The sequence below is a fragment of the Gracilibacillus sp. JCM 18860 genome (assembly GCF_055395245.1).
The window spans coordinates 2,801,281-3,031,966 of the sequence record NZ_AP043868.1 but is presented as its reverse complement, the minus strand read 5'-3'; the positions used below and the strand labels follow the sequence as shown (position 1 = coordinate 3,031,966).

The following is a 230,686-nucleotide window of genomic DNA, read 5'->3' as shown; positions in this document are numbered from 1 at the left end:
GTGGAAATGTCCAGGCTATGGGAGCGAAGGCTAATATTCTCTGCTCGTTGGAAGACAGGAAGTATGAAGGCACCACCGCCACGAACAATCTTAATACCACCTCCATCTTCTGTTTTATGTACATTCTTACTCCCTAAAAAACTACCTGTCACTATCATTGCATCATCAGCGCCAACCGTTTTGTACCGTACGGCGAACAAGATGGCGAAGGCAACAATAACTGCAACCACTACACCAATAACTACTAAAAAATCCATTCCATTTCCTCCTTTTTAAAATTCGTTAAATTCCGAAACATAAAGAATCTGTTCTTTTATTTCTACCACTAGTACCTTCTTACCTTGTTTAATCTCTTCTTTATCAAAACTTGCGGCTATTTCATTCCAACTCCCGCTAGGTGATTGGATCAACACCTCACCCATACCTGTAGCAGGAATGGTAGTGATCACTTCTCCTACTTTCCCTTTAAGGTCATGAACAGAAATCGATGTAGAGGATTCTGCATTTGACATGGGAATGACTAAAAAATAATAGATGAGGAGATAGGCACCTAAACCTATTAGAAGACTAATGAGAAGAACATATATCTCAGATAATTCGGAATACTTTGACCACAGTACTCCAGATCCAGCAACCACAGCCAATGTTCCAAAAACGAGTAATGGATTAAATAAATCTCCAATGCTATCAAACAAACTATCTAATATTCCATCAAAAATATTACCGAGAAATAAAGAAATAAGAGCAATACCTAAACTACCCCACAACAGCCACCAATAGATATCTACTGCCTCAATGAGAATACACCTCCTTCACTCTTATATACGAATCAAAAGGAAAAAGGTTTCCATTTTTTCAGGATTCGCACTGCTTCCTTTGATTTCTTCAAATTGTTACCACACCTTACCATTTTAATGGAAAATTCTGAAGTATTCCACCCTTAAAAAGAAATTTGATCTATATAACTTTCAAGAGGAAAAAGGGTTTTTCTAAAGTCGAAACGAAAGTTATAAGGAGAAAATTGAAAAGGATGTGTCCACATGTTTTATCGAAGGAAATTTTACATTGTTAAAAATGAATTTATTGATATTTTTAATAAGCATTTTTTAGAAACAAATTTGCCTAATCAACTGAAATATGGTGCAAGATTAGTTGGTAGATGGATGATCCCTCATTCAGATACTACTACAGAGATTTTTGCTATTTGGGAGTATGATAGCTATGAAAGCTATCAAGAAATTGAAAAGAATGTGAGGAGTGATTCTAAGCATCTTCTTCGGATCAAGGAATGGTATACGAAGCACGGAGGGAGGGAATATGTATTTAAGACCTTTTTTCTAGAGGTACGAAATGAAGAAATTCACTCAACAATACCTTATGAATAGATTTCTTTAAATAATTAAGGGTATACAAATAAAGAATACTTTGAGTTAAAGGAGCACTCGCTTTATGATAAAATTCGAAAATGTTAGCAAAACCTATGCAGATGGCACGACTGCTGTCGATACCCTAAATTTCACAATCAATAAAGGAGAATTTTTCGTATTAATCGGACCAAGTGGCTGTGGTAAAACGACAACACTTAAATTAATTAATCGTTTAATTCGACTAACAGAGGGCACTATTTTTATTGATGAAAAAAGAATTAGCGATTATGATATCCATCAGCTAAGATGGAATATAGGATATGTTTTACAACAAATCGCTCTATTCCCACACATGTCCATCGAAGAAAATATTGCTATTGTACCAGAAATGAGAATGTGGGACGAGTCGAAGATTAAGAATCGGGTCACAGAGTTACTAGAAATGGTTGGTTTAGACCCAGATACATATCGCCACCGTAAACCAAACGAACTGTCAGGTGGAGAACAACAACGGGTAGGTGTAGTGCGCGCTTTGGCAGCAGATCCTGCCATTATATTAATGGATGAACCTTTTAGCGCCTTAGATCCAATAAGTCGAGAAAAATTACAGGATGATATGATCTCTTTACAAAAACGCATAAATAAAACGATTGTATTTGTTACACATGATATGAAGGAAGCTATTAAGCTTGCTGATCGGATCTGTTTAATGGATCAAGGGAAAATCGTACAACTCGGTACACCGAGAGATATAGTACAAAACCCTTGCAATGATTTCGTACAAGACTTTATTGGAGCTTCCCAAACGGCAGAAGCAGCTTTTTCCTTAGAAAAAAGTCTATTACCAGTGAATGAGAATCAACCAGTGCCAGAAGACACCATCCATTTAGAGGCAACATTAGCGGAGGTTATCGAGAAATTAACCAAAGCCGAGGAGATTGGTGTCTACCGTGAGAATCAATTTATCGGTAAGGTGAATCGACAGGTTATTCTTGAGTATCTCTCTACATCTTCTAAAAAAGGTGGGGAGCAACATGTCTAATATATTAGATGTCTTTCAATCACGAAGATCAGAGCTTTTCCAGGCATTTTTTGAACATATTCAGATCTCTTTTATCGCTCTATTATTTGCTGTTCTTATTTCGATTCCACTTGGAATTTATTTAACCAAAAAAGCAAAAATTGCTGAAGGGATTATTGGAATAGCAGCAGTCCTACAAACAATCCCTTCCTTAGCTTTATTAGGTTTATTTATTCCATTGTTTGGAATCGGAAAGGTCCCTGCGATTATAGCACTAATTATTTATGCTCTACTTCCGATCCTTCGTAATACTTATACGGGAATTAAAGAGGTGGACCCAGCCTTAATGGAAGCGGCAACTGCCATGGGAATGAACACTAGACGTAAACTTATGAAGGTAGAGCTACCTCTAGCCATGCCGGTTATTATGGCTGGTATACGCACCGCTATGGTTCTGATTATTGGAACAGCAACACTCGCGGCATTAATCGGCGCTGGAGGATTGGGAGATATTATTTTACTAGGAATTGATCGAAACAATTCATCCTTAATTATCCTAGGAGCTATTCCAGCAGCATTACTTGCTATTTTGTTTGACTTACTTCTACGCAAAATGGAAAAGCTTAGCTACAAACAGTCTGTAGTAACCATTGGCTTGGTAGTACTTATTTCCTTATCATTTATGCTTGTCCCTAGCTTAATCAAAGGGGAAGAGGAAACACTCGTTATTGGAGGAAAGCTTGGTACAGAACCTGAAATTTTAATTAATATGTATAAAGCCCTAATCGAAGAAGATACAGAAATTAAAGTGGAACTTGAACCAGGATTAGGGAAAACCTCGTTTTTATTTAATGCATTGCGAAATAATAGTATTGACATTTATCCCGAATTTACAGGAACTGCTATATCCGAGTTCTTAAAGGAATCTACAACAAGTAATGATAGGAAAGAAGTCTATCAGCAGGCACACGATGGCTTATTAGAAAAGTTTAATCTAAAGTATTTAAAACCTATGCAATATAATAATACCTATGCTTTAGCAGTACCAGAGGTATTGGCTAATGCATATCATTTGGAAACTATTGCTGATTTAAAGACTATAAAAGGAGAGATTCATGCCGGATTTACATTAGAATTCTCTGACAGGGAAGACGGTTATTTAGGAATTCAAGAAGTCTATCAGCTAGAATTCCCTAATGTAAAGACAATGGAGCCTAAATTAAGATATTCTGCAATCGAACAGGGGGACATCAACTTAATAGATGCTTATTCAACAGATAGTGAAATACAACGTTATAACTTAAAGGTCTTAAAAGACAATAAAAACTTATTCCCTCCATATCAAGGAGCTCCTTTATTGCGAAAAGAAACCTTAGAAAAGTATCCAGAGCTGGAAGGTATATTAAATCAGCTATCTGGTAAAATCACGGATGACGAAATGCGTGACATGAACTATCAGGTCGCGGTAGAAGGAAAAAGCGCTGAAGAAGTAGCCAGAAACTATCTTGAATCAGAAGGTTTAATTGAATAGATTTATGCGTCCTCTTTTAAGGGAGGACTTTTTTTAGCTCTTTCATATTGTAAGAATTTGATAAGCGGAGCATTATTAAATAGGAAATTCCACACCGTACATGATACTTTCATCGCATACGGCGTGCCCTCTAAAGCTTAAGTGCTTCCTATTAGCCTGTTAGCATTGCTTGTGCCTATAACAGAGTTGGGAGGTTTTTTAATGTAACTGTTATCACTTATATTGACAAATCTAATGATAAAAACTTAGGCAGTTGTTGTTCATGCTTATCGAGCATTATCTGTTCAGGCTTGATGCCCTGCTCACGCAGTACTTCAATGTTCTGAATGAGGAATTCGTCACTGCCGACAACATAGAAGAGTCCATCCTCCTTGTCTGCAGCAAGATGTCTCACTGCTTCATAGTAGTCTTTACGGTTATCGACGAACTGTGATGTAAACTTCTTGTCAGGTGTGGATTTAAAAATATTAGTAAAAAGGAAATTTTTTGATGAATCGATATTCAAGGAATGCATTTGATTGACGTTGTCACCACGTTTTAAAAAATCAAGTACAAGCGGTCTGAAGGTTGCAAGGCCGACACCTGATGACAGCATGTAAACATTTTTGTTTTCTCTTTTAAGTGGTACATTCGAGTGAGTTTTAAATATGGCAATTTTATTGCCGACCTCAAGATTTCTTAAAACTGTTTTAAACTCAGAACACTGCTCTCTGATGCGTGTTGTGATACCGATTGAACCTTCGTACGGTAAAGTGGAGATTGACATGTGGCGAATCAGGCTACGGTTTGGTTTATCTCCGGCATTAAAGCCTTCTAGTGCGAAGTGGGTGTGAGATCCTTCTTCCCATGTAAAGTTTTCCGGGCAGTCGAGCAGGTATGTTTTAACTTCTGGCGTTTCTTCAATAATCTTATTTATTTTAGTCCAGTAGATTTGCATTGTATATTCTCCTTATTCCATTATATTTATCGTTACTATCTAATATACAATAATTGATAACAATTCTCAATGTGTGATTTTTTTATTTTGCTGTCATACCCTAAATAGCTTTTTTATTGTATGATTAGGTGGTTGTACATATTTTTTAAACAAAATTCATAGATATAGATTATTTAAAGAGGAGAAAAAGGTGATGGAGAATTGGATTACAGATTTCCTTGAACAATTCGGATATTTAGGCGTTTTTCTATTAATTTGTGCGGAGAATCTTTTCCCACCGATCCCTTCAGAAGTGATTTTAACATTCAGTGGATTTATGACGTCGAGTACAACCCTTTCCGTAGCGGGGGTTATTATTTACTCCACCTTAGGTTCGGTGCTTGGTGCCATCCTACTATATGGAATTGGCATGCTGTTCGGGATTGAGAGAATGGAAAGATTTATTCAAAAATATGGTTCTATTCTTCGGGTAAAGGTGACAGATATTCATCGAGCAGATCGTTGGTTCGACAAATACGGGTATTGGACCGTTCTTTTTTGTAGAATGATTCCACTTGTCCGTAGTCTTATATCTATTCCTGCGGGGATGACACGAATGAATTTTCCTTTATTTCTAATTTTCACAACGGTAGGTACGGTTATTTGGAATACCTTCTTAGTGACCCTCGGAGCTAAAGTTGGGGAATCCTGGGAGGATATCGTACATTATATGGACATCTATTCGAACATTGTTTATCTATTACTATTTATAGTTATTGTATTTTGTGTTGTTTATTTTTGGCGACGGAAAAGGAAATAACATATTAAACGGGCATGATTAAGCTACTTATTCATGCCCGTTCCTTGTAATGAATGTATAAGGCTAGCCAAGTTGCTGGATGTTCGCTTCTTGTAACTGCTTCACAATAGCCATATTAATCGCATTCATAAATGCTAGTGCACTTGCCTTCATAATATCCTCATCTGCCGCTTGCACAGTGAAGAGCTCATCAGCAAATTCTACTTGTAGCTTAACCTTTCCAAGCGCTTCCTTTCCTCTCGAGATACTGGTTATTCTGTACTCATGTAAACTAATATCTAGACCGCTTATTTCCATAAGAGCAGTATATAATGCATCTACTGGACCTGTTCCACTGGATGACTGATTGAATATTTGATCACCCTTTTTCACTTTGACACTTGCCGATGGAAATTGGTTATTACTAATTACTTGCAGATCGACTAATTCATAAAAGCAATGTTGGTCTGCTAGGTTCTTGAGATGACGGGCAACAATTGTATAAAGATCATGACTATAGACCTCTTTCTTCTGATCGGCTATCTCAAGAAAATCATCAAAAATTACAGTAAATTGATCATCCGTCAATGAACCAAAGCCTATTCTTTGTAGTGCACTTTTGACCGCATGTCTTCCAGACCTTGCTGTTAGGACTAATTCCATGTCGTCTAATCCGATATCCTTTGGACTAATGATTTCATAGGCGTCCCGTGATTTTAGTAAACCATCTTGGTGTATACCGGATGAATGAGCAAAGGCATTTTCACCTGTAATAGCCTTATTTGGCTGAACTTCTATTCCCATCAAATTGCTCACCAGCTTAGATGTTTTCATAATTTCCTTTGTCACGATTTTCGTCTCTGCCTTGTAAATGGAGGGCTTGGTTTTGATGGCCATAACTACCTCTTCTAAAGAAGTATTCCCTGCTCTCTCACCAATCCCGTTAATCGTACATTCCACCTTATCAGCACCATTTTTAATTGCCGCTAAGGTGTTAGCAGTTGCCATACCTAAATCATTATGACAATGGACACTCAAGATTACCTGGTCATTTAAATTTATTAATCGTTGATTAATACGATAGATTAAATGACCAAATTCCTCTGGTTCAGCAAATCCAACCGTGTCTGGAATATTGATAATCGTTGCACCAGCCTTCACGACTGCTTCAATGGTATTCCATAAATATTCAAAATCAGAACGTGATGCATCCTCCGTTGAATATTGCACGTCTGGTAAAAGTGTTTTAGCATATTTAACTGCTTCTACACCTTTACTTAAAATTTCATCCTTTGATTTACCAAATTTCTTTTCTACATGTATATCAGAAGTACCTAACACAATATGGATAAGGGGATTTTTCGCATATTTGATACTTTCATAAACGGCATCAATATCAGATTTTACCGCTCTAGCTAATGCTGTAATCACAACATCCTCTGAGTTCCCAACTTTTGTAGCAATTTCCTTCACCGCCTGAAAATCACCTGTGGAGGATGATGGGAAACCTGCTTCGATAAAATCAACACCTAAATGCTTAAGCTGTGTTGCTACTTCAAGTTTTTCTTTCATATTCAATTTCGCGCCAGGAACCTGTTCCCCATCTCTTAACGTCGTGTCAAAAATCGATACATTTCTCACCATTTATCCACTCCTTTTTTAGTATACTGCTTTGATTATAGGTATTCGATTCTATCCATAAATATCGATAATCCTATAAAAAAACTCGGATTCGTTAGCTTTTCTATTCTAACTATAAATAAAAAAGCCCGTCTCTATATCACTATAGAGACGAGGCTTTGCTCGCGGTACCACTCTAATTGGTTAATACTGATTATTAACCCACTCTCATTCGGTGGCTATCACCACCTATCTAGATAACGGTAGACACCGACAGCCCCTACTTCATTGTTCAGGGTGTTGCTCTTGGAGGAGTTCAAAGGAGTAACTACCAGTTCACACCAGCCACTGGCTCTCTTAAAATTTACCGATCCTTTTACTATTTCCAATCTTTGCATTTTATTATAAATTATTGATAGGATATACGAATAATTGTCATTTGTCAATATGGAAAATACCCATAATTTTTATCTCCCTCTCGCTCGGAGTGAGGGCACATTACCCTTTTATCCTAGGCCACCTTGTTTTTGGGACATACTGGACCATTGCTATAAATATTTTTTGCCACTGGAATTCTGTTAAAGCACCAACCGGAAATTCCTGTTTTATCCCTAGATTCCTTTTCACATGTTTTATTTGAGGTCGTGTAAACACTACGCTTAATGCCTCATCAATGGATAGCAATGGGTGTTGCCATATAGCGTCCACAAATGCCTTAAATAATCGATAATCTTTTACCGAGAGGAGTGGGTCTTTTTTTCTCGATATATAGACCATAGCTGAGTCAACCTTTGGCGGAGGAGAGAAGTTATCCCTAGAAATACCTCTTACCAAACGCATATTAAAGTACATTCTCCAAGTAATGATATAGCGATCCTTCACCATTTTTGCTGTGAATCTTTTCGCTGCTCCTTTTTCCATTACGATTACTCCCCGTTGAAACCCGCTAAATGGGACGAGTATTTTTTTCATAATTGGTGTTGTAATCGAATAGGGGATATTGGATACTAACACAAAGGGATGTTTTGGCAAGCGAAATTTTAGTATATCCTGCTGAATAAGCTGAAGATTAGATAGCTGCTTTCCCCTCAAATGATTGACTAGTTTCGCATCATACTCCACTGCAATGACTTTACTCGCCCTTTGACTTAACATGCCAGTTAATTGACCCTTCCCCGCACCTAGCTCCAAGACATTATCCGATTTCATAATAGCTGCTTGATCAACTATGTCTTTAATTAATTTTTTATTATGCATAAAATGCTGCCCCAAATAATTGGGAGGCTCTCCACGATAGATTTTATTTTTCCGTTTTCTGTAGATTTTCTTCGTCATGATATCTCTTCCTTTCCAATAAAAAATCACAGACTACTGCCTGTGATGAAAGTAAAAAGAAGAGATTACCCCTACAGAATTGTATGGCTAATAAAGTACTAGAAAATCATAGTATGTGTCCAGCATATTTAGATGAGATTTATACAAGTACATAGAGAAAAAGACAGGTAAATACACCTGCCTTTTCTACATACAATACATTCTATATACTGATGGAGATTGTTAAAAGGACAGACTACTCCCATTTACTCTGCATACACAAACAGAGTCCACGTTAAATATGAAATTACTGATTCATATTTGGGAAACGTAGTCTTATAAACATAGCCATCCTTTTAACAACCCTCCTTAAGTTTTTCAATATATCGTTATTATATGCTTGAATCCAGTTTATGTCAACCCTCGTTTGGATTGGATAATGTCATCAATTAACCCATATTCCTTAGCCTCTTCTGCTGACAAATAGTAATCCCGATCTGTATCAGATGCTATTTTTTCCATCGTTTGACCGGTTCGCTCCGCAATAATTTGATTAATTTTCTCCCGAAGCTTTAAAATCCTTCTTGCTGTAATATCAATTTCTGTCGCTTGCCCACGAGCCCCACCTAAGGGCTGGTGGATCATAATTTCACTGTTTGGAAGGGATAAACGTTTACCTTTTGTTCCCGCAAGCAATAACATTGCCCCAAAGGATGCTGCTAATCCGGTACAGATAGTCCGAACATCTGGTTTAATATACTGCATCGTATCAAAGATCGCAAAACCTGCCGAAACAGAACCACCAGGACAATTAATATAAAGCGAGATATCTTTATCTGGATCATCAGCAGCGAGAAATAATAGCTGTGCGACGATGCTATTTGCCATATGGTCATTAATTTCATCACTTACCATAATTATTCGGTCTTTTAAAAGTCTTGAATATATATCGTAGGAACGCTCGCCACGACTGGACTGTTCAATAACATAAGGGATCGTTGTCAAATGAATTCCTCCTTCAATCATTTAGGCGGCTCTAAGCAGCCATAGAGAGAATGTTAGTAGGAGGAGTGAAAGTGTGGTGTTTACACTTTGGTTGATTATTAGGATATAACACTGGAATTAGCTTTATAATACGAGATGGATCATCTAAATAAATGGACTGTGTAATGATAGACACCAGCTTTTTATTTGCTCTTGTGTGATCATATGATTCCAATTTATCCTGATCCATCTTTTCAAGATGCTTACGCGCACGGTAAAGCGTTGCTTTCACGCCCGTCTCAGACATATGAAAATACTCGGCTATCTCTATTAACCGATAACGAAATACATCCTTCAAGATAAAAATAAGCAGCTGTTTAGAGGTCATTTTAGATTGGAGCCTTTCCACCAGAAACTCAATCTCTTCCTTGTCTCCCTTTTCTTCTGATGCTAGATCTATTGGTATTTCCGTTAATTCGTGCTGATGTCTTCGCTTTTGATCAATCCAAACATGATAAGCAATTTTTTTCAATAAGCTAATATTCCATTGATCCTTATCATCATAGTAGGCTATCGCTTTACATATCGCCTCTTGGGCAAGTTCTTCCCCATCCCATTTATTCCGTGATAAGAAATGACAATAATGAGATAACTGGCGATAAACTTGTATGAAAGAACCCTGTACTTCTATTGTGCTAGGCCTAGCGCACATTTCACTCACTCCTTTACACTTCTCTAATAGCTAAAACGATTGTTGGAAGAAAAAAGATATGGGTAACGAAAAATTTTCTTAAAATTATTATATTCTCTAAGTGGAAAATTTTATACTGTTATGATTTACATCTTTCTTCGTGAATAGAGGCGAATGATGATTAAATTGCTTTAGGTTTTGAAAATAGAAGACCTGGATAATAAACGGTATTTTTTTGTGAAAAATAGTCAAAAATGAGAATCCTATAAATCATGTAATAAAACTTTGTTAGTATATGCATTTGTAAACTATTTAATTTGCCGGTTCAATGAGCGTTTTATCATTATTTGAAGGATTATTTACTAATTTAGAAACAGGGTAAAACGACATAGCAGTTGAAGGATATGGTTTCATTAATGACTTTAATACTTGAACATCGTGCTGGTCAGGTTGTAGCCATTGTTCCCTGCTTTTCTCATCTAAGATGACTGGCATTCGATCATGGATTTCCTCCATTATTTCATTTGGCTTGGTAGTAAGTATCGTGCAGGAGATAATCTCTTGATCCCCTTGCTTCCAACGATCCCATAAACCCGCGAAGGTAAACACACGCTGATTATTGACCATAATTCTATAGGGAGTCTTCCCATTGTCTTGACGTTTCCATTCATAAAAGCTATCCGCTATAATGACACAACGTCTCCTAGCTAGTAAAGGGCGAAAGGATGGCTTTTCCTCCATCGTTTCACTTCGGGCATTAATCATTTTATTACCAATCTTCGTATCCTTTGCCCATTTAGGAATGAGTCCCCACTTAAAATATCCTGCACGATAACCATCCTTTGTTCCCACCATCCCAAGTATATTTTGGGTCGGTGCCACATTATAGCTTGGATGGTAATCGTTAATGGTAATATTTAAATCACTTTCAATAACCTCTTTTGATAGATGGAGCGTAAACCTGCCACACATATGGATCTCCTCCAAACAAGGATTTTATTAGTCATTGTAACTAAAGTATTCCTTGTCTATTCATCCATTCTTATAAAATCCCTATATGTGTTAAATCTACCTGCTTTCCTCCTTCCACTTCAACTATATCGCCATCTACACTTAACCATACTGAAATAGCTGATGGATTATAGACAAACTGACTGTCGGCTGAAAATTGAAGCCTGTGAAAAGCATGGATATAATCAACAATTTGGATATTGGTGGCATACCAAATATCATCTCTATCACTGGTTATACGGCAAAATTTTTCAATCTTATCCCAATTTTGATCAAGATCAAATTCATAACTATGTCCCCACACATAAAACATGTACAAATATTGACTCTTGTGAAGATGGATGAATTCCTCGGCAAGCTCTAATAAATTTTGATTATGGTGACAGGTGGGTTGCCATTCCATGAAATTATCTGGTATAGCAAAATTGCCGGTGCTATGAACTGTTCTTGCATATTCTATTCCCATATATGGCAGCATCTCTTTGATTTGATTGTTATAAGAGCCATTTGGATAAGACAGCCCCCTAACAGGATAACGAACAATTTGCTCTAGAGCTTTGCGATCCTTCATTACTTCTTCTATTAATTGTTCCTTTGGTGATCGAGCAATCGTTGGATGGGTTACCGTATGTGCAGAAACCTCATGTCCTTTGTATAAGTTGGCTACTTCTGCTGCTGGGATTCTATCACCTTTTCCAAGTAACCCTGAATTAATATGAAAGGATCCCTTGATACGATATTGATTAAATATTTCTACTAAACGTCTATCTGCAGCTTTCCCATCATCATAGCTCATTGTTAGAACCTTATACTTTCCATTGGGAAATGTCATGACTACTTGTGGCATCAAACACCTCTCCTTTAAAGCGTTTACATACATTTTATTATAATCGAAAGAGAAAGTTAATAGTGAATTTTAGTTATTTATGTTTGCTTTCATTAATGAACAAATCTGCTGTTCATTGGGGTTTGAAATTTGTTCTAGTTGATTAATAATTAACTTTTTTCTTTGCACTGAATGATTTTGGCTCAGTTTCGCTTTTCCTTCTATTTTGTTGATTTTAATTTTGAAACATTGAATAGCCCTGCTCATTCCTGAAATAAAATTAGAATCCAACTCATGCAAATGATAGGTACTTTTCGGATCTTCATACTTCAAAACCATCTGATCTAAGGAATCTACAACCTCTTTTTTGTCTTCCAAAAGTTCTACTTTACCATACACGTGAACAGTAACGTAATTCCAAGTTGGTACTGCATTATTCGTCTCATACCAAGATGGAGAAATATAGCAATGAGGACCTTGAAAAATTGCTAGTATAGTTTGATTTCTAATATCCTTCCATTGCGGATTCAAACGAGCAAAATGGCCATACAAATAGGTATGATCGTTGTTCCATATTAGCGGTAAGTGAGTAGCAAAAGGGACGCCATTGTGCTGAGAAATAAGTGTTGCAAAACTATATTGCTCGATTATCTCATCTATTACTTCCTTATCTTCTATTTTAAAATGGGAGGGACGATACATCTTTGTTCCACCTTTCAATTAATTGCTTTAGTCATAATCAAATCCGTTTGTTCTTCTTCACCCACATAAAAAGAATGAACTCCAGTTTGAACAAAATCCATTTTTTTATAAAATGCTATAGCATTTTCATTCTTTTCCCATACCCCTAACCAAATTTCCTTCTTGTCACGTTCTAAAGCAAATTCAATAGCTGTATTTAATAGAATCTTACCAATTCCGTGCTTTTGGTATTTATTCTTTACATATATTCTCTCGATTTCGAGTGATTCATCACCCATTTTTTCTGACTGTGCATTTCCAATATTAATCTTTAAATATCCGACCATCTCACTATTTAAATACACGAAGAAAAATTCCGAAAACTCATTAGATAATTCCATTTCCAATTGTTTCGAATGAAAAGCTCTCTTCAGATAGGCATCTAAATTTTCCGATGAATTCTGACTTTCGAATGTTTCCCGAAAGGTTTCTATACTTATTTTTTGCAGTGTTGGTAATTCTTCTTTGGTGCATTTTTTTACATTTATCGTCATGCTAATTGCCTCTCCTTCCTATAATCAATAATTTCTTTTGTTTCCCTTCTTTACTAATTCCCAATCTTTTTCTATATTCTTTCTTACTCTTTGAAGTAGCCAGAGGATGGTCTCTTCTTCTTTTTCGGAAAAACCTGCTAGAGCGATGCTATTAGAATAGTCATTTTCTTTTTTGATAAAAGGGTAAACCTTCTTTCCCTTTTCTGTTGGAAAGATTTTTTTAATCTTTTTATTAGAGTGATCATCCTTTTTTTCTATAAATCCATTCATTTCAAGTTTTTTAATCGCACGAGCTGCTGTTGTTCTGTCTACCTTGATCATCTCGGCCAACTTTTCTTGAATGATTCCTGGATTTTCACATATGCGAACAAGGTATAAATATTGTCCTTTCGTAAGATCATACTCTTTAAATTCAATATTGCTGATAGAATCTAATGCCCTTGCAATCATTCCTATTTCGCGAAGAATATCGATCTTGCTCACTCCTTATTTGATGTTTTTTGTTGTAAATACAACAAGAATAAGTATATAGCAACTTTGTTGTATTTGCAACAAAAACTCCCATAAAAAAAGTGCTTAACAACGTAATTGCTAAGCACTTTCATATAAATTAATATTCGTAATTTCCGCTTTCCGAAACATTTTCTACATTATACCACTTTCTACCAACATCAGAATATCTTGTGTTTGTCATCGTAACTTCACTAGAGTCGCTATCTGTTCTAAATATAGCTTCATCCATATTCGTAATGACACTACCATCGATAAAGATACTTGTTTTAAAAGTAGTACCTCCATTTTGACGAATCATTTTTCCAGCATCATCCGCTGTAAAATTGATAATTTCAAAAGTCGAAGGAGCATTCACCTGGAACATTTTATCACTACCCTTTTGTGCCATTCCACCTCTAATTGTGACATGACCATCATCCTTAATCGTTAAAGCATCCTCACCGATATCCTCCCAGACTACATTCTGTACTAAGACATCTCCATACGTATGCACACCATCTGCAGCCGGGTGACCGATTACCACATTTTTCAAGGTTGCTCCGTCCTCCAGTCTAAATACTGGATCTTGATCTTCTCCTTGGCTGCCATCTCCAACAGTATCTGGGTTAGCTACATACCTTTTACCTTCACCATCAAAGACTTCACCTGATTCTACGACAATGGTTTGATTTACGGTTATGGTATCACTTGGTGGTACTTCAATAATACGCCATTGCTGGCTCTCACCACCCCAGTCATCCCATTGGACAACGTTCGCGCCATTTTCTGTCGACCAATCGAATACTTCAAGGGCTTTTCCACTATGTCGATTAACGATTTTAACATAGCCATTTCCAATACCTTCAATTGCCCATTGCTGATTTGCTGCATTCCAGTCATACCATTGGCTTACATTAGCACCATCCTCTGTAGACCAGTCATAAACCTCCATTGCCTTGATACTATTTTGGTTCACAATTTTATGGTAGCCTTCCCCAACATTGATAATACGCCATTGCTGATTTAAACCACCTAGATCATCATATTGAACAATATTTCCACCATCAGAAGTGGACCATTCATAGACCTCGAGAGCCTTTCCACTAAATCTATTTATAATCTTGTAGCTTTTACTTGAATCAAAACTTGCAGCCTCCAGTGACTCTACGGAAATTGCCCCAACTAACAATAGTGCAAATGCTAACATAGTTAATAATTTTGCCCGCATTGATTACACTCCTTCTCTTCCTTTTAATAGTGGTTCAAATTACATAGATCTCAACTATTGGCCAATAGTTTACAATGTAATTATAAACAGTTATTCCAAAATATTTCAATCAGTTTCAGCTAAGTAAGCAATCTGTGAATATCCATTATCAAGAAAAAAACCTACTGAATGGATCAGTAGGTTTTGCTTTGATTATGCAAGTTCCTCATAAGATTTCGCTTTCTTTTTATCTTTAGCACTCCACATTCTCCCTATTTCCTCAAGTGATTTATTTTTTGTCTCTGGGACAATGGTCATCACAAAGATAAAGCAAATGACGTTGATAACCGCAAACATCCAGAATGTAAAGGCACTTCCCATATTACTGATTAGTACAGGGGTGAATTGGCCGATCGCCCAGTTTGCTCCCCAAAGGAATATAGTCGCAATTCCTACCGCTTTCGCTCTAAGATGATTTGGGAAAATCTCCGGAATCATGATCCACGGAATTGGCCCCATTGATACACAGAAGGAAGCAGTAAAGCCTGCAATTAAGATGATTAATAATACACCAGCGTTTGCTGGTTCAAAATAGAAAACACTTCCAATTAGTAGCATAAAGATTGCCATGAAACTTGAACCAATTGCCATCAATTTTTTTCTTCCCAATTTATCTATCAAAAAGATTGCTAATATAGTAAAGACAACTTGCACACTACCAATGATACTTGTGGCAAGAAATTCGGTATTATTTTCAAACCCGACACTACGGAAGATATCTGGTCCATAATATGTGACCGCATTCATTCCGATTACTTGATTGAACAAGGCAAGGAAGATACCTACACCCATAGCCATTCTTAAACCTGGCTTTAACAATTCTTTTGCCGAACTACTTTGTTCCTCTTTAATTGAAGCTTTAATTTCTCTTTCTTCTTTTCTAGCAACTTCTTCTCCATTAATACGTTTTAATATATTGAATGCCTCTTCATCTTCTCCTTTTTGAATAAGGAATCTTGGACTTTCCGGAATAAAGAATAGTAAAAGCATAAAGATAATTCCGGGAATAGTTCCATAGCCTAGCATCCATCTCCAACCAGCCTCTAATCCCCATTCATAGGACCCACTATTTGCTACACCATAGTTAATATAAAATGTTGCACAAATACCGAAGATCGTGAAAAGTTGATATAAAGATCCTAATCTACCACGAATAGCAGGTGGTGCACATTCACTAATGTAGGTTACCGATAGTGCTGATGCGAAACCTATACCTAGTCCACCTAATATTCTAGCAAGTACAAGTGTGGTGACATCGATTGCAAAGGCAGAGCCCAGTGCAGAGATGATAAAGAAGACGGCCGATACCATCAATAGTTTTTTACGACCATATTTATCACTAAGAAAACCTGAAAGGGCAACACCTGTTACTCCCCCTATCATGACACAGGAAATAACCCATCCCTCCATTGCCGGACTTAAATTATATAAATCTTGTAAATATCCTATCGCACCTGATATAACAGCGGTATCAAAACCATAAAGCAATCCTGCCATACCAGCTGAAGCAGCTACTAAAATAACATACCAAGCTGAATGCTTTTTTTGCATGATAAATCCCCCTTCATTTGTTAACGTTTTCGTTTTGACCTCGCTTACATTTTGATTGGAAGTAAGCGTTTCTTACTCTTTCTTAAAATTAACATGAAAACATTTTCAATAAGAGAGGTATCATCTTCACTTTTTTGCAAAATACTAGACAATCTTGTGCTGTCGGTGTCATCTGTTCTCTCGAACTATTATTGTTCTTTTCGCTTGAATGTCTGGTATTCTTGTTGTGACAGTCATTTTGGAGACTTTCTCGGGCAAAATGGACTTTATCTTGGTTGTAAACGTCATTTCGGAGACTTTCCTTGCGCAAATTGGACTTTATCTTGGTTGTAAACGTCATTTTGGGGGCTTTTCTCGGGCAATTTGGACTTTATCTTGGTTGTAAACGTCATTTCAGGGGCTTTCATCGAGCAAATTAGACTTTATCTTGGCTGTAAACACCATTTCAGAGGCTTTCATCGAGCAAATTGGACTTTATCTTGGTTGTAAACGTCATTTTGGGGGCTTTTCTCGGGCAATTTGGACTTTATCTTGGTTGTAAACGTCATTTTGGGGGCTTTCATCGAGCAAATTGGACTTTATCTTGGCTGTAAACACCATTTCAGAGGCTTTCATCGAGCAAATTGGACTTTATCTTGGCTGTAAACGCCATTTCAGGGGCTTTCATCGAGCAAATTGGACTTTATCTTGACTGTAAAAACGTCCTTTCGAGGCTTCTTTCCCGAGCAAAACGTTCTTCAGGGTAAGACCCAACCAAAAAAAACAACGATCGTTTCAATAGGATCGTTGTTTTTAAATATATTTATTTCGGTATTCACTTGGGCTTAGTCCTACTTCTTTTTTAAAGACCCGGCTAAAGTAGTTAGGATCCTTATATCCGATATCTAGTGCTATTTCCTTTAATGGTTTACTTCCATCTAGTAGAAAGTCCTTTGCCTTTTGAATTCGGATATTGGTAAGATACTCTACAAAGGTGACACCAAAATGTTCTTTAAATAATTTGCTCAAATAATAAGAGCTTAGACCTACCTTTTCTGCAATTCCTTCTAGACTGACTGCATCTTGATAGTGGCTATCCAGATATCCTTTCACTTGGATCAGTATTCCTTGCACACCGTTAGTTCGCCATTTACTAATTTCTTCCATAACGGTTTGGAGGTGAGCTTTTGCTGCTTGCTTTACTTGCATCGCTGTTTCATATGGATGAAAATTCATCTGTACATCTTCACCAAAGCCAAATTCTTTTGTCGCTCTTGTCAAGACAATGAAGAGATTCTCCATTGCTTTTTGGATTAGCTCTACTTGATAGTTAACGCTCTTTTGAATCCATTGAAAATATGCCTCAAAGACTTCTAAGCCTTTACGAGTATCACCGTTTTTCACAGCTTCTAGTAAATCCTTTTCTAAATCAAAGGGTACAAAATTCTTTCTTTTGTCTTCCAATTGCTTGCTATAAACTAGATAGGCAGAGCCTGACCGTTTTTCCACCATTTCTAATGTATAAATCGCTTGTTCATAAGATTTAGAAAAATGCTGAAAATTAGCAACAACGGAACCGATACCAACACATAATTGACAATTGTCTAGTTGATGCTGCACCGTACGAATCATTAATCTAGCAAAATTCTCCCTCTCTGTTAATCCAGTATTGCCGGCTTGATATTTCACAAAAACAGGGATTTGAAAACCGATGAGTGGTCCAACAAAATAAGGATAAGGTTGTGTTGCTAAAGCTCGCTTTAACGTTTGATACCATTGCGTCTTTTGCTCACGATCTGGCTTTCGTTCCTCTGCTTGAAAGTAGAATACTGCTGCAAACCCTTGTTGATCATCGAGATCTAACCAATCGTTCCAATCATCTTGGTTAAAATCATGAACATGATCCATCATTAGAGAAATGACGAAATCCATTTCTACTAGGGAACTTGCTCTTTCCAAACGTTGCTCAATGTCCTGTTTTTCCTGCATTTGTTCCTTTTCTTCCTCCACCTCAGCGGCCATTCGATCGAAGGCATCTAGTACTTCCTGAACCTTGCTTGGCTTGAGCAAGTACTCCTTCACTCCATATTTCATCGCTTCTTGTGCATATTGAAACGTATCGAAGGCTGACACCATTACACACTTCGCATGTGGAAGCTGGTTGAGAATTTTCTGTGTTGCCTTTAGTCCATCTAGATCGGGCATTTTTATATCCATAAAAATAATATCGGGCTCTGTATCAAGTGCCTTCTCCACTGCTATTTTTCCATTCTGTGCCTCTGCAACGATTTCTAAATTATCACGATTTCTACTTAGGATAAGGCGGATGCCTTCTCTTTCGATAGCTTCATCATCTACAAGCATTACTTTTAACATGAATCCTTCCTCCATTCCTTTCCTGATGGTAACTGAATGGTAACCTTCGTTCCTTTTCCAATGGCAGAATCGATCCAAAGCGCACTCTCTTTATCAAACAACTCGAGTCGATCGATAACATTTCGCATCCCTATACCTGTGGAATGACCTAATTTCTTTGATTGAGCTTCCTTTTCTTCTACTGGATGTATAATTTGATTGATTGTTGCTTGATCCATTCCTTTGCCATTATCGGTAATCTCAATAAATACCTTCTGTTCCTTTTGATAGATATTCAATGCAATCACTGCACTATCTGCCATTTCCTCAATGCCATGAATAAAGGCATTTTCTACGATTGGTTGAAGAGTTAGGCATGGGATCGGAGTATGTAGACACTGCTCCTCTATTTGAGTGTGGAAGGCGACTCGATCTCCAAAACGTGTTTGTTGGATAAAAAAATACTCTTTCACTATTTCCACTTCATCTTTTAAAACTGTCTCTCTGTCTAAATTTCCGATATTGTATCGCAATAGGGCAGAGACAGAGGAAATTAATTCACTCGTCCGTTCTGCCCCCTCAATATAAGAGGTTTTAGAAATGGTGTTCAATGTATTAAAGAGAAAATGTGGGTTAATTTGATTCTGTAGGCTCTTCAATTCCATTTCCTTTAGTAATTGGGCAAGACGTGCTTTTTCTTTCATCTCTTTCACAGACTGTAAAATATTATGCTTCATCTCATTAAACATCTTCGTTAAAAGCCAAAGCTCGTCCTTTCTTGAAACCGTAACATCTTGACCAGAGTAGTTTCCTGCAGATATTTCTTTTGCTGCCTTTGTCAAACGAGAAATCGTTCTGGTGATGCCATCCGAAAACCATAAGGCAAACAGCACACTTAAGATAATGATGGCAATAACTATGGCCGTTCCCATATTCTTCGTATGGTGGATTCGTTCGTCCTCCAAAGAGATTAAATTCTGATATTCGGTTAGATCTTGATTAATGATTTCTAATGTATTTTCATGAATATAGTTGGCAGTATTATCCGCTTCACTTAAATAGTAGGAATACTGTTCTATATTGTCATCATGGACTCCTTCTACCGTTTTGTCTGTAATCTCTAAAAAGCTTGTTAACATATGAAGGAAATTTTTCTGAACAATACTTTCTTCTGTTAACTCCTTATATTGTTGCTGTAAATCAAGAAGCTGTTGCTTCTCCCTTTGATAAAACGCTAAATTTTCTGAAACAGGTTCGTGGACATATATTTGTAGTGATTGAAAGGTTTGATCTGTCACTCCTGTTATTTCATTTAACAGTAAATAGTGTTCAGAGCTTTGCTCATGGAGCTCAATAATTTTCTGTGTGCTCTGTTCTCTTACTAAAAGGAGAATCACGACTAATGTAATGACAGTAAAAAAATACATTAATAGCTTCGTTCTAATTTTGATCATGGCTCATCACGCTCTTGTGGAATGAAATTATCTAAGTTCTTCTGTGAAACTACTGTTGCATCTGTATGGTTGACTTCTTCGACCGAACGCCCCTTGACAATATCAAGCATTAACTCAATACTACGATATCCCATCTCATAAGGCTTCTGACCGATAAGCACATCCACTTTACCTTGCTCTAGCAATTCCATATTCTCAGGTAAGGTATCAAAACTTATCATGTATATACTGCTTGACCTATTTAGTGATTCAGCGGCATGAACCATTCCTATCCCATCTAACGCACTTGTTCCATAAAGGGCATCAATTTCTGGATGATTCTTTAACATTTCGTAAGTTTTTTCTTCTGCGATAACTTGTGTAATATTAGATTCCTCAATCTCGACAATTTCTACTCCTTCTATATCAGCTACAACATTTTTAAAGCCTTCTACACGTAGTTGATGATGCGCATTCGTAAAACTGCCCGTAATGATGCCAACAGTAGCTTGGCCCTTCTTATCTTCTACTAAAGTTTTCCCAGCAATTTGCCCAGCCAAATAATTATCTGTCCCGATATAGGTTGTCCGCAAGCTCTCTGGTGCATCTGTATCAATAGTAATCACTGGGATTCCCTGATTCACCGCTTTATTAATCATTGGTAAAAAATCCTCTGTTAATGCCTGCACAATAATACCATCAACCTTAGCTTTTATTGCTTGATCTAAAAGCTTTAACTGTTCCTCTGGATTGGAACGCCTCGGGCCTTCGTATTCCACAAAAACGTCATACTTTTTCTCTGCATCCTTCGCTCCTTCCCCAACTAACCTCCAGTAATCATGATCCATCTCTTCCCCAATCAATGCAAAGTGGTAAGAGGGAAGATTGTCTGGTTCCGTCGCTTTCGTTATTTCTAAACGATCTACTTGAGCTTTTTTATAAAAATAAAAGGAAAGACCTATTGCTATGACTAAACAAGCCATAAGTAACACATAAATTGCTCTCTTTCGATTCATCTTATCCTCCATAAGATCTGACTTTCGATATTAACTCATTAAATGTATCATAGCATAATTGTTGCAGAGGGGAAAAACTCCTCAAATTTTATACCTCTACATAAATTAGCTTTTTCAAAAGAATAGGACAGATAATCAATATATAATAGATATCATAACTCGAATGTAATACGATATGGTTGCAAAAATAAAAGTACCTGCCTAGAACACAGGTACTTAGATCATTATATAAGCCTACTCACAACCAACTCCATCACCATCTCTATCTAAATGCCTTCCGTACCCCGGGTCACCTTCATACACTGGAGCAGCTCCGGCATTTCTTGCATGTGTGCAATTGTCATATACAACATTGCTAGTGCTGGGACTATTTTTATTATTCGTTACAGAACTGCCAGAGTTTGTACTTGCATTTGGGCCTTGAACATTAGCAGTCGCTACACTGTTTTGCAATTTTGCTTTCTCCGATTTTAAAGATTCGATTTCTCCATCCTTTTCACTTATTGTTAGTGTCAATTGTTTTATATCACTTTTTAGTTCCTCGATGTTAGATTCGTAATTAGTAGAATCTTCATTAATCTTTGCTAATTCATTTTTAGTGGTTTTAAGTTGGTTTTGTAGATCTGTATTTTTATCTTTTAGCGCCTCTACTTCGGTTTTTAAAGAGCTATTTATATCAGTTAAATCCTCGTTTTCATTAATTAATTCTTCATTTTGTTCTTTCACATCAGCTAGTTCCGCAATTGTACTATCGTCTATACTTAGACCAATTATTGATAGAAGGAACCCGCCAATTAGCATAGAGTAAAATACTTTTTTAGACAATACTTTTTCTTTATTTTTGTTTTTCTTGATGAAATGTACTACTAAATAAATGAATGCAGAAATAAATAATAAAAATCCAATAAAAAAAACCATGTTGACCTCCCAAAAAAATATATTTATAAATTCATTATATATCATATATTATTATAAGACTATTATTTCGACAAATTTTTCCAATAAATTGTCATTATTTAGTTAAAAATAATTAATTTATCATTCCTATGTATACTACTAATGTTTTTTACTATTACTTTATACCCAACCGCATAGACATGTCATTGATAACATATTAACTTAAATAAATGTAGTATATGAATTGGAATAGTAAATAGCGATTAATATGAACGTTTCTCTCCTAATACTAATTGAATGTCAAATGTTCTAGCGATCTTGCTAATATCTAAAGGTATCAACATCGATTTTGTAGTTAAGTTTATCGAGAGATAGTGAGAGAGATGAGGGAGAAAGGTATAAAAAAAGTAGCATGTGCGGATAAAACCTTTCAAAGTATTTAAGGTGATTGGTTATTCCTATATTAATAAAGAACAAATGTATAGCGTCCATTTATGAAGAAATGACAAGATCCTAATAAACAAGACTAAGACTTGGATGAAAAAAAATACAATGGCTCTGTCAGAAAGAATGGACAGGCTTAGTGATTCCAGGTGGCTATGATGTTACTGATATAGTTAATACGGACGGTTAACGCTGTGATAAGATGAGGCTCGAGGACCTAAGCTCTTTCCAGCAAGGCTGTTAAAATCTCATCCAGCTCAAGCCGCTGATAGTGTGTCACTTCTATACCTAGTTGCTCTAAGTCTGGCTCGATAGCTGCTAAGGAATCTGTTATGATACGATTAGGATGTGAATCCATTTGTATCACATGTGGATGCTTTCGGAGAGATTCTGGCATTTTATTTAACGACAAATATGCCCAGCTTTCTAAAATTTGATCCTTCTCATAAATGCCTATCATTTTCCCCTTATCTAGTAACCAAATATAATCACACAATGCTTTAATCTCCTCTTGTTGATGGGTGGCAAGGATAATCGCATGATTAGGGTTCTCCATGAAATCCACTAGATCTGTTTGCATTTTACGTGAAGAGACAAAATCGACCCCAGAGAAGGGTTCATCTAACAGAAGAAGCTGCGGATGATGCGCTAACGCGAAAATAAACGCTATTTTCTTCTTCGTTCCTGTCGAACTATTCGTATATTTTTCCTTTTGATTAATCTGATACCTATCCACTAGCTCCTGATATTTTTGTTCATCCCAATTCTCATACCAGTAGCGAACAAGATTAGCGAGCTCACGTATAGACAGCTGGCCGAAAGCCTGATACAAATCTCCACCAGCATAACCCATATCTTGCTTGATCCTACTATCATTAGAGTCAAGTTCCCCGTTGAAATATAGAATATGGCCAGAGTTAGGCTGAAACAACTGCATCACAAGACGAAAAAAAGTACTCTTACCAGAACCATTGGAGCCAATTAAAGCGGTGATCGTTCCAGGCTCAACACGAACATCGATAGGGCCAAATTCAAAATACTTGAAGGTCTTGGTCAACTGATCTATTTTTAACAAAAAATTACTCATAATGGTTTTCCCCCCATTTTTTATCCATAGCGTTAAAAAAGAATTTTTCTGCTTCTGATCTCGTCATTCCCAGCATTTTTAGATCCTTAATCGTTTTCTCCAAAATCGAGGAAGCCACTTGTTCTTTCGTTTGATCCTTCGACTTTTGATCCACCTCATTGACAAAGGTTCCCTTCCCTTGAATCGTCTTAATAAATCCCTCATTCTCTAAATTTTGATAGGCTCTCCTTGTCGTAATGACACTACAGGATAATTCGTTCGAAAGTGCTCGAATAGATGGAAGGACACTACCTGGTACTAATTGGCCACTTATCATCAGTCCTTTTAATTGTGATTCGATTTGATGATAAATGGGTTCTTTGCTTTCCTCTGAAACGGTAATAGGGAGTTTCATTTAGATAGCCTCCATTACAGGTAATCTCTTTTACTTAGTCTTTTTTGTAGGATGATTCCCCATATATTATAGCTTAATAAACCAATAATAATCATCACAACAGACGGCATCCAATCGTATTGTTGCGTCCATTCTGCTACCTTCTCCACGACGCTATTTTTTGTATTTAGATTAAAAACAATAATGAAAGAAACAATCGTTAAACTATATAAAAAAGAAAAAATATAAAGCATTTTGCCGTTTGTTCCAGATTCAATGTAAACATTTAATCCACCAATAGTTAAGGAAAAACCAAACCAAAATAATAGAAAAGACACTAGCTGTTGAGTCGTGAATACTAGATGATAGATATCTCTTATTCCTATAACAATTGTCGTATAAAAGGTGGTGGAAAGGATAAGCAATGTGATCAGCATTAAAAGCATGCGACTTTTGGTCAATACTTTAATAGGAACAGGCATTGTTCGAAATAAAGCGATTCTTTTTCCGAACGGATCCTCCTTCAATGTCTTCAAGCTAAGGTAAGGACTGGAAAGAAATACGATAGATAAACATGGTGATAGAAATACAAATAAAATGTCTACAGATACCCCATTGAAATGGTTTTGGTAACCAGCTAAAGTATTTATTAGCTCCTTTAAGAAGGTGATCGAGAATAGTCCCAATAATACAGTTACAGCAAAGGTTAGGATATAGGCAGGAAAAAGCATTCTTATCTCTGTTCTAACTAACTTAAAAGCACGTTTGTACATGAAACTATTCACCTCCATATTTATTGTGCTTGATTAAAAATATTTTCTAAAAATTTATTCTCCACGTTGAACCAATCAATACCGAAGTAGACAAGTAGGCCTAGCAATAGACTCCAAGCTGCGATACTAATAGTGATCCAGATCGATACCTGTTTTTTGGTTCCACCAAAAAGAAGTGCTAAAAATGCTGTTAAGTGACTACCGACAAAAAATGGTCCGAGTAAGGTTAGCCCCGGTAAGCCATATTTATCCCATATTTTTTTGGCCCTACCAGTTCGCTTCCCATCATCTTCCTTCTTTCTCCATCGTTTAACTTTTTCAATAAAAACGATGACGATGTAAACCGTGATCAGGTTTCCTCCGATCGCAAGGATAAATACCGGAATTGCTGACAAACCGGCTAAAATGGCAACTGGTGTAACAACAGCTGATTCAAAAAAAGGTACTGCTGCCAATAGAAATACAAGTATATAACCCCAAACTACGTCTAACATATTTATTCCCCCTAAAGTTATACTGTTTATATTGATATACACAGTATAACACCTTTTACAAAAAATGCAAACAGAAATATGAAAAAGGACGCTAATTAATTTGCGCCCTTTTTTCCTAAATAATGTTACTTTAATCATCTAAGCAATGTTTCTTAAACCCATATACTGCCCCAAGTAAATTAGCATGCTGTCGATGCTGGCAGGACTTGATTACTGGCTTCATTTTAGCAAGCCCAATACGTTCGATAATTCGATCCAATTTCTCATTCAATCTGTCTATCAATTCTTGCCGTGCACTTATTCCACCACCGATAAGAATTACTTCAGGGTCGTAAATATATTGTAGATTATAAATACCAACCGCCAACAAATGATAGAAACGATCTACTGCTTCTGAACAAATTTGATCACCAGCTTCTGCCATCTGAAACACTGCTTCACCTGAAAGCGTGTTATAGTCTTGATTTTTTGCTTTCGCTACTTTTTTTACTAAAGCTTTCGTAGAAGTAATCCGGCTCCATACACTGTCATCCTCTATAGAATCTGGATCTAAAAGCATATAACCAAATTCTCCACCATGCAGATGGGCTCCTTTATGCAAGACACCGTCCTTAATGATCGCACCACCGATTCCTGTTCCAATCACCATTACCATAAAATCACGAAGCCCTTGTGCTGCTCCATCCCACAGTTCTGCGTAAGCAGCACAATTGGCATCATTTCCTAAAAACACAGGCAAACGTAAAGTCTCTTCGATACATTTCTTTATATTTGGACCATGTAAATAACGAACAGCACTAGAACCATAGATAATCCCTTGATCAGATACAGCACCCGGACAACTAACCGCAACTCCGCTTATCTCATGGTAAGATGCTTTCACTCTTTTCATGAGACCTAATAATTCCTCTAATGAAGAAGGTGTTTTTTCTTTATAAGAAGTTAATATATTTGCCTTTTCATCGACGATTGCGGTTTTAACAAAAGTCCCACCTATATCTATAGCTAAATAGGTTTTCATTCACTTCACCTCAATTTGGGTAAAAGAAGATGCTTACTTACAAATATCATCATCTAATGCAAGAAATTCTCTTTCTTTAATGATTTGCTGATACCAATAAGCAGATTTCTTCAAATGACGATTCCGATTGTCTTCTAAATCTATTTCTACTAGACCATATCTATTTTTAAAGGCATTCATTGGGGAAACATTATCCGAAAATGCCCAAAGCATATAGCCTGTACAATTAGCGCCTTCCTTTACTGCTTTTAATAACCATTTTAAATGCTCAGCGATAAATTCGATTCGATAATCATCCTGAATAATATTGCTTTCATTTTTGAATCTTTTCTCATTCTCTACACCCATACCATTTTCCGCGATAAACCATTCGATGTTTCCATATTCCTCTTTCATTCGCATCGCCATATCATACATAATTTGTGGGTAGATCTCCCAACCACGATAAGGATTCATCTTTTTGCCTGGCATATCAAATTTTTCATAATAGTACGAAGGATGAAATGGGATAGCTTCATTCCATGCAGATGTCCTAGCTTGTACCCGATGTGGAAAATATAGATTTATGCCGACATAATCCACTGTATTATTTTTGATGATGGATAGTTCTTCTTCTGTATAATCAAAGGTGATTCCATGCTTATCCATTAGATCAAATAGCTGTTTCGGATACTCTCCTTTTATTGCCGGATCTAAGAAGGTACGATTAAAAAACAAATCATACATTTCCGCTGCTTTTTGGTCATGGGGAGCAGAAGAACGTGCATAGGTAACCTCTGGATTTAAGATGACGCCAATCTTTGCTCCATGCTTAGCCTTTAAATCCTTTTCTTTAAAAAGCTGCACTACTCTAGCAGTTGCCAGACCTTTATGATAGTTCCATTGCATCCATTTCTTTGTGTTTTGCTCAAACGGCCAACGGATCGCATCTAAGTATACCCTTGTTTGAACCACTACTGGTTCATTAAACGTAAACCAATGCTTTACTCGATCTCCATAGCGGTCGAATACCTTTTCTGCATATTTGACAAATAATTCGAGGACATGCTTGGAAGCCCAACCGCCATACTCCTCCAATAGCTTTGCAGGTAATTCATAATGTTCTAGACAGATCATTGGCTCTATACCATTGTCTATTAATTCGTTAATCACATCATCTATGTAATTGGCATATTCTTCGTCGACCGTTGCTGTTTCATAGTCTGTTAGGAAGCGTGACCAATTGATAGAAGTTCTGAAATGGGTTAAACCGATTTCCTTCATCAGCGCGACATCTTCTTTAAAGCGGTTTCTGAAATCTGTTGCAACAGCCGGCCCATATCCATTGTGCCAGACATTCTTGTTTTCTTTATACCATAGATCTAAATAGGAATCCTGTGTATCCTTCTTCCCTGACCAACCCTCTGATTGCCAAGCGGACAGAGCGGCACCTAAGATAAAGTCCTCTGGTATCTTTATTGCTACTTTTTCCATTACTACTACCTCCTAAATTATCTCTCTAATCTCGAAGAAGTTACTTGCCTGTATTTCGTAGGTGTCATACCGACAAACTTCTTAAAGACCTCTACAAAGTATTTATATTCATTGTAACCTACTTGTTCGGCTATCTCATGTATTTTAAATGGAGTTTCCATTAATAATCTCTTGGATTCCTCTACACGTAGGCCATTGACATATTCATTAAAATTTTTACCTGTTTTTTGTTTAAATAATGAGCTAAAATAATTTGGTGAAATATTGATAACATTAGCTACTTCTTGTGCTTTTATATCGGACGCAAAATACTCCTTTATATAGGCTATAGCCCGATCCATTAACCAATCATTATGATCCGGTTGCGTTAAATGGAAGCCATCAATAATCCTTTCAATGTCCATTAAGATCAATTCTCCTATCACTATAAAAGAGTCGACTAACAATATGTCTGGATCTTGATGAAATGCGAGCTTTATTCCACTAGGCTCCATTTGTAATACGTCTTGACATTGTTTCATAATAGCCTGTATTAACGCTCTCGCTACCTCAATCACATGTCCAAGAGTAATATGCTGCTCTTGGAAATAGTAGACCATTTGCTGAACGATGGATTGGATCTCTTCCATTTCAAGATGCAGAATCGCATTTGTTAGATTCTGCTCCATTTCCTTCGGGTAGGTAATCATTTTTACTTCTTTCGTTTTCTTTTCATAAAAAGCTAATTTTTCTCGCTTAATCGGCATTTGAAAAACGGCATCCACCATCTGAGATACTACGGAATGAAGCTGCTTGACTTGTACTGTGAAGGGACACAAGAAGATAAGATGATCCGATAACTGGTGTTGCATGTCTGTTAATAGTTGATCACTAGATGGGTTCTCCGTGTCAAAGAAGCATGTTAGTAATATATTAGATCGGATAAATAAGGAAACTCCGAGTCTACTATTTTTAGAAAGCATTTGATCAGCGGTTTGCTTCCAATTGTTTTTCAATTCCCGAAGTTCGTCCTCTGTGAACTTATTTATATCGAAATAATAATCCCACTTCATTGTCAAGATTATTTTCAGCTTTTGTTCCTTAAGTATCGGAGAGACTTGTGTTGGATTGGGGTATTCCAATACTTGTTCTATTAATGTGTTCAATAGAACATGCTGTTGCTTTTGCTCTTGCTCGTTTCTTTCTAATTTCATTTTCTTCATTAATTTATCCATAATGGTAAGTAGTTGGTCAATATCTACTGGCTTTAGCAAATAATCCTTTACCCCTAATTGCATCGCTCTTTGGGCATAGCTAAATTCATCATAACCACTAATCATGATTATTTCCGTGTTAGGGTAATACTGGCTAATATAAGTAGCAAGCTCCAAACCGTCTTTATTTGGCATTTTGACATCTGTTATGATAATATCTAACCCTTTATGTTCGTTGATTTTATTGATCGCATCCTCTCCGTCCATAGCAGTACCTACTACTTCAATCCCTTTTTCGTGCCATGGGATGGTGTTCGCTAATCCACGAGAAATTATTGGCTCATCATCAACTATTAACATACTATAGGTCATTATTTTCACCTGGTTCTTGTTTTTTTGCTTTTTCCTTTTCCAGTGTTAATGGAAGCTCTAATGTTATCCATGCCCCTTTGTTTCCTTTTTTGATCTCCATACCATATCCTTCACCAAATGCTAACCTCATTCGATCTCTTATATTTTGCAGGGCATATCCTCCATCAATCTTCGATAATGATTCTTCTTGAAAACCCCGGCCATTATCGATAACGTCGATGATCAGACTTCGTTCTCTTTTATATGCGCGTATATCTATTTTGCCTTGCCTTGGGAGATCCTTCAATCCATGAAGGATACTATTTTCTACTAATGGCTGTATTAATTGTTTCACAATCAGTGTGTCCTTCAATTGTTCCTCATAGTATATCGTATATTGTAATCGATCACCCATTCTACTTCGCTGAAGCTCCAAATAATTATCAAGATAAACCAATTCCTCTTTCAGTGAAACCCACATACTTCCTTTATTGAGATTCATCCGAAATATCTTCGACAGGCGTTCGATTAGTTGACTTGTTTCCATTGCTTTTTCCATTCTTGCAGTCCAACGAATCATATCTAATGTATTATATAAAAAATGAGGATCAATTTGATTTTGTAATGCCTCTAGCTCCGATTCCTTCTGCTTGATCTTCAATTTATATTCGCGATCAATAAACTTTTGTATCGTTATAACCATTTTATTAAACCTTAATCCTAACCTTCCAATTTCATCCTTTGAATGAACCGGAACCTTTGCCGAAAAATTACCCTTTTCCAATTGCTTTGTCTGTTCGGTTAATTCTAAAATTGGTTTCACATGCCAATTATAAAAACCAAAAAATGCGACAACACCAAGAACAGCTAATAGGACAACAAGATTAATCATTAATGTACGAACATTGTACAAGTTCTGCACTACCTCATCCTGATTAACTAGTATCACAGAAAACCAATTCGTTCCGGTTATTTTTTGCTTAACCAATAGATATTTTTCCCCACCTGTTTCATAGGTGAAATTTTTCCCCTGTTCATGTGTGACTAAGTCAATAATAGCTTGATTAGGATATTTATTTCCTACCAGATCACTATCAGGATGTAACACTACTTCTCCACTGTTGGATAAAACAAAGTAATTTCCTTGTTGTGTCATATCTACTTCGATATTTTTATATAATTCTGTTTCATTCAGACGGATTCTCGCCATCCCTATTGGTTGTGAAATCTTGTTAATGTCATTAATTTGTCTAGTTAAACTAATTACATGGTGCTCTCCAGACCATGCACTGTTTAATTTATACGTGTTGCTCCAAACTGGCTCCCCGCCTGTCGAAATAGCTAACTTTCTAAGTTCATTTTCATTTCCTTCGACCGGATTACCGAAATTCAGTAAATTATCTTGGTTAGTACTGACAAGTTTAATTGAATCAATATACTTATAGCTCATGATTTGAAAGGTAAAAAAACCTTTAATGGCATTTTCCGCTTCTCTGACCTTTGCTACGTCTTGCTTTGGTGTTGTGAAGAAGGTGCGGAAGCTCTCATCGTAAATCATATACGAGGTAATATTCTCGATAGTATTTAAGATTGCTACTAGATTTTCATCATTTTTTTCTAATCTTGCATTAATATTTTCCTCTGCTTGCTCCTTAAACACCTCGGTTGTTTGGTAATAAATAAGCGAACCAAATAGGATAGTGGGTAGTGTAATAAGTATTAAAAACACACTGATAAATTTTTTTCTTAATCCCCAATGACGAATCATTTACATCACCTTTAAACTCTTTTCTACCTATCATACACTATCCTTTTACAGCGCCTGCTGTCATTCCTTTTACAATTTCTTTTTCTAATAACAGGTAAAAGGCGATAATCGGAATCAAGGACATCGTTAAACCTGCCATTTGGGCACCATAGTTTGTCGTAAATTGACCAGCAAAACTAGCTAAACCGAGTGGCAATGTTTGGAGATTAGGGTCATTGATTAAGACTAGTGCAAATGAAAATTCATTCCAATTGTAAATAAAATTCAAGATCAGAACTGTAGCTAAGGCAGGACGCGACATTGGTAAAATAATCGACCAAAAGATTCGGAAAATACCACATCCATCCATAATCGCTGACTCTTCAATATCCTTTGGAAATGCCTTCATAAAGCTTGTTAGAATAAAAATCGTAATCGGCAGATGGAAAGCGATATATGGAAATATTAGCGTAATCGGTGTATTTAATAATCCGATATTACGCATTAGGATAAACATTGGTACTAATGTTGCATGGATAGGGATCAGCATACCAAATATAAAAAAGGTGTAGACGGCTTTGTTTAATTTAAAGGTAAACCTAGACAAAAAATAAGAGGTAACTGCACCGATTAAAACGGTTAAAAACGTTGCTGTTAAACAAATAAAAATACTATTAGAGAATAGTGTTCCTAAATTTGCCGTTTCCCAAGCACTGATATAATTTTCTATGACAAATTCTTTCGGAAAGCCGAATTGATTATTTGCAAACTCCTGCTCGGATTTAAATGAGTTAATCACCATCCATAGAATAGGATAGGCATTTACAAGTGCGAAGATGATGAGCACAACGTAAATCAGCGTTTTTTTCACCGGAAATTTTTTATGTTGATATGCTTTGTTTTCGATCGATTTTTCGTATGTGGACTGCAATAGGTCTCCTCCTCTCTATATCATCTTTTTTCCTAAAAGTTTGGTTACCGTATAGATTAAGATAAGGCTGAAGAAGAAAATAATGACTGATACTGCACTTCCATAGCCATATTGTAATTGATTAAATGTTTCATTAAACATATACAATGCCATTACATCTGTCGAATGGGCTGGTCCGCCATTTGTCATGACATAGATAAGATCAAATGTCTTTAAGCTTCCAGAGATACAAAGAATTACAGCAACAATAATGGTATCCCAAATCATAGGAATCGTAATGCTCCAGGTGGTTTTCCATTCGGAGGCTCCATCGATTCTAGCAGCTTCCAATACTTCTTCTGGGACATTTTGTAAGGCGGCTAGAAAAATGATTAAATACAGCCCAACAAACTGCCAAATGACAGTTACCAATACGGCAATCATGGACCATTTAGAATCACCGAGCCAATTCTGTGCTAAGAAATCGAGCCCAATCGTTCGCAATAATTCATTAATTAAACCATTTTCCGAATTATAGATTAAGCTCCATGTTATCGAAATAACGACCGTTGATAACACAACAGGTAAAAAACCGATCGTCCGGAATAACTTCAATCCTTTTATTTTTCTGTTGAGTAATAATGCAATGAACAACGCAATGGGTACTTGACCCAAAACGGAAGCTAAGACAACATAAATATTATTTTTCAAGGAATTCCAAAATAGTGGATCTTGGAACAATGCTTTAAAATTATCAAGACCAACATATTGCATCGCTGAAAAGCCATCCCACTCCATTAATGAATAATAAAAGGATTGAAGAATTGGTAAGATTGCAAAGATAAGATAGATGATCAATGCTGGTAAGATCCCCACCGTTATTGCTATTGTTTTATTTCTAGTTGCATGCATCCGCTCACCTCCATTAAGACAGGTTACATAGTGCAACCTGTCTCATATTTATTTGCCTTCATTTTCAGCTTGCATCTCTTTCGCAAGCTCTTCTGGTGTCATTTCACCTAAAGTAATGGACTGTAGCCCATTATTAATTAAATCGGTCAACTCCGGAGTTAAGGTAGCATCATAAACAGGAGCTAATCCCCCTTGTGCCAGCTTATTCGCTTCCTGAAATACTTGAGGAATTTCATCACCCATTTCAAGATCTGCAGGAACAATAATATTTGCCTCTAGTAACTGTTGATACATCTCTTCACTATAAAAAAACTTTAAAAATTTGAATGCCGCTTCTCTTTTTTCCTCACTTAAATCACTGTTTAGTGCAATACCTCCACCTGCAACACCTGCAATTTTCGCTGGATCTCCTTCTCCACCTTCAAAGCTTGGAAATGGAGCAACACCAATATTCTCAATATTTTCGGCACTTTCTAATATCGGGCCAATTGCCCATGATCCTGCAAAGTGCATAGCAGCATTACCACTTATAAAGTTATTGCGAGCCTGTGCCTCATCCAGTGTATTCATATCCTCGTTGAATGCTTTTATTTCCGTAAGCTCTTGGATGATAGACAATGATTGAACGAATTGTTCATTTTCAAACGTTCCTTCACCGTTTAAAGCTTGAGGTAAAAAGTCACTTCCAGTAAATCGATCAGCAATGGTCGAAATATATACAGATTGCAATGGCCAAATCGCTTTATTCCCTAGTGAAATAGGGGTGATATCCTTTTCATTTAATGCTTGGATTAAACCCTTTAAATCTTTATAGCTTTCCGGGAATGTGTCAAAACCTGCCTGTGCGATCATTTCTTTATTATAGAAGATCAAACTCGTTTCACTTATATTTCCTGGTATGGCATACTGATTGCCATCCACAGCATAATCCTTCATAATCCCTTCTGGAATTGTGTCTTTCCAATTATCGATAATATCATTTAAAGGTAGGAGCGCATCCCCTTCCACTAATGGTTTTATTCTTGCTCCTGGCCAAACACGGAACATGTCAGGCAATTGTTTACCCGCTGCTTGTGTACGAAGCTTTGTCTCGTACTGGTCATGTGGAATGGCTTCAATGATCACCTCAATATCTTCATTCTCTTCATTAAATTTCTCGACCATACTTTTATAGGCATTATTCTCTGGTCGATCCTCTGTCCAATCATTCCAAAGTGTTAATTCAATCACATCACTACCTGAGGTTTCTTCATTATTACTCCCTCCACATGCTACTAAGCCTAATAAAAATGCTGTACTAAATATCATAATGGCAAGCTTTCTCATTATTACCCCTCCTCTTTTTCTAAACGCTTACACAGATTGTAACTGCTTACAAATAAGTTGAATATCCTAGTAATTTATAAAAATATCCGAAAATTTATCCATCTTAATAGAACAAACCGCAAAAAGCCTTACTCATACTATTGTATCAGTAAGGCAAATTTTATTTTAATTTGATTTATTAATTATAATTTATACGGCCTTTCTTTGAAAATAAATATATCCACATAGGAAGAATAAAACAAAGCTACCACCCACAACGAGTAACAATTGATCCCACGGGATAAAGAACACATCCCCTTCCTTTCCACCTATATACATCATCATAAATGGTTGTCCCCATGGATAATATGGTCCATATGTTTCTGAATTAATAGCTAATATTGTCGGCAAAGTAAAAATAACATTCACCGCAAAGGGAGCAGCAAAGCTCTTGAATAACATAGACATCCAAAGCTGTAAGGCAACTAAAGGCAATGTCGCTACCCAACCACCAAAAATACTCTTCCAGACAATATCAATAGGAAATGGAGTGGTAAAGCCTTTTATCATCCCTACTGTATAGACACTAGCAAGATATAATAACTGAATCACCATGACTAAGAGCATCACGAGAGCATATTTGCTGATAAACACTTTTCCTCTTGTAACAGGCATGGCGAGAAGCTGCTTCCAGCCACCCGCTTGGTGCTCATATCGGCAAATAACGCTTGCCAGCACGCCTGTTATGAGAGGTAAAAATAATAATGCATAGGTGAAATTCATGCCCATTAAGGCGATATACCAATCATTTGCTACACCTTCCAGCAGGTCCATATTATAGGTTAAACCAATAAAAAGTCCAATGAGTGGACCGACAAAAATAATTGGCAAGATTTTAGATTTTCGTAATTTTAACCATTCCGAGCGTAATATTCCAACCATTTATTTGACATCCCTTCTTGCAAAATCTAACATACCAGCAATATACAATAAAAAGCCAACTCCGAGTCCGAGGAGTACGTTGATAATGGGATCTCCCCATTCATTTCTCAATGTTGGCCATTTCCATATCATCCAATCGGGTAAGACATAGGCAGAATAAGCGAAAATTACCCCCATAATACCTGTTGTGATGGGAATACCTTGATTTTTACTAACCGTAGCAATCCAAAGCTGTAGTGCTAGTACAGGTAAGGCTGCAACAACAGGATATAGACTTAATGTTAATATGGAGTTGTATGGTATATCACTCCCTAAACCAAGAAACAGACCAAAGCCAAATGTGAAAACCATGAGAAGTAGTGAGGAAACAACTAACAAAAAGGCTAGTACAGTGAATTTGGCTAAGTATACACTCCATTTCGAAACAGGGAGGGCAATTAATTGCTTCCAGGCGTTTGTTTCACTCTCAATACTTGTTAAAAAAGAAGTGAGGATCGCAATCCCTAACACGATGGCTAATGGAGTAAAGGAACTGACATTTGCTAAATAGTACTGCCAGTCATTTTCGCTCTGCTGGAGGAGATAATCCTTCCTCACTCCATAGTTGACCATTTGTAATGCAATGACTCCGAAAGGACCTAAAAAGGTTAAGAACCAAAATCCTTTCCGTTTAATTTTTAAAAACTCCACACTTAGCAACTTTTTTATCATCCAGCTTGCTCCTCCCTCGTCATTTGCAGGAAGATCTCCTCAAGTGATCTCTTTTCTTCTTCCACACGATAGATGGCGATGTCCTTTTGAACGAGGAAACGAATTGTTTCTGCCACTTTTTCATCGGTATGCTCGGTTAAGTAAATGATTTCGTCCTGGTAATCTACCTTTACTCCCTTTGCAAGTAAATATTGCCATGCCGCTTTACTATTACTTACTTTTAACGAAATCTTTTGTTTGGCTAACCTTCGCATTGCTTCAATCGAATCCTGAAAAATCATTCTCCCTTTTGTTACAATTCCCACCGTTGTCGCCATTTGATCAATTTCAGATAATAAGTGACTAGAGATAAGGACAGTCATTCCATGCTCTTCTGGCAATCGTTTGATTAGGTCACGAATTTCAATAATCCCTGATGGATCAAGACCGTTTGTTGGTTCATCTAGAATTAATAATTCTGGATAATTTAATAATGCTGCAGCAATCCCCAAACGCTGCTTCATTCCAAGTGAGAAGCCTTTTACTTTTTTATTGGCTACATCTGATAAGCGAACAATTCCAAGCACTTCCTTTATTCTAGATTTTGGTGTACCTAGTATTTTCCGCCATACTTCTAAATTTTCATAGGCTGTTAGATGAGGATAATAGGATGGATTCTCTACTAAGGAACCGACTTTTGACAAGATACTCATTCGACCCTTGTTCAGATCCTTCTGAAAAACTTGTATAGAGCCAGAGGTTGGCTTCATTAGTCCTAACAGCATCCGAATCGTTGTCGTTTTTCCTGCTCCGTTTGGTCCTAGAAATCCATAGACCTCTCCTTTTGGTATCTTCATATCCAGACCTTCCACTGCCATTTCTTTTCCAAATTTTTTGGTTAATTTTTTCGTCTCTACGATATATTCCATTTTTACTCACCTCTCTTTCTATGATAGACAGTCTAGGTTAAATTCTAGTAGGGGCTTCGTTTAAATTTTGTTTAAAAAATAGTGGGAAGAACTAGATTTAGCTCTTCCCACTATATAGTCGATCATTTATAATTTTCACCGTTGTTCCTTGCTCATTTGTGTCCATTGTCCAATCCAATTCCATTCCTTTTACCATTTTATCTACAATGGATAAACCTATTCCTGCACCCTTTTGATCAGAGTCTACTTTTAATCCGTGACCATGATCGGAAATGACCACTGCATCATAGTTAGCAACAGATTCTATCTTTATTTCAACATATTTACCACTGCTTGCATGACGTAATACATTTTGTAAAAGGTTGTCATAAATTCGAGTTAACCAGTTTGGATCTACATGCCATGTGTGATCCATCCCTACATCGATATCGACATGGACATGAAATCCTGCTTTTTCAAAGACTGGGTACCAGGAGGCTATACACTCTCTTGTAAAACGGGCGATATCTACTTCCTTGTATTCTAATTTGTATTTACTTGCCATTAAAAGCGTGTAAGACATTAGATTCTCAATAAGACGATCTATATTGTCCACAGAGGATGCTAATGTTCGAAGGGCATCCTGTGTAGTTGCCGGCAAATCCTGCTTGGTTAGTTTATAGGTTTGTGCATTGATTTTGGTTAAAGGGGTTCTTAAATCATGAGATAAATTGGCGATTAATTCCCTTCTTAACTCTTCCTCCTCTTGCTCTCGCTCCTTGCTATCCCTTAATTCGTCTACCATTTGGTTAAAAGTCTGTTCAAGATGACCGATCTCATCCTTTTTCTTCACATCAATCTTAATTGGTAGTCCGTCCACATCACGTATTTCCATTGCCTCTTGCAAATATAATAATCGCTTACGAATACCGCGAAAGAATAAAAAAGAGATGAAAATAAATAGAAGGATAATTACTATCATCCCAACAAATAAAATCGAACCGAACTTATCATACACCTTTTCTACTGGTGTACTAAAGTTCTCTCTTGGCATTTCAAACACAACGAGTCCATTCGCTTCACTGCCACCTGCAAATGCAATGACAGTAAATGGATTTCCATCATAACGATCTTTAATAAATTTTGCCGTATACGCTGCAGTCCATTGTTCTGGAAGCTTTTTGTCGACATGGAACTGTTCTTTTAGAATACCATTACCATCCACCCAGAACATGGCCGCTTCTGGAAATTGCTCTCCCCACTTCTGAAAATAATCGTTTATTTGTTTATCGGTAATGGCATCTAGCTGATTTGTTTCTTCATGCCACTTTTCTTCAATCCATTCAAAATCGTATTCTTCCCGAGCATCATTCTTTTCAAAGCTATCTGCTACACCTGCAATAAAGATAGCAATAAATAAATATCCAATCTGAACAATCGATATGGCTAACACAATAAGGAGCATGTATTTTGCTAAAAGAGATTGAAAAAACTTCCTCATACCTTCACCCGATAGCCGATGCCTCGAATGGTTTCAATAATCCTTGGCTTAGCCGGATCCTGCTCCATTTTTTCGCGCAAATAACGAATGTGTACCATTAGCGTTTTGTCCCCATCTATGTAAGGCTCCCCCCATACACCTTCATAAAGCTGCTCCTTTGTTAGAATTTGATTGAGATGACGAATAAAAAAATGAAATAAATGATATTGTTTGCCTGTTAGCTTGATTTCCTCACCTGTCTTCTTATTCATAATCATCATCGTTTTCACCTGAATGCTCAAATGTCCTATCTCAATCGTATCTTCACTTTTTTGGAATCGTCTTAACAGAACCTCTACTCTTGCAGCGAGCTCTTCTGGATGAAATGGCTTGGTTAAATAATCATCCGCAAAACTTAGCCCTTCGATTTTGTCCTCCACTGCAGATCGTGCAGATAACATGAGGATTGGTAAATCCTTTATCTCTTTTTTGATACGCTTCCCTATAGAAAAACCGTCCAGCCCTGGCAACATAATATCAAGGATTGCCATATCTATATTCGATAAATAGGATTCTAAATTTTCTCCAGACCGAAGCCATGTCACGTCATGCCCCTTTTCCGTCAACGCTTCTGTTACCCAGCTCCCAATTTCCTTCTCGTCTTCTATGTATAAAACTCGTGCCATTAGTGCCCTCCTTTTTTCTAGATATATTTTGCTATAAGATACCACCTATTTTCTCTTGTCACAAGCACTAAATGATCGCTTTTTTGTCTAGTTTTGGGAGAATAAGGACATTTCTAACATGGATTCTGCTTGAAATGTCCTTTACTTTTTGGGATGAGCGACTTTTGGGATTCAATTGTAGTGATTTTAATGTTTTTCACAAAATTCGCTGAACATCTGATCCTTTACTTCATCAATCGGAAACTGATCAGGGTATGTCGATATCATTAGCATGATTCCTTGAAGGGTGGAAGAAAAATATAAGGAACGTTTTCTCGGGGCTTCCACTCCTATTTTTTTAAATATTTCACATTGTAGTTCAAACTGCCTTGCATTTTCTTCTACAATCCGTTTACTGTATTGAAACAATTCTTGATCTGCCTCTGGCTGTGTTTGTAAATGCAGATAAAATCGGAACTCTTCTGGCTTTTCGTACACATTATCGACGGCCGAGTTAATAATATAGGCTAGCTGATCAAAAGGAGTAGTTTGGGCAATCGCAGTTTCCATCACCTCTGTTAATGCTTGGATTCTTAGATCCACCATCGTAGCAAGTAGCTCTTCTTTTCCTTTAAAATAATTATAAAGCAATCCTTTTGAAATATTTGCCTCTTTCGCAACATCGTTAATAGAGGTTGCGTGATATCCCTGTCTTATAAACAAATGCATGGCAGCACTTCTAATATTTTCTTTTGCTAATTGTCGAATACGTTCATTTTCCTCTGGTGTTCTTGGCATTTTATTTATCTCTCCATAAATTTAGTCATTTGCTGATAAAGCTTGTGAGGATGTGTTAGTGTAAGCATATGGTCTGCTCCAGAAATGGAAATGATTTGAGCATTCGTGCATTCACGAAAGTACTCTTTGACACGCAAGTTATCGGCGGACTCTTCCGTGCCAATTAAAAATAATGTGTCTGGCTTTAATTCTGCTAATCTCTCAAAAGCTGGTGGCTCTGGCCAAATCAACTCAAAGGAAGGCCAGTTAAAGGTTCGTTGTATATGATGACGAAGCATTTTTTCCGTTAATTCTCTTTGGGGACTTGCCTGAACCACTCGGTATAATGGTGCGCTCTGCGAAACCTCTATCATTTGATCAATATCAGGAGCCGCAGCTGTGATACTATTCATATATTCTATAAATTGATCGGAATAAGGAAAACCGGTTAATGCTGGGGCTAACAAAATTAGCTTATCTACTCTTTCAGGATACTCTAAAGCGAAGTCTGTTGCAATCTGTCCCCCCATGGAACGACCGACAACGGTTGCTTTTTTAATTTCCAGATGGTCTAGAAGCGATTTTACATCTTCTACACAACTGACATCACCTGTTGGATCTGGTGATTTTCCAGCACCACGACCATCGTAAGTAATAGCTTGATACCTTTGCGATAGCAATGGCGCTAGATAGGTCCATTCTCTTAAGTCTGCTCCCCCACTATGAATAAAAACGATTGGCTTTCCATTCCCACTTACTTCATAATACAAATTCATATTTAAATTCCCTCCTTATTTTTTTATAATTTTTTTATAATTTTATCATTGAATGAACGTTTAGTCAAAAATATTACTAAGTCAAATGACCGTTTACTGGAGCGGTTAGAAAATACTTTGTTCCCAAATGTGACGAGTATCGTCATCCTTTTTGTTGTTTTATTTTATCCTTCTAGTATATATCTTGTAGCTTTTCGTATATTAAGTAATAGTTTTTTAAAAAGGAGCGTAGATGAATGGAACGATTTCAAGATAAAGTAGTGATCATCACTGGTGGAGGATCAGGCTTAGGGCGAGCAGCTGCTCTACAAATGGCAAAGGAAGGAGCCAATTTAGTTCTTGTAGATGTGGATAAAGAAGGTTTGGAAACAAGCAAAAAAGAGATTCTCTCTGCTTCTCCTAATGCAACAATAGAACTCTTTGAAGCTAATGTTGCACATGAATCAGAAGTTAAGCAGTATGTCGAGCATACGATAAACACATTTGGAAAAATTGATGGATTTTTTAATAATGCTGGAATTGAGGGAAAGCAAAACTTAACAGAGGATTATGAAGTGGAGGAATTCCAACGGGTAGTAAAAATTAATTTAGATGGCGTATTTTACGGGATGAAATATGTCCTAAAAGAAATGAAAAGACAAGGATTCGGTTCAATCGTGAATACTGCCTCAGTTGGAGGTATTCGTGGTGTAGGAAACCAATCAGGTTACGCGGCAAGTAAACATGGTGTAGTAGGGTTAACTCGAAATTCAGGTGTTGAGTATGGACAATACGGTGTAAGTATAAAAGCTATTGCTCCAGGTGCCATTATGACACCAATGGTGGAAGGGTCACTGAAACAAATAGGTGGGGAAAATTGGGAAGAGGCTGGAAAAGAGTTTGTCAGTGTAAACCCTATGAAACGGTTTGGAAAACCAGAGGAAATTGGATATCTCGTTGCTTTTTTATTATCAAGTCAGGCGGATTTTATCAATGCAGCGGTGATTCCAATCGATGGTGGTCAATCTTATCAATATTAAAAACACTGCGAATGCCTAGTTATGTTTATACTTTCCAACCGTATAAAAAAGGATGGCCAAAAAAGTGCCATCCTCTTTTTACTGTGATTTTTCCTCGAAATCCTCGGTTTGTTCTACTCTAGTGATCAATACTTTATCTACTCGAACATTATCCATATCAATCACTTCTAGGAGAAGATCATTTACGTTTATTGTATCTTTTTCGCTAGGGATATTACCAATCTGATGGGTAATAAATCCACCTAACGTATGGAAATTTTTATGGTTGGTATTCCATAACGGGCCATCTTCTAAATCGAAATATCGAATAAACACATCAATGGAAACAAGACCATCTGCTAACCACGTCGTTTCATCTCTTTCAATAATTTGTGGATCAGGCTCATCCTCTTTTTCAGGCAAGTCACCAACAATGTTTTCTACAATATCATGAAGGGTGATAAAACCTTCGATACCTCCGTATTCATCGATCACTACTGCTTCATGCTGTCCAGTTTGCTTTAATGTCTCTAAAGCCCGGTATACCTTTACTGACTCTGGTAGAATAAGTGTTTCGGTAACGCAATCTGAAAGCTCAAAATGCTCATCTAGGATCATTTTTGAAAAGACATCCTTTGTATGAATAATCCCTTGGAAATTATCTAAGCTTCCTTTCCCTACTGGAAATTTAGAGTAGCGACTTTCATTAATTCTTTTTATGTTATCTTCAAAAGGTGCTTCTATATCTATCCAAACAAGCTGTGTACGGGGGGTTAAAATATCTCCTAAGAGTTTGTCGCCCAGGTAAAATATTTGTTCGACAAGATCCTGCTCGATTTCCTCTACTGTACCACTATATACACCTTGCTCAATTAATTGATTTATTTCTTCTTCCGTTACATCTGGTTCTTTTGTCTGCTTAATTCTCAATAGCTTTAGAACAAATTCAGTTGATTTACTTAAAAACCAAATGATCGGCCGCCCAATTTTTGAAAAAAAGTACATCGGCTTTGCAACAAGACAGGCTACCTTTTCAGGATTTCCCATCCCGATTCGCTTTGGTACTAATTCTCCAATAATTAGCGACAAGTAAGTGGAAAGGCCAACGACTAATGCAAAACTTAATTCATAGCTAAAAGCAGCAAGTGCATCGACTCGTTCTACATATACTGCCAATTGCCCTGCAATAGTAGCACCACCAAAGGCACCTGTTATCACACCGATTAAAGTAATTCCAATTTGAATCGTAGAGAGCAACTGATTAGGGTTTTCGGCTAACTTCAATGCATACCTTGCTCGAGCGTCTCCTTCATCTCTACGTTTTTCTAATCTGTTTTGTTTTGATGTTACAATCGCAATCTCAGTCATAGCAAAAATACCGTTTGCTATGATTAAAATAAGTACAATAACTATCGAAGTAACTATACTGTCCAAAAAAACTTCACCGTTCCTTTGATTATATGAAATTTTAGGGCTTACCTAATACTATAAATTATATCACATTATTGTAGTTTGGAACGGCACGAGTATGCTATCTAAAGAATGGCACATCCTTTACACCAACTAATCTTGCATAAATAAACAGTTGTCCTTTATGGTGTATTTCATGATCATACATTGCTAATAGATATTTTTTCTTTGTTCCTTGGAGCTTTGGATGTGTGGCATTATTTTGCATTTCTAATTCTTCCTCTGTTATCGATTGATAGGTTGCTTTCGTTTTTTCTGTAAAGCTGTTGACAGCAGCGCGTACTTCCTCCATTGTTTTGCATTCTGGAATATCTGGCGGTAGAAACTCCTCTGATTTCACCATGGAAACGAAAACATCATTCCAGCCAGTCACATGAAGAGCTAGTTCCCCTAATTCCATCGCACCCTCCCATGGTTTAAAATGAATAGCTTCATCATCTATTTGCTCTAATAAATTCACCAATACTTGGCGATGTTGAAGCCAGTCCTCCATCATGATTGTCGATTCACTCACTATTCTTCCCCCTCACCTTTTTCATACTTTTACATAAACTTATAAATTCGACGAGTAGTCAATTAGATCCTCTAAATTATAAAAAAAGGGGGATTTTTTTCCCTCCTTTTTATTCCGGCACATTATTATTCGCTATCGATAGTCGGTTCCAGCAGTTAATAGTAATAATTAAAGCAACTAAATCAATATACTGCTTCTCATTAAAGTACTGTCGAACGGTTTGATAAACATCCTCTGGCACTCCGTTTTCTCCAATCTTCGTTACTGCCTCTGTTAATTCTAAAGCCGCTCTTTCTTCCTCTGAATAGAAGTTCGTTTCTTGCCAAGCACTTAAGCAATAGATTCTTTGTTCTGTTTCCCCAAGCTTCCTTGCATCCTTTGTATGCATATTGATACAAAAAGCACAATTGTTCAGCTGGGAGGCACGAATTTTTATTAATTCTATTAGCTCTTCATCAAATCCTGTCTGCTTTTTGTACATTTCTAATTGGCGGATGAGCTTGACTAATTCTGGAGCTTCCTCCATATAGTTTATTCTTGGTTTCATCTATCTTCCTCCTTTTTTTGTCTTTCACTTATAAGACAAATTAGAAGGAGTAATTGTGACCTATTTTGTTTAATTTTTCTGGATTCATCACGACATAAATATTTTCAATACCATTTTTCGTATAATGGAATGTCAATATTTTTATTGGTTTACCTTGTCGTCTTTGGAGAATACCAATTTCACCATTTACATGAATCAAGCTTAGCTCACCATCGAAGGTACCTCTTTTATGAATTCCTCGTATATAAGCAGCAACACGGTGCTTGTCATAGATAGGATACATAGCAGAAAGTACTTTACCACCACCATCTGATAACAGGACAACATCTTTCGATAATTGGTCAATGAACGGTTCGAAATTACCACTATCTACTGCTTCTAAGAACAAATTAGCTAACTGGTGTACCTCTTCTTTCGTAGCTTTCGGTGCATTAATATTTTCTTGTAGCTTTCGCTTTGCCCTACTGAATACTTTACGACAGCTTTGTTCAGATCGCCTGAGTATTTCTGCTATACTTTTATAATCATAGGAGAGTATTTCACGTAATAGAAAAACACACCTTTCAAGCTCTGTCAGTTGATGTAGGAGAACAACAAATGCATACGAAATAGATTCTTCCTTTAGCAATTGTTCTAACGGCTCATTTACCATTGTTTCGACAATTGGCTCTGGAAGCCATGGCCCTGGATATACTTCTCGCTTTTTTCTAGCGGATTGTAGAAGATTAAGGCATTTATTTGTCGTCATTTTCGTTAAATATGCTTTTGGATCTTGAAGGGATGAAATGTCCATCTTTTCTAGCTGAACAAAAACATCCTGAACGATATCCTCCGCATCCTTAACAGAACCTAACATTTTATAAGCAACAGAAAATAGGAATGATTTGTATTCTTCATAAAATGTACGATGATCCATCTTCTTACCAGCTTTCCTTTATAATGTGGTTAATCGGTGAACAAAACATAAGATGAGGATTCATTTAAAATCACTATACCATTAGTGTGGATAAAGTTCCATTTACTGCTAGATACGCTAAAATGAAAAGAATACAGAGGTGATAAAATGATTAGAGAATTAGATGAAAAAGAATCATTACCTATGGATTTATTGCTTTTAGCAGATCCATCGGAAAAGCTAGTGACGGAATATGTAAAGAGAGGGAAATGTTTTGTCATGGAAGAGAAAGATTCCATTATTGGTGTCTATGTCCTGCTTCCAACTAGACCAAAAACAATAGAAATCGTAAATGTGGCTGTCGATGAAAGCTTTCAAGCAAAAGGTTATGGTAAAAAGCTTGTTCTTCATGCCATTCAAACCGCAAAGCAAGAGGGCTATAAAACAATCGAGATCGGAACAGGAAACTCAGGTGTTGTTCAATTAGCATTATATCAAAAATGTGGCTTTCGGATAACTTCGGTTGATCGCGATTTTTTCCTTCATCATTATGATGAACCGATCTTTGAAAATGGTATCCAGGTGATTGATATGGTGAGACTATCACAACAGTTATAAGGTCTTCTATCTGGCTTTAATCCTCTTAGGATTAGAATCTTTATAGGGAGTAATTCGTATAAATTATTTCATTCTCCGTACAATACTGATGTAAAGCTCATGTGATATCTTACATAGGAGGCCAGTAATAATGGGGTACAATGAATATTGGGAACAAATTTACAGTATTAGTGAAGAACTAAATTCTCTAATAACTGCTTATTGGAATGATTATTCCAATTTATCATCTTGGCAATTTTGGGTAGTTCTTTTCATCATGATAATACCTTTAGTTATACTTTACTTTACCGTTGATCGCCAAAGGATTTTTGAATTATTCTTTTTTGGTTTTATCGTACACATGCTTTGGTCATATTGTGATACTATTTTATCGTTATATAAGTATTTTGTTCATACCTACTTTCTAACACCTTTATTGCCTTATGCCCAAAACATGACCACTTCATTGCTTCCCGTAAGTTTTATTCTGTTATATCAATATTGTACGAAACACAAGAAGAATTTCTACTTGTATACATTGTTCTTAAGTGCTTTCTTTGCATTACTTGGTACCCCTATTGAAGAATATTTTGGCTTTGTAAAGTTTGATAAGGGATTGCTACCATTGCATATTTTCTTTATAGATGTAGCTATTGCTTATATTGCTTATTGGGGAACCAAATTCGTCTTAAGCCTAAACCAAAGAAGTGAAAAAAATAAATAAAAATTCTTTTCACTTCTTTTTATTTTTACATATTTAGAACCGCATTGAACTTCAGACCTTTTCACTTTCGGAAATGAAAGATTACGAAGGTTAGCTCTGCGATACTTTCGAATCCTTTTTATGCTCAGTTATATCAGAAAAGGAAGCGACATATCGAATGGGATCTCCTGCTTCGTCCTTCACTGTACTAATATTTAGCCATTCAAGATATAGTTCACCACTTTTTCGTTTGTTCCAAATCTCCCCTTGCCACTGGCCCTGTTCCTTCATTTCTTTCCACATCTTTTGATAGAAGGATGGAGATTGTTTGCCTGATTTTAAAACAGATGGGGTTTTTCCAATAATCTCTCCCTCATTGTAACCTGTTAATGTCGTAAAAGCAGGATTCACAGCGATAATTTTTCCATTCGGATGGGTAACCATAATTCCCTGTCCTGTAGATTTAAATACGTCATTTGAAATTTTCAGACGGTCATGGTAATACATCCATACAACTAATACTAAACTCGCCAAAGCCATTTGGGATAATAACATAAAACCAATCGCATAATGACCTGTGATGGAATGAACAATCGATAGGATAAGTGGTGGAAAAAATCCGCCTAAGCCACCCATCATCGATACAATCCCATTCACAATCCCTGCTTGATTCTGAAAATACATCGGCACTAGCTTAAATAGCACACCATTACCTATACCAGCAGAAACGGCAATCGCAATTGAGCCAATGGTATAAAGGCCAATCGAAGGCGAGAAAGCTAACAAAATAGCAGCAATCGTATATATCGTAAAAACGCCTGTCAATAAATACATTGGCTTAAACCGATCACCTAGCCAACCACCAAGTGGCCGAATGAATGTAGCTACTGCAATAAAACCAGCCGTTCTTAAGCCTGCATCTACTCGAGCCAATTCGAAGTTAGAAACGAGGAAGTTGGGTAAGTAGACCGTAAATGCGACAAAGGAGCCAAATGTAATAAAATAAAATAGTGAAAACAACCATAATTTTTCGTTTTTATATACACTTTTGATTTGTTCCATGATTGGTGTTTTCATTTTTTCTTCTTTTCGATCACCAAGGAAAATATTTAGTGCAATAAAAATAAGTAACAAAATCAAATACACTTTGACTGTTAAGGACCAACCAATTTGTGTGGCTACAACAGGTGCAGAGAACGTCGTTACCGCTGTTCCAATATTACCTACACCATACAACCCATTTACAAAACCTTGTTTTTCCTTAGGATAATATTTAGGAAGGGAAGTAACACCAACTGAGAAAACCGCACCACCTATCCCTAAGAAAAGACCACCTATCATTAAATCAACAAAGCTCGAAGCCTCACTAATATAAAATACCGGAAATAACAAGAGAATAAAACTTGTGATAAATACTATTCTGGCACCATATAAATTGGTAAAGTATCCGAGCGGGATTCGTAAAATGGATCCTAATATAACTGGAATAGCCGTTAGAATAGCAATACTCCCTGCTGGAATATGGATATCCTCAGTCATAAAAGGTACTAGCGAAGATATGAGCACCCAGACCATAAAACCTACGACAAGATTTAAGGTTTGCAATGGCAATTGTATTTTTTTCATGATTCACTCACCTTTACTTATGTTCTGAAAAGGTTTTTTAGATTCCCAATTCCATTGTATATTTTTCCTCGAATCAAATAAATTAGGGAGTTCCCCACTCAGATGAGGAGACTCCCTTAAAATTCTAACAATTTCTTTTTTAACGCATATTCGACTAATTCAGGCTTACTCTTTAGATTTAATTTTTCCATAATCTTTGCTTTATGTGCTTCGACTGTTTTGACAGAAATATATAGCATTTCGGCAATCTCTTTATTTCCATATCCTTTTGCGACCAACGGCAAAATCTCTAATTCCCTTTTCGATAAAATCTCAAGCCTATCGTCCTGATTTGCTTCACCATTTTTGATGAATTCACGGACAAGAGAGTTGGTCATTTTAGGTGAAATATAGGTTCCATTGTTTTTCACCGTACGAATCGCTGCTATTAATTCTTGGTCTGGCGCATTTTTTAGTATATAGCCTGCTGCACCATTTTTTAAAACATGAAATAAATATTCGTCATCATCATGCATGGTTAAGATTAATATTTTCGTAGAGGGAAAATCCTCATGAATTCTTCCTGTTGCAATTAAACCACTTTCTCCCGGAGGCATGCTTAAATCTAGTAATAAAACATCCGGCTCATGTTGTGCCACCTTTTGATAGGCTTCCATTCCATCTGCCGCCGTATCTACAACTTCCATATCATTCTGGAAATTTATTATCATAGAAAATCCGCTTCTCACAACAGCATGATCATCTGCGATCACAATCTTCATGGGCTTTACTCCTCCTCCAATTGATTTGGTATAGGAACCGACAGAAAAACAGTCGTTCCTTTATGATGCTCGGAATGGACCTTTAGCTTACCATTAATCAGTTCCGCCCGTTCCTTCATGCCAAACAAACCGATACCAGACCCTTTTACTGTCGGATGGTCTACATCAAAGCCTTCTCCTTTATCCCGTACATAAAGCTCTAGTCGATCTTCACTTTCCGTAAGAATAACCGTTATTTCTGCAACCTTTGCATACTTAACAGCATTCAATACCGCTTCCTGACAAATACGATAAACGGTTGTTTCCATATTTGGTAGATAACGGCGCTGCTTGATCGTAGAAGTAAAGCTTACTTCAATGCCATAGGTTTGTTTCACCCATTTAAAATGTGAGCGAAACGCTGCCTCTAGGCCAAGATCATCAAGAGAAGCTGGCCGTAAAAATACGGATAGATCACGAATATCCTCAATCAAACGGTTTAGCGTTCCTTCCGTATCATCTATTTTCTTTAGAATATCCTTCTCATCCATATACCTCATTACACGAATATCAACAAGTGTACTAATCAGCTCTTGAACGACACTATCATGAAGCTCTCTAGAAATACGCCTTCGTTCTTTCTCCTGAGCATCGATAGTTTTTTGAAGCATCTTGTTGCGATAAACAAGCTCTTGTTTTTTATATTGTAAAGTTAAATCACGGAGCATAAACACATACACTCCGTTTTCCTCATCGATCATGTGGTAACTAGCAGCATATGGTACAATTCCTTTACCATTCGTTTCTAAATAAACCTGAAATGAGGTGAAATCACTTTCGGGATCCTTTAAATAGCAATGCACACAGGTCATTAGATGCTCATCACTCGTGTACCCCCTACAAAAGGAGCAAAGGGAATTAATGTTTCCACCTTTAATTTTTTGTAACAAACTAGGGTCGATAATTTGTTCTGCAGCTGGATTTAGGGATAGGATATTCCCCTCTTCATCCAGGAAGAAAATTGCTTCTGTGCTGTTTTGATACATCTTGACTAAAAAATCGATCATCTGATTATTCGTCATTTGAATCAATTTGTCATCAACTCCTGCAGATAAAGTGGACCGAAGCACTCACCAAGTTCATCCATCATACGTTGATATAATGCTATGCCTGCTCCTTCAATTTCTCTACTTGCTACTAGCAAAACAGCTGTGACACGGTGATTTTTGAATAGCGGCAATGCGACAAAGCTCTTTATTTGTTCAAACTGAAGAATCGGATAATGATACATCTTGTTTGGATCTATTTGAGTAGGTACATTGGATACAATATAAGGCTTCCCAGATTTAAAAACAGCACCAGCAACCCCTTTGCCTGTACGTAATTGAATCCTCTTATATTGCTGGTTTAAATTACCAGATATATACTTCCATTTTAATAAAAACTGCTCCTCAGGTAAAACCATAGCTAGAGCAACTAAATCAACTTCGTAAATTTCATGAAGCTGATGAATCGCCGTTTGAAAGTCAAAGGATTCCATACCTTCTCCCCTTCTTTCCAATAATGTAAGACCCCTATCAATGGGCTTTCAGATATTAGCGTCGTTCTTGAAGCAAGAGACGGCTAATTCTATAATCATGGTTAAGACGTTTTTCTTTTTTTATGTCTTCTATATAGAATATAACTTCTACCAATATAATTCAATGGTACACTCCACACGTGAACCAAACGTGTAAAGGGCCATATAGCAAAAATGAGAAAGCCAGTAAATACATGAAGCTTAAAGGTTAGCGGAACATCTGTCATATAAGAAGGATCTGGTCGAAAAATAAGTAGGTCCCGAAACCATACAGAAATCGTCTCACGGTAATCAAAGTCATGCTGCACGTTATTCGTAACTAATGTGGAATAAACACCCATAAACACAATAAATAACAGCAAAATATTCACAACGATATCCGATGTAGAGCTTAGCTTACGGACCGATTCTTTCGTAATACGTCTAGAGGTTAGAAGTAGCATTCCCGCTAAAGTAACCACACCAAAAAATCCACCAGCATAAACAGCCCCAATATGATATAGGTGATCATTTACACCTAATGCCTCCATCCAGGACTTCGGTATCCCTAGTCCCGCCACATGGCCTAATATAACGGGTATTATCCCGATGTGGAATAATAAACTACCGATCATGAGCTGTTTTTTCTCAATAAATTCACTAGATTTCGCCGTCCAACTAAATTGATCGTGCTTATAGCGATAGAAATGCCCGATTAAAAATGAAGCAATGCAAAGATAAGGGAAAATCACCCACAAAAATTGATTTATCATTTGGATTCAACCTCCTGCTTTAGCACACAGGATTTCATCAGCTCACGCATCCCTTGAATTAAATAGAAATAAGGACTATTTTGTTTTTCCAAGGTCTGCAATAAGTGATAGGTCCCGTCTTCGATTACAGCAAATAATAACGAGAAACTCTCTAGTGATCGTTCATCTTCTAGCCAATCTGCAGCAAAGATAAATTCACACATTAATGGTAGATAGTCTGAAAGTTCTGCTTGATCCATATTTAATCCATACATCTCATATAAGACCTTAAGGCGGGCAAGCATTTGCCCACGCTCCTTACTATCTTCGAATTTAGCATAGGTCATGTATAAGGTTGCTTTTTTCTGAAAATCAAATGTTTCAATATATTGCTCTTGAATCTTATCCAGCTCATCGAATTTACCGATCTTATCCCAATACGACCGAAAAGATGAAAGTCCCGGCATACCTGATGCAAAAGTTGCCTCAAAGAATTCCTCGTTAAAGATCGATAACTCCTCCGGATAGGAGAGATGTTGACTGAAAAAATCAAATGCTTGCTTATATTGATTTAATTTTTCTAAATTAATCACGCCAAATCCCTCCATAGAAGGTTTCTTCGTATATTTCCTTTCCTGATTTCTCCACTGGCATAGCCGGACCACAGCCGTCACAGCCCATATCATAGCCTTCAGATCCTTGCGCACGATACGTATCCATATATCCTTCCTTATGGGAGGTAGGAATAACGAAACGATCCTCATATTTAGCGATGGAAAGCAAGCGATACATTTGCTGTGTTTGATGTGCAGAAAGACCAACCCGATCTAGACGGGATTCGTCGAATTCTTTTCCACTTGATAAAGCGCGCATATAGGACCGCATCATGGCCATTCGCTGCAATGCTTCTTTTACTGCATCGGCATCACCAGCTGTTAACATATTAGCTAAATACTGAATCGGTGTACGCATTTCCTCAATAGCTGGGAAAATAGCATCCGGATTTTTAATCGAATCCCTTCCTTCGAAATAACTCATAATCGGACTAAGTGGTGGCACATACCATACCATCGGCAATGTCCGATACTCTGGGTGTAATGGAAAGGCTAGTTTATATTCGATGGCAAGCTTATATACTGGTGAATTTTGTGCTGCTTCAATCCAATCCTCTGAAATCCCATCTTTTCTTGCTTGCTTAATTATTTCCGGATCATGTGGATCTAGAAATAGATCACATTGTGCTTCATACAAATCTTTTTCATCAGGAGTTGATGCTGCCTCTAAGACACGATCAGCATCATAAAGGAGTACTCCTAAATAACGAATTCTCCCCGTACATGTTTCAGAGCAAACAGTTGGGAGGCCTGATTCGATCCTTGGAAAACAGAAGGTACATTTTTCTGCTTTATTTGTTTGCCAGTTAAAGTACACTTTTTTATACGGGCAGCCTGTCATGCAATAACGCCAGCCACGGCATGCCTCTTGATCCACTAAAACAATCCCATCTTCGTCTCGCTTGTACATAGCTCCAGATGGACATGATGCCACACAGCTTGGATTGAGGCAGTGTTCACAAAGCCTTGGTAAATACATCATAAATGCTTGCTCAAAATTAAATTTAATCTCTTCTTCGATTTTTTCCACATTCGGATCTTTCGGTCCAGTGACATGTGCCCCAGCTAAATCATCCTCCCAGTTTGGCCCCCATTTGACCTCCATTTTCTCACCAGTGACTGCTGAATGAGGTCGCGCAACAGGCTGATGCTTTTTTTCCTCTGAAGTGGTTAAATGCTCGTAATTATAAGTCCATGGCTCGTAATAATCCTTCATTTCTGGCATATCTGGGTTATAAAAGATTTTCCCCATTGCGATTTTGGATAGCTTGGAGCCAGATTTGAGCTCCAGCTTCCCTTTTCGCATTTGCCAGCCACCTTTATATTGTTCCTGATCCTCCCATCGCTTTGGATAGCCCATTCCTGGTTTTGTCTCAACATTGTTAAACCACATATACTCTGCTCCCGGGCGATTGGTCCAGGTGCTCTTACACGTAACACTACAGGTGTGGCAGCCAATACATTTGTCTAAGTTCATAACCATTGCCACTTGTGCTTTAATCTTCAAGCCAATCAACCTCCTTCATTTTCCGAACCGCTACATATTCATCTCGCTGATTACCAATAGGTCCATAGTAGTTGAAACCATAGCTTAGCTGTGCATATCCTCCAACCATTTGTGTTGGCTTCACGTGAATCCGTGTCGGGGCATTATGGCTTCCACCACGTTCACCTGTAAGCTCCGATCCGGGCACATTAATATGCTTATCCTGTGCATGATACATAAACATGGTTCCTTGTGGCATTCGGTGACTGACGACGGCACGTGCTGTAACGACACCATTTCGATTGTAGACCTCTAGCCAATCATTGTCCTCGATATGATGTGCTTTTGCATCGAGATCACTTATCCATACCGTTGGTCCTCCTCTAAACAAGGTGAGCATGTGCAAGTTATCTTGGTAGGTAGAATGGATATTCCATTTTCCGTGTGGCGTCAAATAACGCAATACGAGAGCATCCTTCCCTCCGATTACCTTCTGATCATGCTTTCCAAAGACCATTGGTGGCAGTGTAGGTTTATAAATTGGCAATGACTCCCCAAACTGTATAAAGATTTCATGATCGATATAAAAATGCTGTCTTCCAGTCAATGTTCTAAATGGCACTAATCTCTCAATATTTGTCGTGAATGGAGAATAGCGTTTCTTCCCTTTGTTGGACCCAGTGAATACAGGTGTCGGAATCACTTCACGTGGCTGTGCAGTGATTTGGTCAAAGGTAATCCGTTCTGCTTCCCTATCGGATGAGATATCCTTTAATTCCATTCCTGTGTCAGCTTCTAATGACTTATATGCTCGTTGAGAAACGGCTCCATTCGTTGCGGAGGAGATGTGAAGCATTGCATTGGCTACCTGTCTCGCTGTTTCCATTTTCGGTAACCCATTTTTAATGGTTTCATCAAAATGTGTACCATTAATTAATTTCAATTCCTCATACTCTTCCTTAACAGAGAAATTAACCCCATGTGCACCAATTTTTCCTTTTTCAATATTCGGACCTAAGGTGACATATTTATCGTAGATTTTCGTATAGTCCCGTTCAACGATTTGAATATTCGGCATTGTTTTTCCTGGGATAGCCTCGATCTCCCCTTTTTTCCAATCCTTCACTAATCCATTCGGTTGCGCCATTTCACTAGGTGAATCATGACCAAGTGGAGCTGTGACCACATCCTGATAGGTTTCAGGTAAACGCTCTTCCGCCATTTTGGAAAAGGTTTTTGCAAGGGATCGATAAATGTCCCAATCAGAGCGTGATTCCCATAATGGATCAATGGCTGGATTAAATGGGTGAACAAATGGATGCATATCGGTTGATGAAAGATCTGTTTTTTCATACCATGTTGCAGCAGGCAAGACTATATCTGCATACATGGGGGTTGCTGTCATACGGAAATCTAATGCTACTAACAGATCTAGCTTTCCTTCAATCTCCTCTTGACGCCATTTGATCTCCTCGGGCTTTTCTTCATCATTTTGCTTAGAGAGCAAGCCATCATGTGTACCAAGTAAATGCTTCATAAAGTATTCCTGACCTTTTGCAGAGCTTGAAATAAGATTGGAACGCCATACGAATAAGGAACGCGGGAAATTCTCTTCTGCATCTGGGTCCTCAATCGCAAAGCTCAGCTCATTAGACTTAAGCTTTTCAACCGTGTGCTGAATAATCTCTTCTTTTGTCGTTTTACCCAGTTTTTTCGCTTCTTCTGCTAATTTTAAGCTATTCTGATTAAACTGCGGGTAGGATGGTAACCAGCCTAATCGTGCTGCTAAAGCATTATAATCCGCAGGGTGCTGATAACGAATTTTTTTACTTGTTGGTGATTTTAGCGAGTCATTTCCCATCTCTTCATATTTCCATTGATCGGAAGCAAAATAGAAAAAGGATGTTGCATTTTGTAAGCGTGGTGGACCTTGCCAATCCTTCGCAAATGCAATGGATGACCAGCCTTCGATTGGTCGACATTTTTCTTGACCAACATAATGAGCCCAGCCTCCTCCATTTTTACCTTGAGATGCAGTTAAAATAACTAAGTTTAAAATAGCGCGATAAATAGTGTCACTGTTAAACCAATGGTTAATCCCTGCCCCCATAATGATCATAGATCTTCCATCAGTATCGATGGCATTTTGTGCAAACTCTCGCGCAACTTGTGTCACGATCGATGCCTTTACTCCAGTAATTTTTTCTTGCCATGCGGGAGTATAATGAGATTTATCATCCTCGTATCCCTGCGACTCAAGGGGACTATTCGCTTTTTTCACACCATATTGGCTGATCATTAAATCATAAACTGTCGTAATTTTTCTTACGGTACCATCCTTTAAGGTAATGGTTTTTGCTGGGATTGGACGGTTAAAGGTACCGTTCCCTTGATTATCAAAAAATGGAAAGGTAATTTCCTCCCACTTCGCATCAAGTGGGACAATTGATAGGGCAGGATCCACCTTCGTTCCGTCTTCATTCTCTAATTTTAAATTCCATTGTTTCCCTTCCTCCCAGCGTTGCCCCATTGTGCCATTTGGCACAAGCATTTCTTTTGTTCTTTCATCGTAAATAACCGGCTTCCAATCAGCATGTTCGGTCTCATAGCCAAGATCACTTGCTCGTAAGAACCTCCCAGCTTTTAACCTGCCATCCTCCTCATCTAACAAAAGTAAAAATGGCATGTCGGTATACTGTTTGGCATAATTAATAAACATTGGCTCTTTTCGTTGTTCATAAAAATCATCTAAAATAACATGTGTCATCGCTTGTGCTAGTGCAGCATCTGTCCCGGGATTTGGTGACAACCAATTATCTGCAAATTTGACATTTTCAGCATAGTCCGGTGCCACGGAAACAACTTTTGCCCCTTTATAACGTACCTCTGTCATAAAATGGGCATCTGGTGTACGGGTTAATGGTACATTAGAGCCCCACATAATTAAGTAACCGGCATTATACCAATCTGATGATTCTGGTACATCTGTCTGCTCTCCCCAAATTTGTGGAGAAGATGGCGGTAAATCCGCATACCAATCATAGAAACTCAACATTTCGCCACCGATTAAGTTAATAAAGCGAGCACCGGAAGCATAGCTAATCATGGACATAGCTGGAATAGGAGTAAATCCTGCGATACGGTCCGGTCCATATTTTTTTATTGTATAAATTAATTGAGCTGAAATTAGTTCAAGTGCAGCCTCCCATGTTACTCTAACGTGACCACCCTTACCGCGTGCTTGTTTGTACAGCTTTGATTTCTCTTCATCTTCGACAATACTTGCCCATGCCTTCACTGGGTCTTCATGTACTTCTATTGCTTCTCTCCATAAGCGCCAAAGCTTGCCTCTCATATAAGGATACTTGACACGAAGAGGACTATATTCATACCAAGAAAAGGAAGCACCACGTGGACATCCCCGCGGTTCAAATTCTGGCATATCAGGCCCACAGGATGGATAATCCACCTGCTGATTCTCCCATGTGATGATGCCGTTTTTCACAAACACCTTCCAGCTACAAGAACCTGTACAGTTAACACCATGTGTGGTTCGCACAACCTTATCATGTGACCATCTGTTACGATACATATTCTCCCAGTCTCGATTTTTTTCTTCTAAAAGTGACCAATTTCCAGCATATTTTTCTACTGGTTTAAAATATCTCAAGCCAACCTTCCGTTTCATCTCGATCTTTCACCCCATTCATTAATGCTAGGTTAATAATTTGTTAGGGAATCATTTATAACCTTTTCTAGTATCTATTATGAATGGAAATCATCACTTCTCCTATTAGGGAATTTCCTATTCATCCGGCAAAAGCCCCTTTAGTTTCGAAATAAAAAAAGGAGCCTCCCTAAAGAAGGTCTCCGCTTTGTCTTACTTTTTTAAACAATACATGATTTTCGATATGAATATGATCACATGTGTCTTTTTCTAATTCATTTAGTCTTTTATAAACTAGCTGAAAGGTGTTACACGCGTCTGTTGGTGGCTGGAAGTCATTTGTGATTTCCCTTAATTCATGTAATAAACCACCAGTTAGGTCATGCTTGCTTTCTAGCTCGAACAAATAAGCATCTACTTTTTTTCTAAGTTTTTCTGATGGTTCTGTTTGATAGGTTTCCAGTATTGGAAAGATATACTGATCCTCCTTATTCATCATGTTAAGAAGTTCTATACGCAATCTATCAAATAGCTGTTTCACTTTTCTTAGTTCCGTTTGTTTCTCTCCATGTACCATAGCCACTTTTTTCACAATTGAAGAAAGGCCTACTAATTCCTCTTTTAGATAACGATGATGCTTCATTTGGATATAATTGATTAAAGTGATTGTATCAAATGCTTTTGGCTTTAGACCGTGGTAATTCTTCTTCCGTGTTTCCACATCTTTAATTTCAAATAAAATCTTTTCTGGATCATACCCCCTTTTTGTTGCCGCTTCTTTTAGTGATGCTTTCCCATCACAATAGTAATCTATCCTTTTATGTCGAAATAAATCCGTTGTCTGAGGTAATTCGGCAACAATCTCCGATACTAGTGTATCAAGTGTTATTTGAGGCATTTCCTCCCATCCTCTCCTCGTATTCTCCCTATCTCTTCCTCAATATAAGGAAAACAGCTAGAAGTCGTCTATTCGGAAATTCCCTATAATCCGTTTAAAAAATGAGTATAAATTTTTCATGAGGTTCCCTATAAGCAAACCACCTATATTCATTCAGGGAATTCCCTAATCTTAAAAACTTCTATGCTATGCTACGATAAAGTAAGACTTAGGATGGTGGATAGTTATCAAACTATCAACGGAATAGTAAGCTCAATGACAAGAAAAAAACGAAAATGATTGAGGAGGAATGCTTCATGACAGGACCATCTTTAAAACAATTACATGCTCATCATGCTATTCATGCAGGTGCACTTGCTGGGGCGATTGCGAAGACGGAGGAGCTCAAGCAATTCATGCGTGAAGAGAATGTAGATAAAATTAATATGGCTGTTTCTGAATTGCTTGATTATTGGGAAAGTAGAATTATTAGTCATGCCGATGCAGAAGAGGAGGAGAATGGGTTTTATCAAGAGATTATAGAGCTTAAGCCTTTATTAAAAGAGGAAATTGTGGCATTAAAACGGGATCACAATCTACTGAGAACCATTGCTGAACAAATAAAAACACAAATGGAGGAGGAAGGCTTCTCTATAGAGATACTGGAAAAATTTCAAGCATTGATTATTGTGAACGAAATTCATAGCCACGATGAGGAGCAAATCTTATTAGCAAATGAGTAAAGTGATAAGTAAATTGTTCACTTATCACTTTTCACTTTTGAAATAGTTAGCCCATCTCCAATTGGAAGGATAATCGATTCTAATTTAGGATGACTAGCAACTTTTTGGTTAAATTGCTTCATCCGTTCTGTACGTGGCTTTGGCTCGATACTAGCATCTGCTACACTACCAGCTGCTAGCACATTATCGGCGATCACTAAAGCGTCCGGTTCTGCTAGCTTGATACAATAATCTAAATAGTTCTCATAATTCCCTTTATCTGCATCAATAAAGAAAAAATCAAATTTTTTATTTTCAGAAGCTAATTTTTCAAGGCTTTTGAGAGCAGGCCCAGTAATATAATTAACTTGATTGCCATAGCCTGCTTTTTTTAGATTTTTATGTGCAAGTGTTGCATATTTTTCTTCTAACTCCAGCGAGGTTATTCTGCCATTCTTCTGAAATCCTCTTGCAAGGCAAATTCCGCTATAGCCTCCAAGCGCCCCTATTTCTAGTAGATTTTTTGCCCCTGAAATAGATACAAGCATGGTTAAGAGCTTGCCTGAAGAAGGCGATACCGAGATAGATGGCATGTCATTTTCCTTAATAGATTCTATAACTTCTTCTAATAATGGGTCCTGTTTGGCAAACAGATTATCTATATATTGATTGACCTTTTTCATGTCCCTTCCACTCCTTTTTATCCTTATAAATAAAACTCCATATGCTTCTTACTTTGTTGATAATAATGTAGTCTATCCTCTAAAGTTCCTGTATGGAACTCAAACTTATGCCCATCTGGATCGGTAAAATAAATAGATTTCTTATCACGCGTATCTCTTTCTCTACCTGAAAGTATATTTACATCTAATTCTTTTAATTTGTTGTAAATTTCGCTATATTCCTTCTCCTCAATAGAAAAGGCAATATGTGTATAAGAGCTATGAATCTCATTACGAGGAATATTTTTTTCCTCATTCAATGCAAGCCACATCCCAAGTAAATCAAAATAAGCTGTCGTATTTCCTTTTACTAATAGCTTTGCTTCGAACACATCCCGATAAAACTTTATCGATTTTTCCAAATTAGAAACGGAAAATAATAGATGATTTAATCCCTTAATTGGCAAGCTACATCCGCCCTTTCTTAAGTCTCCTCCTGCATATGGACAATCATTTTTCCTCGCACGTGTCGGCCCTTTAATTTCTTTAGTCCTTCAGGCAACTCTTTACGGGAAAGAACTTCCGTTACCATGGCATCAAGCCTTTTATCCTTCACCCTTTGCATTAATTCTTGCGCCATGTAAGCTAAATTTCTCCTTGCACGTGCAGATCCACTTTGATGGGCAGCCCCTAGCGCTACTTCATGGATGGATGGAGATAAGGTAAAAGGCTTCACGTCAGAAGTGTCAGGTCCTCCTGCTATATAGGCTAATTGACCAGAAAAAGTAAGGCGTTTTAGGTCTTCTGTTGCTTCTTTTCGTCCTACTGTATTCAAAATAAGGTCAACACCTTCACCATTTGTCTCGTCTAAGATTCGGCTAGTTACATCCTCTGTGCGATAGTCAATGGCTATATCTGCACCAAGCTGTTTAACCCAAGAATGGTTATAGGAAGAGGCCGTGGTAAAAACTTTTAATCCTAATTCTTTAGCTAGCTGAATCGCGAATCCCCCTACTCCACCAGATCCGGCATGGATTAAGATAGATTTTTTCTGAAAATGGTTTAATTTTTGTACAATTCCTTCATATGCTGTCATTCCTGCACAGAGAATGGTAGCAGCTTGATCAAAAGAAACATCATCAGGGATTTTTGCTGTAACATCTGAATCTACTACTGCTTTTTCAGCAAAGGCGCCATTATTCGATAAATTAGTATGACAGGCCACACGATCTCCTATATTAAATCCATGTACTTCTGAACCTATTTCTACAACCTCTCCTGTTAAATCAACCCCAACTACATGTGGATACTTCCAATACGGATTGCCATTTTCGATCATTTTATAATCGACTGGGTTTAATGCCGTACTGATAATTTTTACAACCAATTGATTTTTTTCAGGACTAACATCCGCGATTTCCCCCCACGTTAGGTTTTCTATCTTTCCAGGTTCTTCTATATACCATGCCTTCATCTATTCTCAACTCCTTTTTTCACCCTGTTTTAACATTATGATACCATCTTTATCCAGATCACTAAATCATATTGCATCTGTTGTTCATGAAAGCGATGTTATTATGATAAAATATATTTAACTTTGCTAGGAATGGAGGGAATGGTTGATTATGACAGAATTTCTAACCTATCATCCACCACCACCTTTGTCGGATTATGTTCATATCTTTTGGTACAGCAATGGACTTCAATCACCCCACGAAAAAGAACGCGTACTCCCGGATGGATCAATAGAATTAGTGATCAATTTACGAGAAGATATCATCAAGCTATATGATAAAGAGACGCATGATCACTTTACAAGTTATCAGGGGAGCATCATTTCTGGTCCTCATTCAGATTTTGTTGTGATCGATACCGCAAGTCAAACGAATACGGTAGGTATTCATTTTAAGCCTGGAGGTGCTTTTCCTTTTTTCCCAGTTGCGATTTACGAGTTATGGAATACCCATCTTTCTTTGGAGCAATTATGGGGCGATAAAGTAAAGGCATTACGTGAAAGGCTACTTGAGGCTCGCTCACCTACTTTTATGTTCCACATCTTGGAGCAATTTTTAATAAAGATGAAAAAGGATACAACCAACCACCCAATTATCACCTATGCCCTAGCTAAATTTCAATCACCAGAATATCCGCTTCGAATTAGCGATATCACTGATCAAATCAATCTAAGCCCTCGGCACTTTATCGATATTTTCAAAAAAGAAGTTGGTCTGACACCTAAGCAATTTTGGCGTGTACAACGATTTCAACATATCCTCAGCTCCATTCACAAAGTAGATTCAATTGATTGGATGGATATCGCACTAGCATGTGGATATTATGATCAGGCCCATTTCATTCACGATTTCCGTTCCTTTTCAGGCATAAAACCAACAGCCTATCAATCGAATCAAGATTTTAAAAATCACGTTCCGCTTTTTTAGATAGGTCATTTTTTTACAATAATAAATGACATGTGCTGATTATAATGAATGTAACAAATATTTTTGAATGGAGGAGATTATTATGTATCCTATTCCTAGAGGCCATCACACTGTAGCACCCTATATGATTATTAGAGAAGCTGCCAAAGCGATAGAATTTTATAAGAAGGCATTTGGTGCAAGTGAGGTAATGTGCCTAAAAAATGATAATGGAAAGATAAAGCATGCAGAAATTAAAATTGGGGATTCCATCATCATGATAGTGGACGAGTTCCCAGACTTTGAATTAATGCGCGGTCCCCAGTCGCTTGGTGGTTCTTCTATGCATATTTTCCTTTATGTAGAAGATGTAGACTCTCTCTACCGGCAAGCAATGGAAGCTGGTGCAAAAGAGTTAGCACCAGTAGAGGATCAAGCAGATGGAGATAGGCGCGGAGGATTAATCGATCCATTTGGACATATTTGGTGGATGGCCACACATGTGAAGGATGTTCGATTAGAGGGATAATTCGGGGCGGGCGTTTGACAATGTCCGCCCTTTTCTATTATAAAATAAGATCCTTCCCAAAATAGATGGTCACTAGCGTTAACCCCAATAGAACGATATTCTCTACCGTTCCACCAGTTTTTGTTGTGATTGGGAAGCGAATGGTGATACTGACTGGATAAAAAAGCTTAATTCCATTTTTCGTTGCAGCATCCAAAATAAAATGGCTTACCATTCCTACCAGAACTCCCATAATAATCGATGAATTATCTGTGAAAAGAGTTAATAAATAGCCAACTAGTAACAAAAATAAGAGGCTATGGGTAAAGGTTCTGTGGCCAAATATTGTATTGATTACTTTTGAAATAAGCGGAAACCTTCTACCAATTTTACTTCCACCATGGCAAATGTCAGGCAAAACAGCCCCAAAAGCCCCTGCGATAATAAAAATAGTAGGGTCATAGTGTTGATAATGGACAACAGCGGCAGCCGATGCTATCCCTCCCATAATATGTGTCTTTCCTGTCATTTTACTTCTCCTTGTATGTACTGTCTTTAGTAGTGATTGATGCAGATAAGGAAACGTTTGTTCTTATTTTAGCATAGTTTATTAGTATAGGAAAGCATTAGTTTTGGTATATTTTCCGCCATGGTAGCAATAATAGGTGTTCGCATCAAGTTTTTTTAATTTTGCTAATGACTTTTTTGCATCCTCCATATTTAAACAATAATCAGGATTAGCGATCATAAGCTTGTGATCCTGATGAACTGCGGCATCCCCTGTAATTACACTGTTTAAATGAGGGAAGAACAAAGAAATATGGCCTGATGTATGCCCTGGTGTGGCAACAACCTCACAACTTTTATCTAAGATTAGATCACCATTATAGACAACTCTATCAACTGAAACATGTTTCTGTTCTTTCAGTTGGCTTATAAACGATTTTCCAAACTCTTGGAGTTCTTTTGGCATGTGCTGTTGCATCTCTTCAGCTTGCTTCAACCTTTCAGATTTAACCTGCCCGCTAATGTATTTAGATTCTGTGTCACTTGCTATTATATTTATCCAAGGAAATTGATCCTTAAATTCTCGCAATGAACCGATATGATCCATGTCATAATGGGTAATAATAATATTTTTTAATTGACCTATTTGGTAGTGATTTTTAATGATCGCTTCCTCAATTAACTTTAAACAAAAGGGATATCCCGTATCCACTAAGGTGAGCTCACCCCTCGATTCTATTAAACTAGGATAAATATAATCCTTTTGGTCATTAAATTCGACTTTTATTGGTAATTCTATTATTTTCATTTCTTCACCTCTTTCAAAAATTGTCCATTATTTCACTTTCTCACAAAATACGCACCTTTATTAGCTCCCATTTTCTCAAAGTTTTTCTTAAGAACAGTTCTAATACTCCAATTAAGATCCATTTCACACCAATCGTGAATAATTTTAGTCGTTATTTTTTGATTTGGAAATAATATTTGAAATTCATCTATATTGCGTAAAATGACGTGCTGTAAGTTTTCTTTTTCTCCACATGCTCTACACGTACAACTATTTTTTGCTATATCCTTTAGTATTCCGGAACAGGAAGGGCAGCGCATTCCTTTTTTTAATTCATTGTAATGGTAATCAGGAAGTGTTTGTTGAGGGGATGTTTTTTTATTTAGGCTATGTAACTTGTCGGATAATTGCTGTAGAGACGGAGATAGTGGAATTGTTTGATTAAATTGTCTGATATACTGCCCTAACTGGGATGGTAAAATAATTTTATCCGTTCGAGGTGCATGAAAAAGTGTAAATTCGGGGTTCGGAAATACTGCAGTAGGTACTATTGGGGTGGTGAAGCCAAGTTGATGGAAAAGCTGCCTAAGCAAGGAGCTGGATCTTTTTAACTGAATAAGCGGATCATCCACTTCTTTCTCCGAAATATGATAGAGCTTTTCGTCTTGATCATAATATTCACCAATATAATTCTTTATTTCATACATATAAAACAGATTATTATATAGAAGCCCCTGATCTATTTGGAAAAACCTATCGTTATAATTTAAACAAAGATCTTTTAACAATATGTAACCACCTGGGAGTTGTTCTAGTAGATGATCAAAATAGACCTCCCCTTCATAACCTCTTTTTAAGCTCCTATACCTTCTTTTGTCTTTGCTAGAAAATCGCTTACGGTAAATAAGTGCTTCATAGACTTGCAATTCATGAGCTTTTTTACGCGTTGGTAAATGTATGCTCCTTTCTTTTCTAACATTCTATTATAAATACAAAAACAATGCTAGTGTTATCTGATTTAATTGTTAATGTTCGTGAGAATTTTATCTTGATTATTTTGCTTGATGACTACGGGATAACCAAGATATTTTGTTTTATCTTGGTTATTTTACTGGGTGACTGCGCGATGGCCAAGATATACTAATCTTTACATAAAAAAAACTGCATAAAAGAGCTTACAAACTCTTCTACGCAGTGAATTCTATACCGTCTGTCTAATCATATTGTTCACTTTGCTGGCAATCTCCTCGTACGTCGTGTCTAATGAGACAGCCAGCTCACTGAACATAATATTTTGTACTGATTCTAACAGCTTGTGATCCAAATCAGACACCTTGTGGCCGTTTTCTTTAGCCTTTATTTCTTTTTTCATTAGTGTATTTAAAATATTAGAAATCTTTTGGCGGTTTCCTGTATGAACATAACTCGTATATTTTTTATTGCGTTCTCTTGCATTGTCGATCCATTCCACACCTGGAAATTGGAACGAATGTAATATTTCCTTGGCTTCTTCTTTATTCATAACTGTCCACATGTTAGTTTGATTATCCTCAACAGGTGCACTAATCGTCAAATTTGGATCTTTTACTGGGTGCATCACATAGTAGGTTCTCTCTTTATCTCTAAACTTCTTTTCACAGATGTCGTCAATTTTACACAAACCATGTGTCGAATAGATAATCATATCTCCAACATTAAACATTTAGTCAAGCCTCCAACTAACATTTTGTCAACTTAGTTTACAATTATAGTATACGCCATTTTTAAAAAGATGTCAATCTAGTTGACAAAGGAGAGTGCTTTTTTTATAATTAGTTTCGAAAAAATGCGCAGGAGTGGTCTTGTTGAATGATGACTTACACAACCTCAGCTTATTCGATATGCTTAGCGAACGGCAAATACAGCTTCGTAAATTATTAGAAGATTTGCGAAATGATCATAGTGAAATAATTCTATCCAATTCCGAATGGTACATTCTCGCTAAAATCGATAAAAAGGAGCCAACGATAGCATCTGTTGCTAAGAATGTAGATATCTCGAGACAAGCAACACATAAATTCATTAAAAATCTGGCAGCAAAGGGATTAATAGAAATCATTGATGCCAAACATAACAAAAAAGAGAAATGTATTCGTTTAACCGATCTTGGTATAAGTTGCTATGAAAAAAATGAGGCATTAAAAAAAGAATTAGAGGATAAAATGGCCGTCAAAATTGGGGAAGAACAACTTCAATATTTAAAAAACATGCTCAAAATAGATTGGGGATTGTAATGGGTCTGCTCTAATAGCAGACCTTTTTTCTAGCATAAAGGTTGAACCTTACCATCACGCTAGCATGGCTATTACGCTGATAAGGTCAACAATATTTTAGAGGGGAGTTGGAAATCATTCCCCTCCTCTATTAGTCTAATTTATGAAACCAGTTTCAGATCAAGGAAAAACGAATATTTGACATGAAACGCGTTTCATAGCTTACACTAAGGATGGTAACCATACGACATCAAATATAAAAGGAAAGTGGGACAAGAAATGAAAGAACAAAGCGTTATATTTTTTGATATAGACGGAACATTATTAGACCATGATAAAAAATTGCCTCCTTCCACAAAAGAAGCGATTTTCCAATTAAAAGAGAATGGACATCTAGTTGCTATTGCTACAGGCCGTGCACCTTTTATGTACGAGGATTTGCGCGAAGAATTAGGCATTGATACATTTGTGAGTTATAACGGGCAATATATTGTTTTAAACGGGGAAGTGCTACATACGAATCCATTAAATATCGATTCTTTAATTAAACTAACTGAAACTGCTCTTCACAATGACCATCCCGTTGTATTTATGGATCATGAAGATATGAAGGCGAATGTTCCTGATCACCCTCATGTCAAAGAAGGAATTGAGTCATTAAAGATCAAGCATTTTCCGACACATGATCCGTATTATTACGAAGGACGCGAATTATATCAATCTCTTTTATTTTGTCCAGAAGGGGAAGTGAAACAGTATAAAGATAATTTTCGCGATTTTGATTTTGTGAGATGGCATCCTTTATCTGTTGATGTCCTCCCTAAAGGTGGTTCAAAGGCAAAAGGGATCGAAAAGATTGTAGAAAAACTAAATATTCCAAAAGAAAGAATATATGCTTTTGGGGATGGCTTGAATGACACCGAAATGCTATCGACAGTAAACAACAGTGTTGCAATGGGAAATGCGGAGGAAAAAGTGAAAAATGTAGCAAAATATATTACAGAGTCTGTGGAGAATAATGGGATAGAACATGGGCTTAAGCTAGTTGGTTTACTATAATTACTAAAAACCCAATTTTGGAGACTTCTCTAGAATTGGGTTTTTTCATTTGCATCGGATCAAGTTCTAATCCTGTATCCTTTCGTATATGTATTTAATGATGTCAATAAGGATGGAGGGTTTTTATGCAATATTATTATGGGAATCAGATGCCACTTCGTGTCCTAGATGAAGCTGAGTTTTGGAAGCATCAAGAAGAAGAGCATACAGTCGTTATTAGAGAGCTCGTTAAAAATTTGGAGCAGCCATACGTTGATGCACTGAAAGAATGGGAGAAGGCTTTTGCTCAAACCCATCAGCAAGTAGTGAGGTATATTGAAACAGTTAACCGATCTGCTGGACAGGTTTCAGATGCACTTTATCAGGATATTTTGAAGCTAACCTCTTTTTGCCTTGAACAGAGTCAGCAATTTATAAACTTTTGTCGTACATTAATGGAAGAAAGTAAACCGATCAGCACCAATCAAACCGCTAAGGTCGTGTTGAATCATATTATTGTAGAATCAGAATACTTTATCGGGGTTGCCCAAACTATTTTATATCAAAAATAGAAAGTTACTTCCTTCTACCGCTTTTAAGGTGTTGTCCTTTATAGTCTAATTCTGTAAAGGGCTTTTTTACTTTATTTTAATTTTGCTGGAATAAAATATGCGATGGTTGCTGATAGAAAGGCTATGATTATGGGTTGGAATAAATGGATTTCCTGTGGAGAATTGACACCAAAACTGCGTACGTTTGCTATATATGGCGTATACCACAAAGTTAAAATCATTCCAGATATGAGTTGAAGTAAGGAATAGATGATTAAAAAACTTACAGCAAAAACTATATATTTCTTCACTTTTAAAAAACCTCTCATTTCACTTTATTTTATTCTTACCTAAGGGTTCGTACAGACGTTAAATAGATTTCAGTCTTCTAAGAAGCCAACTAGTATAGGCTAAAATTATCTATTACACATATTAATCTGTATTCGTTTTCATTGACTTACACCTTTTCTTTAAAATATACTTAAATTACCTAAGGAAAATTTAAAAGGGAGTGATTGCGTGAAAACTATGATAAGTAAATGTACACTTGATGACTTACGTCTTTTGCAGGATATTGCTACAGATACCTATAATGAAACATACAGCCATTTAAACACTCCAGAAAACATGAACGATTATTTAGAAAATGCCTTCAATACTAATCAACTTACAAAAGAACTATCCAATGAATTTTCTTCTTTTTTATTCTTGTATTCCAATGATATTCTCATCGGTTATTTAAAAATTAATGAGGGACCAGCCCAAACCCGTGAAGTCGGGGAGAATGCTATGGAAATTGAACGAATTTACGTCAAACAAAAGTACCAAGACAAAGGTTTTGGTAAAACATTACTGCAGACAGCCATTGAGCTAGCCAAAGAGCATAACAAAAATGAAATATGGCTAGGTGTTTGGCGAAAGAACAAAAATGCCATTGAATTTCATAAGAGCAAAGGCTTTGAAATAAGAGGTCAATACTCTATCTTTATTGGTGATGAAGAAAAAGAAAACTATATTATGGTAAAAACCTTGAAATAGGTAGATTGAGAGAAGAGGATTTCTCTCTTCCTACTTCGTTTTTTTCAGCTATGGCATGCCACACTTCTCTAACTATATGAAGACCTAACCACATTTTCCTCTAATACCTTTTGTAGATTTTGCTCCATCTCCTCTGTCATCACAATACAGCTTATCGTTCGAAATCTTGACTTAATTTTTAACTCTTTTTTATCATTAATTTCTGAAGAAAAGCCATAATGCCTACTGTTTACATCTATCGGAACAAATTCAAATGACTTTATTTTTTCCCATCGAATAAACTGATTCCCACTAAGAATCCCTTTATTTGTGATAGAAAACAACTGAAACAAATCATTGGAATGAAGTAAAGGGATAAAGAAAAAGGGGTACAAATAGAAATTAAATTCATCGTGAAAAATGGCCAGGATAAACAGCGTTGTTGCTAATACTAGTGTAAAAGCATATAGGATGATCCCCCATTTTTGTGTAGAAAGGGTCGGGGGTTTTATTTCTCTACGTTCAGAGTTTTTAATGGAAGCCATCTCCTCATCTGTTAGCGGCATAATTACACCTTGATTCATTTTCTTTAAAAGGACGATTAACTTATAGCTATGATATCCGATAAATAGAAGAAATAATAGACTCATTAATATTCTCATGCGCCATCACCTCTTGTCTTGTAAAAGTTGGAAACCATTAATAGAATTATTCCTATGATCATGAGTGGTATTGCAGGAAAGCCTAACATATTCTCTTGAATTCCTAAGCTGCTATGAAAGGTAATGCCAAAAGCCACTAACCATATCCCGATAAAGAATAATGTTTTACTCTTTTTGCGATGTTTCTCCATCTTAATTCCCCCGTATTAATATACGAATAACTCAAGGCTTTCGTTTCATAAAACTTCGCTATTCAAAATACAGATGGTAGTGGTTTTCACATCTTTCATTGAATTTCGACTTACAATGTAAACAATGATTTGTATTTATGTACTGATTAATCGTTAGTTCTACTCCACAGACTCCACAGATTATCGCTTTTTCCTCTCTTTCCTTTGCGCTCCATAGTTCAATCGAATGATTTTCACATTCTTGATGACATTTATAGCATGGATAAAATTTATGACAACATTTAAATTTTATCGCAATAATATCCTTTACATTATGATAATGTTTACAGCGGGTTTGGTTATCTACAGTAAGTCCATAGATTTTTGGCATGTTGTTCACCTCATTAAACGTATTTTATTGCTTTACTTTTAACCCTAACAATCTAGAAAAACCAATAGCTTGTTCAGGTGAAACTACACATCCTTCTAGACTTTCCATCGAAACATTCATTCTATCAAATGTACAAGTACTAATATCAATGCCTTTAAGCACCGTTTGATGGAAATCGACCTCATTCATATCACTCTTCTGAAACTCCACATTGATAAATTTACTATGATAATAATTAGCATTTTGTAAGGAGGTCTGATCAAATATTACTTGATTTAAACGAGACTCCACAAAACTACTGAACCTCGCGATACATCCCTCAAAGGATACATTCCCTAACGAGCTTTCCGAAAAATCCACACCTAATAATTTACAATCCTTAAACGCAACTCTATGTATCGATCCCTGTCTCAAATTAACATTTGATAGATCACAATTTTCAAAGATCACATCCGTCAAGTCTGCCCTTTCCAAAGAAACACTCGGAAAGGTCACTCCTTTAAAAATAACCTTGGATATCATCACAGGATAAAAATTTTTACTACTTATCATGCTATTAGATATCTTACAATTTGATAATTCCAGCTCTTCTTTTGTGAAAATATCCCCTTCCTTCCCTTCTTCTAAATCAAAAGGGATTTCAGGTAATTTGATTTTAAAGTTTTTTGTCATAACAACACCTCTTTGCACCATTATAACAAAAATTTATTGAATGATAGATCCAAAAAAAAGCTGAACTTTACGAAGCTCAGCTCGGTGAAACTCTGCCTATAAGTACTTTCCGGTATAGGAAGTTTGATTTTCTCTTATCGTTGCTGGTGTTCCTTCGGCTATAATTTGACCTCCATTTACTCCTCCTTCGGGACCTAGATCAATCACCCAATCTGCCGCTCTAATCATTTGGCTATTATGCTCCACCATAATAACCGTATTTCCTGCATCCACTAATCTATCTAATAGCTTTAGTAATTGAACAGTATCATTGGGATGTAATCCTGTTGTAGGTTCATCTAATAAATATAAGGATTTTTTATTCCCTTGTTTCAGGAGCTCCTTAGCCAGCTTCAATCGTTGTCCTTCTCCACCTGAGAGGGTTGTTAAGGATTGGCCTAATTTCAGATATCCAAGACCAATCTCCACTAGTAAATCAAGAACGTATTTCACCTTTCTCTCCTTGTTAAAAATCGTTAAACAATCATGAACAGAGCTTTCCAATATATCATTAATGGAATGCTCCTTATATTTTACTGAAAGGATCTCCTTCTTAAATCTCTTTCCATGACAAACAGGACAAATTACCTCTAAATCCTCGAAGAATAGCATGTTTGTTGATACATAACCTAATCCTTGGCAATTTTCACAACGTCCACCGACTGTATTAAAAGAAAAATGCTTTGCTGTCAGCTTGTTCTCTTTCGCTACTGTTAACTGAGAAAATAGCTTTCGAATTTCAGTAAACACTTCTATATATGTTGCAATATTAGACCGTTTCATTCTACTTAGTGGTGACTGACCGACTGTTATCATTTGATCAAAATATTGAAGGCCTGTAACCTTCTCAAAGCCTTCGTGGATTTTGTCGTTCCCTCTTGCTAATACATCAAAAACAAGCGATGATTTCCCTGAACCTGATACACCTGTAACTGCTGTAAGACATCCAATTGGAAAGGAAGTGGTTATATCCTTTAGATTATGAACATTGGCATGATGTACCGTTATTTTCTTACCAATCCCTTGCCGGAAATCACTCACCATTTTGTGCTCTTCCCGTAAATATTTCCCTGTCACGGAAGCTTCCTGTTCCATTAATTCCTGTAAGTTTCCCTCGCCAACGATTGCTCCTCCCATTTTACCTGCACCTGGACCCATATCTATGATATAGTCTGCATGCTTCATCACGTCTACGTCATGCTCGATAACTAAGACTGTATTACCTAAATCTCTAAGCTTTTTCAATACACTTAACAGTCCTAAGGTGTCCTTCGGATGTAACCCTACAGTAGGTTCATCCATGATATAAAGTACCCCTGTTAATGCAGAATCGAGAAGGGCTGAAAGTCTTAACCTTTGTACTTCTCCTCCCGATAGGCTTATCACTTGGCGATCCAACGTCAAATATCCCAATCCTATTTTGATAATTCTTGTAAGCTTTGTCTCTAAATCTTGTATAAACGTCTTAGTGATCGAATAACTTTCTACATCTAATGACTTCTCTAGACTTTTGCTCCATTTTAGCATTTCCTCTAAAGAATGGTTTACGAGGTGTGTAATCGTTTTATCTGCTACCTTAACCCTTCGGCTAGTTTCGTTTAACCTTTCTCCTTTACAATCAGGACATGTCTGGGAATAAAAATAATTTTCAGCTTCTGCAGAGGCTCCAGCCTTTTCCGTAAACCTTCTCCACATTCCTGTTAATACACCTTCAAATTTGCCTTTATCAACCGTTTTTGGAGGCTTAACAGTAGGGAAATATTTCTTCACTTCCTCACTTTCGACACCATAATATAAAATTGCCTTTTGGGCAGGGGTATAGTCTTTTAGAGGTAGTTGTTCTTGAAGTGATATACCGTAATAGTTCATCGCAGCTTTTACAATAGATACCTGATAGTCTGCATAGCGCCCTTTCCATATATCTACGGCTCCATTTTCAATCGAATGTGCTTGATGGAAGAGAGATTCTTTATGAATATCGACGACTTCTCCTAGACCTTTACAAGTAGGGCAGGCTCCTTCAGTGGTATTGTAAGAGAAATGCGTTCGAGTCAATTTTTCCATTCGATGCTGACATTTCGGGCAATGAATATATTCTCGAAAGCTATTTTCTTCTTTCTCTATTTCCTCTTCATTCCAAGTTGGCTCTATCTCATACTGACAAACAGAACATCTCCTCTTACCAATTTTCTCAAAAATCATCCGTAGACTTGTATACATATCTGTTACGGTTCCAACTGTTGAGCGAGGATTCTTATTGGCAATTTGTTGGTTAATACTGATGGATGGAGAAAGCCCACTCATGAATTCTACTTTCGGTTTATCAATTCCTTGTAAGCCCATGGATTCTAGATATTGCCTCTGACATTCTTTAAATAATGTATCTATTGCCAAGGTAGACTTTCCTGACCCGGAAGGACCTGTTAGGACAATGAGTTGATTTTTTGGAATAGATACTGACAGGTCCTTTAAATTATTTTCTTTTGCCCCATTTACCACGATTACATTTTCCAAAACTATCTCCTCCAATATCTTTTCTATTTCAAGCATACAACATTTATGCAAGTGCAAAGTTTTGATAGCAATGTTATTATTATAATAGGCTTAAAATGATTCAAACCCGTCATGGGGTTACAATGTTTTAATTGAATCTTTTAAAGAAAAGAGAGGGCTCCTATGGAATTAAGACCGATAGACATTGCTCGAGAGCTAGACGTAGGAACCAGTGCCTTACGGCATTATGAAAAATGGGGTATTGTTCCACCAGCCAAACGGAAGGCAAATGGGTATCGTGTTTATACGGAAGTACATGAAGCCTATTTCAAATGTATACGCGCTATGTATCCAGGGTTTGGGATGGCCACAGTAAGAAAAGTTATGCCTATGATTCAGCAAAATAAGTTTACGGAAGCTTTATGGGAAGTAAATAGAGTCCAAGCAAATTTATATGAAAATAAACAACAAGCAATAAAGGCATTAGATATATTAAAACCTGATAATATGGAGAGCTTTTTGAATAGGCAAAATAAAAACCTGTATAACATTGGGGAAGTAGAGAGGGAAATTAAAGTCCCAGCCACTACGATTCGGCATTGGGAAAAAGAGGGCTTAATTAAACCTGTTAGGGACGCTGAGAATGGCTATCGAATGTATAGTCGTGACGATATTCGTAAATTATTAATCATTCGAACCGTTCAATCATCGGTATATTTCCTTGATAGTGTTCGAGAGATACTAGATAGAATCAATCAGCTTAACGTCACAGAGGCAAGAAAAATCACCATGGATTCTTTAGTGTATATGGATTATCAAATTGAGCAGCAACTTCGTGGTGCGCATTACTTATATCGATTAATCAAATTACTGAAGAAAAAAGAAAAAGAGGCATAAGTTAAAACCATGAACTATCTTTTCGATATCCCATGGTTTCAGTAATTTATGTTTATGCTTCAAGCTTAGCTGCCCATAACTCGATTTCGATCTTTATCTCGGGCAAGCCCAATTCAGTGATATACCCTATGGTCATTGATGGATAGTCTGTAGTAAATAACTGCCCCCATTGGGTATAAAAGAAATCCCAATCTATCCTTTCTGTTGCCCATATGTTCACTTTAATAATGTTTGTTGCATCTAATCCTTCAGATTTCAAAAAGGCTTTGATATTACTAAATGTGTTACTCACTTGGTCATTGATGGTAGGAGGAATATTCCCTTCTTGGTCTACCCCTATTTGTCCGGATGTTACGAATAACTCAGCATTTTTAGGAATTCTCGTAATATGTGTGTAATTACCTACAGGTGGTGGCATATTTGACGGGTTTTTTCTCGTAATTTTTTGCATCTTATCGCCTCCTTAGATAAATTTTATTAAAACTCCCATTCCGGATTCCAGACTACCTCCCAAAGATGTCCATCAGGATCTTGAAAGTAACCGGAATATCCTCCCCAAAAGGTGTTACATGCCTTTAGTGTAATGGTGGCTCCCGCTTTTTCTACGAGTTCCATGATTTGATCTACTTCTTCTTTACTGCTTACATTGTGTCCAATCGTAAATTCTGTCGGACTGTTTGCTGTTTTTGTAACCTTTGCATCGTGAGCAATAGCTTCCCTATTCCATAATGCTAATTTAAGTCCAGATTGCAGATCAAAAAAAGCGACAGCACCGTGCTCGAATTCTTCTCCTACTATTCCCTCTGTATGCAAACCTAATCCATCTCGATAAAAGGATACTGCCTTTTCTAAATCATCTACTCCTAATGTAAGAACTGAAATTCGCGGTTCCATAAATCAACATCTCCTTAGGGTTTAATTGGTTACATCATTTGCTCCAGTTCAGGTTGCATTGCACTTGTTAGAACTATAGATAGTTGTTCCTCAGCATAGTAAAAGCCAAATTGCCCTTTGCCTTTCTCTATTTCCTTCATTACTTCGGATAATTGGATTCTTACCTGCTCATTATCCCCGTTCAGCTTGGCGCGAATTGCTTCACTCCTTTTATAACTGATAGGTTCAAAGGAATTCATAAGCCGATGCAATCGGTCAAATTGTACCTTATCCTCCTCCTTATTTACTACCATATCGATCTGCTTAATTTGGTTGATAAATTGTAATGTGAATTTATTTTTCTTTGTTATAGGTATCTGCTTAAATGGTTCAATCAAATTAGAAGCTGTATCGTAATTTTTCGTGACAAGCGTATAATAAAAGAGAATATGTGCAACCGAAATATTATCAATGGTTGGTTCCAATGTCTTAGCCTGTCTGATTAAATCCTTTGACCAGTCCCTGGGATGTAATGGAGTCATCATTTCCTTAATTAATAATAAAGAAATTAGAAATTCATCTGAATGTTTCCCACCTCTCCATAGCTCCCACAATATACGACCATCGGATTTTAAGGACCCTTGATATGGCAAAATGGTTAAAACGAATACACTTAAATTAAAAATACCAAAGTAGTATACCATATCGATGTTCATGAACTCTCCAGTAAGTAAACTGATCATACCGACTACTACTGAAAAAATAGGGCCACCCGCTGCATACCATTTATGCTGCCGGGCGATCGTTTCTAAATCTTTGGCCAATGGTGTGCAGTTCGAAACTCCACCAAAACTGAACCAGCTGTCATTGACGCTTATACGTAACCGATCTGTTTTTTCAATGGTGATGGGACCAACTGTGACATAATTGAATTTGTAACCTGACCATATTCCAAATACAACGTGTCCTAACTCATGAATGAATAAAGTAAAGAATAAAAGAGCTGCACACATACCGATCAAATTAGCTGTTTCTGCGTAGTTGGTAAAGTTAAACAGTCCAATAAGCATGGCTGAAATAATTACGATGCCAAAAGGCTTCATGATGTCATTCATTATTTGTTTCTCCTCTAGAATGTATTTTCATTTGTGAAGGTTATGGTCTACCATTATCGACTCAATGATTACTAACCTACAATTAAATCAAAAAATCTTTCATATGCATCATATATCTTGTCCGCTTCCACCTGATCCTGAAATTCATCTTCATATTTATAAACAAAGAGATCCATTTCATAAAGGGAAATCAGAATTCTGACAAGTGGCTTCGGCATTGTATCCCAGAAGAATATTTTGTCATCGATAGTCGTCAATTCTTCCAGGATTTCTTCGAATTGTTCTTCATCCAAGCCCTTTCCTTGTTGGAGTTTTTCAAAAAAGCCCCCGCCCTTTTCAATTTGTTCCATGAGACTTGACATAACTTTTTCCTTTGCTTTGTCCGATATTTGATCACAAGCAAGACCCTTCTGCCTCAAGGTGCTGATATTTGCTGCAGCATCCCGTATTCTCTCGGATTCTTCTCCTGAATAATTTCTGGAAAAGTTATAAAGCTCACCACAGACTTCCATGACTGACTGTACGGCATCTTGTGGAATAGAGTCTTTATCACTCCATTGCTCTATCAATAGTGAAAACGACCTTTTCATATTTTCATATTCCTTCTCATCCATGCCATTACCCATCCGCAGTTTAACAAGCAAATTTATCTCCGATTCAATAAAATGTTCCAATAATGTTAATTGGTCCATATTGACACCCCTTTTGTTAATTCATAAACTCGGAAGGACGACCGATTAACTCAAATGCTTCCTTAGGAATAAATTTTTCAACAAGTACCTCCTGTGAACTATTCGCATAATTCCGGACCATTTGAAATGGTTTACCAGCCTTGGTGACTAGATACTTTTCTTGTATTTCGGGGTCTGTTAAATCATAGTATTTATTAGTAACCTTATTCAAATCAATTCGTACTATCCGAAGATCCTGTGGCTTCCTGTCATTATTTATATCATACCTAGCATTGTCGAGGGCAACATCAAAGCTTTTGGTTGTGGAAATAAATTGAGAGCCTTTAAAATTCTCCTTACTTCCATTTCTCACATGTCCAGCAATACTCATATTTCTATCCGGCCTTCTAGCCTTTATACCCTCGGAGATATCCTGCTTATCTGGTAAAACACGGTAAACAATCTTTTCCCCTGACTTTGGCTTTATACCAATTTTTTTCAATAGATCATCTGCCTGATTTACCTTTTCTTGAATCTCCTCTACTCCATCAGAGGAATAAGTATTTCCACTCGAAAAAGAAGATATAGCTTCATCTACTGTTCCTATCAGTTCCCCTATATAATTGACAATACCCTTAACCGTCTCTTCCACACCGTCAATCGTATTCTCAATACTATCTCCAACTGAACCGAACCAATCAGTTACAGGCTCCAGAAATCCTCCATCTGCTTCAACAGAGCTAACAGTGGCTAATGTTGAGATATCAGCAAGAGGTGCCCTCTCCGCTGATGTGTTTATTGGCTGCATAAAAGGAAAAAGCATAAGTGCAATGAAGAAACAGAGCAGATATGGTTGTTTAATTTTCTTCAACTTTCTTTCCTCCTAACTATTAAATGTGATAGATTCATCCGTCTAGAATATGAACTCAGATGATAACGTTTCATTCTATGTATGATTAATTACACTCTTTATAATAGAAAAGATTTCAAGTAAAGTCTATGTAATTTATACATATAATAAAATTTAGTATTTTTTTCCTAATAAGTCTTTTCTAAGTAAGCGCAAGATTATTAATTTATCATTAATTAGGTTAAAATAATAAATAGAACATGTAGAAAGGGTGAAAAAATGAAAGTTTTAGTTATTGGTGCTAATGGACAAATCGGTAAACATCTGGTTTCCTTTATTCAGGAAAATGACAAGCTAGAGGCAAGGGCTATGATTCGTGATGAAAAACAGGCTCCTTATTTCAAAGAATTAGGTGCAGAAATAGCGGTAGTAGATCTAGAAGATGAAATAGAAGCCATTGCAAAAGCTGCAGATGGAGTCGATGCTATCGTCTTTACTGCCGGATCTGGTCCAAACACAGGGAAGGATAAGACACTGATGATCGACTTAGATGCTGCTGTGAAAACAATGGAAGCAGCGAAAGAAGCGAAAGTTAAACGATATATTATGATCAGTTCCTTTGATACCACTCGTGAAGCTATTCAATCTGCTCCAGAGTCCTTTGCTCCATATGTAGTGGCGAAGCATTATGCAGATGAATGGCTTAAATCCACTAACCTAGACTATACCATTATACACCCTGGGTTATTAACAAATGATTCTGGAAAAAATAAAGTTGAGCTTGCAACAACGGTAGCAAGAGGAGAAGTTCCTCGAGAAGACATTGCGAGAGTTATTGTAGAAAGTTTAATCAATGATTCCACGATCGGGAAGGAATTCCAGGTTGTTGGTGGAAGCACCCCTGTCGAGGAAGCAGTAAAATCTGTCTAACTAAAGTGAAATCAAGTGCTTGTGAAAGGACCCCCTAAAAAAGGGGGTTATTTTCACCTTGTGTATTTATACCATCTACTGATTATCCCTTATACACTTTTTTCAATTCTGCCAGATCGAGCTTCTTCATTTTAAGTGTTGCTTGATTCAGTCGATTGATTTGTTCTGCAGTGCTATTATTCATCATCTCATCCATTTCTCTCGGTACGATTTGCCAAGACACTCCAAACTTATCCTTTAACCAACCACATTGTTCGGACTCAGGAACAGCCGATAGCTTATCCCAATAGTCATCAATTTCTTCTTGCGTATCGCAATATACCATAAAGGAGATCGCCTCATTGAATTGGAAGTCATGATCCATTGCACTATCCATTGCAGTAAACCAATGATCTAATAGCATGAAATCTGAAAACATAACCGTCCCTTCTTTATCAAGCTCCATGCCTTCAGGATAGCGATAAATCTGTCCCCAATTTGTGCTCTTAAAGGTAGACACATAAAAGTCAACGGCTTCCTCAGCTTTCCCACACACCTCACCAACAAACATAAGCGAAGGTAAAATAGCAGGCCTTTCTTCTCCATCAGGATTAGTCAGGATTAACTGCCACGATACACCATACTTATCTTGAATCCAGCCGTACATTTCGCTAAACGGATACTTATCTAAAGGCATTAGCTCAGAACCACCTTCAGATAATTTGTTCCAAACCTCCTCGAGTTTCTCACGAGCGTTGGCTTCTCGTGATGGATCAAAATTAACGGTAAATGAAATAGATGGATTGAATTGGAAATAAGGACCTGCGCTGATAGCCATAAACCTCTGTCCCCATAATTCAAATGAGACTAAGTTAGCGTCACCTGATGGGGTATCATTCAATGTCGTACTGTTTGTCATGTTTGATTCAGGAAAAATCGACGTATAAAACTTCGCTGCTTCAGCGGCCTCCTTATCAAACCACAAATGTGGAACAATATTTTTCTTTAATTTTGTCATTATTCTCCCTCCTTTATGTGCATATTCTATCATAGCTATTGACAGACTATTTCTTTTCTATTGCTATGTTAAAAAAGACATTGACTTAACGTTCATTTTACATGTATTATATATCTAAAAGATACATATCATTTAGATAGGGGTATTCCATGAAAAAATATAATCATACAACATATGCCATTCTTGGTATATTAACGACTGAATGCAGAACGGGGTACAGTATCAAACGACTCATCGATCAAAGTCTAAATCATTTCTGGAAAATTAGTTATGGGCAAATTTATCCTACTCTGAAACGAATGGTGGAAGAGGGATTAGCAACCGTAAAAACACTCACAGAAGGTGGTAAACCTGATCGACATGAATATTCACTAACTTCAAAAGGGGAAGCTGCCTTGAAGGAATGGTTGGAGCAGCCAATCGAACAAATACCTCACGAGCGAAATGAAGTATTACTAAAATTATTTTTCGGAAGACACCAAACAAAAGAAAATACATTATTACAGCTGGAAACTTATAAGCAAAAATTAACGGAAACCTATGAAACCTATCAGGCTATTGAAAAGATGATCAAATCCAATCATCAACATCATGAGGATGTGACCTATTGGTTACTTACTTTAGATTACGGGAAACGGGTGGCAACAGCTGCGATGGAATGGTGTGATACGACTCGAGATTATTTTAAAAAGGAGGAAGAGTAAATGGCAAAGCACATTTATAAAGGTCGATTTACAACAGAAAACCAGGAAGATTTAGTAGTATTTCTTATTGGAATGAGGATAAACAAACGCTATCTATTCCATCATTGGTTACCTGTCTTTACTGCTATGCCTGGGATGATTAAGGAACTCTATTCGAATAAAGAGGAGCTAGGGTTTCTATCAATGGAAAGTTATTTTGGTTTAAGAACAACTGTTATGATTCAATATTGGAAGTCTCTCGATGATTTACTGGCATATGCAAAAGGTGAAAAACATTTGAAAGCATGGGAAAGCTTCAACAAGAAGATTGGAAATAATGACTCTGTTGGGATCTACCATGAAACCTATGAATTGAAAAAGCAACAGTATGAATCTGTATATGGAAATATGCCGTTATACGGACTAGGGAAGGCGATGAAGCATATTCCAATTACAAAAGAAATAATTACCGCAAAAAAGCGACTTAATCGTTAGAAAAAAGCCTCCGAATCTCGGAGGCTTAACTAATAAATTGTAATATAAAAGTGAGTAAAAATAGACAAGCGATCATATAAAGGGTGAAGGATACGTTTCTTTTTTTCCCTGTCGCTAATTTTAACATCACATACAAGATGAATCCCATTGCTATACCATCTGCAATACTGTACGTAAAAGGGATCATGATCATCATAAAGATGGCTGGAAATGTCTCGGTCATATCCTGAAAGCTTAAATTCCGTATATTTTGTACCATAATTGCCCCAACAATGATTAAAATCGGTGCAATAGCATTTGCTGGAATGATATTCATATATGGAATCAGAAAAATCGTACCGAGAAAAAGTATTCCTGTTGTGATCGACGTAAGCCCTGTTCTACCACCTGCCGCAATTGCAGCAGTAGATTCAGCTGTGGATACAGTTGGACTTGAACCAAAAATACCAGATAGCATCGAGGCAATACTGTTTGCTTGAAAGGCCTTTTTAAACTTTTCTGGTCCTTTAGCTAAGTCTAACTGACCTGCGACTAATCCCATATTTTCAAAGACGATCACCATCGTAATGGAAAATACAGAGATAACAAAAGGCAATGATAAACTGTTTTCTAGCGAAAACGCTCCAAATACTTGGCTGTATTCCTGCAAGGAGAAAGCCTGATTCGTAAGTGGAGGCATTACATCAAGCAAAAAGGCGATACTTATCCCAACGAAAATCGTCCAGAGAAAATGCCCTTTTACATTGCGAACAAACAAAACAAAAGCGATAATTAACGTTAATATCGTTGCTAATACGACAGGATCACTTAAATCGCCCATCGCAATAATCGATTGATCGCCTTGTTCTATTAAGCGCCCTTTCTCCAGTCCGATCAATATGAGGAAAAATCCTATCCCTATGGTTATAGCTTCCTTTAACGAACTAGGAATCGCTTTGTTGATTACCTGCGTTAATTTAGAAAAAGCTATCAATAGGAAGATAATTCCGGAAACTACTGTGACACCAAGTGCCTCCTGCCAGGCTAACCCCATCGACTGTACCAAGGTATAGGTAAACATCGCATTAATTCCCATCCCAGGGACCACTAGGATCGGTGCATTGGCCCATAATCCCATTAGGAGACACCCTACAAATGATGTCATGATGGTAGCCACAATGGCACCTTGTAGAGGGATCCCTGCCTCTGACAAAATCAGCGAATTAACCGCAATAATGTATACAATCGTGAAAAAACCGATAAATCCTGCTGTTATCTCCTGTTTAACACTTGTCTCGTGTTGTTTTAATTGAAATAAGGATTTTTTCATTCCATTTCCTTCTATTTAATTATCCCTCTCCCAACCCGCTCTCCTCTAAGCTTTCTTATACCAAAATAAATAGCAAAGAAAAGAGAGCCAACTTACATTTTAGTAAAAATAGAGCATTTGTCAACTACTTAAGACGATAAACAATGAAAGCAAACAACCCTTTAGAAGTTTCCTAAAGGGTTGGCGTCTTACCATTAATAGAATCTTTTAAAACTAGAAAAGTGTTTCTTCCAGTAAGAATTGTTTAAGCTAACAACCTCTACTCCATCTGAGCCTGCATGGATAAATTGATTGTTTCCTAGATAGATTCCCATGTGTGAAATGCCAGATTTATAAGTTCCCTCAAAAAATACTAAATCTCCAACCTTGGGATTGTTAACATAATAGGAACGGTCATAATAACCTGCACTGGAAAGTCGCTTGATGTCCTTTTTACCAGCTTGCTTGTATACATAATAAATGTATCCACTACAATCAAATCCATTTGGTGTTGTTCCACCCCAAGCATATTTTGTACCCTTTAAGCTTGTAGCAACATCGATAAGTTTGGTTACGTTGTAATCTATATTACTAGGTTGTTTATTGCTAGTATTCTTATCAGAAGTGGAGCTTGTTGAATCTTGCTTTGCTCCGATTTTCAACTTTTGACCAACATAAATTTGATCAGAGCTTAGATTATTCCATTTCTTCAAATTAGCAACAGAAACACTATATTGAACTCCTATATGAGAAAGTGTGTCCCCTGACTTTACAATATAAATAGTAGAGGAAGAACTACTTTCTTCTTTATTAGAGTTAGAATTAGATGATGTTTGCTCATTATTAGAACTGGTATTAGAGCTTGACTTTTTTACAACTAAGACATTGCCTGGGTAGATCAATGTAGTATTTAAATTATTCCATTTCATTAAGTTTTGAAGGGAAATATTGTGCTTGTATGCTATACCACTTAGAGTATCTCCACTTTTTACTGTATATTTACTTGTCTTACTGGTGCTTTGATTCGCATTTTTATTTTGCGTTTGGTTATTTTTATTAGAAGAAGATGCATCTGTTTTGATAATTTGATTTGGATAAATAATATCAGAGCGAAGCTTATTAATATCGATCAGTGCTTGTACACTTGTATTATACTTCTGAGCTATCTTCCATAATGAATCACCACTTTGGACTTTATACGACGCCGCTTCTGCTTCATCTGCTCCTATCATTGTTGATGCGATAGCTGCACCTAAGGTAACAGACATAATCATTTTCTTTTTTACCATTTAAACTACATCCTCCTGTTTATTAATAATAAATAATTCTTCTCTTTAGGAAAAACAAAGCTCGTACTACTAGAATTGATGTATGTATGAAATGTGGATAAACACGCAAGTTTTATGTAAGGAGCTTTTACGAAATCAAATATAGTCCTATTATACTCCCTTTTAGCGAAAAATGATAGATTTTATTGAAATATGTTTTTTAATTTTTTGTATCAAATTATAGGTTGTTTGACCTATAATTTATTCAATTACATAGAAATCCTTATAATTGTATTACTAATAGTAATTATATTATTTACCGAACGATACTAAATGTCTATTAATAACATGTCATTTATGTAATTCTTATAGTTACCTTTAATCACATTTTCGTTCTAACTATACAACCAAAACTTGTTAATAAAAAAACTCGCAGTCAACTGCGAGTTAAATTTCCTATCCCTAATCTAATTTAGCTTTTTCCTTTCGATAAATTACCCGTAAACGAAGAAAGAATCCAATTGCAGCCCCTGTTAATCCAAGTGTAATTCCAACCCAAAAACCAGAGGGTCCAAGATTCGTAAAGGCTGCTAATAAATATCCAGAAGGGATACCAATTAACCAATAAGAAACAAAGGCGATATAAAACGGTACTTTTACATCCTTGTAGCCCCGTAAAACACCCTGTAGACTAGCTTGTGAAGCATCAGATAATTGATAAATAATGGCAATGATGAATAACTGTCCCGCTATTTGTACAACAATCGGATCTGTAGTGTAAAGGTAGGCAATTGGCTCTCGGAAAAAGAACATAAAGACAGATCCTGAAGCAAGAAAACCGATGGCTCCAAGTACTCCAATAAAGGCATACTGTTTAGCTGCATCTAATTTTTTACCGCCAATTGAATAGCCTACCACAATCGTTATAGCCATTGATATACTAAGTGGTATCATAAATAGTAATGTCGTAAAGCTAATCACAATTTGATTTGCCGCAATAACCGTAGTGGAAAACATATTGCCAATTAGTAAGGTAACAACGGAAAAAATGCTTGCTTCAAAGAAAATGGAAAGCCCGATTGGTATTCCTATGGATAATTGCTCTTTCCATGCTTTAAACGATGGCTTCACCCATTGGACAAATAATTTGTACTTTTTCACTGCTTCAATTCTAAATGTCATAATAATGCTAATAATTAATATGATCCAGAAGGTGATACCTGTTGCGTATCCAGCACCAATCCCGCCTAACTTAGGCATTCCAAAATTACCAAAAATTAAACTATAATTTAAAAGTACATTAAAGGGAACAGCTAAAACCGTAATAATCATGGTGATTCGTGTGAATCCTTGTCCATCGAAGAAATTACGAATAACATTGGAAAGGAATAATGGGATAATCCCAATCGACAGACCAGCTAAATAATGAAAAGCGATATGTTGTACATTTTCTTCTAAATCCATTAGATTTAAAATCGGATGGAGGGCAAACGCCCCTACTAGAATAATCATCAAACCAAGCATAATAGCTAAAAATATAGCTTGTGTTACGGTATGATGAATTTTATGACGTTGGTTTGCTCCCATAAATTGCGCAATAATCGGTGTAATGGCGAGCATAACACCATTCATTCCTGTAAAAACTGGTGACCATAAACTAGATCCAATAGCGACTCCAGCAAGATCATCTGTTCCAACACGACCAGACATCATCGTGTCAACAAGGTTCATTGCTGATAAACTGATCTGTGTAATCATTATCGGCCACAAAATAACTAGGAATAAACGAATTTTTTCCTTCCATGTTTCGGCATGATACATGTGAACCCTCCTTACTTCTGAGATGTACGATCTGGATAGGTAATACCTAACCAGAATATTTTCCAAGCTGCATGTAATTTTCGGTTGGTACGAGCTTCTCCTCCGTAAATTAATTCGACACCAATGGAATCTAACAAAGCCGAAAATGACATGACTGCAATATTAGGATCTTGACTTATTTCTTCCTTTTCATACGCATATTGAAATCGATCAAAATATAATAAGTCTACTTGATCAATGTATTGATAGAGCTCCCTAGTGACTTCATCGTATAAATGACGTGGAGGAAGAAAGGTGTTACGAAGCCAGAACTTTAATTGATTATCATGATGAAATCGATGGATAAAATGTTGCAGATCTGCCCATAAAAATTCCTTGAGTGTTTTATCGAAATATCTTTTTATATAATCTTGTTCCTTTTTTAACTCATCTGCGAAGGTTTCCTTTAGTATTTGCATAAACAGGGCATCTTTTCCTTTAAAATGAGTATAGATGGATTGTTTCTTGATCCCTACTTGCTTCGCAATATCAGCAAGGGACGTCCCTTCATAACCATGTATGGCGAATAAATTCAATGCTTCCTGTTTAATTAATTGATAAGACATCCTACCACCCCTTACGAACGGTCGTCAGTATAGCTTAGCAAAGGATGATAGGAGTGTCAATAGACGGAATACAACAAAAAAAAATCACAAGTGATTGCTTGTGATTTTGAGGAAGGAGCATTATTTCAGTGATGGTTTATTATCTAATGCTATCGATAGAAATATATATACCCAAACAGAAACAGAAGAAGTGAAGAAGAAAATTAATCTGACAATGAAAGAAGATATGCCAAAAAACTCCGCGATCCCTCCACACACACCATAGAATGCCTTATTCGTAGATGATCTTGTTAACTTCTGATTCGTTCCATTTCCTCCTTCTTATGTTAAGTCACTTGCCTTTTTACCAATTATAACACGCTTTTTGTAAAATAAAGGATATAGCTAATACTTTAAAGTGCTAGCGCGCTCCTCCAAGAAGCAAACACATGGATTCCGTTGATAAAAAAATAAACACTAGGAAGCACCCAATATTAGGGTGTTTCTTCTTTTACGAGTACTATGCACATTACTTGCAACTTTTCATGAAAGCGTTTATAGTAGTTAACTGTTCATACCTCTCCATCCTCATTCGCCCTCTTTACTCTTTCCGCTTATAAATTCACCGATCATCGAGAAGGAGGTAACTATGTTACATCGATTAAAAATATTTGATAATTTTTATTATGGATGGGTTATCTTAGTTATTGGTGGTTTAGGGGTGTTTTTCTCTGGACCTGGTCAAACATTTTCAAATTCTCAGTTTATAGATGAATATATACATGATTTCGGATGGTCGAGATCACAAGTCTCCGGTGTTTATTCTGTTGCTACACTATTAGCAGGTGTACTAATGATGATCGTAGGACGTTTCATCGATCGATTTGGACCAAGGATGATGATGGTAACAGTAGGAACTTTATTTTCCTTAGCATGTTTCTATAATAGTTTTATATCTAGTATTTGGATGCTTGCATTAGGATTTTTCATGGTACGTTTATTAGGGCAAGGGAGTATGACATTAATTCCAAATACACTCGTTGCCCAGTGGTTTGTGAAAAAAAGAGGTCGAGCCTTTAGTTTAAAAGCACTTTTTAGCTTTGCTGGTGCCATGTTATTTCCTATTATTAATACTTGGCTCATTCAAACATGGAGCTGGCAAGTAGCATGGCAATTTTGGGGAATAGTACTTCTATTTTTATTTGTACCTATTGCTTTCCTTGGAGTAAGAAATAGCCCAGAATCTATTGGATTAGAGCCAGATGGAAACGTAGAACCAGAGGCCGACCAACAAAATAAATTAGTGACACCCGTCATAGAGGCTGAAGAAGATTGGACATTAAATGAAGCAATGAGAACGAGAGCTTTTTGGGCTGTATTAATCTGTGTTGGTATACCTGCGTTAGTTAATACAGGTATTACGTTCCATATCACCTCTATCTTTAAAACGAATGGATTATCGCTTGAAATGGCCGCAATGGTTTTAAGCTTAATGGCATTTGTCGGAATTCCGATTTCCTTAGTCTCGGGTGTAATTTTAGACAAAGTAAAAACAAACTATGTCCTATTCGTTATCTTTATCATCGAATTTTTTGTTCTTTTATTGTTACTAATTACAGATAGTTTCCTTATGGCAATACTATTTGGTATATTATGGGGATTGGCAGGTGGATTAGAACGTATTGCTATCGGTGTTATTTGGCCTAATTATTTTGGTAGAAAATATATTGGGAGTATTAATGGTGTTGGAGCCACGATAATGGTTATCGGTTCATCCCTAGGCCCGTTACCATTTGGTATAGGCTTTGACCTATTTGGTGGCTATACTATCGTTATTCTATTAGCATTAATCTTTCCTATACTCGGCGTTATCTGTTCCCTATTAGCAAAAAAACCAGTGAAGGTTACTATTTGACTACATGTGATTCTAAAGTATGTAGTCTTTTTTTATACTTAACCATCTAAATCACTTAACATATTTATAAATTTTAATAAAGACGGAGGTACATACTTATCTTTCCGATAAATGAACACTGTTTTGACTTTACCGTATAAATTTGGAATGGAATGCTGTCTAAGCATTCCATCTTGTACATGCTTTGTAACGACAACTTGTGGAAGCATACTTATACCTAGACCAGCTGCTACACAACCGATTATCGCATCTAAAGTACCAAATTCCATTATTTTATTCGGAACTATCCTCTCTTGACGTAACCATTGTTCAAGTTTTTCTCGATAAGAACATCCAGCATGAAATACAAGCAACGTTCTTGTTTGAATATCTTTAAATGAAGAAATAGGAGGATGAATTGTATCGGTAATGAGTACTAATTCCTCATTAATTACTTCCTTTTGAATGAGCTCGGGATGTTCAATAGGTCCAGCCACAAATGCTCCATCAAGTTCATACTTTAAAACTCCTTGGATATTTTGTTCAGAAGAGCCTGTTTTTAAAGTTACATCAACATCTGGAAAGTCTTTATGATACTTTGCAAGTAGGGTTGGTAAGCGAACTGCAGCGGTTGTTTCCATTGAACCAATAATTAACGGACCACTTGGTGTTTGATCATCATTCATCACACTTTTTGTTTCCTCTATAAGATGAAATATTCTTTCAGTGTATGATAGCAACATGCTTCCCTTGGCTGTTAAGTCAGTCCCACGATTATGTCTATAAAAAAGGGTTGTTTTAAGATCTGATTCCAATTGCTGTATTTTCATAGTGATATTAGATTGTGCATATTGAAGTTCTCTTGCTGCTTGTGAAATACTTCCCAGCCTTGCAACAGTCTGAAAAATTTTTAATGTATGCAAATCCATAAAAATCCTCACACCTTTTTGCCATCTAAATAACTGATGGCTAATATCAATATAATGTATTATTCAATATATCAAAAAAAAGATATGATTTAAATATAATTTTTATCTTTAGAAAAAATCGAAGGAAAGACTAACTTAATCAATAAGTAAAAATAAAAAAGAGGTGAGAAATATGTTAAAGAATAAGATGACAGAACTTTTGAAAATTAAGCATCCGATTATCCAGGCTCCTATGGCTGGTGGAGTAACAACCTCAACATTAATCGCTGAGGTTTCAAATGCTGGTGGGCTAGGGATGCTTGGAGCAGGATACTTGCCCCCTGCTCAAATAAGGGAAGAAATTAGGGAAATAAAGCAATTAACTTCAAATCCGTTTGGAATAAATCTCTTTGTTCCTAATGAGTTTGATATTACAGAGAATGAGATTAAATCGGCTAACCAGTTCTTAAACCCGATTCGTAAGCAATTAAATTTACCCCAAAGGGATGACCTTGATTTTCCAAACTTTAAAGATGTTTCTGATACATTTACTGAACAAATTAAGGTTATTATGGAAGAAAAAGTTCCTATTTGTTCATTTACATTTGGCATCCCTTCTAGAGAAGTGATTGCTGAATTAAAACAATCAAACATTATCCTGATTGGCACAGCTACCACTGTGACAGAAGCAATGGAAAATCAAAAAGCTGGAATGGATATGGTTGTTGTTCAAGGAAGTGAAGCTGGTGGACATCGTGGGAGCTTTATTAATGGAGCACAAGAAAATTTGGTTGGGTTAATGTCTCTGATCCCACAAGTTGTAGACAATATAAGCATTCCTATTGTTGCTGCAGGAGGAATTATGGATGGGAGAGGATTAATGGCTTCGATTTGTTTAGGAGCAATGGGTGTACAAATGGGTACAGCTTTCCTTACTTGTATTGAAAGTGGAGCGAATAAGGTTCATAAAGAAGCAATTCTTAAAGCTAAAGAAGACCAAACTGTTTTAACTCGTTCATTTTCAGGTAAGTGGGCAAGAGGAATTAAAAATAATTTTATTTCAAAAATGCAGAACTATGAAACACTGTTACCCAATTTTCCTGTTCAAAATAGACTAACACAAGATATTAGAAAAACTGCTGCTACAGAATATAATCAAGATTTCATGTCCCTTTGGGCTGGTCAAAGCCCTAGATTAGCCACAATTCAAAAAGCCGAAATATTAATTAAAAATATTATTGCAGAAGCCAACAAACTAAGTTCTATGGATACAAAGTAAATTCTTGTACTAAAAACCTAGCAAAAAAAGCTAGGTTTTTCTATACCTTAAATAATTATATCAACACTTACAAGCACTATATCGGTACTAAAAAATACTATTCATTTAATAGTATTTGATAAATATAATAGAAAACTGTAGAAAATGGCTGTAATTCAAAGAAAAATACCATTGTTTACGTTTCTATAGCGGTTTGACGTTTTTGTAAATTGTGATATAGTTCACTTTGTTCACGCCGGAAATTTTCTCTGAAACGCTCAGAGAACTATAAAATAATACGAAAGAGGTGCTTCATGAACAGAGCAGAAAAAATTAAATATGAATGGTTTGGGAATATACGAGGAGATATATTAGCGGGAATAGTGGTAGCTTTAGCGTTAATTCCAGAAGCCATTGCGTTTTCGATTATTGCAGGGGTTGATCCAATGGTTGGGCTATATGCCTCCTTCTGTATTGCTGTTATCATTTCCTTTGTGGGTGGAAGACCCGGGATGATTTCAGCTGCAACAGGGGCTATGGCGCTATTGATGATCACGTTAGTAGCAGATCACGGGTTGCAATATTTATTTGCGGCTACTATTTTAACTGGAATAATACAAATTCTATTTGGGGTATTTAAATTAGCTAGGTTTATAAAATTTGTTCCTCGTTCCGTAATGGTCGGATTTGTTAACGCACTAGCTATTATGATCTTCACATCACAATTACAGCATTTCGAAGGTGAAAGCTGGATTATGTACAGTATGGTAGCTTTAACATTGGCAATTATTTATCTTTTTCCTAGGATCACAAAAGCGGTTCCCTCCACTTTAGTGGCCATTATCGTTGTAACTTTAATCACCGTATTTTCCGGATTTGGTATTCGTACAGTAGGAGACCTTGGTAATATCTCTTCCCAATTACCAATTTTTATGATTCCTGACATCCCAATATCTTTTGAAACATTGGCGATTATTTTCCCTTATTCACTAGCACTCGCCATTGTTGGGTTATTAGAGTCATTGTTAACCGCTAATATCGTGGATGACATGACAGATACAGAAAGCAATAAAAACAAAGAATGTCGCGGACAAGGGATAGCTAATATTGCGTCAGGTTTCTTTGGCGGAATGGCTGGTTGTGCAATGATAGGACAATCCGTTATTAATGTTAAATCTGGCGGAAAAGGTCGATTGTCTGCCTTTGTTGCAGGTCTTTTCCTTATGTTTTTAATTATTGTATTAGGTGATGTCGTCGTCCAAATTCCTATGGCAGCACTTGCTGGTGTAATGATTATGGTATCTATCAGTACCTTTGATTGGTCTTCCCTACGAAATATTCATAAGATTCCTAGAACCGATGCAATTGTTATGGTAGCAACCGTTATTACCGTAGTAGTAACACATGACTTATCAAAAGGTGTTTTACTTGGTGTATTACTAAGTGCCATCTTCTTTGCGGCAAAAATATCTAAGGTCAAGGTTACGAGTATTTCATCTGTAGATAATAGTAAGAAAATTTATAAAGTCGATGGACAAATTTTCTTTGCTTCAGTAAGTGATTTAGTAGAACAATTTGCTTTCAACGAACCGATTAAACAAGTGGATATTGATCTTACCAATGCTCACCTCTGGGATGATTCAGCAATTGGTGCATTAGACAAAATCGAAATGAAATTTGAACAAAATCATGTTAAGGTACAATATATAGGTCTAAATGCGGAGAGTAGATTATTAAAAAGAAAAATCGGTGGTCTATCAAAAGCATCGGGTCATTAATCGTAGAAGAGGTGAAGGGGCTTGTATAAAAAAATATTACTTGCAACAGATGGATCAGAGCACTCCGTTCGAGCAGCGGAACACGCAATCGAAATTGCTCAACTCAAGAATGGAACGATCGACATTGTCTATGTAGTAGATGGGAATACGTCCAAAACAGATGTCCTTCATGGTGTGGACAAATATGAAGTTAAAAAAGAAAGAGAAGAAAAGATAAAACCGGTAAAAGATAAAATTACATCTGTAGGTATTCCTTGTGAAACAAACATCTTACATGGTGAACCTGGTCCTTCGATTGTTGAATTTGCTAATGACAATAATTATGATCTTGTGGTGGTAGGTAGTAGGGGATTAAATAAACTACAAACCATGATCCTCGGAAGTGTAAGTCACAAAATACTCAAACGCGTACAATGTCCTGTTTTAGTCGTAAAATAAAGTGACCGTTAGTGATGTTGGAAGGCCTGAACCTTTTTCTAAAGATAAGGTTCAGGCTTTTGTTTCGGTAAAAATATTTAATAATAGAGCCTTTAACTGTAAGTTTTTACAGAGATCGGTTCAAAAGTAGTAAATTTTTCTATTAGAGATGAAGGATTGGAGTCAACCATAGCTAAGGATCGGTACTTCTCCTGCAAAAATTGTTGCTCCACCATATGATCAAATAAACTAACTAAAGGATTAAAATATTGATGAATATTCAGCAGGCCAAATGGTTTTTGATGTAAGCCAATTTGTGCCCATGTAAATATTTCGAAAAATTCCTCCATGGTTCCAGGACCTCCTGGAAGGGCAATAAATGCATCTGCCAGTTCAGCCATCTTTGCTTTTCTTTCATGCATAGTATGAACCGTATACAGTTCGGATAGATGGGGATGGGCTATTTCCCTTTCTTCTAATAGTGTTGGTATCACTCCAATTACCTCTCCACCTTCGGCTAACACGGTATTAGCTAATTCCCCCATTATCCCGACACTTGCTCCACCGTAAACTAGTGTGATATCTCGCTTCACTAATTCTTTTCCTAATTGGATGGCACCTTCTTTATAAATATTTGAAGCACCATAACTAGAACCACAAAAAACCGCTATTCGTTTCAAAATAATTCCCCCTATCGATCTATATAGATATCGATTATCATTATATAGATTATTCTGTTAATCTAAAAGAAAAAAATATGGAGGATTTATATGAATTTAAATGATTTTCAACAATGGGTAAAGTCTTATTATGAGAAAAGAGGGTGGTCAGATTTAGATATTTTTATTCGAATTGGTTTTCTAGCAGAAGAAACAGGTGAGGTTGCAAGAGCCATCAGAGCACTGGAAATTGGTAGAGATAGACCAGATGAAGGTACCGGAACATTAGATCAACAAAAACAAGAATTAGTAGAGGAACTAGGTGACGTTTTGGGAAATCTTATTGTCATTGCGAATAAATATGATATTCCACTTGAAGATATCTTTCAATCCCACCGAGATAAATTAGATAAACGATATTCTTCCTAACTTGTACAGAAGGATTTGCTTTTCCACGGCGCCTATAAAGTCCTAGGGCGGTAACAAAGACGGTTTACGAAGCAATCGTTCTAATGATCAGTATTACTAGTTCTTATAGTGCTGATTATGAAAGAAAAAGAATAAGCCACCCTACTAAGCTTTATAGCTATAGCAAGGTGGCAAAACCAGATTATATGGTGACCGCCACTATAAAGGAAATCTATTGCATGACCGGTAGGTGTTACCGCACCTATCGGTCTTTTTACTGTATGAACTTATTATACCTAACGTTTTGAAAAAATAGACTGTTTTTGTTAGGTTATAGAAAAAATCCTCATTCTTCTTTTAGAAGCATGCTAAGCTTTTTTCCATTCCATTAAATACTCCGCTTTACCTGTCTGCTCATCCCTAAGTTCATCCTTCAAAACAAAGCCATTTTTCAAATAAAAGTTTATAGCTAATGCATTTTCCTGATATACTCTCAGCTGCATGATATTCCGTCGCCTTTTTTCAAAGTTCAACAACTCTCTTCCAGCCCCATTATTTTGGTTGCGTACATCTATAAAAAGTGCTGCTAAATAGTTGCCTACCATAGAAATAAATCCGATAATCTCGGATTGGTCTGTAATGACATGAGTCTCTGACATTGGAATATACTTATCTTTCATTTCTTGCATTTTTGATTCCCAATAGCTAGCATCTATGAAATGATGAGCCTGTACTGAACCTTTATACCAAATATCGATTATTTTTTGAATATCTTCATTTTTATATGGTCTTATCATCTTCTTTATTTCCCTTCTTTATAAAAACCCTTTGGATAAATCATATCCAAAGGATTAGATGATAGCAAGACAAAATGCGATAGCTAACAACAAATACCCTCATAAGGTATTCTAAAAACATTTCATATATAGTAAAAGAGCCGATTTAACGGGAAAGCAAAAGAAAGCTTTCAAAGAAGGCTATTTATCTAACGAAATGGATATTATTTTCACCTGCATGGATGAATGAGACTGGAGCTATTCCAATCACCGTCCATGGTTCGAAGGAACCATAGGCTATAACAGGCTGTATTTGTCTTGCTCTTCATAAACCCGATAACCATTTTCTTTACGAGAAGGTTGGATTAACCTTTTTTCTCGTAATAACGAAAGAACGGGGGCTAACTCCTGTTTGATTAGAAAGTTTACTGATCTTCATTTCCCTGTACGATAAGGAATCGATTTTTTTAGGTTGGAGATATGCTTAACGTACAAAATATCCGAAATGTTGCCGGCACCCCATATAGCTTATCCCACTTTAAGTGATGGTTATGACATAGCGTTTTTTACAATGTTGCGGTAGTAGCCTATGGTAAACAGAGCGAATACAAAATAGATAACCGTGTAACTTGTCATGGCGATGGATGCCGGAAATATGGTGTCCGACCGGATCATAAATGAAGCCGCCTTGATAGCAAAGATCGAATGCAGCATACCAATCGATAGAGGGAGAAGGAACACGATGGCCTGCTTTCGTATAATGCCTTTCATGATCATATCCACGTCAAATCCGAGCTTACGCAATGTCTTAAAGCTTTGCTTTTCCTGCTCAGCTTCGGTCATTTGCTTAAAGTACAAGATGCTGCCGGTTGAGATCAAAAAGACAAGTCCAAGGAAAGCTGCGATGAAAATGAGCAAGCCTGTCAGCTCCAGCACTTTTTTGTACTGCGCATAGTAATCATACTTTAATGGTTCGTCATTGTCATATTTTTCGTATATTGAGGAAGCTATTGCGAGCTCTTCCTTGTCCGGAACTTGATACGTATCAAAGTGAATTTTTTTATAATCAGGCGTACCGGCCATTTGTTCTGCGATTTTGTTCATCGTCGCTTCTGACACTAGCAGCTGACTGCCGGGAGCATTTAAATTCATGATGTTCGTTTCCCTCAATGTCCTCAATGTATACATAACGGCCTGTCCATGCTGCTCCAGCTCTATTTTGGTTGGATATCGCTTCGACTGCTCATCTAATTCCCCGGCAAGTGAGGCCCCAGCATCGTACAATATGGCTTCACCATCTGGCGGCACGTTGAGGTCTGCGCCTGTTTGTTTAAGCTGTTCGGCCGGAAGCCATAACAAACTTTCTTCAACCTTGTAGGATTGGTCATTCGGATCAAGGATGATGCCCATCGTCAGAACCGCATGAACGACGTGGTGATTAACATCGATGCCTTCCTTCTCCAGCTCCATTTTGAACGACAGCGCCTCCTTCGGATCGTTTTCAAACATAAAATCATAAGGGAGGTCGCGACGGGTCTCATGCTCTACGGAGTAGTAGAAGGAGTAAGCCATGGAAATCAGCGTGATGGTCATGGCCGACAACAACGTAATCAAGGCAAGTGAGTTGGCATTTGCTTTCGTATGGTGCATCAGCGGAGCTATCGACAGGCTGTTTGTTAAGCCTAGGTGTCCATCTTTACGTTTGCGGAACCGGTAAAAGCACCATCTGATCGTAACGTGAAACAATAAGTAAGTCCCTGTAACGATAGATCCGAGCATCAATAGTGCGTTGGGGAATAACTCTTTATCGATATGACCCGATAATTTATAGCCGTATCCAATCAGCGCCAGACCGAGCAGGGCAAAAATAGCAGATGCCACCGCTTTAGGCGGCTTAGTGAGATCAGGCCGCTTGTCAGCTTGAAACAGATTCAGAAGGCTGCTGCGATAAATCGTCAGCATCATCTGAATGGAAGTGATGACGATGATGAAAAGATAGACCATCACCGTTTTAAAAGCCGCTGGTACGGAGGAGCTGATGCCGACAATCCCTTCTAAGCCGAGCAGATTCAGCAAAATCAGGACGAACAGCCTTGAAATCAACGCACCAAAAATGATCGCAGCAAGTAGTGCACCTAAGCCAAGCAGTATATTCTCGATTATTAGATATCGGGCTACCCAGCCTTTGGAAAGACCAATCAGCTGATATAGTCCGATTTCTCGACTGCGCCGACGCAGGAAAATGCCGTTGGCTGAGACGGTAAAGATCCCAACGATCACAATCAGCGTGACTCCCGCAATTTGAAAGAAGACAACGCTCGTATTTGTCATATTCTGAACAGACTGATCGTGCTGTAGTGAGGTGAAGACAAAATACAGGCTCAAACTAAAGATCAGCGCAAAGAAGTACAAATAATAATGCTTCACATTTTGCCGCATGCTGCGAAGCGCTAATTCAAAAACCGTCAACATGGTTGCCCCCCTAGCACAGCTTGCACGTCCATAATTTCATTAAAGAACGCATGTCTTGTTTTATCGCCGCGGTAGAGCTCGGAATAAATCTTCCCGTCTTTTAAAAACACAACACGGCTGCAATAGCTGGAGGCTACCGGATCATGCGTCACCATGACAATGGTGACCCCTCGCTGCTGATTCACTTTCTCCATCACGTCCAGTAACGAGGAAGCGGATTTGGAATCCAGTGCACCAGTCGGTTCGTCCGCAAACACGATCGAAGGCTGGTGGATCAGAGCGCGCCCGGCAGCTGTCCGTTGTTTCTGGCCTCCTGATATTTCATGCGGATATTTGTACGACAGTGCTTTAATGTCAAGCACATCAGCGATGGCTGTGAACTCGCTTTCCGCTTTCCGCTTGCTCATTTTGCTAAGGGAGATGGGCAGCAGTATATTTTCCTTCACTGTTAACGTGTCCAGTAGATTGTAATCCTGGAAGATGAATCCCAGCTTGTTGCGCCGGAAGGCAGAAAGTGCGGTATTACTCAGCTTCGAGATATCTTCGTCATCAATTAAAACCGTTCCGTCCGTAGTATGATCAATCGTGGCTAAGACGTTAAGCAATGTCGTCTTGCCTGATCCGGAAGGGCCCATAATGCCAACAAATTCACTGCGGGTGACGCGTAAATCTATTCCTTTTAATACATGCTGTGCATTCCCTTTATTACCATATGTTTTGTGGATATTTCGTGCTTGTAAAATGGTTTCTCCTACATTCAACTGATCCATAACGTACCTCCAAATCATAATTTGATAGCTTTATTATACGGTTGGATTTTCCGCTTGTCGTACGTTTTACATGACAATTTGGCAGGACAACGTGACAATATTGTCACGTTCACTATTCCACACCAAAAAAACAGCCAGGAGCAATCCTGACTGCTTCATAGTTGGATATTACTCGCCCGCCCCTCTCCGGACAGCTTCGAAGGCGTTGGGTTCGACAAAGATCATTCGCATTACCGTTCCTTTCTTTTGACCGGGTTGCGCTTTGAGGGTAATTCCTAATTTATCTGCAACGGTTTTTGCAAGATAGAGCCCGAGTCCGGTCGCTGCGTTTTGAATCCTGCCGTTTTCGCCCGTGAAGCCTTTGTCAAAGATACGCGGCAATTCATGCGGCTGTATTCCCGGTCCTTCATCGATGACATCCAAAAAGACTTGGCCTGTCTCCGTTACATCCGTCACGATCATAAGTACCGTATTCGCAGGATTATATTTCACGGCATTCGTCAACAGTTGCCGAAGGATGAAACGGCACCATTTTTGGTCTGTAATGGCCTTTACATCCGTTCCTTCGATACTGACCGCCAGATTTTTTTCCATACACCACGGCGCCAGCTCCCGTACTTCTTCCGCAGCAAGGCGCTGTATAGAGGCCAATTCAAGAACATAGTCTGATTCGATCGCGGGCAGACGTGTCATATGCAGCTGCCGGTCAACCAACAAATACACCCGCAACCATTCCGCTTCAATTTTACGTATTTCCGGATCACTTGGCTGGGCGTCCAAGATCAGCTTCATGGCGGTGAGAGGAGTCTTCACCTCATGGATCCATGAGGCCGTAAATTCATTCTCGATCAGTTGAGTTTCTTTATAGTCAGAAAGCTTTCGTTTGAACTGAAGGGAGGCCTCCCGTAAGATGTCGTTGGTCATCTGATCTAGGCCGTTCCCAGGTTCAGGAAGTGTCTCCATCCAGTCTAAGGCCATGTCTTCCTGCAGAGCAGCCAACGCGGCGGCATATTTTGTCTCTTTTTTGAAGCGCCATATAAAAAACAGGAGAAAGGACAGAATAAATGAGGCGTTAAAATAAAAAAGAGAAGTAGATGTGACCTGGATGCCTTGATCAAGCAGGATCAGAGCATTGGCTAAGCCGAGCAAGCCGGCAAACAGTAAAATCCAGCTTTTCCTTGCATCAACGTAACGGATAAACATGGCTCGGTTCCCCCCTATCAATACATGTTCATAATCTCTATAAAGTGATGGCCATATAACCCAGCCCTTTTTTTGTCACAATAGCGTCTGCCAAATCGATTGTCTCTAGCTTTTGCCGCAAACGAGTTACATTCGCCGTGAGGGTATTGTCGTTCACGAACTGCTCATCCTCCCACAGCTTTCGTATCAAGTCATGGCGCGAGATAATGACATTGTTGGTTCTCACAAGCGTGATCAGTATAAAAAATTCGTTTTTTGTTAAATCCACTTCTTTCCCAGCTTTTCGAATTATACCTCGATTCAAATCAATCAAGGCGCCATTCCATTCAAGAATATTCGATTGCTCTTCGCCATAAGCATATGTCCTCCGGAGAACGGCTTGAATTTTGGCATAAAGCACATCTGTATGAAACGGCTTCTGGATGAAGTCGTCCGCTCCCATGCTCAGTGCCATGACCATATCCATTGGGTGATCGCGAGAGGAAAGGAAAACAATGGGTACTTTGGATACAGCGCGAATCTCGCGGCACCAATGAAAACCGTCAAATTTCGGGAGTATGACATCCATGATGACGAGCTGAGGCTGTTGTTCAAGAAATGAACGCATCACACCTTCAAAATCATCTGGTCTCGTGACCCGGAACGACCAAGCCTCTAGACCTTTCTTCAATGCAGCAAACAAAGCATCATCATCTTCAACAACAAATATGTTTATCTTCATCGAGCCAGCCTCCTAGTGTTGTAAATTTGACTCTTGTAAATAAAATAATATGAGGTAACAAAGAATTACTCCTCATTATTGTATCACAATTAATGTTTCACCTATGGTAGGGTACGGAAACGATTCGAGGATTGAGGGGCACTATGAAAACAAACCGTTTGGTTAGATCGATCTCTCGATCATCAATAGCACGCGCAACGTGTTTGTGTCTGGCGATATCTATGCAACAGTGATTGTGTTTTCCGTTATTTGCATTAATCGAGTAAAATTTATTTTGACTCCTCCTTCGGTATTTTCGAGGTATTGTTTCGTGACATGACACTCTCTATACACCAAGGAAGGCTTTTTTGTGTAATTCCAAAAAACCTTATTTCGGGTCAAATTTATTTCTACAGGAAGGCTTTTTTATAAAAAACCCTTTGGACAAATCATTTCCAAAGGGTAGATTTTAACAATTTAAATAAGAGGGACTTACAGACGTAATCTAAGCTTTCAACAATTTTGCATTAATAGCTACGATAATCGTACTCAAACTCATTAGAACTGCTCCAACTGCTGGGCTTAACACAATACCAATAGGTGCTAATATACCAGCTGCTAGCGGGATAGCCAATATATTGTACCCTGCAGCCCACCATAAATTCTGAGTCATTTTACGATAGGTTTTCTTCGACAAACTAATTAAGGAGACAACATCCTTTGGGTTACTTTTCACAAGGACTACATCAGCTGTTTCCATTGCTACATCTGTTCCAGCTCCTATGGCAATTCCTAAATCAGCTGTTGCAAGAGCAGGAGCATCATTAATTCCGTCTCCTGTCATTGCCACCCTCCAGCCTTTTTCCTTAATTTTCTTAACTTGATCCGCTTTTTTGTCTGGTAAAACTTCGGCATATACCTCATCAATATTCAATTGTTCGGCAACCCAATTAGCCACTTTTTCGTTATCACCAGTTAGCATAATCGAATGTATATCAATTTCCTTTAGCTTAGCAATGGCTTCTTTTGCGGTTTCTCTTACCATATCTGCTAAAGCAATCATACCAACTAGTGCATCATCTATTAAAACAAATACGACTGTTTTCCCTTTCTCCGACATCTGATTAAACTGTTGCATATCATAGGTAAGATGATTGTCATCGACATAACCAGGACTGACCACATTAATTTTTTGCCCATAAATGGTTCCTTGAATTCCCTTTCCAGTAATTGATTCGAAATTCGTTATTTTTTGTAGACGCATTCCTTTTTCTTTTGCTGAAGTAACGATACCTGTTGCAAGGGGATGCTCTGAATTCTGCTCCAAGCTTGCTGCTAAATTTAGAACTTCCTCCTCTTGATATCCTTCATTTGGAATAATATTGGTTACACCAAATTCTCCTTTTGTCAGCGTACCTGTTTTATCAAAAACAACGGCATTTAAATTTCTCGCACCTTCAAAATTGGCACGATTACGGATAAGTAAGCCTTGTTTTGCAGAAATAGCTGTAGATACTGCTACAACAAGAGGTGCAGCTAAACCAAGTGCATGTGGACAAGTGATGACCATAACCGTCACCATTCGTTCCAGTGATGTATCAAATGGATATCCAAGCCCAAGCCAAACGAATAAGGTAATAAATCCAGCAGCAAGCGCAACATAAAATAACCATTTTGCTGCCCGATTGGTAACATCCTGTGTTCGTGACCTTGAATCTTGTGCCTCTTTGACCAGTGTAATGACTTGTGAAAGGTAAGAAGCTGCACCGGTTTTTTCAACCTGTATCGTAAGTGAACCTTCCTTATTCACCGAACCGCCGATAACTTTATCACCTTTATTCTTTTCCACAGGTACGGATTCTCCTGTAAGCATCGACTCATCTATTGCTGAATTTCCATCTAGGATTGTTCCATCCACTGGGATTTTTTCTCCAGGTTTGACCAAAACACGATCGGCATTCTTTAACTCAGAAATTGGTATGTCTTCCACTTCGTCTTGTTCGTCGAGTTTATGAGCCTCACTAGGCATGAGCTTGACAAGCTCCTCTAGCGCATTGGACGCTCCCATCACGGAACGCATTTCGATCCAATGTCCTAATAGCATAATGTCAATCAATGTGGCTAGCTCCCAGAAAAAATCCTTCCCTTCTAAGCCAAAAACAGTGAGTGAACTATAGGCATAAGCAACAAAAATTGCTAAGCCAATGAGTGTCATCATTCCAGGGTTTCTATCTTTTAATTCACTAATTGCCCCGGTAATAAATGGCCAACCACCATAGAAAAAGATAAAGGTAGCAAGTATGAATAAGATATAGGAATTGTATAGAGGTTGCCAATTTACCCCGAAAAAGCTTTGAATCATCGGAGATAAAATAAGAATTGGAATGGTAACCATTAAGGAAATGTAGAACCTTTTTTTAAAGTCTTTCACCATATGCTCATGATGATGGCTATGGTCATGTCCGTTATGATTTTCATACTCACTATGATGATGTTCTTCATGACTATGATGCTTTGAATGGTCATGATGAGCATGGCTTTCAGAATGGTTTTCTTCATGATTAGAATGTCCTTGAACATGATTCATATGTTTAGAATCATGAATTGCTTCTTTCTTTGTATCTTCCTCTCTTACCAAGCTAATCACTTCCTTTTTTTATCTAATATTCCTTTCTAATTAAACTTCTATCCATTCGAAGCCCTGTATTTTTACTGATAATACAATACCCTTGTAAGGTATCAAACAAACATTTCATATTAAGTAAAAGAGCCGACCCAATAAAAAAAAACGGATCAGCTCTTATATATTTATGCTACGACATCGTAGCCTTGATCTTCTACTGCTTCGCTTAAATCAGTAGCAACCTTAGTCTCATCAAACGGCAACACTCACTTTTTCAGTAAAATTAACCTCTGCACGGACTCCATCCATTTTATTTAGAGCAAGCTGCACAAGTCATTCCTGTAATTCCAAACGTAACATGCCTTTCATCACTCATGTTCTAAGCCCACTTATTTGGAAAATTGTTTCATCACTTCGAGTAATTCATCAATAACTTCGTCTCCGTCTCCAGATTTAACCGCATGGCTAACACAATGCTTAGCATGCCTTTCCGCTACCGTGAATCCTACTTTTTTTAGTGCTGCATTAATCGCACTAATTTGCACGAGTATATCAGGACAATACCGGTCCTCCTCCACCATTTTCTGAATACCACGCACCTGACCTTCTATTCGTTTAAGGCGATTGATAACCTTCTCTTTCTCATCTTTTGTTCTAGGTGTAATGGGATGATCATGAAGAAATTCTCCCATTCGCTTCACTTCCTTTCTTTTCATAAAAATACTATACCATTAATCGTATTTATGTGAATAAAGAAAACTCGGCAACTGCCGAGCATTACATGAACATTATTTGATGCATTAAGTTTATCCATTTATAAAGTTTGTATTCTTTTAGATAATATGGATATAGACACAAATAACCACCCTTGAGCCTGACAAGCAACTAAGGTGTGGTTATAAAAAATACCTATAGTATGTCGCTCCCTTGAAGGGCTATTGCACTACTGTTCGGTGAACCACCACCAAGACGAACTATATTATTATACGACTTTCTATTTATATTATACTGGATAAGAAATTTTAACAAATAACTTATTTTGTTGAAATACCCAATACAAAAAAGTCAGTAAATGAAAATATGTAATCTATTTTCGTTAGACAATCTTAACCATTTACAAAAAAATAACGCATGATCTCTAACTAGAATCATGCGTCCATGGACTTTTACCATGATCAACAGGGAAATAGCTTACATTGATATTATACAAAAAACAAAATCAACCTTTTATCAATAACATCACTATTTTTGATATAAACAAAGATAAAGTGAATTCCATTTTTTATTAGTATGGATCAAATCTGTTTTTTTTTATGTATTCTCCCGGTGTCATTTTAGTATGTCTTTTAAATACTTTAATGAAATAACTTTGGTCGGAAAAATGAAGGGTATTGCAAATTTCTGTAATAGAACGATTAAAATAAAGCATCATATTTTTTGCTTCTTTCACTTTCACCTTTTGGGTGTATTCGGAAATAGACATACCTGTCTCCTTCTTAAATAGATTAGAAAGATACTTCGGATTTAATCCAAGTTTTTCAGCAACCCAACTAACCGATAAATCAGATTCATAGATATGTTTGTAAATATATTCTTGGCATTGTGTAATTTTTCTAGAATATCTTTGTTGATGATGTCTCTTAACCAATTCCGCAAAATCATATAGGATCTTCTCACGAAACCAATCCACTTTGGAAATGGAATTTAACTCTTCTAAGTCCTGAATCATTACATCGCCAAGAGAATACGCATCTTCTGGGTGAAGCCCTCCTCTAATTGCAGCTCTTGTTGCTAGAGTTATAGTAGTAATGGCAATATTTTTTTGGCTTCTTAATTCACTTTTTCTAGATAAGATCCCATACTCAAAATCATCTCTTTTTCTAAACGCTTGGTGATAAGGAATGATCTCCTGCACTTTTCCTTCTTCAATGAATTGATAAATTCGACGTTCTAATAAAGGGTCATGGTGATAATAGCTATTTTCGCGAACATTTGCAATATAACTAGATTGTTTCCATTCTATCTCCGTGTCTTGTTGTTGATGTATGAACTTCAATTCCTCTCGGATATTCAATTCAGTACCTGATGTTAGGTAGTAAGCTATTTGTCCAATTTCTATTAGCTGATTACTAGTTTCTATACTCAAACTCATTAGATATGATTCAAATTCCTCCTTTAAATAGCCTCTATTAATACTGGTCAGTAATTGTACGACACCTTCTTTTGTTGGTAGATTATATACGGTTGGACCTATAATTAACCAATGTCTCTTATTTTGTTGAATAAAAGGAATACTTAGAAAACTTTCGTAATAATTAGTATTCGTTAATTGAATCTCCTTACCTAGTAAACCACAATTGATGACATGCTCCTGAAAAGTGTCGAACAAAGGATTAATGATTTTATCAGAAGAAAAGAAGGTCATATTTGCATCATAATAAATACTAATCGGAACTTTTGTTACCTCTATTAATGAACTAAGTATATTATCCATTCTAAATCCCCCTTATTTGTAAGCGTATACAATTAAAATGAATAAATTCTATATATCTAACCTTTTTTCTATATTTAACCTTATTTGTTCGCTAAAATTTTGACAAGTTAACGATGGCTATCTCGTTAACAGGGATCTAATAAAAAAACAAAGGGGTGAAGCAAATGAAAAAAATTTTAGAAAGGTTGCTCGTTGCATTTATTCTGTTAGTTTTATTAGTAGCATGTGGCGTTAATTCCTCCAGCGAACAGGATATTGAAGAATTAACTATACCTGAAAATCCCGAAGATATTAATGGAGATATTACCGTTTGGGCATGGGCATTAGAAGCAAACTATTTGGAAAAAGACGTTTTACCAGCTTTCAAGAAAATATATCCAAATATCGATGTCACTGTCGAGCACATTGGTGTGGATCAAGTATATCAAAAAGTTAGCGCTGGACTTTCAAGTGGTGGTAGTGGCTTACCTGATGTTGTACAGGTAGAGAATAACCGTATCCAATCATTTACAACTGAATTCCCGGATGCCTTTACTAACTTAAGTGCAATCGGTTACGACAAACACGAAGATAAATTTGCAAAGGCCAAGATTGAAGGTTTAAAAGATAAGAATGGAAATGTGATTGCTGCTCCACGTGATCTAGGGCCAGTTGGTGTCATTTACCGTGTTGATATTTTTGAAGAAGCAGGTGTTGATCCTTCTAAAATTGAAACATGGGATGATTACATCGAAGCAGGAAAAAAAGTTGTTGCACATACTGGAAACTATTTTCTTGGAACAGACGGTGATGGGCTATTACGGATTATGATGCAACAACAAGGGAGTTATTATTTCGATAATGAAGGTAAATTAGATATTACATCAGAGGAAGGCGAAAATGCTGCTCGAATTCTTCAAGAAATGAAAGACAATAATTTAATTACGTTTACAAATAATTGGGATGGGCAAGTTGCTGCTATGAAAAATGGAGAAGTCGCTACAAATCCGGGTGCTGTATGGTGGAGCGGTACGATGCTAGAACAAATGCCTGAACTATCTGGTAAATGGGATATGTTTATGTTACCAGCATTTGAAAAAGGTAGTACTAGGGCATCAAATGATGGTGGATCTGCATTAGCAATTCCTTCAGAGTCTGATAATAAAGTGGCAGCTTATGTCTTTACAGAGTTCGCGACAACTGACATAGATTCTCAGATTAAAGCACTCACTAATAGAGGTTTATTTCCTGCATTAACTGCAGCATATGAAGAACCTATTTTCTCTGAAAATCAAGAATATTTTAACAATGAACCATTTTTTCAAAAATTTGCCGACACAGTCGAAAACATACCAGCAGTAAATCATGATGGTGCAGAACTTGAAGTGCGTTCTGTAATGGGAAGCGAAATCGAAGCATTTCTATTAGAAGATAAAAAAGCAATGGATATGCTCCAAGACGGGGAGGAACAAGCTATACAACAAACAGGCAAAGAAACAACAGAATAAAGACCATATATCCTGAGGTTAGGCTGGTTGAAGTTTTAAACTTACCAGCCTACTTCACCACAAGGAGGGGACATTCATGGAAAATGTATCAAAAAAGGAGCAATCCACACTTTTCAAAAATGGCTTGATTACACCAAAAACTGCACCATACTTTTTTATACTACCAGCATTATTATTGTTTTTAGCTTTTACGGTATATCCAATTATTGCATCGTTCTTACTTAGTTTCCAAACACGAACAGGTGGTGTCTATACTTTTTCTGGTCTTGATAACTATATTCGGTTATTTAGTGATCCTATTTTTTACAAAGCATTAGGTAATACATTTATTCTATTAATTATCCAAGTACCTATTATGTTATTCCTCGCATTACTATTAGCAGTTTTTTTAAACTCGAAGTTATTAAATATACGTGGATTTTATAGAGTTTCCTATTTTACACCAGCTGTGACATCGTTAGTTGCTGCCTCCATTATTTTTATTCTGCTATTAAATTCAGACTATGGCCTAGTCAATTACATCTTGTCTTCTATTGGTATAGAAAAAATAAATTGGTTAACAAATGGCTTTTGGGCAAAGGTATCCTTAATTATCGTAACCACCTGGAGATGGACGGGATATAACATGGTTATTCTATTAGCAGGACTTCAGAACATTCCGAATGATCTTTATGAAGCAGCTAGTATGGATGGTGCATCACCAATTCGACAATTTTTTCATATTACCATCCCACAATTAAAACCTGTGTTATTATTTTGTTTTGTATTATCTACAATAGGAACATTTCAATTATTTGATGAACCTTATAACTTAACGAATGGTGGTCCTAATAATGCAACTTTAACCATTACGTATTATTTATATAATCAAGGTTTTAATTTCTTTGACTTCGGATATGCTTCTGCCATTGCATATGTAATCGTAGTATTTATCGCTATCCTTTCTTGGCTACAATTTAAGGTGGTGAAAGATGACTAATGAAAAACTTCTATATTAAAAAATCACTTCTACATTTTGTTTTAATTATCGGTGTTATTGTCTCATTAGGGCCATTTTATTGGATGATTGTTGGAGCAACAAACCCTTCAGGAGACGTGTTAAGTTTCCCACCCAAAATTATTCCAGGTAACTATTTCATGGAAAACTTAACTAATTTAAGTGAATCTATTCCCATCATGAAAGCACTAATCAATTCAGCCATAATAGCTATCGTTTTTGTATTAGCTAGTCTATTAGTTTGTTCAATGGCTGGTTATGCATTTGCAAAATTTAAGTTTAAAGGTAGTAATCTTATCTTTTCTAGCTTTTTGTTAGCGATGATGATACCTTATCAAGCAACCATTATTCCGTTATTCCAAATCTTTGGTGCACTTGAGTGGCTCAACACCTATCATGCTGTTATCCTGCCACAAATTTGTTATCCATTTGCTATATTCTTAATTCGTCAAAATATGAAAGGAATTCCAGATTCAATGATAGAAGCTGCCAGAATAGATGGTGCTGGTGAAATTAGCATCTTTTTCAAATTAGCATTACCAACAATGAAACCAGCTCTAGCAGCTGTAGGAATTTTCTTATTTACTCATCAATGGAACAATTTTATGTGGCCATTAATTATCATGACATCCAGTGATATGTATACATTACCAGTTGCATTATCCACATTAGCTGGATTAAATTCAGTAGATTATGGACAGCTAATGCTCGGAACTGCTATATCGGTTCTTCCGATCATGATAGTTTTCTTGATTTTACAAAAACATTTTATATCAGGAATTTTAGGAGGTTCTGTCAAAGAATAAAAGATTATGAAGGAGCATAAAGAATGAAAGATTTCCTAAACGAATCAACCATACAACTAGGTGTTTGTTATTATCCCGAACATTGGCCAGAAGAAATGTGGGAAGAAGATTTTCGTAGAATAAAAGATATGGGGTTCTTATATGTCAGAATGGCTGAATTTGCCTGGTCTATCTTTGAACCAATAGAAGGGACTTTTGAATTCGATTTATTTGACCGTGCTATTCAACTAGCAAAAAAGTATGATCTAAAAGTAATTATAGGAACACCTACCGCTACACCACCAGCATGGTTAACAGATAAATACCCTGAGGTTTTAAATGTCTCAAGAGAAGGGGTGCGCTATAACCACGGTTCTAGAAGGCACTATAATTATAATTCAGAAATTTATCGAACGTTTTCTAAAAGAATTGTTTTAGAAATGGTAGAACACTATAAGAGTAATTCAACAGTGGTTGGTTGGCAAATTGATAACGAAATCAATTGTGAAATGAATGTATTCTATTCAAACGCAGATCATGATAGCTTTCGTCAATGGGTCAAGAATAAATATCAAACATTAGAAGGACTGAATGATGCATGGGGTACTGTCTTTTGGAATCAAACCTATACGGATTGGAAACAAATTTATTTAACACGACCGACTGTTACTCATTCTTACAATCCTCACCAACTTTTAGATGAAAAGCGTTTTATCTCAGATAGCGCCATTAGCTTTGTACAAATGCAAGCAAACATTATTCGTTCTATCACAGATAAGCAGTGGGTGACCACGAATGGAATGTTCGGTCACTTGGATAATCACCGTATGACAAAAGAAGTATTAGATTTCTATGCCTATGATTCTTATCCAAACTTTAACAAGGTTATAGAGGATAAATCAATGATGCCTTTACATGACAGAAAATGGAGCATGAATTTAAGCACTGTTCGTAGTTTTGGGGGAAACTTTGCGATATTTGAACAACAAGCTGGTCCAGGGGGATGGGTAAACCGACTTGAACAACCTACACCTCGTCCAGGCCAACTGCGATTATGGACATATCAGTCGATTGCCCACGGTGCTGATTTAGTTCTTTATTTTCGATGGCGTACAGCTACCAAAGGTTCTGAAATCTACTGGCATGGCATTAATGACTATCATAATTTACCAAACCGAAGAATCACAGAACTGAAACAAACAAGTGAAGAAATTCATAAGATCGGCAATACTATCTTCCATTCAGAATACATTTCAGATGCCGCTATTTTGACCGATTACCCGAATGAATGGGATGGTGAAGAAGATAATTGGTATGGGCATTTTATTAAGGAGAGTAAAGAAGCATGGTTTAAAGCCTTTCAATATCATCATATCCCTGTCGACTTTGTCAATATCACACAAGAAATGTCCCTAGAGACGTTAGCTAAATATAGAATTCTAGTTTACCCCCACCCAGCCATTTTAACAGAGACTACAGCCCATCTATTAACACGTTATGTAGAACAAGGCGGGACCATTATTTTCGGTGCAAGAACGGGATACAAAGATTTAACAGGACAGACCTATATGAAAGCTTTCCCAGGATATATAAAGGATTTAGTAGGTGTTACAGTGGAGGAGTATACGTTATTAAATGGATGGCAGGAAAATCCAGATGTTAACCTATTAAACAAGCAATTTAAAACTACTGGTTTTAACGAAGTGCTACAGCCTGAAGTGGAGAATGTTGAAGTAATGGGAACATATCTGAATGCTCACTATGAAGGTAAACCTGCGTTGACAAAAAGAAGCGTCTCGACAGGAACTGCATACTACTACGGAAGTGTCTTTAACTACCAAACAGCATCGATCCTATTAGAAGATATGGAAGCAACCAACTATCAACATCTATTTATACTGACACCAGATATAGAGCTAGCTGTCCGGAAAAAGGATGGTGTGAGCATCTATCTTTTGCTTAATTATTCCTACCAATCACAGCATATTCAATTAAAAGCAGAAATGGAAAATCTATTAGATAACCAAACTTGTTCAGGGAGTATCACTTTGACGGGTTATGATGTATTAGTCTTAAAAGAAAAGTAATAGAAAAAAGATTTCTTGGAGGTGGACATCTATTTCTTAAAAAAGATGTCCACCAATAGCCTAATCCTTCTTATCCCTTATATCTCTTGGAATAAATAAATTCAGTGACCGGAACCGTAATAAATGTCAGACATACAACTAACAATAAAGGATAATTATCCACATTATTAAGATTACCTGTACCTTCTGAAACAAATAGTATGATGCCTGACAATACCATTAATACATAGTAACCAATTTTGGCGCTTTGTGTTTGAATATGTCTATCTAATTCATCCTTTTCACCGCCGCCTTCGTGTTGCCCCCAAGTAATCCAGTTAAAAAAGTAAGTTAATGCAAGAAAGCTAAAGAAGATAGAACCTCCATCAACCGTTCCAAATTTAAACCATTTGTATAAGGAATACCCTGCAACTAATATGAAGACCATAAACGCGATAATTGCGATAATTTTTTTAGTCTTATCCATTTCTCTTTCCCCCGTTCTAAGGTATAAATAATTGTTCCATGGGAACCGCTAAAGTTTTTGCAATATCAAAGGCTAACTGTAGACTAGGGTCATACTTATTGTTTTCAATCGCATTGATGGTTTGTCTACTTACATGGCATAATTCTGCTAATTGCCCTTGAGAAAACCCGCTTTTTTCTCGATATTCTTTTATTTTATTTTCCATTCTGAACCACCTTTTAATCTGATAAGGTGTAAAATACTTTTGACACCTTGATTATAAAATAAGACAGACATGGTGTCAAATATATTTGACATATTGTCTGTCCAGATTTAAAAGTTACTTCATGTAGTTTTCCACTAATTCGAAGCATCTCTCTTGTGTAAGATTGTTCTCAACCCTTACATATTCATATTGTTCCATTGTACCACCTTTATATTGTAGAGATGCCTCTTTTGCTGTATTATCCCGGTAATCTAACCATTCACGCTGTTCTATTCTTAGTTGTTCCATTTCTTCTGTCGGTAAAGTTTCTTCTAAAACTCCATAAATTTCATTTAACATGCCATCCAAAATATCGAAAGCATCACCTTCTATTTTTTTTAAAGCAAATGTTGTCTCATCCATAGGATTTTCTCGCATTTCTTCCACTTTCTTTTTCGTCTCATTTAATTTGTTGAGATATTCTTCCTTTAAGTCCACAGATTCTTCTTCGTTCGATGTATGTACATTCTCGCTTTGACCGTTATCCTCAACGATTTTTACGTTCGAATTATCCATATTGGAGTCATTCTCTTTAGAATCTGACTGGTCCGATTTTTCACTTGGATTTGTTGAGGTAGGTTGATCTTCTGTCTGTTTAACAGTTGACTCGTTCGTCGTGCTGCTACAAGCTGCTAGCAATAGTAATACTGCCGCTAATATTCCTAATAAAAAGTGACGTTTCATAAAATACTACCTTTCTTAAAAATTTTGTCTAATAGCCAATTAACACATCTTTTTTAATGTTTCGTTTGGAAATTTCATTATCTCGTAAATAAGTAGATGTATCCTCTACCATTGACTTCGGACCTGCAATATAGTATTTAGCATTATTCTTATAAGTACTGATGCTTTTGTCCAATGCTTGCTGTAAGTGATTCGATGAATCGAGATAAGTTAAGCCGATAGAGGTATTACTCGCTATTCTATCAAGCTCATCTTTAAAAATATAAGTTTTGTTACTGTCCAAATAGAGTAGATGCACAGGTATTTCTTTTTTCTCAGCCTCTAGTTGCTTTACGATGGAACGAAAAGGGGTAATTCCAATTCCACCCGCTATTAGTACTGTAGGGTGTTCCTCTCTTAAATAAAATGCCCCGACAGGTCCAGCCATCGTTATCTTCGTTCCTTTTGTTAATTCTAGCATTGCTTTCTTAAATTCACTAGGTTGATCACTGATTTTGGTCGTAATTTGAATCGTATTTTCCTGAGGTACAGATGCTACACTAAATGGTCGCGTATTGTTTTTTATTTTCTTGTGGGTAATTGTAAACAAGCCATATTGTCCTGCATTCCAGGTTATATCCTTTTCTTTTTCGAACAGAAAGGTATAGTAGTCTTCTGATTCTTTGTAGCTTTTTAGAAATGATAATTCTTTCTTATTGAACATGGAAAGCATATCTTTTACAAAACTCATTTCCATAGCTCCTTTCTAATTATTTTCTCCAAAAAGTAGGACAATTAGCCTTGTCCCAAATATTAAAGTCTATCATTTTCTCAAGTAATGAATAGTTAACAGGTTTATTCCACGGGAGACGAATTAATTCCTTTGTGTAATCATAGCCAGCCTTCTTAATATCCTCCTCTACATGAGAAATGGTAACACCTTCAGGGGCAACCGCTAGATGTTTTTTCGATACACTAAAACCAATAATAAAGGTACCATGATCTGTAAACATCGGTTGATTCCATTTCAATTCTGTTTCTAAACGTGGATATTTATTACTTACCCAATGCAACACTTCTTCTGTTCTTTCACGCAGGGATGGATCATCTATCCCTGCTACAAATGCCTCAAATATCGCCATGTCTTCCTACCTCCTTATCTTTACGCTTCACCTAACACTTTCTTAAGATTTTCCACCTTATACATCCAGCCATACTTCGCACCATTAAATGCTTGTCCCTCTTGATCAAATCCGGTATGTTCCAGATGCAAGTAAGTTGTCTCACCTTCTTGCTTTAAGGTCCACGTAACAATGGTGTCAATCGGTCCGCCAATCCATGTATAAGATAATTTATGAGGCTTATCTACCACCAACACTTCGCTATCTACAATTAAATCTATCTCTTCATTCCGAAACTGACATTTGTGCCCCACAATCGGTTGAAAATTATTTTCCATGACCCATTGTGCAAGAGTAGCTGAATCGGTTAAAGCCTCCCATACTTTATCGATGGAGCTCCTAAACTGAAAATCTAATGATAGATCTGCCATGATTTAATCCTCCAATATATTTTTTAATAAGGACACTCGCTCATTCCAAAACTGTTCATAATAAGAAAGCCAGTCTTTGACCTCCTGTAAAGGTGCTGGATTTAGTCTATATCTAGTTTCTCTACCTGATTTTCGATTGGTTACGAGGTCAGCCTCTTTCAGGATAGTCAAATGCTTCGAAACCGCCGTCCGCCCCATTTGGAACTGGTCTGTTAATTCATGTAAAGGTAGCTCATCTGCTTCTGCCAATAAACGGATCAATTGACGTCTTGTTGGATCTGCAATGGCAACAAAAACATCCCGTTTTTCGCAAACTTTCTTCATCATTCTATCCTCCAAATTCGATACCAATTAGTGTCCTTATTATACGACACCAATTAGTGCCGCGTCAACGAAAAAAATTGAAGCTCAGGAAGAGCTTCATTTATAAGCAAAATTATTTCAAGTGATGCTATATTATTTTCCATTTACATCTACCAAATAAAAGGGATTAACTTCTTTGTGCTCTTCTTATATTCTATGAATTGGTCTCCATATTTGTCTTGTAGATATTTATCATGATTTGGTATGTAGCTAGTAACAAATAATAAAAGTAAACCGAGGGGAATAAATAAACTAAAAAAATTATTCGTTAAGATAGCTAAGCCCAATACCCAAAGACAATCTCCGAAATAATTAATATGAATGGCGTAATGGAATAGTCCACCAGTATATAATTTCCCTTTGTTTTCTGGATTATCTTTAAAAGTCTTTCTCAACAACTCTGATCCAGTGTTGATAAAACTACCTAGTAAAAATATTATCCAGCCAACCATAAAAAGTGTCATACTAGCATCGTTATCATTAGCGATAGCTAGTAGAGGAAAACCCAGGTAGTATAAAGCAAAAGCTAAACTATTTCCGATAGCCTCCATCCACCCAATTCCTCTAGGTAACCAAAGGAACATCATGGCATTTAACCTCAGAGACGTTATAAATAGAGCCGTGAACAACCCTATCGAAAGGAAGTTTTCTTCATTCAAACTAAACAGTACATAATAGGCAATAATCAAATATACAATCTGTGCAATCAAAATAAAGCTCTTTTGTTTGGTTGATTGTTTTTGAATTCCGTACATAACGCTGGCTCCTTTTTAATGGATTGTAAGGTAGGTCTAGTTAAAGGATTTCACTTCACAAATCAAGAAGACTTCGGTTTTCTCTCCAAGATAGCTATAAAATTATCTTTATAATAGTACAACAAATAACCATGACATAGGACAAGTACTATCGCTAATGCTAGCAATGATGGATCAAGGAACAAATGGAGCAGAAAAATATTGGCAGTAATAGGTGATAATATGGTTAAGACTAAGGGGATAAATTGATGAATTAGAAGTAGAACACCACAAATAACTTCTAACGATTTTTCTATGATTAATAGATATTCAAATTCGAATAATGCCATTGCATCGGGGCTCGTTGCGATAAATGGGTCAAGCCCAAGAATAACAAAATAACCGTTAACACCAGCAACTAAAAACATCACTCCTAAAAATATTCTGCAAATTTGCATCCATAATTTTGTCAAAATAGTTACCCCCTTTCTTTTTTGGCTACTTGAGTGAAAAGCCACATTATTTTCACGCCTTAAGTGTTTTAAAGATATGCATAGGCTCTTTGCTGTAGAAACGATTTGTAGATGAAATAAAATCACATCTGATCTCTTATGTTTTATCATCCTAAACTATGGGAGATTCGTCAATGGATTTCACCCACAAAGGTTTTGGTTATGTTTTGAAAAATGAAGGGCATACCTTCCCTAAGATATGCCCTCCGTTTATTCGTTATTCTGAGATGTGATAATCGTGTTAAATTTCCTAACCTTTGTTCTTCCTTATTTCCTTCTGAATCTTGCGAAGTGCTTTTTTCGAACCCCTCTCTAAATCATGCTGCATTTTTCGTGTGTTATGATCTACAAATAATGTTTCTAAATCGTATCCTTCTGGATATAGTTCCTGCGCCTGTATATCTAAGGAGAGACGTTTCACATTTACCTCCATAAACGCTTCGTTATAGAACACAATAAGGTTACCATAATTGTTTATCCCTTTATAAACAATGGCAATGTCATCATGGTCTAATAGCTTCACACGATCGCCTTTCTTATATTCATACCTGTTTTGGGTTTCCTCTTTAACGATCTTTGGCTTTCTTTTTTTGGCTTCATTCATTATTTCTAAACGATACGCTTTATTGTTCATATATTCCTTTGCTCTTTTTAGTACGTTTTCCTTTATATTCATTTTTTCAGAGATCCATAGAGCATTACTTTCACCGGATTTCCCTATGATTAATTTATACTTTGGTTCTAATGTTTCGCTATTAAATTGCATTGCTGCATTCATAAAGTCGTTATGCATTTCAGAAAAGCGTTTAATTTCACCATAGTGTGTTGTTGCAACTGTCATACACCCCATATGATAAAATTCTTCTAAAATGGAAATCGCTAGAGCAGAGCCTTCATTCGGTTCCGTTCCACTACCTATCTCATCAAATAGTAAAAGTGTATGGTTGTTGGATACTCTCATTATTTCAGATAGGTTTTTCATGTGAGAGGAAAAGGTACTTAAGGCGTTTTCGATACTTTGATTATCTCCAATATCTACGAAGATGTTTTCAAAAACAGATATTACCGTAGCTCTATCCGCATTAATGTGAAAGCCTGACATTGTTGCTAAAGTTAATAATCCAATTGTTTTGAGAACAATCGTTTTTCCACCAGCATTTGGCCCTGTAATAATTAAGCTACGATAATTTCTTCCGATTTCAAAATCAAGTGGGACAACTTCTCCTGATAAAAGTGGATGTTTGCCCTTTACTAATTTTATATGTCCATAATCATTCAATTTGGGCTCTATCCCATCAATGTGCTTGCTGAATTTCGCTTTTGCAAACACCATATCATATTGGCTAATTAGATCAAGATTAATCTTAATGTCATCCATGTTCTCTAAGATCATGCCTGATAATGTAGCTAAAATTTGATATTCTTCAATGGCTTCTTCTGCCTTTAAACTTGCGAGTTCTTCGTTTAATTTTGTAACAGTATTCAGTTCGATAAACACCGTCGATCCTTTTGAAGATGCTTCAATAACGGTTCCTGCAACTTGGTTCTTATAGGAAGCCTTAATTGGGATCGTGTATCTATCGTTCTTCTTACTAATGAAGAATTCTTGAATATACTTCTTATTCGCATTGCTATTTATAAATTTATTTAGGCGCTCTTTCACTCTCTCTTCTACTGCTTCGATGTTTCTTCGGATCTGTCTTAATGTTTTGCTTGCAGCGGAATCGACACTATTTCCTTTGATCGAAAAATCAATCTCTTCTTCCATTTTTTCAAATTCAGACATAGAATTCGCATAAGATGCTAGTACTGGTGCAAAAAACTCTTTATCAAGCATAAACCTTTTTATTTTCCTACATCCTCTTAAAAAATCCGACACCCTGACCAATTCACTAGGATCTAGAATGATGCCTTTTTCTAAGTTTTGAAGTAGGCTTTCAATGTTAGAAACACCTAGAAATGGAACATGCCCTACGACATCTAATATGGATCGCGCCTCTGTCGTTTCATTCAAACGATTCTTCACTACCTTCATACTTGAGCTTGGTTTCAAATTATCTATCATTTTTTTCCCTAAACCACTTACACAATAAGATTTTACTATTTCTTTTAACTCGTTATATTGTAGTTTCTCAAATGTCATCTTATTCATTTTTCATACTCCTCACTATGATGATCATAATGAAGGTACCTACCGAATAGATCCCAATGAAGTGTTATTGGCCATTGAGTAAGCACAAAAAAAGCTGCGGGATACCGCAGCTTTCTTCACATTTACAAGGCTTGTGTAAATTGAAATAAGCTATCTAAAGAGTATAGCTATTTCCTCCACTTACACGCTTTATAATGTACTGTAGGTATCTTCATAGGTTTTGAAATAAATACATGGGAAAACAAGGTGACATCCTAAAAAAATCCCCTTTTTTCATCCATATTTATTTCGTTTAAAATTTATCCTATTTAGAACCTACCGCACTCACAAAAAGCACCCTTTTTTTAATTTATAGTTTCATTCATTGAAATCTAATTCTTATCGATAATTATACTATCCTGACATAACAAAGTAAAGTTGATTTATCCTATGCATTGTACAAAATTAGTATCGTTTGCCTCAACATGCTATTTTTCTTTTTCATTATCATCTAGACCGCTATTTCAAAAAATTATACGTTATTTCTTGTATATGTGTCGGAAGCTTTCCTCCACTCTTCGTCGTAACTGTTAAAGAGTACGCTGTGTCAACCACGTAGGTTGCACTCTTGACTGAATCCATCGGTTGATTTCTTGCTATATCAACAAACTGTACCAAGCTATTGTGTTGAATACTCGCTTCAAACGAAGAAAGAGGAAAAGATAACCCTCTACCATTCGCACTATACAAAGCTCTCTTTGACCGTCCAAATTTGATAAAATCTATCTAATCGAAACAACTATCGCACCCGATTGCGTAATACGAAAAATATTCAAAAAATGACTTATTAGTAATCTATTAAGAAGCCATTCAAGAAAAAACAATGTTTAGAGTAAAATACCCTTCGTTAATATTACTGCGTTTCCTCCAACCATAACCCTTAGATCATTTTTATTAATTAACTTAGTCATGATATGAGAAGGTCTGCCCATACTATACCCTTGAAGGAAAGAGTAATTTTGATTAAAATTACTTAATACTTTGTTCTTAAATAGATAATATGTTAAAGCCCCATTTGAAGTACCTGTTGCTGCTTCCTCCTCAATACCATAGAGTGGACAAAAGTTTCTGCATAATGCTATCCCCTCCTCAGTATCAAGCGTAAATGCATGAACTCCTGCTACGTCGTGAATTTTTGTGTATTCTACCAGTGATTTAAAATTGGTTTTAAGAGCATTCACAGCATCCTTTGAATTTAGTGGAAGCATTATATCCCAAAGTCCAGTGCTTGCAGCTTGAGGAACTAGTTTAAAACTTATATCGCCTATTTGATTTTTGTTAATTTTAAATATGTCAGACAAATCATCATAATCGTTAAAAACTTTTCCAAGTTTTGGTTCAGCTTGCTCCATCATTATAAAGGAATGATTTACATCAACCGGAAGTGTACCTGCAAGTGTTTGCATAAAATATGTATTGTTATCTTCAATAAAATTGCAGTCCAATAATGCTTTGAAGGATGCAATGGAAGCATGTCCACAAAGGTTCACCTGTGAAGTCGGTGTGAAAAATTTAATTTCAAAATTTTTATTGTCTATTTTTTTAATAAATGCTGTTTCTGAAAACCTAACTTCTGCAGCAAATTTTTGCATGAACTCTTCGTCTAAATTTTCATGGATTACTACGCCTGCTGGATTCCCGCCAAATCTTGTTTCTGTAAACGCATCAATTACATAATATAACAATTCTTTTTCTCCCTAATGTTAAGTTCAGTTTTTTTCTATAACTTGTTCAGTTTTTACTCGAATTAGTTTCCTTAAGTAAATGCGTGTAATCTAATCATTTAATCCTTTGCCATCTAAAATTTTTTGCGTATATTTTTCCACTCTTGACTGTCTAGTTTTAGATTGTTTCGCATTAGAAAAATGAAGAAGATAAGCTCTTTGGCGCCCCGGGGTCAGTGACTTGAAGGCAGGCTTCAAGTCAGGCATTTCATCGAATTTCGTTTGCAATTCATCAGGAATCGTGTATTCGGAGGTCTTTTTTAACTCGACTTCCAAACCCGCCTTCTCTACTTCCATGGCGTTATGAATGTAGGCTTTTAAAATGTCTTCCATATCGATTATTTCTTGAACATTGGTAAATCGAATCTGACGTGCCGACTGCGAATTCTTGGTTTGCTGAATAAGTATATGATTAGGATCTTTTAGCAGGACACCCTTTTGAAACATTAAGGCACAGTATTCTTTAAAGCCATGAATAATAACCACATTTTTCCCATCATATGTGTAACACGGATGCATCCATTTAAAATCTTCTGTCAACCCACAATCGAGTACGATTTGTCTTAACTTCTCAAATTCACTCTTCCACTTTTTCTCTTTTCTTAAAAAACCATCCACTCTGCGACTCCCTACATTGTCTGCCATTTAAGAACCCCTCTCTATAAAGTTTTGAAATTAGTTAACTTTAATTTACAACATTTAGGCTTACAGGGCAATCCGCTCGATTTTATTGACAGTATGTAGACAATAATGTTAGAAAAACTCGCATTCGCTCGTCCTTTGGCGAATGCCTAGTTTTGCTTATACTTGGTACCTTAAAATTCCAGCTACGTCGAAAAGCTACTGTGTAGAAATTTTATACTTTCCTAACGTAAAAAAAAGGAGTGAACAGTTCACTCCTTCCACATCATCTATTATACAGAGGTTGCACCTTGTCCACCATCAATTCGATAGTATGCCCCAGAAATAAAAGAAGCTTTGTCAGAAGCTAAAAACACCATTAAATCGGCTATTTCTTCCGGTGTAGAATATCGTTTCATAGGAACACTATTTTCAAAACTATTACGGGCATCCTCTTCATTTCCTGGCATGGCATTTGATTCAATGGATCTCATCATTTGAGTATCTACACCAGATGGAGCCACTGCGTTTACCCGAATACCAAAATCCGCTAATTCCAAAGCTGCTGTTTTGTTTAGACCAATCACGGCATGCTTGGAAGCAACATAAATCCCCATCCCAGGTGCACCTAATAATCCACCATTGGATGCAGTGTTGACAATCGCACCACTTTTTTGTTCTTTCATAATCGGTGCTACGTGTTTCAATCCTAAAAATGCACCAAGTACATTCACACCAAATACAGCTTGATAATTATCGACTGTCTGTTCATCAAGTGTTGCAAATGCTCCATTAATACCTGCATTATTAATAAAAACATCTATTGTTCCAAAGGCCTTTTTCGTTTCATCGACATAATTTTTAACTTGTTCTTCGTCTGATACATCTGCAGCTACTAATAACTTGTCTTTGGTATTAATGTCTTTTGTTTTTTCTTCTAAAGCCTCCTTTGAAATATCTACGAGAGATAATTTTGCTCCTTCTTCCGCAAATACTTTCGCTACTGCAAGACCAATTCCACCAGCAGCACCTGTAATTAATACTACTTTGTCTTCAAAACTCATTTATATCACCTCTGGATCATAGTTTATACTAAATGATGACATCGTATTCTTCCGCTATTTTATCTCCTGAGATGTATGGAAAGCATTCTATATGGCAACATTTTCAAATAAGGAAACCGACTATCACAATTGGAAATGAGCCATTTCATAAAAGCTAAGTCTCTCTCCACTCTGCTAATTTCTCCCCTATTTTCACTACTTCCCCAACAATAATAATCGCTGGATTGCGGATCTTGTGTTTTTCAACTAATGCGACAATAGTAAGCAAATTACCTATCATAACTTTTTGGCTTTCCGTTGTACCTTCTTGAATGATAGCTACGGGTGTTTCTAACGCTTTACCCCCTTCTATTAAATTATCAACAATAAAAGGTAAATTGCTTACTCCCATATAAATGGCGAGCGTATCAACTGCTGTAGCTAATTGTTTCCATTTTATTTCCTCATTGTTTGAATGACCTGTAATCATAGCAAGTGACCTACCTATTTCTCGATGTGTGACGGGAATACCAGCATATGCCGGTGTAGCAATCCCTGAAGTAATGCCTGGCACCACTTCATAAGCAATCCCATTCTCAGCTAAAATCAATGCTTCTTCTGCTCCTCGCCCATATACAAACGGATCTCCACCTTTTAACCGAACCACCATTTTGTTCTCTTTTCCGTATTGAACTAACAATTGATTGATTGTCTCTTGTTTCATGAGGTGTAAGGAAGGAAACTTGCCACAAAAAATAAGTTCTCCCTCCGGTTTTGCTTCCTGGAGAAGCTGTTTGTTCACTAGTCGATCATATAAAATAACATCTGCTGCTTGAATTGCTTTTAAGCCTTTGACCGTGATTAAGTCTGGGTCTCCTGGACCTGCACCGATTAAGAATACTTTTCCCACGACCTCGCTCCTTCCTCTCCTTAAAGCGAAGAGGAGCTGAAGCTCCCCCTCTTTATGAAATAGGTACTTCAATATATACCTGTTGATCTTTTATAAGTGTTTGAAAAGTCTGAACGCATCCTTTATCAGGTGCTTGCACTTGACCATCAGAAACATTTATTTTCCAATCGTGTAATGGGCAGAAAACGAATTCGCTTGATACTATACCTTCCGACAGGACACCTCCGCGATGAGGACATTTATTTTCAATCGCTTTTATTTGCCCATTGGACAAGTGAAAAACAGCTAAATCTCTATTCTCAATCTTCACTGCTTTTCCAAGGCTGACAGGGAAATCTTCTATCTTTCCAATCCAAATTTTTTTAACTATTCGCTCCATCGTTCGACCACCCTTTCTTATTTCATTGTGATGTTCTGGTATAAATCTTTTAATGTTTTCTGATTCTCAATTGCTTCATTCCATGGCTCTTTGTATACAGATAATGCTTGATCCATTCGTTGATTTAATTCATGACGTAATGCTTCATTCATTACTACTTTCTGAACTTGTTCAATACCAACTCGCTCAACAAACTTGGATGTTCTTTCCAAATAATTTGCATTTTCACGGTAATATTGCAGAAATGCTGCTGTGTATGAAAGCACTTCTTCTTCTGTTTTTACCCTCACTAACAGATCTGCCTGTCTTAGATCGGTACCTCCATTACCACCTACATATATTTCCCAAACGCCATCTAACCCAACAACACCAACATCCTTCACACTTCCCTCCGAACAATTACGTGGACAAGCGGATACACCCATCTTTACTTTATGTGGGGTGTTTAATCCTTCAAACTTTTTCTCTAATTGAATCCCCATACCAACAGAGTCCTGTGTACCGAAGCGGCAAAACTGTGCACCAACACATGTCTTTACCGTACGCACAGATTTACCATAGGCATATCCTGATGGCATCCCTAATTCCTTCCAAACATTAGGTAGATCCTCTTTTTTAATTCCTAATAAATCAATCCGCTGTCCACCTGTCATTTTAATCATACCAACATTATATTTCTCTGCGACATCGGCTATTTTCCGTAAATCCTTAGCGTTTGTCACACCACCATACATTCTTGGAACAACAGAATAGGTTCCATCCTTTTGAATATTGGCATGAAGACGTTCATTGACAAATCGCGACTCTCGTTCATCCTTATAATCTACTGGATGGATCATCCCTAAATAATAATTTAGTGCTGGTCTACATTTTGAACAGCCTTCCTCCGTTTTCCAATCTAGAACATTCATTACTTCTTTCGTAAGTGTTAAACCTTTTTGGCGGATTTCAGCAACAACTTCCTCGTGTGATAAATCGGTACAGCCACAAATCGTTTCTTTGCTATTGTCACTATAATCATCACCTAAGGTTAATTCTAATAAATCTGTTACCATTCCTTTGCATTGACCACAGGAACGTGCGGCATTGGTAGAATTCTTTACTTCTTCAAGTGATGTCAAACCATCTTCCTTAATTGCTTTAACTATGGCACCTTTAGACACCCCATTACAACCACAAATGATTTCATCATCACTCATGGTTGCCACAATGCTTTCTTCCTCATCAGTATTTTGCCAACTTGCTAAGTAGTCCTCCACACTTGCTTGTTTCTTGATGTAACTGAATAGTTTCGTTCCTTCTTTTGTATCTCCATATAAAACAGCACCAATTAGCCTCCCATTATGAATGACGATTTTTTTATACGTTTTCTGCCATTCATCAAATACCTTCATCACTTTTGTTTCCGGTGTTTCTTTAATGACACCAGCTGAAAACACATCCACTCCAGACACTTTTAACTGGGTAGAAACGATAGATCCTTTATAGCCTTGGTGATTCATTCCACAAATTTGCTTTGCCAAGATTTGACCTTGTTCATATAAAGGAGCAACAAGCCCATACGTCCTTTCATTATGCTCCACACACTCTCCTACAGCATAAATATTGGCTGAGCTTGTTTCCATATAATCATTAACCACTATTCCTCGATTAACTACTAGTCCTGCTTCTTGAGCAAGTGTTACATTTGGTCTAATACCCACTGCCATAACTACTAGATCTGTCGCTATTGTATTGCCATTCTTAAATTTTACATCTGTTACACGCCCGTTTCCTAACACTTCCACTGTTTGTGTATTTAAATGAAATTGCATCCCTTGTCTTTCTAGCTCTTCCTGCAATAATTCTCCCGCTGTTCGGTCTAATTGGGCCTCCATCAAATAATCGGACAATTCCACCACATCGACGTCCATCCCTAAATTCAATAAACCACGCGCCGCTTCTAATCCTAAAAGGCCTCCACCAATAACCGTTGCATGTCGATATTTGTCAGATACTTTGATCATTCTTTCACAATCTGATATATCACGAAATCCTGTGACCCCCTCTTTATCTGCACCAGGAATGGGTAAGATAAATGGGGTCGACCCAGTTGCGATAATTAAATGATCAAATGGGGCTTCTTTCCCTTTATCGGTATAGACAAGTTGCCTCTTCTTATCAATTTTCACCACCGTTTCTCCGGGATACAGTAAAATGTTGTGATCCTCATACCACTGCCATTCATTCAATGTAATGTCCTTTAGTTCTGTATCTCCTTGTAGAACCTTAGATAATTGAATTCGGTTATAGTTAGGATAAGGCTCTTTTCCAAATACCGTTATATCAAAATAATCAGGTAATAGCTTTAAAATTTCCTCTATTGTTCGAATTCCCGCCATTCCATTTCCTATCAACACAAGCTTTTTCATTTTTTAATCCTCCATTCATCCTTTTTTTGAAGCCTGATAAAATGAGCCTTGCATCAACTGAAGAAGGCAATCTATCATGCTCAATTATTCACATAAACTTCTATAATCATCGAATGTTTACTTCCATTATATTCTAATTCAGATGATCTTTCTGTGACTTTGATCACTATTTCACATATTTTTTAATGTATTTCAACAGTAATTTTCTACAAAAAAATAGTGCCTGCCCACTTTCTAACTTTTCGAAAGTAACAGACACTTTAACTATAGGGTAAATTTTCGCGATATTCATATGTATTCTAAGTCTCTCTTTTACACCACCATTAGATTTTCTCAGCAATTGTTATAAGCTATATTCTTTTCACCGTAATCGCTTCTCGCATCTTATTTAACGCCTCTTGCCCTCTTTCTCCCCTATTCATCAAAACATTCACATATAATAAATCAAGTAATGTCAACTGAGCAATCCGGGAAGAAAATGCCTCCGTTCTAAAATCAGTTTCCCCAGAGCTTGTGTATAATGGAATATGTACCGCTTCACTTAACGTTGATTTAGCTAAGTTTGTAATAGCTATTGTTTTTACTTGATTTTTTTTCAACACATTTAAAATATGCAATATGTCCTTTGAGGACCCTGAGTGGGAAATTAGCACAGCACAGTCATTCTCATCCAGCTGTGAAGCAGCCATTAACTGAAAGTGCGTATCTACTACAGCTTGTACTTGCAATCCCGTTCGAATAAATTTATGATATGCATCTAACGCTACTGTGTTAGATCCTCCACTACCAAAAAAGTGAATTTGTCGAGCTGATAATAGGATATTAACTGCCTCTTGTAACTGTTCTTCATCCATAATTTTTAACGTTTCTTCCAAAGATTGAATATTTGTTCGAAAAACCTTCGCAGCTACTGTATTGATCGCATCATTACTATCGACTTCTTCATGAATATGTTGCATGGAAGATACTACCTCAGAAGCTAATGCAATCTTCATCGCTTGGTAACCTTTATAACCTATCCGCTTACAAAATCGAAAAACAGTGGAATCTGCAACATCTAAATCCTCAGCCAACTGATTAATTGAAGAATGAATAATTTGATTCGGATTTTCTAAAATATAATCAGCAATTTTTCTTTCCGTAACACTGAATTTTGGATAATTTCTTCGCACTTTCTCTAAGCACGTTTGCTCTCTTTTTCTCATTAGCATTCTCCTGTAAAACCTTTAGTTCTCATTATACAGGAATAGTGTACGAAAAAAAATATTTTCTGTAAACGGTTGAAAAAAGAATTTTTTTTCGTATAATGGTTGAAGAACGAAAATTTTTTCGAAAGAGGATTGGTCATCATGCAAATAGGAATGATAGGTTTAGGGAAGATGGGTTATTCATTATCACTAAATTTACTAGATAAAAACTATACGGTCATAGCTCACGATATGAATAAAGAAGCACTACAGCAGTTTATTTCAGATGGTGGCGAGTCCGTTTCCACGATAAAAGAACTTGTGCATCGTTTAGAACCACCACGCACTGTTTGGATGATGGTTCCAGCAGGAGATGCTACAGAATCCGTATTTCAAGCTTTATTAAATTGCCTTGAAAGCGGTGACCGATTGATTGATGGTGGCAATGCTCATTATAAAGATTCGATTAAGCGTGGGGATGCATGTAAAGAAAAGAGCATTTATTTCTTTGATTGCGGGACAAGCGGTGGAGTGGAAGGTGCACGGAACGGTGCCTGTATGATGATCGGTGGAGATCAGCAGGAGTTCGATAAGATAAAGTCACTTTTTCAAGACCTTACCGTTAAGGATGGTTACTTATATACTGGACCTATTGGAAGCGGTCACTTTTTGAAAATGGTTCATAATGGGATGGAATACGGTATGATGCAAGCCATTGCAGAAGGATTTGACATACTGGAGAAAAGTCCTTTTTCATACAATTATGAAAAGGTTGCCAAGGTTTGGAATAATGGCTCTGTCATCCGTTCTTGGTTAATGGAACTAACAGAAAAGGCTTTTGAAAAAGATCCAAACCTCGAACAAATAAAAGGAATCATGCATTCATCTGGAGAAGGCAAATGGACAGTGGAGACAGCACTCGATTATGAGATGGCGGCACCTGTCATTACACTTGCTCTGATGATGCGCTATCGCTCACAAGAAGAGGACACATTTACTGGAAAAGTTGTCGCTGCACTCCGAAATGAATTTGGCGGCCATGCTGTCATAGACGCATAAAGGAGTTTTCCTCGAAAGAAGATCTATGGTGATAAAAATATTAAATAAAGGGTGGTAACCATATGTCAGATCAGATGTTAATACTTATTGCATTAGCAGGAATTTTTCTATTATTATTTCTAGTTATTCGTACGAAATTACACGCTTTCGTTGCCTTATTAGTAGTCAGTTTAATTGTCGGCATCTTGGCAGGAATGCCTCTTGGTGATGTAGTGGACACGATGGAAAAAGGAATGGGAGGAACCTTAGGCTTTGTTGCTGTTGTTGTCGGTTTAGGTGCTATGTTCGGGCAAATGCTGGAGGTTTCAGGTGGTGCCGATCGTCTAGCGCGAACAATGATTAATAGGCTTGGAGAAGATAAAGCACAATGGTCTTTAGGAATTACAGGCTTTCTTGTCGCAATTCCTGTCTTTTTTGATGTTGGATTTATCATTCTTGTTCCCATTGTATACGGTTTAGCAAAGAAAACAGGGAAATCATTATTATACTATGGTATTCCTTTACTCGCTGGTTTAGCGGTTACACATAGTTTTATACCGCCAACCCCTGGACCAATTGCGGTTGCAGATTTAGTCGGAGCCGATTTAGGATGGGTTATTTTGTTCGGTGCACTTGCCGGTATCCCTTCCATGATTATTGCTGGTCCACTATTCGCACGATATATTTCAAAACGACTGCATGTTGTTGTTCCAGAGTATATGAATATGGAAGAAGTAGAGTATGATCGAGAGTTGCCTAGTTTTCCTTTAATAGCTTCGATCATCTTAACACCGTTATTATTAATTTTATGTAATACATTTTCCGATTTCTTTCTAGACGAAGGGAATATTGCGCGTGATATCTTTACATTCTTAGGACACCCTTTTGTCGCTTTAACCATTGCAACAATTCTTACCTTTATCTTCTTAGGAACAAAACGTGGTTTCACACGTCAAGAAGTGCAAGATATTGCGAACAAAGGATTAGAGCCTGCAGGGATTATTATATTAGTAACAGGGGCTGGTGGTGTATTTAAAGAAGTTTTAATTCAATCTGGTGTTGGTGATGTAATTGGAAATATGATGGCTGGTTCTAATCTGCCACCTATCCTACTAGCATTTTTAATCGCAGCTGCTGTTCGTGTGGCTCAAGGATCTGCAACCGTATCGATGGTAACTGCAGCAGGACTTGTCGCACCATTAATTGATATCCTAAATCTCGAAGGTCCAATTTTAGGCTTAATCGTTATTGCAATTGCATCAGGTGCAACAGTATTATCACATGTTAATGACTCTGGTTTTTGGCTAGTTGGACGATATTTTGGTTTAGATGTTAAGGATACACTAAAATCCTGGACCGTTATGGAAACATTAATCGGTCTTGTCGGTTTATCTGTTGCACTGTTACTAGGTATTTTTATTTCATAATTTTCAGATGGGCATAGCTTTTTATGCCCATTTTACATAGGAGGGATCTATCAGTATGAGCGATGTTATGATTGGTGTTGATATCGGCACGACAAGTACGAAAGCAGTAGTTTTTGATAAAAACGGAAAGGCATTAAGCAGAGCAGGAGTGGAGTACCCATTATATACTCCAAGACCAGAAGTTGCAGAGCAAGACCCTGAAGAAATCTTCCAGGCTGTCATAACTGTCATTAAAGATAGTATGAAGCAAGCAAATATTACTGGAGAAAAGGTCCAGTTTATTTCTTTTAGTTCGGCCATGCATAGTTTAATGGTCGTGAATCAAGATGGTAAGCCATTAACTAACTCTATTACATGGGCAGATAATCGGAGTTCTTCCTACATGGAGAAAGTAAAGCAAACACTTAATGGGCATCAAATATACTTACGTACTGGAACACCTATTCACCCAATGTCACCTTTTCTGAAATTAATATGGTTAAAAGCTGAACAGCCTGAATTATTCCAGCCTAGTCATAAATTTATCTCGATAAAAGAGTATATTTTTTATCGGTTATTTGGGCAATATCTTATTGATTATTCCATTGCTTCTGCAACAGGAATGTTTCATTTAGAGCAATTGGACTGGGATCAAGAAGTGCTGCAATTACTGCAAATAAAGAAGGAACAATTAAGTACTCCAGTTGCCACCACCCATTCGGTCACAGGACTATATCCACAATATGCAGAAGAACTCGGGATACCTGCTAATCTCCCTTTTATAATTGGTGCAAGTGATGGGGTATTGTCTAATTTAGGAGTAAATGCGATTGAACCCGGGGTCGTCGCTCTAACCATTGGAACAAGTGGTGCCATTCGTACGGTTACCAATAAGCCTGTTACCGATCCAAAAGGAAGAATTTTCTGTTATGCCTTAACAGATAAGCACTGGGTTATTGGTGGCCCTGTCAATAATGGTGGGATGATTTTTCGTTGGTTGAAGGATGAATTCGGCCATGTAGAAGTAGAAAAGGAAAAACAGACTGGTGAGAGCTCATACGATTTACTTACGTCACTAGCGGAATCCGTTCCACCTGGGTCAGAAGGGTTGCTTTTCCATCCCTATCTAACAGGAGAACGTGCTCCATTATGGAATGCCAATGCGAGAGGCTCCTTTTTTGGTCTTTCCATGCATCACAAAAAAGCACATATGGTACGAGCGGTGTTAGAAGGAATTACGATGAATTTATATAGTGTGTTATTAGCATTAGAAGAATTAATTGGGGAACCAAAACGCATTCAGGCTACTGGGGGGTTTGCACGCTCTCGGTTCTGGCGTCAAATGCTTGCTGACATATTCGGTCAACAAGTGACGGTACCTGAAAGCTTTGAAAGTTCTTGCTTAGGAGCTGTTGTGTTAGGCATGTACGCACAAAGTGAAATTAATTCATTGGAGGAAGTTGGGAGGATGGTGGGCTCGGTTCATAGCCATCAACCTAACCCAGATGCAGCAAAAGCTTATCAAGAATTAATGCCGATCTATATTCGCATCCCTCGTTTATTGGAAAAGGAATATGAAGCAATTTCTCGTGTTCAAAAAAAGGCTCATGAAACTTAAGTCAGTCGAGAAGAGTGAAATTTATAAAAGACTGAAAGATTAGAAATGTTTCAGTCTTTTACCACAATTTTGATGTAACTTTGACTGTTTCATACTCTCTATTGAGCGCAAGCTTATCTGTCCATCATTTCATTCAAATAAGTCATGAACGACAGACCAAATACTGCGCGTAATGAGAGTATGCTAACTTCATTTATCTTGCAACTCCCTTGCAATTATCAATATACTCGCTCCCCCATTCCGTCAACTCGTTCATTGTTGGATAGAGCTTCTTCCCTAAATCCGTTAAAGAATATTCTACTTTTGGAGGAACTTGATTATAAACCTCACGGTGAATAATTCGAAAGTTTTCCAGTTGCCTAAGTTGCTTAGTCAGTGAGGAGTGCGTTAAGCCATCAAATCTTCTTAATAGTTCGTTGAATCTTACAGGACCGTCTTTTAGATGAAAAATAATCATGAGAGTCCACTTACCTGACAATACCTTCTGTGCTGTAGTGATCGGGCAAGTTAAATCAGCACTTGTTAATTCAATCATCAAACTCCACCTCTTCCTTTGCTCTAAATTTCTCATATTATCTCTATTAATAATCTTTTTAAAAAAATGTCTGCGTTGGAACGGTTGTGCTCTCTTATTAATATACCATTTTATCGTAACGATACAAAAATATCGTACTATTCAGAATGCTTATTACCCTTTAATATGGGTTATGCATTAAACCTATTGAAAAAGGAGTAGATAATATGTCGACGAACGAAGGAAGATTCAATGGTAAAGTTGCTTTGGTCACAGGGGCAAGTCGTGGGATAGGAGCTGAAATAGCCAAAAAGTTAGCAGCTGGAGGAGCGGAGTTTATAGGCATTCATTACGCCAATAATACAGATACTGCATTGAAAGTTGTTGATGATATTAAGGCATTGGGTGCAAAGGCTGTGGCTCTACAAGCTGACTTAACCTCTGGTATTTCTGGTGCAAAAAAGCTTTGGGCTGGATTTGAAGATGCGGCCCGTATGGAATTAGGGACTGTGCACTTGGACATCTTAATTAATAACGCAGGTATTTCACCAGTCATGTCGTTTGAAGAAACGCCAACGGAAACGGTGGACGATACGATTAATGTTAACTTTAAGGCTCCTTACTTTATTACTCAAGCAGCTAGCCCGTTTTTGCGGAATGGTGGACGAATCATTAACATTTCTACTGGCTTTACACGTGTTGCTGCACCAATGAATACCATTTATGCGGCTTCCAAAGGAGCTATTGACACACTTACTTTGGCATTAGCTCCACATTTTGCTTCAAAGGGTGTTACGGTTAATGCAGTGGCACCGGGAATTACGGCTACTGATATGAACAAGGAGATGCGCTCCACACCAGAAGGACTTGCTCAAGCAGCGGCATTTTCTGCATTCTCTAGAGTAGGTACCACGGACGATGTTGCTGATATCGTTGCTTTTATAGCATCTGAGGAAGCACGATGGATCACTGGACAAGTTATTGATGCCTCTGGAGGAAGCAGGCTTTAATAACAAAATGGCCTATCAAAAAAAGCATATGGCGAGATCATGCGTATTAGTTTAAACTAGCATGTGTGGTCTCTATTTTTTTTACATATTGCGATTTAAGATTCGAGTGAAAAGCGGTGAGACCTGCTTAGATTAAATTAAGCAATTCACTTGGTACTCCCGATGATGGTGCAGTAACTCTTATAATCATAGAGCATTTTAAACAAGAATTTGAAAGATACATGGATACAATAATAAAAACGGATGAAGTTAAAATTAAAAATGAGTCCGGTACAAGACCGAACTCATTTTGAGCAAGTTGCCTGACGAAATTACCTTGTCTAACATTTTAGGAGTCATTTCCATAAGGAAGCTTTTCTAGTTTAATAGGTTAAATAATAGAACCCATTTGCTTTGCGTTGTTCCTGTCTTTATCAGATAAAGGTTTTTTCATAAATCCTATTATGAAGCAGGTTATTAAAGAACCTAAAAGTATACATCCAATGTATAACAATGGTTTATTACATGCGATTGGGATAACAAAAATACCACCATGGGGTGCCTTTAATGAAATATCCAATGCCATACACGCTGCACCACCTACAGCACCACCGATTATATTCGCAGGAATTATCCTTAGTGGATCCGCTGCAGCAAAAGGAATCGCACCCTCGGTAATAAAACTTGCTCCTAATACATAACTAGCTTTTCCAGCTTCTACTTCTTGAATGGTAAATCTATTTTTAAAGATTGATGTCGCCAGTGCAATACCAATTGGAGGTACCATTCCTCCGACCATCAAGGCAGCAGATGGCTCAAAAATATTTGCAGCAAACATTGCTAGACCAAATGCCGAAGCCGTCTTATTAATTGGCCCACCCATATCAGAAGCCATCATACCAGCTAACAAAGCGCCTAAAATAGCCGCATTAATTCCAGTGAGACCTTTTAACCAGCCTTCCAAAAATTCATTTAGCATGGACATTGGCGTATTTAATATAAAGAACATAAAGGCGCCAACAATTAATGTACTTAATAATGGAACAATTAATACTGAAACTAAACCTTGGAAAGACTTCGGTATCTTAGCCATAGACTTTTTAATAAACTTGGCCGCAAAACCACCTACGAATCCAGCAACCATTCCTCCAAGAAACCCTGACCCACCTATGCTGGCCATCATCCCACCAATCATCGCAGGGGCAAGACCTTGTTTGTCTGCAATACTGTACCCAATAAATCCGGCTAAAATGGGAACCATTAATGCAAATGCTGCATCCCCGCCAGCCTGACTAAAGAAAGCGGCGATTACATTATATTGATCACTCTCGGGATTTGAAGCATTAATACCGAACATGAAAGAAATAGCGATAAATATCCCACCAACAACCACGAAGGGAATCATGTATGAAACCCCACTCATAATATGCTTATAAAAATTCAACCCCGATTTTTCCTCTGGTTCTGATTGCATCTCTTCTTCCACTACGTTTTTCTCAACAGTATTTTCTTTTATATCATAGGACAAGGCTTGCTCAATTAATTGATCAGCTTGATTGATTGCTTTTTTTACAGGCACATCTACAAATTGCTTACCTTGTAAAACAGAAGTATCAACCCGCACATCGTGTGCTACCACGATGGCATCTGCGTTTTGAATATCAGCTGCAGTAAGTCGATTCTCTGGACCATTAGAACCATTTGTTTGAATTTTAACTTTCATACCACGACTTTTTGCAGCATCTTTCAATGACTCCGCAGCCATATACGTATGGGCAATCCCTGTCATACATGCCGTAATCCCAATTAAATATTTTCCAGATCCCGTTTCTTCCTTTTTATCTGCTACCTGTTGTTTTTCTTGTTCCTGAATAACTTTAATTACTTCATCTTGAGATGTAGCCAAAACTAGCTTCGCTCTAAATATTTCATTCATTAAGAAAGTCGACAGCTTGGACAAAAGTGACAAATGCTCATTTGATGCGTTTTCCGGTGCTGCAATCATAAAGATTAAATTTGTATGCTGCCCACCGTAATCAATTCCTTGTAGCTTCCTTCCCATTACAATAGTAGGCTTATTTACAGATTTACTTTTAGCATGTGGGATGGCTACACCATATCCAACAGCAGTTGAAATTTCATTCTCTCTTTTGTAAATTGCTTTTTTAAATTGCTCTGAGTCATTTATAAGCTGATTACTAGCTAGTTTATCTACTAACTCATCAATAACATCTGCTTGATTATCCCCTTCAAGATTTAAAATAATATTATCATGGGTTATAATATCCACGAGTTTCATTATATTCCCTCCTAGCTTCCTAGTAATCAATTAACTAAAATAAAGATGTGCTTTATTTGTTGAGTTAAATAGATCCATTTTTTGCTTTACCACTTTTTGGGCAGCTTTTCGGGCACTTGGCATAATGACATCAGGCTCATATGCCTCCTGTTGCTCCGTAAGGAAACGACGCATCTCCCCGAAGAAAGCACTTTTCATATCCGTTGATAAATTAATCTTTGCTATACCGTGAAGATAGGTTTGGGAAATCTCCTCATCTTTATTATCACTTCCTCCATGAAGAACAAGAGGAATTCCTACCCTATGATTAATTTCCTCAAGCAAATCCAACCTTAGTTCCGGTTTTCCAGCATGTTTGTATTGACCATGTGATGTCCCAATGGCTACAGCCAATGTATCTATGCCTGTTTCTTCAACAAATCTCTTTGCATCCTCTGGATCGGTATATAATATTTCATCCGCACCACCCTCAGAGCTTCCTTCATTAGATCCGATCGTTCCTAATTCAGCCTCTACTGATACGTTCACATCATGCGCAATTTTGACAACTTCTTTTGTAATGGATATATTATCCTCAAAAGAAGCGTGTGAGGCATCAATCATTACGGAAGTGTAACCATTCCTGATAGCTCTCATAACATCCTTTACAGATGAACCGTGATCTAGGTGAATAGCCATAGGTACTTTTGTGTTTCTGCATTTTTCTCTAACATATGCTATAAATTCATCACCAACTAACTCAATCTCGTTCGGATGAATTTGGATAATGGCTGGTGCATTTTTCTCTTCCGCAGCTTCGATTACAACTCTTACAAACTCACTGTTCGCAACATTAAAAGAACCTACCGCAAAATTATGCTTATACGCTACCTTTAATAGTTCCTTCATATTCATTAACATTCAAATCTCTCCTTTTTCTTTTAAAATTGATTCCATCTACTAATAAATTCTTTTTTTGTTGTTGTATGGACAAGCCCTTTTACGTTTTCGATGTTTTTGGTTTTTTCAAAAAACTCAGTGAAAACAAATTCATTTCTTTCAATATCTAAGGCTGGAATGTAAATAATGATTAACTGAACAAGTTCCTTTCCCCATTGGATCGCTTTCTTATTAATTCCAATAATCACGCTCTCTTTATATTCTTTCACCTCAAAATATGGGTGCGGGATTGCCACTAAATTACCTATAGAGGTATAAGACATCCTTTCCCTTTTCATGATTGGCTCATAAAAATGCTCTTGATTGCCCAAAGATAGAAGATGATGAATAGCATCATCAGGGCTACTTTCATTAATCCAGTGAATAGAGGACTGCTCAATAATTGAGTTTTGTGCTTCCAGAAAGAATCTGATTTTCTTTATATCACTGCTTGGAAAGCCGCTTTGGATCATAATAAATTTTGCATTGATTTGTTGTGGTTCAAACGCTAAATTAATTCCAATATATAGATAGGAATTATCAAAAACATAGTCCTTAGAAAACTTTTCTATTTTGCTAATTTCAAGTTCATCAAAGTAAGTTGCTACCCTGGAAGAGAGAATCTTCGTACGCTCATAGCTTCTACTGTAGAGAATAATTGTTTTTATCTTCTTTTTATCTCGGGAATCGAGAATTACCTGGATATGATAAGCTAAATAAGCAATTTCACTGTCTTGAATCTCCACATGAAGCTCTTTTTCAATTTTTAAAGCGATATGAGATGCAATACTAAAAGAATAGAAGTACTCTGACTTTGTCTCTTTTACAAACGGGTTGTAGATTAGCAAGTTATGTGACGCAGGATAAATAATTCGATATATATGATTGGAAATGTTATTCCTGAAACGCTTCTGTGAATAAGTCGGTACTTGATAAACTTGCTCTACTTGAAGTAAAATGTCCTCTATTTTCGATATAATTTGATGATTCTTATTCCCTATCTGTGTATTATCTAGATCCAATTGTAACGATATTAAATAGTTCACAAAATAAATGATTTCGTCATCCGTCATATTTACATATTTGTTTATTCGTGACCGAAATGCTTCTGCAACTTCATACTCTCTAAAGGATGTCAGATTATCCAATTCTGTATCCTCAATAGAAACCGTATGACCAAGGTTTATTTGATGAATGATGATGATTAATTGAGTGGTCATTTTCTTGTACATCAAAAATTCTAGGTTCAGCTGATATTTAATATTTATTTCATCGACCAATTTGAAAATGCTCTCAATTATATTCACATCTATCCATGTTCGGAAACCATTTATTACATAATCCTTGTACACCTCCTTCTTTACTGTTATAGAAGAAAAGAAACTTTCTAATAGCACTCTTTTTTGCAATTCAGTCCCAATCAATTTAATGCCTTTAAACACTTTCGTATCTATCGCAACATCAATACCTAATGCCTGAATATTCATTGTAAGTTTTTGAAGGCGGCTACGAATTGTCTGTGGTGAATAAAAAAATCTGTCCGCAATTTCATCGTAGGTAATATATTCGCTTTCATTCATCAGGAACTGAATAATTTGAAACTCCAAAAATGCTTCTTCCAGTTCTTTTTCATCAGATACAAACCATTCTTGATCAATTCGGGTATTGTCATTTTTAATAGCATATCCTTGAGAAGATGAGGTAATAATAATGTCCGTACCGCTATCATTGATCTCCTTTATATAATTTCGAATGGTGCGATCTGTAACATTTAATATCTCAGCAAGTGTGGCCGTGGATACATATTCTTGATCCTGGTTCATTAGAAAATTAATTAATTGACTATGTTTTTTATGCAAACAAACCACAACCTTTCTATGCCTTTATTTTAAGACACAACTATAACAGTCGCTATATCAGTAAATTTTCCTATAGATAGGAAAATTAGCTTTCTAATTTTCCACGCTAGTTCCTTTGCTCCATTATATTTTCCGTAGCGTATCACACTATACATAAAGTTATTTTGATCCTTGATTTCTAGTTTCATAAGATTTGTTCATCCCCCATCCATTGTCAAACCTAACCACAAAACACTTTTGCAAATAATGAAACGTAGTGAGTATGTTTTCTTGAAACCGTCGATGTTGACTTGCAACTTTTGTTGCTTTGTTAAGTGAATTACATTTTTCTTCTGGTTTGTAAAAAGAGGCGTTAATGCAATTAAAAAAAGAGCAGAAGAAAAAACGATGCTTTTCTCTCCCACTCTTCTATCTTCAATATGATAAGGGTTTTGTTCATCCAAAAATCAGTTTAAATACTTTCTCTCTTAGACCAGACCATGGAAAGTTTGAAAACGAACAGTCACTATAAACAAAAGCTGTCTTTGCACTTCTTGCTTACTCACCAATTCTCATCTTCCTTTCCTCAGGTAACTATAATTTTCTTTAGTCTACAATAATGGATAGATGTTTTGTCAAAGACCATTCATTTTTATATTACATTATTATCTATCCAGTTGGAGTCGAGCTTTTACTAAATGTTATAAGTACCAATAATTAATGAAAAAATAGAACATACTCCCTTTTTTAGAATGTGAAACTAGAAGATTAATAAAGATAGATTTGCGCATTTTATTTAAGTCATTTTCTGAACGAAGCAAGCTCCTCGTCTACTATTTCCACAAACGATCTAATATTGATTTGTGAAAAAGTCCTGATAATAACGGGCTTTTTTTCTATACATCAATTAATATAGAGTAGAATGGAAGATTTCTTTTACAGTATTATAAGCAAGTTTTTGTCTTCGATAAATATCTACTAATCCCTTATTATTCTGAGTTTTAGGCCTTCCATGAAACCAGCCCGGATCTACCCTGCAATCTGCATACTGCCAGATAATCACACCACTTAATTCCTCATCGGCTAAAATGGAAGATACTTGTTCCGATAAAGCATACTGCTGGTATTCTTCCGTCCACTTATCCTGATTATTGCTCCTATGACCATAGATTGCGCCTGCTCCTATTTCACTAATCAGTAATGGTTTATCTGCTCCACCTGTACGATTAACAAAATCTTTAATATTTTTCAAAGAATCCTTTACTGGTGTATGATGATACCAGCCCGGATAGATATTAAAAGATACAATATCTACTAAATCCAGGCACAAATCTGAGCCTACATTTCCTTCAAGACTGGCAAAGGATACGGGACGACTAGAATCCAAGCGCTTAATATAGTTAAATTGCTTGGCATAGCAGGACCTTCCAAACTCTGTATTGCTCACACATTCATTAAGAATTCCCCATACATAGATACATGGATGATTGATATGGTTTTCAATCATTTCCCTAATACAATCCAAACTTTGCTTTTCAAAGTTTTTGTGTCTCATTTGCTCTTCATTCAGTCCTCTTGCATGAGACTCTTCCCATACTAGTATCCCATTTTCATCACATAAATCTAAGAAACGCTCATCATTAGGATAATGACTAGTACGAACGCAATTTGCCCCTAATGACTTGATCAATTCGATATCATGGTACATTGCTTCAATAGGTATTGCACATCCAAATTCCGCATAGTCTTCATGACGATTTACTCCTTTGATGATAACTTTTTCCCCATTAATCAGAATATCCTTTCCGCTGACTTTTATTTCTCGAAAGCCTACTCTGTCTATTAGATCATCTACTTCTTTCTCATTGTACAATAGCTTAGCTTCCATCCTATACAATTTAGGATTTTCCAAGGTATAAGGAATTGCCGAACGAAACTCATACGAATTCTCCATTCGTATTTCCGTATGAGGAGGGAGTGCTTTATCATTAAAAGAAACCTCCTCATCGTTTATCTTAATTTTCAGGGTTACCATCTTTTCCTCACTGGATAGATTATTTACAAAAGCACTAATGGTCGCGTACCATTTTCCATTTTCTTTATATGGAATAAAATGAATATGTCTAATAAACATGTCATCTATCGCTTCCATCACTACCGGACGGGTAATCCCACCGTAAGAATAATAATCATTTCTTACATGTAGAGCAGACTCCTCGTGAAAAGTATTGTCCACCTTAACCTCCAGTAAATGCTCACCATAAGGAATATCTTCTAATATAACGCTAAATTCGGTATACGCATTATAATGGTAGGAAACTTCCTTCTTGTCTAAATAAACATGTGCCGTATGGCTCACTCCTTTAAATACCAAACGGACATTACCGCCAAAAAATACTTTTTTAGAATACAGCGCTTTTCCTTTATAAGAGGAAAGCTTTGGATTACTTTCCCAACAACCTGGTACAATCATTTGGAATTTTTCCTGTTTTTCCTCCTCGGCATTCAGGGTATGAAAATCCCAGATAGGTTCAAGTGGGATTTCTTTACGTACAATGTGATTTTGAAATAATCTCGTATTCATCATTTTCCTCCATAAATTAAGTTATCTACAATTATAGAAACAAGAAGCTATAAATAAAATGCAAGAAAGTTAGCACTTCATGTCAAATAGTCATATTATATATCTGTTGGAAATTGCTATGATATAATGAACACACATAAATATGTCTAAAAGTATGGGAATGAACTAGCCGATGGATAGTTTAGATATTTTTAACGAACTTTCAGAACTCGTCACGCTTCGAATAAATTCTTGTAGTGAAGTGGAACATCCGAATAGTTGGATGGAGAGAAGACAATATAAGGATTATGACTTATGGTGCATTCAAAAAGGACAAATAGAAATTCGTATACAAGAAGAGGTATATGTTGCTTCAGAAGGGGATTTAATTCTTTTCAGTCCAAAGATAGCCTATACGGCCACTACTCTCCGTACCAGTTGCAAATTTATTTTTACACACTTTGACCTTAGCCTTGGTAATCACCTCCGAATCCTCGACAATTTTCAACTGTCAGGCATTCTGGATAGTGCGATTGTTAAAGCGGAATATCATCTTTTTTTAGATACATATGACCAATATAAACAAAATGTCCCTATGTCACAGATTCGTTTAAAAGGGTGTTTAACGATTCTAATCGCAAAGATTATGGAACTTTATGGTTGTAACCAGTATCGAGGGGAATTTATACAAGATACCACCAAGCAGAAGCTGACCAAGTATTTAGATAAACTTCAGCCCGTATTTAATTTTGCCCATGAACACCTCCACCAATCACTATCAGTAGGCGAGCTCGCTATCGTATCAGGTATGTCGGAGAAATATTTTATCTCTTATTTTAAGAATGCTCTTGGTATAACACCTGGGCGCTACATTTATCAATTGAAAATGAACAGGGCTCGAGAATTATTGTACAGCAAACAATATTCGATAAAGGAAATTGCAAGTATGCTTGGCTACCCAGATCCATACAGTTTTTCTAAAGCTTTTAAAAAATATTATAATGTTCCGCCTTCCAAGTTTGTCTGGTAAGTTTAAAAGGTGTATGGAGGGGAGGACGCTATCCTTTTTCATACATAAAAGAATTAATATCGATGCTGCTGCTCTATTAAGTTAAGGTTGTTCAATTAAAAATACCATAATTTTGGAAAACGGAAAGAAAAAAGCAATAAAAGATACCGAATGGAATATTTTGTAATCTTGCTCGAGGCGTCTCAGACAAAACGAATGGAACCCGATTATCCATCGGTGGTCTGTTTATTACGTCTGAGGGCTGTTTATATCGAGGCGGTATATAGAAGAAAGCAAACAACATAAAAGGCATTCCCCCAACGATAAGAGAATGCCTTGTAAAAAATAGTTGGGGTTCCCTTGATTAGGCTTTATAACACCCCGGATTCATCGCCAAGGGTTTCGTTGTACTATCTATTATTCTTATCAGTGATAAAATAAAAATTTACACTTTGCTACTATTTACTTTTTTTTACCTTTATTAGGGGGTTTCACTACCGGGCGTGCTACTGCCTCACATAACTCTTTTTAATACTAGTGCCCTTCTTTTTTTGCACTTTGTTTTTGTCACTCATCAGTATCCTCCTCTATCTATCATACTATAAAACTCAGACTGGTTTACTTCTCTAATTGTTACTTTCGTATCCACATCAAAGAATGTTGCAGTAAAAAAATAGCATTATAACAACCTATTTTCAGTGTTTAAAAATGGAAATATCACCCATATAAATGATCACCATTTCCATTTATTATTATTTAACTATTCAAAATAAATAGTATTACATATTATGTTTACATAATTATGAATACAACTAATTAATAAATCCCCCATTTGGTGAAAAATACCTCATTCAATTTAATAGTACTCCTCGAATCACACTTGCAACTGTGGAAAAAGGAGGAAAAGTATAGTCTTTAGTAAATCGAGAAATACCACTTATCTATTCTTCCACCACACCTTCATTTCGCAACTCCTCACTACTGGACAAACTGTATCTATACATATTTACTCTTTTCCCAGTCTGAAAGTTATAGAAAAATAGATTAGAAATTGGGTGCGTAAAATTTTATCTAGCAATATCTAGGATTCGATTGGAGGAGGGGTCCAAAATAATCATCTCACTAATTGGCGATCTCTCACCATACATAAGTCGCAAGAAATCCGCCTTAACATAAAAAAATAAAGTCCTTATTATTGGACTTTATCCTCTAAGCTATTGATTCGTTCTTTAAATCCAGGACGGGATTCTTCACCCACAAAATCTAATCCTTCTATTAGCCACTCTAAACGTTCTTTTGTTATTTCCTTATCATCATTTTCCATGAGTGTTAAATATTCTTCAAATCTTTCGTCTGATAAACCAGCATGTGGAAAGGAGTCATTAGGGAAAGGGTTTACTTCTTTATCTAAGCCAATTTTTTCAAGATCAACTTCTATCTTATCATTTGTTTTATTTTTTTCTTTAACTTTCTGGCCTTCCTTTTCAGATGATAACTGATTCTGTAGTGAATCTTCTTGATTCCCTTGTGCTTTTTGTTTCTCATCCGTATCAGTAACAATAACTATACTTACTATTACAGTAAAAACTATAGCTAATAAAGCAGAAATTATAAATAAAGTTTTTAATTTCCTCATGTGAAAACTCCAATCATTCTATATACCATATTATATTATTCACGTAGAATAGATTCAACATTTTATTTATTTCTTACCAACCTGTAGCATAGGTGGTCGCTTGATTATACATAGAATAACCTATCTCATAGTCGGTGTCACACCATAAATAATTTGCTCCATGCTCTCTAACAGCATTCAAACCACTCATTCAAGAGGAAAAGAAGTCTTGGATTATTTGATAGGCTGTCAGCTCGGGTTTGCTTATGAAAAAAATATCCCGAAACCAAGCATTGAAGCAACAAACCGCTGTTTTCATCGACATCTTGCTCAACTAAGAAAGGTGTTTGACATCAATGATTATAAGGTAAATCAATACCCAAACAAGATCGTCCGTGACCAATACAAGGTTAGTCGCCATTATCTTTTTAAGTTTTCTCAAAACGGTTGGTATCGTAACCTACCAGATGAAATCTTGACACTCGATAACAAATATCCGTCAACAGATATAAGGGAAAATGCAAGAATGCAATTGAAACGATAACTATAAAAGGAGTGATTTATATGTCATTCGCATACAACGGCTTAATTGAACAAATAAAACAAAAAAAAGCGGGACTCATGGGAATCCATCTACCATTGTTGACGATGCATTTCTTGGAGTTCGCTCATAAAGCAGGTTTTGACGAGAACGACTATCCAACACTAAAAGCCTACATTCAAAAAGCATCTTACCAAGAAAAGAAAGATGTGTTCGAAACGCTTGGTTTTCAAGTCTTATACATGACCCCTTTCTGCTACAAAAGTAATCCATTTCGCTCAAGGGCAGTTAGACCATGCACCTTCAAAACCATCTATTCATGAAGCATTCCTCGATAAACTACGAAACGTATTTATCCTAGATGTCAACGTCGGGATGGACAATTTATACTTTTTGATAGAATACCACTTTTGAAATTAGTTGTTGACATTCTCCTTCATCTATGAGATTATAGTAAGGTTAACAAACTAAAGTAACAAATAAGTGTAGCTGGCATTCTACTAATATTTTTGAAGATGCTTATTCACACTGGCGCGACTAAGGGGTCGCAAGGACGTAAGAGCAGGTAGGGCTTACGTTGCTTAAGTTAGAAAATCCCAGTGGAATATTTACCGCGGTAAAGTGAAATTCTATTAATGAAATTTCCCACCCGAATTTATCGGGATATAAAAATAATCATAAATCTTATGTGTTGCTTTATCAATCAAAGGGGTACTCTTATAGTAAGAGTGCCCCTTTTCCAATACATATAAATAAAAAAAGAAAGAAGGTCTTAATATGGATAAGCAAATAGGTACGATCCAAACACTCGAGGTACTACGAAAAATTGAAACTGGTTATGTTTTAGAAAACGACATACTCCTTCACCATAATGAAACGGACTCAGAACTTGAGGCTGAGCAATCTGTTGATGTTTTTCTTTACCAAGATAAAAAAGGACAAACGGTTGCAACGACACAATTACCAACTATTCAAATTAATACGTACGGCTGGGCTGAAGTCGTTGAAGTCTTACCACACTTAGGTGTATTTGTTAACATTGGTACTTCAAAAGAAATCCTTGTATCAAAAGATGATTTGCCATTGTTCGAAAACGTATGGCCAATGATCGGTGATGAACTATATGTTTCATTAGGTAAAGATCGGAAAGGACGCCTTCTCGCGCTCCCTGCAACAGAAGGAATTCTTGAAAGAGTATTCGAATCAGCACCCGATGATCTATTGAACACAGCCATCAGTGGTCGCATCTATCGTACAGACAGAGAAGGATCTGCATGTATAACGGACGAAGGCTATCGTGGATTTATCCATCACACCGAACGAAAAGAAGAACCACGTTTAGGCGAACGCGTGGAAGGTCGCGTCATTGAAGTGAAACATGATGGCACATTAAATGTATCACTCAGACCTTTAAAACAACACAGTATGGATGAAGATGCTGATATGATATTGGCACGATTAGAGGAAAGCAATGGCGTTATTCCGTTTTCCGACAAAAGTGACCCTGAAGATATTCGGGCCACCTTTCACATAAGTAAAGCAGCATTCAAACGCGCTCTTGGTAAATTAATGAAAGAAAGAAAAATAGAACAACGTGATGGGAAAACTTATTTAATCACTAAGTAATAGTTTCTTTTAGTGGATAGGAGCTTTTGCTTCCATTTAGAGATAATTCAGTACCATAATCGACCAATAGAAATTGGTCGATTTTTTCGGTTAAGTTGGGTAAATTAGAAGGTCGACTCTCTAAAAGTAAAAGGAGCTTTAGTGAAAGAAGAAGTCGGTTTTTATGAATTTTTTTATATAAAAAAATAGGTTATGCAATTGTTATGAATGTGTTTAGCGTATAGTATAAAAACCTTGTCGAAAATATCTATTAAACTTTATTGAATGTTATAATAGAGATAAGTGCATATGGCTTTTATGGGTGGTGGCTCATTCCCTTTAAAGAAAGGGGGTGAGCGTATGACGGTATTCGAAACCATTTTCTTGATGATCTCTTTCGCAACACTAATTGTAGCTATACTGTCATTTCATCAAAAAAAATAACCATCCATAGCCTGACAAGCATTTAGGATGGTTATTTTTCTGTCTTTTGCGAGTCGCCCCCTTAAAGGGCTATGCACTAACCGTTTGGTGTACCAGCACCAGACGGTTTTTATTATTGTATGACCTTCTATTTATATTATACCCGAATTTCGTTAATTGTTAAACAATCAATATTATTTTCTTTCTAATCTTTATAAAAAAACAGGTGCAAAGTCCTATTTAACTGCCTTAGACAACTTTCCTATGAAGCTTGATATTTACTGAGTTTTTTACTATTGTAAAAGAGAATATTTTAAGATGGAATGCAATTATAGTAAGTCCATATATCTCTTTTACTTTATATACTAAAGTAAAAGAGAATGCTACATAGACGCCCCGACCAAAAATGATTGGTAGTCAGCAAAAAACATGCACATTATGTTCTTTATTTATCATGTATATCCCCTCATGCTTTTCCACCATGGATTCCTCTTTTCAGATGTATACTCTTTTAGTTAAACGTTTGTAATACTGTGCCTCTTCCATTATCGACTTCTATTTCAGCGGACGCTCCATTTATAAAAGTAATCTGTGGTGGTACATGACCACAATCTATATCGTATAGGATAGGAATTTGGAGTTCTTCAGAAAGCTCTTTATAAACATCTTCCACTGTATAATTTGTGACAGGTGTATTAGCTGAACTCCTTCCAAACATAATACTATTACAATTATTAAACCAACCAGCCAATTTCATTTGTATTAGAGTCCTACGTAAGTCAGTGGTCGATAACTCACAATTTTCGAGAAACCATATGACAGAGTCTCCTGCAATATAGTTATTTTTAAAATACTGTACATCCCCGTATGGTGTGCCAATTAAATGTCTTATCGTATCAATACATCCACCAAGTAATCTTCCCCGAACCTTAACTTTATGATTTGCAGTTGACTTCCAGTAAGTATTCTCTGTTAGATAGAAAATATGAGGAGTAGGTTTATCAAATTGCCATTCCTTTTGATATTTTTCTGATGAATGTTGGAGAATTGATTCGCCTTTTTTGGTGGATAAAACAGATTGCCACATTGCAGTCGTATCATCAGAATAATCCCCTCTTAAATCTACTAAATTTGTTCCATGAGCAGTAGCTATACCTGTATTTAATGTAATAGCTAACAATAGTAAACTAATATCAGAATAGCCCAAGACCCATTTGTTCTGTATATTTCTAAAATCGATGTATTCAAGTGTCTCAATAAGTAGTTCTCCACCCCATGGAGGAATAATAAGGTTAATATCTTCGTTAATCATCATATCATTAAACTCTTCTGCACGTTTTTTTGCTGATGCAGACTTTGCCTTATCTTGAGTCCAAGGAGTTTCACCACACTTAATATGGAAACCCTTCTTTTCCATACTTTTAAACGCCGAATTAAGCAATTCATGCAATTCACTTGGTACTCCCGATGATGGTGCAGTTACTCCTATCGTCATCCCTTTTTCTAAGAATGGATAATGGATCATTTTACGCCTCCCGTTTAGTATGTAGTATAGAAAGAACCCATTTTGAAAAATGTTTGTTTAAAATAGATTCTCTTCCAACATATTTCAATTTATTTTTATAAAAAAGTGTGATTATTTTCTAACTTTGTTGTTCCATAATCGATTGTTGAACTGCCTTCCTCCTTCATGCTTTATCTTCTTCACCAAAACAATATTGTTTAAGTTATTTACAACCATTCCGTTCAAATAATGTCCATATTTGCTCTGCCATCCATTGAGGAGGCTGCGGCATGTGATTCAGTATCCAGTTCTCCACAGTTCCGACAAATGCTGTGGTCATAAATTGTACAATAAATTCCTTATCTACGTTCTGATTGATGCCCTGCATATGCATTTTCTTCTGCATACCAGACGAAAGCAATGCCATCATCCGTTCCCGAAATGTGGAAGTTTTTTTATTGGATAACATGGAAGAGAAGAATGCGAAATTTTCCTCAACATAAATAAACAAGGACTTGAGCGCCTCAATTGCCTCAGTCTGCTCCAGTTTTTCCTCTGTAAACTTGGTAAAGGTACAAGAGTGAATCATTCTGTTCAAATGATCATCGATACTATGATCTAACAAATCATACTTATCCATATAATGAAGATAAAAAGTCCCGCGATTGACATTAGCACGTTCGGAAATGTCATTAATGGTAATTCGATCAAAATCTTTTTCCGTAAGCAATTCCAAAAATGCTTCATTAATAGCTTTTTTCGTCCTAAGAATTCGTCTATCTGTTTTGGTTTCCATTTGTTATTGTCTCCTTTCGTTAATCAACAATATTCATCCGTTTGTTGTATATAGTACAAAAGCACGTATATTAGCGATTGAATTTATCCCTATTCTCTTTATAATAATACTCAACAACAGTCTGATAATCAACATTTGTTCAAATAACTGTTGAAAGGTACAAAAAATTTATATAAGGAGCGATAGATATGGAAAACATACAATCTAAGGTCGTTATTATTACAGGGGCATCCAGTGGAATTGGAGAAGCCACTGCCAAGTTCTTAGCTCATCATGGAGCAAGTCTGGTGTTGGCAGCAAGAAGAGAGGCTCGATTGAGAACCATAGTAGACAACATTCTCCAAGAGGGTGGTAACGCAGTTTATATGCAGACAGATGTAACTAATGCTGAAGACATGCAAAGATTGGCACAGTTTACACTAGAAAATTTTGGACATATTGATGTTCTTATCAATAATGCGGGTGTTCAGTTGAATTCTCATTTACATGAACTGAAAATGAACGAATGGATGCAAACTATTGATGTAAATATCAAGGGAGTTCTTAACGGCATTGCTGCAGTATTACCCACAATGAGGAATCAAAAATCAGGACATATTATCAACATATCTTCAGTGATGGGACATAGGATTATCCCGACAACTGCTGTATACAGCGCAAGCAAGTCTGCTGTCCGCGCAATCTCGGAAGGGCTGCGTCAGGAAGAATCAACGGATTCTGGGATTCGGTCCACCATCATCTCACCGGGATTGACGGCGACTGGTGTGTTAGAGGAGTATTCAGACTATCCAAGTCTTTCCCCATCCGCTGTCTCACAGGCTATTGCATATGCAATCAATCAGCCTGATGATGCCAACGTAAACGAGATTGTCATCAGACCTACGTTGCAATCAATATAAAACTTTCTGTCTACGTTATAGAAAGATTAATGCCTTTTTGGTGTGTAAAGTTAACAAAGGCCGATGCTAAGTAAAAACAAAGAAAGCAAAAGAAACAGGCAAGTAGAAATTGAGGAAAGAATGAAAGGATGGTTTGGAATAATACCAGCTCATTCTAACATTCAAATAAAGTTTGATTAAAAATACCTAACAAACCTATACTTTACGATAAGTGAAAAGAATCCATTTAGGAAAAATAATGATCAAAATGGATTCTTTTCCTGTAGTTTTGCACTAGCGGCATACCATAATCACTTGTTTTGTCAGTATCCCTCCTGAAATAAATATATAATTTTACCCAATGAAGAAGGCCACTTTTCTTTAAGGTTTTTTTTTCGAAAATTAGTGTAGAATAGATCACTGAGTATTCAACAGTCAGATATAGCTAATATTTCTCGTCGTGGTCTTATCAACCTCTTCCTCTTTTACCATCCCCAAACTAACACCTTTGCGCTCACAATATTCCCGTTCAATTTTACATTTCTCTAACACACATCCTTCTAATAAATATCTCTCGTTTTGATAGTATGAGCGATTTCAATAGCATTCTTGTTGTAATAAAGGAAATTGTTCTTGAATATATTACACTTGTTTATTGCGCTCAAAAAATGTTTTAATCATAACACACACAAAGAGCACGGGAATCTTGTACTTCCATCTCTAGAGAATTATAATAAGGTTAACTTGAAAAGAAAGGGAAGATCCAGGTATGAATATTACGCCACAAGAAAAACATCTAATAAAGGCTCTCCGCGAAGCTACACTGCCTCCTTTATTTGTGCTCATCCGAATAAGGAATCAAATCTTAGATGACATTGAAAATATCGAAGAAAGCAGAAGACATGAAATCGTAAAAGCATTAGAAGAGTACATCGGACCCCTCTGGGAAGATTATTACGAGCAGAATAAATTACACTCCAAAGATTAATGAACCGTCGCATTCGGTGGTATATCTACTTTAATCCTTAACACATTCGACTTATTCTCATGGCGTTTGGTAAACGATAAAGGGGGTCATGGGAAGGGGATATCTACATGTAATATATTAATAGGTATTGGAGCTATAATTTTCAAGAAAATATTTAACTCAACTCTTTTCTAAAGTCAATGATTGTAGGCCCGTCAAAAATATGGTACGATGCTTTAATGACGAGGTACTAATAACATCCAGAGACTCCTAAAAGACAAATACCAGCACCAATCCAATCATATTACCCCGGAGTTTTTTTATTCCCCATCCCCACAATACAGAAAGAATAATAAACACTCCTCCACCTAGTCCCAAGTAAAAAGGTTTACCCTGTCTCAACCATAACCATATTAAATACCCTCCCCAAATTCAATTAATCCTGCAAATAGAATAATACAATAGATGTAAACATAGTGATCTTCTTATACTTTTTTTGCTGGAATTTCGATATTTTTGAAACATTCTTCCCAAGACAAACAACTACATTTCAGACTATTATCTAGAACTGATTGCATAACCTTCAATTGATTGATTTTATCTTGCAATTCACTCTTTTTCTTAGTAGCCATTGCCTTCCATCGTTCAGATGGACTAATGTTTGAATCAAAACCTTCTAATAAAATCTTTATCTCGTCAATTTGAAACCCTGCGCTTTGCGCTAACTTAATTACCTGTATCCTACCGATAATTTCAGATGAATACTCTCTTTTTCCATTTACTCGATTTGCATTTGGTATTAACCCAATTTGTTCGTAATAACGCAAAGCTGAAGTATTTACTCCTACTTTTTCTGCAACTTGTCCAATTGAAAGCATAAATTCTCTCCCCTAACTTAAAGTTAACTTTAATTGATTAAACATATTCTAACACGAATTTTATGTCATCAAACCTTTTTCAGGGTGCGAACAATAATGACGCATGCTAGCCTAATAGGTCAAGAAATAATCAAAGACATAAGTATCTAATTGATGCTGACATTAAAAGTAATCAACATACTTGTACCCAGTTTTCAATATTATCTATTGACTTAAAGTTAACTTGAAGTGATATTTTGATTTTAACATGGAACTTATTTCATAAAATTTAACTACTTGTTTTGGAGGGAAAAAGAATGGCTCAGGCTAAAATTGCATGTCAAAAATTATGTTTTTCTAATGAGGAGAAAATGTTATATGAAGAATTAAGAGGAAAAATTTTCAAAGAGCTAGTGAAAATTGAAGAATTAGAGGATGGGTATACCTTCGTGTTGGAGGGAAAAGAACACCTTTTGTCAGATTTAGTTATTTGGATTCCCTTAGAAAAGAAATGTTGCCCTTTTTTAAAATTCACGATTAATATTTACCACGATGATTATTTATACCTCAAATTAACTGGCCCAGATGAAACCAAGCAGTTTTTATTATTAGAATTAAAGTTAGATCAGAAATGAAAAATATTAAATAAGATAGTTGGCTATCAGAAGATAACCCTAAATTAAACAGGGTTATCCTCTTTTTAGTTGATGGATGTGGAGCCCAATAACTCCATTTAAACCCAGTGTAAAATTCCAAATAAACCTGTTACAGTTGTTCCCCGTGACAATGGAATATATTTTTTACTAGAAAGATTTAATTTTAATCATAATCAGTTAAGCCCTAAGCGTTTTTAACGCATTACTCCATTTGATCACCTCATCGATTAATTCATGTAAAGCATCTATTTGGTAACTGGTTGGTTTAAGTTCGTTAAAATTTTCAAAATCATTAATTAGTGATAGTGCCACTTGGGTTCTAACATCTGCAACCATGAGTCCTCCCATAATTAATCTTAAGTTTTCTACAGCTCTGACACCACCATTCCCACCGTAACTGATGAAGCCTGCAGCCTTGTGATTCCACTCATTATACAAGTAATCAATCGCATTTTTTAATGCACCAGATGTTGCGTGATTGTATTCTGGAGTCACAAATATAAATCCATCACAATCTTCAATTGCTTTTGACCATCTTTTTGTATGTGATTTACTATATTGTCCAAATATAGCTGCCTTTGATTCATCTAGTAATGGCAGCTGATAATCTGCTACATCCACTAACTTGAACAGTGCATCACTCCGTTGCTGTGCAAGATTATATACCCATTCTGCCACTTGTTCACCTTTTCTCCCCGGTCTAGTTGATCCAATTATAATAGCGATTTTAATCATTTTAATGTCCTCCTTTAGAAGATAGTTATTGATTTATCGTAAAAACGACTTTGCCATGGCCATGCCCTGTTTCCACTTCCCGATGCGCTTCAACCGCATCCTCAAGGTCAAAAGCTTTTCGGACATAGACTTGAAGTAGTCCTTCTTCAACTAATTGTGTTAATTGATAAAGTCGCGCTTGTGTTCGTTCACCTACAACTGTTTTCACTCCTGTTTTTTCGATAAGATGGCGTGAAGCTGTAGTAATAATTCGATCATTCGATGACACTAATTTTATCGAAGCATATAACGCTTCAGGTCCCGCAGCGTCAAGTGCAGCATCTACTCCTTCTGGGACTAACTTTTTTACATTATCAACTAAATCATCTCCATATTTGATTGGAATAGCACCCAGCCTACGCAAATAGTCATGATTGGCTTCACTCGAAGTGCCAATTACTTTTATTCCTCTCGATCTAGCAAGTTGAACAGCCATTGTTCCAACACCACCTGCAGCTGCGTGAATGAGTAATGTATCTCCATTTGAAATATGAATGCCATCAAGTGCCATAAGTGCAGTTTGACCGGAAGCAGAAAGTGCTCCTGCTTCTTCCCAACTCATATGGCTTGGTTTTTTGACGACTTGGTTTGCATTAATTACGACGTACTCTGCATGAGCAGAAAGTGTTGTCCAACCAATCACATGATCCCCTTTTGATACAGAAATTACATCGGATCCAACCTCTACTACAATACCTGAAAACTCATTCCCGAGCAGCTGAGGTGAGTCGATAACCATATCCTTAAAAAATCCACTTCTAATTTTCACATCCACAGGTTGTAGCCCTGCTGCCATTACTTTTATACGAATTTGGTTCTTTTCTAGATTCGGTACTGGTACCCGTTTAATTTCCATTATCTCGGCACCCCCAAATTGGTTGAACACAGCTGCCTTCATTTGTTTGCTCATGTATAACTCCTCCTTTCAAATTTCTTTGTTTCGAAAACGGTACATCCACTGATAAAGCAAAACTAAGTTCATTAATGTCAATATAAACAAGAAGAAATACACATTACTATATACTCCTGAAATCCCATGTGCTCCGAAAGGATTTATAGGAACTTGACTTATATGATCTAGCATTGTAGAAGCTATTGCACCACTTATAGCTGTAGATAAGAAGTTATTTAAACTATACACTCCCATTCCAATCCCTGACTCATCACTTTCAAGTGTGCTGGAAACCCAGTTTACTAATGTTGGTTGCATAAAAATATAGCCCACACCTGTGAAAATGAGGAAAAATGATACACCTATAATTGAATATCCAGAAATAGTAGATAAAGCAATAAGGCCTACACTAATCAAGCTTATGGCAAAAGACATCACAAACCGATTTCCTTTGTAGTCAATTAGTTTTCCTCCAATATAACCTAAAAAAGCTGCACTAATAGCTCCAGGGAAAAGTAGCAATCCAACCCATGTTTCATTCAAATGATAAGCCTGGCTAAAAAGTAATGGTGTGATTAATAAAACACCAAAATTAACCGCTGCATTAATTCCACCCATGATCAGTCCACGTCGATAATCGCGATTTCGAAATAATGTTAAGGGAATCAATGGTATTAATGATTTATTTTGTTGGATTATAAACACAAGTAATGTAACTATACTTGTCAGTAAAAGTAGTAAGTTGAGTAAGGTAATGGAAAGCATGAAACTTACTATTGTAATAGTGAGAAGAACAACACCAGTGTAATTGAATTGTTCTGCCTTTCTCAGATTCTCTTTAGGCAACCACTTGTAACCAAAGGGTAAGGTAACAACAATCGCTAATGAGAATAAAAATAGTGCTTTCCAATGCCCAATACCCACAATAAATCCACCAATAATAGGTCCAACCGCACTTGAAAATGCTAACGTCGACGCCACTATTCCAAGTGCTCGCCCTCGACGTTCCTTTTGTACGAATCGCACTGGAATAAGCATCGATAAGGTTGGAATAGATGATGCTCCAATACCTTGTAACATCCGACTTATAATTAACACGTAAAAATCTTGCGAAACAAGCCCAATAACAGAACCTATTGAAAAAATTATGACTCCGAATAATGCAAGAGTTCTAATACCAAATAAATCTGCCAATTTACCGTAGACTAAAGCTCCGATGGCATAAACAATTCCGAAAATGGTCACGATCCAGCTTGTTGAGCTTAAACTAACGTTTAGCTCTTCAGATATATCAGATAATGCAACATTGAACATCATGATATTCATGGCTGAAAAAGGGATCATAATGCAAATTAGTTGAATTAAACGTCTCTCTTGAATATTTTTTGGTGTTTTTTGTTTACGCGAAATCATATGCCGCACTGTCTGTCACCTCCAATCCTCTTGCTTAATTCCAGTATAAAGTTGATATATCATAAATAAAAATGTATATTTAGTTATATATTGATAAGTATTTAGTTATTAATTAGAGAGGAGTTTAATAATGGATTTACTTCAATTAAAATACTTTCAAAAGGTAGCAGAGATTAGACATATGACAAAAGCATCACAAGAGCTTCATATAACGCAACCTGCATTAAGTCAGACAATTGCCAAATTGGAAAAAGATATTGGGGTGCCGCTTTTTAATCGTGAAGGAAGACAAATTCGATTAAATCAGTATGGTGAAGCATTTTTAAAAAAAGTAAATATTGCATTAAATGCTTTAGAGGAAGGAAGAAGAGAGGTTGATGATTTAGCAGGATTACAACAAGGAAGAGTATCACTGGATACGACATTTATCCCCCATTTTCCTAATGTGATTAATCAATTCACCGAAAAATATCCAGATATCAATTTTGACATTTCCCATGCTTCTTCCCAAGAGGAGAAAGAAAATTTACTAGTAAATGGTGAGATTGACTTTTGTATAACATGTCATCCAATTGATTATAAAGGGTATCATAATGTTCCTATTCAAAGAGAAGATATCGTTCTTGTTGTACCGAAAACTCATCGATTCGCTAGTATGACAACGCTCGAATTGAGTGAGGCTGCAAAAGAACCATTTATAAGCTTTAAAAAGAAACAGCCATTTCGAGAAACAGTAGAAAATTTGTGTCTTAAAGCTGGGTTCAAACCAAATATCATATGTGAAACCGATGATTATCAAATTATCAATAATTTAGTTGCATCCAAACTTGGTATCAGTATAGTACCTAAATCATTAGTGGAAAAAAGCAAATTAACAACTGTTGTGCATATTAAGAATCCAATTTCTGAAAGAATTTATTATTTGTCATGGAAAGATGATCGATATCTATCACTTGCAGCACAACAATTTCGTGAATTACTGATTGAACATTATACTCAATTGAATGTAAGTAATGTAGAAGATTAACTAAAAGAAACTGTCAAACTATTTAAAAACACGATTTCTCCATCTTCCAGTTTTCCTTCTTCCATGTTTAAGATGGTGCGGTTCTAAACTCTATGACACCGCAAAGTTAAGGGAACTTCCATTTTTAGAAGTTCCTTTTTATTTATTCTATTAAAGCTATAGAATAACTTTAAAATTTCCCATGGTCTATGTTCGTTATCTAAACTCGTTTAAGTTTATCGGGGTTTCGTACAATGTAGACTCTAGTAAGTTTTCCATCCCGAAGCTCTACAAATATAGTTGCAACGGTTTCGTCCTTTGAACGGAGTAATATACCCATCTCACCGTTCACAGGAGCAACTTCAAATTGAAGATTTTCCTGATAATAGGGCTTTATGCTTTCGAATGCGCTGGCTAGAATTCGAGCAACATAATTGCGCGATTGTATCGGGTGCTTGAAGGACGTTACTTTTCCGCCTCCGTCAGAGACAAGCATAACATCTTCACTTAGGAGAGACAGCACAATATCAACATCCCCGTGCTCAAGAGATTTGATGAACCGGTTAATCCATTCCAAATCTTCCATCTTGGTCGTTACTTGCTCATCATAGAAAATTCCCATTTTGCTTTTCGCTCGGCTCATCAGCTTCCGGCAATTAGCCTCTTGCTTATCAAGAATTTTAGCTATTTTAGGATAATCAAAACACAGCGCTTCACGCAGTATAAAAACAGTTCGCTCTATCGGGGTCAGCCTCTCCAATAACACGAGCATAGCGTATGACAGCAATTCTCGATTCATGACTGTTGTTTCGATTGTATCCTTCTCTGGTGTCCCAATTGGTTCGGGTAGCCATGGACCTACGTACACTTCCCGCCTCTTTCGTGCTGATTTTTGAAGATTGAGACAGTGGTTTGTTACCATTTTACACAAATAAGCCTTAGGTTCCTCTAAACCTTCAGGATGTATGTCATATGCCTTAACAAATACCTCTTGCACTGCATCTTCGGCAGAGCCTGTCAATTGATATGCTAACGTGAACAACAGTGTTCCATATTGATTATACAGTTCCTCCATTCCTGCCTCTCCTTCTCCGAGTTGTTTTTTAATGGCTTCTAATTCATCAAAGAAAACTAGCTGAATCCCATGACACCTTCTTGAGCTTCCACGCAAGCTTTCCAGTTATGATAATATCAAGTCCCCATTTTCGTGTCCACACCAACCCACGATCTTTACCTAAGCCAATCCCGTAAACATCCATCATGGATTTGTGAATCGGCGCAGGACGGCCCTCTAAGTCAGCCAGCACAATATCCCCCAATCTGCGTGCCTGCATTCCACCTTCTTTACATGTCATCTGATCAGACTTACTAGTACTCGGATCTACTATTTTTGCACAATCGCCAATGCTATATACGTCCGGTACCCCTTGGACGCGATAACTTTCATCTACCAGTACCTGACCATCAGGAGAAAGAGGCAAGCCCATACTGCGAAGGATCGGATTCGGCATAAGACCGATTGTCCATATACATTGGCCTACTTCCAAACTATCGCCATTACTCAACCTCACTACACCCGCTTCCTCCCTTATCGCCTTACAGTTGTGTAACACAGTCACACCACATTCGCTAAGCATAAGGTTCAATTTTCTTCCAACCTTATATGGTCCCTCAGGGAACAAATATTCCTTTGCATTCAGCAAATAGACAGCGATATCAGACGGGTTTAATCTTAACGCCGATGCTTCCTTCCGCATGGCTAACGCCAGCTCAGCGGATGTCTCAATGCCACTGATTCCCGCTCCTGCAACCGCAATTGTCATCAGTCGTTTTCGTTTTTCAGGAACCGTCTCATCGACAGCTTTCCACAGATTTTGGCGCCAGTACTCTCGGATGTTTGCCGCAGCTTGTGGATCTGTCAAGGCGATACCGCCCTGACTGGAATTCGGTCGACGAACGATGCTACCGACTGCAACGATTAAAAGGTGATAAGGAACTAGGATACCGTTTCCTTGTACATCCGTATATCGAATTCGCTTTTTCTCATAATCCACAGACGTAACTGTACCTTGGACGAAATCGACCCCTTCTGAAAAATAATGTGTCCAAGGAACCATAATCTCCTCCTCACTAACAGCTGGACGGAACATCATCACTTTGCGCACATGGCCAGACTGTCTGTCCAAGAGAATAAACCTAATCTTCCGTCCATTCATCATAGACTGGGTGGTAGACTTTATCGCTTTTAGCGCAGCAAGTCCTGTATGGCCACCTCCAATGATAATACAAGTCAGTTCATTCACCTATCCTCAACTCCTTTATATTTTCCCAAATTAATGTTGTTTGGCAATATTGTGCAGTCAACCAATGAGTCCTTTATACAAAAGTTAGTATACCGTTTATCCAATGATCATGATGTATATTCTTGGCATTCAAGTTAATTTTCAATAGTTAGCAGAAAGTGCCACTTTGTTAAGAATAAATTTTTCCATATTATCTCAGAAGATAGTGCGCTATAATATTATCCTGAAAAGGACATGGGACCGAAACGCCCCCATGCAATAAATACTGCCAGCAAAAGATAGATTATATTTGCTACCACTGGTTTGGCATCCCCGTGGCGAAGGTGGGTAATTATCGCTCCGATCATCAATAACACCCAACAAACGGCAGTCACCGGCACTAAGATTGGAAAGATGTCAACTACAGCGGGTAAGATTAAACCTAATGCTGCCAAGATTTCAAGAATTCCAAGAAACCTTAGAAAGACAACGTTAAAATCTAAAACCCATCCGCCGCCAGGGGACTGAGCTAGCTTCTCTTTGGAAATGAATGTCTTGCTGATACCTCCGATTAAGGCTATTAAAGCGAGTAATCCAGTGGCAATCCACAGTACGAAGTTCATTTATTCCTCACCTCCGTTCTACTTACTTATATAACAATATAAGGCACTGATTTGTGACTTCAAAATTGAATTAACGATAAAATCACATACATAAAGCAGTTAAAAAGAGCCTTTGAGTATTTAATAAATGTCACTTTCGTTTCCTTTTTTATCCCTCCTACAAGCAATTATGAAAACCAAATGCTAAACTGTTCATACTTTGCTTTTGCCAATTTTGGGAGGTCGATATCGCCAATTCAAATTCAACAAATCCCAAATGTTCTTACAAAGTCTTAATAATGATAATCTTTTTTATTTCTTTTAATTTCTCTGAGCCGATGACCTTCACTTGTTCAAATCAATACATTAATTTTACAATAGTTGCAATACGCAATTAAATGTTATATACTCAACTCAGGTGATGAATATGAAAAAACAAATTGAAAATAAACAAAGTATTGAAGAAATGCGTCATTTATTTGTCTTACTAGCTCGACAATTTGGTTTACTACAAAAGGAGAGCTCACAATGTTGTGGGGTAACAATGATTCAGAGTCATATTCTTTATGAAATTAATCATAACCATCAATTATCATTGAATGAGTTGGCAGAAAGACTTGGACTAGATAACAGCACTACTAGCAGACATATTCATGGTCTGGTTGAAAAAGGTTACGTAGAACGAAAACCTCACCCAACCGATCGACGGTATGTTACGTTAGGTTTATCAGAAAAAGGAATAGCGTTAGAAGGAAGTATCAGTACCATGATGAATGATTACGTCCTTGATTTGTTTAACCATCTACCAAAAGGAAAGATTCACTCTATGACTTCTGAGTTAAAACTTTTGACTGAGGCAATGTGCAAAAGTGATTATTGTTGTAAGCCTCCGCTTTCATAAGGAGGCTTTAACTAAATATAATACTTGCAAAATGCAATAGTTGCATTTTGTTACATAAAAGGGAAGGTGTGAAATTTATGATTTTTATGGAATTTATTAAATCCTTTTTTATATTATTTGCCGAATTAACGCTACTTTTTATGGGTATCAGTTTCTTAGTGAGTTGGTTACAACAACTCGTTCCTGAGGAGAAAATCAAGGATATCTTAGATCGACCAAAAGGGTGGAAAGGATATTTGTATGGAACAGGTTTGGGGGCTATGACACCATTTTGCTCTTGTTCAACTATCCCCATATTAGCTGGTTTACTTACATCAAAAGCGCCATTTGGACCATCTATGTCATTTTTAATAGCTTCACCACTACTTAATCCGGTAATCCTTATACTAATATGGACTCTAATAGGATGGGAAATGGCTCTCATTTATACTATCTCCATGGTCATCGCGTCCATGTTAATTGGTATGTTGTGGAACTTAATTAATTTGGAACATCAAATCAAAAACATCTCCGTTCGTAAAAACTTAACGGTTCATCGTAAAAGTTCTACTGCTATATGGAAGCTAGCAATTAAAGATGCGTGGGGGTTCTTCCTTTCCGTTCTTCCTTATTTATTTATTGGTGTATTAATTGGGACTTTGATTTATGGTTATGTGCCAAAAACAATTATTTCTACTTATGTGGGGAATCAGAACATATGGACCATCCCCATATCAGCTGTAATTGGTATTCCTCTGTACATTCGAGCGGAAACTTTACTTCCAATTAGTGGGGCGTTGGTTAATCAGGGGATGGGAGTAGGGGCAGTCGTTGCACTTATTATTGGAGGTGCTGGAGCAAGTATTCCTGAAGTTTTTTTGTTAGGGAAGCTTTTTAAATTAAAATTATTGTTTGCATTTGTTGTCTCCATTTTAACTTTAGCTATCACAACTGGAGTTCTAGTTCAAATCTCTTTTTAAAAAATTCCAATTTGAAAGGGGGTGTTGGAAAATGAAAACAAAAAAAGAGTCAACAATCAAAAAATTGTGGAGTGGATTAAAGCCATCTAAGAGTGGTTGTTGCGATGTAAAAATTGAAGAAATATCTAACAAAAATACTTCACATCAAAAAACAAAATAATAATCTGCATGCATTTGCCTGGTCCAATTATGGTGCCAGGCAGTGCAAGTTTCATAAACTTTTAAGGGGGATTTGTTATGTATGATGTAGTTATTATTGGAGCCGGGCAAGCTGGTTTAGCTGCCGGGTATCACCTTCAAAAATCAAACCTAGATTATGTCATATTAGAAGCTAGTGAACAAACTGCTGGCTCCTGGCCAAAATACTATAATCACTTAGTTTTGTTTTCTCCAGCTCAATATTCTTCATTACCAGGATTAGACATAGATGGAGGGTGCGATTCCTATCCTAATAAAGATGCAGTCATTCAATATTTGAACGATTATCGTAATTATTTTAACCTAAACGTTCAAACGAGGAAAAAAGTAGAGAAAATTAAGAAAAGTAATCATTTTTTTTCATTGAAAACAGTTGATCAAAAATTATATAAGGCGAGAGCAGTAATTTGTGCAACTGGTTCATTTAATAATCCGCACATTCCTAATATTGACAATATGAGTACGTTTGAAGGGAAGTTAATGCATTCATTTCAGTACCGAGAGGCTAATACTTTCAAAGATGAAAGGGTTGTTGTCGTTGGAGGTAGAAATTCTGCAGTACAGATTGCAGTAGAACTAGCACAAGTGGCAAATGTTAGTATCGCTACTCGAACGCCAATCAAATATATACCACAGAGGCTTTTAGGGAAAGATGGTCATTTTTGGGGACGTTTGATTGGATATGACACATTTCCAATAGGTCTTTGGCGTAATGTGAATGATAAGGAACCCGTTATTGATTTAGGTGGTTTTAAAAAAGCTATTGAAGAAAACCATAACCCGGATCAAAGAAATATGTTCACACGTTTTACAAAAGACGGAGTGGTTTGGTCGGATGGGCTGAAGGAATATGTGGATACAGTGATATTTGCTACTGGATATAAACCTAGATTTGACTATTTGGAGTCTTTGAAAACTGTAAATAAAAAAGGGAGTCCGCTTCAAAAAGGTGGTATTAGTAGCAATATAGATGGCTTATATTTTGTTGGTTTGCATTGGCAAAGAAGTCATGCTTCAGCCACACTGAGAGGTGTCGGCCCTGATGCTAAATTTGTTATCAAACATTTAAAGAAGTTTTTAAATTCTGTTAAGAATGAGTGAGAAAGATGTAACAGCAAACAATAAAACGCCTGTCATAATTGTTCCTCTTATTACTGCAGTATGTGGGTTAGGAGATGCTATGCTTTTTATCGTCTTACCGATTTATTTTTATGACCTTTGGACTAGAAGCTTATTGGCAGATAGGGGTCCTATTATCTGTTTATACTATTTTAAAGGTTTAAAAAAATGTTCTATACTCTTTTCCTACTTATTTACCAATTATACAACTTTAAAACCATATGGACTATATTTACTTGTTAAATAAAGAAACCGTTTGTCTAAGTACAGAGTTGCAGAGGTCAAAGCTGTGACCGCTTAATAGGATGAAAAATCTTCTGTTGAATTAACTGGCACGCTTTACTGGAAAGCTAGCGTATCCTTATGTAAATTAAGGTGCAGCTTCTGACCAACTAGATATTCGCAAATCAAGCTCCTAGATTTTAAGGAATAACCAAGCCAAAATATGCATTAATAAAGCAAACAAGACATATTTTGGCTACTTTAAATTTTTGAGTTATTGAGCTAACGCAATCTTACTCTAAGTACAACATTTACCATAATTGGGAAAAATGGGTGTTGGATAATGCATAGTTTCCTTCTCTTCTTCAACAATTCGATTGTTGAAGAACAAATATAGATTTTGTGCATCATATCAATTAAATCAATATCTATAAGTTGTATTCCTCTAAAGATACTGTCGTATCTCTAATTGATATTCCTTAATGATATGATGTTGCTACTTCTTCAAGTGATCTAGCAAATGTCTTGCCTTCTTATCCATACTTTTGTGGCTATAGTAGGACTTCCAGCGATATTGTAAAATTAGCGATATATTATTCTATTTTCAGATATGTGTGTTGCTGTTTATTTATTTGGATGTTAGAACATTATGGTCTTAAAGAATAAGGAAGAAGTTCAATCGTTGAGATGAACACGAAAAGAAAGTTTGTAAAGTTCTAAACAAGCGTTCCTAACAAATATCCCAAATCCCAAAGTTGGTATTTTTTTAACCTTTTCGCCAGTACGTTAACCCTGAACTTGAGCTGAAATTTCCCGCATCAGAACCTGTTATAATAACATGTAATTAATCCTTAAAAATTGAGGTGTAACGATGAATTTACTATCTCTTCGTTATTTTGTTGAAGTTGCCAACACGTTAAATTTTACAGAGGCATCAAGGAACCTTCATGTCTCCCAACCCGGAATTAGCCAACAAATTTATATTCTTGAGAAACAGCTTGGAGTAAAGCTTCTTTATCGTACCACGAGAAGTGTAGAGCTAACTGAGGAAGGTAAATATTTGTTAGAAAAAGTGGCCCCTTCCTTTGACCAAATTGAAAACACAGTCTCGAATGTTATGAACACAACTCAAATGCCGTTTCTTGTAAAAATAGCGACCATCCCATCAGCGGCCAGCCTATATTTGCCTAAAATCATGAAAAATCTTCATGAACAATTTTCAGACATCGAATTCAACATTAAAGAGACGACTTCCGCGCATGCGACTGAACTTATCAAAAGTAGAGAATATCATATTGGTTTCATACGAACGCAGGACAACTTCCATTCGCTCAATCAAATGGAAGTGGAGCATTTGGAGCTTAATAGGTCTCCACTTGTGGCAGTTGTGTCTGCTAATCATAAGCTTGCTTCACAACAAAAGATTCATTTGAAAGAGCTGAAAGATGATTTCTTTTTACATTACGATTCGGATCAGTCACCAGCTCTTCATGATTTGCTTCAAACTGCCTGTGAAGAAGCGGGATTTACACCAAAAACAATTTGTAGCGGTTCCGAGTTGCTAACAATTTCGAATCTTGTTTCGAACAATTTCGTTGTTACATTAATGCCCATGGATATGTATCAGCTAATCGATTCTAAAAGGATTATATGTTTGGGTTTAGAAGGTAATCAACTAGAAAGCTCTATCTCTGCTGTCTGGGAAGAAAGCCCTTATATCAGGAAAAACACGAAATATATGTTGGAGATTCTCTCCAAACTAAAAAGTAATTTATAAGAAAAGGAATTATTTTAGCTTGATTTATAACTCTTCCTTATTAATTTATAACAAACCAGTATTTCTAAATAGAATACTGGTTTGTTAAGATTTCCTTATACTAAGAACGAGGGGGAAGAAAAAATGGGTAAAGCGTTAAAAGACTTTAAAATAGTAGTATATGGTCTTGGACCAATCGGAATGGAAATTTTAAAAAAGTGTGAAGAGCATTTGCGTGGAAAAGTAATTGGAGCCGTTGATATCGATCCTGCTAAGATTGGAAAAGATATCGGTGAACTAACCGGATTAGAACAGCGAGGCATACGGGTTGTTTCTTCTATTAAAGAAGTAGAAATACAAGGTGATTATCCACATATTGCGATTCATGCCACTGGTTCAAACTTGCAAACAGTTAGGCCACAAATCAAAGAATTAGTGGATAACGGTTATTCAGTTGTTTCCACTTGCGAACAACTTTCTTATCCATGGCACCGTTATCCGAAATTGTCAAAAGAAATTGATACCTATGCATCTGAAAAAGGGGTAACTGTAATCGGAACAGGCGTTAACCCGGGGTATGTCATGGATACACTCGTATTAAGCTTAACTTCTGTTCTGAGCGATATCTCATCTATACGCGTAACTCGTCGTGTTGACGTGAAAAAGCGCCGCCTTCCTTTACAGAAAAAAGTAGGCGTTGGAATGACAGAGGAAGAATTTAATAATCTTGCTACAGAAGGAAAAATCGGCCATGTTGGTCTTGAAGAATCACTCCGTCTCCTTGCAGCTGGCCTTGACTTCGATCTCGAAAGTGTAAAGAATTCTATCAATCCAAAAGTGACAGACCAGCCGCTTTCATTACCTCATTTTGACGTGAAAGCCGGAGAAGTAATTGGTCTTCACCAAGTGTCCAAGGCTTCTACAAAAGATGGAAGAAACATTGAGCTTGACCTAGTTATGGCAACTTCGGTCAACGAATCAGAAGATGCTATAGAAATCGATGGAGACATGAAGCAAAGACTTGTAATTCCAGGTGGTATTTTCGGCGATTCAGCAACAGCTTCCATCATTATTAACACTACCAAAATAGTTGCGCTGGAAGTAAAACCAGGACTACAAACAATGAAAGACATTAGATTGACAAGAAACATTCACCTTTAAAATAAAAAAGAAAAGATTTCAGTGATACATTTATCTCTGTTATTTTTTCCTCTTTTATTTTTTCATGTAATAACTTGCTGATATTGTTATCAACAACATTATTCTTACATCATTGCAACTAATATAATTCCAACTTCAAATCTTCTTCCACAAACCTCCCTTTACTTCATGTACATTCGTACATTCTGTTACGAAGTCACCTGAAATAAAAGTTAAATATTGTATGTCTTAATTTAAAATAGCTACCTAAACAGTAGCTATTTTTCATCTTATATCTCTTCATATTATAACACCCTGTACTCTTCGTTAAATGCATAATTGGTTCTTGAAGCTTGATATATAAATATCTCTTCGAACTGGTTCTACTCCCATTTTTAAAGCATTTATTTACAATAGTCTTGTTGTGATTAGTGTTTGTTGTAGCAAATACATAAGTGTTTATATGTTCTACGATATATATTTGTCACCTTTCTTACCTCTTTTATAAATTCAGGATTAATAGACCGATTGCTATCAATTTGATTACCGCTTCTATTGAACATGTCCAAATGTATCCTTCAATAGTTTCTTTTAATGGTAACTACAACATAAAAAAACCCTCTGCTTCTATGTTAAACGCAGAGGGTGAGATAAATAATTGGATATTTACAATTTTTTCTAAATCTTTAATCTAAACGTTTGAATATTTTTACCAAAAAAAGACATTTCAGTATTGAACTTTTTTCATGCTACAATTTTATCTTTTTCCGAATCCCCTATTACTCCACCGTAACAGACTTCGCAAGGTTACGTGGTTTATCCACATCACAATCACGATGCAATGCTGCATAGTAAGAAAGTAATTGCATTGGAACGACACTTACAAGTGGTGTTAGTAGATCATGTACCTGTGGTAACACGAAAGTATCGCTATCCTTTTCCAATCCTTTCATACTAACAACACATGTGTTAGCTCCACGTGCAGCTACTTCTTGTACGTTTCCACGGATAGAGAGATTGACATTTTCTTGTGTTGAAATGGCAATCACAGGTGTACCCTCCTCAATTAGAGCAATGGTACCATGCTTTAACTCCCCACCGGCAAAGCCTTCTGCTTGGATATAAGAGATTTCTTTTAACTTAAGGGCTGCTTCTTGGACAACAAAGTAGTCCATTCCACGACCAATGAAGAATGCGTTGCGAGTTGTTTCGAACATCTCTTTTGCAATTCGCTCAAATTCTTCCTTTTGATCAGTTAATGTTTCCATTGCACTTGCGACAATACCTAGTTCTTGTAATGGATCAAACTCTAAGCCATTACCTTTAGCTCTCGCTGTATCTACAGCCAAAATAGCTAATACAGCAATTTGTGCCGTGTATGCTTTGGTAGAAGCAACTGCAATTTCTGGCCCTGCATGTAAATGCAACGTATAATCTGCTTCACGAGAAAGGGTGGAACCAGGAACATTTGTAATCGTAAGAGCTGGATGTCCTAACGCTTTTGTTTGGACTAATACAGCACGACTGTCCGCTGTTTCTCCACTTTGAGAAATGAAAATAAATAATGGTTTTTCAGATAAAAGTGGCATATTATAAGAGAACTCACTTGCAATATGCACTTCTACAGGAATATCTGCTAATCTTTCAATAAACTGCTTTCCAACTAGACCTGCATGATAGCTCGTTCCTGCAGCAATAATATAGATACGATCCGCTTTTTTCATTGCTTCTCTAATATTATCATCCAAACGGAGTGTATCATCTTCCCCTTGGTATTCTTGAATGATTTTGCGAATAACGATCGGTTGTTCATCAATTTCTTTCAGCATAAAGTGAGGATATGTCCCTTTTTCTGTATCAGCAGCGTCAATTTCCGCTACATATGCCTCACGTTCAACAACTGTACCATCAAGCTTTTGGATTTCCACTCGATCTTTTTGTACAAGCACGATTTCTTTATCTTCAATTTCGACATAGCGATTGGTTTCCTTTAATGTAGCCATTGCATCACTAGCTACTACATTAAAATCATCCCCTAAGCCAACAAGTAATGGGCTTTTATTTTTCGCCACATAAATAAGGTTAGGGTTTTGGTTATCGATTAATCCAATCGCATAAGAACCCTTTAATAAAGTCAGTGCTTGACGAAAAGCTTCTAATACATCATTTGTATTCAAATAAAGCTGCTCAATTAATTGAACGACAATTTCCGTATCTGTTTCACTTTTTAGCTCTACATTTTGTAGATACTCATCACGAATTTCATAATAGTTCTCGATCACACCATTATGAACTAAAGTAAATTGCGCACTTGCACTTTGATGTGGATGGGCATTATCCTCACTTGGTTCCCCATGGGTAGCCCAACGAGTATGACCAATACCAATAGATCCTTGAACAGAGGTGTCCACTTTTTCACGTAAAGCTGCAATACGACCCTTTACTTTAAAGATGTTCATACCAGAATCATTTAGTACAGCAATTCCAGCTGAATCATAGCCTCTATATTCTAATTTCTCTAAACCATTTAATAAAATATCCTTTGAATCATTTCCACCAATATAACCTACAATACCACACATATCGTTGTTTCCTCCTCTAAGTCAGAAGGGGCATACAAACGACCATAAACCTATTTGCATCAGGGGCGCTTGTTGCCCCTTTCTCGTGTATAGTTAGTTGTTCATCTTGTTTTTATTTTTGTACAAAAAGTCGCCTTCTTGTTTTCGATAAAAACTTCTCGGTTGAGATGGACAACCGGGAGGCATCCGCCGATCTACTTCGATAAACCTCCACCTCGTCAGCTATAGCTACCTATAGCCCTGGCGCTTTATAAAAAATGTCTCTACTATGCTCCTTTCCATTCTTGACTAAAAACGATGACTTTTCCATTTTACTTGAAAACATATTTCTTAGCAACCATAAAACTAATCATTTATTAAATCATATGCAAATCTAGCATTTATTGTACCGTTAAGAAGGCCTTTTCGGTCATTTTTTCACGATCAGGCCTTCCTTCTCCACTTAATCTCTGCCCATTACCTGTTCGATTACTTTGACAACTTCATCTACATATCGATTACAATCCTCAAGAGTTGGCGCCTCTACCATGACACGCACTAATGGCTCTGTTCCAGATGGACGAACGAGCACTCTTCCTTGTGTACCCATTTCCTTTTCGACCTTTTCAATTGCCTCTAAGATGACAGGATTTGTCATTACTTCATTTTTATTCACGACGCGAACATTCTTCAATACTTGTGGAAACTTCTCCATTTCACTGGCTAATTCAGATAAAGTGAGACCTGTTTCCTTCATCACATTCACTAATTGAAGACCTGAAAGCATACCATCTCCTGTTGTGGTATGATCTAAGAAGATAATATGTCCTGATTGCTCTCCACCAAGGTTGAAGTCCCCTTGACGCATTTCTTCCATGACATAACGGTCCCCAACAGCTGTTTTATTGCTTTTCATATTATGGGATTCTAAGGCCTTATAGAAGCCGATATTACTCATTACGGTAGACACAACCGTCGATTGACGGAGTAGTCCTTTGCCATTTAAATATTTTCCGATGATAAACATAATTTGGTCACCATCAACAATATTACCTTTTTCGTCCACAGCAATTAAACGATCTCCATCCCCATCAAATGCGAGACCAATATCAGCACCTTTCTCTACTACTAGTGCCTGAAGTTTCTCCGGATGCGTTGATCCAATTCCATCATTAATATTCAAGCCATTCGGTGAGGATCCAATCGTAGAAACATCTGCTTCTAGGTCTGCAAATAGATGGGTTGCTAAGCTTGATGTGGCACCATGGGCACAATCAAGCGCAATATGTATACCATCAAATTCATTATCTACTGTTTCTTTTAAGAATTGGAGATACTTCTGGCCACCTTCGAAATAATCATTAATTTGACCAATCTCACTGCCTATCGGACGTGGTAGGTTGTCCTCCTCCTGGTCTAACAACGCTTCTATCTCCGCTTCCTGTTCATCTGATAGCTTAAATCCATCTGAACCAAAAAACTTAATGCCATTATCGGCTACCGGATTATGAGAGGCAGAAATCATTACACCTGCTTGTGCATCCATTGCCTTCGATAAATAGGCTACTCCCGGTGTAGAGATCACACCAAGTCTCATGACCTCTGCTCCTATGGATAAAAGCCCTGCAGCCAAAGCACCTTCTAGCATATGTCCGGAAATACGTGTGTCACGCCCAATTAACACCTTAGGATTAGATGTTTCCTTTGTTAAGATATACCCACCGTAGCGCCCGAGTTTAAAGGCTAGCTCTGGCGTTAATTCTTTATTTGCCACTCCTCGGACACCATCTGTACCAAAATATTTTCCCATTTTATAATACGCTCCTTTATATTTTCTTCCGTTTGTGCATATATATAGACTAAGGTTCGGTTGTTAATGTTGCCTCATTTATCGAAAGTTCAATCTCTGCATCATCTGCTATATCGTCGGGTAATTCAGCACGGATCGGTAACGTGAATTCCCCCTCCTCTTGTCCCTCCATTGTCACAAATAATCGAAGGTCACTTGGGGTTATTTCAGATAGAACAGAAGGAAAGCCACTTACGGTAACATTCATTGTACCTGAAGCAGGATTCGTAAAGGCTACTTCTGTATCCTCTGGCTCTCCTTCTATCTCAATCGGTACATCTTCTATTACTTGCTCTTCCACCTTCTCTACCTCTATATTCGCATTTACTGTTGTTGTATTTACTTTTCTTACTTCAGAAGGGACGTTCAAATTCACTTCTACCGTTCCACTTTCCGTTATTTTACTTAGATCAATTGGTTGAGTGCTAATTTGCTCTAATGTTGCTAAGTAATCTTCTGCAGCAAATACTTGCACCTCTTCTGTTTCTAATTCCATAGAAACAAGGTTTATCCCTTCTGGAAGCTCGTTTTCTGTTTCCATTGAAATTGGAACGGTTTTATTCGGACTAGCTAATTCTACCTCTACATCAACTGTCGGAGGATCTATTCGAACATTCAACTCATTACCTTGATTATCATAGACCTTTACTGGTACATCATCAACGCTAAAGGATTCACTTGCTCCTGCAACATCGACAAATCCTTTGATGATTGCAATATTATCTACAATACTTTTCGAGCTTGTCACAACGATTTGTCCAGGATCTGATGAAACATTCACTACCTCATAACCTGCTTCTATTTGATCCTTGTTCACAACATCTATATTCACAGAGAATTCCTCCGTTGCTCGCTCCTCAATCGAAACCTCCACTTCTTTAGGCTCGACATACACATTTAAATCCTCATCTATACCCGAATATTCAAGCGGTACCGTGTGTGTGCCCGTACCTAGACCTTCTAAGTCTACAAAAACATCGAAGTTCTTCCTTGTGGCAATCGATGTCACCTTACTAGCTGAGCCTTGAAGCGTTACTTTTACCGTTTCCGGTACACCGCCAACCACATATTCTTCTTCATCCAGAATAATTCTAACAGGGATATCCTCTAATGTCTGGGTTTCATTCGTTGTCCCAAAATAAGAATCAAATCCGTCATTATCATCATATACGTTCTCGTCAAAGGCAACAACGACAAATAATAAAACAGCTAACAACAAGGATACTATTCGTATCATCCACGGCTTATCTAACCATTTATTCATTTTTTTTACCCCTCCAATTCCAACCTTTCGTTGTAGAGGCTTTAAATTTCGTCACAAGCTCTAGTTTCAGCAATTCTGTTAGCTTCTCCACTGTAATATTTCGATGAAGCTCCCCGTTTTTTGTACAGGAAATGTTACCAGTTTCCTCTGAGACCGTAATCGTGATAGAATCCGTTACTTCACTGATTCCAAGTGCTGCGCGGTGTCTTGTCCCTAGCTCCTTTGAAATAAAGGGGCTTTCTGATAATGGCAAATAACATGCCGCTGCCACTATTTTATCCTGATTAATGATCACTGCTCCATCATGAAGAGGAGTGTTAGGTATGAAAATATTGGTCAATAGTTGATTCGTTAATTTACCGTTTATGGGGATACCAGTTGAGACAAAATCCCCTAACGAAATCTCTCTTTCAATGGTAATTAACGCACCTATTCGCCTTTTTGCCATATAGACACAGGAATCGGTGATTGCTTGGATGGATTGGTTCATTAACTCTTCCTGAGAAGTAGAGTTTCTTGAGAAAAAACTACCTCTACCTAATTGCTCAAGAGCTCTTCTTAATTCTGGTTGGAATAAGACAATAATGGCTACAGGCCCCCATACAATCACTTGACTCATCAGTGCCCTCACTGTACTTAAGTCAAGCACCACACTTAATAAATAGATGGCAATTACCACGAATATACCATTTAACAGCTGTATGGCCTTTGTCCCTCTAATCAGCATAAGTAATTTATATAAAACATACCATATAATCGTTATATCTAAAGCAATTTTCACGATGCTAAGTACAGAAAAATCTCCATTAAGCATGCAAACACAACCTTATGTCCATCCGAATCCTCTTCCTATTCTAAAATTAGTTATGAACTAATTATAGCATAAATTAACGCCATGCTCCTCTCCTATGCTACAGATTTTGTTCAAACGAAAAAAAGAATGGCTTCATGCACCCAAAAAATTCTGTGGATGGTAAAAAAAGTGATCCTATCTTGATGAGATAAAGATCACTTCATAAGCTTAATCTGGAAGATTAAATACTAGTTCCGCCATTTCTTTTATTTCATACCATAACCAACCAAAGACACGATCAACCTCCTTGATTTCACCAGCTACATCACCAGCAGAAGCCTTTAGCTTGTCACCATTAATAATGATGACATCCCCTTTTACTTTACCCTCTATTTTAATATTACCATTCTTCACTTCGAGGTCATCCTCTATTACTACACCTTCAGGAACGATCACCGTATCATTTTCCACCACTAGGTTCATACCCTTTGGATAACTTAACTGATGGTCCTGGTTCCACATAGTAAAAATACTACTAGACATTAAAATAAAGAAGATAGCTGCTGCTGTTAATAGTGGATGAACCCTAAACCATCTCTGAATGCTTGTTCTTTTCTTCTCCTTTGGTAATTGCGCCATTACTTTATTGGTGAAATCAAAGGATGGTTGAATATCCACATTTGCTGTGATCAATGCGACAGTTCTTTTTAATTCTTTGAAATGTTCCTGACAAGCTTCGCATGATCTCAAATGGGAGCGTAGTTCCTGTTCCTTCTCTTCTGAAATGTCACCATCCAAATATTGATGCATTAATTGAATGATTTCCTTATTACAACTCATTTTTTACACCCCTTTACACATGTCGAAGCTTCTTGCGCAGAGCTTCTCTCCCTCTATGAATTCTTGTTTTTACTGTTCCAACAGGGATTTCTAGAATTTCACTAATTTCTTTTAGAGAGAGTTCATCTATAAACCGTAAAGCAATTATACTACGATATTTCGCAGGTAATTGCATAATTTCCTTTTGGATATAGCTTTGTGTTTCTAGACTGGTCACTTCATCCTCAGGTAATACACCATTATCCGGAATTTGGGAATATAAATTCATTCCTTCTGTCCCCTTAATTTCTGCATCAAGGTAATAATCAGGCTTCTTCTTCCTCATCCGGTCTATCGCAAGGTTAGTCGCGATACGATAGAGCCATGTTGAAAACTTCCTATTCTCATCATATGACTGAATATTAATATAGGCTCTTATAAAGGCTTCCTGTGCCAAGTCTTCTGCCTCATGCTTATTGCCAATCATCCGAAAACAGATGGCAAAAACCTTATTTTGATAAAATGAGACCACATCCTCAAAGGCAGCTTGATCACCTTTTTTAACTAGTTTTATTTGTTTGACTATCTTTTCCTCGATCATCCTAATACCTCCGCCATATTTGCGGTTAATCTTTATACGTAAGACTACACCTAAAGGTTTCAATTTTATTAAAAACTTTTTAGCCTATATATTGAAAATGACAATAAAAGTATTATAACAAGAAAATAGTATTTTTTGTTGGTGAATGAATAAATTTTTGTAAACTATTAGGAAGAAAGATAGATTTTTGATCTTAGCTAATCCGTACGATTATTGAATTATTCTTCCATTATTTGATAGAATATAGCTTTAAGGCATATTTTTTAGTGTGATAACTGAAGGAGGTAAAAGTATGAAGATCACTTCCATGGAACCAACTCCTAGTCCCTATTCAATGAAAATAAACCTTGATGAGAAGCTTCCTGATGGAAAATCAGAGAACTATAAGGCTACGGATATGCTAGAGGATGCCCCGTCCTATGTACAAGCACTTTTTGAGGTCAAAGGGGTCAAGGGGATCTACCGAGTAGTTGATTTTATTGCTTTAGAAAGAGATCCAAAAGTCGCTTGGGAGGAAATTCTCCCAAAAGTTCAAAATAAATTAGGGTCAGTAGAAGACTTAGAGGAAAGCTTTACGAACCAAAAAAGCAGCCAATCCACGGATGCCTTCGGAGAAATTCAAGTGTTTATCCAAATGTTTCGTTTTATTCCAATGCAGGTTAAATTAGAAGAAGGAGACATAGAGAAACGTTTCGGATTGCCAGATCGATTTACAGAAGCCGCATTAAAGGCATCTGCTGATTCGGACATGCTCAAGGAACGAAAATGGGTCGAGCAATCACCACGTTATGGAGATATTAACAAAATTGGATTAGAGGTTGTCGAGGAATTAAGTGCAAGCTATGATCAAAACAGATTGAATGAGCTCCTTCATTTTGTCGATGATGCTAGTCAGGGCTCTTTTTATCATGAAGTTACCATCGATATGTTAGATAATCCAGATTGGAAGGCGAGATACGCAGCCCTTGACCGAATGTCTCCAAGCTTGAAGGATCTTCCTGTATTAAATAAGGCTCTAGATGATGAAAAAGCGTCAATCCGGCGTCTTGCAACAGCTTATTTAGGGATGATTGAAGAGGAAGAGGTACTCCCATATTTATATAAAGCTTTAAAGGATCCAGCGGTTAATGTACGAAGAACTGCAGGAGACTGTTTGTCTGATCTTGGATTTAAACAAGCTATGCCGGAAATGATTGACTCTTTATCTGATAAAAACCGCCTTGTTCGTTGGCGTGCTGCTATGTTTTTATATGAACTCGGTGATGAAACGGCTATCCCAGCACTGAAAGAGACATTAGATGATCCAGAATTCGAGGTAAGAATGCAAGCAAAGATGGCACTTGCAAGAATTGAGGAAGGAGAAAGTGCGAAGGGCTCCATATGGCAACAAATGTCGGATGTTACAAAAAAGAAACCGTAGTCTAGTCTTGCTTTTTTACAAAGCAAGACTTTTTTTATGCCTTTATCTAAGCCTAGAGACCTAATCAAAATTACAACTTAAGCTTCTTATTTCTCTTACGGCTTTTTCATACAATAGTAAAAAAAGGCTTGCAGGAGATAAGAAAGATGAAACAAAATAAGATTTATTTATTATTCACCAATACTGGAACGCTATTTACAAGAACGATTCGTTTATATACGAAAGCAGATTATAACCATGCTTCGATCGCACTTGATCCTAACTTTAACGAAACATATAGCTTTGGTAGAAAAAAGCCTCGCAACCCCTTCCATGGTGGATTTGTCAAAGAAAAAATAAACGAAAATTTATTCAGAACTGCTGATTGTATTATTTATTCTTACACAATAACCAAGCAACAGGAACGAAGAATTAAGCAAGCATTGGCAAATTTCGACCGTAATAAAGAGACATATCACTATAATTTAATTGGCTTATTCGGAGTGATGCTCAATAAACCGATCCAGAGAAAAAATGCTTATTTCTGTTCTCAGTTTGTCGCGTATATTTTAAAAGAGTCTGGGATTATTACATTTGACAAGCCTCTAGAGCTGGTTACTCCATATGATTTACAACAAATCCCTAAATTAGAATTCGTGTATGAAGGAAAATTACACCAAGCAGTTAGTTAAACTATTTATCATAATGGAGGAATCAAGGAATGGCACAAAAAAGAAAAAATCGATTTTGGCTATTTACAAGAAATATCCTTTTATTTTTAACAGCAATAAGTTTTGTTTGGTTTCTAACACATCAGCTAATGACTCTCAACGAAAAGAATAAGTATAGTCCAATAGGGGAATTAGTAGAGGTCGATGGAAAGAATATGCATGTCTATACAAAAGGGAAAGGTGAAAATACGATTGTATTACTTAGTGGCCTAGGAACTGCTGCACCTGTGTTAGATTTTGAACCATTGATTAACGAGCTGGCAAAGCAAAACAATGTAGTATCCATTGAGAGCTTTGGTTATGGCTGGAGCGATAGTACTAACAAAGAGCGTACAGTAAAGAACATTGTAGAAGAGATTCGATCTGCTCTAAAAAAAGCAGGTATAGAAGGTCCGTACATATTGATGCCACATTCTATTTCTGGGATTTACAGCTTGTATTATGCTAATAAATATCCAGATGAAATTCAATCAGTGGTAGGAATAGACTTTACTTTACCACAAGCTCTAGATTATTTTAATGAATCAGCACCGACGATGCCTAACTATATGAAATATTTAGCACCAACAGGGATTGGACGACTTGTTACAATGGTGAATCCAGATGATTTTTTACCAATAGCGGAAAAAGGAACATATACAGAGGAAAACTTAAAAATGACAAAAGCCATTTCAGCTTGGAAAGGCTATAATGAAAATATTGTTGAAGAAGCTAATCAAATAGGAAACAATGTACAGAAAACGAAGAATATGACTTTTCCACCTACAATTCCTGTCTTAGTTTTCACAACGAAAGAAGAGTCACAGGGAAGGAAATCACTAGAAACATTTTATAAGGAACAGTTACATGATCATCATTCCAGTAAGGTCATCACACTAGAGGGACATCATTATTTACACTGGACTCGTGCTAAGGATATGGCTAAGCAATTCGAAGAATGGAAGGAAAATATAGATAAAAACAACTGAAGCAATTCTCTATTATACAGCAAAAACCGAACTATTTTAAAATCATAGTTCGGTTTCCGTCTTTGACAAAATAAAAATGGAGCCTAGCGGGATCGAACCGCTGACCTCCTGCGTGCAAAGCAGGCGCTCTCCCAGCTGAGCTAAGGCCCCTAAAAATGGTGAGCCATGGAGGATTCGAACCTCCGACCCTCTGATTAAAAGTCAGATGCTCTACCAACTGAGCTAATGGCTCGTTAAAATAATTTTCTCCCTAATTCAAAGAGCGTTCATTATGTTAACCCCTGCATCTTCTAGTTTATTCGATGATGATTAATGCTTCGGGGTTACTCGTAGTTTATTCGGTAGAAGTATTGCTCGTTGCTCTACCAACTGAGCTAATGGCTCGTTAAAATAATTTTCTCCCTAATTCAAAGAGCGTTCATTATGTTAACCCCTGCATCTTCTAGTTTATTCGATGATGATTAATGCTTCGGGGTTACTCGTAGTTTATTCGGTAGAAGTATTGCTCGTTGCTCTACCAACTGAGCTAATGGCTCTTTTTAAAATATTTCTCTTCCTCAATCATACTGAGCTAATGGCTTCTATCCCATAGTTTCATTCTAATTGTTATAGTTTATATGCATTTAACCCTAAATTTTATATGTAGAAAAAAGAATGGCTGGGCTAGCTGGATTCGAACCAGCGCATGACGGTACCAAAAACCGTTGCCTTACCGCTTGGCTATAGCCCAACAAAAAACGTATATCGATAGTATACACGCCTGATCTAAATTTATACATAATAAATGGTGGAGGGAGTAGGACTCGAACCTACGAACCCGATGGGAGCGGATTTACAGTCCGCCGCGTTTGGCCAACTTCGCTATCCCTCCAAATAAAATTATGATCTAGTTCCAGTGGTGCCGGCCAGAGGACTTGAACCCCCAACCTACTGATTACAAGTCAGTTGCTCTACCAATTGAGCTAGACCGGCATAACATGGTGGAGGATGCAGGGCTCGAACCTGCGACCCCTTGCTTGTAAGGCAAGTGCTCTCCCAGCTGAGCTAATCCTCCGCCGCACAGGATGTGCAAGTGCATGCGTTGCGACAGGACGTCGCGATCTTAGCATGCCATCCTTAATATAAAGTAGCAATAACTAATGATTTCTGTGGTTATTATGGTGACCCGTACGGGATTCGAACCCGTGTTACCGCCGTGAAAGGGCGGTGTCTTAACCACTTGACCAACGGGCCAGTAAATCTAGGAGAGCTTCCAGCCGGACTTGAACCGACGACCCCTTCCTTACCATGGAAGTGCTCTACCGACTGAGCTATGGAAGCAAGTGGCTCCACAGGTAGGATTCGAACCTACGACCGATCGGTTAACAGCCGATTGCTCTACCACTGAGCTACTGTGGAATAAACATTTACTTCTGTTGCTTCTCAAAGCTTTGCCTGGCAGCGTCCTACTCTTGCAGGGGCGTGAGCCCCAACTACCATGGGCGCTGGAGAGCTTAACTACTGTGTTCGGTATGGGAACAGGTGTGACCTCTCCGCTATCGCCACCAGACTTGGTGGATATAAGCTAATCCTTATTAAGATGGGAGAAACTATACCATCAAAACTAGATAAGAAGTAGACAAACCATCGGTTTTTCATCCAAAGAACGTATAGATAAGTCCTCGATCGATTAGTATTCGTCAGCTCCACATGTCACCATGCTTCCACCTCGAACCTATCTACCTCATCGTCTCTGAGGGATCTTACTCACTTAAAGTGTGGGGAAGTCTCATCTTGAGGGGGGCTTCATGCTTAGATGCTTTCAGCACTTATCCCTTCCACACGTAGCTACCCAGCGATGCTCCTGGCGGAACAACTGGTGCACCAGCGGTGTGTCCATCCCGGTCCTCTCGTACTAAGGACAGCTCCTCTCAAACTTCCAACGCCCACGACGGATAGGGACCGAACTGTCTCACGACGTTCTGAACCCAGCTCGCGTACCGCTTTAATGGGCGAACAGCCCAACCCTTGGGACCGACTACAGCCCCAGGATGCGATGAGCCGACATCGAGGTGCCAAACCTCCCCGTCGATGTGGACTCTTGGGGGAGATAAGCCTGTTATCCCCGGGGTAGCTTTTATCCGTTGAGCGACGGCCCTTCCATTCGGTACCGCCGGATCACTAAGCCCGACTTTCGTCCCTGCTCGACTTGTAGGTCTCGCAGTCAAGCTCCCTTCTGCCTTTACACTCTTCGAATGATTTCCAACCATTCTGAGGGAACCTTTGGGCGCCTCCGTTACTCTTTAGGAGGCGACCGCCCCAGTCAAACTGCCCACCTGACACTGTCTCCGAACCGGATCACGGTTCTGGGTTAGAAGGTTCATACAGCCAGGGTGGTATCCCACCGGCGCCTCCACGTAAGCTAGCGCTCACGTTTCCAAGGCTCCCACCTATCCTGTACAAGCTGTACAAACATTCCATATCAGGCTACAGTAAAGCTCCACGGGGTCTTTCCGTCCTGTCGCGGGTAATGCGCATCTTCACGCATAGTATAATTTCACCGGGTCTCTCGTTGAGACAGTGCCCAAGTCGTTGCACCTTTCGTGCGGGTCGGAACTTACCCGACAAGGAATTTCGCTACCTTAGGACCGTTATAGTTACGGCCGCCGTTTACTGGGGCTTCAGTTCAACGCTTCGCTAATGCTAACGCATCCCCTTAACCTTCCAGCACCGGGCAGGTGTCAGCCCCTATACTTCGCCTTTCGGCTTCGCAGAGACCTGTGTTTTTGCTAAACAGTCGCTTGGGCCTTTTCACTGCGGCTTACTCGTAAGTAAGCACCCCTTCTCCCGAAGTTACGGGGTCATTTTGCCGAGTTCCTTAACGAGAGTTCTCCCGATCACCTTAGGATTCTCTCCTCGCCTACCTGTGTCGGTTTGCGGTACGGGCACCCTTTTCCTTGCTAGAGGCTTTTCTTGGCAGTGTGAAATCCGGAACTTCGGTACTCATTTTCCCTCCCGATCACAGCTTGTGATTGCCAGACGGATTTGCCTATCTGACTCACTCACTGCTTCGACGCACACGTCCAGTCGTGCGCTTTCCTTATCCTACTGCGTCCCCCCATCACTCAAACGGAATTGGGTGGTACAGGAATATCCACCTGTTGTCCATCGCCTACGCCTTTCGGCCTCGGCTTAGGCCCCGACTAACCCTGAGCGGACGAGCCTTCCTCAGGAAACCTTAGGCATTCGGTGTAGAAGATTCTCACTTCTATTTCGCTACTCATACCGGCATTCTCACTTCTAAGCGCTCCACCAGTCCTCACGGTCTGACTTCACTGCACTTAGAACGCTCTCCTACCATTGTTCGTAGAACAATCCGTAGCTTCGGTGATACGTTTAGCCCCGGTACATTTTCGGCGCAGCGTCACTCGACCAGTGAGCTATTACGCACTCTTTAAATGATGGCTGCTTCTAAGCCAACATCCTGGTTGTCTAAGCAACGCCACATCCTTTTCCACTTAACGTATACTTGGGGACCTTAGCTGACGGTCTGGGCTGTTTCCCTTTCGACTATGAACCTTATCACCCATAGTCTGACTCCCAAGGTAATATGATTGGCATTCGGAGTTTGACTGAATTCGGTAACCCGGTGAGGGCCCCTAGTCCAATCAGTGCTCTACCTCCAACATACATCCCTTGAGGCTAGCCCTAAAGCTATTTCGGAGAGAACCAGCTATCTCCGTGTTCGATTGGCATTTCACCCCTACCCACACCTCATCCCCGCACTTTTCAACGTACGTGGGTTCGGGCCTCCAGTCAGTGTTACCTGACCTTCACCCTGGACATGGGTAGATCACACGGTTTCGGGTCTACGACCCCCTACTATCTCGCCCTATTCAGACTCGCTTTCGCTGCGGCTCCGTGTCTTCCACTTAACCTTGCAGGAGATCGTAACTCGCCGGTCCATTCTACAAAAGGTACGCCGTCACCCATAAAAGGGCTTCGACTACTTGTAGGCACACGGTTTCAGGTTCTCTTTCACTCCCCTCCCGGGGTGCTTTTCACCTTTCCCTCACGGTACTGGTTCACTATCGGTCACTAGGGAGTATTTAGCCTTGGGAGATGGTCCTCCCGGATTCCGACGGAATTTCACGTGTTCCGCCGTACTCAGGATCCACTCTGGAGGAAACACGCTTTCGACTACAGGGCTGTTACCCGCTGTGGCTGACCTTTCCAGATCGATTCGTCTAACGTATTTCTTGGTAACTCCGTATAGAGTGTCCTACAACCCCAAAAAGCAAGCTTTTTGGTTTGGGCTAATTCCGTTTCGCTCGCCGCTACTCGGGAAATCGCGTTTGCTTTCTCTTCCTCCGGGTAATGAGATGTTTCAGTTCCCCGGGTCTGCCTCCTCTATCCTATGGATTCAGATAGAGGTTCTACTCCATGACGAGTAGAGGGTTTCCCCATTCGGAAATTCTCGGATCAATGCTTACGTACAGCTCCCCGAGACATATCGGTGTTTGTCCCGTCCTTCTTCGGCTCCTAGTGCCAAGGCATCCACCGTGCGCCCTTTTTCACTTAACTATACTCATGCTTCAGATGAAAAAGTCGTTGGTTTTATTTGATGTCTTGTCATCAGTTTCGTGTTGGCGCCTATTGATGCCTTCACGTCCTGATTTCTTCTTATCTAGTTTTCAAGGTACATGTTTTTATGGTGGAGCCTAGCGGGATCGAACCGCTGACCTCCTGCGTGCAAAGCAGGCGCTCTCCCAGCTGAGCTAAGGCCCCAAGATTAGAATGGTGGGCCTGAGTGGACTTGAACCACCGACCTCACGCTTATCAGGCGTGCGCTCTAACCAGCTGAGCTACAGGCCCATTCTAAAGGTGAATGAAATATGAGGTTATATTAATCACTCAAAACTGAACCAAACAACCAAGTACAATCTATGATGATCTACGCTAATAGATCATTTCCTTATATCCTTAGAAAGGAGGTGATCCAGCCGCACCTTCCGATACGGCTACCTTGTTACGACTTCACCCCAATCATTGGCCCCACCTTCGGCGGCTGGCTCCAAAGGTTACCCCACCGACTTCGGGTGTTGCCAACTCTCGTGGTGTGACGGGCGGTGTGTACAAGGCCCGGGAACGTATTCACCGCGGCATGCTGATCCGCGATTACTAGCGATTCCGGCTTCATGTAGGCGAGTTGCAGCCTACAATCCGAACTGAGAATGGTTTTATGGGATTGGCTTCACCTCACGGCTTCGCTGCCCTTTGTACCATCCATTGTAGCACGTGTGTAGCCCAGGTCATAAGGGGCATGATGATTTGACGTCATCCCCACCTTCCTCCGGTTTGTCACCGGCAGTCACCTTAGAGTGCCCAACTCAATGCTGGCAACTAAGATCAAGGGTTGCGCTCGTTGCGGGACTTAACCCAACATCTCACGACACGAGCTGACGACAACCATGCACCACCTGTCATTCGGTCCCCGAAGGGAACTCCCTATCTCTAGGGACATCCGAAGATGTCAAGACCTGGTAAGGTTCTTCGCGTTGCTTCGAATTAAACCACATGCTCCACCGCTTGTGCGGGCCCCCGTCAATTCTTTTGAGTTTCAGCCTTGCGGCCGTACTCCCCAGGCGGAGTGCTTAATGCGTTAACTGCAGCACTAAGGGGCGGAAACCCCCTAACACCTAGCACTCATCGTTTACGGCGTGGACTACCAGGGTATCTAATCCTGTTCGCTCCCCACGCTTTCGCACCTCAGCGTCAGTTACAGACCAGAGAGCCGCCTTCGCCACTGGTGTTCCTCCACATCTCTACGCATTTCACCGCTACACGTGGAATTCCGCTCTCCTCTTCTGTACTCAAGTTCCCCAGTTTCCAATGACCGCTTGCGGTTGAGCCGCAAGATTTCACATCAGACTTAAGAAACCGCCTACGCGCGCTTTACGCCCAATAATTCCGGACAACGCTTGCCCCCTACGTATTACCGCGGCTGCTGGCACGTAGTTAGCCGGGGCTTCCTCGATAGGTACCGTCAAGGTACCGCCCTATTCGAACGGTACTTGTTCTTCCCTAACAACAGAACTTTACGATCCGAAAACCTTCTTCGTTCACGCGGCGTTGCTCCGTCAGACTTTCGTCCATTGCGGAAGATTCCCTACTGCTGCCTCCCGTAGGAGTCTGGGCCGTGTCTCAGTCCCAGTGTGGCCGATCACCCTCTCAGGTCGGCTATGCATCGTTGCCTTGGTGAGCCGTTACCTCACCAACTAGCTAATGCACCGCGGGCCCATCTGTAAGTGGTAGCTTACGCCACCTTTCCACTTCGGTTCCTATGAACTAAAGTACTATCCGGTATTAGCCCCGGTTTCCCGGAGTTATCCCAGTCTTACAGGCAGGTTGCCCACGTGTTACTCACCCGTCCGCCGCTCGTTCCACTCACGTCCTCCCGAAGGATTCAGTCAGCTTCCCGCGCTCGACTTGCATGTATTAGGCACGCCGCCAGCGTTCGTCCTGAGCCAAGATCAAACTCTCCATAAAATAGATGCACCGAAGTGCTTGTGTTGATCAAGCTCGCTTAAAGCTAGCATGTTCTTACTTTTTTGTACTGGTTGTTTTGTTCAGTTTTCAATGATCAATATCTTATGTCGTTTTTTGCGACGAAATATAATATATCACGCTTCAATATGGTTGTCAACAACTTTTTTTATTCTTTTTATAAGACATGTAAAAAGTGCGAAACTACGATAAAGAAGTGTTCCATCATTTTGACGACAAGACTTAATATATCACATATTGACCTGCTAAACAAGTATTATTTTTAATTTAGAAATTTCTCTTTAAAAACAGATAAAGACCTCGTATCTCCGTAATAGAAACAAGATCTTTATCTTAACATTTAAATTTCAAGGCCACTTCCCATACCAGACTCACTCATTCTATCTTAATTCTTTTCGGAATATATTTTTGAATCTCTTCTTGAGATGCAACTCTTCTATATAATTGAAATAGCACCTTGTACCTTTCATGCATGTTTTGTTTCACCATTTGATCGATACGGTGATCTTCTAGGTCTAGTAACAATTCTTCTAATTCTCTCTTTATTACATATTGTAATTCCGTTTGTTCTTTTTCATTTATCAATAATCCCAACATAATTGTTCACTCCTACCTTCTATTACTATATATATTCCTACTTTTTTTCAAAAATAAACATTATTAGACAGCATATTTTAAGAACAAGCTCATACATATAGAACAAGCCTAATAAAATCGGGGGATATAAATGAGAAAATTATATGTAGTAGACATGAAAAAAAGTAAAAAGCTTCTTTTCATTGTGCCAATTGCTTTTTTTGTTGCCCTTTTTTTATTTTTAGAATCTAATTATTCCTTTACCGTTTTCTCTAATCAAGACGAGCCAAAAGCTCTAAGTGCTGGGAATAAAAAGCACGCATCTGTTGCTTTAACGTTTAATATTAGCTATGGAACAGAGCAAGTGGAGCCAATCTTGGAGCAATTAAAAGCAAAAGAAGCATTAGCCACCTTTTTCGTTAGTGGGGAATGGGCTGAGCGTCATCCAGACCTACTGGAGAAAATTGCAGAGGACAAGCATGAAATAGGGATGCTGGGATATCAGTACAAGTCGTATCTCGAGCAAGAGGAAGAACAAGTAAGAAGTGATATAGCTAAAGCAAAGGAAACTTTTACAAAGCTCGGTTATGAGGATGTCTACTTATTACGTCCACCTAATGGACATATTAATAAAGCAATCCTATCGATCGCAGAAAATCAAGGGATGAAAGTCATTCATTGGAGCGTGAACCCCAACGACTGGAAAAATCCTGGTACAAAAGCCATTACGGATCATGTACTGAAAAACACAGAAAAAGGGGATATTGTTTTATTGCATGCATCAGATTCCGTCAAACAAACAGATAAGGCTTTAGAGGCTATCATACCAGAGTTAAAAAATAAAAATCTTGATATAGTGACGATCTCTCAATTGATTACCAATGCAGATGGTTCTCAAAGTGAATTGAAAAGTAATAAGTAAACTCATGAAATTAATAACGCATTCGCTCGTATTGTAAGCGAATGCGTTTTTTTAACGTCCCTTTGTAGCTTTTGTTTTTTCGGTTAGTCGGTGAAGGATTAATAATTGATATGTATTACAGATAATTAATGGAACGATCATTAACCAAGCATAGTCTCCTCCATTGGTTCTCAGTCCCGGAACCCACTCTATTGATGTAATGACAACCATGAAAAACAAAGCTGGAATAAAAGCCCTTTGGTTCGTTTCCTTTGCTTTGATTCGAGCGATGACAATACTATAAACCAACAACGCGATTGCAGTTAACAAGAATGGTGTAATCGTGCCATCCTCCACCGATTTATAACGGAAGTAGACTAAATCAAATAATGTAAACAAAATCAGGCCTATTTGTATAGTTGGCCAAAATCCACGAAAGATACCTAAAGCAAACTGATTTACGGTTAAATAGGCAAAAAAACCCATTTGACTAACTAAACTAAAAACAAAGCCCAAAGCTAAGAAGAAGATCAACAAACCCAATAATTCAAACCAATCGAAAGGGCTTAAGAACTTAATATAAGCATCACTTTTTACAAAGAAACTTGTGATTAATGTCGAAATTCCTCCTAAAAGCAAGGTAGAAAAAAACAATCGTACGACATTACGACTTTTCAAAATAAATCCCCCTAATTCTTTACTTCCTATTCTTTAGATATTTTACCATGAACCCTATTTTTTTTCGCTTTATAATACATATTAATTTTAAAAAGACCCCATATTAGGAGTACATAGAAATTTCAAAAAACGACTTGAGATATATGGAAAGAAAGGTAGCGGTCTAATGAATTTATCAAAGTTTTTTATCCTAACGATACTTTCACTGCTATTCCTTAGCGCCTGCGGTGGTGGTGGCAATACCCAGGGCAAGGAAGAGGGTGATTATGAGGGCACTAAGAAAATGGTGGCTGATATTTTGAAAACAGATGAAGGAAAAAAAGCCATAACAGAGGTATTATCTAGTGACGATATGCAAAAAACCTATGTCATTGATGCAAAGGTAGTACAGCAAACAGTACAAGAAGCCTTAACTTCAGACAAAGGGAAGGAGTTCTGGACAAAGATGTTCCAGGATCCAAAATTTGTTGAGTCCTTTTCACTCGCTCTACAAGATCAACAAGAGAAAGTGATGAAGACCTTAATGAGTGATCCAGAATTCCAGAAAAAATTTATCGAAATACTGAGCAATCCCGAAATGGAAGATCAAACATTAACCGTTCTGACAGGACAAAAGTTTCGCTCTCATCTGGAAAAGGTTATGGAGGAAATGTTCAGCTCCCCTATGTTCCAAGCCAAAATCTCTGAATTGTTATTAAATGCAGCGAAGGAAATGAAGCCTAGCGAAGGAGGACAATCCCAATCTGGAGGACAAGGAGAGTCCGGAGGTGGACAGCAACAGCAAGGCGGACAGGGAGAACAAGGCAACCAAGGTGGCGGAGGAGGAGGAGCGTAGGAACAAAGGGAGCATGCCCTCAGCCCGAGCATGCTCCTTTTGTAAATATTTATAGACGTTCAATAATTTGCTTAGCAATGGACAAATATTCTTGACCATTAGGGTGATCCTCCTGATAAACAGAAGGGGCAAATATTCCTTCTTCTTCATAAGGCTGTTGAAGTGATAGGCGCCCTATTACATTTGTGTCTAAAACTTCCGCTAGCTTGTCTCCTCCACCTTTTCCAAAGACATATTCCTTTTCGCCTGTTTTCTTACTCACGTAAAAGGACATGTTTTCCACAACACCAAGCAGCTCATGATCCGTATTAATCGCCATTTGTCCTGCTCTCGCTGCTACAAATGCTGCCGTTGGATGAGGAGTGGTTACAATAATCTCCTTCGAGCTTGGTATCATATTGTGAACATCAAGTGCCACATCACCAGTTCCAGGAGGCAGATCTAATAATAAATAATCTAATTCTCCCCACTCCACCTCTTTAAAAAAGCTTGCTAGCATTTTCCCTAGTCTAGGACCACGCCAGATAACAGGGGAATTATCTTCCACAAAAAATCCCATCGACATTACCTTGACACCAAAACGTTCTACTGGAATAATTTTATTCCCTTTTAATTTCGGACGTTCTTCCACACCCATCATATCAGGAACACTAAAGCCATAAATATCAGCATCAATAATCCCGACTTTGTTTCCTAATCGCGCCAAAGCAACAGCTGTATTTACAGTTACGGTTGATTTACCAACTCCGCCTTTACCACTCGCGATCGCTAAAAATTTTGTCGTAGAGCTTTCACTTAATAGTCCAGGCTTATCCTCAGATGTCGGTTGATATTTCTTAATCACTTCCTCTGGTAAGGAAGAAAATCTTAATCCAACTGTCGCAGCACCTAGATTCTTCAATGCCCCTACAAGCTCTTGCTGTAATTGCATCTGCTCTGCTGTATTCGTTTTCGCAATCGCTAATTTAACACTGACATGATTCTTATCAGGCTTAATCGTGATTTCTTCTATACCATCTGTCTCTTTGAACGTTTTATGTAAAAACGGATCCTTCATATTGTGCAGTAATTCTCTTACCTTTTGTTCCGAAAGCAAAATAGGTCACCTCGATTGTATTCTTGTGTACTCCTATCTGCTAGTATAACACAAATTTCTTCAATTCTAAGCAGGACGCATTATGGATTTTCTTCTTCCTTCCCTGTAATGTAATTTAAAATCCCTTTATAAATACTTGCCGCCATCTTACGTTGATAATCATCTGATTTCAGTAATCCAAGCTCCTCTTCATTGGACAAAAAACCAATCTCAACAAGCGCACCAGGTGCTTTTGCATATTTCAAAACAAAAATTTGATGGATAGGAAGAGCTACACGATTTGTATTTTCTAGGTTGCGAATAATTTCTGCTTGAATAGCCTTTGCCAGCTTTTCATTTTGATCTTTTCCCGGGTAATAAAAGGTCTGGGCACCCTTCCACTGTCTGTCACCAAGTGCATTTAAATGAATGCTTAAGAAAAAATCGGCATTTTTATCACTAATAAATTGAACACGGCGCTGAATATCCTCTGCTTTCCTTCTCGATAAACCTTTGGTCCCTTCATCTGCAAGATCATAGTCCCCTTCTCTAGTTAAGTATACGGAAGCACCAGCCTGCTGGAGATAATCCTTCAGTAAGTTCGATACCTTCAGCGTGATCTCTTTTTCCTGTGTCTCATCTGAGCCCTCTGCACCTCCATCAGCACCACCATGTCCCGGGTCAAGTACAATAGTTTTTCCTGCAAGTGGCAGGGACCAGCTTTCCCAAGAATCCATTGAATCTTGCATAGGGTATTGAATCAATATAATTAATACAAATAGTCCAATTAACCATAATACGATTTTTAAGATACGTGACATACCCGCTTCTCCTCCCATATTCACGCCTTCATTTAACTATATGGGACAAGCGAGCGGGTTATGCCGTTAAAAATCGTATTGCTCTTCTTTTTCTTGTAATAGCTGTTGATACGTTTTTGTTAACATAATCGTATCTTCCACCAAGCGATCGATTCGAAATAATATATCCTCATTAATAATTTCCTTTTGGTAAAAGTCCACTTCTTCTATATAGACGTAAGTTTGCACAATTTGCGCCTTCATATAGGATAAAATTGGCTTTATTTGTTGCTCTGGTATCAAAAAGTGACGGCTTGAGCCTGCTGTCACGATCATGCTTACTACCTTATCTCGAAAAGCATTGATTGGTAACAAGTCAAAAATGTTCTTCAATGTTCCAGGTATCGACGCTTGAAAAATCGGTGTTCCAATGATTAGTGCATCTGCTTCCATTACCTTCTCTGTTACATATTTCGTATCCCCTGTATAGTCCAAATAATGTCGACCATCACTAAATTCCAGCTGATAATCGGTTAAATCTAATAAAGTTATTTCCACTTCTGGATAGGATTCTATTATCTTTTTGGTCGTATAATCTATCGCCGTTCTTGTCTTTGAACCTACTGTCGATCCAGACAATGCTACTACTTTCATGATGATCCCCCCTTATTTTACTGTATACTTTCGAATAGCTGGTAAAACTTCCTTCCCGACTAGCTCTATATTTTTACGGAGCTTATCAAAGGGAATGCCACCAAAATCCATTTGAGCAATATAGCGTTGGTGACCATAGACCTCATGCTGATACAGAATTTTTTCGATGACTTCCTGTGGACTACCAATATTCATCACATTACGCTTGTCTGCACCTTGAGCAAAATGCTGCTTCGGATAACCTCTACCATTTGTATGTTGCATTCCTTCATTAATGGAAGGATAAGTCTCTCGTTGCGCTTGTTGCGTGGTTTCCGCTAAATAGAAAAATCCAGCTGTTGCCACAGGGAATTCCTTCGGGTCAAATCCCGCTTCCTGTAAAGCATGACGGTAATCATCGATGGTCCGTTTAAAAATAGAAACAGGGCCACCTAGCGTTGCTAGGAATATCGGTACTCCTGCATAACCAGCCTTAACTGCACTGGATGGATGCCCTCCAACCGCTCGCCAAATTGGAAGAGAACCATTAACCGGTCGTGGTAGGACCTTCGCATTTTGAAGCGGTGCACGAAATTCTCCACTCCAGTTCACTACTTCTTCTTCATTTATTTGTAATAGTAGGGCTAGCTTCTCTTCAAATAAACCTTCATAATCCTTTAAATCATAACCAAGCAACTCAAAATTACCGACTCGCGATGCTCTTCCTGCGATGATCTCTGCACGACCTTTCGAAATAAGATCAATCGTCGCAAAATCCTCATAAACACGAACAGGATCTAATGTGCTAATAATAGTGGAGGAGCTAGCTATCTTGATCTTCTTAGTCGCTTGGGCGATTGCCGCCAAAACAACGGAGTGAGCTTGTGTCGTAAAATATTCCTGATGACTCTCCCCTACACTAAAGAAGTCAATGCCTACATCCTCAGCAAGCTTAGCTAATTCGATGATTTCCTCGATTCGTTGTGCTGCCGAAATCCTTTCACCAGTTGCAGGATTAGGGAGATGATCACCTAATGTATATAAGCCAAATTCTAAACCTTTTCTCGGGTCTATACGATATTTTTCCATCAAAGCCATACACTACCTTTCTTCTCTTATTCCTATATATGTTATTATGAAGCATATGACCATTTACGTGAAGTACGCACTTATAAGATATATAGTATACAAAAAGATACTAATAGGAGAGATGTAAGATGAAATATAATCCAAAAGCATGTCGGGTAGAGGATGCCTTGAGTATACTAGTTGGAAAGTGGAAACCTCTCATTTTATTACATTTATTAAATGAAGGAACACAACGATTCAATGAGTTAAAACGTAGTATACCCGGCATTACCCAAAAAATGCTGACAAAGCAATTGCGCGAGTTAGAGGAAGAAGATATTATTGAGCGCGTCGTCTATCCTCAGGTTCCACCTAAAGTGGAATACTCGATAACAGATTATGGAAAAAGCCTTCAACCTATTCTAGAGGCCATGCATGAATGGGGAACAAAGCATACCTTAAGAAAACTGGAAAAAACGGAGAATGGATGAATAAAGCAAAAGAAAAGTCCTGTTTCCGATTGAACAGGACTTTCCTTGCTAAAACTATAGATTTTTTAGCTGTTTTTTCAACGCTTCTGAATAATGTGTTAAATAAGCATAGGCTAATGGGGAAACATTTTCTCTTCCTTCTGCCTTGTCTAGTTGCTTGCTAAACTTTGCGAGAAATTTTTGCGCTTGATTTGTTGAGCCTCTTTCTACATGGTGTTTCACTTGTTTTAATGTATTCGTTAGTTGAGAAACGGCGGTCCCTGTAATGTCCTCTGTTCGTACATATTCTTCCATATGGTTAGTCAAAACGGTAAGATATCCGGTTGTTACTTCTACCACATTCGATGTTTCCGATTCTCCACTTGCATTGGCTGCTTTAATGTAATAGGTATAAGTAACATTTGGTTCTGCGGTTCGATCATAGAAAGTATCTACTTTTGCATAACCCAAATACTTTACCTCACCATCTGCTTCTCTATAGACATTATATTGATTCGCACCACCATTTGACTCCCAGGCAAGCCCAACAAAATTATTTCCGATCATTGTTACCCTTAACTCAGTTGGCGTGCCAGGAACAGGCATCTTGATGGCTATCGCCTCTGACAGATTCGATTCACCCATTTCATTAACGGCAGTTATTTTGTAACTATAGCCTGTATCGCTGATACTCACACTTTCGTCGATATAAGCAGATTCATCGGTACTCGAAATTTGACGATAATCTCCGTCTTCATTTGTTTTACGATAAACATTATAGCTTTCTGCTTCTGCAACGTCCTCCCAATTGATCTCAAATGCTGAGGTGGTAATCTCTCCAGCGGTTAACCCTGTTGGCACCTTCGGAATCTCAATCGCCTCTTCTGTGGTCGTTGATACCACTTCTGATAATGCTGATTCTCCTCCAGTACTTGCTGTAGAAATCTTATAATAATAAGTTGTCGAGGCTTCTACTGGCTTATCCATATAGGAAGGTGTCGTCGAATTTGCTACCTTCGTGAATTCTCCATTAGGATCAGTCGACCTATAAATACTATAGCTTATAGCATTTTCCACCTGTTGCCACTCCAGCATTACGGTAATACTTTTAGTTTCTGTTATCGTAACGCCACTAGGCGTAGCAGGTTTTGGTTGGTTCGGATCATAGAAGAAAATCTCCGCTTGATCTGAGTGCTCAGACTCTCCTCCCGCATTGATTGCAGAAATCTTATATTGATAGGTAACACCTAATTCCACCGTATCATCCTGATAAGCAGGTTGCTCTGTAGTTGCAATCGCCCGGAAGGAAGGGTCCTTAGATGAAGCGCGGTAGATGAGGTACTGCTCCGCTTGTGAAACAGCAGACCAATTCAGTGAAACGTCCTCCCCATTCATCTCTGCTTTCAGATCGGCAGGGATATCATCAGGTGGTTCGGTATCTGGAGCAGTCGGCTTTAATAAAACAAAATAGTTCATCCGTTTGGTGTTATTATTTGGCCCCATCACAACATGAGATCCTGCAGGGTAGTTCTTTTTATAAAGCTCAAAAGTAACAGGTTGATCATCCACTATTGTTTGCCCAGTATTTTCATAATGTTCAGATAACCACTTTGGTTTTGGACTAACTCTGGAGTCATGTGCAACATAGACATCCGTATCTGCCGCTAAGTAAAAGGAAACCAAATCGTCACTCGAGGCACTTCTGGAATTAACAGCAGACCGAATCCATTCAACACCAAGCAAGGTATCAGGTATAGAGATAAAATGATAACCATCCCTGTCCCCTGCTACAAGGTCTCCTATTTGAAGGTTTTTCTCCACAGACCATTTACTTGCATTTTCCTTACCATTCCCACTATTATCATGGACAATTACATTCTTTGCGAGTGTCCCTTCTAATAGTGGCAGTGGTTCATCATCTGGCTCTGGTTCTGGATCAGGCTCTTCCACTGGTGGAACGAAAGGATCTTCATCCCAAACAGGCGGTTCCATTGGATAGCCCTCTGGAAAAGCAGAGCTTGCTAATTCATTTAAATAAACCTCTAAATTCGTATAACCATTCCCATTTTTGTCTCCATTGCGATCCGCTGGATTATTCGGATCAAGCCCTTTCGCTAGCTCCCACTCATCAGGCATCCCGTCCTGATCCGTATCTTTCAGAGCCTTTCCTTTATCCAAATCAGGAAAACCACCAACATCTTGCTCATGTCCTATAATCGCTCCTGTTTGGTTTCGCACATCATGGATTACTTTTTGATCGACCCTGTCTCTTATTAAGGAAGAACCAGCGTAATCTAAAACATGCTCATAAGCGGCTTCTGGCTCCTCTACATTTGTAAGCGGGTAAGCGAATCGATCCTCCACAATAACACTTGGCCTTTCCGCCTCCATCATATCTGTTCCAGTATCGGTACCATCTAAAACACCATTTTTATTACTATCAATTCGATTATTATGAAGATATAAGCTATAATTTTCGTTCCCTCGTACGACCGCATATTCCGGATTAGCCGAGTTTATACCTGCAATAAAGTAATTCCCTTCTACATTCCCATATCCTTTTGTACCGGATTCTCCTCCAGCCACATAAGGATAACCACCCCAGTTGTATACAACATTATTAACAAAATCAATTTGCCCTTTCGTCTTAGGATTTCGATCATTATTATGGGCATACAGATTATGATGCATCGTGATCGTATTCATTTCAATAAGCCCCCCCATTGAATGGGTTAAAAGACCTTCTGAAATGATCGACCATTGCACGGTTATATTTTTCGATTCAGGGTTTTCGTAGTTTTTACTTAAAATAGAGAGGTTTTCGTCTGTCCCCCAAGAAAAGGAGGAATGATCAATAATGACATTTTGAGAATCTTCGAAATATAAAGCATCATCCGAGATACTTTTACCTAAGCGAAAACGCATATAACGGATAATAATATTATTACTATCTATAAAACGAACGTTATTTCCCTTTATTGTCACACCATCTCCTGGTGCGGTTTGACCAGCTATCGTAATATTCGCTTTATTCCTAACAATTATTTGAGGAATCGTAATATTGCCACCTATATCAAACACAATCGTTCTAGGGGTATCACCAGCGGTTGTTAGTGCATCATGGAACGTTCCAGGACCTTTAAGATCATAGCTCGTAACATGATATACTTCTCCCCCTCTGCCTCCTTTTGCATATTGACCAAATCCTTCTGCACCCGGAAAAGCCAAGAGCTCTTCTTCCTCCGCAGCAAAGACATTAGACTGAAACACCGGAAAAAAGGTAAGACAGACAACAAAACATAATAAAAACGGAAAAAAGGATTTCATAGCAAACCTCCATTTTGAAATAGTAAGATTTCGGTCATTAGGAAAATCCCTGCTACCTGATGACGATTAGCGTATTAGGCTCCCCCCCTTTCGTTGTTAACATAATCGCTCTATAATCAGATTAAATCTGTATGTAACCGCTAACAATAAACAATTCTTACATTTTATATACAAAAACGATAGACAGGTTTGCTGAATTCGTTCATTAGAAAGGAACTTCTATGAGGAATCTAGCGATAGAAAGAGGAGAAATAGCTATGCATTGAAACAATCCCCCTTGACTTTTAAATATCTATCATGACATTCATACCAAGGAGGCAATTACATGAGACAAACAAGAATGAAAATATTTAACGTGAAAATTAATTCGAATCACATTCCTATTTTTTGGTTTTTTTCTTTTTTTCAAGTGATCTAATTCGACCAATCCCCAATTGCTTTGCTTCTTGTTGTAATGATTTAAGTAAACTAACCGCCATTAATATCATCACTAAGGAAAATGGTAATGCTGCTACAATCATAGTATTTTGTAGTGCTTGCAGGCCACCAGAGTAAATCAGTGCAAGTGCCGTAAGGGAAAGGAAAATTCCCCAAACCATTTTAATTCTTTTACTCGGATTTTGAGATCCATTTGAAGTCATCATTCCTAATACGAACGTTCCTGAATCAGCCGAAGTGACAAAGAATGTAATAATAATGATAATCGTTAAAATAGACCATGCCATACCAGCTGGATAGGTCTCTAATATACCAAAAAGGGATTCCTCAGGTAAGAGCGAGGAAATGCTAATACCTGACAGTTCCGTAGTGATCGCCGCACTACCAAATGTCGTAAACCAGATAAAACTAATAATAGTAGGGGCTAATAATACATAAATGACAAACTCACGAATTGTACGTCCTTTTGATACCCGTGCAATGAAAACCCCAACGAAAGGTGACCAAGCAATCCACCAAGCCCAGTAAAAAATAGTCCAATCATTAATCCAACTACGAATATTTTCATTTAATGGAGCGATTCTTAAACTCATTTTAATAAAATTTTGCAAATAACTTCCCACTGAATCCACCAATAAATTTAGAGTAAAAAGTGTAGAACCAAAAATAAATACAGCTAAAAAAAGCAGCGTAGAAAAGCCCATATTGACATTACTTAGAATCTTAATGCCTTTTCCTATACCAGTTATGGCAGAGATCATGAACAATACTGTTACAACAAAAACAATAATGGTTTGCGTAGTCAAACCTCGAGGAATATCAAATAAATAGGATAGGCCGCCATTGATTTGTATTGCTCCAAATCCTAACGATGTAGCAACCCCCATAATTGTGGCAATAACAGCGACAACATCAATTATTTTCCCAGTTATTCCGTCAGCCTGATCACCAATGAGCGGACGCAATGTTTTACTTATTAAGCTTATTTCACCTTTTCTAAAAGCAAAGTAAGCAATCGCTAAACCGACAATACTATAAACAGCCCAAGGATGTATGCCATAATGAAAGAAAGTAAATCGTATAGCATCCTTAATCCCCTGATCTGTCCCTAACTCCCCTGTTGGTGACTGAATGGCATAGTGACTGATCGGTTCATAAGCACCATAGAAGATTAGCCCAATGCCAATACCTGCACTAAACAGCATGGCAATCCATGAAGGACGTGAAAATTCAGGCTTTTCATCCTGCTTTCCCAGTTTAATTCTCCCTATTGGGCTAACTAAAAGATAAATACATATCAATACAAATCCAGATACGATGATTAAATAATACCAGCCAAGTGATTGAATGATAAAATTTTGGGTTTTGTTTGTAAGATGCTCGATAAACTCCGGCATTAAGATTCCCAAGATAACAAGTACAGCCATAATGGCTAAGGAGGTAATAAAAACAAATGAACCTTTTTTCATATTTCGTCGTAAACTCCCATCTGTATTAGTCTCTTCTTTGACAGTTCAACTGTATTATGTAACTATTTTCTTCTTTTATTTCAACAATATTCGTAAATTACACCAATCTGCCATTGTTACGTGGTCTTAACCCAACCAAAAAATATATTTGAAAACATGTCACAAATCTTAGCCCTTTGTCGTCTTGAATAATGAAATAATAAGAGGAGGTTAACTTATGACTAGAAAATGGGATGTTATCATTGTTGGTGGTGGATTAGCAGGATATGTTGCAGCAAATTATTTAATTAAAACCAATAGGTCCATATTACTTATTGAGAAAGGGAAAATTGTTGGAGGAAGGGCTAGGACAACTAAGATGAACGACCAGTGTTTCAATCTTGGCCCACATGCCCTTTATAAAAAAGGGAAAGCCACGGCTATTCTTGAAGAATTAGATATTAAGTTGAATGGCAGCTCACCTAGATTATCTGGCATACTAATGGATAATCATATCGAATATGCTGCTCCATTTTCTCCATCTACACTTTTTAGTACCCAGCTATTGAACACAAAGGAACGGATGGAGTGGATAAAGGTTCTGTTAAAATTAATGACTATAACTCCTGAAAAATTAGCAAATCTTACTTTTCAACAATGGGTTAGACAAGTGACCCAATCCAAAATGGTAGAATCGTTACTATATACCCTTGGAAGACTGGCAAGCTATTGTCATGCTCCTGAAAAAGTGAGCGCAAAAGCAATATTATCATGTGTGAAATCGGCTATGGGAGGTGTACTGTATTTAGATGGTGGCTGGCAAACAATGATAAACCAGCTTCATAATAGGGCCACTCATTCAGGTATGGAGGTCTGGCAGCATACTCATGTTAAACAAATCGAACCTGCACAACAGAAGCAATTCCAATTAGTACTTTCAAATGGTAAGAAAATTCTAGGAGAGCATGTAATTTGTACAACAGGACCTCATGAATTAAATGATATACTAAGTAAAAAGATGGTGTTCCCTCAAAGAGAATTTTTATCTCAGATTACACCTATTAGAGGAGCAACTTTAGATATTGCTTTGACACAACTTCCTAACCAAAACCAATTATTCGCCATGGACATCAAAGCTCCTCTCTATTATTCCGTGCATTCCGCTTTTGCTCGCCTCTCTAATCATCCAAGGAATGCTATTCTTCATGTTTTTAAATACCATCATCCAGATCAACACATGGATGGAGCCATAATTAAAAAAGAGCTGGAGCAATTCCTAGATGTGTTGCAGCCAGGTTGGCAAGAGTATGTGATATTCAAACGATTTCTTCCCCACATTACGGTGAATCAGCGTTTACCTCAAATAGGAGATGAACAGAAAATACTAGATTGTCAAACAGAAATACCAGGATTATATATAGCCGGAGATTGGGCATCTCCCCATTCTATTTTGGCAGAAGCAGCCATAACTAGTGGCAAACAAGCAGCTGAAAAAGTTATTTTAAATGAAAAGAGGCATAACGATGGAGATTACAAAAGCAGATTATCAGCTATTTAAACCGTTGTTATTTTCATTAGGTTATCGAATGTTAGGCTCCGTAATAGACACGGAGGACATGGTGCAGGAAACCTTTCTAAAAGCATACCAATTGAACAAAAATGATATAAAGAACAAGAAAGCATATCTCTGTAAAATAATGACAAACCTTTGTCTCGATCTATTAAAGTCTGCACGGTATAAACGAGAGCAATATACAGGACCATGGAATCCCGAGCCCTTACTCCTCGAGAAAATACACGAATTAGACCCAAGCGAAACAGTCATCCAAAAAGAAGGGTTAAGTATTGCTTATCTACGAATGATGGAACATCTAACAGCAGATGAGCGAGCAATCCTGCTTTTAAGAGAGGTATTCAGTTTTTCATACTCTGAGATTGCTCATATCATTAAAAAGAAAGAAGACAATTGTAGAAAAATTTTTAGTAGAGCAAAACAAAAGATTTTAGTAGTGGAAGGTGAAAGTCTAAACTATGAAAAAAACAGGTCAATCATTGATCTTTTTGTAGAGGCCTTCCAAAAAGAAAACACAGCTGCATTAATGGAACTTATCTCTAATAATGTTACCCTTTATTCTGATGGAGGTGGTAAGGTTAGTGCAGCAACACGGCCAATTGTATCGACTACGAATGTCTTGGCTCTATTATATGGCATCATGAAAAAAACCCCAGAGGACTTTTACTTTGAAGTTAAAAGCATTAATTATCAACCTGCTATCGTGATCTATATCCATGGTGACATTCATAGTGTCCTCAGTTTTTATATTGATAAGGAACAGATAAACGAAATTTATATAACGATGAACCCTGAGAAATTACCGATTGCTTAATGGAACGAGAGATAGGTTAATATAGAATTTCAAAGGACCTTACTTTTAGCACTACTCCCAAGACTATAGCTATAGTCTTGGGAGTAGTGCTATGGTGTATGGAAAAATTGTCAATAAAACGAGTATAATTGGTTAATTATACCTCCTTGACAAGGTTTGGAAAATCATTTAAAATTTCATAGTAAGTTTATCGTTCGAACAAAGTAAGTCTGAATAATTGAATCATTTTCTCAAGTAAATCAATGACACAACACGAATTTGTAAGCGGTTACTTGTAAAAACCCTTAATTTTATTGAAGGGAGTGGAAACAAGTTTTTGGCATGAGGCAAGACATCATTACGTATACTGACAAACCCTCTTCTAGAGATTAGCAGTGTAATCCAAACGTAAAAAGGTGGAGTAGAAATGACAAAAAGTAATTCATTATTTGTTTTTTTAGTGTGGCTCATGTTAATCGTTGTACTTGTTGGTTGTTCGTCATCTTCAGCTGAGGATAAAAAAGAGCTTAGGATTTGGACTTTCACAGATGAGGCCAAATATGCTGTGGAAAAGTTTCAAGAAGCAAACCCAGATATTAAGGTAGATGTCCTATTTATCAATAACGATAATTATGTAAAAAAGCTAATGTCTGTGTTACAGGTTGAAAAAAATGTCCCTGACGTGTTTTTTGTAGAAAAAGCCTATTGGCCACAGATTAGGGAGATTCCTCGATTAGAGGATTTATCGCAAGCTCCTTATAACGCAGAAGAAATACTAGATCAGCAATACCAATATATTCAGGATGATGAAAAAGACGAAGAAGGCATCATAAGAGGTCTGGGATATCAAGGTACACCAGGGGCTTTCTACTATCGACGTGATCTAGCCAAGGAATATTTGGGCACAGATGATCCAGAGGAAGTAAGTAAGTTGATTTCAAGCTGGGATAAAATAATGGATATCGGAGAGCGAGTAGTAGAAGAAAGTAATGGCGAGGTTCATGCATTGGCGAATTGGAGTGATATCGGTTCAGTAGAAAGCTCTAATATAAAAGAGCCTTGGGTGGTTGATGAGAAATTAGTGATCGATCCAGTTAGAGTGGAAGCAGCAGAACTTGCCAAGGAGGCTAGAGAGCGAAAGGTATTGGCAAATTATGAATCCTGGGGCCCTGCTTGGACTGCATCAATGCAGCAAGGAACCGTTATGTTTTATGCCATGCCTACTTGGGCACTGCCTCATGTTTTTGAGAATAATGCTCCTGAAACAGCTGGGAAATGGGGGGTAACCCATGGACCAAAAGCCTTTACTGGTGGCGGGACTTTCCTAGCCATGTATAACGGAAGTGAAAATAAAGAGGTCGCTTGGGAATTTATGAAGTTTTACACCACAGATAGAGATTTTCTAACGGAATTGGCCAAGAACGAGCAGTACTTTCTAAGCAACAAAGAAATTAATATCGAATTAGCACCTGAATTAACCTCAGACTTTTTAAACGGTCAGAAATACTTTGCATTCTTTAATGAAGCAGGCGAAGAAGCGCCTTCTGCCCCGCAATCAACATATGATAATGATATTAATGGCTTGTGGGATGAAAAAGTGAATGATTTTTTAAATGGTAGATTAGAAACGATAGACGATATGATTGCCTCATTTAAGAAAGATGTCGGTCATCATTTTCCAGAAATTCAAGTAGATTAACATCATTCTGACTTAATAGATTTTCTGAGGAGGAGAAATAATGTTTTCAAAGACATTACGAAAAGATACTTATGGTTATCTATTTATCGCCCCATTCTTTATTATATTTCTTGTGTTCGGGCTATATCCTATCATGTATTCCTTCTACTTAAGCTTTACAGACTGGGACGGTTTTACGAATCCAACCATCGTAGGAGTGGAGAACTATCTAAGATTGTTTGGTGACTTCTTTTTCTACAAATCCTTATTCAATACATTGGTTATTTGGATTGTTTCGGTCATTCCCCAGTTAACTGTCAGTTTAGTACTAGCTGTTGTACTACATGAAAAATTTGTGAAAGGTAAAAGTATTTTCAGGGCGGTGTTTTTCTTTCCTAATATTGTTACTGCCGCATCGCTAGGTTTATTAGTTGCCTTAATTTTCAGCTGGCAAACAGGCAGCTTTAATCAGTTCCTAATAGCTATAGGAATGATTGACGATCCAATTCAATGGACAGATATGCCAAATTTTATGAGGGGCTTAGTATCGTCCATTCTGTTCTGGCAATATTTTGGGTACTCAATGATTATCTATATAGCAGGTCTCCAAGGTATCTCAAGGGACTTATTAGAGGCTGCAGAAATTGATGGCGCTTCCAAGGTAAGGGTGTTCTTTAGTATAACTCTCCCCCTACTAAAGCCAATCATTTTATTCCAAGTAGTAACCTCGATTATTGGGGGTATGCAAATCTTTGATCAACCCTACGCCTTAACGGATGGATCGGGACAGCCAGATAATTCCACCCTTACTAGTGTCATGTATTTGTATGAGACGGCATTTACTCGTTATCAATATGGATATGGTTCCGCAATTGCCTTCGGGTTGTTCCTTGTTATTGTCGTCTTCTCGATTATATCCTTTGCCACGATGAACGCCAGAACAAAGAGTGAACAAAAATAAGGAGGAAATAGAATGATCTCAGAAACAAAAGTGGAAGCCATTCATGACAAAAGAAAATCGAAAAGAATCAAGCCTAGCCACATTATCATTCATATACTTCTCATACTACTTGCCATTGTTTGTATTGTTCCGTTCTATATTATGATCGTTTATGGTACCCATACAAATGCAGATATTGCTTCCCAATTTATCTTTTTCCCAGGGGAAGCACTGATTGACAATTATCAAAATATGACAGAAAACATTAATATTTGGCGAGGGTTCTTAAATAGCTTTATTATAGCAGGCTGTTCAACGGCACTTACCCTTTATTTCGGGGCACTCAATGCATACGGATTTGCGAAATACAAATTTAAAGGTAACAAAGTATTGTTTTGGTTTGTGTTAGCTACGATGATGGTTCCTCAGCAATTAGGTCTAGTCGGGACATTTCGGATTATGTATATCCTGAATTTACTCGATACGTATGCCGCACTTATCCTACCAGCTGCTGCTAATGCATTTGCCGTATTTTTTGTCAAACAATTTATTGATGGAACCATTCCTGATGAGGTCATTGAGTCTGCGCGGATGGATGGGGCTAGTGAATTCAAAACGTTTAATCGGATTATACTTCCTATGCTGGCACCAGCTCTAGCTGCACTAGGTATCTTTGCCTTTATAGGTTCTTGGAATAATTTCATCAGTCCATTGGTACTACTGTTCTCTAATGAAAAGTATCCATTACCAGTCCTTGTACAAATGCTGCAAGGCTATTATGGCTCTAACTATGGCGTGCAGTACTTAGGGGTTGCCTTATCTGTCCTGCCAATTATCATTGTATTTGCGATTTTTTCGAAGCGGATTATCGGCAGTGTTGCGATCGGTGCAGTCAAAGGTTAACCATCAATGAACAAAACCTACTCTATGAGAAAAGGGTCTGATCAGCATGCAGTTAAATGGTTTATTAAATGTGTTTTACAACGCTGGTGTATGGGTAATCCGACTTGTCTATCTCAACCTATTATGGATATGCTTTACGATTATAGGTTTAGTAGTATTTGGGATCATGCCAGCGACCGTGAGCTTATTTGCTATTTTACGTCAGTGGATTCAAGGTAAGGAAATTGTTGCGGTATTTCCCACTTTTCGGCAGTATTTTCAAAAGGAGTTCTTGAGAGCAAATCTATGTGGATTGATCTTTCTAGTGGCAGCCATTATTTTGCGAATGGATATCATACTATTAAAAGCATTTCCATCATTTCCGTTTCAGCTGCTCTTAGGTATCACACTCTCTTTAGGAGTATTGTATGCGATTATATTGCTGTATTTCTTTCCGGTATACGTGCATTTCGAGGTTCCGTTATGGCATTATTTTAAATATGCCTTGATTATCGGTATTACCCAGCTGCCGATTACCATCATGATGATTCTGGGCAGTGTGGTAGTTTTCTGTATGTATTGGTTCTTCTCTGGATTAATACCATTACTTTGTGTAAGTTTATTTTGCCTAAATTTGATGTGGTTTGGGTATCGTGCCTTCCAAAATATAGAATATGAACAACAGAACGAAGAACACAAGCCATTACGTAGCAAAAAAGCAATAAGCCGTTGACGCAGGTCATTAGTAGAAAAAACTACTCATAGGCTAAAGCCTATGAGTAGTATCATTATGCCAATAATTTAGTTGACTCTTTGATAAACGCTGGAATATCATCCGGTTGGCGACTTGTGACTAATTGGTCTTGACAAACGAAAACCTCTTTATCTTGTACCTTAGCTCCAGCATATTCTAAATCGACCATAATCGACTTATAGCCGGTCACTCCACGTCCTTCTAACGATTTTGCGGTAATTAACAGCTGTGGCCCATGACAGATTGCAAATACGGGCTTTTTTTCATCCATAAAATGCTTGGCAAATGAAACAAAGCGATCATCTGCCCTTAGTATATCAGGGGAAAACCCTCCAGGGATAAATAGTGCGTCAAAATCAGCTGGTGATACTTCATCAATCCCTTTATCGATCTTTACGGTAGCATCCCCTTGCTTTCCTTTCACTGTTTTGCCAGTTTCGTCACCAATTGTTACCACATCATGTCCTGCATCCTTATATGCTTTTGCAGGATCTGTATATTCCACATCTTCAAAATAATCGGTAATAACGGTTGCTATTTTTGCCATTTGTAGAAACACTCCTCTTAAAGTATTATTGTTTGCTACATTCTTACTTTTCCACAGAGAAGTATTTCCTAAACATTACTAAATAATTATTTTTGTAATTCTTCTAACAAGCTAGCCAGCTTATCCCAAGTTTGAGTGACTCCTTCAAGTACACCCATATCCAAAACGGCTTGAAGTTCTTCAGCTGTTGGGTACTCAGATCTGCTTACTAGTTTTGTTTTTCCGTCTTGTTCGATGAAGGTTAATGTCATTTTAGTAGAAGGCATATCCTCTAGAATGTTACCTTCTGCATCAGAGAATGAATCAATGAGTACAATTTTTTCTGGTTCTTGAATATCTTGATAGACAGCCTTTCCCCATGACTCCATTCCATACTCTTCTTGATTTTCATCCGTACACTTCATGCAGTACTGCCATACTCCTCCAGGTCGAAAGTCTACATTACATACTGGAGTGGACCAACCTTCCGTCGACCACCATTTCTCCAAGTGTTCTGCCTTTGAAAACGCCTGGAAAACAAGCTCTCTTGGTGCATCAAAAGTGCGTTCTAGAACCAAATCCTTCCCTTCCACTTTCGAGGTAATTTTAGTATTTACATTATTCGGCATGCTATTGCCCTCCTTGGATTATATTAGTTCATAGCTATTCATCTTTTAGATAAATGCTATAATTACAAAAAGATTTATTCCTTATCACGCGACGCTTCTTTTCTTTGAAGCTCTCCTAAGTATTCATCCAAGCGATCAAGTCGTTGTTCCCAAATTTGTTGGAATGTCGTAAGCCAAGCCTCCATTTCCTGAAATGGTTCATGACGAAGCTTGTAAATTCTTCGATTCGCAACCGCTTGGACTTCGACAATCCCCGCGTCACTGAGTTTTTTAAGGTGCTTCGAAGCCTGTGGTTGCCGAAGCATTAGTTGATCAGCAATTTCCCCTACTGTCAGCGGACCATTCTTTAAGAGTTCGACAATCTGTAATCGGTTAGGCTCGGCAAGTGCATGTAACGTGGTCGTCTTCATTTCATCTGTCCTTTCCGATTGATGGAGTAACTATCTACTCCGTGTTACATTTATAATATACCACCAAAGGAATATTCTAGTCAAGGAATATTTAAGATATTTTTAAAAGAATAATTCTATCCATAATAATCACAGTTTATAGTGGATTATTAAGTTTCGATTGAAAGTTTAGTATTGTTGTCATTAAGATACTTTTATGTTATAAATAGAATGATCGTTCTATATAAGGGGTGTTTTCTTCATGAGCAAAAAAAAGCAAGATATAATGGAACATGCGGAACAGTTATTTTATAAACATGGCTTTCACGGTGTTGGCTTAAAAAGAATTGTTGAAGAATCAAATGTAGCTCTTATGACATTATATAACCATTTTCATTCAAAAGAAGACCTCATCCTTGAAGTGCTAAAAAGACGAGAAGAGCAATATTTTTCTATCTTGAAATCATCTGTTAAGAATGCTAAAAGCTCCATTATATTGTCCCTATCAGAAGCCCATATTGATTGGATTCGAAAACATGACACGAATGGATGCATGTTTTTAAGGGCGAAAGAAGAGTTTTCTTCAAATGATAATTATGAGATTGTCCAATACGTAAATGAGCATAAAAGATCCTTGCTGGATTTTTTTGAAGAGCTTGGCTTCGACCATAGTGAGGCTGCACAATTAGTGTTATTATTCGAAGGAGCTACAGCTTTATCGGAAACCTTAAATGTTGATGAAGTGGCTATGGCATTCATAAATTCTATAAAATCTATGGGGCTTCATTTAAGTGTCGAGTAGTAGGACGTAATACCAACTAACAGGAAAAGTCCGTCGAAGACTTTTTCTCTTTTTACCAAAAATATAATGATCGTTCTATATAAAAAGAGGTGTTGTTAATGAATTCAAAAAAATTAATCATGGTTGGTTTACCTATGATTGCGGTAACTTATGGTTTTGCAAGGTTTAGTTATGGATTAGTTCTCCCTTATCTACGTGAGTCTTTAGAGATTAATCCATCTGTGGCAGGAGTGCTTTCTTCGTTATCGTATTTGGCATATTGTATAGCGATTGTCCTAGCAATGTTATATATGCAAAAAGTTGGTTCCCGTATGATGATTTTAACAGCAGGGATCGCAGCAGCTATAGGAATGAGTATCATATCCATAGCCAATAGCTCACTAGCTCTTGGTATTGGTATCTTTATTGCTGGCCTAAGCACGGGGCTATCTTCTCCACCTTATGCAGATGTGATAAAGAAATGGGTAGATCAGGATAAGCGTTCTACAACAAATACGTGGATTAATGCAGGTACTAGTTTGGGAACTGCATTAACAGGGGTTATGGTTATCTTTTTGGCTAGCAACTGGAGAATGACATACCTTCTGTTTACACTAATATCGATTATTATATTGATACTTAATTATAAGGTCATTCCTCAGACAAAGGATACGAGCAAAACTCATCAGACACAAGCCTTTCATGTGACAAAAAAGGAGCTTGTTCATGCTTATCCCTTAATCTTATCTTCTTTGCTCTTAGGGGCATCGAGTGCACATTATTGGACGTTTTCAAGAGATTTGTTGTTTCAAATGGAGAACCTCCCACAAGCTCTGATTCAAGTATTTTGGATCATTATTGGCATAGCAGGCGTATTAGGAGGATTTGCTGGATATTTTAGTGAGAAAATTGGATTATTATCCTCCTACCGAATAAGTGTTATTTTGCTAGGAGCTTCTTCCTTATTATTAGGTTTATTTACAAATATTCTTCCCGTTGCCCTATCAGCGATTTCTTTTGGTAGTTCCTATATATTTATGACAGGTGTTTTGATCATTTGGGGCATCCATATCTTTAAAACAAATTCCTCACTTGGTCTAGGCTTACCATTTTTACTATTAGCTTTAGGTCAAGTGTTTGGTTCATTCATTGGAGGAGCGGTTGCTGGGCTTCTAGGTTATGAAGCCATGTTTATCCTATTTGCTTTGATTAGTTATATTGCTTTAATTTTTAATCCTAAAGAATAATTTTGAGAAATATACTTTCTAATTCCAAGAATGGGTTCTGAAATTTTATCAATCTTTTATTGACCTACTTTTTACGCTTTGAACTCCCCATTCAACGACAGTGAATTTCTTTGCTGTCTAAACAAAAAAGAAGGAGGCTAACTATTTAAAGTCAATAGTTAGCCTCTTTCTAATTAGTGTGATAATTTCATATTTCTCTACATAAAGGATTAAGCTTTTCTTCTTCTCATGATGAGGAAGAACACGCCACTTAAGAAGAGTAAAAACCCTGCTAATAAGTACTGAAAGGTCGTAGTGGCAGTTTCCGGTAGTTTTTGTCCGTCTTCCGTAACAGGCTGTTGTTCCATTGTTTCCTGTTCAAAAACGGTATAGGTGCTGAAGTGATCGGTTTGTGCTTTCACGTTTCCATCATGCCATTCTCCCCCGATTGCTTCCCATTCTTCGAGTTCTGGATTCCAATAGAACAGTTGCACCTGATCTTTATCCTTTACTTTGTCGCTATCAACAGAAAAAGTCAGTGTCACTTTTTCGTCGAAGGTATCCAATTGTTTTTCGCCTTGTTTGATTTCAAAGTCATAGACCACACTCAATGCTTGATCAATGTCAGCTAAACGCTCTAACTGGATGGTTGCTGCATCGGATCCATTAGTGAAATTGGAGGCAGCTAGTTGCAAGCTTACATTTTTTAACTGAATGATGATCGTTATACGATGCTCCTTCAGCCATTTTATTTGGTCAGAATTAAATGCTAGGTTAACAGAATCATTATGACCTCGTAAATCTATCCTTAGTTCACCTTGATCAGCTAGCTGATAGAGCGAGTCTGTTACGATCGTTGCTTCGCCATTGGTAACGTTAGGTGTTAAGGTAACACTGGTTTGTTTCTCCGGGTCTTTTGAATCCTCAGGATTTTCTGGATCGACAGGGTCTTTTGGATCCTCAGGATTTTCTGGATCGACAGGGTCTTTTGGATCTTCAGAATCTTCGGAGTCTTCAGGATCTGGTAAAACTGGATCAGAAGTATCGATTGCTTTGATATGTGCAACGACACTATTATTGTTATAAGTGACAGTTACCTCGTAATCATCTGCAGTTACATTATCGAATTTACCTTCCACCTTGTCGGCGGTCATTAAAGTAATATTTGCTGCCTTGTCTATTTCATAATTAGAAAGATCCAAATTCAGATCCCCACCATCAAGGTATAACAGTCCATCTACATTTAGTTGCGTTTTGTCATTATCCATTGCAATATCAAGGTTTCCAGCTTCCATTGTGAAGTTACCATTTACATTCAAAGGTTCATCTACATTAACTAACACTGTACCATCTTCCACATAAAGATCGCCTTCACCAAAAGCAGTCTCAGAAGTAGCTTCTAACGTTCCTCCTTCTAGCAATGTGCCTCCTGAATAACTATTATTTCCTGTCAATGTAAGTGTTCCTGTCCCTTGCTTGGTAAGCATACCACTGCCAGTTATATCATTTCTCCACCAATCATGGGCATTAAACCTTCCTTTTGAAGCATCCATATTCACTGTTACATTGCTTAAAAACGCACCATATCCATCAGATGCTGTTACCAAATCAAGTCTGCCCCAACCATTTGATTCGTCTATTACAGGGTAGCCTGATTCAATTTCTGTGGTATACAATACTTCTCTACGTTGTTTATCGGTCAAATAGGGCTGACGAGTTTCCAATAAAACTTCAGCCCCTTTAGGTACTACAGGGTCTAAACCTTTTGTGCCTGTTTGAGGTAATCCGTATGTAAGTTTTTCCCGATAGAATGCTTTATTTGCTTCGTGATCCTCCCACTTTTCTTCATCGTACGCACTTTCAAACGTATAATCCTCTGTTACTGTATGTGCATATTCGTACAAGCTCATTTCTTTTGATGCAGCTAATTCACCGAATACTTCTCCTGCATTTTGATAAGCCTTATCCAATACCTCTTGGTTTTCTGAAAGATTGTATGCGTAGGCAGTCATTGCTGTAGCTTGTATTCTTGCTCCTATAACATCAAGCGGAGAGTGCATGCCGGTCACTATTCTATTTTCTCCCATTTGGGCTGCTCTTGTTAGAAATTCAGCATATCTTTCTGGTGTTGCATATGCAAATCCGAATGTTGACAAATAAGATGCACTTGTATGCCCGCTTGGAAAGGCTCCGTCTTTACCTCTCCCGTCTTCTGCTTTTCTCTTTACATATTCTAATGCAGGAATTACTTCCACATTCGTTTCATATTGCTGGTAATGTCTTTCTCCTGTTTCTTTTTTACCACCTGAAGGTAATTCTTCTATTGTACTCTCACCACTGCCGATTGTGTCCCAAACAGGTAAACCGTTCTCATCAACAACTTCTTTCACTTCTCCATTTGAATTCATTCTGTAAGGTCTTGGAGAAGAAAAAAAGTATTTAGAAGGATTAGACGAAGAAGGATTCCTAAATCTAATTAAATGAACTAAATCCATCGCATCTTCTAGTGCAGATCCCTCCCATTGTCCCATCCCTTGGGCTTGGTCTTCAACAGTCGATTCTTCCAATACTTTATCCATGTCCTCTGATGATCTGACAACACTTGTGATCGGGTTAACAATCTCTACGTAGGCATTCGCTAAAGGTCCATAAGCTTCCATCATACTATATACCTTATCTCTTTGATCATCATAGTAGGCCGCTAACGCCTCTTCATTCGTTCTATTTTTAGTAACCTCTTCTACATATTTTATATTAGCTTCCCAAGTCCTCGGATTTCTGATTTCTTCGTTAGCATATGTCTTCTTATCTGCTATTACCTTTGTCTTATCATTTTTATATCCATCAAAATAAACGGTAGGTCCGTCACCATATTTTGCAATCTCACCATTTGCACCTGGTATAGTTAACGCAGTTCCGTCTCTCCAATCTGGTTGATTCAGAGACCATATTTGATCAAAACCATCTAAAATATTGATAAAAGGATTAGTTCTAGCTATATTCTTTAAGATAGGATCGTTAGCATTTCCACCATTATCTACTGCTGGTAAAGGTTGCTCAACTTCAGGAGGATCTGTATTTATTTCTTCAGTAGTCCCTTGTGGCTTTGCAGGTTTTGAATGCTCCTTTTCAGAATATTGACTAGCGACCTGAACAGGAAGTTCAAAAGATGCCATAGTTAGAACTGCAAGTAGTAGTATTATCGAGACTTTTTTCATGAATTTCATACCTTTTCCATTTCTCCTTTTTGCTGCATATTTTTTAATACACTTAACCACACTAATTCACTTTAACTTTAGGGACTGTATGTTAAATGAATATAGGGAATATGTTAAATTTATGTATTTTTTTGTAGATGGGAAGAGCCCTATGACGAAATTAACGGTTTCTCTTTTAGTAGAGAAAAATGTTAATCTAACACATTATATAAGTTTGTGAGGCGCTATAACTCCACGCTTTCCCCTTTTTGGATTTTGTGAATACTACCTATAGGCACCAATAACTGAAAAAGGTTTCTGCGATAAAATTTCCCGCTTTATAGTAAGCGGTTTCATTTGTCGGATAATCCATCGTTTTATATTTTGACTTATATCTAATTAACTTTTCTATATATGAGTTTAAAATCATGCTCCCAGTTCAACCCGTCATCTGACTTTTGCCAAGAACTATGTATGGTATCTCTTGCATCATTAATTTTCCCATTAAATTGCTGACAAATCTAATGGTGAAAAATCTGACGTAACCCTCCATAATTTCCAAGCATCTTCTTCGAGACTCATTTTATATAGACGTGTTACCCCTCGTGAATCAAAATAGTGTTGTAAATATCCACCAGTATTAGCATCATAGTCATAAACAATCGTATTACTTGGGAACTCTGGCTGAGTTATATGAGTTCGCTGAACGATAAAATTCTCTTATTCAATCCAATCAAATATTGTTTGTCCATAAATTGGTTTGCTTGGAAATGTGGGTGAACTACTTCAATTTCCCATTTACCTATAAAAAACTCCAATCGCTTTAACTTTTCTTCACGAATTGACTTTTCCATTAAGAATCTCTCCTTTTTTAAATTTACTCTCTAATACCGAATTGCCGAAAATATAATTTATTGTAATGATGATAGCAATAACACTTGGATAACCCAAAAAACAGCCTGTCTCATAGGCTCAACTAAAATAATTCTCCCCATTCAAGCCATGAACGCCCACCCATTCCAAGACTGTATGAACAAGCCAAGCGCTAATTTTCATCATGGGTATAACTACTTGAGTCAAAAGAATAGACCACATAAAATTTAAAGATATTTTATGCAGTCTTTATGATTATCACATCTTTTAGTATCCCTGTATGTCTATCTTAGATCAGTTATATAGTTTATATAACTAATCGTCTCTTCTGCTGCGTGAATCATCTCTGTTGCCTGCTCTTCAGTCAGTGTACCAGGATTGACAAATGCATTGACCTGGCTGATAAAGGCGTTTAGCATATTGGTAGCTTGTTCAGGTTTGTCATGTTTCGTATCCAGGAATCTTTCTGTCTGATTTAATTTTACCATTAGAGCATTCTTTTTGCCGCCTACAATATCAAGGCCTGCAACAGTCTCTTTAAGGTCATCAATCCTGTTTTCAGCCCTGAACTGCGCAAACATCCAATCAAAGATGTTCTTATCTGCATACTCTTCATGGCCTGCGCCATACCTAAAGCTGGCGTTTGATTGGCCGATAAGGTTACTGAACAGTTGGGCTTCGGTTTCGTGCGGCGTCCAGTCAAAGCCATAATATGGGAAGTTAAATGCTTGGTTCGTTTCCAGAACCGTCACGTTGGCTTCTGAATATAAGCCGCTAGCTCCAGCGCCTGTTGAGAAATAGTTTGTCCATGCATTACCAGCACCGTCATCCTTATGTGTATGCGCCCATATGGCAGTTTTTGTGAGCTCAGGGTTCGCCGTAAGCTGTTCCACGGTTGGCAAGGTGCCTCCTGCAAGCGGAACGATTGCTGCGAGGAACTCAGGATTACGGTTATAGAAACCGATTGTGTACATGCTACCCATCGAGAAGCCAGACATATAGATACGGTTCAGATCTACCTTGCCTTCAGCGGCCAGTTTCTCCACGTACGCTATAAGGGCCTCATTATTGGCCTGATTGTTCGAGTGGTTCTGTGTAGCTATGATGTGCGCATTGTACTTGCCGGGATTCTCCAGTTGACGCTTGGAGAGCACGGCTGCACCGTTCGCGGTTTGCACAGGTGCAAAGTAGTCCCCCGATGGGCCGCCGCGGCCACCGCCATGGTTGTAGATAAACAGCGGGAGAGGACCGAGGTCTTCCCAGGACTCGTCGATCGAAAGCAGGATGTCCATGCTGCCTGTGCCACCCGGGTTCGTTTTGTCCGGAACAAACTTGTCGAGGGCAGGATTAACTACCTCTGCCTGAGTGAATCTCGGAATTATGGTAGTGCCGTCTGTCAGCTTTATTTCACGATCCACGTTGACGCGGTAATTGAGAATCGTCGAGAATGCATTTTGTAAGGTGCCCGAAACCATTGAGCCGGATGTATAGCCATTGGCATTCCAGAACTCAAATTCAACGATGATGTAGCGGCCGCTCGCGGGCGTATCTGTTACGAGATCGTCGGATCCCGGAGCGGGCGATATATAGCCAAGTGGCTCAGGATCATTGTTAACATATACTCTAGTGATATTGCGCATGCCGTCGAAAATGACGGTCGAGCCATCAAGTCTTGTGTTCCTAGCGCCCGCTTTGAACATGTCGGCACTCAGATCGGCAAGGTTTGCCTCGTTGCCTTCGCCAAGGTCGATGATGACCGCTGTCGTGACGTTGCCGACAGAGAATATGTCGTTATACACTGTGAACGGTACATCCGTTGCGGTTGAAGCAGGCTTGAATGTCACATGAATACTTGTGCCACTTGCGGTGACGTTCTTTATTGTGTAGGTATTGTCTGTAACAGTCACTTCTTCGTCGTTGACCGTAACCTTGTCCACTTCAAACCCGAAATCGGGATTTAACGTGAAGGTCACGTCTTCTCCATCGTTTACCCAAACATGGCCTGCCAGGGAGGATGGGCTTATACTGCCGTTCTCGCCAGATGACGCCATTACGTAGTGCTGAACGCCAACGGTCACGTTTGGTTCATACAGACGCAATGACGGGGACTCCTGCATCTGCTCAAGCAGTTGAGCCGCACTCGTCGTGCTCGCTGCCTTACTTTTCGCGGTGAAGCCGTCTTCCGTACTCGTCAGGGCAAAGTTCCACTGGTTGTTCCCTCCCCAATAGTACAAGGATACTGTGCCTTCTTCTTCATCCAGAACCTGCATCAACAAGCTCTGTTGGTTACCATTGCTGGCTGCTCCGGTCGTGTTAAGGGGTGCATGCTGGGCGTTGAAGCTGGATTCCCTCCTCAGGGGTTCCGTACCTCCGCCTGCACCTGGAGCGTTGTTCAATAAATAGTAGCCCCGGCCTTCGCCAAGACCTCCGGATTCCACCGCGGTGTTTGCGCCAAGGCCAAACTGCCAGATCATGTCGTCCGTCACTTCGGATGTGATTAAGCCGTCTTCAATCGTCACAGGTTTGGACACCATGCCAACCTGAGTGTCGCCGGTGACGTCTCCGGGTGTGTTGATTGTCGCTTGAGCGTTAGCAAGTGCACCGTGCTCAGACACGATGAGATAGCTTTTGCCAATCTGGACATCAGCAGGGTCGACCTGTCTCCATGTAATGTTTGATTCCGATGCTGTCTCCGCCTTGGTTTGGGGTAAGTTGGATACCATTTCTAATACTATAATGAAGCAAACCAAGAGACCTACAGCCACCACTAATCTTATTTTACTCATTACCTATAACTCCTCTCATATTTCCTGTCTCTTTCCCATTGATTACAATTTGACGACATGACTATCACCTACAAGAAGAGAACCAACCTTAATCACCCCCAGTTTGATATGAGTTGTTAAGTAGTTTAACATGTCCTAAAACAAGTATGAGTATAGCATAAGTAGATAGAAAATAATGTCATATCATGTATGGAATGACATTATTTTTTGTCGTAAATTGTTCTGGTTTCGATATATAAAAAAAGAGCGCCGCAGCGCTTAGCCGTAAATATTCATAATCAGAGTCTTTTACTTTCAATTCCAAGGTGGTTTTCTCTATCATCTCAAATATATATCGAAAGATTCTTGAAGGATTGAGGATGCTCAAGATCCAGTTAGGTAACTAGTGTAGAAATTAGCCGATAGACCTAACTTATTGACTTATGCACGTTACAGACAATGTTAAAGAGCAAATAGCTGTACAGTTGCAAAAGTATACTGAGTTGTAAATCTGATTACAACTAGTCAAAGATTATTTCCGTGGTCAAAAGCAATTTTATGGTAATCGAGTAGGAGGGAGTGATTAACTCCCGACCTCTCACACCACCGTACGTACGGTTCCGTATACGGCGGTTCAATCAAGATATGTGACGCAAGAATTCATAACGTTCTTGTAGACTTTTAAGCCCTTGGTCACTCCAATAGGAGTTTCCGAGGGTTTTGTGTAAAATTGGACTGTTTGAAATACGCCAGTAACCTTTTCGGCTATTTCCCCATTCATAGGCTTTCCACTCAGGAACCCCTAATCTGATAAGGTTGCGTATCTTAGTCTTTGTTTTCTTCCAGTTTTTCCATAAACACATGCGAAGCCTTCTACGAACCCATCCATCTAGTTCCTTAAATATGGTTCTCGTATCCGCCAACGCAAAATATCCACACCATCCTATTAGGTTGGTTCAATTTCTCAATCCTATATTCTATTGCATATGGCATCTTTCTTGAAGTAATCTCTCGCACTTTCATCTTCATTCGCTTCAGGCTTTCTTTAGCGATACAAACTTTTGGCACTTTGGAAGACGTGAAGCTAAACCCTAAAAACTTTCGTTTCCACGGTCGGTCTACTGCTGACTTCTGTTGGTTCAGCCGCTTATCACTAAGCAGGTTATGAAGGGTACTTCATATATCCATCAGACCTCCCCGGGTAAGGATGTAATCTTTCCTTCCATCTATCCGCTTCATTTACTCTGTATCACCTTTGGCAGAAAGGACTTTGTTTTGTTTAGCAAACTTATCCAATGATACCTAGCCTTGTATGAAGTTCGTGTTCCTCGGACCGAAAGTTTGCCACTCGCTTCCTTCAGATTCCACGTCGCCACGGACACCCTTGCGTTAGGCTAGCCACTACTTCTGCCTTCGTGGTTCGGGACTCTCACCCTAGAGATTACACCCATGCCGGGCGCACTAAAAAAGACTCTTTCCACCAAAGTGTGAAAAGAGTCTTGAAACTCAAGATTATTAACGTTTTGAGAACTGTGGTGCACGACGAGCGCCTTTAAGACCGTATTTCTTACGTTCTTTCGCACGAGCGTCACGAGTTAAGAATCCAGCACGCTTCAATGTAGAGCGGTATTCTGGATCTGCTTCTAATAATGCACGAGAAACACCATGACGGATTGCACCAGCTTGACCAGTGAAACCTCCACCATTAACGTTTACTAATACATCATAGCTTCCTTCAGTTTCAGTTGCTGCTAAAGGTTGTTTAATAATTGTACGAAGTGTTTCGTATGGGAAGTAATCTTCCGCATCACGACTGTTTACAACGATACGTCCAGTACCTGGAACTAAACGTACACGTGCAGTTGAACTTTTACGGCGTCCGGTACCGTAGTATTGTACTTGTGCCACTATGAGTTACCTCCTTTTAATTATCCGCGAAGTTCGTAAACTTCTGGTTTTTGTGCTTCATGTTTATGTTCAGCGCCTCTATATACGTGCAATTTTTTACCCATTTTACGTCCTAGGCTTCCTTTAGGTAACATTCCTTTTACTGTTATTTCTAACATTTGCTCAGGATATTTTTCACGCATTACGCCTGCAGTACGCTCTTTTAATCCACCTGGGTGGTTCGTATGACGACGATATAGCTTGTCACTAAGCTTTTTACCTGAAAGTTCGATTTTTTCCGCATTGATAATAATTACATGATCACCAGTATCAACATGCGGTGTATATGTTGGCTTATGCTTACCGCGAAGGATTGAAGCAACTTCACTTGCTAAACGACCTAGCGTTTGACCTTCAGCGTCTACAACAAACCATTTGCGTTCAATATTCGCTTCATTTGCCATGAAAGTTGTGCGCATGATTGGTTAACCTCCTATATCTGTGAATCCATTATCTAAATTCTAATTTCATTCCGATTTATATTCTAACACGAGTAACTTTCCGGGGCTATTCGTGGTTTAGAAAATAAAATGCCATAGATCATAATATAACAAATTGGACGTAAAGTCAATAGCCAGAACCTAATACCGTGAGAAAAATGCTTTTTAACATAAAAAAATAATGGAATTAGCAGAAATCGAAATCTCTACTAATTCCAGTTAACTTACGATTTATTTACATAACTTACAATTGCATCACGTAAAAAGGCCGTTCCACCTTCTACATGCTTGTCATAATAAGCGGTAAATCGTTGATCGGCCACATACATTTCTGCAAGGCCAGCATGCGCTTCCTTTGAATACGATGACCATGAATACATTAACCATTCCTTATGCTTTAACACTAATGCTTGGGCTAATTCAGACTCAGGGTCACCTGTTTCATATGCTTGCTGGAGTAATGCAAATACTTCCGCTTCTATCTGCTGTAGAGCTTGGTAGTCTTCCTCAGACATTTTTCTTAGTTTGGCATTACTTTCATTTATCGTATTGTCACCGTATTTCTCTCTAATTTCTTCACCATATTTTAGCTCATTTTCTTTAATCATTCTCTCTTTAAATGCAGCAAATTTCTCTTGATCTGACATTTGGTCTCCACCCTCTCTTGACGCAATCGTTTTTTCAACGGTTGCGATAATATTGTCAAGACGGTTGCGTTTTTCCTGCAAATTTCTGTAGTGATGTTTTAAAGCTTCTGTTTCATCAAAGCCTGGCTGATGGAGAATGGCATCTATTTCTTCCAGGCTAATATCTAGTTCCCGGAAGAACAATATTTGTTGCAGGATATCGACTTCCCTTTCTCCATAAATTCGATAGCCTGAATCATTTATTCTAGCAGGCTTTAACAAACCAATTTGGTCATAATATCGTAGTGTGCGGCCGCTAACACCAGACAATTTTGCTAATTGGCTTACGGTATATTCCATCACCAACCCTCCTGACAATATTCATTTTAAACCTTTACGTTGCGTTAAGGTCAAGGGTGTTTTTCGAAATTGTCTGTCACCATATCTTTATCGATTTCCGTAATTTACTTCCCATAAATACAACCCGTGTGGTGGGGCTGTTTTACCTGCTTTTGAACGATCCTTAGCTTCTAAAATAGTGCTTAAATCCTCCACTGTTCGCTTGCCTTCCCCGATCTCCAAAAGCGTACCAACAAGGATACGTACCATGTTGTATAAAAACCCATTTCCTCTAATGCGAAACACCAGACGGTTCCCAGTTTTCTCAAAGCTAGCATTTGTAATCGTACGTACCTTCTCTCCCTTGACATTCGTATTCGCAGCACAAAAAGACGTAAAATCATGTGTACCCATTAAGTATTGACATGCCTGCTGCATCGCTTCAAGGTCGAGTGCTTCTCTTACAAAATACTCATAATGGCGTTGAAATAAATTCATCTCTTCATCCTGCAATATAAAATAGCGATATTCTTTTGTTTCTACATCAAAACGCGCATGAAAGTCAGGAGATACCTGTTGTACTTCTTTTACAAGAATATCATCTGGAAGCATCGTATTTAAAGCTTTTTTCCAGTTTCCTTCTGGTATTTGTAAGGGGGAGTCAAAATGAATCACCTGGCCGACCGCATGGACACCTTGATCCGTTCTCCCTGAAGCGACGATTCGAATAGGCTTTCCTTTATGCATCTTTGCTAGCTTTGATTCCAACACTCCTTGAACCGTCCGTCCTTTAGGCTGAATCTGAAACCCAGAAAAGTATGTACCATCATAGCTAATTATTGCTTTTAGTCTCATCTATTTGCCACCTCTGTCATTCTCTTATCCAAAAGAAAAGTCCCGCTAAAGCTAGAACTACGAAGATTGCCATGTAGTCTAGCTTTGTCATTTGTAATTTTCTTAGTTTCGTCCTTCCAACATCCCCACGGTAACCTCTTGCTTCCATTGCAATCGCTAAATTCTCCGCACGTTTAAACGCACTGATAAATAACGGAACAAGTAAAGGGATAACTGCATATATTCTACTTTTCCATGAGCCTGTCTTAAAATCTACCCCTCTGGATGCTTGTGCTTTTGAGATTTTCTCTAATTCGTCCATTAATGTCGGGATAAACCGTAACGAGATCGAGGTCATGAGAGCGAGCTCATGAACAGGTACTTTCCATTTTTTAAGAGGCTTTAGCAATGCTTCTATACCATCCGTTATTTCCATTGGAGTTGTTGTAAGTGTTAATAAAGAAGTTACCATAATGAGCAGTAGAAAGCGTAAGGAGATTGTAACTCCCTTTATCAATCCTCCATCATAAATGGAAATAAAACCAAGCTGGTAGAGCAACTCTCCCTCTTTCGTAAAAAAGAGATGAAAAAGTAAGGAGAATAGAATAAAAAACCATATTGGTGCAATTCCCTTTAGAACATACCTGATATGGAGTCTTGATAAGATGATAAAACTGAAAGAATATATGGTTAATAAAGCATAACTAGCAGCATTATTCGCTAAAAAAACGATAAAAACAAATCCAAAGATAAATAATAACTTAAAGCGTGGGTCTAACAGGTGTAAAGGAGATCTACTAGGTACATATTGTCCAATAACCATAAACGATTTCATTGTTTTGCCCTCTTTAACTTCTTTTCTATTTCCTCTACTAATAAGTCAAGTGATTGTCCATTATATTCAATCGGAAAGGGGAATTTTTTATTAGCGGTTTCTACAAATGCTAATATTTCCGGTAAACCTAATTGAACGCTTGTCAGAAGATCACGTTTTTGAAAAATTTGATCTGGTGTCCCTTCTATCAATTGGGCGCCTTCTTTTAATATAAGGATTTGATCCGCATAAGTAAAGGCATCATCCATATGATGTGTCACTAGGATAGTCGTTCTATTTTTTTGTTTATGTAAATGATAAAATAATTCCATAATTTCCTTTTGCCCTTTAGGGTCAAGTCCAGCAGTCGGTTCATCTAGAACAAGGATTTCGGGCTCTACTGCGAGCACACCTGCAATCGCAACTCTTCGCATTTGACCGCCACTAAGCTCAAAGGGGGATTTAGCAAGAATCTCTTCCGTTAACCCTACGTCTGTAATAGCTTTTCGTACTCTAGCCTTTATTTCGGTTTCAGCTACACCAAAATTTTTCGGTCCAAAGGAAATGTCCTTTTCTACCGTTTCTTCGAATAATTGATGCTCAGGATACTGAAAGACAATCCCTACTTTTTGTCTCAAGCCCTTTAGATCTGATTTTCTTCCCTTTTCCAGTAAATAGTCACCAACTTTAACTGTTCCCTCTGTCGGCAATAGCAGTCCATTAATATGTTGAAGCAAAGTAGATTTCCCTGAGCCTGTATGTCCAATGATCGCCATATATTTTCCAGAGGGGATAGTAAAACTAATATTTTTTAGTGCCTTGAATGCAAAAGGTGTGTTTGCTTGGTAGGTATAATTTACGTTTTTGAATTGTATGTCCATAAGGCATCGATTAACTCCTCATGATTTAGTGGTGTATGCTCGAATTGGTATCCATATTTCTCAAATTTCTCTTTAACGGATAGTACAAATGGTTTCGTTAATCCAAGGTAATCCCAATCATACTCTCCTGCCAACAATTGCCTTGGTGTTAAACATTGGTATAATTTACCACCCTTTAGTATGATCACTCGATCTGCTTGCATGACCTCCTTAACGTCATGCGTGATCGATACTGTCGTCATTCGTCGCTGCTTTATAATCCTACTAATTACCTTTGCTATCTCTTGTCTACCTATCGGATCAAGCATAGAAGTCGCCTCATCTAGAATCACAATATCAGGTTCTGTTGCCATAACACCAGCTATCGCAACCCGTTGCTTCTGTCCTCCTGATAAATGATGTGGCTCATGTAATGTATAATCATCCATCCCTACATCGATTAAGCTCTTTTTAATGCGGTCGACCATCTCAGCCCTAGGTACTCCTCTGTTTTCCAACCCGAATGCCACATCATCTCTAACAGTAGTGCCAACAAATTGAGTTTCAGGATTTTGAAATACCATTCCTATTTTTTGTCGAATCTCCCAAATATGATCCTCCGCAACTCTTTGTCCGTCGACAAATATTGCCCCTTTTTGAGGGTAAACTAATCCCATCATTAGTTTTGCGATAGTAGATTTCCCTGAACCGTTATGTCCAATAATGGCCACATTCTCACCAGGTTCTATCGTAAAATTAAGGGCTTCGATTATCCAGTTCTGATCCTCATGATAACGAAAATAAACATTCCGAAACTCGATTTTTGTCATTATATATTCTCCTTATTGATATTTCCCAGGAAATACACTATCTATTGTAACATGGTTGCGTTACACCGGAGTAATTTGGTAAATATAGTAAATTGGTTGTTTGGAAACTTTCTAATTGAGGAAAATCTTCCATTCATAGATCCTTAGCTTTTCTAACATATTTAGAAAAACTCGCATTCGTTCGTCCTCTGGCGAATGCCTAATTTTACTTATACTTGGCACCTAAAAATTTCAGCTACGTCGATTTTATACTTTTCTAACGTACAAAAAAAGGGCTTGGATACACCTCTTAAAGAGATTGACTCCTGCCCCTTCCTGCCAAGCTATATAATTAATTAAACAAGCTCAATAATCGCCATTGCAGCTCCATCACCACGACGAGGTCCTAATTTCAATACGCGAGTATATCCACCTTGACGATCTTCATAGCGTGTTGCGATATCGTTAAATAGCTTCTGTAAAGCATCTTCATTTTCATTTGCTTCTGCTTTGTATAAGAATGACTCAGCTTGACGACGCGCGTGTAAGTCACCACGTTTTCCAAGTGTGATCATTTTATCTACTACAGAACGTAATTCCTTCGCCTTTGCTTCTGTTGTTTCCAGACGTTCATGGATAATAAGGTCTGTGGCTAAACCACGAAGCAATGCTTTACGTTGATCAGTAGTACGTCCTAACTTTCTAGCCATGAGAATTCCCTCCTTCGCTCTTATTTCTCTTAACGATGTATATATTAATCTTCGTTTCGTAAACCAAGTCCTAAATCTTCTAATTTATGCTTCACTTCTTCCAAAGATTTGCGTCCAAGGTTACGAACCTTCATCATATCTTCTTCTGATTTGTGAGCTAGTTCTTGAACTGTATTAATGCCAGCTCTTTTTAAACAGTTATAAGAACGAACAGATAAATCTAGTTCTTCAATTGTCATTTCTAGCACTTTTTCTTTCTGGTCTTCTTCTTTTTCGATCATAATTTCAGCATTTTTCGCTTCATCTGTTAATCCAACGAAAATATTAATATGCTCCGTGAAGATTTTTGCTCCTAATGATACCGCCTCTTCCGGACGAATACTTCCATCTGTTAACACATCAAAAGTAAGCTTATCAAAATTAGAGTCTTGACCGATACGGGTATTTTCTACTTGATAGGTTACCTTTGAAACTGGTGTGAAAATAGAATCAACTGGAATTACACCAATAGGACGATCTTCGTGATTATTGGAATCTGCTGGTCGATATCCTCTACCACTCTTTGCCGAAATACGCATTTTCAAGTGACCATTTTCACCTAATGTAGCGATATGAAGATCAGGATTCAATATTTCGACATCACTATCAAAAATAATGTCTGCAGCCGTAACTTTTCCTTCTCCCTGTACATCTACCTCTAGCGTTTTCTCTTCATCAGAATAAATCTTAAGGGCAAGCTTCTTAAGATTCAAAATGATGGTAGTTACATCTTCAACTACACCTTCTATCGTTGAAAATTCATGAAGTGCACCATCTATCTGCACAGATGTCACAGCAGCGCCAGGAAGTGAAGATAATAGGATACGACGCAAGGAGTTACCGAGTGTAGTACCATATCCACGTTCGAGTGGTTCTACAACAAACTTTCCATAAGTAGCATCATCACTGATTTCTACTGTTTCAATCTTTGGCTTTTCAATTTCGATCATTCATTAACCCTCCTTTAAAACGTCGAAACCCCGGTTAGACACATGTCTAACCGAAATTCCCCAGGTAGGCAGTTCCCGTTTCTGCACTCTGCAATTGTGATACTATGTCTGCCTTTTGTAATGGTGTCAATAGAAAAAATTGTGAATACTCTATTCAGCTATCATAAACCATTATAGACAGATTAACAAATAATATACTGTTATTATACTCGACGACGTTTTGGCGGGCGACAACCATTGTGAGGAACTGGTGTTACATCACGAATGGCAGTTACTTCTAAACCAGCTGCCTGAAGTGAGCGAATGGCTGCTTCACGACCAGCACCAGGTCCTTTTACCGTAACCTCTAAGGACTTTAAACCATGATCCTGGGCTGCTTTAGCTGCTGCTTCTGCAGCCATTTGAGCAGCAAAAGGAGTTGATTTACGAGAACCTTTGAATCCAAGCGCACCAGCACTACTCCAACTAACGGCATTACCTGCGACATCAGTAATCGTTACAATTGTGTTGTTAAAAGTAGAGCGAATATGAGCTATACCTGTATCAATATTCTTTTTCACACGGCGTTTACGTGTATTAGTTTTACGTGCCATAGATTAACATACCTCCTTTATATTATTTCTTTTTATTAGCCATTGTTTTTCTAGGGCCTTTTCTAGTACGTGAGTTGTTTTTTGTTTTTTGACCTCTCACAGGTAAACCACGGCGATGACGTACACCACGATATGAACCAATTTCAATTAGACGCTTAATGTTTAAGGAAACTTCACGACGAAGATCACCTTCTACGTTATAGCTATCAATTTTTTGGCGAATTTGACCTAACTCTTCTTCTGTTAGATCACGAACACGAGTGTTCTCATCGATTCCAGTATCCTCTAATACTTTCTTTGCAGTTGATTTACCAACTCCGTAAATATACGTTAATGCAATAACCACGCGTTTATCACGCGGAACATCTACACCAGCAATACGTGCCATAGATAACGTGCACCTCCTTATTCTTTATCCTTGTTTTTGTTTATGCTTAGGGTTTTCGCAAATTACCATTACTTTTCCTTTACGGCGAATAACCTTACATTTTTCACAAATCGGTTTTACAGATGGTCTTACCTTCATCTTTCATACCTCCTCTTGTATCGGAGCATTTTATTTATAACGGTACGTAATACGACCTCTTGTCAAATCATATGGAGAAAGTTCAACCGTTACTTTATCTCCTGGCAATATACGAATGAAGTGCATTCTAATTTTACCAGAAACATGAGCTAAAACGGTATGACCATTCTCTAATTCCACTTTAAACATTGCATTAGGTAATGTATCAATAACAGTACCCTCGACTTCAATTGCATCGTCTTTCGCCATCGAGTTGATCTCCCTTCTTCAAATCTGCCAATATTTCATTAGCAAATTTATTAATAGCATAACGTAGTTTCCCATTCGTTACGCGCCCTGTTTCGAGAAGGCTTCTTCTTACCTCCGGAGATATAAATTCAGTACACGTTATATGACTTAAATTCTTCTTCTTCGGTCGGTCATATTTACGTTTATCTCCATCAGCTAACAACACAAAACGACTGTCTATTTTTTTAATTACAATTGCAAACTGACCTGCTTCGCGTCCCTGTAGGATTTGAACAACTTGACCTAATTCCGGATACCTCTCCGTTTCACTCAACCATCATCACCAACACTTTAGGTTATTAGTTAACTCATTTGCAAATTGTACACTTTATCATTATACCAACAATTTAAAGAAAAAATCACATAAGATTCTTTAATTTTTCGTCAATATCATGAAAAACTTGATCAATTTGTTGTGAGCCATCTATTTTGACTAGACTTCCTTTGTCTGAATAAAAGTCTAACATTGGTTGTGTTTGCTCAAGATTGACTTCTAATCTATTTTTAACTGTATCTGGTTGGTCATCCTTGCGCTGAATGAGCTTTTCTCCATCTTTGTCACAGATTCCTTCCTGTTTAGGAGGATTGAACTTAATATGGTAGGTAGCTCCACAAGAAGGACAGATACGACGTCCAGTTAAACGTTCCACTAATTCATCTGTGTCCACATCAACATGTAACACATAATCAATGGATTTATTCATTTTAGCAAGTAACTCATCTAGTGCCTCAGCTTGTGCTAAGGTTCGTGGGAAACCATCAAGTAAAAATCCTTTTTGACAATCATCCTTACTTAATCTTTCCTCTACTATACCTATCGTTACTTCGTCTGGAACAAGAGCACCTTCATCCATATAGCTTTTCGCTTTTTGTCCAAGCTCTGTTCCTTCCTTGATGGCTAATCTGAACATATCTCCAGTTGAAATATGAGGGATTGGATACTTTTCTACGATTTTTTCTGCCTGTGTCCCTTTACCAGCACCAGGCAATCCCATTAAGATAAGATTCAACGAATTTCCCCTCGCTCTCTATCTATTCCAGTACAACATACTTACTTAATAAAACCCTTGTAATTACGTTTTACTAATTGTCCTTCTAATTGTTTCATCGTTTGTAATGCTACACCGACAACAATTAGTAGACTAGTACCACCAATTTGAACTGCTTGTGGTAATTCAGCTATACCGCCTATAATCAGTGGTAATACAGAAACGGCAGCTAGGAAAATAGATCCAACAAACGTTAATCGATACATCACACGAGTTAAATAAGTTTCGGTATTTTTACCTGGTCGAATACCTGGAATATAGCCTCCTTGCTTCTTCAAGTTATCTGCCATTTGCTCTGGATTGACCTGAACAAATGTATAGAAATAAGTGAAGGCAATAATTAAAGCGACATAAATTATCATACCAGTTGGTTTGGTGTAATCAAAGATTTCTGAGATGGTGTTTGCTATTTGATTGTCTTGAAAGAAATCAGCAATCGTTCTTGGCGCAATAATAAAGGCAATCGCAAAGATTACTGGAATAACCCCTGCTGCATTTACTTTTAGCGGTAAATGGGTAGAATGCCCACCTACTGGCGAACGGTTGACTAATCGTTTAGCATATTGAACTGGAATCTTACGCAACGCCTGTTGAATAAAGATTACTCCAACAACAATAGCAATGACTAATAAAACAATCAATGCTACAATCACGATACTAATAAATAGATCATCTCCAGCGTCAGAACCAAAGTATTTTGCATAGATTTGGTTGACACCGTTTGGTATGGCAGCAACGATACCTGCAAAAATCAAGATCGAAATACCATTACCAACACCATGAGCTGTTATTTGCTCTCCTAACCACATTAGAAATGCAGTACCACTTGTTAACACAAGGGCGATTACAATAAACTTTCCGATATTAGGATCACTAATGAGTAATCCTCCAGACATTTGGTTAAAGCCAAAGGCCATTGCACATGCCTGGATAAAAGCAAGCACAATTGTAGCATAACGTGTGACCTGTGCTGCTTTTTTACGTCCCATTTCTCCTTGCTTTTTCCACTCAGAGAACTTTTGTACTACATCCATTTGAAGTAGTTGCATGATGATGGAAGCTGTAATGTAAGGCATGATCCCCATTGCAAAAATGGAGAAGTTTTGTAATGCCCCACCACCAAAGGTATTGATTAACCCGAACACATTTTGTTCATTCATAAAGTCAATTGCACTTCGATCAGTAAATGGTACGGGAATAAACGTACCAATTCGAAATACAACTAACATAAGAAGTGTGAATATAATCTTTTGTCTGATATCAGCCACACGCACAAAATTGGAGATTGTACGGAACATTAAATCACCTCAGTTTGACCGCCCGCTGCTTCAATCGCTTCTTTCGCGGAAGCAGAAAACTTATGAGCTTTTACTGTTAGTTTCTTTTCTAGATTTCCATTACCAAGAATTTTAACTCCAGATTTCACTTTACTAATAGTACCTGACTCAAGTAAAAGCTCAGGTGTTACTTCAGTACCTTCATCAAAGTTATTTAATGTTTCGATATTAACGATCGCAAACTCTTTTCGGTTAATATTGGTAAAACCACGTTTAGGCAAACGTTGAAATAGTGGCATTTGCCCACCTTCAAATCCTAAACGTACTCCACCGCCAGAACGTGCTTTTTGTCCTTTATGACCACGACCGGATGTTTTACCATTACCAGAAGACATACCACGTCCTACACGATTACGTTTCTTTTTCGCTTGTGATGGTTTTAATTCATGAAGTTTCATGCGAGCACCTCCTCTTTACAGTGAAATTTATTAAACTTCCTTAACTTCTACTAAATGTGATACTTTATTAATCATGCCTCGCACGACAGGAGTATCTTCACGGACTACTGATTGATGAATCTTTCTAAGACCTAGTGTTTGAACAGTAGCTTTTTGTACTTCAGATCTACCGATGACACTGCGTTTGAGGGTAATTTCTAATTTATTAGACATTTAGTTTCCCTCCTTATCCTAACAATTCTTCTACTGACTTATCACGAAGTTTAGCTACTTCCTCAGCACGTTTCAATTCGCTAAGTCCATTAATTGTTGCACGAACCATATTAATTGGAGTGTTTGATCCTAATGATTTAGAAAGGATATCTCCGATTCCAGCTAATTCTAATACGGCACGCACTGGTCCACCAGCAATAACTCCAGTACCTTCTGCAGCTGGTTTCATTAAAATACTTCCAGCACCAAATTGTCCGACATTTTCGTGTGGAATTGTTGTACCAACGATCGGTACATTGATTAAGTTTTTCTTGGCATCATCAATTGCCTTCTTAATCGCATCTGGTACCTCTTGTGCCTTACCTGTACCAAATCCTACATGACCATTTTTATCTCCGACTACTACTAATGCAGCAAAGCGAAAACGGCGACCACCTTTTACAACTTTCGCTACACGATTAATTGTTACAACGCGTTCTTCTAAATCTAATTTATTTGGGTCGATGTTAGTACGCAACATATGTCCCTCCTTTTTTATTAAAATTCAAGACCTGCTTCACGAGCAGCATCTGCTAGAGATTTAACTCGACCATGATATAAATAACCACCACGATCAAATACTACATTTTTATATCCATTGTCTAGGGCACGCTTTGCAAGAAGCTCTCCAACCTTTTGCGCTGCTTCTACATTACCTGTAGCTTCTAGACTTAATTCTTTATCAACAGTTGATGCACTTGCTACTGTTACATTGTTTACATCATCGATTAGTTGTGCGTAGATGTGTTTGTTTGAACGAAACACATTTAGACGCGGACGCTCTGCAGTACCAAATAGGTTTTTGCGGATACGTAAATGTCTTTTTTTACGAACATCATTTTTATCAGGCTTTGTGATCACTTAGGTCACTCCTTTCTGTCTACCTAACAATCTTACTTAAGCGCAATTACTTAGCAGTTTTACCTTCTTTACGACGTACATATTCACCTGCGTAGCGAATTCCTTTACCTTTGTAAGGCTCAGGTGGACGAATCGCACGAATATTCGCAGCAATTGCTCCTACAGCTTCTTTGTCAATTCCTTTAACTACCACTTGTGTATTAGAAGGAACATCAATTTCAATTCCAGCATCTGGTTCAATTTCCACCGGATGAGAGTAACCAGCATTAACGATTAGCTTCTTACCTTGCTTTTGTGCACGGTAACCAACACCTTGAATCTCTAATGCTTTTTCGAAGCCTTTGTGGACTCCCTCAACCATGTTAGCAATTAAACTACGAGTTGTTCCATGAAGTGCCTTATGAACTTTGCTGTCACTCGGGCGCTCCACTGTTAGAATGTTATCTTCGATTTTTAGTTTCATATCTGTATTAAAATTACGACTTAATTCACCTTTAGGTCCTTTAACCGTAACATGACCACCGTCAATTTTAATTTCCACACCTTGTGGAATTTCAATTTGTTTAAAACCTATACGAGACATGCTCTGCACCTCCTGTCTTTAGAAAATATCTTACCAAATGTATGCAAGCACTTCTCCACCGATAGCTTGCGAACGTGCTTCTTTATCAGATAGTACACCTTTAGAAGTAGACACGATTGCGATACCTAAACCGTTAAGTACTTTAGGTAGCTCATCAGCTTTTGCGTAAACGCGAAGCCCTGGTTTACTAATACGCTTCAAACCAGTAATTACACGCTCATCGTTCGCACCATACTTCAAGAAAATACGTAGAACACCTTGCTTGTTGTCCTCTACATACTCATAATCGCGAATGAAACCTTCACGTTTTAATATATCTGCAATTTCCTTTTTAAGATTTGATGCAGGAAATTCTAATTTCTCATGGCGAACCATGTTAGCATTACGAATGCGTGTAAGCATATCTGCAATTGGATCTGTCATAACCATTTATCATTACCTCCTTCCCAATTATCGGGGATTACCAGCTTGCTTTTTTAACACCAGGAATTTGACCTTTATATGCAAGTTCACGGAAACAAATACGGCAAAGTTTAAATTTGCGAATTACAGAATGTGGACGACCACATCGCTCACAACGTGTATATTCTTGCACTTTAAATTTTGCTGGACGTTTTTGTTTAGCGATCATCGATTTCTTAGCCACTCTTTTCCCTCCTTATATTAGCTTTAGCACTTATTTTTGGAAAGGCATGCCAAGTTGAGTTAAGAGTTCAGCAGCTTCTTCGTCAGAATTCGCTGTTGTAACAATAACAATATCCATCCCTCTAACTTTGCTTACTTTATCATAGTTAATCTCAGGGAAAATCAATTGTTCCTTAACACCTAATGTGTAATTTCCACGACCATCAAATGCCTTTTTAGAAATACCACGGAAGTCACGTACACGTGGTAAGGATACGTCAATTAGTTTTTGAAGGAAGTCAAACATACGCTCACCACGTAAAGTTACTTTTGCACCAATCGGCATTCCTTCACGTAAACGGAAACCTGCAATTGATTTTTTCGCTCTTGTGATTACTGGTTTTTGACCAGAGATTTGAGCAAGCTCTTCTACAGCAGAATCAAGTGCTTTAGAGTTTTGTACCGCATCACCGACACCCATGTTAATCACAATTTTTTCAACTTTAGGTACTTCCATTACTGATTTATAATTAAACTTCTCAACTAATGAAGATACAATTTCATTACTGTATTTTTCCTTTAATGTGTTCATCAAGTAAACCTCCTTTCATCGCTAATACTATTTATCTAAAGCTTCACCAGATTTTTTAGCGATACGAACTTTCTTTCCATCACGAACTTCATACCCAACGCGTGTTGGTTCGCCAGATTTCGGATCCACCGGCATTACATTAGACACATGGATCGGTGCCTCCTGATTCAAAATACCACCTTGTGGATTATCCTGTGAAGGTTTAGCGTGTTTCTTCACGATGTTGACACCTTCAACAAGTACACGATCTTTTTTAGGAAATGCTGTTAATACGGTACCTTGCTTTCCTTTGTCTTTGCCTGAAATAACTTGTACTTTATCACCTTTTTTTACATGCATATACGCGCACCTCCCTACACGATTTTTTCCGTACGTGCCTTATATTACTTCTGGAGCTAGAGATACGATTTTCATAAACTTAGCATCACGTAGTTCACGTGCTACTGGCCCAAAAATACGAGTACCCCTTGGACTTTGGTCATCACGAATGATTACTGCTGCATTTTCGTCAAAACGGATGTAGGAACCATCTTTACGTCTCACACCACTTTTAGAACGAACGATTACAGCTTTTACTACTTCACCTTTTTTGACAACGCCACCTGGTGTTGCTTGTTTGACCGAACATACAATCACATCACCAATGTTTGCTGTCTTACGACCTGATCCACCTAACACTTTAATAGTTAGTACTTCACGCGCACCAGAGTTATCTGCTACTTTTAAACGAGATTCTTGTTGAATCATCTTCGTTTACCCTCCCTTCGGAACGTTTCCGAGCGAACTTTAAGATTAAATAATAACAGCTTCTTCCACAACTTCTACTAAACGAAAACGCTTGGTAGCTGATAGTGGACGAGTTTCCATGATTCGTACAATGTCACCAATTTTGGCTTGATTGTTTTCGTCATGAGCTTTGAATTTTTTAGAGTATTTTACACGCTTGCCGTATAGCTTGTGAAACTTATATGTCTCTACTAATACCGTAATGGTTTTATCCATTTTGTCAGATACGACACGGCCTGTGTATACCTTACGATTATTATGCTCACTCATCTGAGGCTAACCTCCTTTAATTATCCGTTAATTTACGCTTAATTCTCTTTCGCGAACTACTGTTTTCATACGTGCGATAGATTTGCGCACTTCACGAAGACGTGCAGTGTTTTCCAATTGTCCTGTTGCTAATTGGAATCGCAAGTTGAAAAGCTCTTCTTTTAAAGATTTGATCTTTTGTTCAATTTCGGCAGTGGTTAGTTCTCTAATTTCATTAGCCTTCATTGATTTCACCACCAATTTCTTCTCGTTTTACGAATTTCGTTTTAACCGGTAACTTATGAGAAGCAAGACGAAGTGCTTCACGAGCAACTTCTTCCGATACACCTGCAATCTCGAACATTACCTTCCCTGGTTTCACTACTGCAACCCATCCTTCAGGCGCACCTTTACCAGAACCCATACGAACCTCTAGAGGCTTAGCTGTATAAGGTTTATCTGGGAAAATTTTGATCCATACTTTACCACCACGCTTCATATAACGAGTCATCGCTATACGAGCAGCTTCTATTTGACGACTAGTAATCCAAGAGGATTCTACTGCTTGAAGACCGTATTCACCGAATGATACAGCTGTACCGCCTTTCGCTTTACCTCTCATCTTACCACGATGTTGTTTACGATGTTTTACACGTTTCGGCATTAACATAATGCGTTGCCCCCTTCCTTACTTATTGTTTTTTGTTGGAAGGACTTCTCCACGATAAATCCATACTTTAACACCAAGTTTACCGTAAGTAGTGTCTGCTTCTGCAGTTCCGTAATCGATATCTGCACGCAAAGTATGAAGTGGAACAGTTCCTTCACTGTAATGCTCTGCTCTTGCCATGTCAGCTCCACCTAAACGACCAGAAACTTGTGTACGGATTCCTTTTGCTCCTGCACGCATTGCACGTTGAATAGTTTGCTTTTGTGCACGACGGAATGATACACGATTTTCTAATTGGCGAGCGATGTTTTCAGCAACAAGCTTCGCATCTAAGTCTGCTTTTTTCACTTCTACGATATTAATGTGTACTCTTTTACCTGTTAAGCCATTTAATGCTTTACGTAGTGCTTCTACTTCAGAACCACCTTTACCAATTACCATACCAGGCTTAGCTGTAGAAATTGAAATATTAACGCGATTTGCTGCTCTTTCAATTTCGACCTTTGATACAGCTCCATCCTTCAAACGCTCTTCAATATATTCACGAATTCTAATATCTTCATGTAAAAGATCTGCATAATCTTTCCCTGCATACCATTTTGATTCCCAATCACGAATGATACCGACACGCAGACCTGTTGGATTTACTTTTTGACCCACAGATTATCCCTCCTTTTTCTCAGATAGAACCACAGTAATATGGCTTGTGCGTTTGTTAATTTGTGTAGCACGACCTTGTGCACGTGGGCGGAAACGTTTCAATGTAACACCTTCGTTTACAAACGCCTCAGATACATATAAATCTTCTGGATTCATTTCATAGTTATGCTCTGCATTTGCTACAGCAGAGTTGATTAATTTCTCAACAACTGGTGATGCACCGCGTTGTGTATGCTTTAAAATCGCAATTGCTTCTCCTACTTCTTTACCGCGGATTAAATCAATCACTAAGCGGATTTTACGAGGAGCAATACGAATGGATTTTGCAACAGCTTTTGCTTGCATTAGGAGTACCTCCTCTCAATTAACGTTTTGTTTTCTTGTCATCTCCAGCATGCCCTCTATACGTACGTGTTGGAGCGAACTCGCCTAATTTGTGTCCAACCATGTCTTCTGTTACATATACAGGCACGTGTTTGCGACCATCATATACCGCGATAGTATGACCGACAAAGCTAGGGAAGATAGTAGAACGACGTGACCATGTCTTTACTACTTGTTTTTTGTCATCTTCGTTTAATTTGTCAATCTTTTTCAATAAGTGATCATCTGCGAAAGGTCCTTTTTTTAAGCTACGACCCATGAATAAGCCTCCCTTCGCGATTGGCAGACGGGCATTAATTCCCGCCATTCAATCCCGTTATTTTTTACGTTTACGAACAATAAATTTATCCGATGATTTGTTGCGTTTGCGTGTTTTGTATCCAAGTGTTGGTTTACCCCAAGGTGACATAGGTGATTTACGACCAATTGGTGCACGACCTTCACCACCACCGTGTGGGTGATCGTTAGGGTTCATAACAGAACCACGAACTGTAGGACGAACGCCTTTCCAACGTGAACGTCCAGCTTTACCAACATTGATTAGTTCATGCTCAATATTACCTACTTGACCTACTGTTGCACGACAAGTTGCTAATACTAGACGAACTTCACCTGATGACAAGCGTACTAATACATATTTTCCTTCACGACCAAGGATTTGGGCTTGTGAACCAGCAGATCTTACTAGCTGACCACCGCGTCCTGGCTTTAATTCAATATTGTGTACGACTGTACCAACAGGAATATTAATTAATGGTAAGGCATTACCTAATTTAATATCTGCTTCTGGTCCAGAAACAACCTCTTGACCTACTTGAAGTCCTTTTGGTGCTAAAATATAACGTTTTTCTCCATCTGCATAATGGATTAATGCGATGTTAGCCGTACGATTCGGATCGTACTCGATTGTAGCAACGCGTCCTGGTATTCCATCTTTGTCACGTTTAAAATCGATAATACGATATTTACGCTTGTGGCCTCCACCTTGATGACGAACCGTTAACTTACCTTGATTATTACGTCCACCTCGTTTGCTTAAAGGTGCTAGTAAAGACTTCTCTGGAGTATCTGTAGTGATTTCCGCAAAGTCAAGTACTGACATTCCTCTACGACCATTTGAGGTTGGTTTATACTTTTTAATCGCCATCTTTTTTCCCTCCTTTTTGATTTAATTATAGAGATTCAAAGAAATCTAGTTCTTTACTATCTTCAGATAATTGAACAATCGCTCTCTTGCGGTTTGGACGGTAACCACCATATCGTCCCATTCGCTTGAATTTACCTTTACGATTTAATGTATTCACATTGACTACTTTCACACCGAAGATATCTTCTACTGCATCTTTGATTTGGGTCTTGTTTGCTTCTTTCGTAACTTCGAAAGTATATTTCTTTTCTGCCATTAAATCTGCAGAGTGTTCAGTAATGATAGGGCGCTTAATAATATCACGAGAATCCTTCATTATGCAAGCACCTCCCCTGCTTTTTCAGCTGCCTCTTTCGTTAAGATCAGCTTGTCATGCGTAAGCAAGTCTAGGACATTTACTTCACTTACAGTTACTACTTTTACATTTGGTAGGTTATTAGCTGATTTCGCTAATACGACATCTTTTTCTGCCGTGACAATTAAAGCTTTTGCATCAACATTTAAGGAAGAAAGCATTGCTACTACTTCTTTTGTTTTTGGAGCTTCAATCGTAATTCCATCTAATACAACTAAGCTATCTTCTTGTACCTTTGTAGAAAGAGCAGACTTAAGCGCTAATCTACGAACCTTCTTCGGCAATTTATAGCTATAGCTTCTAGGAGTAGGACCGAAAACTGTTCCACCGCCTACCCATTGAGGGGAGCGAATAGAACCTTGACGCGCACGTCCTGTTCCTTTTTGACGCCATGGTTTACGACCACCACCACGTACTTCAGAGCGATTTTTTACAGCATGTGTACCTTGACGAAGTGATGCACGTTGCATAAGTACTGCATCATGAAGTACATGTTTATTTGGCTCAATACCAAATACAGCATCATTGATTTCTACATCACCAACTTGAGATCCACTTTGATTAAATAGTGCTACTTTAGGCATGACATATCCTCCCTTCGATAATTATGATTAGTTAGCCTTTAACGCACTCGTAATTTTAACGAATGATTTTTTTGCACCTGGGACATTACCTTTAATTAATAGAAGATTGCGATCTGTATCAACCTTTACAACCTCTAGGTTTTGGATAGTGATTTGCTCTCCACCTGTTTGTCCTGGTAATTTTTTACCTTTAAACACACGCGCTGGGTCTGCAGCAGCACCCATTGAACCTGGTGATCTATGATAGTGAGAACCATGAGACATAGGTCCACGTTGTTGATTATGGCGCTTGATCGCACCTTGGAATCCTTTACCTTTAGAAGTACCTGTTACATCAATTTTATCTCCTGCTTCAAATACTTCTACGCTAATTTCTTGACCTAGTTCATACTCGTCAAGATTAACGCCACGGACTTCACGAATGAAGCGCTTAGGATTCGTGTTAGCTTTTTCCGCGTGTCCTTTTTCTGGTTTGTTTGTACGATTATTCTTTTGATCAGCAAAACCGATTTGGATTGCTTCATAGCCATCATTTTCCTCTGTACGCTTTTGCAGCACAACGTTTGGTTCAGCTTCGATTACTGTTACTGGAATTAATTCTCCTTCTTCTGAGAAAAGCTGAGTCATGCCGACTTTGCGACCTAAGATTCCTTTCGTCATCCGTAACACCTCCTAAAATGAATTTATATTATAGTTTAATTTCAATATCTACACCTGACGGTAAATCAAGACGCATTAATGCATCAACCGTTTTTGGTGTTGGACTAACAATATCAATTAGACGTTTATGTGTACGCATTTCAAATTGCTCACGAGAATCTTTGTATTTGTGTACCGCACGAAGAATCGTGTATACCGATTTTTCAGTCGGTAATGGAATCGGTCCAGAAACCCCTGCACCTGATCTTTTAGCCGTATCTACAATTTTATCTGCAGATTGATCTAAAATGCGGTGATCATACGCCTTTAAACGAATTCTAATTTTTTCTTTTGCCATTATTTTCCCTCCTTTTTGCCCATTTTAAAATAGACATTCTCCGCGAAAATTTCTTCGACACCCGCCATGGCAAAGGGGCCGGGTGTGCCAACAACCTTCCGCATCATCGCCTGTTTTGTGACCAACATTGTATATTATATAGAAGAATCAACGTGATTGCAACATTTTTAAGGATTTTTTTGCGATTTTATCAATTATTTTTGAAAACTTCTATTATAGCTTTCTGAATGTGGTATTGCTTGTACTTTTCATCTTCTCCTAGCCAGATTTATGTGTAACAAAACAGAAAACAGGTAGTGTGCTCACTACCTGTTTTCCTCTATCTTACATCAATTATTTAATGATCTCAGTTACGACACCAGAACCTACTGTACGTCCACCTTCACGGATAGAGAAGCGAGTTCCATCTTCAATCGCGATTGGGGAAATCAATTCTACAGTCATTTCTGTGTTATCACCAGGCATTACCATTTCTACGCCTTCTGGTAAACCAACAACGCCAGTTACATCAGTAGTACGGAAATAGAATTGTGGACGATAATTTGAGAAGAATGGAGTGTGACGTCCACCTTCGTCTTTTGATAATACATAAACTTCTGCTTTGAAGTTAGTGTGTGGAGTAATTGAACCTGGCTTAGCTAATACTTGACCACGGTTAATATCTTCACGCGCAACCCCACGAAGAAGTGCACCAATGTTGTCACCAGCTTCTGCATAATCAAGAAGCTTACGGAACATTTCTACACCAGTTACAGTTGTTTTAGAAGCTTCTTCAGCAAGACCGATGATTTCTACTTCGTCACCAACTTTTACAACACCACGCTCAACACGTCCTGTTGCAACAGTACCACGACCAGTGATAGAGAATACATCCTCTACTGGCATCATGAATGGTTTATCAGTATCACGTTCTGGACGTGGGATATACTCATCAACAGCATCCATTAATTCAAGAATTGCGTTAACATATTGTTCTTCTCCTTCAAGTGCTTGAAGTGCAGAACCTTTGATTACTGGAACATCATCACCAGGGAAGTCATATTCGCTTAATAGATCACGAACTTCCATTTCTACTAATTCAAGAAGTTCTTCGTCATCTACCATGTCACATTTGTTTAAGAATACAACGATAGCTGGTACACCTACGTTACGAGAAAGTAGGATGTGCTCACGAGTTTGTGGCATTGGACCATCTGCAGCAGATACTACAAGGATCGCACCGTCCATTTGTGCAGCACCAGTGATCATGTTTTTAACATAGTCAGCGTGACCTGGGCAGTCAACGTGTGCATAGTGACGGTTGTCAGTTTCGTATTCTACGTGAGATGTAGAAATAGTGATTCCACGCTCTTTTTCTTCTGGCGCACCATCGATTTGATCATACGCACGAGCTTCACCACTACCATATTTGTTGAAAAGAACATTTGTAATTGCTGCAGTTAAAGTTGTTTTACCATGGTCAACGTGTCCAATAGTACCAATATTAACGTGGTCTTTGGAACGGTCAAATTTTTCTTTTGCCATGTCTATTTCCTCCTTTAATTAAGTAA

Annotated in this window: 235 protein-coding genes, 11 tRNA genes, 3 rRNA genes, 3 pseudogenes and 1 other annotated feature (1 of these 253 cut by a window edge); of the genes and pseudogenes, 61 read left to right on the top strand and 191 right to left on the bottom strand. The window is 37.8% G+C overall.

Annotated features, from left to right (window positions below; translation table 11 throughout):
• Both ACZ5R4_RS15405 and ACZ5R4_RS15400 read right to left on the bottom strand, forming a co-directional pair.
• Positions 1–257: the 5' portion of a flotillin family protein gene (locus ACZ5R4_RS15405; protein WP_054788074.1), read on the bottom strand. 1,198 nt of this gene lie to the left of the window's left edge; the window shows 257 of its 1,455 coding nt (coding positions 1–257); the start codon lies at positions 255–257; its stop codon lies beyond the left edge, outside the window.
• Positions 258–272: 15 nt separating this feature from the next.
• On the bottom strand, positions 273–782 hold the full coding sequence (locus tag ACZ5R4_RS15400; RefSeq protein WP_464368502.1) for a hypothetical protein: 510 nt from the start codon (positions 780–782) through the stop codon (positions 273–275).
• A gap of 258 nt (positions 783–1,040) precedes the next feature.
• Here ACZ5R4_RS15400 and ACZ5R4_RS15395 point away from each other — a divergent pair, with 258 nt between their 5' ends.
• From ACZ5R4_RS15395 to opuFB, 3 genes are all read left to right on the top strand, one after another.
• Complete coding sequence (locus tag ACZ5R4_RS15395; RefSeq protein WP_054860405.1) at positions 1,041–1,385, top strand: NIPSNAP family protein; 345 nt, start codon at positions 1,041–1,043, stop codon at positions 1,383–1,385.
• A 64-nt stretch (positions 1,386–1,449) separates the two neighbouring features.
• Entirely contained in the window at positions 1,450–2,409 is a 960-nt protein-coding gene (locus tag ACZ5R4_RS15390) for an ABC transporter ATP-binding protein (protein WP_109982848.1), read from the top strand.
• Positions 2,402–3,919, top strand: a complete 1,518-nt coding sequence (opuFB, locus tag ACZ5R4_RS15385) for an osmoprotectant update ABC transporter permease/substrate-binding subunit OpuFB (protein ID WP_464367572.1) — start codon at positions 2,402–2,404, stop codon at positions 3,917–3,919. The genes ACZ5R4_RS15390 and opuFB overlap by 8 nt, the downstream gene beginning before the upstream one ends.
• A gap of 217 nt (positions 3,920–4,136) precedes the next feature.
• Here opuFB and ACZ5R4_RS15380 read toward each other — a convergent pair whose 3' ends face one another.
• Complete coding sequence (locus ACZ5R4_RS15380) at positions 4,137–4,856, bottom strand: ferredoxin reductase domain-containing protein (protein ID WP_109982849.1); 720 nt, start codon at positions 4,854–4,856, stop codon at positions 4,137–4,139.
• A gap of 193 nt (positions 4,857–5,049) precedes the next feature.
• On the opposite strand from ACZ5R4_RS15380, the gene ACZ5R4_RS15375 reads away from it, so the two are divergent.
• Positions 5,050–5,655 (top strand): DedA family protein, encoded by a 606-nt coding sequence (locus tag ACZ5R4_RS15375; RefSeq protein WP_464367571.1) that lies wholly within the window; start codon positions 5,050–5,052, stop codon positions 5,653–5,655.
• A 63-nt stretch (positions 5,656–5,718) separates the two neighbouring features.
• Here ACZ5R4_RS15375 and ACZ5R4_RS15370 read toward each other — a convergent pair whose 3' ends face one another.
• The 34 genes and pseudogenes from ACZ5R4_RS15370 to ACZ5R4_RS15205 all read right to left on the bottom strand — a co-directional run bounded on the left by ACZ5R4_RS15370 (position 5,719) and on the right by ACZ5R4_RS15205 (position 40,626).
• On the bottom strand, positions 5,719–7,278 hold the full coding sequence (locus tag ACZ5R4_RS15370) for a 2-isopropylmalate synthase (RefSeq protein ID WP_109982851.1): 1,560 nt from the start codon (positions 7,276–7,278) through the stop codon (positions 5,719–5,721).
• Positions 7,279–7,418: 140 nt separating this feature from the next.
• Positions 7,419–7,656 (bottom strand) — a binding site (T-box leader).
• Positions 7,657–7,752: 96 nt separating this feature from the next.
• Entirely contained in the window at positions 7,753–8,589 is an 837-nt protein-coding gene (gene erm / locus ACZ5R4_RS15365) for a 23S ribosomal RNA methyltransferase Erm (protein ID WP_109982852.1), read from the bottom strand.
• Positions 8,590–8,979: 390 nt separating this feature from the next.
• Entirely contained in the window at positions 8,980–9,573 is a 594-nt protein-coding gene (gene clpP / locus ACZ5R4_RS15360; RefSeq protein WP_054860408.1) for an ATP-dependent Clp endopeptidase proteolytic subunit ClpP, read from the bottom strand.
• A gap of 31 nt (positions 9,574–9,604) precedes the next feature.
• Positions 9,605–10,264: a sigma factor-like helix-turn-helix DNA-binding protein gene (locus ACZ5R4_RS15355; protein ID WP_464368501.1), complete on the bottom strand. Its 660-nt coding sequence runs from the start codon at positions 10,262–10,264 to the stop codon at positions 9,605–9,607.
• Between the two features lie 291 nt (positions 10,265–10,555).
• Positions 10,556–11,215, bottom strand: coding sequence for an SOS response-associated peptidase (locus tag ACZ5R4_RS15350; RefSeq protein ID WP_464367570.1), 660 nt, complete (start codon positions 11,213–11,215; stop codon positions 10,556–10,558).
• Positions 11,216–11,285: 70 nt separating this feature from the next.
• A complete protein-coding gene (locus tag ACZ5R4_RS15345) occupies positions 11,286–12,101 on the bottom strand; it encodes a polysaccharide deacetylase family protein (RefSeq protein WP_464367569.1) in 816 nt (271 codons plus the stop codon).
• A 69-nt stretch (positions 12,102–12,170) separates the two neighbouring features.
• Positions 12,171–12,782 carry an FMN-binding negative transcriptional regulator gene (locus ACZ5R4_RS15340; RefSeq protein ID WP_109982856.1) on the bottom strand — a complete coding sequence of 204 codons (612 nt, stop codon included), beginning with the start codon at positions 12,780–12,782 and terminating at the stop codon, positions 12,171–12,173.
• Between the two features lie 14 nt (positions 12,783–12,796).
• A complete protein-coding gene (gene paiA / locus ACZ5R4_RS15335; protein ID WP_054860412.1) occupies positions 12,797–13,315 on the bottom strand; it encodes a spermidine/spermine N(1)-acetyltransferase in 519 nt (172 codons plus the stop codon).
• 24 nt (positions 13,316–13,339) lie between these two features.
• Positions 13,340–13,765, bottom strand: a complete 426-nt coding sequence (locus ACZ5R4_RS15330; protein WP_277679980.1) for a MarR family transcriptional regulator — start codon at positions 13,763–13,765, stop codon at positions 13,340–13,342.
• 160 nt (positions 13,766–13,925) lie between these two features.
• The gene (locus tag ACZ5R4_RS15325; protein WP_464368500.1) at positions 13,926–14,507 is read right to left on the bottom strand and encodes a pectate lyase; all 582 of its coding nucleotides are present in this window, start codon (positions 14,505–14,507) and stop codon (positions 13,926–13,928) included.
• Positions 14,508–14,513: 6 nt separating this feature from the next.
• Positions 14,514–15,014 (bottom strand): annotated as a pseudogene (locus ACZ5R4_RS15320) (RICIN domain-containing protein); the annotation flags it as partial.
• A 213-nt stretch (positions 15,015–15,227) separates the two neighbouring features.
• Positions 15,228–16,664, bottom strand: a pseudogene (locus tag ACZ5R4_RS15315) (sugar porter family MFS transporter); the annotation flags it as partial.
• Positions 16,665–17,417: 753 nt separating this feature from the next.
• Positions 17,418–18,980: a response regulator transcription factor gene (locus tag ACZ5R4_RS15310; RefSeq protein ID WP_464367568.1), complete on the bottom strand. Its 1,563-nt coding sequence runs from the start codon at positions 18,978–18,980 to the stop codon at positions 17,418–17,420.
• Positions 18,974–20,413, bottom strand: a complete 1,440-nt coding sequence (locus ACZ5R4_RS15305) for a sensor histidine kinase (protein ID WP_109982863.1) — start codon at positions 20,411–20,413, stop codon at positions 18,974–18,976. The genes ACZ5R4_RS15310 and ACZ5R4_RS15305 overlap by 7 nt, the downstream gene beginning before the upstream one ends.
• Positions 20,410–21,408: a sugar-binding protein gene (locus tag ACZ5R4_RS15300; RefSeq protein WP_277680138.1), complete on the bottom strand. Its 999-nt coding sequence runs from the start codon at positions 21,406–21,408 to the stop codon at positions 20,410–20,412. The genes ACZ5R4_RS15305 and ACZ5R4_RS15300 overlap by 4 nt, the downstream gene beginning before the upstream one ends.
• 234 nt (positions 21,409–21,642) lie before the next feature.
• Positions 21,643–22,326, bottom strand: coding sequence for an excalibur calcium-binding domain-containing protein (locus tag ACZ5R4_RS15295; protein WP_277680137.1), 684 nt, complete (start codon positions 22,324–22,326; stop codon positions 21,643–21,645).
• Between the two features lie 640 nt (positions 22,327–22,966).
• Positions 22,967–23,836, bottom strand: coding sequence for an ATP-binding cassette domain-containing protein (locus ACZ5R4_RS15290; protein ID WP_464367567.1), 870 nt, complete (start codon positions 23,834–23,836; stop codon positions 22,967–22,969).
• The gene (locus ACZ5R4_RS15285) at positions 23,829–24,230 is read right to left on the bottom strand and encodes a GntR family transcriptional regulator (protein WP_109982866.1); all 402 of its coding nucleotides are present in this window, start codon (positions 24,228–24,230) and stop codon (positions 23,829–23,831) included. Before ACZ5R4_RS15285 ends, ACZ5R4_RS15290 begins: the two co-directional genes overlap by 8 nt.
• A 14-nt stretch (positions 24,231–24,244) precedes the next feature.
• Positions 24,245–24,982 (bottom strand): hypothetical protein, encoded by a 738-nt coding sequence (locus ACZ5R4_RS15280; protein WP_277680287.1) that lies wholly within the window; start codon positions 24,980–24,982, stop codon positions 24,245–24,247.
• 20 nt (positions 24,983–25,002) lie between these two features.
• Entirely contained in the window at positions 25,003–25,476 is a 474-nt protein-coding gene (locus ACZ5R4_RS15275) for a small multi-drug export protein (RefSeq protein ID WP_181397400.1), read from the bottom strand.
• Positions 25,477–25,606: 130 nt separating this feature from the next.
• Entirely contained in the window at positions 25,607–26,497 is an 891-nt protein-coding gene (locus ACZ5R4_RS15270) for an ROK family protein (protein ID WP_464367566.1), read from the bottom strand.
• Positions 26,498–26,530: 33 nt separating this feature from the next.
• Positions 26,531–27,970, bottom strand: coding sequence for a glycoside hydrolase family 1 protein (locus tag ACZ5R4_RS15265; protein WP_464367565.1), 1,440 nt, complete (start codon positions 27,968–27,970; stop codon positions 26,531–26,533).
• 17 nt (positions 27,971–27,987) lie between these two features.
• A complete protein-coding gene (locus ACZ5R4_RS15260; RefSeq protein WP_464367564.1) occupies positions 27,988–29,535 on the bottom strand; it encodes a response regulator transcription factor in 1,548 nt (515 codons plus the stop codon).
• On the bottom strand, positions 29,525–31,282 hold the full coding sequence (locus ACZ5R4_RS15255) for a cache domain-containing sensor histidine kinase (RefSeq protein WP_464367563.1): 1,758 nt from the start codon (positions 31,280–31,282) through the stop codon (positions 29,525–29,527). Before ACZ5R4_RS15255 ends, ACZ5R4_RS15260 begins: the two co-directional genes overlap by 11 nt.
• Positions 31,283–31,319: 37 nt before the next feature.
• On the bottom strand, positions 31,320–32,168 hold the full coding sequence (locus ACZ5R4_RS15250) for a carbohydrate ABC transporter permease (RefSeq protein WP_425454554.1): 849 nt from the start codon (positions 32,166–32,168) through the stop codon (positions 31,320–31,322).
• A 39-nt stretch (positions 32,169–32,207) separates the two neighbouring features.
• Positions 32,208–33,083 carry a carbohydrate ABC transporter permease gene (locus tag ACZ5R4_RS15245; RefSeq protein ID WP_054860423.1) on the bottom strand — a complete coding sequence of 292 codons (876 nt, stop codon included), beginning with the start codon at positions 33,081–33,083 and terminating at the stop codon, positions 32,208–32,210.
• Between the two features lie 48 nt (positions 33,084–33,131).
• Positions 33,132–34,409 carry an extracellular solute-binding protein gene (locus ACZ5R4_RS15240; RefSeq protein WP_464367562.1) on the bottom strand — a complete coding sequence of 426 codons (1,278 nt, stop codon included), beginning with the start codon at positions 34,407–34,409 and terminating at the stop codon, positions 33,132–33,134.
• 189 nt (positions 34,410–34,598) lie between these two features.
• Complete coding sequence (locus tag ACZ5R4_RS15235; protein WP_109982873.1) at positions 34,599–35,330, bottom strand: ABC transporter permease; 732 nt, start codon at positions 35,328–35,330, stop codon at positions 34,599–34,601.
• Positions 35,331–36,041: an ABC transporter permease gene (locus tag ACZ5R4_RS15230; protein WP_109982874.1), complete on the bottom strand. Its 711-nt coding sequence runs from the start codon at positions 36,039–36,041 to the stop codon at positions 35,331–35,333.
• Complete coding sequence (locus ACZ5R4_RS15225) at positions 36,038–36,949, bottom strand: ATP-binding cassette domain-containing protein (RefSeq protein ID WP_054860424.1); 912 nt, start codon at positions 36,947–36,949, stop codon at positions 36,038–36,040. Before ACZ5R4_RS15225 ends, ACZ5R4_RS15230 begins: the two co-directional genes overlap by 4 nt.
• A gap of 97 nt (positions 36,950–37,046) precedes the next feature.
• Positions 37,047–38,429, bottom strand: a complete 1,383-nt coding sequence (locus ACZ5R4_RS15220; protein ID WP_109982876.1) for a sensor histidine kinase — start codon at positions 38,427–38,429, stop codon at positions 37,047–37,049.
• Positions 38,426–39,094: a response regulator transcription factor gene (locus ACZ5R4_RS15215; RefSeq protein WP_109982877.1), complete on the bottom strand. Its 669-nt coding sequence runs from the start codon at positions 39,092–39,094 to the stop codon at positions 38,426–38,428. The genes ACZ5R4_RS15220 and ACZ5R4_RS15215 overlap by 4 nt, the downstream gene beginning before the upstream one ends.
• 186 nt (positions 39,095–39,280) lie before the next feature.
• Positions 39,281–39,871 carry a TetR/AcrR family transcriptional regulator gene (locus ACZ5R4_RS15210; RefSeq protein ID WP_109982878.1) on the bottom strand — a complete coding sequence of 197 codons (591 nt, stop codon included), beginning with the start codon at positions 39,869–39,871 and terminating at the stop codon, positions 39,281–39,283.
• A 5-nt stretch (positions 39,872–39,876) separates the two neighbouring features.
• Positions 39,877–40,626, bottom strand: a complete 750-nt coding sequence (locus ACZ5R4_RS15205) for an alpha/beta fold hydrolase (RefSeq protein WP_277679817.1) — start codon at positions 40,624–40,626, stop codon at positions 39,877–39,879.
• Between the two features lie 236 nt (positions 40,627–40,862).
• Here ACZ5R4_RS15205 and ACZ5R4_RS15200 point away from each other — a divergent pair, with 236 nt between their 5' ends.
• Positions 40,863–41,645 (top strand): SDR family oxidoreductase, encoded by a 783-nt coding sequence (locus tag ACZ5R4_RS15200; protein ID WP_054860427.1) that lies wholly within the window; start codon positions 40,863–40,865, stop codon positions 41,643–41,645.
• A 78-nt stretch (positions 41,646–41,723) separates the two neighbouring features.
• Here the strand turns inward: ACZ5R4_RS15200 and ACZ5R4_RS15195 are convergent, their stop codons facing one another.
• From ACZ5R4_RS15195 to ACZ5R4_RS15180, 4 genes are all read right to left on the bottom strand, one after another.
• Positions 41,724–43,058: a hemolysin family protein gene (locus ACZ5R4_RS15195; protein WP_181397401.1), complete on the bottom strand. Its 1,335-nt coding sequence runs from the start codon at positions 43,056–43,058 to the stop codon at positions 41,724–41,726.
• Positions 43,059–43,155: 97 nt separating this feature from the next.
• Entirely contained in the window at positions 43,156–43,608 is a 453-nt protein-coding gene (locus tag ACZ5R4_RS15190) for a DinB family protein (protein ID WP_109982880.1), read from the bottom strand.
• Positions 43,609–43,717: 109 nt separating this feature from the next.
• Positions 43,718–44,155: a carboxymuconolactone decarboxylase family protein gene (locus ACZ5R4_RS15185; RefSeq protein WP_054860429.1), complete on the bottom strand. Its 438-nt coding sequence runs from the start codon at positions 44,153–44,155 to the stop codon at positions 43,718–43,720.
• Between the two features lie 40 nt (positions 44,156–44,195).
• Complete coding sequence (locus ACZ5R4_RS15180) at positions 44,196–45,071, bottom strand: RNA polymerase sigma-70 factor (RefSeq protein ID WP_054860430.1); 876 nt, start codon at positions 45,069–45,071, stop codon at positions 44,196–44,198.
• A 147-nt stretch (positions 45,072–45,218) separates the two neighbouring features.
• On the opposite strand from ACZ5R4_RS15180, the gene ACZ5R4_RS15175 reads away from it, so the two are divergent.
• Entirely contained in the window at positions 45,219–45,668 is a 450-nt protein-coding gene (locus tag ACZ5R4_RS15175; RefSeq protein ID WP_054788749.1) for a GNAT family N-acetyltransferase, read from the top strand.
• Positions 45,669–45,798: 130 nt separating this feature from the next.
• Positions 45,799–46,371 (top strand): hypothetical protein, encoded by a 573-nt coding sequence (locus ACZ5R4_RS15170; protein WP_464367561.1) that lies wholly within the window; start codon positions 45,799–45,801, stop codon positions 46,369–46,371.
• Between the two features lie 90 nt (positions 46,372–46,461).
• Here ACZ5R4_RS15170 and ACZ5R4_RS15165 read toward each other — a convergent pair whose 3' ends face one another.
• The 9 genes from ACZ5R4_RS15165 to ric all read right to left on the bottom strand — a co-directional run bounded on the left by ACZ5R4_RS15165 (position 46,462) and on the right by ric (position 57,691).
• Positions 46,462–47,979: a nitrate/nitrite transporter gene (locus ACZ5R4_RS15165; protein ID WP_277678656.1), complete on the bottom strand. Its 1,518-nt coding sequence runs from the start codon at positions 47,977–47,979 to the stop codon at positions 46,462–46,464.
• A 113-nt stretch (positions 47,980–48,092) separates the two neighbouring features.
• The gene (locus ACZ5R4_RS15160) at positions 48,093–48,737 is read right to left on the bottom strand and encodes a response regulator transcription factor (RefSeq protein ID WP_109982884.1); all 645 of its coding nucleotides are present in this window, start codon (positions 48,735–48,737) and stop codon (positions 48,093–48,095) included.
• A gap of 5 nt (positions 48,738–48,742) precedes the next feature.
• A complete protein-coding gene (locus ACZ5R4_RS15155; protein ID WP_109982982.1) occupies positions 48,743–49,798 on the bottom strand; it encodes a PAS domain-containing sensor histidine kinase in 1,056 nt (351 codons plus the stop codon).
• 5 nt (positions 49,799–49,803) lie between these two features.
• Entirely contained in the window at positions 49,804–50,256 is a 453-nt protein-coding gene (locus ACZ5R4_RS15150; RefSeq protein ID WP_146202416.1) for a GAF domain-containing protein, read from the bottom strand.
• A gap of 101 nt (positions 50,257–50,357) precedes the next feature.
• Positions 50,358–51,047 carry a respiratory nitrate reductase subunit gamma gene (gene narI / locus ACZ5R4_RS15145; protein WP_464367560.1) on the bottom strand — a complete coding sequence of 230 codons (690 nt, stop codon included), beginning with the start codon at positions 51,045–51,047 and terminating at the stop codon, positions 50,358–50,360.
• Complete coding sequence (gene narJ, locus ACZ5R4_RS15140; RefSeq protein ID WP_054860433.1) at positions 51,044–51,619, bottom strand: nitrate reductase molybdenum cofactor assembly chaperone; 576 nt, start codon at positions 51,617–51,619, stop codon at positions 51,044–51,046. The genes narI and narJ overlap by 4 nt, the downstream gene beginning before the upstream one ends.
• Positions 51,612–53,147 (bottom strand): nitrate reductase subunit beta, encoded by a 1,536-nt coding sequence (gene narH / locus ACZ5R4_RS15135; RefSeq protein WP_277678639.1) that lies wholly within the window; start codon positions 53,145–53,147, stop codon positions 51,612–51,614. The genes narJ and narH overlap by 8 nt, the downstream gene beginning before the upstream one ends.
• Complete coding sequence (locus ACZ5R4_RS15130; protein ID WP_109982888.1) at positions 53,137–56,814, bottom strand: nitrate reductase subunit alpha; 3,678 nt, start codon at positions 56,812–56,814, stop codon at positions 53,137–53,139. Before ACZ5R4_RS15130 ends, narH begins: the two co-directional genes overlap by 11 nt.
• A gap of 169 nt (positions 56,815–56,983) precedes the next feature.
• Positions 56,984–57,691: an iron-sulfur cluster repair di-iron protein gene (ric, locus tag ACZ5R4_RS15125; protein ID WP_464367559.1), complete on the bottom strand. Its 708-nt coding sequence runs from the start codon at positions 57,689–57,691 to the stop codon at positions 56,984–56,986.
• Positions 57,692–57,987: 296 nt separating this feature from the next.
• Here ric and ACZ5R4_RS15120 point away from each other — a divergent pair, with 296 nt between their 5' ends.
• Complete coding sequence (locus tag ACZ5R4_RS15120) at positions 57,988–58,413, top strand: hypothetical protein (protein ID WP_109982890.1); 426 nt, start codon at positions 57,988–57,990, stop codon at positions 58,411–58,413.
• Positions 58,414–58,430: 17 nt separating this feature from the next.
• Here ACZ5R4_RS15120 and ACZ5R4_RS15115 read toward each other — a convergent pair whose 3' ends face one another.
• From ACZ5R4_RS15115 to ACZ5R4_RS15105, 3 genes are read right to left on the bottom strand one after another with little or no spacing between them, the layout of a single operon-like run.
• Complete coding sequence (locus ACZ5R4_RS15115; RefSeq protein ID WP_464367558.1) at positions 58,431–59,075, bottom strand: O-methyltransferase; 645 nt, start codon at positions 59,073–59,075, stop codon at positions 58,431–58,433.
• 23 nt (positions 59,076–59,098) lie between these two features.
• Entirely contained in the window at positions 59,099–59,521 is a 423-nt protein-coding gene (gene fosM / locus ACZ5R4_RS15110) for a FosM family fosfomycin resistance protein (RefSeq protein ID WP_054860437.1), read from the bottom strand.
• A gap of 17 nt (positions 59,522–59,538) precedes the next feature.
• Positions 59,539–60,528, bottom strand: coding sequence for a zinc-binding dehydrogenase (locus ACZ5R4_RS15105; protein WP_464367557.1), 990 nt, complete (start codon positions 60,526–60,528; stop codon positions 59,539–59,541).
• 151 nt (positions 60,529–60,679) lie between these two features.
• Here ACZ5R4_RS15105 and ACZ5R4_RS15100 point away from each other — a divergent pair, with 151 nt between their 5' ends.
• Together ACZ5R4_RS15100 and ACZ5R4_RS15095 are read left to right on the top strand one after the other, a co-directional pair.
• Positions 60,680–61,495 carry a helix-turn-helix transcriptional regulator gene (locus ACZ5R4_RS15100; RefSeq protein WP_109982983.1) on the top strand — a complete coding sequence of 272 codons (816 nt, stop codon included), beginning with the start codon at positions 60,680–60,682 and terminating at the stop codon, positions 61,493–61,495.
• 82 nt (positions 61,496–61,577) lie between these two features.
• A complete protein-coding gene (locus ACZ5R4_RS15095; protein ID WP_245902223.1) occupies positions 61,578–62,003 on the top strand; it encodes a VOC family protein in 426 nt (141 codons plus the stop codon).
• A gap of 37 nt (positions 62,004–62,040) precedes the next feature.
• Here ACZ5R4_RS15095 and ACZ5R4_RS15090 read toward each other — a convergent pair whose 3' ends face one another.
• The 4 genes from ACZ5R4_RS15090 to ACZ5R4_RS15075 form a co-directional block, all read right to left on the bottom strand.
• Entirely contained in the window at positions 62,041–62,511 is a 471-nt protein-coding gene (locus ACZ5R4_RS15090) for a metal-dependent hydrolase (protein ID WP_109982893.1), read from the bottom strand.
• An 81-nt stretch (positions 62,512–62,592) separates the two neighbouring features.
• Positions 62,593–63,297, bottom strand: coding sequence for an MBL fold metallo-hydrolase (locus tag ACZ5R4_RS15085; RefSeq protein ID WP_109982894.1), 705 nt, complete (start codon positions 63,295–63,297; stop codon positions 62,593–62,595).
• Positions 63,298–63,329: 32 nt separating this feature from the next.
• Positions 63,330–64,202 (bottom strand): nuclease-related domain-containing protein, encoded by an 873-nt coding sequence (locus ACZ5R4_RS15080; RefSeq protein ID WP_464367556.1) that lies wholly within the window; start codon positions 64,200–64,202, stop codon positions 63,330–63,332.
• Between the two features lie 275 nt (positions 64,203–64,477).
• Positions 64,478–64,978 (bottom strand): CarD family transcriptional regulator, encoded by a 501-nt coding sequence (locus ACZ5R4_RS15075; protein ID WP_054860443.1) that lies wholly within the window; start codon positions 64,976–64,978, stop codon positions 64,478–64,480.
• Between the two features lie 133 nt (positions 64,979–65,111).
• Between ACZ5R4_RS15075 and ACZ5R4_RS15070 the strand changes: the two genes are divergently transcribed.
• From ACZ5R4_RS15070 to ACZ5R4_RS15060, 3 genes are all read left to right on the top strand, one after another.
• Complete coding sequence (locus tag ACZ5R4_RS15070) at positions 65,112–65,549, top strand: MarR family winged helix-turn-helix transcriptional regulator (RefSeq protein ID WP_342767694.1); 438 nt, start codon at positions 65,112–65,114, stop codon at positions 65,547–65,549.
• Between the two features lie 258 nt (positions 65,550–65,807).
• On the top strand, positions 65,808–66,587 hold the full coding sequence (locus ACZ5R4_RS15065; protein ID WP_464367555.1) for a Cof-type HAD-IIB family hydrolase: 780 nt from the start codon (positions 65,808–65,810) through the stop codon (positions 66,585–66,587).
• A 125-nt stretch (positions 66,588–66,712) separates the two neighbouring features.
• The gene (locus ACZ5R4_RS15060) at positions 66,713–67,138 is read left to right on the top strand and encodes a DUF2935 domain-containing protein (RefSeq protein ID WP_054788739.1); all 426 of its coding nucleotides are present in this window, start codon (positions 66,713–66,715) and stop codon (positions 67,136–67,138) included.
• A gap of 71 nt (positions 67,139–67,209) precedes the next feature.
• Here the strand turns inward: ACZ5R4_RS15060 and ACZ5R4_RS15055 are convergent, their stop codons facing one another.
• A complete protein-coding gene (locus tag ACZ5R4_RS15055; RefSeq protein ID WP_054860444.1) occupies positions 67,210–67,428 on the bottom strand; it encodes a hypothetical protein in 219 nt (72 codons plus the stop codon).
• Positions 67,429–67,645: 217 nt separating this feature from the next.
• Here ACZ5R4_RS15055 and ACZ5R4_RS15050 point away from each other — a divergent pair, with 217 nt between their 5' ends.
• Positions 67,646–68,155: a GNAT family N-acetyltransferase gene (locus tag ACZ5R4_RS15050; protein ID WP_464368499.1), complete on the top strand. Its 510-nt coding sequence runs from the start codon at positions 67,646–67,648 to the stop codon at positions 68,153–68,155.
• Positions 68,156–68,223: 68 nt separating this feature from the next.
• On the opposite strand, the gene ACZ5R4_RS15045 is transcribed toward ACZ5R4_RS15050, so the two are convergent.
• The 5 genes from ACZ5R4_RS15045 to uvrA all read right to left on the bottom strand — a co-directional run bounded on the left by ACZ5R4_RS15045 (position 68,224) and on the right by uvrA (position 72,582).
• Positions 68,224–68,796 (bottom strand): hypothetical protein, encoded by a 573-nt coding sequence (locus ACZ5R4_RS15045; RefSeq protein ID WP_054788737.1) that lies wholly within the window; start codon positions 68,794–68,796, stop codon positions 68,224–68,226.
• Complete coding sequence (locus tag ACZ5R4_RS15040; protein ID WP_054860446.1) at positions 68,793–68,987, bottom strand: hypothetical protein; 195 nt, start codon at positions 68,985–68,987, stop codon at positions 68,793–68,795. Before ACZ5R4_RS15040 ends, ACZ5R4_RS15045 begins: the two co-directional genes overlap by 4 nt.
• Before the next feature lie 58 nt (positions 68,988–69,045).
• Positions 69,046–69,357: a CHY zinc finger protein gene (locus ACZ5R4_RS15035; RefSeq protein WP_054860447.1), complete on the bottom strand. Its 312-nt coding sequence runs from the start codon at positions 69,355–69,357 to the stop codon at positions 69,046–69,048.
• Positions 69,358–69,381: 24 nt separating this feature from the next.
• Entirely contained in the window at positions 69,382–70,029 is a 648-nt protein-coding gene (locus tag ACZ5R4_RS15030; protein ID WP_464367554.1) for a pentapeptide repeat-containing protein, read from the bottom strand.
• Positions 70,030–70,125: 96 nt separating this feature from the next.
• Complete coding sequence (uvrA, locus tag ACZ5R4_RS15025; protein WP_277678650.1) at positions 70,126–72,582, bottom strand: excinuclease ABC subunit UvrA; 2,457 nt, start codon at positions 72,580–72,582, stop codon at positions 70,126–70,128.
• A gap of 162 nt (positions 72,583–72,744) precedes the next feature.
• On the opposite strand from uvrA, the gene ACZ5R4_RS15020 reads away from it, so the two are divergent.
• A complete protein-coding gene (locus ACZ5R4_RS15020; protein WP_109982902.1) occupies positions 72,745–73,458 on the top strand; it encodes a MerR family transcriptional regulator in 714 nt (237 codons plus the stop codon).
• 52 nt (positions 73,459–73,510) lie between these two features.
• On the opposite strand, the gene ACZ5R4_RS15015 is transcribed toward ACZ5R4_RS15020, so the two are convergent.
• From ACZ5R4_RS15015 to ACZ5R4_RS14995, 5 genes are all read right to left on the bottom strand, one after another.
• The gene (locus ACZ5R4_RS15015; protein WP_109982903.1) at positions 73,511–73,909 is read right to left on the bottom strand and encodes a RidA family protein; all 399 of its coding nucleotides are present in this window, start codon (positions 73,907–73,909) and stop codon (positions 73,511–73,513) included.
• 26 nt (positions 73,910–73,935) lie between these two features.
• Positions 73,936–74,352 (bottom strand): VOC family protein, encoded by a 417-nt coding sequence (locus tag ACZ5R4_RS15010; RefSeq protein ID WP_109982904.1) that lies wholly within the window; start codon positions 74,350–74,352, stop codon positions 73,936–73,938.
• Between the two features lie 29 nt (positions 74,353–74,381).
• A complete protein-coding gene (locus ACZ5R4_RS15005; RefSeq protein ID WP_054788731.1) occupies positions 74,382–75,446 on the bottom strand; it encodes a site-2 protease family protein in 1,065 nt (354 codons plus the stop codon).
• Positions 75,447–75,517: 71 nt separating this feature from the next.
• Positions 75,518–76,138 (bottom strand): hypothetical protein, encoded by a 621-nt coding sequence (locus ACZ5R4_RS15000; RefSeq protein ID WP_464367553.1) that lies wholly within the window; start codon positions 76,136–76,138, stop codon positions 75,518–75,520.
• A 16-nt stretch (positions 76,139–76,154) separates the two neighbouring features.
• Positions 76,155–76,988, bottom strand: coding sequence for a DUF7587 domain-containing protein (locus ACZ5R4_RS14995; protein WP_109982906.1), 834 nt, complete (start codon positions 76,986–76,988; stop codon positions 76,155–76,157).
• A 258-nt stretch (positions 76,989–77,246) separates the two neighbouring features.
• Between ACZ5R4_RS14995 and ACZ5R4_RS14990 the strand changes: the two genes are divergently transcribed.
• Complete coding sequence (locus tag ACZ5R4_RS14990; protein WP_054788728.1) at positions 77,247–77,897, top strand: SDR family oxidoreductase; 651 nt, start codon at positions 77,247–77,249, stop codon at positions 77,895–77,897.
• Between the two features lie 82 nt (positions 77,898–77,979).
• Here the strand turns inward: ACZ5R4_RS14990 and ACZ5R4_RS14985 are convergent, their stop codons facing one another.
• Positions 77,980–78,894 carry a VOC family protein gene (locus tag ACZ5R4_RS14985; RefSeq protein ID WP_109982907.1) on the bottom strand — a complete coding sequence of 305 codons (915 nt, stop codon included), beginning with the start codon at positions 78,892–78,894 and terminating at the stop codon, positions 77,980–77,982.
• Positions 78,895–79,043: 149 nt separating this feature from the next.
• On the opposite strand from ACZ5R4_RS14985, the gene ACZ5R4_RS14980 reads away from it, so the two are divergent.
• Together ACZ5R4_RS14980 and ACZ5R4_RS14975 are read left to right on the top strand one after the other, a co-directional pair.
• A complete protein-coding gene (locus ACZ5R4_RS14980; RefSeq protein ID WP_109982908.1) occupies positions 79,044–79,598 on the top strand; it encodes a PadR family transcriptional regulator in 555 nt (184 codons plus the stop codon).
• Entirely contained in the window at positions 79,599–80,072 is a 474-nt protein-coding gene (locus ACZ5R4_RS14975; protein ID WP_054860458.1) for a monooxygenase family protein, read from the top strand.
• 25 nt (positions 80,073–80,097) lie between these two features.
• Here the strand turns inward: ACZ5R4_RS14975 and ACZ5R4_RS14970 are convergent, their stop codons facing one another.
• The 5 genes from ACZ5R4_RS14970 to ACZ5R4_RS14950 form a co-directional block, all read right to left on the bottom strand.
• On the bottom strand, positions 80,098–81,381 hold the full coding sequence (locus tag ACZ5R4_RS14970) for an NCS2 family permease (protein WP_109982910.1): 1,284 nt from the start codon (positions 81,379–81,381) through the stop codon (positions 80,098–80,100).
• A 194-nt stretch (positions 81,382–81,575) separates the two neighbouring features.
• On the bottom strand, positions 81,576–82,649 hold the full coding sequence (locus ACZ5R4_RS14965; RefSeq protein ID WP_464367552.1) for a C40 family peptidase: 1,074 nt from the start codon (positions 82,647–82,649) through the stop codon (positions 81,576–81,578).
• 441 nt (positions 82,650–83,090) lie between these two features.
• Positions 83,091–84,449, bottom strand: a complete 1,359-nt coding sequence (locus ACZ5R4_RS14960; protein WP_277678655.1) for an MATE family efflux transporter — start codon at positions 84,447–84,449, stop codon at positions 83,091–83,093.
• An 11-nt stretch (positions 84,450–84,460) separates the two neighbouring features.
• On the bottom strand, positions 84,461–85,054 hold the full coding sequence (locus tag ACZ5R4_RS14955) for a TetR/AcrR family transcriptional regulator (protein ID WP_054860460.1): 594 nt from the start codon (positions 85,052–85,054) through the stop codon (positions 84,461–84,463).
• 120 nt (positions 85,055–85,174) lie between these two features.
• Positions 85,175–85,312, bottom strand: a complete 138-nt coding sequence (locus ACZ5R4_RS14950; protein ID WP_347835393.1) for a PspC domain-containing protein — start codon at positions 85,310–85,312, stop codon at positions 85,175–85,177.
• Between the two features lie 370 nt (positions 85,313–85,682).
• Here ACZ5R4_RS14950 and ACZ5R4_RS14945 point away from each other — a divergent pair, with 370 nt between their 5' ends.
• A complete protein-coding gene (locus tag ACZ5R4_RS14945) occupies positions 85,683–86,948 on the top strand; it encodes an MFS transporter (protein WP_464367551.1) in 1,266 nt (421 codons plus the stop codon).
• A 38-nt stretch (positions 86,949–86,986) separates the two neighbouring features.
• On the opposite strand, the gene ACZ5R4_RS14940 is transcribed toward ACZ5R4_RS14945, so the two are convergent.
• The gene (locus tag ACZ5R4_RS14940) at positions 86,987–87,856 is read right to left on the bottom strand and encodes a LysR substrate-binding domain-containing protein (protein WP_054860461.1); all 870 of its coding nucleotides are present in this window, start codon (positions 87,854–87,856) and stop codon (positions 86,987–86,989) included.
• Between the two features lie 172 nt (positions 87,857–88,028).
• Between ACZ5R4_RS14940 and ACZ5R4_RS14935 the strand changes: the two genes are divergently transcribed.
• The 3 genes from ACZ5R4_RS14935 (at position 88,029) to ACZ5R4_RS14925 (ending at position 91,309) form a co-directional block, all read left to right on the top strand.
• Entirely contained in the window at positions 88,029–89,114 is a 1,086-nt protein-coding gene (locus tag ACZ5R4_RS14935) for an NAD(P)H-dependent flavin oxidoreductase (RefSeq protein WP_464367550.1), read from the top strand.
• A 293-nt stretch (positions 89,115–89,407) separates the two neighbouring features.
• Positions 89,408–90,871, top strand: a complete 1,464-nt coding sequence (locus ACZ5R4_RS14930; RefSeq protein ID WP_109982917.1) for a SulP family inorganic anion transporter — start codon at positions 89,408–89,410, stop codon at positions 90,869–90,871.
• 21 nt (positions 90,872–90,892) lie between these two features.
• Positions 90,893–91,309: a universal stress protein gene (locus ACZ5R4_RS14925; protein ID WP_054860462.1), complete on the top strand. Its 417-nt coding sequence runs from the start codon at positions 90,893–90,895 to the stop codon at positions 91,307–91,309.
• 92 nt (positions 91,310–91,401) lie between these two features.
• Here the strand turns inward: ACZ5R4_RS14925 and ACZ5R4_RS14920 are convergent, their stop codons facing one another.
• Entirely contained in the window at positions 91,402–91,968 is a 567-nt protein-coding gene (locus ACZ5R4_RS14920) for an LOG family protein (RefSeq protein ID WP_109982918.1), read from the bottom strand.
• A 90-nt stretch (positions 91,969–92,058) separates the two neighbouring features.
• Here ACZ5R4_RS14920 and ACZ5R4_RS14915 point away from each other — a divergent pair, with 90 nt between their 5' ends.
• Positions 92,059–92,376, top strand: a complete 318-nt coding sequence (locus ACZ5R4_RS14915) for a MazG nucleotide pyrophosphohydrolase domain-containing protein (RefSeq protein WP_054788723.1) — start codon at positions 92,059–92,061, stop codon at positions 92,374–92,376.
• A 347-nt stretch (positions 92,377–92,723) separates the two neighbouring features.
• On the opposite strand, the gene ACZ5R4_RS14910 is transcribed toward ACZ5R4_RS14915, so the two are convergent.
• The 8 genes from ACZ5R4_RS14910 to ACZ5R4_RS14875 all read right to left on the bottom strand — a co-directional run bounded on the left by ACZ5R4_RS14910 (position 92,724) and on the right by ACZ5R4_RS14875 (position 103,393).
• On the bottom strand, positions 92,724–93,152 hold the full coding sequence (locus tag ACZ5R4_RS14910; protein ID WP_109982986.1) for an N-acetyltransferase: 429 nt from the start codon (positions 93,150–93,152) through the stop codon (positions 92,724–92,726).
• A gap of 528 nt (positions 93,153–93,680) precedes the next feature.
• On the bottom strand, positions 93,681–95,603 hold the full coding sequence (locus tag ACZ5R4_RS14905; protein WP_464367549.1) for an ABC transporter permease: 1,923 nt from the start codon (positions 95,601–95,603) through the stop codon (positions 93,681–93,683).
• Entirely contained in the window at positions 95,597–96,373 is a 777-nt protein-coding gene (locus tag ACZ5R4_RS14900; protein WP_054789233.1) for an ABC transporter ATP-binding protein, read from the bottom strand. The genes ACZ5R4_RS14905 and ACZ5R4_RS14900 overlap by 7 nt, the downstream gene beginning before the upstream one ends.
• 168 nt (positions 96,374–96,541) lie before the next feature.
• Positions 96,542–97,576, bottom strand: a complete 1,035-nt coding sequence (locus ACZ5R4_RS14895; RefSeq protein ID WP_464367548.1) for a sensor histidine kinase — start codon at positions 97,574–97,576, stop codon at positions 96,542–96,544.
• A 37-nt stretch (positions 97,577–97,613) separates the two neighbouring features.
• The gene (locus ACZ5R4_RS14890; protein ID WP_464367547.1) at positions 97,614–98,297 is read right to left on the bottom strand and encodes a response regulator transcription factor; all 684 of its coding nucleotides are present in this window, start codon (positions 98,295–98,297) and stop codon (positions 97,614–97,616) included.
• A gap of 484 nt (positions 98,298–98,781) precedes the next feature.
• The gene (locus tag ACZ5R4_RS14885) at positions 98,782–100,863 is read right to left on the bottom strand and encodes a heavy metal translocating P-type ATPase (protein WP_464368498.1); all 2,082 of its coding nucleotides are present in this window, start codon (positions 100,861–100,863) and stop codon (positions 98,782–98,784) included.
• A 425-nt stretch (positions 100,864–101,288) separates the two neighbouring features.
• Positions 101,289–101,591 carry a metal-sensing transcriptional repressor gene (locus ACZ5R4_RS14880; protein WP_054860466.1) on the bottom strand — a complete coding sequence of 101 codons (303 nt, stop codon included), beginning with the start codon at positions 101,589–101,591 and terminating at the stop codon, positions 101,289–101,291.
• A 593-nt stretch (positions 101,592–102,184) separates the two neighbouring features.
• Positions 102,185–103,393: a helix-turn-helix domain-containing protein gene (locus tag ACZ5R4_RS14875; RefSeq protein ID WP_464367546.1), complete on the bottom strand. Its 1,209-nt coding sequence runs from the start codon at positions 103,391–103,393 to the stop codon at positions 102,185–102,187.
• Positions 103,394–103,557: 164 nt separating this feature from the next.
• Between ACZ5R4_RS14875 and ACZ5R4_RS14870 the strand changes: the two genes are divergently transcribed.
• The 4 genes from ACZ5R4_RS14870 (at position 103,558) to ACZ5R4_RS14855 (ending at position 108,749) form a co-directional block, all read left to right on the top strand.
• Positions 103,558–104,880: an ABC transporter substrate-binding protein gene (locus ACZ5R4_RS14870; RefSeq protein ID WP_109982922.1), complete on the top strand. Its 1,323-nt coding sequence runs from the start codon at positions 103,558–103,560 to the stop codon at positions 104,878–104,880.
• Positions 104,881–104,956: 76 nt separating this feature from the next.
• Positions 104,957–105,859, top strand: a complete 903-nt coding sequence (locus ACZ5R4_RS14865; RefSeq protein ID WP_181397404.1) for a carbohydrate ABC transporter permease — start codon at positions 104,957–104,959, stop codon at positions 105,857–105,859.
• The gene (locus ACZ5R4_RS14860) at positions 105,859–106,683 is read left to right on the top strand and encodes a carbohydrate ABC transporter permease (protein WP_181397405.1); all 825 of its coding nucleotides are present in this window, start codon (positions 105,859–105,861) and stop codon (positions 106,681–106,683) included. The genes ACZ5R4_RS14865 and ACZ5R4_RS14860 overlap by 1 nt, the downstream gene beginning before the upstream one ends.
• A 23-nt stretch (positions 106,684–106,706) precedes the next feature.
• On the top strand, positions 106,707–108,749 hold the full coding sequence (locus ACZ5R4_RS14855) for a beta-galactosidase (protein ID WP_109982923.1): 2,043 nt from the start codon (positions 106,707–106,709) through the stop codon (positions 108,747–108,749).
• 70 nt (positions 108,750–108,819) lie between these two features.
• Here the strand turns inward: ACZ5R4_RS14855 and ACZ5R4_RS14850 are convergent, their stop codons facing one another.
• From ACZ5R4_RS14850 to ACZ5R4_RS14770, 17 genes are all read right to left on the bottom strand, one after another.
• Positions 108,820–109,215, bottom strand: a complete 396-nt coding sequence (locus ACZ5R4_RS14850) for a hypothetical protein (protein ID WP_109982924.1) — start codon at positions 109,213–109,215, stop codon at positions 108,820–108,822.
• Positions 109,216–109,231: 16 nt separating this feature from the next.
• On the bottom strand, positions 109,232–109,420 hold the full coding sequence (locus ACZ5R4_RS14845; protein WP_054860469.1) for a helix-turn-helix domain-containing protein: 189 nt from the start codon (positions 109,418–109,420) through the stop codon (positions 109,232–109,234).
• 114 nt (positions 109,421–109,534) lie between these two features.
• A complete protein-coding gene (locus ACZ5R4_RS14840) occupies positions 109,535–110,143 on the bottom strand; it encodes a lysozyme inhibitor LprI family protein (protein WP_054860470.1) in 609 nt (202 codons plus the stop codon).
• A gap of 28 nt (positions 110,144–110,171) precedes the next feature.
• On the bottom strand, positions 110,172–110,873 hold the full coding sequence (locus ACZ5R4_RS14835) for an FAD-dependent oxidoreductase (protein ID WP_109982926.1): 702 nt from the start codon (positions 110,871–110,873) through the stop codon (positions 110,172–110,174).
• 19 nt (positions 110,874–110,892) lie between these two features.
• Positions 110,893–111,264, bottom strand: a complete 372-nt coding sequence (locus ACZ5R4_RS14830) for an iron chaperone (RefSeq protein WP_109982927.1) — start codon at positions 111,262–111,264, stop codon at positions 110,893–110,895.
• Positions 111,265–111,284: 20 nt separating this feature from the next.
• Positions 111,285–111,674 (bottom strand): SRPBCC family protein, encoded by a 390-nt coding sequence (locus ACZ5R4_RS14825; RefSeq protein WP_109982928.1) that lies wholly within the window; start codon positions 111,672–111,674, stop codon positions 111,285–111,287.
• 3 nt (positions 111,675–111,677) lie between these two features.
• On the bottom strand, positions 111,678–111,998 hold the full coding sequence (locus tag ACZ5R4_RS14820) for an ArsR/SmtB family transcription factor (protein WP_109982929.1): 321 nt from the start codon (positions 111,996–111,998) through the stop codon (positions 111,678–111,680).
• 149 nt (positions 111,999–112,147) lie between these two features.
• Positions 112,148–112,792, bottom strand: coding sequence for a methyltransferase family protein (locus ACZ5R4_RS14815; RefSeq protein ID WP_109982930.1), 645 nt, complete (start codon positions 112,790–112,792; stop codon positions 112,148–112,150).
• A 62-nt stretch (positions 112,793–112,854) separates the two neighbouring features.
• Complete coding sequence (locus ACZ5R4_RS14810) at positions 112,855–113,244, bottom strand: hypothetical protein (protein ID WP_054789226.1); 390 nt, start codon at positions 113,242–113,244, stop codon at positions 112,855–112,857.
• 289 nt (positions 113,245–113,533) lie between these two features.
• Entirely contained in the window at positions 113,534–115,435 is a 1,902-nt protein-coding gene (locus ACZ5R4_RS14805) for an endonuclease MutS2 (protein ID WP_109982931.1), read from the bottom strand.
• Between the two features lie 866 nt (positions 115,436–116,301).
• Entirely contained in the window at positions 116,302–117,159 is an 858-nt protein-coding gene (locus tag ACZ5R4_RS14800; RefSeq protein ID WP_464367545.1) for a PhzF family phenazine biosynthesis protein, read from the bottom strand.
• A 90-nt stretch (positions 117,160–117,249) separates the two neighbouring features.
• Positions 117,250–117,843, bottom strand: coding sequence for a YdeI/OmpD-associated family protein (locus ACZ5R4_RS14795; RefSeq protein ID WP_464367544.1), 594 nt, complete (start codon positions 117,841–117,843; stop codon positions 117,250–117,252).
• Between the two features lie 269 nt (positions 117,844–118,112).
• Entirely contained in the window at positions 118,113–118,883 is a 771-nt protein-coding gene (locus ACZ5R4_RS14790; RefSeq protein WP_109982934.1) for an SDR family NAD(P)-dependent oxidoreductase, read from the bottom strand.
• 154 nt (positions 118,884–119,037) lie between these two features.
• Entirely contained in the window at positions 119,038–119,772 is a 735-nt protein-coding gene (gene cobA / locus ACZ5R4_RS14785; protein ID WP_464367543.1) for a uroporphyrinogen-III C-methyltransferase, read from the bottom strand.
• Between the two features lie 52 nt (positions 119,773–119,824).
• Entirely contained in the window at positions 119,825–120,151 is a 327-nt protein-coding gene (gene nirD / locus ACZ5R4_RS14780; protein ID WP_054860479.1) for a nitrite reductase small subunit NirD, read from the bottom strand.
• Between the two features lie 17 nt (positions 120,152–120,168).
• Positions 120,169–122,562, bottom strand: a complete 2,394-nt coding sequence (gene nirB, locus ACZ5R4_RS14775; RefSeq protein WP_464367542.1) for a nitrite reductase large subunit NirB — start codon at positions 122,560–122,562, stop codon at positions 120,169–120,171.
• A gap of 350 nt (positions 122,563–122,912) precedes the next feature.
• Positions 122,913–123,767 carry a MurR/RpiR family transcriptional regulator gene (locus ACZ5R4_RS14770; RefSeq protein WP_109982937.1) on the bottom strand — a complete coding sequence of 285 codons (855 nt, stop codon included), beginning with the start codon at positions 123,765–123,767 and terminating at the stop codon, positions 122,913–122,915.
• Positions 123,768–123,911: 144 nt separating this feature from the next.
• Here ACZ5R4_RS14770 and gnd point away from each other — a divergent pair, with 144 nt between their 5' ends.
• From gnd to gntK, 3 genes are all read left to right on the top strand, one after another.
• Positions 123,912–124,808: a phosphogluconate dehydrogenase (NAD(+)-dependent, decarboxylating) gene (gene gnd, locus ACZ5R4_RS14765; protein ID WP_109982938.1), complete on the top strand. Its 897-nt coding sequence runs from the start codon at positions 123,912–123,914 to the stop codon at positions 124,806–124,808.
• 62 nt (positions 124,809–124,870) lie between these two features.
• Positions 124,871–126,214, top strand: coding sequence for a GntP family permease (locus ACZ5R4_RS14760; RefSeq protein WP_109982939.1), 1,344 nt, complete (start codon positions 124,871–124,873; stop codon positions 126,212–126,214).
• Positions 126,215–126,263: 49 nt separating this feature from the next.
• Complete coding sequence (gene gntK / locus ACZ5R4_RS14755) at positions 126,264–127,811, top strand: gluconokinase (protein ID WP_464368497.1); 1,548 nt, start codon at positions 126,264–126,266, stop codon at positions 127,809–127,811.
• A 193-nt stretch (positions 127,812–128,004) separates the two neighbouring features.
• On the opposite strand, the gene ACZ5R4_RS14750 is transcribed toward gntK, so the two are convergent.
• Positions 128,005–128,346 (bottom strand): winged helix-turn-helix transcriptional regulator, encoded by a 342-nt coding sequence (locus tag ACZ5R4_RS14750; protein WP_109982941.1) that lies wholly within the window; start codon positions 128,344–128,346, stop codon positions 128,005–128,007.
• A 206-nt stretch (positions 128,347–128,552) separates the two neighbouring features.
• Between ACZ5R4_RS14750 and ACZ5R4_RS14745 the strand changes: the two genes are divergently transcribed.
• Positions 128,553–129,335, top strand: a complete 783-nt coding sequence (locus ACZ5R4_RS14745) for an SDR family NAD(P)-dependent oxidoreductase (protein ID WP_109982942.1) — start codon at positions 128,553–128,555, stop codon at positions 129,333–129,335.
• Positions 129,336–129,705: 370 nt separating this feature from the next.
• Here ACZ5R4_RS14745 and ACZ5R4_RS14740 read toward each other — a convergent pair whose 3' ends face one another.
• From ACZ5R4_RS14740 to ACZ5R4_RS14720, 5 genes are all read right to left on the bottom strand, one after another.
• Positions 129,706–131,613, bottom strand: coding sequence for a PTS fructose transporter subunit IIABC (locus tag ACZ5R4_RS14740; protein ID WP_464367541.1), 1,908 nt, complete (start codon positions 131,611–131,613; stop codon positions 129,706–129,708).
• A gap of 30 nt (positions 131,614–131,643) precedes the next feature.
• Positions 131,644–132,513 carry a ketose-bisphosphate aldolase gene (locus ACZ5R4_RS14735; protein WP_054860482.1) on the bottom strand — a complete coding sequence of 290 codons (870 nt, stop codon included), beginning with the start codon at positions 132,511–132,513 and terminating at the stop codon, positions 131,644–131,646.
• 20 nt (positions 132,514–132,533) lie between these two features.
• Positions 132,534–134,390 carry a BglG family transcription antiterminator gene (locus ACZ5R4_RS14730; RefSeq protein ID WP_464367540.1) on the bottom strand — a complete coding sequence of 619 codons (1,857 nt, stop codon included), beginning with the start codon at positions 134,388–134,390 and terminating at the stop codon, positions 132,534–132,536.
• Between the two features lie 197 nt (positions 134,391–134,587).
• Entirely contained in the window at positions 134,588–134,833 is a 246-nt protein-coding gene (locus ACZ5R4_RS14725; protein WP_464367539.1) for a hypothetical protein, read from the bottom strand.
• 443 nt (positions 134,834–135,276) lie between these two features.
• Positions 135,277–136,953, bottom strand: coding sequence for a glycoside hydrolase family 2 protein (locus ACZ5R4_RS14720; protein WP_464367538.1), 1,677 nt, complete (start codon positions 136,951–136,953; stop codon positions 135,277–135,279).
• A 172-nt stretch (positions 136,954–137,125) separates the two neighbouring features.
• Here ACZ5R4_RS14720 and ACZ5R4_RS14715 point away from each other — a divergent pair, with 172 nt between their 5' ends.
• Together ACZ5R4_RS14715 and ACZ5R4_RS14710 are read left to right on the top strand one after the other, a co-directional pair.
• On the top strand, positions 137,126–137,962 hold the full coding sequence (locus tag ACZ5R4_RS14715) for a helix-turn-helix domain-containing protein (protein WP_277680247.1): 837 nt from the start codon (positions 137,126–137,128) through the stop codon (positions 137,960–137,962).
• A 150-nt stretch (positions 137,963–138,112) separates the two neighbouring features.
• On the top strand, positions 138,113–138,247 hold the full coding sequence (locus ACZ5R4_RS14710) for a hypothetical protein (protein ID WP_464367537.1): 135 nt from the start codon (positions 138,113–138,115) through the stop codon (positions 138,245–138,247).
• Between the two features lie 886 nt (positions 138,248–139,133).
• Here ACZ5R4_RS14710 and ACZ5R4_RS14705 read toward each other — a convergent pair.
• Entirely contained in the window at positions 139,134–139,577 is a 444-nt protein-coding gene (locus tag ACZ5R4_RS14705) for a hypothetical protein (protein WP_054860484.1), read from the bottom strand.
• A gap of 208 nt (positions 139,578–139,785) precedes the next feature.
• On the opposite strand from ACZ5R4_RS14705, the gene ACZ5R4_RS14700 reads away from it, so the two are divergent.
• From ACZ5R4_RS14700 to ACZ5R4_RS14685, 4 genes are all read left to right on the top strand, one after another.
• Positions 139,786–140,100, top strand: a complete 315-nt coding sequence (locus ACZ5R4_RS14700; protein WP_054860485.1) for a hypothetical protein — start codon at positions 139,786–139,788, stop codon at positions 140,098–140,100.
• A gap of 20 nt (positions 140,101–140,120) precedes the next feature.
• Positions 140,121–140,420, top strand: a complete 300-nt coding sequence (locus ACZ5R4_RS14695; protein ID WP_054789143.1) for a hypothetical protein — start codon at positions 140,121–140,123, stop codon at positions 140,418–140,420.
• 454 nt (positions 140,421–140,874) lie between these two features.
• Positions 140,875–141,723: a S1-like domain-containing RNA-binding protein gene (locus tag ACZ5R4_RS14690; RefSeq protein WP_054860487.1), complete on the top strand. Its 849-nt coding sequence runs from the start codon at positions 140,875–140,877 to the stop codon at positions 141,721–141,723.
• Positions 141,724–142,011: 288 nt separating this feature from the next.
• Entirely contained in the window at positions 142,012–142,146 is a 135-nt protein-coding gene (locus ACZ5R4_RS14685; RefSeq protein ID WP_219987209.1) for a putative holin-like toxin, read from the top strand.
• Between the two features lie 490 nt (positions 142,147–142,636).
• Here ACZ5R4_RS14685 and ACZ5R4_RS14680 read toward each other — a convergent pair whose 3' ends face one another.
• Together ACZ5R4_RS14680 and ACZ5R4_RS14675 are read right to left on the bottom strand one after the other, a co-directional pair.
• The gene (locus tag ACZ5R4_RS14680) at positions 142,637–143,650 is read right to left on the bottom strand and encodes a S66 family peptidase (protein ID WP_109982948.1); all 1,014 of its coding nucleotides are present in this window, start codon (positions 143,648–143,650) and stop codon (positions 142,637–142,639) included.
• 202 nt (positions 143,651–143,852) lie between these two features.
• Positions 143,853–144,425, bottom strand: coding sequence for a TetR/AcrR family transcriptional regulator (locus tag ACZ5R4_RS14675; protein ID WP_054860489.1), 573 nt, complete (start codon positions 144,423–144,425; stop codon positions 143,853–143,855).
• A 188-nt stretch (positions 144,426–144,613) separates the two neighbouring features.
• Between ACZ5R4_RS14675 and ACZ5R4_RS14670 the strand changes: the two genes are divergently transcribed.
• Together ACZ5R4_RS14670 and ACZ5R4_RS14665 are read left to right on the top strand one after the other, a co-directional pair.
• Positions 144,614–145,324, top strand: coding sequence for an SDR family oxidoreductase (locus ACZ5R4_RS14670; protein ID WP_109982949.1), 711 nt, complete (start codon positions 144,614–144,616; stop codon positions 145,322–145,324).
• A gap of 748 nt (positions 145,325–146,072) precedes the next feature.
• Positions 146,073–146,291 carry a hypothetical protein gene (locus ACZ5R4_RS14665; protein WP_109982950.1) on the top strand — a complete coding sequence of 73 codons (219 nt, stop codon included), beginning with the start codon at positions 146,073–146,075 and terminating at the stop codon, positions 146,289–146,291.
• A 464-nt stretch (positions 146,292–146,755) separates the two neighbouring features.
• On the opposite strand, the gene ACZ5R4_RS14660 is transcribed toward ACZ5R4_RS14665, so the two are convergent.
• Positions 146,756–147,148 carry a MerR family transcriptional regulator gene (locus ACZ5R4_RS14660; protein WP_054860491.1) on the bottom strand — a complete coding sequence of 131 codons (393 nt, stop codon included), beginning with the start codon at positions 147,146–147,148 and terminating at the stop codon, positions 146,756–146,758.
• A gap of 296 nt (positions 147,149–147,444) precedes the next feature.
• Here ACZ5R4_RS14660 and ACZ5R4_RS14655 point away from each other — a divergent pair, with 296 nt between their 5' ends.
• Complete coding sequence (locus ACZ5R4_RS14655) at positions 147,445–147,762, top strand: hypothetical protein (RefSeq protein WP_054860492.1); 318 nt, start codon at positions 147,445–147,447, stop codon at positions 147,760–147,762.
• A 198-nt stretch (positions 147,763–147,960) separates the two neighbouring features.
• Here the strand turns inward: ACZ5R4_RS14655 and ACZ5R4_RS14650 are convergent, their stop codons facing one another.
• Genes ACZ5R4_RS14650 through ACZ5R4_RS14640 form a run of 3 tightly spaced genes read right to left on the bottom strand, consistent with a single transcriptional unit; the run spans position 147,961 to position 150,862 of the window.
• The gene (locus ACZ5R4_RS14650; RefSeq protein WP_109982951.1) at positions 147,961–148,518 is read right to left on the bottom strand and encodes an NADPH-dependent FMN reductase; all 558 of its coding nucleotides are present in this window, start codon (positions 148,516–148,518) and stop codon (positions 147,961–147,963) included.
• Between the two features lie 25 nt (positions 148,519–148,543).
• Positions 148,544–149,467 carry an NADP-dependent oxidoreductase gene (locus ACZ5R4_RS14645; protein ID WP_245902227.1) on the bottom strand — a complete coding sequence of 308 codons (924 nt, stop codon included), beginning with the start codon at positions 149,465–149,467 and terminating at the stop codon, positions 148,544–148,546.
• 15 nt (positions 149,468–149,482) lie between these two features.
• Complete coding sequence (locus ACZ5R4_RS14640; RefSeq protein ID WP_464368496.1) at positions 149,483–150,862, bottom strand: MFS transporter; 1,380 nt, start codon at positions 150,860–150,862, stop codon at positions 149,483–149,485.
• A gap of 130 nt (positions 150,863–150,992) precedes the next feature.
• On the opposite strand from ACZ5R4_RS14640, the gene ACZ5R4_RS14635 reads away from it, so the two are divergent.
• Positions 150,993–151,889 (top strand): LysR family transcriptional regulator, encoded by an 897-nt coding sequence (locus tag ACZ5R4_RS14635; RefSeq protein ID WP_109982953.1) that lies wholly within the window; start codon positions 150,993–150,995, stop codon positions 151,887–151,889.
• 199 nt (positions 151,890–152,088) lie between these two features.
• Here ACZ5R4_RS14635 and ACZ5R4_RS14630 read toward each other — a convergent pair whose 3' ends face one another.
• The 3 genes from ACZ5R4_RS14630 to ACZ5R4_RS14620 form a co-directional block, all read right to left on the bottom strand.
• A complete protein-coding gene (locus ACZ5R4_RS14630) occupies positions 152,089–152,943 on the bottom strand; it encodes a sigma-70 family RNA polymerase sigma factor (protein WP_464368495.1) in 855 nt (284 codons plus the stop codon).
• A 46-nt stretch (positions 152,944–152,989) separates the two neighbouring features.
• Positions 152,990–154,171, bottom strand: a complete 1,182-nt coding sequence (locus ACZ5R4_RS14625) for an NAD(P)/FAD-dependent oxidoreductase (RefSeq protein WP_464367536.1) — start codon at positions 154,169–154,171, stop codon at positions 152,990–152,992.
• A gap of 218 nt (positions 154,172–154,389) precedes the next feature.
• Positions 154,390–154,773: a DoxX family protein gene (locus ACZ5R4_RS14620; protein WP_464367535.1), complete on the bottom strand. Its 384-nt coding sequence runs from the start codon at positions 154,771–154,773 to the stop codon at positions 154,390–154,392.
• A gap of 406 nt (positions 154,774–155,179) precedes the next feature.
• On the opposite strand from ACZ5R4_RS14620, the gene ACZ5R4_RS14615 reads away from it, so the two are divergent.
• From ACZ5R4_RS14615 to ACZ5R4_RS14590, 6 genes are all read left to right on the top strand, one after another.
• Positions 155,180–155,653: a MarR family winged helix-turn-helix transcriptional regulator gene (locus tag ACZ5R4_RS14615; RefSeq protein WP_181397406.1), complete on the top strand. Its 474-nt coding sequence runs from the start codon at positions 155,180–155,182 to the stop codon at positions 155,651–155,653.
• 86 nt (positions 155,654–155,739) lie between these two features.
• On the top strand, positions 155,740–156,612 hold the full coding sequence (locus tag ACZ5R4_RS14610) for a permease (RefSeq protein WP_464367534.1): 873 nt from the start codon (positions 155,740–155,742) through the stop codon (positions 156,610–156,612).
• Between the two features lie 31 nt (positions 156,613–156,643).
• Positions 156,644–156,772, top strand: a complete 129-nt coding sequence (locus ACZ5R4_RS14605; RefSeq protein ID WP_281269885.1) for a hypothetical protein — start codon at positions 156,644–156,646, stop codon at positions 156,770–156,772.
• 77 nt (positions 156,773–156,849) lie between these two features.
• Entirely contained in the window at positions 156,850–157,911 is a 1,062-nt protein-coding gene (locus tag ACZ5R4_RS14600) for a flavin-containing monooxygenase (protein WP_109982958.1), read from the top strand.
• 1,111 nt (positions 157,912–159,022) lie between these two features.
• Positions 159,023–159,928, top strand: coding sequence for a LysR family transcriptional regulator (locus ACZ5R4_RS14595; protein ID WP_464367533.1), 906 nt, complete (start codon positions 159,023–159,025; stop codon positions 159,926–159,928).
• A gap of 123 nt (positions 159,929–160,051) precedes the next feature.
• Positions 160,052–161,068, top strand: a complete 1,017-nt coding sequence (locus ACZ5R4_RS14590) for an NAD(P)H-dependent amine dehydrogenase family protein (protein WP_109982960.1) — start codon at positions 160,052–160,054, stop codon at positions 161,066–161,068.
• Between the two features lie 758 nt (positions 161,069–161,826).
• Here ACZ5R4_RS14590 and glmS read toward each other — a convergent pair.
• The 6 genes from glmS to sigW all read right to left on the bottom strand — a co-directional run bounded on the left by glmS (position 161,827) and on the right by sigW (position 168,931).
• Entirely contained in the window at positions 161,827–163,629 is a 1,803-nt protein-coding gene (glmS, locus tag ACZ5R4_RS14585) for a glutamine--fructose-6-phosphate transaminase (isomerizing) (protein ID WP_464367532.1), read from the bottom strand.
• Positions 163,630–164,071: 442 nt separating this feature from the next.
• Positions 164,072–165,418 carry a phosphoglucosamine mutase gene (gene glmM, locus ACZ5R4_RS14580; protein WP_464367531.1) on the bottom strand — a complete coding sequence of 449 codons (1,347 nt, stop codon included), beginning with the start codon at positions 165,416–165,418 and terminating at the stop codon, positions 164,072–164,074.
• 49 nt (positions 165,419–165,467) lie between these two features.
• Positions 165,468–166,721 (bottom strand): CdaR family protein, encoded by a 1,254-nt coding sequence (locus ACZ5R4_RS14575; protein ID WP_464367530.1) that lies wholly within the window; start codon positions 166,719–166,721, stop codon positions 165,468–165,470.
• Positions 166,714–167,535, bottom strand: coding sequence for a diadenylate cyclase CdaA (cdaA, locus tag ACZ5R4_RS14570; RefSeq protein WP_109982974.1), 822 nt, complete (start codon positions 167,533–167,535; stop codon positions 166,714–166,716). The genes ACZ5R4_RS14575 and cdaA overlap by 8 nt, the downstream gene beginning before the upstream one ends.
• A gap of 207 nt (positions 167,536–167,742) precedes the next feature.
• On the bottom strand, positions 167,743–168,354 hold the full coding sequence (locus ACZ5R4_RS14565) for an anti-sigma factor family protein (RefSeq protein ID WP_054860501.1): 612 nt from the start codon (positions 168,352–168,354) through the stop codon (positions 167,743–167,745).
• Between the two features lie 13 nt (positions 168,355–168,367).
• Entirely contained in the window at positions 168,368–168,931 is a 564-nt protein-coding gene (gene sigW, locus ACZ5R4_RS14560; RefSeq protein ID WP_054789150.1) for an RNA polymerase sigma factor SigW, read from the bottom strand.
• Between the two features lie 295 nt (positions 168,932–169,226).
• Between sigW and ACZ5R4_RS14555 the strand changes: the two genes are divergently transcribed.
• The 3 genes from ACZ5R4_RS14555 (at position 169,227) to ACZ5R4_RS14545 (ending at position 172,032) form a co-directional block, all read left to right on the top strand.
• Positions 169,227–170,354 (top strand): conserved virulence factor C family protein, encoded by a 1,128-nt coding sequence (locus ACZ5R4_RS14555; RefSeq protein ID WP_464367529.1) that lies wholly within the window; start codon positions 169,227–169,229, stop codon positions 170,352–170,354.
• A 146-nt stretch (positions 170,355–170,500) separates the two neighbouring features.
• Positions 170,501–171,025 carry a hypothetical protein gene (locus ACZ5R4_RS14550; RefSeq protein ID WP_109982976.1) on the top strand — a complete coding sequence of 175 codons (525 nt, stop codon included), beginning with the start codon at positions 170,501–170,503 and terminating at the stop codon, positions 171,023–171,025.
• A gap of 29 nt (positions 171,026–171,054) precedes the next feature.
• A complete protein-coding gene (locus ACZ5R4_RS14545; protein WP_109982977.1) occupies positions 171,055–172,032 on the top strand; it encodes an alpha/beta fold hydrolase in 978 nt (325 codons plus the stop codon).
• Positions 172,033–172,109: 77 nt separating this feature from the next.
• Here the strand turns inward: ACZ5R4_RS14545 and ACZ5R4_RS14540 are convergent.
• The 15 genes from ACZ5R4_RS14540 to ACZ5R4_RS14470 form a co-directional block, all read right to left on the bottom strand.
• Positions 172,110–172,182 (bottom strand) — tRNA-Ala (locus ACZ5R4_RS14540).
• 6 nt (positions 172,183–172,188) lie between these two features.
• Positions 172,189–172,264, bottom strand: a tRNA-Lys gene (locus ACZ5R4_RS14535).
• A gap of 423 nt (positions 172,265–172,687) precedes the next feature.
• A tRNA-Gln gene (locus tag ACZ5R4_RS14530) sits at positions 172,688–172,762 on the bottom strand.
• Between the two features lie 55 nt (positions 172,763–172,817).
• Positions 172,818–172,903 (bottom strand) — tRNA-Tyr (locus ACZ5R4_RS14525).
• Between the two features lie 25 nt (positions 172,904–172,928).
• Positions 172,929–173,004 (bottom strand) — tRNA-Thr (locus tag ACZ5R4_RS14520).
• Positions 173,005–173,010: 6 nt separating this feature from the next.
• Positions 173,011–173,086: transfer RNA gene (locus ACZ5R4_RS14515), tRNA-Val, on the bottom strand.
• Between the two features lie 104 nt (positions 173,087–173,190).
• A tRNA-Glu gene (locus ACZ5R4_RS14510) sits at positions 173,191–173,265 on the bottom strand.
• 14 nt (positions 173,266–173,279) lie between these two features.
• Positions 173,280–173,352 (bottom strand) — tRNA-Thr (locus ACZ5R4_RS14505).
• A gap of 3 nt (positions 173,353–173,355) precedes the next feature.
• Positions 173,356–173,430: transfer RNA gene (locus ACZ5R4_RS14500), tRNA-Asn, on the bottom strand.
• A 34-nt stretch (positions 173,431–173,464) separates the two neighbouring features.
• Positions 173,465–173,581, bottom strand: a 5S ribosomal RNA gene (gene rrf / locus ACZ5R4_RS14495).
• Positions 173,582–173,681: 100 nt separating this feature from the next.
• Positions 173,682–176,595: ribosomal RNA gene (locus tag ACZ5R4_RS14490) — 23S ribosomal RNA — on the bottom strand.
• A 128-nt stretch (positions 176,596–176,723) separates the two neighbouring features.
• Positions 176,724–176,799: transfer RNA gene (locus tag ACZ5R4_RS14485), tRNA-Ala, on the bottom strand.
• Between the two features lie 10 nt (positions 176,800–176,809).
• Positions 176,810–176,886, bottom strand: a tRNA-Ile gene (locus ACZ5R4_RS14480).
• Positions 176,887–176,998: 112 nt separating this feature from the next.
• Positions 176,999–178,560, bottom strand: a 16S ribosomal RNA gene (locus ACZ5R4_RS14475).
• Together the 16S, 23S and 5S rRNA genes with 11 tRNA genes alongside form the textbook arrangement of a ribosomal RNA operon.
• 393 nt (positions 178,561–178,953) lie before the next feature.
• Positions 178,954–179,175 carry a hypothetical protein gene (locus tag ACZ5R4_RS14470; RefSeq protein ID WP_054787884.1) on the bottom strand — a complete coding sequence of 74 codons (222 nt, stop codon included), beginning with the start codon at positions 179,173–179,175 and terminating at the stop codon, positions 178,954–178,956.
• Between the two features lie 130 nt (positions 179,176–179,305).
• Here ACZ5R4_RS14470 and pdaB point away from each other — a divergent pair, with 130 nt between their 5' ends.
• Positions 179,306–180,076, top strand: a complete 771-nt coding sequence (pdaB, locus tag ACZ5R4_RS14465; RefSeq protein ID WP_109985110.1) for a polysaccharide deacetylase family sporulation protein PdaB — start codon at positions 179,306–179,308, stop codon at positions 180,074–180,076.
• 51 nt (positions 180,077–180,127) lie between these two features.
• Here the strand turns inward: pdaB and ACZ5R4_RS14460 are convergent, their stop codons facing one another.
• Positions 180,128–180,733: a KinB-signaling pathway activation protein gene (locus tag ACZ5R4_RS14460; RefSeq protein WP_054861668.1), complete on the bottom strand. Its 606-nt coding sequence runs from the start codon at positions 180,731–180,733 to the stop codon at positions 180,128–180,130.
• A 166-nt stretch (positions 180,734–180,899) separates the two neighbouring features.
• On the opposite strand from ACZ5R4_RS14460, the gene gerD reads away from it, so the two are divergent.
• Entirely contained in the window at positions 180,900–181,568 is a 669-nt protein-coding gene (gerD, locus tag ACZ5R4_RS14455; RefSeq protein ID WP_109985112.1) for a spore germination lipoprotein GerD, read from the top strand.
• Between the two features lie 49 nt (positions 181,569–181,617).
• On the opposite strand, the gene ACZ5R4_RS14450 is transcribed toward gerD, so the two are convergent.
• From ACZ5R4_RS14450 to ACZ5R4_RS14435, 4 genes are all read right to left on the bottom strand, one after another.
• Entirely contained in the window at positions 181,618–182,664 is a 1,047-nt protein-coding gene (locus ACZ5R4_RS14450) for an Mrp/NBP35 family ATP-binding protein (protein ID WP_054787885.1), read from the bottom strand.
• A gap of 80 nt (positions 182,665–182,744) precedes the next feature.
• Positions 182,745–183,464, bottom strand: a complete 720-nt coding sequence (gene cwlD / locus ACZ5R4_RS14445) for an N-acetylmuramoyl-L-alanine amidase CwlD (RefSeq protein ID WP_054861666.1) — start codon at positions 183,462–183,464, stop codon at positions 182,745–182,747.
• Positions 183,465–183,530: 66 nt separating this feature from the next.
• Entirely contained in the window at positions 183,531–184,097 is a 567-nt protein-coding gene (locus ACZ5R4_RS14440; protein WP_054787886.1) for an NADPH-dependent FMN reductase, read from the bottom strand.
• A gap of 12 nt (positions 184,098–184,109) precedes the next feature.
• On the bottom strand, positions 184,110–185,165 hold the full coding sequence (locus ACZ5R4_RS14435; protein WP_109985156.1) for an LLM class flavin-dependent oxidoreductase: 1,056 nt from the start codon (positions 185,163–185,165) through the stop codon (positions 184,110–184,112).
• A 128-nt stretch (positions 185,166–185,293) separates the two neighbouring features.
• On the opposite strand from ACZ5R4_RS14435, the gene ACZ5R4_RS14430 reads away from it, so the two are divergent.
• On the top strand, positions 185,294–185,635 hold the full coding sequence (locus ACZ5R4_RS14430; protein ID WP_109985113.1) for a winged helix-turn-helix transcriptional regulator: 342 nt from the start codon (positions 185,294–185,296) through the stop codon (positions 185,633–185,635).
• A 54-nt stretch (positions 185,636–185,689) separates the two neighbouring features.
• Here the strand turns inward: ACZ5R4_RS14430 and ACZ5R4_RS14425 are convergent, their stop codons facing one another.
• Both ACZ5R4_RS14425 and ACZ5R4_RS14420 read right to left on the bottom strand, forming a co-directional pair.
• On the bottom strand, positions 185,690–188,941 hold the full coding sequence (locus tag ACZ5R4_RS14425; protein WP_464367528.1) for an FIMAH domain-containing protein: 3,252 nt from the start codon (positions 188,939–188,941) through the stop codon (positions 185,690–185,692).
• 380 nt (positions 188,942–189,321) lie between these two features.
• Positions 189,322–190,848 (bottom strand): BCCT family transporter, encoded by a 1,527-nt coding sequence (locus ACZ5R4_RS14420; protein ID WP_109985115.1) that lies wholly within the window; start codon positions 190,846–190,848, stop codon positions 189,322–189,324.
• 217 nt (positions 190,849–191,065) lie between these two features.
• Between ACZ5R4_RS14420 and ACZ5R4_RS14415 the strand changes: the two genes are divergently transcribed.
• The 6 genes from ACZ5R4_RS14415 (at position 191,066) to ACZ5R4_RS14390 (ending at position 197,426) form a co-directional block, all read left to right on the top strand.
• Positions 191,066–192,385, top strand: a complete 1,320-nt coding sequence (locus ACZ5R4_RS14415) for a phytoene desaturase family protein (protein WP_109985116.1) — start codon at positions 191,066–191,068, stop codon at positions 192,383–192,385.
• Complete coding sequence (locus ACZ5R4_RS14410; protein WP_054861663.1) at positions 192,351–193,214, top strand: RNA polymerase sigma-70 factor; 864 nt, start codon at positions 192,351–192,353, stop codon at positions 193,212–193,214. The genes ACZ5R4_RS14415 and ACZ5R4_RS14410 overlap by 35 nt, the downstream gene beginning before the upstream one ends.
• A gap of 406 nt (positions 193,215–193,620) precedes the next feature.
• Positions 193,621–194,892, top strand: a complete 1,272-nt coding sequence (locus ACZ5R4_RS14405) for an ABC transporter substrate-binding protein (protein WP_109985117.1) — start codon at positions 193,621–193,623, stop codon at positions 194,890–194,892.
• 40 nt (positions 194,893–194,932) lie between these two features.
• A complete protein-coding gene (locus ACZ5R4_RS14400; protein WP_277679277.1) occupies positions 194,933–195,832 on the top strand; it encodes a carbohydrate ABC transporter permease in 900 nt (299 codons plus the stop codon).
• A 12-nt stretch (positions 195,833–195,844) separates the two neighbouring features.
• Positions 195,845–196,714 (top strand): carbohydrate ABC transporter permease, encoded by an 870-nt coding sequence (locus ACZ5R4_RS14395; protein WP_109985119.1) that lies wholly within the window; start codon positions 195,845–195,847, stop codon positions 196,712–196,714.
• 46 nt (positions 196,715–196,760) lie between these two features.
• A complete protein-coding gene (locus ACZ5R4_RS14390; RefSeq protein WP_054861102.1) occupies positions 196,761–197,426 on the top strand; it encodes a YesL family protein in 666 nt (221 codons plus the stop codon).
• Between the two features lie 55 nt (positions 197,427–197,481).
• Here the strand turns inward: ACZ5R4_RS14390 and ACZ5R4_RS14385 are convergent, their stop codons facing one another.
• The 3 genes from ACZ5R4_RS14385 to ACZ5R4_RS14375 form a co-directional block, all read right to left on the bottom strand.
• Positions 197,482–197,994 carry a type 1 glutamine amidotransferase domain-containing protein gene (locus ACZ5R4_RS14385; RefSeq protein ID WP_277679279.1) on the bottom strand — a complete coding sequence of 171 codons (513 nt, stop codon included), beginning with the start codon at positions 197,992–197,994 and terminating at the stop codon, positions 197,482–197,484.
• 86 nt (positions 197,995–198,080) lie between these two features.
• The gene (locus ACZ5R4_RS14380) at positions 198,081–198,602 is read right to left on the bottom strand and encodes an SRPBCC domain-containing protein (RefSeq protein WP_109985121.1); all 522 of its coding nucleotides are present in this window, start codon (positions 198,600–198,602) and stop codon (positions 198,081–198,083) included.
• 74 nt (positions 198,603–198,676) lie between these two features.
• A complete protein-coding gene (locus ACZ5R4_RS14375; protein ID WP_054861104.1) occupies positions 198,677–199,012 on the bottom strand; it encodes an ArsR/SmtB family transcription factor in 336 nt (111 codons plus the stop codon).
• Positions 199,013–199,253: 241 nt separating this feature from the next.
• Here ACZ5R4_RS14375 and ACZ5R4_RS14370 point away from each other — a divergent pair, with 241 nt between their 5' ends.
• Together ACZ5R4_RS14370 and ACZ5R4_RS14365 are read left to right on the top strand one after the other, a co-directional pair.
• Positions 199,254–199,793: a TetR/AcrR family transcriptional regulator gene (locus ACZ5R4_RS14370; RefSeq protein WP_109985122.1), complete on the top strand. Its 540-nt coding sequence runs from the start codon at positions 199,254–199,256 to the stop codon at positions 199,791–199,793.
• Positions 199,794–199,891: 98 nt separating this feature from the next.
• Complete coding sequence (locus tag ACZ5R4_RS14365) at positions 199,892–201,019, top strand: MFS transporter (protein WP_464367527.1); 1,128 nt, start codon at positions 199,892–199,894, stop codon at positions 201,017–201,019.
• Positions 201,020–201,228: 209 nt separating this feature from the next.
• On the opposite strand, the gene ACZ5R4_RS14360 is transcribed toward ACZ5R4_RS14365, so the two are convergent.
• The 43 genes and pseudogenes from ACZ5R4_RS14360 to tuf all read right to left on the bottom strand — a co-directional run bounded on the left by ACZ5R4_RS14360 (position 201,229) and on the right by tuf (position 230,660).
• Entirely contained in the window at positions 201,229–204,216 is a 2,988-nt protein-coding gene (locus ACZ5R4_RS14360) for a phosphatase PAP2 family protein (protein ID WP_464367526.1), read from the bottom strand.
• Between the two features lie 668 nt (positions 204,217–204,884).
• On the bottom strand, positions 204,885–205,049 hold the full coding sequence (locus ACZ5R4_RS14355) for a hypothetical protein (RefSeq protein ID WP_347836208.1): 165 nt from the start codon (positions 205,047–205,049) through the stop codon (positions 204,885–204,887).
• A gap of 303 nt (positions 205,050–205,352) precedes the next feature.
• Positions 205,353–207,854, bottom strand: coding sequence for an FIMAH domain-containing protein (locus ACZ5R4_RS14350; RefSeq protein ID WP_464367525.1), 2,502 nt, complete (start codon positions 207,852–207,854; stop codon positions 205,353–205,355).
• Positions 207,855–208,471: 617 nt separating this feature from the next.
• Positions 208,472–208,979, bottom strand: a pseudogene (locus tag ACZ5R4_RS14345) (group II intron maturase-specific domain-containing protein); the annotation flags it as partial.
• Positions 208,980–209,348: 369 nt separating this feature from the next.
• Positions 209,349–209,741 (bottom strand): 30S ribosomal protein S9, encoded by a 393-nt coding sequence (gene rpsI / locus ACZ5R4_RS14340; protein WP_054787905.1) that lies wholly within the window; start codon positions 209,739–209,741, stop codon positions 209,349–209,351.
• Positions 209,742–209,761: 20 nt separating this feature from the next.
• Complete coding sequence (gene rplM, locus ACZ5R4_RS14335) at positions 209,762–210,199, bottom strand: 50S ribosomal protein L13 (protein ID WP_054861108.1); 438 nt, start codon at positions 210,197–210,199, stop codon at positions 209,762–209,764.
• A gap of 245 nt (positions 210,200–210,444) precedes the next feature.
• Entirely contained in the window at positions 210,445–211,206 is a 762-nt protein-coding gene (locus ACZ5R4_RS14330) for a TipAS antibiotic-recognition domain-containing protein (RefSeq protein ID WP_054861109.1), read from the bottom strand.
• Between the two features lie 87 nt (positions 211,207–211,293).
• Positions 211,294–212,040, bottom strand: a complete 747-nt coding sequence (truA, locus tag ACZ5R4_RS14325; RefSeq protein WP_464367524.1) for a tRNA pseudouridine(38-40) synthase TruA — start codon at positions 212,038–212,040, stop codon at positions 211,294–211,296.
• A 16-nt stretch (positions 212,041–212,056) separates the two neighbouring features.
• Positions 212,057–212,854 carry an energy-coupling factor transporter transmembrane component T family protein gene (locus ACZ5R4_RS14320; protein WP_464367523.1) on the bottom strand — a complete coding sequence of 266 codons (798 nt, stop codon included), beginning with the start codon at positions 212,852–212,854 and terminating at the stop codon, positions 212,057–212,059.
• Positions 212,851–213,714 (bottom strand): energy-coupling factor ABC transporter ATP-binding protein, encoded by an 864-nt coding sequence (locus ACZ5R4_RS14315; protein ID WP_464367522.1) that lies wholly within the window; start codon positions 213,712–213,714, stop codon positions 212,851–212,853. Before ACZ5R4_RS14315 ends, ACZ5R4_RS14320 begins: the two co-directional genes overlap by 4 nt.
• Complete coding sequence (locus ACZ5R4_RS14310; protein WP_464367521.1) at positions 213,690–214,523, bottom strand: energy-coupling factor transporter ATPase; 834 nt, start codon at positions 214,521–214,523, stop codon at positions 213,690–213,692. Before ACZ5R4_RS14310 ends, ACZ5R4_RS14315 begins: the two co-directional genes overlap by 25 nt.
• A 335-nt stretch (positions 214,524–214,858) precedes the next feature.
• Positions 214,859–215,212: a 50S ribosomal protein L17 gene (gene rplQ, locus ACZ5R4_RS14305; RefSeq protein WP_054787907.1), complete on the bottom strand. Its 354-nt coding sequence runs from the start codon at positions 215,210–215,212 to the stop codon at positions 214,859–214,861.
• A 44-nt stretch (positions 215,213–215,256) separates the two neighbouring features.
• Positions 215,257–216,201, bottom strand: coding sequence for a DNA-directed RNA polymerase subunit alpha (locus tag ACZ5R4_RS14300; protein WP_054787908.1), 945 nt, complete (start codon positions 216,199–216,201; stop codon positions 215,257–215,259).
• A gap of 203 nt (positions 216,202–216,404) precedes the next feature.
• Positions 216,405–216,794 carry a 30S ribosomal protein S11 gene (gene rpsK, locus ACZ5R4_RS14295; protein ID WP_054787909.1) on the bottom strand — a complete coding sequence of 130 codons (390 nt, stop codon included), beginning with the start codon at positions 216,792–216,794 and terminating at the stop codon, positions 216,405–216,407.
• A 22-nt stretch (positions 216,795–216,816) separates the two neighbouring features.
• Complete coding sequence (rpsM, locus tag ACZ5R4_RS14290) at positions 216,817–217,182, bottom strand: 30S ribosomal protein S13 (protein WP_054861113.1); 366 nt, start codon at positions 217,180–217,182, stop codon at positions 216,817–216,819.
• 24 nt (positions 217,183–217,206) lie between these two features.
• Complete coding sequence (gene rpmJ, locus ACZ5R4_RS14285; protein WP_003156543.1) at positions 217,207–217,320, bottom strand: 50S ribosomal protein L36; 114 nt, start codon at positions 217,318–217,320, stop codon at positions 217,207–217,209.
• 30 nt (positions 217,321–217,350) lie between these two features.
• Positions 217,351–217,569: a translation initiation factor IF-1 gene (gene infA / locus ACZ5R4_RS14280; protein WP_018934234.1), complete on the bottom strand. Its 219-nt coding sequence runs from the start codon at positions 217,567–217,569 to the stop codon at positions 217,351–217,353.
• Complete coding sequence (locus ACZ5R4_RS14275; protein ID WP_054861114.1) at positions 217,547–217,882, bottom strand: KOW domain-containing RNA-binding protein; 336 nt, start codon at positions 217,880–217,882, stop codon at positions 217,547–217,549. Before ACZ5R4_RS14275 ends, infA begins: the two co-directional genes overlap by 23 nt.
• Positions 217,883–217,967: 85 nt before the next feature.
• Positions 217,968–218,618, bottom strand: coding sequence for an adenylate kinase (locus ACZ5R4_RS14270; protein ID WP_054861115.1), 651 nt, complete (start codon positions 218,616–218,618; stop codon positions 217,968–217,970).
• Between the two features lie 41 nt (positions 218,619–218,659).
• Positions 218,660–219,955 (bottom strand): preprotein translocase subunit SecY, encoded by a 1,296-nt coding sequence (secY, locus tag ACZ5R4_RS14265; RefSeq protein WP_109985130.1) that lies wholly within the window; start codon positions 219,953–219,955, stop codon positions 218,660–218,662.
• Positions 219,955–220,392 carry a 50S ribosomal protein L15 gene (rplO, locus tag ACZ5R4_RS14260; RefSeq protein ID WP_054787911.1) on the bottom strand — a complete coding sequence of 146 codons (438 nt, stop codon included), beginning with the start codon at positions 220,390–220,392 and terminating at the stop codon, positions 219,955–219,957. The genes secY and rplO overlap by 1 nt, the downstream gene beginning before the upstream one ends.
• Before the next feature lie 30 nt (positions 220,393–220,422).
• Positions 220,423–220,605: a 50S ribosomal protein L30 gene (rpmD, locus tag ACZ5R4_RS14255; protein ID WP_054787912.1), complete on the bottom strand. Its 183-nt coding sequence runs from the start codon at positions 220,603–220,605 to the stop codon at positions 220,423–220,425.
• 13 nt (positions 220,606–220,618) lie between these two features.
• A complete protein-coding gene (gene rpsE, locus ACZ5R4_RS14250; protein ID WP_054787913.1) occupies positions 220,619–221,125 on the bottom strand; it encodes a 30S ribosomal protein S5 in 507 nt (168 codons plus the stop codon).
• 17 nt (positions 221,126–221,142) lie between these two features.
• Positions 221,143–221,505: a 50S ribosomal protein L18 gene (gene rplR / locus ACZ5R4_RS14245; RefSeq protein WP_054787914.1), complete on the bottom strand. Its 363-nt coding sequence runs from the start codon at positions 221,503–221,505 to the stop codon at positions 221,143–221,145.
• Between the two features lie 46 nt (positions 221,506–221,551).
• Positions 221,552–222,088 carry a 50S ribosomal protein L6 gene (gene rplF, locus ACZ5R4_RS14240; RefSeq protein ID WP_054787915.1) on the bottom strand — a complete coding sequence of 179 codons (537 nt, stop codon included), beginning with the start codon at positions 222,086–222,088 and terminating at the stop codon, positions 221,552–221,554.
• 30 nt (positions 222,089–222,118) lie between these two features.
• On the bottom strand, positions 222,119–222,517 hold the full coding sequence (rpsH, locus tag ACZ5R4_RS14235; RefSeq protein WP_054787916.1) for a 30S ribosomal protein S8: 399 nt from the start codon (positions 222,515–222,517) through the stop codon (positions 222,119–222,121).
• A 31-nt stretch (positions 222,518–222,548) separates the two neighbouring features.
• The gene (gene rpsN / locus ACZ5R4_RS14230) at positions 222,549–222,734 is read right to left on the bottom strand and encodes a 30S ribosomal protein S14 (RefSeq protein ID WP_054787917.1); all 186 of its coding nucleotides are present in this window, start codon (positions 222,732–222,734) and stop codon (positions 222,549–222,551) included.
• Between the two features lie 30 nt (positions 222,735–222,764).
• Positions 222,765–223,304, bottom strand: a complete 540-nt coding sequence (gene rplE / locus ACZ5R4_RS14225; protein WP_054787918.1) for a 50S ribosomal protein L5 — start codon at positions 223,302–223,304, stop codon at positions 222,765–222,767.
• Between the two features lie 27 nt (positions 223,305–223,331).
• A complete protein-coding gene (gene rplX / locus ACZ5R4_RS14220; RefSeq protein ID WP_054861117.1) occupies positions 223,332–223,643 on the bottom strand; it encodes a 50S ribosomal protein L24 in 312 nt (103 codons plus the stop codon).
• 39 nt (positions 223,644–223,682) lie between these two features.
• Positions 223,683–224,051: a 50S ribosomal protein L14 gene (gene rplN / locus ACZ5R4_RS14215; RefSeq protein WP_054787919.1), complete on the bottom strand. Its 369-nt coding sequence runs from the start codon at positions 224,049–224,051 to the stop codon at positions 223,683–223,685.
• 45 nt (positions 224,052–224,096) lie between these two features.
• The gene (gene rpsQ, locus ACZ5R4_RS14210; protein WP_054787920.1) at positions 224,097–224,360 is read right to left on the bottom strand and encodes a 30S ribosomal protein S17; all 264 of its coding nucleotides are present in this window, start codon (positions 224,358–224,360) and stop codon (positions 224,097–224,099) included.
• Positions 224,361–224,387: 27 nt separating this feature from the next.
• Positions 224,388–224,585 carry a 50S ribosomal protein L29 gene (gene rpmC, locus ACZ5R4_RS14205; protein WP_054861119.1) on the bottom strand — a complete coding sequence of 66 codons (198 nt, stop codon included), beginning with the start codon at positions 224,583–224,585 and terminating at the stop codon, positions 224,388–224,390.
• Positions 224,575–225,009, bottom strand: a complete 435-nt coding sequence (gene rplP, locus ACZ5R4_RS14200; protein WP_054861120.1) for a 50S ribosomal protein L16 — start codon at positions 225,007–225,009, stop codon at positions 224,575–224,577. Before rplP ends, rpmC begins: the two co-directional genes overlap by 11 nt.
• Before the next feature lie 18 nt (positions 225,010–225,027).
• Entirely contained in the window at positions 225,028–225,669 is a 642-nt protein-coding gene (rpsC, locus tag ACZ5R4_RS14195) for a 30S ribosomal protein S3 (protein WP_054787921.1), read from the bottom strand.
• A 3-nt stretch (positions 225,670–225,672) separates the two neighbouring features.
• Positions 225,673–226,014, bottom strand: coding sequence for a 50S ribosomal protein L22 (gene rplV / locus ACZ5R4_RS14190; RefSeq protein ID WP_054861121.1), 342 nt, complete (start codon positions 226,012–226,014; stop codon positions 225,673–225,675).
• 19 nt (positions 226,015–226,033) lie between these two features.
• Positions 226,034–226,312 carry a 30S ribosomal protein S19 gene (gene rpsS, locus ACZ5R4_RS14185; RefSeq protein ID WP_109985131.1) on the bottom strand — a complete coding sequence of 93 codons (279 nt, stop codon included), beginning with the start codon at positions 226,310–226,312 and terminating at the stop codon, positions 226,034–226,036.
• 57 nt (positions 226,313–226,369) lie between these two features.
• The gene (rplB, locus tag ACZ5R4_RS14180; protein ID WP_054787923.1) at positions 226,370–227,200 is read right to left on the bottom strand and encodes a 50S ribosomal protein L2; all 831 of its coding nucleotides are present in this window, start codon (positions 227,198–227,200) and stop codon (positions 226,370–226,372) included.
• A gap of 25 nt (positions 227,201–227,225) precedes the next feature.
• Positions 227,226–227,516 (bottom strand): 50S ribosomal protein L23, encoded by a 291-nt coding sequence (gene rplW / locus ACZ5R4_RS14175; RefSeq protein ID WP_054787924.1) that lies wholly within the window; start codon positions 227,514–227,516, stop codon positions 227,226–227,228.
• On the bottom strand, positions 227,516–228,139 hold the full coding sequence (gene rplD / locus ACZ5R4_RS14170) for a 50S ribosomal protein L4 (RefSeq protein ID WP_464367520.1): 624 nt from the start codon (positions 228,137–228,139) through the stop codon (positions 227,516–227,518). Before rplD ends, rplW begins: the two co-directional genes overlap by 1 nt.
• 27 nt (positions 228,140–228,166) lie before the next feature.
• Positions 228,167–228,799, bottom strand: coding sequence for a 50S ribosomal protein L3 (gene rplC, locus ACZ5R4_RS14165; protein ID WP_054861123.1), 633 nt, complete (start codon positions 228,797–228,799; stop codon positions 228,167–228,169).
• A gap of 28 nt (positions 228,800–228,827) precedes the next feature.
• Positions 228,828–229,136, bottom strand: coding sequence for a 30S ribosomal protein S10 (gene rpsJ / locus ACZ5R4_RS14160; RefSeq protein WP_109985132.1), 309 nt, complete (start codon positions 229,134–229,136; stop codon positions 228,828–228,830).
• Entirely contained in the window at positions 229,136–229,264 is a 129-nt protein-coding gene (locus tag ACZ5R4_RS14155) for a hypothetical protein (RefSeq protein WP_464367519.1), read from the bottom strand. The genes rpsJ and ACZ5R4_RS14155 overlap by 1 nt, the downstream gene beginning before the upstream one ends.
• Positions 229,265–229,469: 205 nt before the next feature.
• Positions 229,470–230,660 carry an elongation factor Tu gene (tuf, locus tag ACZ5R4_RS14150; RefSeq protein ID WP_054787927.1) on the bottom strand — a complete coding sequence of 397 codons (1,191 nt, stop codon included), beginning with the start codon at positions 230,658–230,660 and terminating at the stop codon, positions 229,470–229,472.
• Between the last annotated feature and the right edge of the window lie 26 nt (positions 230,661–230,686).

Excerpts from the sequence above, each read along its gene's own strand:
- rplN (WP_054787919.1), bottom strand. The coding sequence starts at position 224,051 with ATGATTCAACAAGAATCTCGTTTAAAAGTAGCAGATAACTCTGGTGCG.
- ACZ5R4_RS14905 (WP_464367549.1), bottom strand. The coding sequence starts at position 95,603 with ATGTTGACGGTTTTTGAATTAGCGCTTCGCAGCATGCGGCAAAATGTG.
- ACZ5R4_RS15390 (WP_109982848.1), top strand. The coding sequence starts at position 1,450 with ATGATAAAATTCGAAAATGTTAGCAAAACCTATGCAGATGGCACGACT.
- nirD (WP_054860479.1), bottom strand. The coding sequence starts at position 120,151 with ATGGAGCGAATAGTTAAAAAAATTTGGATTGGAAAGATAGAAGATTTC.
- tuf (WP_054787927.1), bottom strand. The coding sequence starts at position 230,660 with ATGGCAAAAGAAAAATTTGACCGTTCCAAAGACCACGTTAATATTGGT.
- ACZ5R4_RS14365 (WP_464367527.1), top strand. The coding sequence starts at position 199,892 with ATGAATTCAAAAAAATTAATCATGGTTGGTTTACCTATGATTGCGGTA.
- ACZ5R4_RS14705 (WP_054860484.1), bottom strand. The coding sequence starts at position 139,577 with ATGAGGAAATTAAAAACTTTATTTATAATTTCTGCTTTATTAGCTATA.
- ACZ5R4_RS14695 (WP_054789143.1), top strand. The coding sequence starts at position 140,121 with ATGTCATTCGCATACAACGGCTTAATTGAACAAATAAAACAAAAAAAA.
- ACZ5R4_RS15185 (WP_054860429.1), bottom strand. The coding sequence starts at position 44,155 with ATGAAACCAAGAATAAACTATATGGAGGAAGCTCCAGAATTAGTCAAG.
- ACZ5R4_RS14970 (WP_109982910.1), bottom strand. The coding sequence starts at position 81,381 with ATGAAAAAATCCTTATTTCAATTAAAACAACACGAGACAAGTGTTAAA.
- ACZ5R4_RS15305 (WP_109982863.1), bottom strand. The coding sequence starts at position 20,413 with ATGATCAAAATTAGAACGAAGCTATTAATGTATTTTTTTACTGTCATT.
- ACZ5R4_RS14575 (WP_464367530.1), bottom strand. The coding sequence starts at position 166,721 with ATGAATAAATGGTTAGATAAGCCGTGGATGATACGAATAGTATCCTTG.
- ACZ5R4_RS15220 (WP_109982876.1), bottom strand. The coding sequence starts at position 38,429 with ATGAGGAAGTTTTTTCAATCTCTTTTAGCAAAATACATGCTCCTTATT.
- ACZ5R4_RS15105 (WP_464367557.1), bottom strand. The coding sequence starts at position 60,528 with ATGAAGGCATGGTATATAGAAGAACCTGGAAAGATAGAAAACCTAACG.
- rpsQ (WP_054787920.1), bottom strand. The coding sequence starts at position 224,360 with ATGAGTGAGCATAATAATCGTAAGGTATACACAGGCCGTGTCGTATCT.
- ACZ5R4_RS15095 (WP_245902223.1), top strand. The coding sequence starts at position 61,578 with ATGTATCCTATTCCTAGAGGCCATCACACTGTAGCACCCTATATGATT.
- ACZ5R4_RS14745 (WP_109982942.1), top strand. The coding sequence starts at position 128,553 with ATGTCGACGAACGAAGGAAGATTCAATGGTAAAGTTGCTTTGGTCACA.
- rpsK (WP_054787909.1), bottom strand. The coding sequence starts at position 216,794 with ATGGCACGTAAAACTAATACACGTAAACGCCGTGTGAAAAAGAATATT.
- ACZ5R4_RS14890 (WP_464367547.1), bottom strand. The coding sequence starts at position 98,297 with ATGAAGATAAACATATTTGTTGTTGAAGATGATGATGCTTTGTTTGCT.
- ACZ5R4_RS14740 (WP_464367541.1), bottom strand. The coding sequence starts at position 131,613 with ATGAAACTCGTGGATATTATAACCCATGATAATATTATTTTAAATCTT.
- ACZ5R4_RS14395 (WP_109985119.1), top strand. The coding sequence starts at position 195,845 with ATGATCTCAGAAACAAAAGTGGAAGCCATTCATGACAAAAGAAAATCG.
- ACZ5R4_RS14935 (WP_464367550.1), top strand. The coding sequence starts at position 88,029 with ATGTTAAAGAATAAGATGACAGAACTTTTGAAAATTAAGCATCCGATT.
- ACZ5R4_RS14440 (WP_054787886.1), bottom strand. The coding sequence starts at position 184,097 with ATGAAAGTAGTAGCATTGTCTGGATCGACAGTAGGTTCAAAGACAAGA.
- ACZ5R4_RS14940 (WP_054860461.1), bottom strand. The coding sequence starts at position 87,856 with ATGGATTTGCATACATTAAAAATTTTTCAGACTGTTGCAAGGCTGGGA.
- ACZ5R4_RS14390 (WP_054861102.1), top strand. The coding sequence starts at position 196,761 with ATGCAGTTAAATGGTTTATTAAATGTGTTTTACAACGCTGGTGTATGG.
- ACZ5R4_RS14555 (WP_464367529.1), top strand. The coding sequence starts at position 169,227 with ATGAAGATCACTTCCATGGAACCAACTCCTAGTCCCTATTCAATGAAA.
- ACZ5R4_RS14750 (WP_109982941.1), bottom strand. The coding sequence starts at position 128,346 with ATGATTGAATTAACAAGTGCTGATTTAACTTGCCCGATCACTACAGCA.
- rpmJ (WP_003156543.1), bottom strand. The coding sequence starts at position 217,320 with ATGAAGGTAAGACCATCTGTAAAACCGATTTGTGAAAAATGTAAGGTT.
- ACZ5R4_RS15130 (WP_109982888.1), bottom strand. The coding sequence starts at position 56,814 with ATGAAACGGAAGGTTGGCTTGAGATATTTTAAACCAGTAGAAAAATAT.
- ACZ5R4_RS15155 (WP_109982982.1), bottom strand. The coding sequence starts at position 49,798 with ATGACGAATAATCAGATGATCGATTTTTTAGTCAAGATGTATCAAAAC.
- ACZ5R4_RS15255 (WP_464367563.1), bottom strand. The coding sequence starts at position 31,282 with ATGATTCGTCATTGGGGATTAAGAAAAAAATTTATCAGTGTGTTTTTA.
- ACZ5R4_RS15030 (WP_464367554.1), bottom strand. The coding sequence starts at position 70,029 with ATGACAAAAAACTTTAAAATCAAATTACCTGAAATCCCTTTTGATTTA.
- ACZ5R4_RS14350 (WP_464367525.1), bottom strand. The coding sequence starts at position 207,854 with ATGAGTAAAATAAGATTAGTGGTGGCTGTAGGTCTCTTGGTTTGCTTC.
- rplP (WP_054861120.1), bottom strand. The coding sequence starts at position 225,009 with ATGTTAATGCCGAAACGTGTAAAACATCGTAAACAACATCGTGGTAAG.
- ACZ5R4_RS14355 (WP_347836208.1), bottom strand. The coding sequence starts at position 205,049 with ATGGAAAAGTCAATTCGTGAAGAAAAGTTAAAGCGATTGGAGTTTTTT.
- ACZ5R4_RS15000 (WP_464367553.1), bottom strand. The coding sequence starts at position 76,138 with ATGGACCAATTAACATTATTGGAACATTTTATTGAATCGGAGATAAAT.
- ACZ5R4_RS14985 (WP_109982907.1), bottom strand. The coding sequence starts at position 78,894 with ATGACAAAATTAAAGAAAAATATTGTTCCACATTTGTGGTTTGATAAG.
- infA (WP_018934234.1), bottom strand. The coding sequence starts at position 217,569 with ATGGCGAAAGACGATGCAATTGAAGTCGAGGGTACTGTTATTGATACA.
- ACZ5R4_RS14880 (WP_054860466.1), bottom strand. The coding sequence starts at position 101,591 with ATGGGAGAATTTCTTCATGATCATCCCATTACACCTAGAACAAAAGAT.
- ACZ5R4_RS14875 (WP_464367546.1), bottom strand. The coding sequence starts at position 103,393 with ATGGATAATATACTTAGTTCATTAATAGAGGTAACAAAAGTTCCGATT.
- ACZ5R4_RS14830 (WP_109982927.1), bottom strand. The coding sequence starts at position 111,264 with ATGGCGATATTTGAGGCATTTGTAGCAGGGATAGATGATCCATCCCTG.
- ACZ5R4_RS15300 (WP_277680138.1), bottom strand. The coding sequence starts at position 21,408 with ATGAATCGAAAGAGAGCAATTTATGTGTTACTTATGGCTTGTTTAGTC.
- rplE (WP_054787918.1), bottom strand. The coding sequence starts at position 223,304 with ATGAACACATTAAAGGAAAAATACAGTAATGAAATTGTATCTTCATTA.
- ACZ5R4_RS14680 (WP_109982948.1), bottom strand. The coding sequence starts at position 143,650 with ATGATCCATTATCCATTCTTAGAAAAAGGGATGACGATAGGAGTAACT.
- nirB (WP_464367542.1), bottom strand. The coding sequence starts at position 122,562 with ATGAAAAAGCTTGTGTTGATAGGAAATGGAATGGCGGGAATTCGAACA.
- ACZ5R4_RS15120 (WP_109982890.1), top strand. The coding sequence starts at position 57,988 with ATGACAGGACCATCTTTAAAACAATTACATGCTCATCATGCTATTCAT.
- ACZ5R4_RS15150 (WP_146202416.1), bottom strand. The coding sequence starts at position 50,256 with ATGGAATCCTTTGACTTTCAAACGGCGATTCATCAGCTTCATGAAATT.
- ACZ5R4_RS14795 (WP_464367544.1), bottom strand. The coding sequence starts at position 117,843 with ATGGCAGACAATGTAGGGAGTCGCAGAGTGGATGGTTTTTTAAGAAAA.
- ACZ5R4_RS14655 (WP_054860492.1), top strand. The coding sequence starts at position 147,445 with ATGGCTCAGGCTAAAATTGCATGTCAAAAATTATGTTTTTCTAATGAG.
- rplV (WP_054861121.1), bottom strand. The coding sequence starts at position 226,014 with ATGCAAGCAAAAGCTGTTGCAAAATCCATTCGTATTGCTCCTCGTAAA.
- gerD (WP_109985112.1), top strand. The coding sequence starts at position 180,900 with ATGAATTTATCAAAGTTTTTTATCCTAACGATACTTTCACTGCTATTC.
- ACZ5R4_RS15345 (WP_464367569.1), bottom strand. The coding sequence starts at position 12,101 with ATGCCACAAGTAGTCATGACATTTCCCAATGGAAAGTATAAGGTTCTA.
- ACZ5R4_RS14980 (WP_109982908.1), top strand. The coding sequence starts at position 79,044 with ATGAAAAAATATAATCATACAACATATGCCATTCTTGGTATATTAACG.
- ACZ5R4_RS14715 (WP_277680247.1), top strand. The coding sequence starts at position 137,126 with ATGGATAGTTTAGATATTTTTAACGAACTTTCAGAACTCGTCACGCTT.
- ACZ5R4_RS14385 (WP_277679279.1), bottom strand. The coding sequence starts at position 197,994 with ATGGCAAAAATAGCAACCGTTATTACCGATTATTTTGAAGATGTGGAA.
- ACZ5R4_RS14930 (WP_109982917.1), top strand. The coding sequence starts at position 89,408 with ATGAACAGAGCAGAAAAAATTAAATATGAATGGTTTGGGAATATACGA.
- ACZ5R4_RS15040 (WP_054860446.1), bottom strand. The coding sequence starts at position 68,987 with ATGGAGAAACATCGCAAAAAGAGTAAAACATTATTCTTTATCGGGATA.
- ACZ5R4_RS15050 (WP_464368499.1), top strand. The coding sequence starts at position 67,646 with ATGATAAGTAAATGTACACTTGATGACTTACGTCTTTTGCAGGATATT.
- ACZ5R4_RS14430 (WP_109985113.1), top strand. The coding sequence starts at position 185,294 with ATGAAATATAATCCAAAAGCATGTCGGGTAGAGGATGCCTTGAGTATA.
- ACZ5R4_RS15350 (WP_464367570.1), bottom strand. The coding sequence starts at position 11,215 with ATGTGTGGCAGGTTTACGCTCCATCTATCAAAAGAGGTTATTGAAAGT.
- rplO (WP_054787911.1), bottom strand. The coding sequence starts at position 220,392 with ATGAAACTTCATGAATTAAAACCATCACAAGCGAAAAAGAAACGTAAT.
- ACZ5R4_RS14410 (WP_054861663.1), top strand. The coding sequence starts at position 192,351 with ATGGAGATTACAAAAGCAGATTATCAGCTATTTAAACCGTTGTTATTT.
- ACZ5R4_RS14300 (WP_054787908.1), bottom strand. The coding sequence starts at position 216,201 with ATGATCGAAATTGAAAAGCCAAAGATTGAAACAGTAGAAATCAGTGAT.
- ACZ5R4_RS15015 (WP_109982903.1), bottom strand. The coding sequence starts at position 73,909 with ATGCAAAAAATTACGAGAAAAAACCCGTCAAATATGCCACCACCTGTA.
- ACZ5R4_RS15010 (WP_109982904.1), bottom strand. The coding sequence starts at position 74,352 with ATGGAACCGCGAATTTCAGTTCTTACATTAGGAGTAGATGATTTAGAA.
- rplB (WP_054787923.1), bottom strand. The coding sequence starts at position 227,200 with ATGGCGATTAAAAAGTATAAACCAACCTCAAATGGTCGTAGAGGAATG.
- ACZ5R4_RS15175 (WP_054788749.1), top strand. The coding sequence starts at position 45,219 with ATGATTAGAGAATTAGATGAAAAAGAATCATTACCTATGGATTTATTG.
- ACZ5R4_RS15290 (WP_464367567.1), bottom strand. The coding sequence starts at position 23,836 with ATGAGTAATTTTTTGTTAAAAATAGATCAGTTGACCAAGACCTTCAAG.
- ACZ5R4_RS15075 (WP_054860443.1), bottom strand. The coding sequence starts at position 64,978 with ATGTTTAATGTTGGAGATATGATTATCTATTCGACACATGGTTTGTGT.
- ACZ5R4_RS14650 (WP_109982951.1), bottom strand. The coding sequence starts at position 148,518 with ATGATTAAAATCGCTATTATAATTGGATCAACTAGACCGGGGAGAAAA.
- ACZ5R4_RS14320 (WP_464367523.1), bottom strand. The coding sequence starts at position 212,854 with ATGAAATCGTTTATGGTTATTGGACAATATGTACCTAGTAGATCTCCT.
- ACZ5R4_RS14900 (WP_054789233.1), bottom strand. The coding sequence starts at position 96,373 with ATGGATCAGTTGAATGTAGGAGAAACCATTTTACAAGCACGAAATATC.
- ACZ5R4_RS14895 (WP_464367548.1), bottom strand. The coding sequence starts at position 97,576 with ATGTTTATCCGTTACGTTGATGCAAGGAAAAGCTGGATTTTACTGTTT.
- ACZ5R4_RS14760 (WP_109982939.1), top strand. The coding sequence starts at position 124,871 with ATGTCAGATCAGATGTTAATACTTATTGCATTAGCAGGAATTTTTCTA.
- ACZ5R4_RS14375 (WP_054861104.1), bottom strand. The coding sequence starts at position 199,012 with ATGAAGACGACCACGTTACATGCACTTGCCGAGCCTAACCGATTACAG.
- ACZ5R4_RS14405 (WP_109985117.1), top strand. The coding sequence starts at position 193,621 with ATGACAAAAAGTAATTCATTATTTGTTTTTTTAGTGTGGCTCATGTTA.
- ACZ5R4_RS14955 (WP_054860460.1), bottom strand. The coding sequence starts at position 85,054 with ATGTCTTATCAATTAATTAAACAGGAAGCATTGAATTTATTCGCCATA.
- ACZ5R4_RS14820 (WP_109982929.1), bottom strand. The coding sequence starts at position 111,998 with ATGAAGAAAGTTTGCGAAAAACGGGATGTTTTTGTTGCCATTGCAGAT.
- ACZ5R4_RS15215 (WP_109982877.1), bottom strand. The coding sequence starts at position 39,094 with ATGGCACGAGTTTTATACATAGAAGACGAGAAGGAAATTGGGAGCTGG.
- ACZ5R4_RS14155 (WP_464367519.1), bottom strand. The coding sequence starts at position 229,264 with ATGTTGGTCACAAAACAGGCGATGATGCGGAAGGTTGTTGGCACACCC.
- rpmC (WP_054861119.1), bottom strand. The coding sequence starts at position 224,585 with ATGAAGGCTAATGAAATTAGAGAACTAACCACTGCCGAAATTGAACAA.
- rplC (WP_054861123.1), bottom strand. The coding sequence starts at position 228,799 with ATGACGAAAGGAATCTTAGGTCGCAAAGTCGGCATGACTCAGCTTTTC.
- ACZ5R4_RS14975 (WP_054860458.1), top strand. The coding sequence starts at position 79,599 with ATGGCAAAGCACATTTATAAAGGTCGATTTACAACAGAAAACCAGGAA.
- ACZ5R4_RS15355 (WP_464368501.1), bottom strand. The coding sequence starts at position 10,264 with ATGTGCGCTAGGCCTAGCACAATAGAAGTACAGGGTTCTTTCATACAA.
- ACZ5R4_RS15375 (WP_464367571.1), top strand. The coding sequence starts at position 5,050 with ATGGAGAATTGGATTACAGATTTCCTTGAACAATTCGGATATTTAGGC.
- ACZ5R4_RS15045 (WP_054788737.1), bottom strand. The coding sequence starts at position 68,796 with ATGAGAATATTAATGAGTCTATTATTTCTTCTATTTATCGGATATCAT.
- ACZ5R4_RS15260 (WP_464367564.1), bottom strand. The coding sequence starts at position 29,535 with ATGACCTATAGTATGTTAATAGTTGATGATGAGCCAATAATTTCTCGT.
- ACZ5R4_RS15100 (WP_109982983.1), top strand. The coding sequence starts at position 60,680 with ATGACAGAATTTCTAACCTATCATCCACCACCACCTTTGTCGGATTAT.
- ACZ5R4_RS14870 (WP_109982922.1), top strand. The coding sequence starts at position 103,558 with ATGAAAAAAATTTTAGAAAGGTTGCTCGTTGCATTTATTCTGTTAGTT.
- ACZ5R4_RS14770 (WP_109982937.1), bottom strand. The coding sequence starts at position 123,767 with ATGAGAAAAAGAGAGCAAACGTGCTTAGAGAAAGTGCGAAGAAATTAT.
- ACZ5R4_RS15245 (WP_054860423.1), bottom strand. The coding sequence starts at position 33,083 with ATGCATGCAACTAGAAATAAAACAATAGCAATAACGGTGGGGATCTTA.
- paiA (WP_054860412.1), bottom strand. The coding sequence starts at position 13,315 with ATGACGATAAATGTAAAAAAATGCACCAAAGAAGAATTACCAACACTG.
- ACZ5R4_RS14635 (WP_109982953.1), top strand. The coding sequence starts at position 150,993 with ATGGATTTACTTCAATTAAAATACTTTCAAAAGGTAGCAGAGATTAGA.
- ACZ5R4_RS15270 (WP_464367566.1), bottom strand. The coding sequence starts at position 26,497 with ATGAAAACCTATTTAGCTATAGATATAGGTGGGACTTTTGTTAAAACC.
- opuFB (WP_464367572.1), top strand. The coding sequence starts at position 2,402 with ATGTCTAATATATTAGATGTCTTTCAATCACGAAGATCAGAGCTTTTC.
- ACZ5R4_RS14605 (WP_281269885.1), top strand. The coding sequence starts at position 156,644 with ATGAAAACAAAAAAAGAGTCAACAATCAAAAAATTGTGGAGTGGATTA.
- narI (WP_464367560.1), bottom strand. The coding sequence starts at position 51,047 with ATGATAAATCAATTTTTGTGGGTGATTTTCCCTTATCTTTGCATTGCT.
- ACZ5R4_RS15235 (WP_109982873.1), bottom strand. The coding sequence starts at position 35,330 with ATGGTTGGAATATTACGCTCGGAATGGTTAAAATTACGAAAATCTAAA.
- truA (WP_464367524.1), bottom strand. The coding sequence starts at position 212,040 with ATGAGACTAAAAGCAATAATTAGCTATGATGGTACATACTTTTCTGGG.
- rplX (WP_054861117.1), bottom strand. The coding sequence starts at position 223,643 with ATGCATGTAAAAAAAGGTGATAAAGTACAAGTTATTTCAGGCAAAGAC.
- ACZ5R4_RS14735 (WP_054860482.1), bottom strand. The coding sequence starts at position 132,513 with ATGTTAATGAATATGAAGGAACTATTAAAGGTAGCGTATAAGCATAAT.
- ACZ5R4_RS14835 (WP_109982926.1), bottom strand. The coding sequence starts at position 110,873 with ATGAGTTTTGTAAAAGATATGCTTTCCATGTTCAATAAGAAAGAATTA.
- ACZ5R4_RS15370 (WP_109982851.1), bottom strand. The coding sequence starts at position 7,278 with ATGGTGAGAAATGTATCGATTTTTGACACGACGTTAAGAGATGGGGAA.
- ACZ5R4_RS14790 (WP_109982934.1), bottom strand. The coding sequence starts at position 118,883 with ATGAGTTTTGAAGACAAAGTAGTATTAATTACAGGTGCTGCTGGTGGA.
- rplD (WP_464367520.1), bottom strand. The coding sequence starts at position 228,139 with ATGCCTAAAGTAGCACTATTTAATCAAAGTGGATCTCAAGTTGGTGAT.
- ACZ5R4_RS14600 (WP_109982958.1), top strand. The coding sequence starts at position 156,850 with ATGTATGATGTAGTTATTATTGGAGCCGGGCAAGCTGGTTTAGCTGCC.
- ACZ5R4_RS14860 (WP_181397405.1), top strand. The coding sequence starts at position 105,859 with ATGAAAAACTTCTATATTAAAAAATCACTTCTACATTTTGTTTTAATT.
- ACZ5R4_RS14885 (WP_464368498.1), bottom strand. The coding sequence starts at position 100,863 with ATGAATCATGTTCAAGGACATTCTAATCATGAAGAAAACCATTCTGAA.
- ACZ5R4_RS14665 (WP_109982950.1), top strand. The coding sequence starts at position 146,073 with ATGAATATTACGCCACAAGAAAAACATCTAATAAAGGCTCTCCGCGAA.
- ACZ5R4_RS15285 (WP_109982866.1), bottom strand. The coding sequence starts at position 24,230 with ATGAAACTCCCTATTACCGTTTCAGAGGAAAGCAAAGAACCCATTTAT.
- ACZ5R4_RS14360 (WP_464367526.1), bottom strand. The coding sequence starts at position 204,216 with ATGAAAAAAGTCTCGATAATACTACTACTTGCAGTTCTAACTATGGCA.
- ACZ5R4_RS15180 (WP_054860430.1), bottom strand. The coding sequence starts at position 45,071 with ATGGATCATCGTACATTTTATGAAGAATACAAATCATTCCTATTTTCT.
- ACZ5R4_RS15020 (WP_109982902.1), top strand. The coding sequence starts at position 72,745 with ATGGAATTAAGACCGATAGACATTGCTCGAGAGCTAGACGTAGGAACC.
- secY (WP_109985130.1), bottom strand. The coding sequence starts at position 219,955 with ATGTTCCGTACAATCTCCAATTTTGTGCGTGTGGCTGATATCAGACAA.
- ACZ5R4_RS14545 (WP_109982977.1), top strand. The coding sequence starts at position 171,055 with ATGGCACAAAAAAGAAAAAATCGATTTTGGCTATTTACAAGAAATATC.
- ACZ5R4_RS14670 (WP_109982949.1), top strand. The coding sequence starts at position 144,614 with ATGGAAAACATACAATCTAAGGTCGTTATTATTACAGGGGCATCCAGT.
- ACZ5R4_RS14470 (WP_054787884.1), bottom strand. The coding sequence starts at position 179,175 with ATGTTGGGATTATTGATAAATGAAAAAGAACAAACGGAATTACAATAT.
- ACZ5R4_RS15085 (WP_109982894.1), bottom strand. The coding sequence starts at position 63,297 with ATGAAAATAATAGAATTACCAATAAAAGTCGAATTTAATGACCAAAAG.
- ACZ5R4_RS14660 (WP_054860491.1), bottom strand. The coding sequence starts at position 147,148 with ATGCTTTCAATTGGACAAGTTGCAGAAAAAGTAGGAGTAAATACTTCA.
- ACZ5R4_RS15205 (WP_277679817.1), bottom strand. The coding sequence starts at position 40,626 with ATGAATTTGTATTATGAAGTAAGTGGGAATGGAAAGCCAATCGTTTTT.
- ACZ5R4_RS14315 (WP_464367522.1), bottom strand. The coding sequence starts at position 213,714 with ATGGACATACAATTCAAAAACGTAAATTATACCTACCAAGCAAACACA.
- ACZ5R4_RS14845 (WP_054860469.1), bottom strand. The coding sequence starts at position 109,420 with ATGGAAAATAAAATAAAAGAATATCGAGAAAAAAGCGGGTTTTCTCAA.
- ACZ5R4_RS15295 (WP_277680137.1), bottom strand. The coding sequence starts at position 22,326 with ATGGTTTTTTTTATTGGATTTTTATTATTTATTTCTGCATTCATTTAT.
- rpsH (WP_054787916.1), bottom strand. The coding sequence starts at position 222,517 with ATGGTTATGACAGATCCAATTGCAGATATGCTTACACGCATTCGTAAT.
- ACZ5R4_RS15225 (WP_054860424.1), bottom strand. The coding sequence starts at position 36,949 with ATGGAATATATCGTAGAGACGAAAAAATTAACCAAAAAATTTGGAAAA.
- rpsE (WP_054787913.1), bottom strand. The coding sequence starts at position 221,125 with ATGTTGCGTACTAACATCGACCCAAATAAATTAGATTTAGAAGAACGC.
- ACZ5R4_RS14710 (WP_464367537.1), top strand. The coding sequence starts at position 138,113 with ATGGAATATTTTGTAATCTTGCTCGAGGCGTCTCAGACAAAACGAATG.
- ACZ5R4_RS14960 (WP_277678655.1), bottom strand. The coding sequence starts at position 84,449 with ATGTATCATGCCGAAACATGGAAGGAAAAAATTCGTTTATTCCTAGTT.
- ACZ5R4_RS14990 (WP_054788728.1), top strand. The coding sequence starts at position 77,247 with ATGAAAGTTTTAGTTATTGGTGCTAATGGACAAATCGGTAAACATCTG.
- ACZ5R4_RS14915 (WP_054788723.1), top strand. The coding sequence starts at position 92,059 with ATGAATTTAAATGATTTTCAACAATGGGTAAAGTCTTATTATGAGAAA.
- ACZ5R4_RS14815 (WP_109982930.1), bottom strand. The coding sequence starts at position 112,792 with ATGTACGGAATTCAAAAACAATCAACCAAACAAAAGAGCTTTATTTTG.
- ACZ5R4_RS14850 (WP_109982924.1), bottom strand. The coding sequence starts at position 109,215 with ATGGATAAGACTAAAAAAATTATCGCAATTATCGCGTTTATGGTCTTC.
- ACZ5R4_RS14550 (WP_109982976.1), top strand. The coding sequence starts at position 170,501 with ATGAAACAAAATAAGATTTATTTATTATTCACCAATACTGGAACGCTA.
- ACZ5R4_RS14400 (WP_277679277.1), top strand. The coding sequence starts at position 194,933 with ATGTTTTCAAAGACATTACGAAAAGATACTTATGGTTATCTATTTATC.
- ACZ5R4_RS15060 (WP_054788739.1), top strand. The coding sequence starts at position 66,713 with ATGCAATATTATTATGGGAATCAGATGCCACTTCGTGTCCTAGATGAA.
- ACZ5R4_RS14590 (WP_109982960.1), top strand. The coding sequence starts at position 160,052 with ATGGGTAAAGCGTTAAAAGACTTTAAAATAGTAGTATATGGTCTTGGA.
- rplW (WP_054787924.1), bottom strand. The coding sequence starts at position 227,516 with ATGAAGGATTCTCGTGATATTATTAAGCGCCCTATCATTACTGAACAC.
- ACZ5R4_RS14720 (WP_464367538.1), bottom strand. The coding sequence starts at position 136,953 with ATGAATACGAGATTATTTCAAAATCACATTGTACGTAAAGAAATCCCA.
- ACZ5R4_RS14690 (WP_054860487.1), top strand. The coding sequence starts at position 140,875 with ATGGATAAGCAAATAGGTACGATCCAAACACTCGAGGTACTACGAAAA.
- ACZ5R4_RS14615 (WP_181397406.1), top strand. The coding sequence starts at position 155,180 with ATGAAAAAACAAATTGAAAATAAACAAAGTATTGAAGAAATGCGTCAT.
- ACZ5R4_RS14840 (WP_054860470.1), bottom strand. The coding sequence starts at position 110,143 with ATGAAACGTCACTTTTTATTAGGAATATTAGCGGCAGTATTACTATTG.
- ACZ5R4_RS15330 (WP_277679980.1), bottom strand. The coding sequence starts at position 13,765 with ATGATTGCAAGGGCATTAGATTCTATCAGCAATATTGAATTTAAAGAG.
- ACZ5R4_RS14565 (WP_054860501.1), bottom strand. The coding sequence starts at position 168,354 with ATGAGTTGTAATAAGGAAATCATTCAATTAATGCATCAATATTTGGAT.
- ACZ5R4_RS14645 (WP_245902227.1), bottom strand. The coding sequence starts at position 149,467 with ATGAGCAAACAAATGAAGGCAGCTGTGTTCAACCAATTTGGGGGTGCC.
- ACZ5R4_RS15065 (WP_464367555.1), top strand. The coding sequence starts at position 65,808 with ATGAAAGAACAAAGCGTTATATTTTTTGATATAGACGGAACATTATTA.
- ACZ5R4_RS15230 (WP_109982874.1), bottom strand. The coding sequence starts at position 36,041 with ATGATAAAAAAGTTGCTAAGTGTGGAGTTTTTAAAAATTAAACGGAAA.
- ACZ5R4_RS15310 (WP_464367568.1), bottom strand. The coding sequence starts at position 18,980 with ATGTTAAAAGTAATGCTTGTAGATGATGAAGCTATCGAAAGAGAAGGC.
- ACZ5R4_RS14865 (WP_181397404.1), top strand. The coding sequence starts at position 104,957 with ATGGAAAATGTATCAAAAAAGGAGCAATCCACACTTTTCAAAAATGGC.
- ACZ5R4_RS14370 (WP_109985122.1), top strand. The coding sequence starts at position 199,254 with ATGAGCAAAAAAAAGCAAGATATAATGGAACATGCGGAACAGTTATTT.
- rplQ (WP_054787907.1), bottom strand. The coding sequence starts at position 215,212 with ATGGCTAGAAAGTTAGGACGTACTACTGATCAACGTAAAGCATTGCTT.
- ACZ5R4_RS15280 (WP_277680287.1), bottom strand. The coding sequence starts at position 24,982 with ATGTACAAACGTGCTTTTAAGTTAGTTAGAACAGAGATAAGAATGCTT.
- ACZ5R4_RS15005 (WP_054788731.1), bottom strand. The coding sequence starts at position 75,446 with ATGAATGACATCATGAAGCCTTTTGGCATCGTAATTATTTCAGCCATG.
- ric (WP_464367559.1), bottom strand. The coding sequence starts at position 57,691 with ATGCCTCAAATAACACTTGATACACTAGTATCGGAGATTGTTGCCGAA.
- ACZ5R4_RS14825 (WP_109982928.1), bottom strand. The coding sequence starts at position 111,674 with ATGGCAGATCTATCATTAGATTTTCAGTTTAGGAGCTCCATCGATAAA.
- gnd (WP_109982938.1), top strand. The coding sequence starts at position 123,912 with ATGCAAATAGGAATGATAGGTTTAGGGAAGATGGGTTATTCATTATCA.
- ACZ5R4_RS14420 (WP_109985115.1), bottom strand. The coding sequence starts at position 190,848 with ATGAAAAAAGGTTCATTTGTTTTTATTACCTCCTTAGCCATTATGGCT.
- ACZ5R4_RS14630 (WP_464368495.1), bottom strand. The coding sequence starts at position 152,943 with ATGGAGGAACTGTATAATCAATATGGAACACTGTTGTTCACGTTAGCA.
- ACZ5R4_RS15395 (WP_054860405.1), top strand. The coding sequence starts at position 1,041 with ATGTTTTATCGAAGGAAATTTTACATTGTTAAAAATGAATTTATTGAT.
- ACZ5R4_RS14675 (WP_054860489.1), bottom strand. The coding sequence starts at position 144,425 with ATGGAAACCAAAACAGATAGACGAATTCTTAGGACGAAAAAAGCTATT.
- rpsJ (WP_109985132.1), bottom strand. The coding sequence starts at position 229,136 with ATGGCAAAAGAAAAAATTAGAATTCGTTTAAAGGCGTATGATCACCGC.
- ACZ5R4_RS15090 (WP_109982893.1), bottom strand. The coding sequence starts at position 62,511 with ATGACAGGAAAGACACATATTATGGGAGGGATAGCATCGGCTGCCGCT.
- ACZ5R4_RS14685 (WP_219987209.1), top strand. The coding sequence starts at position 142,012 with ATGGCTTTTATGGGTGGTGGCTCATTCCCTTTAAAGAAAGGGGGTGAG.
- ACZ5R4_RS14415 (WP_109985116.1), top strand. The coding sequence starts at position 191,066 with ATGACTAGAAAATGGGATGTTATCATTGTTGGTGGTGGATTAGCAGGA.
- ACZ5R4_RS14610 (WP_464367534.1), top strand. The coding sequence starts at position 155,740 with ATGGAATTTATTAAATCCTTTTTTATATTATTTGCCGAATTAACGCTA.
- cdaA (WP_109982974.1), bottom strand. The coding sequence starts at position 167,535 with ATGCTTAATGGAGATTTTTCTGTACTTAGCATCGTGAAAATTGCTTTA.
- ACZ5R4_RS14425 (WP_464367528.1), bottom strand. The coding sequence starts at position 188,941 with ATGAAATCCTTTTTTCCGTTTTTATTATGTTTTGTTGTCTGTCTTACC.
- ACZ5R4_RS14435 (WP_109985156.1), bottom strand. The coding sequence starts at position 185,165 with ATGGAAAAATATCGTATAGACCCGAGAAAAGGTTTAGAATTTGGCTTA.
- ACZ5R4_RS15200 (WP_054860427.1), top strand. The coding sequence starts at position 40,863 with ATGGAACGATTTCAAGATAAAGTAGTGATCATCACTGGTGGAGGATCA.
- ACZ5R4_RS14805 (WP_109982931.1), bottom strand. The coding sequence starts at position 115,435 with ATGAATAAGATGACATTTGAGAAACTACAATATAACGAGTTAAAAGAA.
- ACZ5R4_RS15275 (WP_181397400.1), bottom strand. The coding sequence starts at position 25,476 with ATGTTAGACGTAGTTTGGGGTTATATACTTGTATTTCTATTGGCAGCA.
- ACZ5R4_RS15035 (WP_054860447.1), bottom strand. The coding sequence starts at position 69,357 with ATGCCAAAAATCTATGGACTTACTGTAGATAACCAAACCCGCTGTAAA.
- ACZ5R4_RS14945 (WP_464367551.1), top strand. The coding sequence starts at position 85,683 with ATGTTACATCGATTAAAAATATTTGATAATTTTTATTATGGATGGGTT.
- glmS (WP_464367532.1), bottom strand. The coding sequence starts at position 163,629 with ATGTGTGGTATTGTAGGTTATATTGGTGGAAATGATTCAAAGGATATT.
- cwlD (WP_054861666.1), bottom strand. The coding sequence starts at position 183,464 with ATGTCACGTATCTTAAAAATCGTATTATGGTTAATTGGACTATTTGTA.
- ACZ5R4_RS15115 (WP_464367558.1), bottom strand. The coding sequence starts at position 59,075 with ATGAAAAAGGTCAATCAATATATAGATAATCTGTTTGCCAAACAGGAC.
- ACZ5R4_RS14310 (WP_464367521.1), bottom strand. The coding sequence starts at position 214,523 with ATGACAAAAATCGAGTTTCGGAATGTTTATTTTCGTTATCATGAGGAT.
- ACZ5R4_RS14640 (WP_464368496.1), bottom strand. The coding sequence starts at position 150,862 with ATGATTTCGCGTAAACAAAAAACACCAAAAAATATTCAAGAGAGACGT.
- rpsS (WP_109985131.1), bottom strand. The coding sequence starts at position 226,312 with ATGGGTCGTAGCTTAAAAAAAGGACCTTTCGCAGATGATCACTTATTG.
- rpmD (WP_054787912.1), bottom strand. The coding sequence starts at position 220,605 with ATGTCTAATAAATTAGAAATTACCCTCAAACGCAGTGTCATCGGTAGA.
- ACZ5R4_RS14855 (WP_109982923.1), top strand. The coding sequence starts at position 106,707 with ATGAAAGATTTCCTAAACGAATCAACCATACAACTAGGTGTTTGTTAT.
- erm (WP_109982852.1), bottom strand. The coding sequence starts at position 8,589 with ATGACGAAGAAAATCTACAGAAAACGGAAAAATAAAATCTATCGTGGA.
- ACZ5R4_RS15265 (WP_464367565.1), bottom strand. The coding sequence starts at position 27,970 with ATGGAAAAAGTAGCAATAAAGATACCAGAGGACTTTATCTTAGGTGCC.
- ACZ5R4_RS14380 (WP_109985121.1), bottom strand. The coding sequence starts at position 198,602 with ATGCCGAATAATGTAAATACTAAAATTACCTCGAAAGTGGAAGGGAAG.
- pdaB (WP_109985110.1), top strand. The coding sequence starts at position 179,306 with ATGAGAAAATTATATGTAGTAGACATGAAAAAAAGTAAAAAGCTTCTT.
- ACZ5R4_RS15160 (WP_109982884.1), bottom strand. The coding sequence starts at position 48,737 with ATGAAGATTGTGATCGCAGATGATCATGCTGTTGTGAGAAGCGGATTT.
- glmM (WP_464367531.1), bottom strand. The coding sequence starts at position 165,418 with ATGGGAAAATATTTTGGTACAGATGGTGTCCGAGGAGTGGCAAATAAA.
- ACZ5R4_RS14595 (WP_464367533.1), top strand. The coding sequence starts at position 159,023 with ATGAATTTACTATCTCTTCGTTATTTTGTTGAAGTTGCCAACACGTTA.
- ACZ5R4_RS15170 (WP_464367561.1), top strand. The coding sequence starts at position 45,799 with ATGGGGTACAATGAATATTGGGAACAAATTTACAGTATTAGTGAAGAA.
- ACZ5R4_RS15340 (WP_109982856.1), bottom strand. The coding sequence starts at position 12,782 with ATGTATCGTCCCTCCCATTTTAAAATAGAAGATAAGGAAGTAATAGAT.
- ACZ5R4_RS14330 (WP_054861109.1), bottom strand. The coding sequence starts at position 211,206 with ATGGAATATACCGTAAGCCAATTAGCAAAATTGTCTGGTGTTAGCGGC.
- rpsM (WP_054861113.1), bottom strand. The coding sequence starts at position 217,182 with ATGGCACGTATTGCTGGTGTAGATGTTCCGCGTGATAAACGCGTGGTT.
- ACZ5R4_RS14965 (WP_464367552.1), bottom strand. The coding sequence starts at position 82,649 with ATGGTAAAAAAGAAAATGATTATGTCTGTTACCTTAGGTGCAGCTATC.
- rplM (WP_054861108.1), bottom strand. The coding sequence starts at position 210,199 with ATGCGCACAACTTTCATGGCAAATGAAGCGAATATTGAACGCAAATGG.
- ACZ5R4_RS15210 (WP_109982878.1), bottom strand. The coding sequence starts at position 39,871 with ATGCCAAGAACACCAGAGGAAAATGAACGTATTCGACAATTAGCAAAA.
- rplF (WP_054787915.1), bottom strand. The coding sequence starts at position 222,088 with ATGTCTCGTATAGGTTTTAAACAAATTGAAATTCCACAAGGTGTGGAA.
- ACZ5R4_RS15240 (WP_464367562.1), bottom strand. The coding sequence starts at position 34,409 with ATGAGAAAGCTTGCCATTATGATATTTAGTACAGCATTTTTATTAGGC.
- ACZ5R4_RS14910 (WP_109982986.1), bottom strand. The coding sequence starts at position 93,152 with ATGATAAGACCATATAAAAATGAAGATATTCAAAAAATAATCGATATT.
- ACZ5R4_RS15380 (WP_109982849.1), bottom strand. The coding sequence starts at position 4,856 with ATGCAAATCTACTGGACTAAAATAAATAAGATTATTGAAGAAACGCCA.
- ACZ5R4_RS14620 (WP_464367535.1), bottom strand. The coding sequence starts at position 154,773 with ATGAACTTCGTACTGTGGATTGCCACTGGATTACTCGCTTTAATAGCC.